This is a genomic window from Bradyrhizobium sp. LTSP857, from assembly GCF_000938285.1.
Taxonomy (GTDB): Bacteria; Pseudomonadota; Alphaproteobacteria; order Rhizobiales; family Xanthobacteraceae; genus Bradyrhizobium.
Genome location: NZ_JYMS01000035.1, coordinates 1 through 187984 on the forward strand (window position 1 = coordinate 1; position 187984 = coordinate 187984).

General features: G+C 64.0%; 156 protein-coding genes. 73 read left to right on the forward strand and 83 right to left on the reverse strand.

Translation table 11 applies throughout. The annotated features are described in order from the left end of the window. Positions 1 to 30 precede the first annotated feature (30 nt). Complete coding sequence (locus UP06_RS22380) at positions 31 to 1029, reverse strand: IS5 family transposase (protein WP_044999899.1); 999 nt, start codon at positions 1027 to 1029, stop codon at positions 31 to 33. 230 nt (positions 1030 to 1259) lie between these two features. After that, complete coding sequence (locus UP06_RS22385) at positions 1260 to 2432, reverse strand: ABC transporter substrate-binding protein (protein WP_045005824.1); 1173 nt, start codon at positions 2430 to 2432, stop codon at positions 1260 to 1262. 302 nt (positions 2433 to 2734) lie between these two features. Between UP06_RS22385 and UP06_RS22390 the strand changes: the two genes are divergently transcribed. Beyond that, positions 2735 to 4000, forward strand: a complete 1266-nt coding sequence (locus UP06_RS22390; RefSeq protein WP_045005825.1) for an NAD(P)/FAD-dependent oxidoreductase — start codon at positions 2735 to 2737, stop codon at positions 3998 to 4000. A gap of 129 nt (positions 4001 to 4129) precedes the next feature. Here the strand turns inward: UP06_RS22390 and UP06_RS22395 are convergent, their stop codons facing one another. Both UP06_RS22395 and UP06_RS22400 read right to left on the reverse strand, forming a co-directional pair. Continuing rightward, positions 4130 to 5341, reverse strand: coding sequence for an ABC transporter substrate-binding protein (locus UP06_RS22395; protein ID WP_045005826.1), 1212 nt, complete (start codon positions 5339 to 5341; stop codon positions 4130 to 4132). A 10-nt stretch (positions 5342 to 5351) separates the two neighbouring features. Further along, positions 5352 to 6560, reverse strand: a complete 1209-nt coding sequence (locus UP06_RS22400) for a cytochrome P450 (RefSeq protein WP_045005827.1) — start codon at positions 6558 to 6560, stop codon at positions 5352 to 5354. 83 nt (positions 6561 to 6643) lie between these two features. Here UP06_RS22400 and UP06_RS22405 point away from each other — a divergent pair, with 83 nt between their 5' ends. Next, complete coding sequence (locus tag UP06_RS22405) at positions 6644 to 7147, forward strand: MarR family winged helix-turn-helix transcriptional regulator (protein ID WP_045005828.1); 504 nt, start codon at positions 6644 to 6646, stop codon at positions 7145 to 7147. A gap of 221 nt (positions 7148 to 7368) precedes the next feature. On the opposite strand, the gene UP06_RS22410 is transcribed toward UP06_RS22405, so the two are convergent. Then, complete coding sequence (locus tag UP06_RS22410; protein ID WP_045005829.1) at positions 7369 to 9219, reverse strand: feruloyl-CoA synthase; 1851 nt, start codon at positions 9217 to 9219, stop codon at positions 7369 to 7371. A 154-nt stretch (positions 9220 to 9373) separates the two neighbouring features. Here UP06_RS22410 and UP06_RS22415 point away from each other — a divergent pair, with 154 nt between their 5' ends. Together UP06_RS22415 and atzF are read left to right on the forward strand one after the other, a co-directional pair. Next, entirely contained in the window at positions 9374 to 9868 is a 495-nt protein-coding gene (locus tag UP06_RS22415; protein WP_045005830.1) for a MarR family winged helix-turn-helix transcriptional regulator, read from the forward strand. Positions 9869 to 10074: 206 nt separating this feature from the next. After that, positions 10075 to 11883, forward strand: coding sequence for an allophanate hydrolase (gene atzF / locus UP06_RS22420; protein WP_156163154.1), 1809 nt, complete (start codon positions 10075 to 10077; stop codon positions 11881 to 11883). A 112-nt stretch (positions 11884 to 11995) separates the two neighbouring features. On the opposite strand, the gene UP06_RS22425 is transcribed toward atzF, so the two are convergent. The 12 genes from UP06_RS22425 to ugpB form a co-directional block, all read right to left on the reverse strand. After that, the gene (locus UP06_RS22425; protein WP_045005832.1) at positions 11996 to 12718 is read right to left on the reverse strand and encodes a GntR family transcriptional regulator; all 723 of its coding nucleotides are present in this window, start codon (positions 12716 to 12718) and stop codon (positions 11996 to 11998) included. 4 nt (positions 12719 to 12722) lie between these two features. Further along, a complete protein-coding gene (hpxZ, locus tag UP06_RS22430) occupies positions 12723 to 13115 on the reverse strand; it encodes an oxalurate catabolism protein HpxZ (RefSeq protein WP_045005833.1) in 393 nt (130 codons plus the stop codon). 12 nt (positions 13116 to 13127) lie between these two features. Beyond that, positions 13128 to 14525, reverse strand: coding sequence for an AtzE family amidohydrolase (locus UP06_RS22435; RefSeq protein WP_045005834.1), 1398 nt, complete (start codon positions 14523 to 14525; stop codon positions 13128 to 13130). 7 nt (positions 14526 to 14532) lie between these two features. Next, complete coding sequence (locus UP06_RS22440; protein WP_045005835.1) at positions 14533 to 14715, reverse strand: DUF4089 domain-containing protein; 183 nt, start codon at positions 14713 to 14715, stop codon at positions 14533 to 14535. Between the two features lie 21 nt (positions 14716 to 14736). Then, entirely contained in the window at positions 14737 to 16467 is a 1731-nt protein-coding gene (locus UP06_RS22445; protein WP_045005836.1) for a dipeptide ABC transporter ATP-binding protein, read from the reverse strand. A 241-nt stretch (positions 16468 to 16708) separates the two neighbouring features. Beyond that, positions 16709 to 17608, reverse strand: coding sequence for an ABC transporter permease (locus UP06_RS22450; RefSeq protein WP_045005837.1), 900 nt, complete (start codon positions 17606 to 17608; stop codon positions 16709 to 16711). 9 nt (positions 17609 to 17617) lie between these two features. Next, positions 17618 to 18631: an ABC transporter permease gene (locus tag UP06_RS22455; RefSeq protein ID WP_045005838.1), complete on the reverse strand. Its 1014-nt coding sequence runs from the start codon at positions 18629 to 18631 to the stop codon at positions 17618 to 17620. Positions 18632 to 18828: 197 nt separating this feature from the next. Next, a complete protein-coding gene (locus UP06_RS22460; protein ID WP_045005839.1) occupies positions 18829 to 20451 on the reverse strand; it encodes an ABC transporter substrate-binding protein in 1623 nt (540 codons plus the stop codon). 467 nt (positions 20452 to 20918) lie between these two features. Continuing rightward, entirely contained in the window at positions 20919 to 21884 is a 966-nt protein-coding gene (locus tag UP06_RS22465) for an aminoglycoside phosphotransferase family protein (protein ID WP_045005840.1), read from the reverse strand. Between the two features lie 23 nt (positions 21885 to 21907). Beyond that, positions 21908 to 22174 (reverse strand): protealysin inhibitor emfourin, encoded by a 267-nt coding sequence (locus UP06_RS22470; protein WP_045005841.1) that lies wholly within the window; start codon positions 22172 to 22174, stop codon positions 21908 to 21910. Between the two features lie 40 nt (positions 22175 to 22214). Beyond that, positions 22215 to 23246 (reverse strand): M4 family metallopeptidase, encoded by a 1032-nt coding sequence (locus tag UP06_RS42450; RefSeq protein ID WP_045005842.1) that lies wholly within the window; start codon positions 23244 to 23246, stop codon positions 22215 to 22217. A 233-nt stretch (positions 23247 to 23479) separates the two neighbouring features. Then, a complete protein-coding gene (gene ugpB / locus UP06_RS22480; protein WP_283806040.1) occupies positions 23480 to 24805 on the reverse strand; it encodes a sn-glycerol-3-phosphate ABC transporter substrate-binding protein UgpB in 1326 nt (441 codons plus the stop codon). A gap of 202 nt (positions 24806 to 25007) precedes the next feature. On the opposite strand from ugpB, the gene UP06_RS22485 reads away from it, so the two are divergent. From UP06_RS22485 to UP06_RS22530, 10 genes are all read left to right on the forward strand, one after another. Continuing rightward, positions 25008 to 26003, forward strand: coding sequence for a TRAP transporter substrate-binding protein (locus tag UP06_RS22485; protein ID WP_045005844.1), 996 nt, complete (start codon positions 25008 to 25010; stop codon positions 26001 to 26003). 54 nt (positions 26004 to 26057) lie between these two features. Then, positions 26058 to 28088, forward strand: coding sequence for a sensor histidine kinase (locus UP06_RS22490; RefSeq protein WP_045006018.1), 2031 nt, complete (start codon positions 26058 to 26060; stop codon positions 28086 to 28088). After that, entirely contained in the window at positions 28058 to 29803 is a 1746-nt protein-coding gene (locus UP06_RS22495; protein ID WP_045005845.1) for an ATP-binding response regulator, read from the forward strand. The genes UP06_RS22490 and UP06_RS22495 overlap by 31 nt, the downstream gene beginning before the upstream one ends. Further along, entirely contained in the window at positions 29800 to 30537 is a 738-nt protein-coding gene (locus UP06_RS22500; protein WP_045005846.1) for a response regulator, read from the forward strand. Before UP06_RS22495 ends, UP06_RS22500 begins: the two co-directional genes overlap by 4 nt. 273 nt (positions 30538 to 30810) lie before the next feature. Next, positions 30811 to 31422, forward strand: coding sequence for a sigma-70 family RNA polymerase sigma factor (locus UP06_RS22505; RefSeq protein WP_045005847.1), 612 nt, complete (start codon positions 30811 to 30813; stop codon positions 31420 to 31422). A gap of 406 nt (positions 31423 to 31828) precedes the next feature. Continuing rightward, entirely contained in the window at positions 31829 to 32527 is a 699-nt protein-coding gene (locus UP06_RS22510) for a cytochrome c biogenesis CcdA family protein (protein WP_045005848.1), read from the forward strand. 31 nt (positions 32528 to 32558) lie between these two features. Next, complete coding sequence (locus UP06_RS22515) at positions 32559 to 33122, forward strand: thioredoxin family protein (protein ID WP_045005849.1); 564 nt, start codon at positions 32559 to 32561, stop codon at positions 33120 to 33122. An 84-nt stretch (positions 33123 to 33206) separates the two neighbouring features. Then, complete coding sequence (locus tag UP06_RS22520) at positions 33207 to 34181, forward strand: hypothetical protein (protein ID WP_045005850.1); 975 nt, start codon at positions 33207 to 33209, stop codon at positions 34179 to 34181. Positions 34182 to 34536: 355 nt separating this feature from the next. Next, positions 34537 to 35130, forward strand: coding sequence for a L,D-transpeptidase (locus tag UP06_RS22525; RefSeq protein WP_045005851.1), 594 nt, complete (start codon positions 34537 to 34539; stop codon positions 35128 to 35130). 111 nt (positions 35131 to 35241) lie between these two features. After that, positions 35242 to 36279 carry an amino acid ABC transporter substrate-binding protein gene (locus UP06_RS22530; RefSeq protein WP_045006019.1) on the forward strand — a complete coding sequence of 346 codons (1038 nt, stop codon included), beginning with the start codon at positions 35242 to 35244 and terminating at the stop codon, positions 36277 to 36279. Between the two features lie 185 nt (positions 36280 to 36464). On the opposite strand, the gene UP06_RS22535 is transcribed toward UP06_RS22530, so the two are convergent. Next, positions 36465 to 37604 carry an acyl-CoA dehydrogenase family protein gene (locus tag UP06_RS22535; RefSeq protein WP_045005852.1) on the reverse strand — a complete coding sequence of 380 codons (1140 nt, stop codon included), beginning with the start codon at positions 37602 to 37604 and terminating at the stop codon, positions 36465 to 36467. 143 nt (positions 37605 to 37747) lie between these two features. After that, positions 37748 to 38962 carry an acyl-CoA dehydrogenase family protein gene (locus UP06_RS22540; RefSeq protein WP_045005853.1) on the reverse strand — a complete coding sequence of 405 codons (1215 nt, stop codon included), beginning with the start codon at positions 38960 to 38962 and terminating at the stop codon, positions 37748 to 37750. Between the two features lie 150 nt (positions 38963 to 39112). On the opposite strand from UP06_RS22540, the gene UP06_RS22545 reads away from it, so the two are divergent. Both UP06_RS22545 and UP06_RS22550 read left to right on the forward strand, forming a co-directional pair. Next, complete coding sequence (locus UP06_RS22545) at positions 39113 to 39658, forward strand: carboxymuconolactone decarboxylase family protein (protein ID WP_045005854.1); 546 nt, start codon at positions 39113 to 39115, stop codon at positions 39656 to 39658. A gap of 90 nt (positions 39659 to 39748) precedes the next feature. Next, entirely contained in the window at positions 39749 to 40243 is a 495-nt protein-coding gene (locus tag UP06_RS22550; RefSeq protein ID WP_045005855.1) for a VOC family protein, read from the forward strand. Between the two features lie 95 nt (positions 40244 to 40338). On the opposite strand, the gene UP06_RS22555 is transcribed toward UP06_RS22550, so the two are convergent. Together UP06_RS22555 and UP06_RS22560 are read right to left on the reverse strand one after the other, a co-directional pair. Next, positions 40339 to 41577 (reverse strand): MFS transporter, encoded by a 1239-nt coding sequence (locus UP06_RS22555; protein WP_045005856.1) that lies wholly within the window; start codon positions 41575 to 41577, stop codon positions 40339 to 40341. A gap of 181 nt (positions 41578 to 41758) precedes the next feature. Beyond that, positions 41759 to 43006: an MFS transporter gene (locus UP06_RS22560; protein ID WP_045006020.1), complete on the reverse strand. Its 1248-nt coding sequence runs from the start codon at positions 43004 to 43006 to the stop codon at positions 41759 to 41761. Positions 43007 to 43203: 197 nt separating this feature from the next. Between UP06_RS22560 and UP06_RS22565 the strand changes: the two genes are divergently transcribed. Beyond that, positions 43204 to 45273, forward strand: coding sequence for a prolyl oligopeptidase family serine peptidase (locus tag UP06_RS22565; protein ID WP_045005857.1), 2070 nt, complete (start codon positions 43204 to 43206; stop codon positions 45271 to 45273). 12 nt (positions 45274 to 45285) lie between these two features. Here UP06_RS22565 and UP06_RS22570 read toward each other — a convergent pair whose 3' ends face one another. Continuing rightward, a complete protein-coding gene (locus UP06_RS22570) occupies positions 45286 to 45960 on the reverse strand; it encodes a DUF938 domain-containing protein (RefSeq protein WP_045005858.1) in 675 nt (224 codons plus the stop codon). A 224-nt stretch (positions 45961 to 46184) separates the two neighbouring features. On the opposite strand from UP06_RS22570, the gene soxX reads away from it, so the two are divergent. The 11 genes from soxX to UP06_RS22620 all read left to right on the forward strand — a co-directional run bounded on the left by soxX (position 46185) and on the right by UP06_RS22620 (position 55746). After that, a complete protein-coding gene (gene soxX, locus UP06_RS22575) occupies positions 46185 to 46541 on the forward strand; it encodes a sulfur oxidation c-type cytochrome SoxX (protein ID WP_082081559.1) in 357 nt (118 codons plus the stop codon). 22 nt (positions 46542 to 46563) lie between these two features. Next, a complete protein-coding gene (gene soxY / locus UP06_RS22580; protein WP_045005860.1) occupies positions 46564 to 47058 on the forward strand; it encodes a thiosulfate oxidation carrier protein SoxY in 495 nt (164 codons plus the stop codon). A 10-nt stretch (positions 47059 to 47068) separates the two neighbouring features. Continuing rightward, a complete protein-coding gene (soxZ, locus tag UP06_RS22585) occupies positions 47069 to 47380 on the forward strand; it encodes a thiosulfate oxidation carrier complex protein SoxZ (RefSeq protein ID WP_045005861.1) in 312 nt (103 codons plus the stop codon). Beyond that, entirely contained in the window at positions 47380 to 48243 is an 864-nt protein-coding gene (gene soxA / locus UP06_RS22590; protein ID WP_045005862.1) for a sulfur oxidation c-type cytochrome SoxA, read from the forward strand. Before soxZ ends, soxA begins: the two co-directional genes overlap by 1 nt. After that, positions 48240 to 48548: a hypothetical protein gene (locus UP06_RS22595; RefSeq protein ID WP_045005863.1), complete on the forward strand. Its 309-nt coding sequence runs from the start codon at positions 48240 to 48242 to the stop codon at positions 48546 to 48548. Before soxA ends, UP06_RS22595 begins: the two co-directional genes overlap by 4 nt. Before the next feature lie 23 nt (positions 48549 to 48571). Continuing rightward, positions 48572 to 50323 (forward strand): thiosulfohydrolase SoxB, encoded by a 1752-nt coding sequence (gene soxB / locus UP06_RS22600; protein ID WP_045005864.1) that lies wholly within the window; start codon positions 48572 to 48574, stop codon positions 50321 to 50323. Further along, the gene (locus tag UP06_RS22605; RefSeq protein WP_045005865.1) at positions 50320 to 50778 is read left to right on the forward strand and encodes a DsrE family protein; all 459 of its coding nucleotides are present in this window, start codon (positions 50320 to 50322) and stop codon (positions 50776 to 50778) included. The genes soxB and UP06_RS22605 overlap by 4 nt, the downstream gene beginning before the upstream one ends. 295 nt (positions 50779 to 51073) lie before the next feature. Then, entirely contained in the window at positions 51074 to 52114 is a 1041-nt protein-coding gene (locus UP06_RS22610; RefSeq protein WP_045005866.1) for an MBL fold metallo-hydrolase, read from the forward strand. Positions 52115 to 52203: 89 nt separating this feature from the next. After that, the gene (locus UP06_RS40975) at positions 52204 to 52359 is read left to right on the forward strand and encodes a hypothetical protein (protein WP_197087350.1); all 156 of its coding nucleotides are present in this window, start codon (positions 52204 to 52206) and stop codon (positions 52357 to 52359) included. Between the two features lie 279 nt (positions 52360 to 52638). Continuing rightward, positions 52639 to 53847 (forward strand): MFS transporter, encoded by a 1209-nt coding sequence (locus UP06_RS22615; RefSeq protein ID WP_045005867.1) that lies wholly within the window; start codon positions 52639 to 52641, stop codon positions 53845 to 53847. A gap of 174 nt (positions 53848 to 54021) precedes the next feature. Further along, positions 54022 to 55746 (forward strand): N-acyl-D-amino-acid deacylase family protein, encoded by a 1725-nt coding sequence (locus UP06_RS22620; protein ID WP_045005868.1) that lies wholly within the window; start codon positions 54022 to 54024, stop codon positions 55744 to 55746. 182 nt (positions 55747 to 55928) lie between these two features. Here the strand turns inward: UP06_RS22620 and UP06_RS22625 are convergent, their stop codons facing one another. Continuing rightward, positions 55929 to 57266 carry an MFS transporter gene (locus UP06_RS22625; RefSeq protein WP_045005869.1) on the reverse strand — a complete coding sequence of 446 codons (1338 nt, stop codon included), beginning with the start codon at positions 57264 to 57266 and terminating at the stop codon, positions 55929 to 55931. A gap of 143 nt (positions 57267 to 57409) precedes the next feature. On the opposite strand from UP06_RS22625, the gene UP06_RS22630 reads away from it, so the two are divergent. From UP06_RS22630 to UP06_RS22645, 4 genes are read left to right on the forward strand one after another with little or no spacing between them, the layout of a single operon-like run. After that, positions 57410 to 58063 (forward strand): ABC transporter ATP-binding protein, encoded by a 654-nt coding sequence (locus UP06_RS22630; RefSeq protein ID WP_045005870.1) that lies wholly within the window; start codon positions 57410 to 57412, stop codon positions 58061 to 58063. Continuing rightward, a complete protein-coding gene (locus UP06_RS22635) occupies positions 58060 to 60522 on the forward strand; it encodes an ABC transporter permease (RefSeq protein WP_045005871.1) in 2463 nt (820 codons plus the stop codon). Before UP06_RS22630 ends, UP06_RS22635 begins: the two co-directional genes overlap by 4 nt. Next, a complete protein-coding gene (locus UP06_RS22640) occupies positions 60512 to 61594 on the forward strand; it encodes a lipocalin-like domain-containing protein (RefSeq protein WP_045005872.1) in 1083 nt (360 codons plus the stop codon). Before UP06_RS22635 ends, UP06_RS22640 begins: the two co-directional genes overlap by 11 nt. Before the next feature lie 26 nt (positions 61595 to 61620). Continuing rightward, entirely contained in the window at positions 61621 to 62007 is a 387-nt protein-coding gene (locus UP06_RS22645; RefSeq protein ID WP_045005874.1) for an MAPEG family protein, read from the forward strand. Positions 62008 to 62094: 87 nt separating this feature from the next. Here UP06_RS22645 and UP06_RS22650 read toward each other — a convergent pair whose 3' ends face one another. The 3 genes from UP06_RS22650 to UP06_RS22660 all read right to left on the reverse strand — a co-directional run bounded on the left by UP06_RS22650 (position 62095) and on the right by UP06_RS22660 (position 67948). Further along, complete coding sequence (locus UP06_RS22650; RefSeq protein ID WP_045005875.1) at positions 62095 to 63285, reverse strand: ABC transporter substrate-binding protein; 1191 nt, start codon at positions 63283 to 63285, stop codon at positions 62095 to 62097. 284 nt (positions 63286 to 63569) lie between these two features. Continuing rightward, a complete protein-coding gene (locus UP06_RS22655; protein ID WP_045005876.1) occupies positions 63570 to 66734 on the reverse strand; it encodes an efflux RND transporter permease subunit in 3165 nt (1054 codons plus the stop codon). Next, complete coding sequence (locus UP06_RS22660; RefSeq protein WP_045005877.1) at positions 66731 to 67948, reverse strand: efflux RND transporter periplasmic adaptor subunit; 1218 nt, start codon at positions 67946 to 67948, stop codon at positions 66731 to 66733. The genes UP06_RS22655 and UP06_RS22660 overlap by 4 nt, the downstream gene beginning before the upstream one ends. A gap of 305 nt (positions 67949 to 68253) precedes the next feature. On the opposite strand from UP06_RS22660, the gene UP06_RS22665 reads away from it, so the two are divergent. The 7 genes from UP06_RS22665 (at position 68254) to UP06_RS22695 (ending at position 76700) form a co-directional block, all read left to right on the forward strand. Beyond that, positions 68254 to 69408, forward strand: a complete 1155-nt coding sequence (locus UP06_RS22665; RefSeq protein ID WP_045005878.1) for an iron-containing alcohol dehydrogenase — start codon at positions 68254 to 68256, stop codon at positions 69406 to 69408. 18 nt (positions 69409 to 69426) lie between these two features. Beyond that, the gene (locus UP06_RS22670; protein ID WP_045005879.1) at positions 69427 to 70977 is read left to right on the forward strand and encodes an AMP-binding protein; all 1551 of its coding nucleotides are present in this window, start codon (positions 69427 to 69429) and stop codon (positions 70975 to 70977) included. Positions 70978 to 71231: 254 nt separating this feature from the next. Then, the gene (locus UP06_RS22675) at positions 71232 to 72830 is read left to right on the forward strand and encodes an ABC transporter substrate-binding protein (RefSeq protein WP_045005880.1); all 1599 of its coding nucleotides are present in this window, start codon (positions 71232 to 71234) and stop codon (positions 72828 to 72830) included. A 29-nt stretch (positions 72831 to 72859) separates the two neighbouring features. Further along, complete coding sequence (locus tag UP06_RS22680) at positions 72860 to 73807, forward strand: ABC transporter permease (RefSeq protein WP_045005881.1); 948 nt, start codon at positions 72860 to 72862, stop codon at positions 73805 to 73807. Between the two features lie 9 nt (positions 73808 to 73816). After that, positions 73817 to 74710, forward strand: a complete 894-nt coding sequence (locus UP06_RS22685) for an ABC transporter permease (protein WP_045005882.1) — start codon at positions 73817 to 73819, stop codon at positions 74708 to 74710. After that, the gene (locus UP06_RS22690; protein WP_045005883.1) at positions 74710 to 75717 is read left to right on the forward strand and encodes an ABC transporter ATP-binding protein; all 1008 of its coding nucleotides are present in this window, start codon (positions 74710 to 74712) and stop codon (positions 75715 to 75717) included. The genes UP06_RS22685 and UP06_RS22690 overlap by 1 nt, the downstream gene beginning before the upstream one ends. Beyond that, positions 75714 to 76700: an ABC transporter ATP-binding protein gene (locus UP06_RS22695; protein ID WP_045005884.1), complete on the forward strand. Its 987-nt coding sequence runs from the start codon at positions 75714 to 75716 to the stop codon at positions 76698 to 76700. Before UP06_RS22690 ends, UP06_RS22695 begins: the two co-directional genes overlap by 4 nt. Positions 76701 to 76839: 139 nt before the next feature. On the opposite strand, the gene UP06_RS22700 is transcribed toward UP06_RS22695, so the two are convergent. The 7 genes from UP06_RS22700 to UP06_RS22730 form a co-directional block, all read right to left on the reverse strand. Continuing rightward, on the reverse strand, positions 76840 to 78816 hold the full coding sequence (locus UP06_RS22700; RefSeq protein WP_045005886.1) for an acetyl-CoA carboxylase biotin carboxylase subunit: 1977 nt from the start codon (positions 78814 to 78816) through the stop codon (positions 76840 to 76842). After that, entirely contained in the window at positions 78813 to 80429 is a 1617-nt protein-coding gene (locus UP06_RS22705) for an acyl-CoA carboxylase subunit beta (RefSeq protein ID WP_045005888.1), read from the reverse strand. The genes UP06_RS22700 and UP06_RS22705 overlap by 4 nt, the downstream gene beginning before the upstream one ends. A 98-nt stretch (positions 80430 to 80527) precedes the next feature. Then, entirely contained in the window at positions 80528 to 81394 is an 867-nt protein-coding gene (locus UP06_RS22710; RefSeq protein WP_045005889.1) for a beta-keto acid cleavage family enzyme, read from the reverse strand. A gap of 199 nt (positions 81395 to 81593) precedes the next feature. Beyond that, positions 81594 to 82394: a helix-turn-helix domain-containing protein gene (locus UP06_RS22715; protein ID WP_045005890.1), complete on the reverse strand. Its 801-nt coding sequence runs from the start codon at positions 82392 to 82394 to the stop codon at positions 81594 to 81596. Positions 82395 to 82674: 280 nt separating this feature from the next. Further along, entirely contained in the window at positions 82675 to 83331 is a 657-nt protein-coding gene (locus tag UP06_RS22720; protein WP_045005891.1) for a glutathione S-transferase family protein, read from the reverse strand. Further along, positions 83331 to 84494 carry an acyl-CoA dehydrogenase family protein gene (locus UP06_RS22725; RefSeq protein WP_045005892.1) on the reverse strand — a complete coding sequence of 388 codons (1164 nt, stop codon included), beginning with the start codon at positions 84492 to 84494 and terminating at the stop codon, positions 83331 to 83333. Before UP06_RS22725 ends, UP06_RS22720 begins: the two co-directional genes overlap by 1 nt. A gap of 10 nt (positions 84495 to 84504) precedes the next feature. Further along, a complete protein-coding gene (locus UP06_RS22730; RefSeq protein WP_045006021.1) occupies positions 84505 to 85641 on the reverse strand; it encodes an acyl-CoA dehydrogenase family protein in 1137 nt (378 codons plus the stop codon). Positions 85642 to 85902: 261 nt separating this feature from the next. On the opposite strand from UP06_RS22730, the gene UP06_RS22735 reads away from it, so the two are divergent. Together UP06_RS22735 and UP06_RS22740 are read left to right on the forward strand one after the other, a co-directional pair. Beyond that, positions 85903 to 87453 (forward strand): acyl-CoA synthetase, encoded by a 1551-nt coding sequence (locus tag UP06_RS22735; RefSeq protein WP_045006022.1) that lies wholly within the window; start codon positions 85903 to 85905, stop codon positions 87451 to 87453. Between the two features lie 75 nt (positions 87454 to 87528). Further along, entirely contained in the window at positions 87529 to 88749 is a 1221-nt protein-coding gene (locus tag UP06_RS22740) for an ABC transporter substrate-binding protein (protein ID WP_045005893.1), read from the forward strand. 49 nt (positions 88750 to 88798) lie between these two features. On the opposite strand, the gene UP06_RS22745 is transcribed toward UP06_RS22740, so the two are convergent. Further along, positions 88799 to 90250 carry a glycosyltransferase family 2 protein gene (locus UP06_RS22745; RefSeq protein WP_245305518.1) on the reverse strand — a complete coding sequence of 484 codons (1452 nt, stop codon included), beginning with the start codon at positions 90248 to 90250 and terminating at the stop codon, positions 88799 to 88801. Positions 90251 to 90303: 53 nt separating this feature from the next. Beyond that, on the reverse strand, positions 90304 to 91074 hold the full coding sequence (locus tag UP06_RS22750; RefSeq protein WP_045005895.1) for a helix-turn-helix transcriptional regulator: 771 nt from the start codon (positions 91072 to 91074) through the stop codon (positions 90304 to 90306). Positions 91075 to 91261: 187 nt separating this feature from the next. Between UP06_RS22750 and UP06_RS22755 the strand changes: the two genes are divergently transcribed. The 5 genes from UP06_RS22755 to UP06_RS22775 all read left to right on the forward strand — a co-directional run bounded on the left by UP06_RS22755 (position 91262) and on the right by UP06_RS22775 (position 98724). Then, positions 91262 to 93526, forward strand: coding sequence for a marine proteobacterial sortase target protein (locus tag UP06_RS22755; protein WP_045005896.1), 2265 nt, complete (start codon positions 91262 to 91264; stop codon positions 93524 to 93526). 175 nt (positions 93527 to 93701) lie between these two features. After that, a complete protein-coding gene (locus tag UP06_RS22760) occupies positions 93702 to 94271 on the forward strand; it encodes a class GN sortase (RefSeq protein ID WP_045006023.1) in 570 nt (189 codons plus the stop codon). 170 nt (positions 94272 to 94441) lie between these two features. After that, on the forward strand, positions 94442 to 95422 hold the full coding sequence (locus UP06_RS22765) for a glycosyltransferase family 2 protein (protein WP_045005897.1): 981 nt from the start codon (positions 94442 to 94444) through the stop codon (positions 95420 to 95422). 161 nt (positions 95423 to 95583) lie between these two features. Further along, the gene (locus UP06_RS22770; RefSeq protein WP_045005898.1) at positions 95584 to 97803 is read left to right on the forward strand and encodes an acetate--CoA ligase family protein; all 2220 of its coding nucleotides are present in this window, start codon (positions 95584 to 95586) and stop codon (positions 97801 to 97803) included. A 90-nt stretch (positions 97804 to 97893) separates the two neighbouring features. Next, positions 97894 to 98724, forward strand: a complete 831-nt coding sequence (locus UP06_RS22775; protein ID WP_045005899.1) for an MlaD family protein — start codon at positions 97894 to 97896, stop codon at positions 98722 to 98724. Positions 98725 to 98727: 3 nt separating this feature from the next. Here UP06_RS22775 and UP06_RS22780 read toward each other — a convergent pair whose 3' ends face one another. The 9 genes from UP06_RS22780 to urtA all read right to left on the reverse strand — a co-directional run bounded on the left by UP06_RS22780 (position 98728) and on the right by urtA (position 109855). Continuing rightward, a complete protein-coding gene (locus UP06_RS22780; RefSeq protein WP_349509938.1) occupies positions 98728 to 101811 on the reverse strand; it encodes an autotransporter outer membrane beta-barrel domain-containing protein in 3084 nt (1027 codons plus the stop codon). A gap of 269 nt (positions 101812 to 102080) precedes the next feature. Continuing rightward, positions 102081 to 103121 carry an aliphatic amidase gene (locus tag UP06_RS22785; RefSeq protein WP_045005901.1) on the reverse strand — a complete coding sequence of 347 codons (1041 nt, stop codon included), beginning with the start codon at positions 103119 to 103121 and terminating at the stop codon, positions 102081 to 102083. Between the two features lie 44 nt (positions 103122 to 103165). Next, positions 103166 to 103543, reverse strand: a complete 378-nt coding sequence (locus UP06_RS22790; protein WP_045005902.1) for an FmdB family zinc ribbon protein — start codon at positions 103541 to 103543, stop codon at positions 103166 to 103168. Positions 103544 to 103635: 92 nt separating this feature from the next. Then, positions 103636 to 104865 (reverse strand): formamidase, encoded by a 1230-nt coding sequence (gene fmdA / locus UP06_RS22795; protein WP_045005903.1) that lies wholly within the window; start codon positions 104863 to 104865, stop codon positions 103636 to 103638. A 27-nt stretch (positions 104866 to 104892) separates the two neighbouring features. After that, positions 104893 to 105582, reverse strand: a complete 690-nt coding sequence (gene urtE, locus UP06_RS22800) for an urea ABC transporter ATP-binding subunit UrtE (protein ID WP_045005904.1) — start codon at positions 105580 to 105582, stop codon at positions 104893 to 104895. Positions 105583 to 105592: 10 nt separating this feature from the next. Next, entirely contained in the window at positions 105593 to 106348 is a 756-nt protein-coding gene (urtD, locus tag UP06_RS22805) for an urea ABC transporter ATP-binding protein UrtD (protein WP_045005905.1), read from the reverse strand. 10 nt (positions 106349 to 106358) lie between these two features. After that, positions 106359 to 107501, reverse strand: coding sequence for an urea ABC transporter permease subunit UrtC (gene urtC / locus UP06_RS22810; RefSeq protein ID WP_045005906.1), 1143 nt, complete (start codon positions 107499 to 107501; stop codon positions 106359 to 106361). Between the two features lie 19 nt (positions 107502 to 107520). Beyond that, the gene (gene urtB / locus UP06_RS22815) at positions 107521 to 108447 is read right to left on the reverse strand and encodes an urea ABC transporter permease subunit UrtB (protein WP_045005907.1); all 927 of its coding nucleotides are present in this window, start codon (positions 108445 to 108447) and stop codon (positions 107521 to 107523) included. A 148-nt stretch (positions 108448 to 108595) separates the two neighbouring features. Further along, positions 108596 to 109855: an urea ABC transporter substrate-binding protein gene (gene urtA, locus UP06_RS22820; protein WP_045005908.1), complete on the reverse strand. Its 1260-nt coding sequence runs from the start codon at positions 109853 to 109855 to the stop codon at positions 108596 to 108598. Between the two features lie 175 nt (positions 109856 to 110030). On the opposite strand from urtA, the gene UP06_RS22825 reads away from it, so the two are divergent. Then, positions 110031 to 113402: a hybrid sensor histidine kinase/response regulator gene (locus UP06_RS22825; protein WP_045005909.1), complete on the forward strand. Its 3372-nt coding sequence runs from the start codon at positions 110031 to 110033 to the stop codon at positions 113400 to 113402. Then, complete coding sequence (locus tag UP06_RS22830) at positions 113386 to 114318, forward strand: response regulator (RefSeq protein WP_045006024.1); 933 nt, start codon at positions 113386 to 113388, stop codon at positions 114316 to 114318. Before UP06_RS22825 ends, UP06_RS22830 begins: the two co-directional genes overlap by 17 nt. A 198-nt stretch (positions 114319 to 114516) precedes the next feature. On the opposite strand, the gene UP06_RS22835 is transcribed toward UP06_RS22830, so the two are convergent. Together UP06_RS22835 and UP06_RS22840 are read right to left on the reverse strand one after the other, a co-directional pair. Further along, positions 114517 to 116019 carry a flavin-containing monooxygenase gene (locus UP06_RS22835; protein WP_045005910.1) on the reverse strand — a complete coding sequence of 501 codons (1503 nt, stop codon included), beginning with the start codon at positions 116017 to 116019 and terminating at the stop codon, positions 114517 to 114519. A 126-nt stretch (positions 116020 to 116145) separates the two neighbouring features. Next, positions 116146 to 116904 carry a S1 family peptidase gene (locus UP06_RS22840; protein ID WP_045005911.1) on the reverse strand — a complete coding sequence of 253 codons (759 nt, stop codon included), beginning with the start codon at positions 116902 to 116904 and terminating at the stop codon, positions 116146 to 116148. Between the two features lie 110 nt (positions 116905 to 117014). Between UP06_RS22840 and UP06_RS22845 the strand changes: the two genes are divergently transcribed. Beyond that, positions 117015 to 117650, forward strand: a complete 636-nt coding sequence (locus UP06_RS22845; RefSeq protein ID WP_045005912.1) for an HAD-IA family hydrolase — start codon at positions 117015 to 117017, stop codon at positions 117648 to 117650. Between the two features lie 118 nt (positions 117651 to 117768). Here the strand turns inward: UP06_RS22845 and mtnA are convergent, their stop codons facing one another. The 3 genes from mtnA to UP06_RS22860 all read right to left on the reverse strand — a co-directional run bounded on the left by mtnA (position 117769) and on the right by UP06_RS22860 (position 120311). After that, positions 117769 to 118878 (reverse strand): S-methyl-5-thioribose-1-phosphate isomerase, encoded by a 1110-nt coding sequence (mtnA, locus tag UP06_RS22850; protein ID WP_045005913.1) that lies wholly within the window; start codon positions 118876 to 118878, stop codon positions 117769 to 117771. Positions 118879 to 118895: 17 nt separating this feature from the next. Further along, complete coding sequence (locus tag UP06_RS22855; protein WP_045005914.1) at positions 118896 to 119771, reverse strand: S-methyl-5'-thioadenosine phosphorylase; 876 nt, start codon at positions 119769 to 119771, stop codon at positions 118896 to 118898. 267 nt (positions 119772 to 120038) lie between these two features. Beyond that, positions 120039 to 120311, reverse strand: coding sequence for a phosphopantetheine-binding protein (locus UP06_RS22860; RefSeq protein WP_045005915.1), 273 nt, complete (start codon positions 120309 to 120311; stop codon positions 120039 to 120041). Between the two features lie 356 nt (positions 120312 to 120667). Between UP06_RS22860 and UP06_RS22865 the strand changes: the two genes are divergently transcribed. From UP06_RS22865 to UP06_RS22880, 4 genes are all read left to right on the forward strand, one after another. After that, complete coding sequence (locus UP06_RS22865) at positions 120668 to 121885, forward strand: acyl-CoA dehydrogenase family protein (RefSeq protein ID WP_045005916.1); 1218 nt, start codon at positions 120668 to 120670, stop codon at positions 121883 to 121885. Positions 121886 to 121966: 81 nt separating this feature from the next. Then, positions 121967 to 122947 carry an amino acid--[acyl-carrier-protein] ligase gene (locus UP06_RS22870; RefSeq protein WP_045005917.1) on the forward strand — a complete coding sequence of 327 codons (981 nt, stop codon included), beginning with the start codon at positions 121967 to 121969 and terminating at the stop codon, positions 122945 to 122947. A gap of 36 nt (positions 122948 to 122983) precedes the next feature. After that, entirely contained in the window at positions 122984 to 123859 is an 876-nt protein-coding gene (locus tag UP06_RS22875; protein ID WP_045005918.1) for a GNAT family N-acetyltransferase, read from the forward strand. A gap of 261 nt (positions 123860 to 124120) precedes the next feature. Next, on the forward strand, positions 124121 to 126988 hold the full coding sequence (locus tag UP06_RS22880; protein ID WP_045005919.1) for a PAS-domain containing protein: 2868 nt from the start codon (positions 124121 to 124123) through the stop codon (positions 126986 to 126988). A 123-nt stretch (positions 126989 to 127111) separates the two neighbouring features. Here the strand turns inward: UP06_RS22880 and UP06_RS22885 are convergent, their stop codons facing one another. Continuing rightward, the gene (locus UP06_RS22885) at positions 127112 to 128806 is read right to left on the reverse strand and encodes a bifunctional diguanylate cyclase/phosphodiesterase (RefSeq protein ID WP_045005920.1); all 1695 of its coding nucleotides are present in this window, start codon (positions 128804 to 128806) and stop codon (positions 127112 to 127114) included. Positions 128807 to 129025: 219 nt separating this feature from the next. Between UP06_RS22885 and UP06_RS22890 the strand changes: the two genes are divergently transcribed. Then, the gene (locus tag UP06_RS22890) at positions 129026 to 129289 is read left to right on the forward strand and encodes a hypothetical protein (protein ID WP_045005921.1); all 264 of its coding nucleotides are present in this window, start codon (positions 129026 to 129028) and stop codon (positions 129287 to 129289) included. A gap of 6 nt (positions 129290 to 129295) precedes the next feature. Here the strand turns inward: UP06_RS22890 and UP06_RS22895 are convergent, their stop codons facing one another. From UP06_RS22895 to mtgA, 3 genes are all read right to left on the reverse strand, one after another. Beyond that, on the reverse strand, positions 129296 to 129946 hold the full coding sequence (locus UP06_RS22895; RefSeq protein ID WP_045005922.1) for a hypothetical protein: 651 nt from the start codon (positions 129944 to 129946) through the stop codon (positions 129296 to 129298). Between the two features lie 158 nt (positions 129947 to 130104). After that, positions 130105 to 130287 (reverse strand): 50S ribosomal protein L32, encoded by a 183-nt coding sequence (gene rpmF / locus UP06_RS22900; RefSeq protein WP_007598106.1) that lies wholly within the window; start codon positions 130285 to 130287, stop codon positions 130105 to 130107. 157 nt (positions 130288 to 130444) lie between these two features. Then, complete coding sequence (gene mtgA / locus UP06_RS22905; protein WP_045005923.1) at positions 130445 to 131125, reverse strand: monofunctional biosynthetic peptidoglycan transglycosylase; 681 nt, start codon at positions 131123 to 131125, stop codon at positions 130445 to 130447. Positions 131126 to 131286: 161 nt separating this feature from the next. On the opposite strand from mtgA, the gene UP06_RS22910 reads away from it, so the two are divergent. Beyond that, entirely contained in the window at positions 131287 to 132210 is a 924-nt protein-coding gene (locus tag UP06_RS22910) for a polyprenyl synthetase family protein (protein ID WP_045005924.1), read from the forward strand. Positions 132211 to 132217: 7 nt separating this feature from the next. Continuing rightward, a complete protein-coding gene (locus UP06_RS22915; RefSeq protein WP_045005925.1) occupies positions 132218 to 132904 on the forward strand; it encodes a DUF1345 domain-containing protein in 687 nt (228 codons plus the stop codon). Between the two features lie 152 nt (positions 132905 to 133056). Here UP06_RS22915 and UP06_RS22920 read toward each other — a convergent pair whose 3' ends face one another. Both UP06_RS22920 and UP06_RS22925 read right to left on the reverse strand, forming a co-directional pair. Then, positions 133057 to 134883, reverse strand: coding sequence for a caspase family protein (locus UP06_RS22920; protein WP_045005926.1), 1827 nt, complete (start codon positions 134881 to 134883; stop codon positions 133057 to 133059). Positions 134884 to 135064: 181 nt separating this feature from the next. Further along, the gene (locus UP06_RS22925) at positions 135065 to 135493 is read right to left on the reverse strand and encodes a GFA family protein (protein WP_045006025.1); all 429 of its coding nucleotides are present in this window, start codon (positions 135491 to 135493) and stop codon (positions 135065 to 135067) included. A gap of 94 nt (positions 135494 to 135587) precedes the next feature. On the opposite strand from UP06_RS22925, the gene UP06_RS22930 reads away from it, so the two are divergent. From UP06_RS22930 to UP06_RS22940, 3 genes are all read left to right on the forward strand, one after another. Further along, a complete protein-coding gene (locus UP06_RS22930) occupies positions 135588 to 135962 on the forward strand; it encodes a nuclear transport factor 2 family protein (protein WP_045005927.1) in 375 nt (124 codons plus the stop codon). A gap of 181 nt (positions 135963 to 136143) precedes the next feature. Continuing rightward, positions 136144 to 137001, forward strand: coding sequence for a class A beta-lactamase (bla, locus tag UP06_RS22935; RefSeq protein ID WP_045005928.1), 858 nt, complete (start codon positions 136144 to 136146; stop codon positions 136999 to 137001). Positions 137002 to 137049: 48 nt separating this feature from the next. Continuing rightward, the gene (locus UP06_RS22940; protein WP_045006026.1) at positions 137050 to 138657 is read left to right on the forward strand and encodes a Na+/H+ antiporter; all 1608 of its coding nucleotides are present in this window, start codon (positions 137050 to 137052) and stop codon (positions 138655 to 138657) included. Positions 138658 to 138674: 17 nt separating this feature from the next. On the opposite strand, the gene UP06_RS22945 is transcribed toward UP06_RS22940, so the two are convergent. The 6 genes from UP06_RS22945 to UP06_RS22970 all read right to left on the reverse strand — a co-directional run bounded on the left by UP06_RS22945 (position 138675) and on the right by UP06_RS22970 (position 144823). After that, positions 138675 to 139487, reverse strand: a complete 813-nt coding sequence (locus UP06_RS22945) for an N-acetylmuramoyl-L-alanine amidase (protein WP_045005929.1) — start codon at positions 139485 to 139487, stop codon at positions 138675 to 138677. Positions 139488 to 139490: 3 nt separating this feature from the next. Then, the gene (locus tag UP06_RS22950) at positions 139491 to 140828 is read right to left on the reverse strand and encodes a Rieske 2Fe-2S domain-containing protein (RefSeq protein ID WP_045005930.1); all 1338 of its coding nucleotides are present in this window, start codon (positions 140826 to 140828) and stop codon (positions 139491 to 139493) included. 178 nt (positions 140829 to 141006) lie between these two features. Beyond that, positions 141007 to 141903 (reverse strand): TauD/TfdA dioxygenase family protein, encoded by an 897-nt coding sequence (locus UP06_RS22955; RefSeq protein ID WP_045005931.1) that lies wholly within the window; start codon positions 141901 to 141903, stop codon positions 141007 to 141009. A 140-nt stretch (positions 141904 to 142043) separates the two neighbouring features. Next, complete coding sequence (ispG, locus tag UP06_RS22960; RefSeq protein ID WP_045005932.1) at positions 142044 to 143327, reverse strand: flavodoxin-dependent (E)-4-hydroxy-3-methylbut-2-enyl-diphosphate synthase; 1284 nt, start codon at positions 143325 to 143327, stop codon at positions 142044 to 142046. Positions 143328 to 143339: 12 nt separating this feature from the next. Continuing rightward, positions 143340 to 144293, reverse strand: coding sequence for a DMT family transporter (locus UP06_RS22965; protein ID WP_045005933.1), 954 nt, complete (start codon positions 144291 to 144293; stop codon positions 143340 to 143342). A 35-nt stretch (positions 144294 to 144328) separates the two neighbouring features. Next, the gene (locus UP06_RS22970) at positions 144329 to 144823 is read right to left on the reverse strand and encodes a Fur family transcriptional regulator (protein WP_045005934.1); all 495 of its coding nucleotides are present in this window, start codon (positions 144821 to 144823) and stop codon (positions 144329 to 144331) included. Positions 144824 to 144978: 155 nt separating this feature from the next. On the opposite strand from UP06_RS22970, the gene UP06_RS22975 reads away from it, so the two are divergent. The 3 genes from UP06_RS22975 to UP06_RS22985 are packed head-to-tail and all read left to right on the forward strand — an operon-like array spanning position 144979 to position 148178. Further along, entirely contained in the window at positions 144979 to 145461 is a 483-nt protein-coding gene (locus UP06_RS22975; RefSeq protein ID WP_045005935.1) for a MarR family winged helix-turn-helix transcriptional regulator, read from the forward strand. Continuing rightward, positions 145454 to 146617, forward strand: coding sequence for an HlyD family secretion protein (locus UP06_RS22980; protein ID WP_045005936.1), 1164 nt, complete (start codon positions 145454 to 145456; stop codon positions 146615 to 146617). Before UP06_RS22975 ends, UP06_RS22980 begins: the two co-directional genes overlap by 8 nt. 4 nt (positions 146618 to 146621) lie before the next feature. Beyond that, positions 146622 to 148178, forward strand: coding sequence for an MDR family MFS transporter (locus UP06_RS22985; RefSeq protein WP_045005937.1), 1557 nt, complete (start codon positions 146622 to 146624; stop codon positions 148176 to 148178). A 161-nt stretch (positions 148179 to 148339) separates the two neighbouring features. Here the strand turns inward: UP06_RS22985 and UP06_RS22990 are convergent, their stop codons facing one another. From UP06_RS22990 to pcaF, 6 genes are all read right to left on the reverse strand, one after another. Next, the gene (locus tag UP06_RS22990) at positions 148340 to 149434 is read right to left on the reverse strand and encodes a phosphotransferase (RefSeq protein WP_045005938.1); all 1095 of its coding nucleotides are present in this window, start codon (positions 149432 to 149434) and stop codon (positions 148340 to 148342) included. Between the two features lie 48 nt (positions 149435 to 149482). Further along, a complete protein-coding gene (locus UP06_RS22995; RefSeq protein ID WP_045005939.1) occupies positions 149483 to 151174 on the reverse strand; it encodes a methyl-accepting chemotaxis protein in 1692 nt (563 codons plus the stop codon). A gap of 270 nt (positions 151175 to 151444) precedes the next feature. Further along, positions 151445 to 152047 (reverse strand): protocatechuate 3,4-dioxygenase subunit alpha, encoded by a 603-nt coding sequence (pcaG, locus tag UP06_RS23000; protein ID WP_045005940.1) that lies wholly within the window; start codon positions 152045 to 152047, stop codon positions 151445 to 151447. Between the two features lies 1 nt (position 152048). Beyond that, positions 152049 to 152750, reverse strand: coding sequence for a protocatechuate 3,4-dioxygenase subunit beta (gene pcaH, locus UP06_RS23005; protein WP_045005941.1), 702 nt, complete (start codon positions 152748 to 152750; stop codon positions 152049 to 152051). Between the two features lie 111 nt (positions 152751 to 152861). Then, the gene (locus tag UP06_RS23010) at positions 152862 to 153755 is read right to left on the reverse strand and encodes a dioxygenase family protein (RefSeq protein ID WP_045005942.1); all 894 of its coding nucleotides are present in this window, start codon (positions 153753 to 153755) and stop codon (positions 152862 to 152864) included. Positions 153756 to 153804: 49 nt separating this feature from the next. After that, positions 153805 to 155013 carry a 3-oxoadipyl-CoA thiolase gene (gene pcaF, locus UP06_RS23015; RefSeq protein WP_045005943.1) on the reverse strand — a complete coding sequence of 403 codons (1209 nt, stop codon included), beginning with the start codon at positions 155011 to 155013 and terminating at the stop codon, positions 153805 to 153807. 216 nt (positions 155014 to 155229) lie between these two features. Here pcaF and mutS point away from each other — a divergent pair, with 216 nt between their 5' ends. Next, positions 155230 to 157968, forward strand: coding sequence for a DNA mismatch repair protein MutS (mutS, locus tag UP06_RS23020; RefSeq protein WP_045005944.1), 2739 nt, complete (start codon positions 155230 to 155232; stop codon positions 157966 to 157968). A gap of 107 nt (positions 157969 to 158075) precedes the next feature. On the opposite strand, the gene UP06_RS23025 is transcribed toward mutS, so the two are convergent. The 5 genes from UP06_RS23025 to UP06_RS23045 form a co-directional block, all read right to left on the reverse strand. Continuing rightward, positions 158076 to 158876 carry a hypothetical protein gene (locus tag UP06_RS23025; RefSeq protein WP_045005945.1) on the reverse strand — a complete coding sequence of 267 codons (801 nt, stop codon included), beginning with the start codon at positions 158874 to 158876 and terminating at the stop codon, positions 158076 to 158078. A 140-nt stretch (positions 158877 to 159016) separates the two neighbouring features. Beyond that, positions 159017 to 159526 (reverse strand): OsmC family protein, encoded by a 510-nt coding sequence (locus UP06_RS23030; RefSeq protein WP_045005946.1) that lies wholly within the window; start codon positions 159524 to 159526, stop codon positions 159017 to 159019. Between the two features lie 71 nt (positions 159527 to 159597). After that, a complete protein-coding gene (locus tag UP06_RS23035) occupies positions 159598 to 160383 on the reverse strand; it encodes an ABC transporter ATP-binding protein (protein WP_045005947.1) in 786 nt (261 codons plus the stop codon). 4 nt (positions 160384 to 160387) lie between these two features. After that, complete coding sequence (locus UP06_RS23040) at positions 160388 to 161233, reverse strand: ABC transporter permease (protein WP_045005948.1); 846 nt, start codon at positions 161231 to 161233, stop codon at positions 160388 to 160390. Between the two features lie 213 nt (positions 161234 to 161446). After that, on the reverse strand, positions 161447 to 162418 hold the full coding sequence (locus UP06_RS23045) for an aliphatic sulfonate ABC transporter substrate-binding protein (RefSeq protein WP_045005949.1): 972 nt from the start codon (positions 162416 to 162418) through the stop codon (positions 161447 to 161449). 187 nt (positions 162419 to 162605) lie between these two features. Here UP06_RS23045 and UP06_RS23050 point away from each other — a divergent pair, with 187 nt between their 5' ends. Further along, entirely contained in the window at positions 162606 to 165395 is a 2790-nt protein-coding gene (locus tag UP06_RS23050; RefSeq protein WP_045005950.1) for a [protein-PII] uridylyltransferase, read from the forward strand. Between the two features lie 8 nt (positions 165396 to 165403). Here UP06_RS23050 and UP06_RS23055 read toward each other — a convergent pair whose 3' ends face one another. Next, complete coding sequence (locus UP06_RS23055; protein WP_045005951.1) at positions 165404 to 165934, reverse strand: methylated-DNA--[protein]-cysteine S-methyltransferase; 531 nt, start codon at positions 165932 to 165934, stop codon at positions 165404 to 165406. Positions 165935 to 166033: 99 nt separating this feature from the next. Here UP06_RS23055 and UP06_RS23060 point away from each other — a divergent pair, with 99 nt between their 5' ends. Then, positions 166034 to 166390: a DUF1304 domain-containing protein gene (locus tag UP06_RS23060; RefSeq protein WP_082078422.1), complete on the forward strand. Its 357-nt coding sequence runs from the start codon at positions 166034 to 166036 to the stop codon at positions 166388 to 166390. 148 nt (positions 166391 to 166538) lie between these two features. Further along, positions 166539 to 167762 (forward strand): ABC transporter substrate-binding protein, encoded by a 1224-nt coding sequence (locus UP06_RS23065; RefSeq protein WP_045006027.1) that lies wholly within the window; start codon positions 166539 to 166541, stop codon positions 167760 to 167762. Between the two features lie 62 nt (positions 167763 to 167824). On the opposite strand, the gene UP06_RS23070 is transcribed toward UP06_RS23065, so the two are convergent. Then, on the reverse strand, positions 167825 to 168250 hold the full coding sequence (locus UP06_RS23070; protein WP_045005953.1) for a DUF1330 domain-containing protein: 426 nt from the start codon (positions 168248 to 168250) through the stop codon (positions 167825 to 167827). A gap of 167 nt (positions 168251 to 168417) precedes the next feature. On the opposite strand from UP06_RS23070, the gene UP06_RS23075 reads away from it, so the two are divergent. Further along, positions 168418 to 170643, forward strand: coding sequence for a transglycosylase domain-containing protein (locus UP06_RS23075; RefSeq protein WP_045005954.1), 2226 nt, complete (start codon positions 168418 to 168420; stop codon positions 170641 to 170643). A gap of 278 nt (positions 170644 to 170921) precedes the next feature. Here UP06_RS23075 and UP06_RS23080 read toward each other — a convergent pair whose 3' ends face one another. From UP06_RS23080 to UP06_RS23095, 4 genes are all read right to left on the reverse strand, one after another. Further along, on the reverse strand, positions 170922 to 171761 hold the full coding sequence (locus UP06_RS23080) for a M48 family metallopeptidase (protein ID WP_045005955.1): 840 nt from the start codon (positions 171759 to 171761) through the stop codon (positions 170922 to 170924). A gap of 217 nt (positions 171762 to 171978) precedes the next feature. Then, entirely contained in the window at positions 171979 to 173307 is a 1329-nt protein-coding gene (locus UP06_RS23085) for a polyhydroxyalkanoate depolymerase (protein WP_045005956.1), read from the reverse strand. A 121-nt stretch (positions 173308 to 173428) separates the two neighbouring features. Then, positions 173429 to 174247, reverse strand: coding sequence for an ABC transporter permease (locus UP06_RS23090; RefSeq protein WP_045005957.1), 819 nt, complete (start codon positions 174245 to 174247; stop codon positions 173429 to 173431). 142 nt (positions 174248 to 174389) lie between these two features. Beyond that, positions 174390 to 175193: an ABC transporter ATP-binding protein gene (locus tag UP06_RS23095; RefSeq protein ID WP_045005958.1), complete on the reverse strand. Its 804-nt coding sequence runs from the start codon at positions 175191 to 175193 to the stop codon at positions 174390 to 174392. A gap of 154 nt (positions 175194 to 175347) precedes the next feature. On the opposite strand from UP06_RS23095, the gene UP06_RS23100 reads away from it, so the two are divergent. Together UP06_RS23100 and UP06_RS23105 are read left to right on the forward strand one after the other, a co-directional pair. Then, positions 175348 to 176658: an ActS/PrrB/RegB family redox-sensitive histidine kinase gene (locus UP06_RS23100; protein ID WP_045005959.1), complete on the forward strand. Its 1311-nt coding sequence runs from the start codon at positions 175348 to 175350 to the stop codon at positions 176656 to 176658. 103 nt (positions 176659 to 176761) lie between these two features. Further along, positions 176762 to 177316, forward strand: a complete 555-nt coding sequence (locus UP06_RS23105) for an ActR/PrrA/RegA family redox response regulator transcription factor (protein WP_045005960.1) — start codon at positions 176762 to 176764, stop codon at positions 177314 to 177316. A 285-nt stretch (positions 177317 to 177601) separates the two neighbouring features. Here UP06_RS23105 and UP06_RS23110 read toward each other — a convergent pair whose 3' ends face one another. Continuing rightward, positions 177602 to 178090, reverse strand: coding sequence for an MmcB family DNA repair protein (locus UP06_RS23110; RefSeq protein ID WP_045005961.1), 489 nt, complete (start codon positions 178088 to 178090; stop codon positions 177602 to 177604). Between the two features lie 271 nt (positions 178091 to 178361). On the opposite strand from UP06_RS23110, the gene UP06_RS23115 reads away from it, so the two are divergent. Then, positions 178362 to 180059 (forward strand): alpha-amylase family protein, encoded by a 1698-nt coding sequence (locus UP06_RS23115; protein WP_045005962.1) that lies wholly within the window; start codon positions 178362 to 178364, stop codon positions 180057 to 180059. A gap of 148 nt (positions 180060 to 180207) precedes the next feature. Here the strand turns inward: UP06_RS23115 and UP06_RS23120 are convergent, their stop codons facing one another. After that, positions 180208 to 181809 carry an alpha-amylase family glycosyl hydrolase gene (locus UP06_RS23120; RefSeq protein WP_045005963.1) on the reverse strand — a complete coding sequence of 534 codons (1602 nt, stop codon included), beginning with the start codon at positions 181807 to 181809 and terminating at the stop codon, positions 180208 to 180210. A gap of 168 nt (positions 181810 to 181977) precedes the next feature. Here UP06_RS23120 and UP06_RS23125 point away from each other — a divergent pair, with 168 nt between their 5' ends. Beyond that, positions 181978 to 182649 carry an MBL fold metallo-hydrolase gene (locus UP06_RS23125; protein WP_045005964.1) on the forward strand — a complete coding sequence of 224 codons (672 nt, stop codon included), beginning with the start codon at positions 181978 to 181980 and terminating at the stop codon, positions 182647 to 182649. 61 nt (positions 182650 to 182710) lie between these two features. Here the strand turns inward: UP06_RS23125 and UP06_RS23130 are convergent, their stop codons facing one another. Beyond that, the gene (locus tag UP06_RS23130) at positions 182711 to 183079 is read right to left on the reverse strand and encodes a winged helix-turn-helix transcriptional regulator (protein ID WP_045005965.1); all 369 of its coding nucleotides are present in this window, start codon (positions 183077 to 183079) and stop codon (positions 182711 to 182713) included. A 131-nt stretch (positions 183080 to 183210) separates the two neighbouring features. Here UP06_RS23130 and UP06_RS23135 point away from each other — a divergent pair, with 131 nt between their 5' ends. Next, positions 183211 to 183513: a hypothetical protein gene (locus tag UP06_RS23135; protein ID WP_245305519.1), complete on the forward strand. Its 303-nt coding sequence runs from the start codon at positions 183211 to 183213 to the stop codon at positions 183511 to 183513. Between the two features lie 143 nt (positions 183514 to 183656). Here UP06_RS23135 and UP06_RS23140 read toward each other — a convergent pair whose 3' ends face one another. Next, positions 183657 to 184838 carry an extracellular catalytic domain type 1 short-chain-length polyhydroxyalkanoate depolymerase gene (locus tag UP06_RS23140; RefSeq protein WP_045006028.1) on the reverse strand — a complete coding sequence of 394 codons (1182 nt, stop codon included), beginning with the start codon at positions 184836 to 184838 and terminating at the stop codon, positions 183657 to 183659. Between the two features lie 129 nt (positions 184839 to 184967). Next, complete coding sequence (locus UP06_RS23145) at positions 184968 to 186380, reverse strand: MFS transporter (protein ID WP_045005967.1); 1413 nt, start codon at positions 186378 to 186380, stop codon at positions 184968 to 184970. 146 nt (positions 186381 to 186526) lie between these two features. On the opposite strand from UP06_RS23145, the gene sthA reads away from it, so the two are divergent. Beyond that, complete coding sequence (sthA, locus tag UP06_RS23150) at positions 186527 to 187918, forward strand: Si-specific NAD(P)(+) transhydrogenase (protein ID WP_045005968.1); 1392 nt, start codon at positions 186527 to 186529, stop codon at positions 187916 to 187918. Positions 187919 to 187984: the final 66 nt, after the last annotated feature.

Here is a 187984-nt window from a genome sequence, read left to right on the forward strand (position 1 = left end):
TCATTTCATCCCCTGTTGTCCTCTGTTTTTTCATGCGGAGACGGACTCCTGGCGTTGTGCGGCCAATGCGCCGGCCGCACGCCGTAGGTTGTAGGCGCAGCAGGCCAGCACGATGTGCACCTGATTGCGCTCGAAGTTGAAGAAGCGCATCCGCCGGAGACCATAATGCTCCTTGAACACGGCGTACGGACGCTCGACGGCGGCGCGCACCTTGGCGATTAGTTTGTTGCGCAGCTTCTGCCGCGGCGGCAGTTCGGGATGATGCTTGTTGGGCCGATGCATCAGGCGGTCCTTGATGCCAGCTTCTTTAAGACGCGCGTGCCGGGCATGCGTGTAGTAGGCCTGATCGCCATAGACCGCGGCCTCATCGCCGCAGAACAGACGATCCGCTGGCTCGGTATCGGTGATTGAGGCGTCCGTCACATGGACGCGACGAATGAGGGTGTGACCTGCATCCACGCCCGTGTGGATTTTATAGCCGAACACGCTCTTTTTGCCTTTCCGGCCCCAGCGAGCATCGCGATCCGCAGATGGTTTGGGTGGCGTATCCTCGCCATCCTTGCGTGCCTTGCGGGGCGGAGTGGCTCGTGCCGCGATTAACGAGGCGTCGACCAGCGTTCCCTGCTTGAGGATCAGCTTCTTGGCCTCCAACTGCCGATTGATCTCAGTGAAGATCTTCTCGATCAGACCGTCCTTGGCGAGTTCCTGCCGAAACCGCCACAATGTCGTGTGATCCGGGGTCTGATCGTGCAGGCTCAGACCAACAAAGCGGCGGAACGACAACCGGTCTGCAATGGCCGCTTCCAGCGCGGGATCAGACAGATTGTGCCAGATCCCGGCGAGCAAGCAGCGAAGCAAGACTTCCGCCGGATAGCTGCTGTTGCCGGCACCATCGCCGCCCCGCTTGCCAAGCAGCGAGCGCAGCGGCGCCCAATCCACAACAGCCTCCACCTCATCCAGGATGCTGCTTCGCGGTGCCCGAACCAGGCCATCCGCCAAGCTCATCTGACCGACATTGCGCTCAACCATGGCTCCCCTCGCTAGAATCAGCCATGATTCAAAGAATCACGTGCAGCCGATTGTGCAAAGCCCTCCCTGTGGGAGAGGGTGGCTCGCCGCGAAGCGGCGAGACAGGTGAGGGGTCTCTCTCCGCGTACACACCTCTCGCAGAGAGTTCGCGGAGCCAACCCCTCATCCGGCGCTTCGCGCCACCTTCTCCCGCAAGGGGAGAAGGGGCAGCATGCATCGTGGCAATCAGCTCACTTCATCGTGCACTTGTCGTGAAAGCGATCCTGGTCGTTCTCAACGATCGTCGCGACCGTCTTCAACGCGAGCTGGCCTTCGTCGTCCTTGACCACGTCCTGGAGGTAGAAGCTCTGCACCGGGATGTGGTTGTTGCCGAACTTGAAGGGGCCGCGCAGCGACTTGATGTTGGCCTTTTCCATTTCGGCCTTCATCGCGTCCTTCTTGCTGGTGTCGCCCTTCACCGCGACCACCGCGCTGTTGATGAGCTGGGCCGCGTCATAGGCTTGCGCGCCGTAATAGGTCGGGCGGAGCCCGGTGTACTTCTTGCGATAGTCGGCGACGAAGCGCTTGTTCTGCTCGTTGGGGAGGTCATTGACCCATTCCTGCGCGCCGGGGACGCCGAGCGCGTTCTCCTTCTGGAGCGGCAGCGACAGCTCGTCGACGGTGAACGCCGTGTAGAGTGGCATCGTGCTCTTCAGGCCGGCCTGCGCATATTGGTTGAGGAACTGCACGCCGGCAGCACCGGGATAGAACACGAAGATCGACTCCGCGCCGGATGCGCGCGCCTTGGAGAGTTCGGCGGAGAAGTCGAGCTGGCTCGGCCAGACCGTGTATTCCTCGCCCTTGATCTCGCCCTTGAAGGTGCTCTTGACGCCCGCGAGCATGTCCTTGCCGGCGGCGTAGTTCGGGCCGATCAGGAAGACGCTCTTGACGCCCTTCTGGTTCATGTAGAGGCCCATCGCGGCCGGCGTCTGGTCGTTCTGCCAGGAGGTCGAGAACACGTAGGGCGAACAGAGATCGCCCGCGATCTGCGACGGGCCGGCATTGGCCGAGATCAGGAAGGTCTGCGAGTCCACCGCGGTCTTCAGCGAGGCCAGCAACACGTTCGACCAGATATAGCCGACGATGAAGTCGACCTTGTCGGACTGCACCAGCTTCTCGGTCTTCTGCTTGCCGACATCCGGCTTCTGCCCGTCGTCCTCGTAGATCACCTCGACCGGCTTGCCGTCCATCTTGCGGCCGATGTGGTCGAGCGCGAGCTCGAAGGAGTTGCGCATGTCGTTGCCGATCACGGCGGTCGGGCCGCTGAACGTCGAGACGAAACCGATCTTGATGGTGTCGCCGGCGAACGCCGGGCTTGCCAGCGCAAGCGCAGCCGCGCCCGCCAGCCAGAATGCTGTCCTCATAACCACTCCCCTCCTCATTTATTGACCCCGGGAACGAGGTGATCGCTGTCCCGGGTCTATCTCACTAGAGCGCGAAATCTGTCGAGCTGCCAATGGCTCAGCGCCCGTCCCTGCACCATATTTCGCCCCAATCGGGGATGGCAAGAAATATAATTCTACTCACTTCGACGAAGCCTGCGGCGCTTTTTCGCGGGGCGTACGATACGCCCCGCCTATTTCCCGATTGATGACGGCTATTGGACTGCGGCGCCTTAATCGGCACTTAAATGATAGAGCGAAGCAGCGAGATTCGAGGATGCATCATGGCCGCAACTCCCCATCGCGTCGTTATCGTCGGGGCCGGCTTCGGCGGGCTGGAGACGACCCACTGGCTCGCCGGCAGCCCGGTCGCGATCACGCTGATCGACCGCCGCAATCACCATCTGTTCCAGCCGCTGCTCTACCAGGTCGCGACCGCTTCGCTTGCGACCAGCGAGATCGCCTGGCCGATCCGCCATCTCATGCGCGACCGGCGCGAGGTGACGACACTGTTTGCGACGGTGAGCGGCGTCGACGCCGACAGGCGCACGGTGCTGCTCGATGACGGCAGCGAGGTGCCGTACGACACGCTGGTGCTCGCGACCGGCGCACGGCACGCCTATTTCGGCCATGACGAATGGGAGCAGTTCGCGCCCGGCCTGAAGACGCTGGAGGATGCGACCACACTGCGCCGCCACATCCTGGTGGCGTTCGAGCGCGCCGAGCGCGAGACCGATGCGGCCAAGCGCGCGGCGCGGATGACCTTCGTCATCGTCGGCGCCGGACCGACTGGGGTTGAACTTGCCGGCACCATCGCCGAGATGGCGCATGACACCCTGCCGGATGATTTCCGCAACATCGACACGACCAAGGCGCGCGTGGTGCTGATCGAGGCAGGACCGCGCGTGCTCGCGGGCTTTGCCGACGATCTCTCGGCCTATGCGCAGGCCTCTCTCGAGAAGATCGGTGTCGAGGTCGTGCTCGACCAGGCCGTCACCGAGATCGACCGCGACGGCGTTGTCTATGGTGGACAGCGGCTGAACGCGAAGACCATGATCTGGGCCGCCGGCGTGCGCGCCTCGCCCGCCGCCGAGTGGCTGGGCGCACCGGCCGATCGCGCCGGACGCGTGCAGGTCGAGGCCGACCTGACGATCCCCGGCCATCCCGAGATCTTTGCGGTCGGCGACACCGTCTTGATCAATGCCTGGGATGGCAAGCAGGTGCCCGGCATCGCGCCCGCTGCCAAGCAGCAGGGCCGGCATGTCGCCGAGACCATCAAGGCCCGCCTGCGGGGAGAGCCGACAGGCCCGTTCCGCTACAAACACTCCGGCAGCCTCGCCCAGATCGGCAAGCGCCTCGCAGTGATCGACTTCGGTCGCATCAAGCTGCGCGGCACGATCGCATGGTGGATCTGGGGCATCGCCCACATCTATTTCCTGATCGGCTTGCGCCACCGCCTCAGCGTCGCGCTGAGCTGGCTCTGGATCTACGGCCGCAACCAGCGCGCCGCGCGGCTGATCACGCAGGGAAGCAGCAAGGTGGTGGGGTGAGTCTCCTCTCGTTTCCCGGACGCGGCGCGGCATGAAATGACGCGACGCAGAGCCGGGACCCAGAATTGTGGGCCCCGGCTCTGCAGCGCAGCGCTACGCGCCGCACTGCGTCCGGGGCACGAGACTGCGCTATTTCACCAACGCACACCCACCCTCCGCCAACGGCCGAAACGCTTGATCAGCAGGAATGGTCGAAACCAGCTTGTAATAGTCGTACGGATATTTCGACTCCTCCGGCTTCTTCACCTCGAACAGATACATCGGATGCACGACACGGCCATCCTGGCGGATTGCGGTGTCGCCGAACAATTTGTCCTTGCCTTTGAACTTCTTCATCTCCGGCACGACGTCCTTCGCGTTGTCGCTGCCGGTCGTGGCCACCGCGTTTAGAAAAGCGAGCGTCGAAGCATAGACGCCGGCCTGGTTGCCGCTCGGCATCTTGCCGTTCATGCCGGGCCGCGCGGCAAATCGCTTGGCAAACGCGCGGGTGTCATCGTTCATGTCCCAGTAGAAGGCTTCCATGAGCTGGAGACCTTGCGCGACCTTGATGCCCATGCCGTGGACGTCATTGATGAAGAGCAGGAAGGCAACGAGCTTTTGCCCGCCCTGCTGGATGCCGAACTCGGCCGCCTGCTTCACCGCGTTGATGGTGTCGCCGCCCGCATTCGCGAGGCCGATCACCTGCGCTTTCGAGCCCTGCGCCTGCAACAGGAACGAGGCGAAATCGGAGGTGCCGAGCGGATGTTTGCTGGAGCCGAGCACCTTGCCGCCATGCCCCTCGATGTACTTCTGCGCCTCCGCCTCGATGCCCTTGCCCAGCGCATAATCGACCGTGAGGAAATACCAGTCCTTGCCGCCGCGCGACATCATCGCGGCCGCCGTGGTGTTGCCGGTCGCCCAGGCGTCGTTGACCCATTGAATGGTATTGGGCGAGCAGGCCTTGCCGGTGAGATCGGAGCTGGCCGTCGACGATGCCAGGAACGTCATGCGGCTATCGCGCAGAAGCGTGTTGATGGAGAGGCCTACCGCCGAATTCGGCACGTCGACGATGGCGTCGACGCCCTCGACATCGAGCCATTTGCGCGCGATGGCATTGCCGACATCGGCCTTGTTCTGGTGGTCGGCATAGACGATCTCGACCTTGATCCCCTTGCCGCCACCGTTGAAGTCTTCCGCCGCCATGCGCGCGGCTTCGACCGAGCCCATTCCATTGGTGTCCTGGAAGATGCCGGAGATGTCGTTGAGCACGCCGACCCGCACGACATTGTCCGAGATTTCGGCGCTCGCCGCACCGCTCACGAGGCTTGCGGCCAATGCGAGCGTCCACTTCAGATGTTTCATGATGTCCCCCTTAAGCCGGCGTGATAGTGACCGGCAGGCTATCGAGCCCACGCAGCGTGTTGTTGAAGCGGCGGCGCGGCTCGCCGGTGATCTCGATCGTTGCGACACGACGCGCCAACGCGGCGAGCATCGTCTCGCCTTCAAGGCGCGCCACGAGCTGACCGACGCACATGTGAATGCCCGAGCCGTAGCCGACATGGCCGGAGGTGCGACGGGTGATGTCGTAGCTGTCGGGCTTGTCCCACCGGCGCGGATCGCGATTGGCTGCGGCAAGGAACATCAGGACCTTTTCGCCCTCGCCGATGCTCGCGCCGGAGAGTTCGACATCACGCGTCGTGGTGCGAAAGAAGGTCTGCACCGGGCTCTCGAACCGCACCGCTTCCTCGAAAGCGTTGCGCGCCAGGGTGAGATCGTTGCGCAAGCGTTGCCACTGCTGCGGGAAGCGCGCGAGGCAATAGACGGCCGCACCGATGCCATTGACGGTAGTATCGAGGCCGGCGGAGAGCAGCGAGCGCACCAATAGCGGCGCCTCAGCGGCTGTAATCGCACCCTCGTCGACATGGGCATGGATGCAGGCGCCGATGCCGCCGGGCGTGAGATGATCGCGCTGGCACTGCGCGGTAACATAGGCCTGGTGCGGCGCCGAGCGCGCGATCGCCTCCTGGCGCAACTCGTTCGGCGGGCCGAAGGCGTTGAACACCAGGCTCGCATAAGGAATGAGGTGATCGCGGCCCTCCGGCTTCAGTCCGAGCGCATCGGGGAAGATCGACAGCGGATAGGCTTCTGCGAGATCCGTGATCGCATCGAAGCTACGCTTCTCCAGCAGCACATGGACCCGCTCTTCCGCCGCCGCGGCAAAGCGGTCGCGCAACTGCTTCATCACGGTCGGCGACAGCACTTTTGACAGCACGGCGCGGGTACGTGCGTGCTCGGGTGGATCGGCCTCCAGGATCAGGCTCGGCGGCCGCCACGGCGCCTCCTTCTTGAAGTCACCGAGGCCGACGCCGCGGCTGGAGCAGAAGGTCGCGGGATCGTTCAGCACCGCATGCACTTCGGCATGGCGCGCCACACCATAGACGTTCCATTTGTCGAGATAGACCACCGGGCCCGCCTCGCGCAGCAACTCATGCGTCGGATAGGGATCGGCGAAGAAATTCATCGCGAAGGGATCGACGTCCAGATGCGGGACGCCGGTGACAGGGGAGCCGGGTGCACTCATTGAAGTCCTCCCTCATTTTGATCTTGTGAAAGGGCAGCGCTTGCCCTTAGGTCTGCGGGCACGCCGCGATTAAGAAGCCCGATATGCCGCCTTCGACCAAATCCCGCCAAAAACCTGCGACCGCTGAGACGGGACCGACGCTCGATCTCGATCGCTACGTCCCGGCCTTCATCACCTTCATCGCCAACAAGCTCTCGAACAGCGCGACCGCGTTCTATCAACGGCAGTTCGGCGTCAACGTCACGGAATGGCGGATCATGTCGCTGCTGGCGATCGAGCCCGGCATTCCCGCCTCGCGCATCTGCCACGTCATCGGCTTCGACAAAGGCCCGGTGAGCCGCACGCTTGCCGGTCTGGAGAAGCGTGGACAAGTCTCGATCCGCACCGATCCGAACGACGGCCGCACCCATTCGATCTCGCTGACGGCGCGCGGCCGCGCCACTCATGACAAGGTGATCGTCGCGGCCTTCGAGCGCGAGCGGCGCCTGTTGTCGTGCCTGAGCAAGGACGAGCGCGAGGTGCTGATCGATCTGTTGCGCCGGCTGCACGAAAATCTCGGCGCGGTGACGGGCGGCACCGACACCTGACGGATGGCGCGTTGGGCACGATCCTCTGTCGTTCTCTGGCGCACGCCGGCATTTGCCCACGGCACTAGTCCTGCCGAGCATCGTTCCCTCCACGATCAAACGCGGCGGTTCCCCCGCCGTCATCCTTGTCCGGAACGGTTCGCATAAATTAGTTGCTTAAGCAACAAAATAATCGGAATGCGGGCGATACGGCAGAAGTGCTGGCCTAACAACGCGATCGGCTACAGACCGATCCACTCGCTCGACGCATCATCATTCAACCGCAGCACCGCATCCGCACGTCGCGTCAGCACGGCGCGCTGATTGCTGTAGCCCTTGTCAGTGATCTCGCCGCCGTCGACCGACGGCGGCTCGGCAAGCAACAGCGCACGCGTCGCGTGGCCGGAGGAATTGGCGCCCTGCTGCTTCAATTTCGCGAGGCCCTGCGCGATCGCGATCCGAACCTTGTCGTGACCAAGCACGTCCGTCACATCAGCCGTCTCAGGCAGGCCGGCATGGGCGCGGCACGCCGCGATGTTCGGGAAGACCAGGAAGCGCACCTCGTCGCTGCCATGGCCGGTCACCACAATATCCTGCGCGAGCGGTGCCAGTGCGGTGATGCCGGCGACGCGCAGCGTGCCGACGCTGACCCAAGTGCCGGAATTGAGCTTGAAATCCTCCGCGACGCGGCCGTCGAAGAACAGGCCGCGCTCGGGCCGCCCGACATCGGCGAATTTCACGGCATCACCGATGAGGTAGAAACCCTCTTCGTCAAAGGCGTGCTTGGTCAGTTCCGGCGCCTTCCAATAACCGGGCGTAACGTTGGGGCCGCGCACGCGCACCTCGAGCTTGTCGCCCGAACTGACGAGCTTCAGTTCAGTACCGGGAATGGGCACGCCGATATTGCCGGAGCGTTCGGCAAGGAAATGGCAGTCGGTTGCCAGCGGCGAGGTCTCGGTCGAGCCCCAGGCCGAGACCATCGGCAGCGGCCGGCCGACAGTCTCGACGGACAACTGCTCGAGCGCATCCCAGAGATTCTGCGGCAACGCGGCGCCGGCATAGAAGGCGAATTTCACCTCTCCGAAGAAGCGTCGGCGCAATTCCTCGTCGCCGCGCAGCGCCGCGATCAGCATGTCGAAGCCGCGCGGCACGTTGAAATAGACCGTCGGCATTACGCTTTTGAGGTTTGCGAGCGAGGTCGCAAACAGGCCGGGGGCAGGCTTGCCGCCGTCGATATAGAGCGAGCCGCCGTTGCGCAGCACGAGGTTGAAATTGTGGTTGGCGCCAAATGTGTGGCTCCAGGGCAGCCAATCGAGAATGACGAGATCGTCGCGAGCCTGATCGAGGAAGGTCCACGTCTGCGCCTTGGCTTGCTGGCTCGAGGTCAGCATGCGCTGGGTGTTGATCACGGCTTTCGGCGTGCCGGTCGAGCCCGAGGTGAACAGGAATTTTGCAATCGTGTCCGGCGTCACCGTGGCGAAGGCTTTCGCGACGCCGGGAGTTTCGGTCGTTGCTGCGATCGTGCGGAAGGCAAGCGCGTCGGCATCATCCGTATTGCCGCTGATGATCTGCGCATCGTGCCGCGGTTTGATCGCAGCGAGCGCCGCCGCAAATGGCTTGGTTGCCGAGACGTAGATCGCACCTGGCCCGAGCAGCGCGATCATGCTTTTCAGCTTGTCGAAATCCCTGGACATCAGCGAGTAAGCCGGCGAGATCGCGGCCGAGGGCACGCCGACATGCTGGGCGGCGAGCGCGAGCAGCGCATGGTCGATGCTGTTGTCGGAGAGGATGACGAGCGGACGCTCGGCACTCAGGCCTTGCGCCAGGATCCATGATGCCGCCGCGCGCACCTGCCGCAAGGCCTGCGCGTAGGTGACGGTAGTCCAGGACGCGTCGACATTGCCGCGCTCAGCCAGGAAGATTTTGTCCGGCGCCTGCCGCGCCCATTGCTCCAGCCAGTCGCCGACGCAACGTGCGCTGGCGCGCAAGGGGTCGGGCGAACACAGCACGATGCTGCCGTCGGCGCGATGCTCGGCGACGGTCTTTGGCGTTGCGAACAGGCTTGCAGCGTCACCGCGTGCGGCGGTTGTCATCGGTTTCCTCCTCGCCCGGACATCCGGATTCGGCCGCAGCCTCGTTCCGGGCTGCTTTGGTCATAATGTTGGGCGGGGCGATTGTTGTCGTCAACAACAATCTTCCGTCCGGCCGGTGAAGCGGCTACAAGGATCACATGGCAGGAGACGCGACGTGACAGCCACCGCAGCCCGAACTCCCCCGCGCAAGCGCACCACCAACGGCGCGGCACGGCAACACGATGCGGACGAGATCGGGCTCGACGCACTGGTCGGGCACGCCGGCTACGCGGTGCGGCGCTTCCAGATCTGGATCTTCCAGGACTTCATCAAGACGCTGGGCGACGTCGACATCCGGCCGACGCAATATTCGGTGCTGACGGTGATCGGCGCCAATCCCGGCCTTTCGCAGATGGCAGTGGCCAAGCGCCTCGGCATCGAGCGCGCCCGGCTGGTGCATCTGCTCGACAGCCTGGAGCAGCGCAAACTCGTGAAGCGGATCAAGTCGAAGACGGACCGGCGCTCGCATGCGCTGCACCTCACCGCGCAGGGCGAGACGGCGCTGGCGAAGTTCAAGCGGCTCGCTGACGAGCACGAGCGGCATGTCGAGGCGAAGATCGGCAAGGCGAACAGGGAGCGGCTGCTTCAGATCCTCGCTGGCTTCACCTGATCCCGACTGCCTATGATTTATGCAGATGCCCGTTATGGGGCGCTGGCCCGACGGCCCCCTAGATCACCGAAATATCCCCCAAGCCACTGATCCCACGATAATATCCGAGGCATCCGCCCTGCCCGGTTTCTGTACACAATGGCACATCGCTTGCTTCAAACCGGGTGAGGACAAGTTGCCGGAGTTTTGTCGCCATGAAGGCTGAAATGGGGGCTGAGCAGCCTGAAACGATCGCCGCGATTGTGGCCGCGCATCGCGCGGGCACGGTCACGCCGGCGCAGACGATCGCGCGAACCTATCAGCGCATCCGCGACCATAACGATCCCGCCGTGTTCATCAGCCTGCGCGACGAAAAGGATGCGATCGCCGAAGCCGAGAAGCTCGCCGCGCGCACGGAGGCCGCCTGCCTGCCGCTCTATGGCATCCCGGTCGCGGTGAAGGACAATATCGACGCACTTGGCTTTCCGACCACGGCAGCCTGCCCAGCCTTCTCCTACACGCCGGCGCACGACTCTACCGCGGTGCAACGCCTACGCGCCGCCGGCGCCATCATCATCGGCAAGACCAATCTCGACCAGTTCGCAACCGGCCTCGTCGGCGTGCGTTCGCCTTACGGCATTCCCAAGAATTCGCTCCGCGAGGATCTCATTCCTGGTGGCTCGAGCTCGGGTTCGGCGACGGCGGTTGGAGCAGGGCTCGTGCCGCTGTCGCTCGGCACCGACACCGCGGGCAGCGGCCGCGTGCCCGCGATGCTCAACAACATCGTCGGGCTGAAGCCGAGCCTCGGCATGATCTCGACCGCGGGCCTCGTGCCGGCCTGCCGCACGCTCGACTGCATCTCGGTATTTGCTTTGACGGTCGACGACGCAACACTCGCACTGTCCGTGATGGCCGGCCCCGACCAGGCCGATCCGTTCTCGCGCGACCGGCCGCTCGGCGCGATCACGCCGTTCCCCGCGAAAATCCGCCTCGGTGTGCCGCGCAACGGGCAGTTGATCTTCTTCGGCGACAAGAAATCGGAAGCGGCTTACGGCGAGGCGCTGAAGCGCTGGACCACGCTTGGCGCTGAGCTGGTCGAGTTCGATCTCGAGCCGTTCTACGAGACGGCGCGGCTGCTCTATGAGGGCCCGTGGGTTGCGGAACGCTATCTCGTGATCCGCAATCTGCTCGCGTCCGCACCGGACTCGATCCATCCGGTGACGCGCGAGATCACGGCGGCCGGCGCGCGGCTGACAGCGGCGGAAACCTTCTCCGCGCTCTACCGCTTGCAAGGTCTGCGCAAGATCGTCGAACGTACCTTTACCAATATCGATGTGCTGGTACTGCCGACGGCGCCGACGGCGTATACGACCGCGCAGGTGCTGGCCAACCCGATCGAGCTCAACAGCCGGCTCGGCACTTATACCAACTTTGTGAATCTGCTCGATCTCTGCGGTCTCGCGCTACCGGCTGCGATGCGCGCCGACGGCATTCCATTCGGCATCACACTGCTCGCACCCACCGGCCACGATGCGCTGCTCGCGAGCATCGGCCGCGTTTTCCATTCGGACACGAAGCTGACCGTTGGCGCCAAGGGCGTGGCGCAAGCGCCGCTCGCGCCTCTGCCGGCAAGCAGCAGCGACGAAATCCCGATCGCGGTGGTCGGCGCGCATCTCTCCGGCATGGCGCTGAACGGCGAGTTGAAGGCGCTGAACGGGAAGCTAATCGAAGCGACCAAGACCGCGCCGGACTACAAGCTCTATGCGCTCCAGACCACACCGCCGAAGCCCGGCATGCTGCGCGTCGAAGCGGGCAAAGGCGCGTCGATCGAGCTCGAGATCTGGTCGCTGTCGTCGTCGGCTTTCGGCAAGTTCGTCAATGCGATTCCCGCGCCGATGGCGATCGGCACCGTGAAGCTCGCGGACGGCAGAAGCGTAAAGGGTTTTCTCGTCGAACCGGAGGTGCTGGGCGAAGCGCACGACATTACCGACTATGGCGGTTGGCGCGCGTATATGAAGGAAGCCGCGACGACATAGGTACCGTAGGGTGGGCAAAGCGAAGCGTGCCCACCAATTCCAACATCGTCGCGGAGAGATGGTGGGCACGGCGCTTTGCGCCTTTGCCTACCCTACGGCACCGAGTGCGCGCCTACACCGACACCGCGTAGATCTCATATTCCCCGCGCACCAGCTCGATATGCGCGCGCATCGCGGCCGCTGCGCCCAGCTTGTCACCGCGCATGATGGCGACGACGACGCGGTCGTGCTCGGCTTGCGATTTGGCGAGACGGCCGAGATTGCGGAACTGGGCGCGGCGAAACGGCTGCACCCGCACGCGGGTCGCAAGCGTGATCTCGGCGATGTAGCCGTTCTGCGAGCCGGCATAGATCGCGTTGTGAAAGCGCTCGTTGACCTCATGGAAGCGATCGGGATTTCCGGCGTAGCTCAGCACCCGTAGCTCTTCGTGGACGGCTTCCAGGCCGTGGCGCTCAGTGGCGGTCATGCGCTCGGCAGCGAGGCCGGCGCACATCGCCTCGAGCTCCGCCATCGCCTCGAACATGCTCGTCAGCCGCTCGAATGAGGGCTGCGCCACCACTGCGCCGCGATGGGCGCGCGATTCGACCAGGCCGCTCGCGACGAGCTGGCGCAGCGCCTCGCGCACCGGTGTGCGCGACACATTGAAGCGCCGCGCAATGTCAGTCTCGTCGAGCGGCGCGCCGGGGGCCAGGGCGCCCCGCACGATCTCGTCCGCAAGCTGAAGACGCAGTTCCTCGGCGCGCGTGACCTTCTGCACTGACGGCAGTGCGCGGTCGACGCGCGGCACCACCGGCTCGGCCGGCAGTGTTCCCTGCGGAAGATCGTCAAGCGTCATACGATCAGGTCTCTTTCGACTCGTCGATGATGCTGACATGGGCGGCGGCGACGCGCCAGCCCTCCGGGAAGCGAATCCAGGTCTGCATCTGCCGGCCGACCCTGCCGGGAGCCGTGTCGCGATAGAACAGAGTGGAGGCCACGGCCGTATCGCGACCGTAGCTGGTGATCACGGTCTTGGCGGTGCGGCGATTGAGGCCCACCGGCGAGCGGCCGGCCCGGAAGCCCGAGATCGCCTCATAGCCATAGAGGTTCTCGCCGATGCCGTAGCGCAGCGTGCGGGGATCGTTGCGGAAGAGCTCGCCGAGCACTGCGACGTCGTTGGTGATCAGCGCCTGCTCATAACGATCGAACGCGGCTTTGACTTCCGCGATCACGTCGGGGAGATCGATCTCCATCTCAAAATCCTCTCAAAGTCCCCTTGGCGCGGGCGCGGCGGCGACACCCATTTTTTCCAACGCGTAGGCGACGCGCAGCGCGATGTCCTCGCGCCAGGGCGCGGCGATGATCTGCACGCCGATCGGCAGCGGCTCGAGCGGCACCGGGACTGCGACCACGGGCAAGCCAATGAACGAGATCGGCTGGGTGTGGATGCCGATATTGGCGCGCACCGGCAGCTCGACGCCGTCGAGATTGAAGGTGACCTGGCCGAGTTTTGGCGCGGTGCAGGGCGTTGCTGGCGCGATCAGCACATCGACCGATTTGAAGATCTCGGCAAACTGCGCGCGATACCAGCGGCGGAATTTCTGCGCGCGGTCGACCAGCGGCGCCGGCACCATGGCGCCGGCGATCAACCGGTCGCGCACGGCGGGGTCAAAATCGTTCGGGCGCTTGCGTAGGCGATCGAGATGCAGCGAGGCGCCTTCGGTGGTGCTGATGACGTAAGCGGCTGCACGGGCGCGCGCGGCTTCCGGCACATCAACAATCCGCGTCGCGCCAAGCGCCTTGGCGACACGGCTGACGGCTTCGACAGCTTCCGGAAACACGTTGTTCTGGAAGTAGCCTCCGGCGATCGCGATGCGCAGGTCCGAGACCGGATTGGCGAGCAGCGGCGTCGTCGGTTCGAGACCGCGCGTGGTGGTGCAGGCGGCATCCTCAGAGTCCGGCCCCTGCATCGCGTCGTAGGCGAGCGCGAGATCGGTGACGGAGCGTGCGAACGGACCGAGATGATCGAAGCTCGCGACGAACGGGAACGAGCGCGCGCGCGACAGCCGGCCATAGGTCGGCTTCAGGCCGAAGATGCCGCAGAAGGAGGACGGCACGCGGATCGAACCATTGGTGTCTGATCCCAGCGCGATCGGCACCAGCGCGCCACCAACTGCGCTACCAGAACCGCCGGACGAGCCGCCGCTCATCCGCGTCGTGTCATGCGGATTGCGCGAGGGGCCGTCATGAACGTTCTCACCTGTGAAGTCATAGGCGTATTCGCCCATGTTGAGCGCGCCGACCAGCACGGCGCCAGCCGCTTCCATGCGTTCAATCAAAGTGGCGTCGCGCTTGGCCGGCGCGCGATCGCGGTTGATCTTCGAGCCCGCGCGGGTCGAAAGGCCCGCGACATCGAACAGGTTCTTCACCGCGAAAGGGACGCCGGCGAGCGGGCCGACCTTCTTGCCGGCCGCGATGTCGGCATCGATCGCGCGCGCTTTGGCACGGGCGCGATCGGCGGTGACGTCGGTGAAGGAGTTGAGGACGGTGTCGTGCTGCTTGATCCGTGCGAGCGCGGCTTCAGTGGCATCGAGTGCGGACAATTGACCGCCCGCCACCGCTTTCGCAATGTCGGCAGCCGTCATCTCTGGCTTGGTGGTCATGGCGGCGTCAGACGCTGAACACGGGCGCCGGCTCGGTCTCGTCCGGCAGCGCGAATTCGTCGACCAGGCGGGCGAGCCGCAGCGAGACTTCGAGGTTGGCGCGAATAGTCGACCTCCAGGCGTCCTCGACCGGCAGCGCCAGCGCTTTGGAAACGGCGTCGATGTAGTCGTCCAATGGTTCGGCGGCCATCACTCTCTCGAACTATGCGTCTCAGTGAACCGGTAGCGGCGGATGCGGAATCGCCGTCAACAGCTCCTTGGTGTAGTCGTCCTGCGGATCGCTCAAAACCCTCTCGGAGGACCCCTCCTCCACGATTCGACCCGACCGCATGACAATGACACGATCGCACAACAAGCGCACTACGTTCAAATCATGCGAGACGAACAGATAACTCATACCTAGCCGTGCCTTGAGGTCCTGGAGCAGGTTCAGGACCACGGCCTGGACCGAGACGTCCAGCGCCGCCGTCGGCTCATCCAGGATGACGAGCTTGGGGTGCAGGGCGATGGCGCGGGCGATACCGACGCGGGCCTTCTGGCCGCCGGACAATTGGTGTGGGAAGCGATCCAGCAGGTTGAGCGGCAGGCCGACCATGGTCGCCAGCTCCTCGCAGCGGGTGCGCAGCGCGTCGCGGCCTTTGACGTCGCCGAGCTGCATGATCGGGTCGGCAATGGCGCGCACGGCGGTGAAGCGCGGGTTGAGGCTGTCGGTCGGGTCCTGGAACACCATCTGGATGCGGCTGCGCTGCGGCAGCCGGGCAAACGAGGCAGGCTGAATGGCGCCGATATCCTCGCCGTCGAACTGGATCAGGCCCGAGGTCTGGTCAAGCAGCCGCATCACCATCATCGACGTGGTCGATTTGCCGCAGCCGGATTCGCCGACCAGGCCAACGCTCTCGCCATGGCCGATCGAGAAGCTGATGCCGTCGACGGCGCGGAACACGTCCGGCTCGACCGGCGGCTTGCGGCCGAACAATTTGCCGAGCGTCGCGGTCGCGCCCTGGCGGGGATATTCCTTGACCAGTTTTTCGATGAGGAGCAGGGGCTTTTGGCCTGCCGCAGCGGTCGGAGCGGATTCCACGGTCGCTGCGCTCGCGGCAGCGGCGGCTGCGCCCTCCTCCTCCGGCAACAGATCCCGCAACGACACGCCGAGCCGCGGTGTCGCGCGCATCAGCTTCTTCGTATAGGGATGCTGCGGGTTGGCGAAGATATCGGCGGCCTTGGCGGTCTCGACCACGCGGCCCTTCTCCATCACGACGACACGGTCGCAATAGGCAGCCGCCAGGCCGAGATCGTGCGTGATCAGGATGGTCGACATCGCCTTGCGCTTGGTCAGCTCGACGATGAGATCCATCACCGCCTTCTGGGTGGTGACGTCGAGACCCGTGGTCGGCTCGTCCGCGATCAGCAGTTGCGGATTGCAGGCGAGCGCGAGCGCGATGACGACGCGCTGGCACATGCCGCCGGAGAGCTCGAACGGATAGGCATGGTAGCGCTCGCGCGGGCGGGCGATCTTGACCTGCTCCAGCGCCTCGATCGCCTTTTCGCCGTGGTCCGAAACCATGGCTTGCTGCACATGGGTGCGCAACACGTCCTCGATCTGGTCGCCGACCTTGCGGATCGGATTGAGCGCGGCGCGCGGATTCTGGAAGATCATCGAGACTTCGCGGCCGCGCAGATCGCGCATCTGGTCCTCGGTCGCGGCCTTGACGTCGATGCCGGAGAACATCACCGAGCCCTCGGCGATCTTGCCGGCGCGATCGAGGATGCGCATCACCGCGTAGGATGTCACTGACTTGCCGGAGCCGGACTCGCCGACGATGGCGAGCGTCTCGCCCTTGGCGACGGAGATGTTGACGTGCTGCACCGCCTTGACGATGCCGCGGCGGGTGTTGAATTCGACGGTGAGGTCCTGGACGTCGAGCAGGGGCTGGGCGGTCACGACTGCCTCCGGTCCACTAAAAACGTCGAAAACAACCCCATGCACAGTAGAATGGCACTGGAATCATTGAGGAATTTCTGCGGGTGTGAGGCGGGCACCGCTCTCTCGTTCCCTCCCCCCTTGCGGGGGAGGGGCAGGGAGAGGGGTAGCCACGAACACAGACCTCGCCCGGGGCTACCCCTCTCCCCTACCCTCCCCCGCAAGGGGGGAGGGAGCGCAGCTGCGAGCTTGGAAACAATCATCACGTCCTCCGCTGCGGGTCGACGATGTCGCGGAGGCCGTCGCCGAGGAGGTTGAAACAGAACACGGCGATCATCAAAGCGAGGCCCGGGAACAGCGCGATCCACCATTCGCCGGACACCATGAAGCCCGCGCCTTCGGCGACCATGATGCCCCATTCGGCGGTCGGCGGGCGGACGCCGAGACCGATGAAGGAGAGGCCCGCGGCGTTGAGGATGGCGTAGCCCATGGTCAGCGACATCTGCACGATCATGATCGGCATGATGTTCGGCAAAATGTGCACCAGCAGGATGCGGAATTCGCCGTTGCCGGACAGGCGCGCGGCCTGCACGAAGCCGGCGTTGCGGCGGACATTGGCCTCGGCGCGCGCGACGCGGGCATAGAGTGGGAAGTTGACGATGGCCGTGGCCAAAATGATGTTCTGCACGGTGTTGCCGAGCGCGGCGACGATGCCCATCGCCAGCACGAACAGCGGAAACGCCATGATGGTGTCGGCGATGCGGCCGACGATGCGGTCGGTCCAGCCGCCGAAATACCCGGCGGCGAGACCGGCGAGGCCACCCATCAAAAACACCAGCACGACGGAAGCGACCGCGATGAAGGTATCGAGCCGAGTCGCCACGACGACGCGGCTGAAGATATCGCGGCCCAATTGGTCGGTGCCGAACCAGTGCGCGGCCGAGGGCGGCTTCAGCGACGCGGCAGTGTCGGACGCCAGCGGATCATAGGGCACCACATAGGGACCGAAGATCGCGGCGGCGAGAATCAGGACCAGCAGGCCGAAGGCAAAGCCCGTGACCTTGTTCTCACCGAGAACGTAACGGGTCTGTTCGATGATCGCGACCAGCCCCGACGTGCGGGCGGGACCGGCGGGTTCAACAGCAGGTGCAACGGAGCTCATCTTTCACCCCTAGCCTTCAAGCCGCACGCGTGGATCAATCACGCCATAGAGAATGTCGATCACGAGATTCAAAAGCACGTACATCACCGCCATGGTCAGCACGAAACCCTGCACCGGCGCGAAATCCGACGAGATCAGCGCTTCCACCGCGTAGGAGCCGATGCCGGGCCAGGCGAACACCTTCTCCACCAGCACGTTGGCACCGAGCAGGAAGGAGAACACCATGCTGAGCGTGGTGATGACCGGGAGCATCGCATTGCGGAAGGCGTAGGTGACGATCACGGTCGCCGGCGACAAGCCGCTGGCGCGCGCGGTGCGCACGAACTCCGACGACAGCACCGCCAGCATCGAAGCGCGCGTCATGCGCGCGATCGGCGCCAGTGAGAAGATGGCCAGTGTCGCCGCCGGCAAGATGAGCTGGCTCAGCGCCGAGCGAAACGCCTCGAAGTCGCGCGCGATCAGCGTGTCGATCAGATAGAAGCCGGTAATTGTCGTCGGCGCGCTATAGAAAACGTCGAGACGGCCGAGCGGCGCGGGCGACCAGCCGAGCTGGAAATAGAACACGTAGACCAGCACCAGGCCGGTGAAGAACACCGGCAGCGACACGCCGGCCGTCGTCGTCACCCGACAGAGATGATCGACCCATGACCCCGGCCGCGTCGCCGCCAGCACGCCGAGTGGAATGGCGATCACGATCGAGACGATGAGGCCGATCAGGGTCAGTTCAGCGGAGGCCGGCAGTCGGTTGCGGATTTCGGCCGCGACCGGCTGGCCGGTGGTGAGCGAGTTGCCGAAATCGCCATGGGCGAGATCGTTGGTATAGCGGAAGAACTGCTCGATCAGCGGCTTGTCGAGGCCGAGCTTCTTGCGGATCTGCTCGACGGCTTCTTTCGTTGCGGCGGGACCGGCGAAGTAGGCCGCGGGATCACCGGGCAGTGCGCGCGTCAGCAGGAAGGTGACGATGACGACCCCGATCAGCGACGGAATCGCGAACATCAGGCGCTTGCCGATCATGGTCAGCATGACGACCTCCTCGTGCGCTGTGGTTGGAAACGGAAATGCGCCACTCGCTCCGCTGCGTTCCCTCCCCCCTTGCGGGGGAGGGCTAGGGAGAGGGGTGGCCCCAAGCGAGGTCGGAGTTCGTGGCTACCCCTCTCCCCGACCCTCCCCCGCAAGGGGGGAGGGAGCTTGAAGAGCGTGCTCACCTCACTCATGACGCCTCACCCCTTCGCCATCGCGCGATAATCCAGCCTGCGGTGGAACCAGTATTCGTAACCGCTGATGTTCTTCTGCATCGCGACGTTGACGAAGGGCTGATACAGCGGAATGCGCGGGACGTCGGCGTAGGCGAGATCGACAAAACCCTTCACGTCGGTGTCGTAGGTCGCGATGTCGCCGGTCGCCGCCGCGTTGCGCGCGCCGTCGATCAGCTTGTCCATCTCCGCCGACTTGTAGCTCATGGTGTTGAAGACGGAATTGTTGCCGTGATAGCACCAGTAGAAGAAGTATTCGGGGTAATCGAGCCAGCCCGAGAACACGTTGGTGAAGAGCGGCATCTCCTTCTTGTTCAACTCGGTGCGCCAGTTGGCGCCGGGCACCTTGTTGATCGTGGTCTTGATGCCGATCTGGCCGAGTGATTCCTGCACCAGCACGCAAAGCGGCTCATTGACGCCGGCAAAATTGAGGTCGAAGGAGATCGTGGTCTCGAAACCGTTGGCGTAGCCGGCCTCGGCCATGAGCGCTTTCGCCTTCTCCATGTCGGTGTTGTATTTGTGCTGCTGCGGCCAGGCCACTTCGGTCGGCTTATCCTTCGCGGCACCGAACATCGGGTTCGCCAGCCCGAACATCACCGCGTCCATGATCTTCTGATACGGCAGCGCGTATGCGACTGCCTGACGTACCTTGAGATTGTCGAACGGCGCCTTGGTGACGTTCATGCCGATATACTGGATGCCGTTGGAGAACGGCAGCGACACCACGTTGAGCTTGCCGCTCGCCTTCATCTCCTGGAAATCCTTGAACGGCAGTTCGTAGGAGATGTCTGCGTCACCGCGCTCCAGCAGCGCGCGGCGGTTGCCGGCCTGCGGCACCATGCGCCAGATCACGCGCTTGATCTTCGGCAAGGGGCCACCGACCCAATCGTCGTTGCGCTCCATCACCACTTCAGTGCCGGCGGTCCACTTCGTCACCTTGTAGGCGCCGGAGCCCGCGGTCTGCTGCTTGGTGTATTCGAGGCCCCACGGGTCCTTTTCGCTGGAATTCTTCTTCACGAGTTCGGAATTGATGACGCAAGGCACGATCACGGCGAGGTCGGGAATCGTCAGCCGATCCTTCTTTGCGAAATCGACCCGGACGGTGCCGTCGTCGACCACGACGAACTGCTCGGGCTTTGTCAGCGAGCCCGCGCTCATCTGGAAGGTCGGGAAGCCACCGACGGTGACGGCGCGATCAAGCGACCACTTCACGTCTTTCGCTGTGACCGGCGTGCCGTCGTGGAATTTGGCGTTCTTCTTCAGCTTGAAGGTGACCGACATGTCGTCGATCTTCATGTCGTCGGCGAGTTCGCCCTTGAACTTGTCGCGGTCGTAATAGGGCACCCCGCCGGGGCCGCTCTTCATCTCATGGCTGATCAGGCGGTCGTAGCAATTCCAGGACACTTCATAGCCGGGCACGTTGGTGCCGACGCCGTGGATGTCGAGATTGTTGGGGCCGCCTTCGGAGACGATCAGCAGCGTCTCGGAGCGCGCATCGGCCTTGGCCGAGGAGATCACCGACGGCACGGCCGGAAGCGCCGCGCCAGCGGCCAATCCGGAGACGGATTTGAGGAAATCGCGGCGTTTCATGAAACGGCTCCAACTCAAAAAGTTTCTGGTTGGAACTGGATTCGCAAGGTTCGTGCCAAAGCTTAACGGGGCTTTACACTTCACCTAATTGATTGATTCCTTGATATAAATTACGATCGAATGTGCCAAACATCGACGCTCACGACTTGTGCATTGCATACAAAGACGCGTCTATGCTCATTAAATAGACTGAATTTCCTCTCGGCCTATTTGGTGGGCGACCCCGCTGACATCGCAATCCGTTCGGTGTCGTCCTGGCGACGGACGACGAACTGAGTTTGTGATGCGACCATTCCGGCATTCAGGTGTCGTCCCGGCGAAGGCCGGGACCCATACCGCGTGATCTATCGGTCAACGCAGGCGGCTGTACCACGGGAAGGACTAGTCACTGCTAGTCTCCGCCAAACTCTTCCCTGGGGTTATGGGTCCCGGCCTTCGCCGGGACGACGGTAGAGATCGGGGCGAGGTCACTCCGCCCAGATCAAATCCTGAAGTTCGACGAGATCGTCCACCCTCTCCTGCCAGCCCTCGATACAGATGTGGCTGTTGAGGTCGCTGGCGTGGTGCAGCAGCATCAGGGCCATCAGGCGCCGCTTGAGTGCGTAGTCGGGCCTGGCATAGCCAAATCCTCCGAGCAGGCTGCGCACCCGGCCTGACGAGCCCGCCGCCATGAAGGCGCTGGGGCCGAGCAGATCGTAGTCGCGCCATCCAGTCCGCACATCGCCGAAGTCGAACAGGCCGGCGAGCGACCAGTCGCCACCGTGACAGGCGAGCAGGAAATTTTCGGGGATGTATTCGCCGATCAGGATCACCGGCGGCGCATCCATCGGGATGAGCTCGGCTGCGTCACGCAGGAGATCGTCGAGACCGGCGAGAAACTTTGGCGCAAGGCCGAGACGTTCGTGCCGTGCGCGACAGCCCTGCATCTGCGCGCGCATGAACGCATCCCAGCGCGGCTCGATCTGCGCAAGCGGGCCGAGCGGCGCGCGTTGCACGGCCGCGATGGTTTCGCCGATCTGGCGCAGCACGCGCTCCTTCTGCGCTTCCGGCAGTTGTGGCCAGACCTCCGAGCCGAGCGTGCCGGCAAGGCGTGTGATGATGAGATAAGGCCAGCCGTCGCGCTCGCCTTCGGCGACGATCTCCGGAATCGGCAGATGGAGGCGGCCGGCCAACTGCGTCAGCGAACCGCGCTCGGAGACGAATTGTGCGCGCAGCAGCGGCGGAAAAATCTTCAGGATCAGCTTCTCGCCGAAGCCTGCGACGAGATTGGTGCCGGTCGCAAACACATGCGCGCGGCCATCGACACCGTGGCTGCGCGCGATATCGATTGCGATCGGCAGCCAGCGCGACGGGTCGGCGCGCAGGGTGCGGTAGGCGTCCAGATGCGTCGATGCCGACAGCCCGAACGAATCCGGCGACTGCGCCTTGCTCATCAGATCACCGACCCCGCCCGCACTTATTCCAGCACATCCTTGACGCTGTTCTTGATGGTCGCGGGAACGGCATGCTCGGGAATTTCGATGGTGCGGGCGCCACGCGTGATCCGGTAACTGAACGCGTCGGCCTGACCTGGATGTGTCGCCGGGACTTTGTTCGGATCGGCAAACAGCGACTCCACCGTTTTTTGATCGGCGGGCGACAAATCCGACAGCGCCAGTTCGCCGCGGCTCTTGAGGTGAGGGCCGCCGAAGCCGGCGACCCCTCCGACGCGCTCGATCTTCAAACGATCCACGCTTTCACCCTTTCGCGGCGTGCTGCACCGGTTACAGCCCCACTTTCGTCCACCCCGCATTGACGGCAGCGGAGACAGCGGGCGCGTTCGGATACATTGTATGCGCCACCTGACGGGTCCGGGCGGCAAATGCCTTCATCGTCATGTTCGGCGTCGGGCCGAAGCCCGTCAGCGAACGATACCACACTTGCCCGATCTGGGCCCAACTATTACCGCCGAGCGTCACGCAAGCCGTGCAGAAAGCAAGATTCGGCGGCCCGCTTGCATAGTGCGGATCCATGCCCGGCGTGACTTGCGAATATTTGGTCGGTTGCGGCGCCAGGCAGTGCTTGGCTGCGGGATCGGCCATATCGCGCAGGCAGGTGAACCCCTTCTTCTTCGAGGCAGCCCCCATGATATCGCGCCCAATCAGCCAGTCCGCCTTCTTGACGTTCTGCTTGGCTTCCCATTGCCGGAACATCGAGCCGAAGCAATCCGAGATGCTCTCGTTCAGGCCCCCGGCATCGCCGCTATAGACGAGTTGCAGACTGTGCTGGGTCACGCCATGGGTCAGCTCATGACCGATGACGTCGTTGCCCCGGGTGAAATCGACGAAGATGCTGCCGTCACCGTCGCCATAGAGCATTTGCGACCCGTTCCACATCGCGTTGTTGTATTTCTCGCCGAAGTGAACCGACGACATCATGGTCATGCCGTGATCGTCGATCGAATTCCGGTTGAAGACCTCCTTGTAGAACTTTGCCACTTTGCTGGTCTGGTTGAAGGAGCGTTTGACGGAGCCGTCCGACGACGTCTTCGGCTTCGAGACATGCGTACCCGGCAGTGTTTGCGTGTGCTTGCAGTCGTAGACCGTGACTGATGGTGCTGCGGCAAGCGTGACCAACCCATCGGCACGCGTCGCAGCGACGCTCGTGAACTTCGCGGCCTGTGTCCGCAATTCGCGCAGTTCGTGACTGATCTGGACCGTGTCGACCATCCGCTTGCGGACCGAGGCAGAGAGCTTCTTGTCCTGGGAGAGCCTGGTCAGAATGTCATTCGGGATGATGAAACATGAGCAGGGCATTTATAGCCTCCAATTCGATTTTCTACGAAAATGAAAGGATGAAACGACTGCAAGATCATCGCTGCCGAACTGGCGGCGACAAGCGTTGCCGCCAGTTCGGGCGACATGCTTTCGAGACTATTGCAGGCGCACGGCCCGTTGCGTGTGAACTCGCACACATATTTCAGGTTGTGTGGCGGCCGATTGACTTCGCCGGTGAACGGGCATCACGCCTCGGGCGCGACAAACCGCCGCTACCTATCCGGGCTGGCGCGCTCGAACTGGCGCAACAGTTTGTTGCCGCGTTCGACCGCCGAATCGAGCGCTCCTTGCGCGCCCTTGTGGCCGGCAAAGGCCTGCTCCAGCTCGTCCTCGATCACGCCACGGATCAGCACGAAGGAGCCGAGCCGGATGCCCTTCGAATTCTCCGTTGGCGGATGCAGCGTAATCTCCTCGAACGAGATCGCCGAGCCCGGATTGCGCTCGTAAAAACCCTGCGCACGCGTCAGCTCGAAGGCAGCACGGGTGATCGGCAGATAGCCGGTGTTCTGGTGCCAGGCGGCCTGCACGCCGGGCTGCGACAGATAGGCGAAGAACCGCGCCACGCCCTTGTACTCCTCGCGCGGGCGGTCGCGCAGCACCCACAGCGTGGCGCCACCGATCAACGAGTTCTGCGGTGCGCCCTTTACGTCGGGCCAGTACGGCATCATGCCGTAGCCGATCTCGAATTTCGAATTCGCCTTGATGTCGGCGCGGGTTGCGGAAGACCCGATGAAGATGCCGCATTCGCCGTTCTGGAAGCGCGGCTCGGCCGACTGCCCGCGGCCGCTATAGTCGAACAGTTTTGTCTTTTGCCATTCGGCGAGCTGGGCGATGTGCTTGACCACGACCGGATTGTTGATGGTCAACTCCGCGTCGAGCCCGGCAAAGCCGTTGGCGCGGGTCGCAAGCGGCAGATTGTGGTAGGCCGAAAGATTCTCGACATGGATCCAGGACGGCCACGACGTGGTGAAGCCGCACGCGACACCATGGTCGCGCAGGCGTTTTGCCACGGTGCCAAGCTCGGGCCAGGTCTTCGGCGGCGTTTCCGGATCGAGACCGGCGTCGCGGAACATGGTCTTGTTGTAATAGAGAATCGGCGTCGACGAATTGAACGGGAACGACAAGAGATTGCCGGCCGCGTCGGTGTAATAGCCGGAGATCGCGGGAAGGTAATCGTTGAGCGAGAACGGCTCGCCCATGTCCCGCATCATGCTGTACACCGGATAGATCGCGCCCTTGGCCGCGGTCATGGTGGCGGTGGCGACCTCGTTGACTTGGACGATCGCGGGCTGGCTGCGCGAGCGGAAGGCGAAGATCGCAGCCGTCACCGTCTCGGTGTAGCTGCCCTTATAAGTTGGAACGATGCGATAATCCGACTGCGAGGCGTTGAAGTCGGAGGTGAGCTTCTCGAGCTGCTTGCCAAGCTCGCCCGACATGGCGTGCCACAGCGCGATGTCGGTGGCGGCGCGTGCCTCGCAGCTCAATGCGAGGGCCATTGAGACGGCGACGATTTGCAAAAGGCGCAATGCTGAAGTCACGATGGCACTTCCAGGTCGTGCGGCAAAAGGCGACCGCACCCTGCTTAAGGCGCGGCACCTGCGGTTTCAACCGGGAATGAGGGCCAGTCGCGCCGCACAAGCGCGCGAAGGGACGGGGGCGGGATGGCCTTCCCTTTACCATCTGCTAGATTGCATTGAACCTTTTGCTCCCGCCATAGACTCCATCTCCGAGGGGTTGAGTGTGCCAGTGCCAAACCGTGCCGAACTCTCACGGACCGGGGTGATTTTCGTCGCGCTTCTGCTCGCCATCTGCGCGACGGGCGCCGCTGCGCGTGAATTCCGCGCCGCCGACACCCAGACCGAGGATTACCCGACCGTCCAGGCGTTGCGCTACATGGGCGCGCTGATCGCCGAGCGCACCGGCGGCCGCCATGAGATCAAAGTGTTTCACTCCCGCCAGCTCGGCGAGGAGAAGGAGACGATCGAACAGACCCGCGCCGGCGCGATCGACCTCAACCGGACCAATGTGGCGCTGATCGGCAATTTCGTTCCGGCGATGAACGTGCTGGCCATGCCGTTCCTGTTCCGGTCCATCGAGCACATGCAGAAGGTGCTGGACGGGCCGATCGGCAGCGAGATCCTCGGCAGCTTCGAGCCTTACGGCTTTGTCGGGCTCGCCTTCTACGATTCCGGCGCCCGCTCGATCTACAACGGCGTCCGGCCCGTGAAGAGCGTCGCCGACCTCAAAGGCCTGCGGATCCGGGTGCAGCAATCGGAGTTGATGAGCGAGATGGTCCGCGCGCTCGGCGCCGAGCCGGTCGAGCTGCCCTATGGGCAGGTGCTCACGGGGCTTGCGACCCATCTGATCGACGGCGCCGAAAACAACTGGCCATCTTTCGTGACGACAGACCATTACAAATACGCCGGCTACCTTGCGCTGACCGAGCACACGATGAGCCCGGAGGTGCTGGTGATCTCGCTCAAGGCCTGGCGCAGCCTGTCTGCCGAGGACCAGCAGATCTTCAGGGAGGCCGCGGCGCGCTCAAGCAATTTCATGCGCGAGAAGTGGCGCGACCTCGAGGAGCAATCGCAGCTCAAGGCCGAGGCCGCGGGTGTCACCATCGTCAGGGATATCGACCGCAAGCCGTTCGAGGACGCGATGGCTCCGATCTACGCCAAGGCCGCGCGCGATCCCGCCGCGGCTGCACTGATCGAACGCATTCGCAAGGTGGAGTGAAGCTGCTTGGCTGCACCCGGACACAGCGAGCACGCAGACAGGCCGCCCGGCCCGATCGGGCGGCTGCGCGCGCGTCTGGTCGGCGTGTTGCGGGCGGTGCCGATCCGCTGGCGCATCCTGTCGATCGCGGCGCTGAACTCGGCCGTGGTGATCGTGCTGGTGGCGATGATCTGGAACGGCGCGCAGGTGCTGGGCTCGGCCTGGGACGACGTGCGCCAGGTGCGCGAGTCCGACCGGATCCTGGCGCTGCTCGAAAGCGAGACCGGGCGGCTCCAGAACCTGATCCACCGCTACATCAACCAGCCGAGCCCGGACCTGTTCGCCGAGATCCTGCTGCTGCGCGAGGCCGTGCTGGGCACGCTGACCGACCGCGCCGCCAAGGACCCGATGCTGGCGGGCTCGGTCGAGGAGCTGGAGCGCACCACCGACCGCTTCCTCAACGGGTTCGGCGAGCTGCGCGCTGTCCAGGCGACCATCGCCAAGACCTATGAGGAGCAGGTGCAGGGCCCGGCCAAGGACATGGCGGGCCTCTATTCCATCATCGAAGGCGCCACAGGTCACCGCGACGCGCTGATCTGGCCCTCGCTCGGCAAGTCGCGCGAGGCCTTCACGGCAATGCTGGTCGCGGCCAATTCCTATTATCTGTCGCTGTCGCCGGGTGCGGCTGACGACGCACGCCGCAACACCGAGACGATCGAGACAACCATTCCGGTGATGATCGATCTCGCGGACAACGACCTCCAGCGCATGGCGCTGCAAAAGCTCTCATCCCGCACCATGGCGCTGCGCGAAGGCTTTGCAAAACTCTCCGAGCAACTGGCGAGCCGCACCGAGCTGCTGCGCAACACCATCGACGCCAGCCAGGCCGAGGCGATCGGCGCCATCGACGATCTCTCCATCAAGATGCGCCAGCGCGAGCAGAAGGCGCAGGAGACTTTTGACCGCACGCTGGCGGATATTTCGCGGCGGGTGCTGTCGATCGCGGTGATCTTCCTCGGCATCATCCTGACCGCCGGCGTGCTGATCGCGCTGTCGATCCGGCTGCCGCTCCAGCAGATCATGGCGGCGATGCGCGCGATCACGCTCGGCGATCTCGGCCGCGCGGTGCAAGGCACCAAGGCGCGCGACGAGGTCGGGGCCATGGCGCGCGCGGTCGAAGTGTTCCGCGAGAACGCCATCGCCAAGCGCGAGACCGAGGACGAACTGCGCGCCTCCAAGGAAAAGGCCGAGAGCGCGCTGCTCGAGCTCAACGCCGCACAGCAGAATTTGATCGATGCCGAGCGGCTCGCAGCGCTGGGGGGCCTCGTCGCCGGCGTCGCGCATGAGGTCAACAACCCGATCGGCATCAGCCTGACCGTTGCCTCGAGTTTTGCCCGGCGCAGCGAGATCTTCGAGGCCCAGCTCAAGGGCGACGGCGGCCTGCGCCGCTCGCAACTGGAGGAATTCGTGCAAGCCTCGCGCGACGCCTCGCAGCAGCTTGTCGCCAACCTCACGCGCGCCGGCGAGCTGATCCAGTCGTTCAAGCAGGTCGCGGTCGACCGCTCCCATGCCGAGCGCCGGCAGTTCTCACTCAGCGAAGCCACCGACCAGATCATCGCGAGCCTGAGGCCCGTGCTGAAGCGCTCGCTGATCACGCTCCAGGTCGACGTGCCCGAGGGGCTGCTGCTCGACGGCTATCCCGGCTCCTATGGCCAGATCCTGACCAATTTGTTCCTCAACGCCGCCAACCACGCCTTCGCCGACGGCCGCACCGGCACCATCACGATCTCGGCGCGGCAGCGCGGGGCCGACGACATCGAGATCATCTTCGCCGATGACGGGGCCGGCATGACCCCTGACGTGCAGCGCCAGGCGTTTGACCCTTTCTTTACCACCCGGCGCAATGAAGGCGGCACGGGACTTGGCCTGCATATCGTCTATAACCTTGTCACCCAGCAGCTCGGCGGCCGTATGATGCTGGAATCCAAGCTGGGACAAGGCACCACTTTTCGCATTATTATGCCCCGCCTCGCCAAGGGCGGCGCGCCAAGCACAGAGACTGACGGGACTTCTCAATGGCCGAACAGGACGATGTCCTCCACCTGATCGACGATACCGGTACTGCGTCGGAGGATACGGACGCTCGGAAGTGGAAGATCGCCGTCATCGACGACGATCCGGCCGTGCATGACGGCACCCGCTTCGCGCTGTCCGACTACAGCCTCAACGGCCTGGGCCTGGAGATCCTCTCCGCCCATTCCGCGGCGGAAGGCCGCAAGCTGATGGCCGCGCACAGCGACATCGCCGCGGTGCTGCTCGACGTCATCATGGAAACCGACGTCGCCGGCCTCGAGCTGGTCGAATTCATCCGCAACGAGCTCAAGAACGAGACCGTGCGTATCATCCTGCGCACCGGACAGCCCGGCCAGGCGCCGGAGCGGCGCGTGATCGTGCAGTACGACATCAACGACTACAAGGCCAAGACCGAGCTCACCGCCGACAAGCTGTTCACCTCGCTGACCGCGGCGCTGCGCTCCTATCAGCAGCTCGAGCGCATGGTGCAGACGCGGCGCGGGCTCGAGATCATCATCGACGCCGCCTCCACCCTGTACGACTTCAAGTCGATGCAGCGGCTCGCCGAGGGCGTGCTGACCCAGCTCGCTTCGCTGCTCAATGTCGACTGCGCCGGTATACTGGTTTTGCGCGACAATGGCGGCATCGATCCCGAGCTTTCGGTGCTCGCCGGCAGCGGCTGCTACAGCCGCTTCATCGGCACGACCTCGTCGAAGGCCCTCGACCCCGATCTGCGCGCAATGGTGGAAGCCGCCTTCCAGGGCCGCAAGAACGAATTCGCCGACCACCGCAGCGTGATCTATTTGCGCACCGGCTCTGGCCGCGAGGTCGTGGTGCTGCTCCAGGCCGAGCGCGAGCTGTCCGAGACCGACCGCTCGCTGGTCGAGATCTTCTCCAGCCGGCTTTCGATCGCGTTCGACAACGTCATCCTCTACCAGCAGCTTCAGGACGCCAACACGCAGTTGGAAGATCGCGTCGCCCAACGCACCCGCGCGCTGATGCAGGCCAACCGCCGCCTCTCGGCGCAATGGCTGCGGCTGCAGCGCGCCAACGGCTTCAAGAACGAGATTTTGGGCACCGTCGCGCACGATTTGAAGAATCCGCTCGGCGTCATCCTCGGCCGTACCGAGATGCTGAAGGAGCTGATCTCGACCGGCGCGTCCGCGAGCGGCGTGAGCGCCCAGGTCGACCACATCCGTGATGCGACCAAGCGGCTGACCTCAATGGTCGACCATCTGATCTCGGACGCGATGGCCGATGCCTTCGACATCACCATTCGCCGCGAGCCGGTCGACGTCGCGGCTTTGGTGAAGGAGGTCGCCGAGGCCAACCAGCCGCTGGCGGTCAACAAGCAGCAGGCGATCAGCGTCACGGCGCCGCCCAATTTCGTCACCATGTGCGACACCGACCGCATCCGCGAGGCGATCGACAACCTCATCAGCAACGCCATCAAATACTCACCGATCGCCGGCAAGATCACCGTCGCGGTCACCCATGAGGCCAACGACACCGTCATCCGCGTCAGCGACGAGGGCGCCGGCCTGTCGCCGGAGGATCTCGGCCGCCTGTTCGGCCGGTTCCAGCGGCTGTCGGCCAAACCGACCGCGGGCGAGAGCTCGACGGGACTTGGGCTTTCCATCGTCAAGCGTATTATCGACATGCATGGCGGCGGGGTGACCGCCGACAGCGACGGCCCCGGCAAGGGATCGACCTTCACCATCACGCTGCCCGCGACTGAAACGCCATGACACAAAGCCAGCACATCATGATCGTCGACGACGAGGCGCCGGCCCGGGAGATGGTCGGCGATTACCTCAAGATGCACGGCTTCACCGTGACGCTGTGCGACGGCGGCAAGTCGCTGCGCGCCGCGATCGACGGCAGCATGCCCGACCTCGTCGTGCTCGACCTCAACATGCCCGAGGAAGACGGCCTCTCGATCATCCGCGACCTCAAGAGCCGCATCAACGTGCCGGTGATCATGCTCACGGCGACCGCGAGCCCGATCGATCGCGTCGTCGGCCTCGAGCTCGGCGCCGACGATTACGTGGCAAAGCCGTGCGAGCTGCGCGAATTGATGGCGCGTATCCGCTCGGTGCTGCGGCGGAGCACGCCGGTGAAGGTCGCGGCGACGGAAGCGGCGGCAGCGAAATCCGACAAGGATCAGCTGGTGCGCTTCGGCACCAAATGGCTCGATCTCGAAGCGCAAGCGTTACGCGACGACGAGGGCAACGAGCATCCGCTGACCGCCTCCGAGTTCGGCCTGCTCAAGGTGTTCGCGGCGAATCCGAAGCGCGTGCTGTCGCGTGAGCGCCTGCTGGAATTGGCCAATGCGCGCGATGCCGAAGCGTTCGACCGCGCCGTCGACCTCCGCATCATGCGCATCCGCCGCAAGATCGAGCCCGATCCGACAAAGCCCGCCGTGATCCGCACCATCCGCGGCGGCGGCTATCTGTTCTCGCCGGCGGGCGAGAAGGCGTAGGGCGCAGGGCGTCAAGCGACACCGAACGCAATAGCCGGAAATACGTTCCCGGCTGCTCCAAGCGACGCGGATCGGGTCAGCCCGTATTTTCCGTACATTGAAATTACACGCCTTTTTACCTCGAATGTTTCGTCGCGGCCTTTCCGACGAAACAATTTGGTGGCGCACGAAACCATTTTCCCCTTTTCGTGCAGACGTCCAGAAACGTTGGCTCATTAACACTTTGGTCCAAGGAAACGCCGCTCGGTTGCGGCGCTACGGGGAGCTAAGTCAATGCCGAACGTCATCGCCATCAACGCCCAGGCCAGCCAGAGCATCATCGCCGCTCAGGCGACTTCGGACGACATGCTTCTGGAAAGCATTGCCGACGGCAACCGGACGTCCATGCACATCCTTTATTGCCGTCACAATGTGCGCGTCTATCGCTTCATCCTGCGCATCGTGCGTGATGCCACCACGGCGGAAGACCTGGTCAGCCAGGTGTTCCTGGACGTGTGGCGGACCGCCGGCCAGTTCCAGGGCCGCTCGCAGGTCTCGACCTGGCTGCTGTCGATCGCCCGCTTCAAGGCGCTGACCGCGATGCGCCAGCGCCGCTTCGAGGACATCGATCAGGAAGACGTGCGCCAGATCCCGGATGGTTGCGATACGCCCGAGACTTCGCTCGACCGCAGCGACACCAGCGCCATCCTGCGCGCCTGCGTCGCCAAGCTGTCGCCCGCGCATCGCGAGATCATCACCCTCGTCTACTACCATGAGAAGTCGGTGGAAGAGGTCGGTCAGATCATCGGCATCCCCCAGAGCACGGTGAAGACCCGGATGTTCTATGCCCGCAAGCAGCTGGCCGATTTGCTTAAGGGTTGCGGCGTTGACCGTTTCGCCGCCTGAAGGCCAAGGATTTCAATGGGATAGGACCTGATTTCCGGCCCTATTCCAGGACACGAAAGCGTTACCGCCGACGAAACAATTGAAACAAACCACAACATCAGGCGGAAAAACTTCGTCCCTATAAAGATCACATACGGTTTCGTTAAACCTCCCAAGACCTCCAACGACCCGGCGAGATGCCCCCTCGCCGGGTCGTTTTTATTTTGGGGTGGGCGGCACGCACCACCGGCCAGAGTGAGGCGGGCACACTCTCTCATTCCCTCCCCCGCAAGGGGGGAGGGAGCGCACCGTCTACGCAGTCAGCAGTTGCGCCTCCGCGAGACAGCCGCTCAGTCACGAACGTGTGACGTAACGATCCGCGCATCCATCCCGAACAGCCCTCGTAACCTCCTTCACGAGTGGCCCGATGCTGGAACTCACCTTCGCTCTCCTTGCCGGCATCCTCACCATCGCCGCGCCCTGCACGTTGCCGATGCTGCCGATCCTGCTTGGCGCCTCGATCGGGCGCAGCTCGCATCTGCGGCCGGCGATGATCGCGCTCGGCTTCGTCGTTTCGTTCTCGGCGACCGCGCTGCTGCTCGGCGCGATCACGCGGGCATTCAATTTCGATCCGAATGTGCTGCGCGAGGCCGCTTCGATCCTGCTGCTCGGCTTTGGCCTGCTGATGCTGTGGCCGGCGCCGTTCGAATGGCTGTCGATCCGGCTCAACGGCTGGCTCGATCTTGGTGCGGCGAGCGGCCCCCAGCGCGAGGGCGCGCTCGGCGGTCTCCTGCTCGGCACCACGCTCGGCCTGGTCTGGACGCCCTGTGCCGGCCCCGTGCTCGGCTCGATCCTGACGCTGGTCGCGACGACGAAGAACGCGACCTGGGCCGGCACGCTCTTGATCGCCTACGCGATCGGCGCAGCGATCCCGATGCTGGCCATCGCCTATGGCGGACAGGCCGCGACCACGCGCGTGCGCAGCCTCGCGCGCATCTCGCCGCGGCTCCAGCACGGCTTTGGCGTGGTCGTGATCGCCTTCGCGGTCGCCGCCTACTTCCAATACGACACGCTGATCGTGGCGTGGCTCACCGGATTCTACCCCACCGGCCAGATCGGCCTGTGATCACCGCAAAAACTCAACGGAGGACGCTTCCATGACTTTCAAACTGCTCACTGTGGCCGCCGCACTGATCGGCTTCGCCGTGACCGGCGCCGCCATCCCCGGCATCTGCGATGAAGCTTCGCGAGCCGCGCCGATCAATGTCGCGGCCGCTGCCCAAGGGACCGCGCCCGACTTCGCCGGCATCAGCAACTGGTTCAACTCGAAACCGCTCAACATCGCCGATTTGCGCGGCAAGGTCGTGCTGGTCGACTTCTGGACCTATGGCTGCGTCAACTGCGTCAACACGCTGCCGCATGTCACCGACCTCTATGCCAAGTACAAAGACAAGGGCCTCGTCGTGGTCGGCGTGCACACGCCGGAATTCCCGTTCGAGCGTTCGGCCTCCAACGTGCAGGCCGCGCTGAAGCGCCACGGCATCACCTATCCGGTCGCGCAGGATAACGATTCCGCGACCTGGAACGCCTATCGCAACCAGTATTGGCCGGCGCAGTACATCATCGACCAGAACGGCAAGATCGTCTTCCAGCACGAAGGCGAAGGCCGCTACGACGAGATCGACCGCACGGTGGCAAAGCTGCTGAACGCCAGCAGCTGATGTCGCATACGGCGGCTTGCGATGTCGCTTGACTCCACGGACCCGTCCGTGGAGGTTCGCGGCCGACGCAATCAGCCGCCCGCAATGGACGACGCGACCACCAGCAACGACATTCGCCTTCGTGAAGGCGCCTCGATCGCGCAGCGGCTGGTCATGGCTGGCTTTGCGGCAGCCGTTGCGCTTTGCTTTACACCGGGCCTGTTCACGCACGAGACCCTGGAAGTGATCATCTCCGTGGTCGCGCTGCTGCTGGGAGCGGTGTTCGTCGGCGCCGTCATGCTGGCGCCGGCGGTGGTTTGGATCATCACGCCGGATGAGATTCTGATCGGGCAGCAACGTCCGTTCGGGCGGCTCCGCACCAGGATCGTCACGAGAGACGACATCACAGGGCTACAGGTTCCCGGCGGCAAGACCGCAAAGGCCCGTTTCCAACTGGCCTTCACGCTGGCGTCCGGGGAGCGCCTGACGTCGCCGCCGATCTCCGACGTCACGCATGTCCGCGAAACTGTTGCCCGGATCGCCGCGCAATTCGACGTTCCCGATGTCGACGCGCCCGTCAATCCACTCGATGCCAGCAATCCCGAGATGCATCTCGGCGAACCCGTCGAGCCGTTTTCCGTCAGGGACATCCGGATCGCGGCATTGATCGTCGTCGCACTGAGCGCCGCACCCTACGCCTACAGGCTCTGGCGCGGTCTGCCGCCCAGCCTGGTCGACATCATGCTGCTTCCGCTTGGCGCAATCGCCGCGTTTGCGGTTCACAGATACGCCAACCTCGTGACCGGCGCCTTCTGGATCATCCGGCAAGGCGATATTCACGTCGAACGCCTGTGGGGCGACGGCACGCCGCGCGCGGACCACATCGAAGGGCGCGACGTCAAGGCGATCACGGTCGAGCGGCGCGGCCGGTCCGAGGACGAGCACTGCATCGTCGTGATCCGATTGCAGTCCGGGCACCGGTTTCGCAGCCCCCGTATCGGCTCGAGGCTTGAGGCCCGCGCCGTGGGGGCTGAGATCGTCCGGCGGCTCGGGATCGCGCCGGAGAACAACCAGATCTAGCTGGCATCTAGTGCCAATTGGCGAAGTTGATCTCGCCGCGAGGCCGGTCTGAGCCTCTCCCGCTTGCGGCAGAGGTCGGCGCGTAGCGCCGGGTGAGGGTTCTATCCTCTTGGGGAGCGTTTATTGTGGAAGCAGCCTCTCCCCGACCCTCCCCCGCAAGCGGGGGAGGGAGCGCAGCGAGCCCAGCTCGCTGCTTTTCGCTCCATCCCTTGTTTGTGGCATGGCCGGGCCCCGTCAAAAAACCAAAGCATTCTCGTGACATACCAGCCGGGCGCGCCATCAACTTGCCACGAAGCTGCCCCTGAGTTCAGATGGTTCCTAACGATTTGCGCTGTGGCAGCGGGGAGAGCTTGAAATGACGGATTTTCGTCGCCTGACCGGGGCGTTTTTGGCTGCGATTGGCCTGATCCTGTCCGCGCCGCACGCCTTCGCCCAGCAGCCTGACCGCGGCGACGAGCCCGGCCTGGTCGCCGACGACAGTTACGAGCTCGATCCGGAGTGGCAGAAGCAGGTCGTGTACTACCGCACGACCGAAACACCGGGCACCATCATCATCTCGACCACCGAGCGCCACCTCTATCTGGTGCAGCCCGGCGGACGCGCGATCCGCTATGGCATCGGTGTCGGCCGCGACGGCTTCCAGTGGCAGGGGCTGGTGAACATCACCAACAAGAAGGAATGGCCGGACTGGACGCCGCCGCCGGAGATGATCCAGCGCCAGCCCTATCTGCCGCGCTTCATGGCCGGCGGCCCCGGCAATCCGCTCGGCGCCCGCGCCATGTATCTCGGCACCACCGTCTACCGCATCCATGGCACCAACCGTCCCGACACGATCGGCACCAAGGTGTCCTCGGGCTGCTTCCGTCTCGTCAACAATGACGTCGCCGATCTCTACGGTCGCGTCCCGGTCGGGACCAAGGTGGTCATCAGGCAGAAGCCTGAACTCTAAAGCCTATCGTTTGAGCATGATCTTTTCGGAAAACCGCTTCACACTTTTCCGGATCATGCTCTCCGCCCTCCTCCAAATTCCTTTTCCCGATTATTTCGAGAGAGCAACATGATGCGCACATTTCGAGGCGGCCTGCTGATCGGGCTCGCGGTCGCCGTGCTGGTCGCCGCCTTGGCCATCACTTACGAGTTCTATGACACCCGCACGCTGAAGCGCACCGTGCGCCGCGGCGAGGTGCTGTGCGGCGTCAACAAGGGCCTGCCGGGCTTCTCGATCCCCGACGACAAGGGCAATTGGAGCGGCTTCGACGTCGATTTCTGCCGCGCGGTGGCCTCGGCGATCTTCGACGATCCGAACAAGGCGCGGTTCGTGCCGCTCGACGCCAGCGAACGCTTCAAGGAATTGCAGAGCCGCAAGGTCGACATCCTCTCCCGCAACTCGACCTGGAGCATGGCGCGCGAGCTCGACTATGACCTCTATTTCCCGGCGGTCGCCTATTACGACGGCGAAGGTTTTATGGTGCCGCGCGCGCGCAACAAGGAGACTGCGCTGGATCTGAACGGCAGCAAGGTCTGCGTGCAATCGGGCACCACGACGCTGCTCAACCTCGCCGACTACTTCCGTGCCAACAACATGAAGTATGAAGAGATCAAGTTCGACAAGCTGGAGGACGTGGTCAAGGCCTACGACACCGGCAAATGCGACACGCTCACTGCCGACGTCTCCCAGCTCTATGCGCTGCGGCTGAACATGGGCAAGCCCGGCGACCACATGATCCTGCCGGACATGATCTCCAAGGAGCCGCTCGCCCCCGTGGTGCGCCAGCGCGACGACGACTGGATGATGATCGTGAAGTGGACGCTCTATGCGATGATCAACGCCGAGGAGCTCGGCGTCTCCTCGGAGAACATCGACGAAGCCCTGAAGTCGAAGAAGCCGGAAGTGATGCGGCTGGTCGGCACCGAAGGCAATTACGGCGAGCAGCTCGGCCTCACCAAGGACTGGGTCGTCCGCATCATCCGCCACGTCGGCAATTACGGCGAGATGTATGAGCGCAATATCGGCGAGAAATCCAAGCTGAAGATCCCGCGCGGCATGAACCAGCTGTGGAACGCCGGTGGCGTGCAGTACGCGCCGCCGATTAGGTAAGGGGGCCTTCCCGCCGTAAGCTTGGGGCAGGCGCTTTCCATTCTCTCAACTGTCATCGCCCGCGAAAGCGGGCGATCCAGTATTCCAGAGACGACTGTGACGAATCGAGAGGCCGCGGCGTACTGGGTCGCCCGGTCAAGCCGGGCGACGACACCGCGCGTGAGGCGCGCCCTTCGCGTCTCAGCTCAATACCCCCGCGCCCGCGCAAGTTGCTCGGTGTGATAATTCGCATCACCAAACAGCTCCTCGCACACCCGCGCGCGCTTCATGAAGAAGCCGATGTCGAACTGGTCGGTCATGCCCATGCCGCCATGCATCTGCACGCCTTCCTGCACCGCGCGGGTGGCGGTGGTGCCGGCGCGGGCTTTGGCAACTGCGACGGCTGAGGCGGCCTTGGCAACATCGCCATCCAGCGCCTGGAGCGCCTTCATCACGGCGGCGCGGGTGATCTCGATGTCGACATAGAGTTCGGCGGCACGGTGCTGGAGCGCCTGGAATTCGCCGATCAGCTTGCCGAACTGCTTGCGGCTCTTGAGGTACTCGATGGTGCGGTTGAACACCTCTTCGCTCAAGCCCACCATTTCGGAGGCGACCGCGCCGCGACCGATGTCGAGCACGCCGTCGAGCAAGGCGGCACCCTGATCGACCTCGCCGAGCACGCTGTCGGCATTGACCTCGACATTGGCGAGCTCGATGCGCGCCGCATTATGCGCGTCGACCATGATGGTGCGCTCGATCGCAACGCCCTTGGCCTTGGGGTTGACCAGGAACAGCGTCAACCCATCGCGTTCGCCGGCCGAGCCCGCGGTACGCGCGGCGACGATGAAGAGGTCGGCGACATGGCCATCGACCACCAGCGCCTTGGCGCCGGAGAGCTTGAAACCGTTGCCGGCACGCACGGCCTGGAGGCTGGTCTGGAGCGGGCGATGTTTTGCGCCCTCGTCGATCGCGAGCGTCGCGAGCAGCGAGCCGTTGGAGATCTTCGGCAGGTACTCCGACTTCTGCGCGGCATTGCCGCCACGGGTCAGCGCCGAGGCCGCGACCACGCTGGTGGCGAAGAACGGCGACGGCATCAAGGTGCGGCCGATCTCTTCCATGATGATGCCGGCCTCGACGAAGCCAAGACCGCTGCCGCCGAACTCGTCCGGCACTAGGAGGCCGGCAAAGCCCATCTCGGCAAAGGAGTGCCAAAACTCCTTGGAGAAGCCGGTGGGATCCTTGGCGTCGCGCAGTTGCCGCAGATGCGACACCGGCGCCTTGTCGCTGATCAGCCCGCGCGCGCTGTCGCGGAGCATCGATTGTTCTTCGGTGAGGACGAGGGCCATGTGCGTGTTTCCGATTCGAAGTCTATTTTTTGGTTCGTCATTCCGGGATGCGCCGTTAGGCGCAGGCCCGGAATCCATAATCCCGATTCGTGGTTATGGATTCCGGGCTCGCGACTTCGTCGCGCCCCGGAATGACAGCGCAGCTAGGCGCCAGGCAGATCGAGGATGCGCTTGGCGACGATGCCGAGCATCACCTCCGTCGTGCCGCCCTCGATCGAGTTGGCCTTGGTGCGCAGCCAGGCACGCGGACGGGCGCCTTGCCTGGAGCGCTCGCTTTCCCATTCCAGCGCGTCAACCCCGCCGGCCGACATCAGGATCTCGTAGCGGCGCTTGTTGAGCTCGGTGCCGTAATATTTCATCGCCGACGAGAACGCCGGATGAGCTTGTCCCGCCTTGGCGAGATCGACGGCGCGTTCGGCGCAAGCTGCGAGTGCGGCTTCATCGACGTCGAAGCTGGCGATCCTGCCGCGCAACATCGAATCATCGAGCCGCCCTTGCGCATCGGCCCCGACCGAATCCGCCGCGATCTGGCCGAGCGGCCGGCCGACACCGCGCTCGCCCATGCCCGAAATCATCGCCCGCTCGTGCTGGAGCAGATATTTCGCGACATCCCAGCCGCGATTGACGGTGCCGACCACATGCGATTTCGGCACGCGGACGCCATCGAAGAAGGTCTCGCAGAACGGCGAATAGCCGGAGATCAAGAGGATCGGCTTGGTCGTGACGCCTTTCGAGGTCATGTCGAACAGGATGAAGCTGATGCCGTCGTGCTTCTTCGCGGCGCCATCGGTGCGCACCAGACAGAAGATCCAGTCGGCGTAGTTGGCGTAGGACGTCCAGATCTTCGACCCCGTGATGACGAAATCATCGCCGTCACTCTCCGCACGGGTCTGGAGCGAGGCGAGATCGGAGCCGGCGTTCGGCTCGGAATAACCCTGGCACCAGCGGATCAGGCCCGCTGCGATCTTCGGCAGGTGCTCCTTCTTCTGCGCCTCGTTGCCGTACTTTAACAACGCCGGTCCGAGCATCCAGATGCCGAAGCTCGACAGCGGCGGCCGCGCGCCGATCTTCGCCATCTCCGCGCGCAGCACTTTGTGTTCAGCTGCGCTCAGGCCGCCACCGCCATATTCCTTCGGCCAGTCGGGCACGGTCCAGCCCTTGTCGCGCATGCGCTCGAACCAGACGCGCTGCGGCTCGGACGCGAATTTCGTAGTGCGTCCGCCCCAGAACACGTCGGCGTCGGAGGTTGCAGGCTTGCGCATTTCCGGCGGACAGTTGGCCTCCAGCCAGGCGCGCGTTTGCTCGCGGAATGTTTCGAGATCGGCCGTCTCAGTGTCGGCGGTCTTAGAGTCGGTCATTGGTCGTTTCCATCAATCAAAATCGACTTATTGCCACAGACTCTGGGCCATCGCTTCGTGGAATTCAACCACTTCCGTGCTGCACATCCCGAGCGGCATTCGGCTATAGTCGCCGCCACGGCGAGGCTTGAAAACAAAGAGGAAACGAGAATGCGCCTGAAACTTCTTTCGCCTGGCGAAATGAACGAGAGCCAGCGGCAGACCTATGACGAGTCGATTGCCGGCAAGCGCGGCAAGCCGCCGGCGCCGATGATGGCCTGGCTCAACAGCCCCGACATGGCCCGTCACGCCACGCGGCTCGGCGAGGTCCTGCGCTACGACACGATATTTCCTGCAAAACTCTCGGAGATCGCGATCCTGGTGACGGCGCGGCACTGGACCGCACATTACGAATGGTATGCGCACAAGCGTCTCGCGCTTGCGGGCGGCATGAAGGTGGAGATCATCGACGCGATCCGCGACCGCCGCACGCCGGACTTCGACGATCCCAAGGGCAAGATGATCTACGACGTCGCGAAGTCGCTGCATGAGGGCCACGGCGTAGAGAAGGGTCTCTATGACGAGGCGGTCAAGATTCTTAGCGAACGCGGCGTCGTCGAGGTCATCGGGCTGTGCGGCTATTACACGATGGTCTCGATGACGCTGAACACGTTCGAGTTCGAGCTGCCGGAGGGCGAGGTGCCGGAGCTCTCTTAGTTTCGCATCCGGAAACGCTGGGTTTCGGGATAGGCCAGTGGCGCTGTCCCGAGGCCCGGCTTATGTGGGGTTGAGTAACGGAGCACTCTCATGTCGCAGACCTCAGCCGTCAACGCCGGCACCCGAATAGGTCACGTCCACCTCAAGGTCGCCGATCTCGATCGTGCGCTGGGCTTCTATTGCGGCGTGCTCGGCTTCGAGCTGATGCAGCGCATGGGCTCCGGTGCGGCCTTCATCTCGGCCGGCGGCTATCATCACCACATCGGGCTCAACACCTGGGAGAGCAAGGGCGGCTCGCCGCCGCCGCCCGGCACGACCGGGCTGTTTCACACCGCAATCCTCTATCCGACGCGCCCCGCGCTCGGGGATGCGTTGCATCGCGTGCTCTCGGCCGGCATTGCGCTGGATGGTGCGAGCGACCATGGCGTGTCCGAGGCGCTGTATTTGCGCGATCCGGATGAGAATGGCGTGGAGCTTTATTGGGACAAGCCGAGGGAGCAATGGCCGTTCGGGCCGGATGGGAAGCTGGCGATGATCACGAAGCGGCTGGATGTTGAGGGGTTGCTGAAGCAGCGGGAGGTGTGACGCCGTAGGGTGGGCAAAGCGAAGCGTGCCCACCAATCTTTCCACACGAGTGGACCGTGAGATGGTGGGCACGGCGCTGCGCGCCTTTGCCCACCCTACGAGAGCTTTGCTTTCGGCGAGCCCCGCACCATGATCAATGCCGCAGCCATCACCTCCAGCGCAATACACAGATAGAACGGCAGCGCGTACCCGCCGGACCAATCACGCAAGAACCCGACCACACCCGGGCCGAACGCATACGTCACCTGGTTGATCGCCGTGTTCAGGCTGATCAGCACGCCGAACGAGGCGGAATCGAATTCCCGCTGCACGATCAGCGACGGCATCGTGATGAGATTGCCGACCGAGAAGCCGAACACCGCGCAGGCCGCGATCAGCACATAGTCGTTGTGCAGATTGATGACGACGCAAAGCGCCGCGGCCTGGCTCAGGAACGACAGCGCGGAGGCCAGCCGCTGGTTGAGGCGGTCGATCACCATCGAGAACAGCACCCGGCCGATCACCGCCATCGCCGTCAGCACCGCGACCGCAACGGCCGCGCGCTCGCGCCCGATGATGGGATCGAGGAACGAGATCAGGTGCACGATGAAGCCGACCTGGGCGAACAGCACCAAAGCAAAGGCAATCGTCACGGTGAGGAAGCCGACGTCGCGCAGCGCGTGCTTGCGAATTTCGGCCGATGATTGCGGCTTCACCTTCGCCGCCCCGTGCCAGCCGTGGAGATCAGGCGGCCGGCCGACGACAAGCAGGATCACCGGCACGAGCAGCACCAGCATGGCGCCGGAGGTGGCGAACATCGCGTTTCCGAAGCCGATATGGCTGATCATCACCACCAGCAACGGCACGCCGACGATGCCGCCAAAGCTGGCGCCGTTCAGCGCCAGGCTGATCGCCATGCCGCGCTTCTGGTCGAACCACAGGCTGATCGTGTTGGTGATCATGGCGAGGCTGGTGCCGGCCCAGCCGAAGGCGAGCACGGCATCGGCGAGATAAAGCTGCCAGGGCTCGCGCACGGCGCCGATCGCGACCGCGGCGGCGGCCATCGCCAACGTGCCGGCGATCAGGCAGATGCGCGGGCCATATTTCCTGACGGCCTCGCCGACGAAGACGACCAGCAGCGCGCCGAACAGATAGAAGAAGGTGGTGCCCGACGAGATCAGCGAGGTCGGCCAGCCCCGCGCGCGCTGTAGCTCGGCGACATAGACGCTCTGGCCGTAGAAACCGAGCCCCCAGCCGAAGGTCGCGAGCAGGAAGCAGACCGCAACGATGCGCCAGCCTTCGTAGCCGAGCGAGGATTCGTCGATTCGCAAGGTGTGCCGGGGATTGTCGAGCATTTGCGCTTCTCCTTCGTTTCCCCCGCGTTGTGATCTTCTGTCCATGACGACCATCATGTAGCGATGAGGGAGCAGAAAATCACTTCGACAGCGATCGAAGTATCAACGTTGCTGACAGCCTCCTGCCAACTTATTGAGCATGATCTTCGGAAAACCGCTACGCACTTTTCCGGATCATGCGTCAGATCGCGTCCGGGAATTCGCCCATGGCCGCCTCCAGCCGCGCCCTACGACGGCGAGCGAAAGAGGCGAGCGAGAGAACCGCGAGACCGAGCAGCACTGGCGGGAACACCACCATGTTCACCGCGGACCAGCCGTAATTGGCGAGCAATTGCCCGGAGGAGAACGAGCCGATCGCCATCATCCCGAACACCAGGAAATCGTTGAACGCCTGCACCTTGTTGCGCTCCTGCGGCCGGTGCGTCTCCAGCACCAGCGCGGAGGCGCCGATGAAGGAGAAGTTCCAGCCGATTCCGAGCACGATCAGCGTGGCCCAGAAGTGCATCGCGGTGATGCCGGAGAGACCGATGGTTGCGGCACCGGCTTCCAGCAGCAGACCGGCAGCGACGATTCTGGGCGCACCGAAGCGGGCGATCAGCGCGCCCGTGAAGAAGCTCGGCCCGTACATCGCGACGATATGCCATTGAATGCCGAAATTGGAATCGCTGAGGCTTAGCCCGCAGAGCTTCATCGCGAGCGGTGCCGAGGTCATCACCAGATTCATCATGGGATAGGCGATGACGCCACACAAAGCGGCCGCGATAAAGCGCGGCTGGCTCACGATCGTCAGCAGCGGCCGCCCGCCATGGAGATCGGCCGCGGCCGGCTTCGGCATGTCGACGCCGGCGACGATGCCCATCGCGACCAACGCCACCGCGGCCTGCACCAGGAAGCTGAAGGCGAACAGATAAGGCGACCAGACGTCCATGGTCCATTGCACGAGCTGCGGACCGAGCACGCCGGCGAACACGCCGCCGGCCATCACCCACGACACCGCCTTGGGCCGGTACGCCGCGCTGGCGCCATCGGCGGCGGCGAAGCGATAGGATTGCGCCACAGCGCCATAGAGGCCGCCGAGGAAGGTCGCGACGCAAAACAGCGCGAACGAGGCGTGCAGGATCGCGAACGAGCCGAGCAGGCCGGTGAGCGTGCCGCACCCCGTGCCGACGATGAAGGCGGCGCGGCGGCCGAAGCGGCGCGAGATCGCGCCGGTCGGCAGCGTGCCGGCGGCAAGGCCCACCACATACATCGAGATCGGCACGGTCGCGAACGACATGTCCGGCGCAAGCGTGGCGCCGACGATCGCGCCGGTGGCAAAGATCACCGCCGAGTTTGCGCCGGTCAGCGCCTGGGCTGCGGCAAGGCGCACCACATTGGTACGCACGCGGGCGTCGTCGGTGATTTCGGCGGCTGAGGTCACGTCTAGCATCGGCACTTCCGCCCGAGGGACTTTGAGAGGGCTCTGTTGATTCCCGGCACTATGGAGGGATGGACAGGGCCGGGCAACCGGCGCAAACGGGCGCAGGCCATGCCTCTGACGCAATCGGACGGATGATACCGGGCCGCGCTCTTGACGGCTTGCGCTCGATCAAATCCTATCCGCCGCGATCTCCAGGAGTTTGCATCATGTCCATCGACGACAGGCCTACGCTGAGCAAGCCCGACGACGATCCCTGGCTCTGGCTTGAGGAGATCGAAGGCGCCCGCGCGCTTGATTTCGTCGAGAAGCAGAATCGGCTGACGCTGCAAGCATTCGGCGGCGCGGCGTTCGAGCGCGACCGCGATACGCTCGCGGCGATCTACGACCGGCCGGACAACATCCCCTATGTCGGCCGGCGCGGGGGGTATCTGCACAATCTCTGGAAAGACGCCACCAACCCGCGCGGCCTGTGGCGGCGGACTACGCTCGCTGAGTTTCGCAAGCCCCATCCGGCGTGGGAGATCGTGCTGGATGTCGACCAGCTTGCGGCGAGCGAGGGCGAAGACTGGCTGCTGAGCTCGATCAGCTCGATGCCTGGAAGCTCGCGGGCCATCCTGAGCTTCTCGCGCGGCGGCAGCGACGCCGTCACCTTGCGGGAATTCGATGCCGACACAAAGAGTTTCGTTGTTGACGGCTTCGCGCTGCCGGAAGCCAAGGGCGGCGTCGATTGGCTCGATCCGGACACGCTGCTGCTGTCCAGCGCGTATGGCGACGGCATGGTGACGAGCTCGGGATATGCGAGGACCGTTCGCCTGTGGCGGCGCGGCGAGCGCGTGGATCGGGCGCAAACGATCCTCGAGACCACGGCCGACCATATGGGGATCTTTGGCAGCGTCGATGATACCGGCGCAACTCTACGCGCCTGGATCATCGACCAGATCGACTTCTTCAACTACGGCATCTGGCTGCGCGATGAAGCCGGCACCACCACAAAGCTCGACCTGCCGACCGGCATCTGGATGCAGGCGCATGGCGACTGGTTTGCGATGAAGCTGCGCGCAGACTGGCCGGTCGAAGGCCGAACCTATGCCGCTGATGCCGTGCTCGGCATTTCGCTCTCGGCATTCCTCGCCGGCAGCCGTGACTTCACGCTGCTGTTCGAGCCCGGGCCGCGGCGCGCGTTGCAGGGTTTCTTCTGGACCGCAGGCAGGCTGGTGCTGTCGATCCTCGACGAGCTCAAGCCGCGATTCGAGATCTGCACGCCATCTGTCACCGGCTGGAGCCGTGAGACACTTGGCGGTCTTCCCCAGATCGGCGTCGTCGATGTCTGGCCGTTCGATCGCCATTCGTCCGAGAGCAATGGCGACCTGCTCGCCAATGTGCAGGATCCGCTCACGCCGCCGTCGCTGCTCTTGATCGAGCGCGGCGTCGAAAGCCCGACGGTGCTGAAGCAGGCGCCGAAGACGTTCACCGCCGCTGGCCTGATCATCACCCAGCACGAAGCCATCTCGATCGACGGCGAGCGCATTCCCTATGTGCAGACCGGTCCCGCGACCGAGACCGGTGATGCGCCGGTCTATATGAGCGCCTATGGCGGCTTCGGGCTCGCGGTGAAGCCGCACTACAATGCATCACTCGGCAAGCTCTGGCTGGAGCGCGGCGGCACCATCGTGCAGGCGAATTTGCGCGGTGGCGGCGAGTTCGGCACGCGCTGGCACGATGCCGGCCGGCTCGCCGGCAAGAAATTGTCGCATGACGATTTCGCGGCCGTTGCCGCCGATCTTGTCCGCCGTGGCGTCACGCAAGCGAAGCGTATCGCGGCACAGGGCGGGTCGAACGGCGGCATCCTCATCACCAACATGCTTGTACGCTATCCCGAACGCTTCGGCGCGCTGTTCTGCACGATCCCGCTGATCGACATGCGCCGCTACACAAAACTGCTCGCGGGCGCGAGCTGGATCGCCGAATATGGCGATCCCGACAAGCCGGAGGAGTGGGACTGGCTGAAGACCTACTCCGCCTATCACACCGCAAAACCCGGCCAGCCCTATCCGCCGATCCTGATCGCCACCACGCGGCGCGACGACCGCGTTCATCCCGGTCATGCGCGCAAGATGGCGGCAAAGCTCCAGGCGATGGGCTACGAGGCCTGGTTCTACGAGCCGGAAGCCGGCGGCCACGGCTACGGCAAGGACAACAAGGAGCGCGCCGGCTTCGAGGTGCTGGGTTATCAATTCCCCAAGGATAAGATCGGCTGGCGCGACGGCGAGGCCTGACGGCCTCGCATCTTACGAGCGCGAAAACACCAGCGTCAGATTGTTGGCGGGCATGTCGACCGCATCGACGAGGCCAAGCCCCACGCCGCGCGCCAGCGTCTCGACGTCGCTGACATCGCGCACGCCCCAATCGGGATTGCCTTCACGCAGAGACGTGTCGAACACGGCGTTGCTGAGCGCGGTGTGCTTGCCGCCGCGCTTGAACGGGCCATAGAGAAACAGCTTGCCGTCGGCGCGCAGATAACGGCCCGCGCCGGCGAACAGGCCCTCGGCCACGGCCCAGGGCGCAATGTGGATGACATTGGCACAGAACACGGCTGCGAGGTTCGTCGGCCCCTTCCCGCTCTTCAACTCCGGGCACCAATCAGGATCGGAGAGATCGATCCGCAAGGGCGCGCGGATGTTTGTAAGGCCCGAATGCACGCGCCAGGCCTCAATGCTCTTCACGTGCCGCTGGTTGAGGTCGCTGGGCCACCAGACGAGCTCGGGCGTATGGCGGGCGAAATGGACCACGTGCTGGCCGGTTCCGCTGCCGACCTCGACCACGTCGCCCGAACGCCCGGCGAGGTGCTTTTCAAGCGCCGCCCAGAGCGGCTCGTGATTGCGATGAAAGGCTGGCGCATCGAGCCGGCCGTCGGATTCGACCCGACCGCCGTCCCTGCCAAATTCGACGACATATTCAGCCAATTGAAGTCCCCGGAAAATGAAAATGCAGACGAAAACGCGATCCGGGCCAAACGCCCCGAAAAATTAACTGGCCCCAACCGACTTTACGAACGAACTAGCTCTTCAGTTGCAATGCGGGAGATATTAACTCCATTTTGCAGCCTGCATAGTCTTGATTGTCAGGACATGCCGGTTGTGCTTTTGAGCACTATCTTTTCGCACACGTAATGCTTCAGGACGACGCCTTGACCGCCTTTCCTTGCAAGCCCGCCCTGCTCCTCACGCTGGTCGCCCTCACCGGCTTTGCCGCGAGCCCGGCGCGGGCGCAATCCACCGTGGCCGACGGCGAGAAGCTGGCCTTCGACCGCGGCAAGGGCAATTGCCTGACCTGCCACGTCATTAGGGGCGGCGATCTGCCGGGAACGATCGGGCCGGAGCTGAAGGACATCAAGACGAAATATCCCGACCGCAACGAGCTGGTCGCAATCCTGTTCGACGAGACCAAGCGCAATCCGCAGACCATGATGCCGCCGTTCGGCCGTAACCGGCTTTTGACCGACCAGGAGATCAGCGCGATCGTTGATTTCCTGCAAACGCTGTGACGGCGGGCCAAGGAGACCTGAGATGACGACAACCACCGGCCCCGGCCCCCTTGCGACGCGGCGCCTGATCCTTCAGGGCGCGGCCTCGGTCGCGCTGATCGGCCTCGGCAATCTGCCGTTCGCGGCTCCGGCGAACGCCGCAGCCAATGACAAATATCCGGAAGAGGCGTTCAAGCAGAAGAGCGAGGCCGACGCGATCAAGGCGCTCTACGGCAAGACCGCCGAGCCGTCCGACAAGGTCAAGCTCGATGCGCCCGAGATCGCCGAAAACGGCGGCGTGGTGCCGATCTCGGTGACGACGACGCTCGACAAGGTGACCTCGATCTCGTTCTTCGTCGCCGAGAACCCGAGTGCGCTCGCGGCCAGCTACAAGATTCCTGACGGCACGGTCCCAAGCGTCGCCAACCGCCTGAAGATGGCGAAGACCACCAACGTGACCGCGATCGTGGAAGCCGACGGCAAGCTCTACAGCGCGACCAAGGAAGTGAAAGTCACCGTCGGCGGCTGCGGCGGCTAGGAGAATCCAGATGGCATCCAGCATTCGCGTGCGCGCAACATCCAACGGCGACATCACCGAAGTGCAGGTGCTGATCCAGCACCCCATGGACAACGGCTTCATGAAGGACGCCAAGGGCGAGCTGATCCCGGCGCATTTCATCCAGGAACTGAAGTTCGAATGTAACGGCAAGGACGTCTTCGTCGCCGATTGGGGCACCGCAGTCTCGAAGGACCCCTACGTCAAGTTCAGCTTCAAGGGCTCCAAGAAGGGCGACGACCTCAAGGTCTCCTGGACCGACAACAAGGGTGGATCGGATACGACCACCGCGAAGATCGCGTGATGAAGCGGCGCGCTACGATTTTGCTCGGTTCAGCGTTCGTCGCACTCGCAGCGCTTGCTTTCGCCGCGACGCGCGTGGTCGCAGCAGCCAAGGTCGATCCTGTCGCCGACGCAAAAGCGTTCCAGAATTTCTTCTTCCAGAAATTTCCGAACGTGAAGCGCGAGGATTTCGTCAACGGTCCTTATTCGATGAACGAGGACATGAAGCGGCAGTGGCAGGAGAAGGAAGAGTTTCCGCCCTACGAGTTCGCGCTCGATGCCGGCAAGGACATGTTCGGGACCCCGTTCAAGAACGGCAAGACCTATGCCGACTGCTTCCCAAATGGCGGCATCGGCATCCGCCAGAACTATCCTTACTTTGACGAGAAGGAGGGCAAGGTCGTCACGCTGGAGCTCGCGCTCAACCGCTGCCGCGAGGCCAATGGCGAGGCGCCCTACTCCTACGTCAAGGACGAGATGGCGTCGCTGACCGCGTACATGGCCTTCACCTCGCGCGGCAAGCCGATGGACATCAAGCTTCCCGACGATCCCCGCGCGCTCGCGGCGTTCGAGAACGGCAAGCGCTATTTCTACACCCGCCGCGGCCAGATGAACTTTTCCTGCGCGAGTTGCCATGTGCAGAGCCCGGGCGAGCGCATTCGTGCCGAAGTGCTGGCGCCAGCGCTCGGCATCCTCAATGCGATGCCGATCTACCGCTCCGAATGGAGCGGCATGGGCACGACCAGCCGCCGCTTCATCACCTGCAACAGCCAGACCCGCGCAGTTCCGCTGGAGCCGCAGGCGGATGAATATCGCGACGTCGAATATTTCCTGTCCTACGTCGCCAACGGCCTGCCGATTTCCGGCCCGGGAGCGCGGCCATGAAGCGGTCACTTCCTCTCGCCATGCTGCTGGCATTGACCGTCGCGCTGCCCTCGGCGCGCGCGGCGACTGACGCGGACTTCAAGGCGGCCTATGCCGCCGCGGAAGCCGCATTCAAGGAGGCAGCCGGCTTGCGCAATCAGTGGACCACGACAGTCTCGACTTTGGCGGCCGCGAAAAAGGCCGCCGATGGCGGTGATTTCGACCGCGCTGTCGCCTCAGCCAAGGAGGCCGAGGCGCTGGCGAAGGCGTCGATCTTCCAGGCAACGTCTGAAAAAGAGGCCTGGAAGGCGATGGAAATCCGCTAGAATAGGCGCGGAGAAAATTTAGGATGGCGATCCGCCGCCGCGATTTCCTGAAGAGCACAGCTGCTGTTGCCGCCTCGGTCGGCCTGCCGCGGCTTGCGCGCGGTAACGAGGCCGCGGGTATCTACGACATCGAGCGTTTCGGCAACGCGCGGATCCTGCACCTCACCGATACCCACGCGCAGCTCAATCCGGTCTATTTCCGCGAACCCAGCGTCAATATCGGCGTCAGTGAGATGACGGGACGGCCGCCGCACCTCGTTGGCCGCGCCTTCCTGGAGCGCTTCGGGATCCGGCCGGACAGCGCGGACGCCTATGCCTTCACCTGTGTCGAGTTCGAGAAGTCCGCCGGCCGGTTCGGCAAGCTCGGCGGCTTCGCCCATTTGAAGACGCTCATCGATCGTCTCCGCGGCGATGCCGGCGAGAAGCACTCTGTACTGGTTGACGGCGGAGATCTCTGGCAGGGCACGGGACTCGCCAACATCATGCGGGGCCGCGACATGGTCGAGGCCGCCAATCTGCTCGGCATCGAAGCGATGACCGGACATTGGGAATTCACCTATGGCGAGCAGGCGCTGCGCGACAATCTCGACCACTTCAAGGGCGAATTCCTGGCGCAGAACGTCTTCCTGACCGAGGAAGCCGCGTTCAACGACGCCCGCGCCTTCGACAAGGCGAGCGGTCGCGTTTTCAAGCCGTCGACGATCAAGGAGCTCGGTGGCTATCGCGTCGCGATCGTGGGCCAGGCTTTTCCTTACGTGCCGATCGCGCATCCAAAGCGGTTCACGCCGGACTGGACTTTTGGCATCCGCGAGGAAGAGCTCCAAAAACATGTCGATGCGCTGCGCGGCAACGACAAGGTCGATGCGGTGATCCTGCTCTCGCATAACGGCATGGATGTCGACCTCAAGCTCGCAAGCCGCGTCACCGGCATCGACGTCATTCTCGGCGGCCATACCCATGACGCCGTGCCGCAGCCGATTGCGGTGAAGAACGCGAGCGGTACCACGCTCGTCACCAATGCCGGCTCCAACGGGAAATTTCTGGCCGTGCTCGATCTCGCGCTCGACAAGGGCAAGGTCAGCGATGTCAAATATCATCTGCTGCCGGTCTATTCCGAGCTGCTCAAGCCCGATCCTGCAATGGCCGAGCTGATCGGCCGGGTGCGGGCACCGTTCGTGACGGACTGGACGGAGAAGATCGCAACACCCGATCGCCTGCTCTATCGCCGCGACAATTTCGCCGGCCCCGTGGACGAACTGATCTGCACGGCGCTGCGCACGGAGCTCGATGCCGAGATCGCGTTGTCGCCGGGCTTTCGCTGGGGCGTCACCGCACTGTCCGGCCAACCGCTGACCATGGAGGATCTGTTGGCGGAAACCGCGATCAGCTATCCCGAGACCTATGTGCAGGAGATGACGGGCGCAGAGATCAAGGACGTGCTGGAGGACATCTGCGACAATCTCTTCAACGCCGATCCTTACTACCAGCAGGGTGGCGACATGGTGCGCGCCGGCGGCCTCGGCTACACCTGTATGCCGACGGCTACGATGGGCAGCCGCATCTCGGAGCTGAAGCTCGACAACGGCAAAGCATTGGTCGCAAACCACCGCTACAAGGTCGCGGGCTGGGCTTCCGTCAACGGCCAGCAGGGCGCGCCAGTGTGGGATGTGGTGGGCAAATATCTGCGCTCCGGTCGGATGATGCCGGAGCGGCTCGGCTCCGGCGTCACCTTGAAGGGCGTCGAGGGCAATCCGGGGATTGCAGGACAGGGATGACGCGTTCGCAAATCTTTCGCGCGATGTTGCTGGCGCTGTTCACCTGGACCGCGATGCCGCTGGTGTCGGCCGAGCAGGTGCCGCTCCAGGACAAGCCGTTCGCGGAGCACAAGATCGTGCTGCAACTGTCCGACGGCGACGCCAAGAAGCAGGCGCTGGTGCTGAGCGTCGCCAACAATCTCCTGAAAGCCTACGATCCCGACAAGGTCGCGATCGAGGTGGTGGCGTTCGGCCCCGGCATCGATCTGCTGCTGACCGGCAGCGACCGCCGCAAACAGGTCGAAAGCCTGATCGCCCAGGGCGTCCGCTTCGACATCTGCCTCAACACCGTCGAAACGATCGAGCGAGAGACGGGCAAGCGGCCGGAGTTCATTCCCGCCGCCACGCCGGTGCAGGTTGGGGTCGGGCAGATCCTGTTCCTGGCGGAGAACGGCTACACGCTGGTGCGGCCGTAACTAACGCCCTCGCTGTCATCGCCCGCGAAAGCGGGCGATCCAGTATTCCAGAGACGGCGAGGGGTACGGAGAAGCCGCGGCGTACTGGATTCCCCGCTTTCGCGGGGAATGACTGCGGTAGATGAGGCGGCACCAAAACGCCCATGACGGCTGCGCGGCTTCAGTCCCCGCGGGCGACCCAGCTGACAGTTACGTAAAATAATATTCCCTATTTCTATCTCCACACAGCGACTTGCTTCTCTTTTTACCCCGTGGCGTAGTAGAATTTCGGAATCAGTTCACGCCGGGTCCTGCCATGATCTTCCGCCAGCTCTTCGACAGCGTTTCGGGCACCTACAGCTATGTCCTTGCGAGCCGTCCCGGCGGCGAGGCACTGATCCTTGATCCCGTGCTGGAGAAGGTCGATCGCTATTGCCAATTGCTGCGCGAGCTCGACCTCAAGCTGGTCAAGGCGGTCGACACCCATCTGCACGCCGACCACGTCACCGGCCTTGGCGAGCTGCGCGATCGCACCCATTGCATGACGGTGATGGGCGACCAGACTAAGGCCGACGTGGTGGCCATGCGCGTTGCCGACGGCGACAAGGTGACGATCGAGGGCCTGTCGCTCGACGTGATGTACACGCCCGGCCACACCGACGATTCCTATTCCTATTTGATGGGCGACCGCGTCTTCACCGGCGATACGTTGTTGATCCGCGGCACCGGCCGCACCGATTTCCAGAACGGCTCGTCGCGCGCGCAATACGAATCGATCTTCAACCGCCTGCTCAAGCTGCCGGACGAGACGATGGTGTTCCCGGCGCATGACTACAAGGGCGACACCGTCTCCACCATCGGCGAGGAGAAGCGCTACAATCCGCGGCTCCAGGTGCGCTCGGTCGACGAATATATCGAGCTGATGGCGAACCTGAAACTGCCCGATCCGAAGATGATGGACGTGGCGGTGCCGGCCAACATGCATGTCGGCCTGCATCAGGAGGAGCTGGAAAAAGAAGGCCGCGCGCTTAGCGCTGTCGAGGCGATCCGTTCGCTCGGCCGGCCCGACATGCTGCTGGTCGATCTGCGCGAGAGCAACGAGCGCGCCAAGCACGGCATGCTCGAAGGCGCGCTGCACACGCCCTATCCGAGCGTCGAGGAGAGCCTCAGGCCTGGCGGCATGCTGCGCGAGGTCGCAGCCGCCACCGGCCGCCGCGTCGTGTTCTTCTGCGCCTTCGGCGAACGCTCGGCGATGGCGGTGGCTGCGGCCAAGATCGCTGGATTGTCCAATACCGCGCACATCGCCGGCGGCATCGATGCCTGGAAAAAGGCAGGCGGGCCGGTGGTGCACGGCTGACAGCCCTCGCCGCGGCCCTTGAGATAAGTCAGGAACCGCACATGTTTTGCGGGTAGGGTCGGATGCAGCAACACCATCCGGGATCAGCCATGGCCAAGACCGCCAAGCCGAGCGAGCCGCCCAAAAAGGCGGACGACAAGGCCAAGAATCCTCCGCTTCCGCGCGATACCGACGACGATGACGAAGATGGCGACATCGCAACGCCGAAGCGTGATCGGTATGGCGAGGATGATGAGCCGTTGTGAGGCGTCCGTCGTTTTGACCGTGCGCTCGCGCAGCACCTCCAACTGTCGTCCCGGCGAAGGCCGGGACCCATACCGCGTGATCTCTCGATTGTGATCGGTCAGAGTACCGAACGACCAACCTTCGCCAAACTACGCCCTGTGGTTATGGGTCCCGGCCTTCGCCGGGACGACAAGGGGATAGAGCCTGCCCCGCGCTAGCTGCCATGCGCCTGCGTTCATGGACAAATAACCGCTCTCCCCGATAGTTTGCGCGCCTCCAGGGAGTGAAACGGAACTGCAATGGTCGACGTTCTCGCCGCACCGCAACAAGGCAAGGCGGACAGTGCGCTGCGCACGCTGACCGGCATTTCGATCGCGCATTGGGTCAGCCATTTCCATCTGCTGGTCCTGCCGATGCTGTTCCCGTTCCTCAAGAGCCAGCTCGGTGTCGGCTATGTCGAGCTCGGCTTCGCGCTGACCGTGTCTGCCGTCGTCTCCGGGCTGACTCAGGCGCCGACCGGCTATCTCGTCGATCATTTTGGCGCGCGCAGGATTTTGCTGGGCGGACTGACGCTCGGCGGGCTCGCACTGATCCTGCTCGGCCTGCATCTGAGCTATGCTTCGCTGATCGCCTGCGCCGTGCTGCTTGGGCTCGCCAACAGCGTCTATCATCCTGCCGATTACGCGATCCTGGCCGAGCACATGGATGAGGCGCGGATGGGCCGCGCCTTCTCGATCCACACTTTTGCTGGCTATCTCGGCGGCGCGGTTGCGCCCGCAATCGTTGCTGCGCTGGTCACGGTATCCGGCGGCGTCGGCGCGCTGATCGCGGCGGGCGCGATCGGCGTGCTGGTGGCATTGCTGCTGGTTACCATGAACATTCCCGATGCCGGCGCGCACAAGGGCAAGCCGGGCAACGCGAACGCGCCGAAGCAGGCCGTGATCACGCCGGCGCTGATCACGCTGACCGCGCTGTTCATGCTGCTCAGCCTGTCGGTCGCCGGCATCAACAATTTCGGCGTGGTGGCGCTGATGAGCGGTTACGGCGCGACCTACTCCGCCGCGAACATCGCACTGACCGCGTTTCTTGCGTCGAGCGCCGCCGGTGTGCTTGCAGGCGGATTCCTTGCGGACCACACCGAGCGCCACGGCTATGTCGCCGCCGCCTGCTTTGCCGTAAACGCGGCGATCGTGCTGCTGATCGCGCTGGTCACGCTGCCCGGCTGGACCTTGACCGTGACGATGGCGACCGCTGGCTTCCTCTCCGGCGTAATCGCGCCGTCGCGCGACATGCTGGTGCGCAATGCGGCACCTCCGGGTGCTGCCGGCCGCGCCTTCGGCATCGTCTCCACCGGCTTCAATCTCGGCGGCATCGTCAGCCCGCTGCTGTTCGGCTGGATCATGGACCAGAGCGCGCCGCACTGGGTGTTCGGCGCGTCGGTGATCTTCATGGTGGCGACGGTGGTGCTGTCGCCGTTCACGGAGCGGCGGGCGAAAGCCAAGGCGTAGCTACAAGTTCAGTGTCGTCCCGGCGAAGGCCGGGACCCATACTCACGAAGGCAGCTGTGGCGCGAGCTGGTCATTGCCAGTTTTCGCCAAACTGAAAGTCGTGGTTATGGGTCCCGGCCTTCGCCGGGACGACAAAAGAAAACGTAAAACAACAACACCACGGGAAGAAACCACATGAGCACTCCTGATCTCGTGATCCGCGGCGGAACGATCGCAGATGGCCGCGGCGGCGAGCTGATTGAGGCCGATGTCGCCATCACCGGCGGCAGGATCAGTGAGGTCGGGAAAGTCTCGGCCAAAGGCAAAGAAGAGATCGACGCGCGCGGAAAACTGGTGACGCCGGGCTTCGTCGACGTGCACACGCACTACGACGGCCAGGTCACCTGGAGCCAGGACATCACGCCGTCGTCGCAGAACGGCGTCACCACCGCGATCATGGGCAATTGCGGCGTCGGCTTCGCGCCATGCAAGCCCGTCGACCACGTCCGCCTGATCCAGCTGATGGAAGGCGTCGAGGATATCCCCGAGCCGGTGCTGAGCGCCGGCATTCCCTGGGCTTGGGAGAGCTTTCCCGACTACATGGATTGGCTGTCGAAGCGCGACTTCGACATCGATGTCGGGGCGCAACTGCCGCATGCGGCGCTGCGGGTCTATGTCATGGGCGAGCGCGGCGCGCGCCGCGATCCCTCGACGGCCGAGGACAACGCGGCGATGGCAAAGCTCGCGGGCGAGGCGGTGCGTTCCGGCGCGCTCGGCTTCTCGACCTCGCGCACGCTCAACCATCGCACCTCGACCGGCGATTTCACGCCGACACTGAAGGCCGGCGAGGACGAGCTCACCGCGATTGCCGGCGCAATGCACAGCCAGGGCCGCAGCGTGCTGCAATTCGTGCTTGATCTCTCGACCCTCCATGAAGACCTGCCGATGATGCTGCGGGTGGCGGACTCTACAAAGTGCCCGATCTCGTTCTCGATCACGCAGAACGACAAGGCGCCAACCCGCTGGCGCCAGACGTTGGACGAGATCAATGCGGCGGCGAAGCGCGGCCTCTCCATCACCGCGCAGATCGCGGCGCGCCCGGTCGGCCTGCTGCTCGGGCTGGAACTGTCGCGCAATCCGTTCCAGACCCATCCGAGCTACAGGAGAATCGCGCATCTGCCGCTGAAAGAACGGCTGGCGCGACTGCATCAGAGCGATTTGCGCAAGGCGATCCTGAGCGAGACGGCGACTTCGACCGACGATCCGCTGTTCTTCCGTCCCAACTACGACAAGATGTTTTTGCTCGGCGATCCCCCGGATTACGAGCAGCCGCCGGAGAACGCGCTGGGGCCGCAGGCGCGCAAGCAGGGCCGGCAGCCGGAAGAGCTCGCTTATGAGGCGATGCTCTCTGACGAAGGCAAGGGCATGCTCTACGTGCCGTTCCTCAATTATGCCGACGGCAATCTCGATGCGACGCGCGAGATGCTGATCGATCCGCAATCGGTGCCGGGCCTGTCCGACGGCGGCGCGCATTGCGGCATCATCTGCGATGCGAGCTTCCCGACCTATCTGCTGACGCACTGGACCCGCGACCGCAAGCGCGGCGAGAGACTCACGATCCCGTTCGTGGTCGCGGCGCAGTCGCGCAAGACCGCACTCTCGGTCGGACTTACTGATCGCGGGTTGATTGCTCCCGGCTACAAGGCCGATGTCAATGTGATCGATTATGACCGGCTGCATCTGCATCCGCCGAAGGTGCATTACGATCTGCCGGTCGGCGGGCGGCGGCTGTTGCAGGATGTCGACGGCTATGAGGCGACGATCGTGTCGGGCGTGGTGACGCGGCGGCATGGGGAGGCCACAGGGCAGCGGCCGGGGAAGCTGATTCGGGGCGCGCAGGGGGGTGAATTAGGCGCGTGAGGCGCGAAGGGCACCTCAACATATTCAGTGTCGTCCCGGCGAAGGCCGGGACCCATAACCACAACAGTCAGTTGGCTCGCAAAGCTGCCAACTCCGAGTCATCGCCAAACCGCTCCCTGGGGATATGGGTCCCGGCCTTCGCCGGGACAACGGTTGTGATTGGAGTCGACAGTGAGCCAACCTTACGTCGGCGACACCACGCCCTTCAGCGCGCCCGCCTGCGGAGCCGCACTGCGCGTCAGCCTGGCCTTCTCCGTGTTGGGCCAGAGCAGCAGCAATCCGAGCAAGCCGGAGCCGACCATGATCACGGCGTTGATGGTGAAGCCGGTCATGTAGCCGTCGACCATGTTGCCGGAGCGCTGGATCACGGTGCCCATCACGTTCGGCGCGATGATGCCCGAGAGCGTGTAGAGCGCGCCGTAGATCGCGAGGATCGCGCCGCGCTGCGACGCCGGGGTGAATTCACCGAGCATCGGCGGGCAGACGACATAGATCGCGCCGCAGAGCCCGGGGCCGACCACGAGCATCACGATCTTCAGCCCTACGCCCGGGACGTACGGCATCGCCGCCAGGATCAGGCCGCCGATGATCAGCGGCACCGAGCCGAGCACGCCGCGGGAGATCCGGGTGGTGTAGCCGCGCGCCATCATCACCTGCGATATCCAGCCGGTGAGGATGACGATGGTGGCGCCGAACACCCAGGGCAGGATCGAGATCCAGCCGGCGTCCGATTGCGAGAAGCCGAGCCCCTTGACGATGAAGGACGTGAACCAGGTGAGCCCGAGTGAGAGCGCCCAATAGGCGCCGAAGGTCGCGGCCACGCAGCCGAGGAAAGTGCGCGAGGTGAGAAGCTGAATGTAAGGAATTTTCGTCTCGGTGGCTGCGAGGACCCGGGTGTTCTCGAGCGGGCCTTCCTGGCCGAAGGTGAGCCACGCACAAACCCATATTAGGCCGACCACGCCGAGCGCGCCGAAGGCATAGTGCCAGGAATGATTGACAATGATCCAGTTCAGCAAGGGCACGGCGAGGATGACGCCGAAGGCCGAGCCCTGCGACAGGATCGCGGTCGGCAGCGTGCGCTTCTCGTCGGGGAACCATTTGTAGACGGCGTGCATGGCTACGGAAGCCGCCGGACCTTCGCCGGCGCCGAGCACGATGCGGCAGATCAGCAGCGTGGTGAAGGAGACGGTGCCGACCATGGGAAACTGCGCCAGCGCCCAGATCACCGCGAGCGTCAGCAGCACCCAGCGGGTCGCCACCTTGTTGACGATGAAGCCGACCACGATGGCCGAGATCGAGAACAGGAAGAAGAACGACGAGCCGAGCAGGCCGAACTGCTCCGGCTCGAGCTTCAAATCGGTCATGATCGGAACGCCGGCGAGGCCGACGACGATCTTGTCGGCGAAGTTCACCAGCATAAACAGAAACAGGAGAAAGGTGACGGTCCACGCGCCCTTCGGCGTTCCCGCAGCTGTTCCCGTTGCCTTGCCTGCCGCTGTGGGCGTTCCCTGAGCGCTCATCGTTCTCCCCGTATGTCTTTTTGGCACTTTTGATTTGGCCGTTGCTGGAGCTAACAACGGCTTGAACGGCAACGCAACCCCGGCATTTCCACATCAACTGTGCTACGCAGCATTTCCGTTAATTCCGTCCGGCGCCATTCATCGTGCTGAGCATCAGAAATCTCTCAAAGACCTTCGCCTCGGCCGGCGAGCCGGTCCATGTGCTGCGCGGTGTCGATCTCGACCTCAAGGCCGGCGAACGCGTCGCGCTGACCGGTGAATCCGGCAGCGGCAAGAGCACGCTGCTGCACCTGATCGCCGGGCTGGACGCCGCCGATGGCGGCACGATTCGGCTGGAGGACATCGAGGTCACCAAGCTATCGGATGCAGGGCGCGCAGGCCTGCGGCGCGACCGGGTCGGCCTGGTTTTTCAGCAGTACAATCTGATCCCTAGCCTGTCGGTCGCTGACAATCTCGCCTTCCAGGCACGGATCGCCGGCCGGCATGACACGGCCTGGACCAAGGAGCTGATCGAACGGCTCGGACTCGGTAGTCTGTTGAAGCGCTACCCCGAGCAGCTCTCCGGCGGCCAGCAGCAACGTGTCGCGATCGGCCGGGCGCTCGCGATAAAGCCGTTGCTGCTGCTCGCGGACGAGCCGACCGGCAATCTCGACGAGGCCACCGCCGACGACGTGCTGGCGCTGACGCGCGACCTCGTCGCGCGCACGGGCTGCGGCTTTCTGATGGTGACGCACAGCCTGCATCTGGCCGGCACGCTCGACCGTCACGTCATCCTGCATGCGGGGCGAATCGCATGAGGCGCGCGCTGTGGATCCTCGCGGTGCTCTTGAGCCATTGGCGGCGGCACAAGATGCAGTTCGCGACGCTCTTGATCGGGTTGATCGCGGCGACCGCGCTGTGGAGCGGCGTGCAGGCGATCAACCAACAGGCCCGCAGCGCCTATGACCGCGCGGCGGCGACATTCGGCGGCATCCGCACGGCGATGCTGGTCGCACCCAATGCAGCAACTTTCCCGCAGGATTTGTTCGTAAAACTCCGGCGCGCCGGCTGGCCGGTCTCGCCGGTGCTGGAGGGCCGCGTCCAGATCAACGGGCGTTCGGTGCGGCTGCTCGGCATCGAGCCGGTGACGCTGCCGACGGATGTCGGCAACGCGCCGCGCCTCGGTGCTGCGGATTTGACGAGCTTCGTTGCCGCGCCGGGCCAGACGCTGGTGGCGCGGGAGACGCTGAGTGATTTGCAGGAGCGGGAAGGCGCAACGCCCTCGATCAGCAGCGGCGCAAAACTGCCGCCGCTGCATGTGCAGTCGCAGCTCGTGCCCGAGGTGCTGGTGGTCGACATCGGTGTGGCACAGCGGTTGCTGAACAAATCGGATCAGGTCTCGCGACTGTTGATTGGCAAACCGAAGGGCAAGCCAGCGCCGCTTCAAAGCGTCGTCGGCGACGAATTGCAGCGGGTCGAGCCGAACGCCGAGACCGAGCTCGAACGCCTGACCGACAGCTTCCATCTCAACCTCACGGCGTTCGGCCTGCTGTCGTTCTTCGTCGGCCTCTTCATCGTCAATTCGGCCGTCGGCCTCGCCTTCGAGCAGCGACTGCCGATGCTGCGGACGTTGCGGGCCTGCGGCGCCTCTGCACGGCTGGTCAACACGGTGCTGGTGGTCGAGCTGGTGGCACTGGCGCTGGTGGCCGGCTTGATCGGGCTCGTCTGCGGCTATTTCATCGCGGCCGCGCTCTTGCCGGATGTCGCCGCGTCGCTACGCGGGCTCTACGGCGCGCAGATCCCGGGGCAGCTGACGCTACGGCCTGAGTGGTGGCTTACCGGCATCGGCATCAGCGTTGCCGGCGCGATCGTGGCGGCCGCGACCAGCCTGATCAAGGCGATCCGGATGCCGGTGCTGGCGACCGCGCAGCCGCAGGCGTGGCAGCAGAGGCAGCGCCGCTGGCTGATCCTGCAAAGCGCCGCCGCCTGCGTCGTGTTCGCGGTCGCGCTGCTGCTGCTTCATTGCGGGCAATCGCTGATCGCGGGTTTTGGCCTGCTGGCGGCGCTGATGCTGGGGGCCGCGCTGATCCTGCCGGCTTTCCTCGACATCATCCTGCTCGCCGGCCAGCGTTTCGCGCGTGGCCCGCTGGCGCTGTGGTTCTGGGCGGACAGCCGGCAGCAGCTCTCAGGACTCTCGCTGGCGTTGATGGCGCTGCTGCTTGCGCTTGCCGTCAATGTCGGCGTCTCCACCATGGTGGAGACGTTCAGCCGCACCTTTGTCGGCTGGCTCAATGGGCGGCTCGCGGCCGACGTATACATCAGCGCCTCCGACAATGCGCAAGGTGTTGCGATCCGGAACTGGCTCAGGGATCGCAGCGACGTGCAAGCGATCCTCTCGGGCGGTCGCGCCGAGACGCAAGTTCTCGGACAGCCAGTGGAGTTGCTCGGCCTGCCCGATCACGCGCTCTATCGCGAGCGCTGGCCGCTGCTGGAGACCGCGCCGCGCGCCTGGACCCAGCTCGTGCCCGGCAATGCCGCCTTCATCAGCGAGCAATTGAGCCGCCGCCTCAACGTCCGCGTCGGCGACGTCATCGAAGTGCCCGCGCCGGGTGGAACCTGGGAGCTCGACATCGTCGGCATCTATGCCGATTACGGCAATCCAAAAGGGCAGCTCGCCGTGAATGTCGCGGCGCTGATCCGGCAATTTCCACAGACGCCGCAGACGCGGATCGGACTCATCGTCGCGCGCGACAAAATTCCGGGATTGATCGCGTCCTTGCAGAAGCAATTTGCGCTCGATGACCGCAGCGTCGCCGACCAGGCGACGGTGAAGGCGGAATCGATCCGCATCTTCAACCGCACCTTTGCGGTGACATCAGCGCTGAACGCGTTCACGCTCGGCGTCGCCGGCATTGCGCTGCTAACCAGCTTGCTGACACTGGCGAACTCCCGCCTGCCGCAGCTCGCGCCGCTCTGGGCAATCGGCATCACGCGGCCGCGCCTCGCGGCGATCGAATTGACCAAGACGTTGTCGGTTGCGTTGTTCACGTCGCTGCTGGCCGTGCCGCTCGGGCTATTGGTTGCGTGGTGCCTGATCGCGATCGTGAACGTGAAGGCGTTCGGCTGGCGACTGCCGTTCCATGTGTTTCCGCTGCAACTGGTCGAGCTGGTCGCGGTCGCGCTGGTCGCCTCGCTGCTTGCCGCGCTGCTGCCGGTCGCACGACTGGCACGAATGCAGCCGGCGACACTCGTCAAAGTGTTTGCCAATGAGCGCTGACAAACTCTCGCGGCGCGCCTTTGCCGGCGGCATCGCCGCGCTCGCTCTCGCGCGCCGCGCGGGCGCGCAGGGCTATGCCGGCCTCGGCGAGAAGGCCGACGGCTTTGCGCAGGCGACGCCGGGAAAGACGTTCGATTTCCCCGCCGATCACGGGCCGCATCCGGAGTTTCGCATCGAATGGTGGTATCTCACCGCGAATCTCGTCGACAGCAGCGGCGCGGCGTGCGGGCTGCAATGGACGCTGTTCCGCCAGGAGGCGCAGCCGGGGCCGCAAGGCGAAGGCTGGGCCAATCAACAGATCTGGATGGCGCATGCCGCGGTGACGCGCGCCGACACCCACCGCTTCAACGAACTGTTTTCACGCGGCGGCATCGGACAGGCCGGCGTCGCGGCAAAGCCGTTTGCCGCCTGGATCGACGATTGGGAGATGAAGGGGTCCGAGCGCACCGATGATCGCAACCTCTCGCCGGTGACGTTGAAAGCATCCGGCACCGACTTCAGCTACGCGCTGACGCTGGAGACCGATCGTCCAGTCGTATTGCAAGGCGATGGCGGCTTCAGCCGCAAGTCGGAGCGCGGGCAAGCGTCCTACTATTACAGCCAACCGTTTTTTCGTGCACGCGGCACGCTCACCATCGACGACAAATCCGTCGATGTCTCGGGCCAGGCCTGGATGGACCGGGAATGGAGCAGCCAGCCGCTCGATTCCGACCAGACCGGTTGGGATTGGCTGTCGCTGCATCTCGCCTCCGGTGACAAGCTGATGCTGTACCGGCTGCGGCAGAAGGACGGCAGGGATTATCCGTTCGGCAACTGGATTTTCGCCGACGGCCGCACGCAGATGATTGCGGGCAATGATATCCAGATGACACCGAAGGCAACGGCAGAGGTCGCCGGACGCAAGCTGCCAGTGGAATGGCAGATCGCAATCCCGTCGCGGTCATTCTCCATTCTCTGCAAGCCGCTCAATCCAAAAGCCTGGATGGGGACCGGCTTCTCCTATTGGGAAGGCCCGATCAACTTTGCCGGCACGCATGACGGTGTTGGCTATCTTGAGCTGACCGGCTATTGAACCGCAGCCTCTTCAAAGGATTTGCCATGTATCACCTCACCGCTCTCGTCACGCTGCTGGCGATCCTGTTTTTCTTCTTCACCTGCATGAACGTCTCACGGTCGCGCGGCAAGACGGGCATCAAGGTGCCGGCGATGTCGGGCCACCCTGATTTCGAGCGCGCCTTTCGCATCCAGATGAACACGCTCGAATGGATGCCGATCTTCCTGCCGTCGCTCTGGCTGTTCGCGGTCTATATCAGCGACGCCGTCGCGGCCGGAATCGGCGCGATCTGGATCATCGGCCGCATCGTTTATTTCATCGGCTATTCGCAGGCGGCAGCGAAGCGCGGCCCCGGCTTCGCGATCCAGGGCATCGCTGCGATTGCGCTGTGGGCCGGTGCGCTGGGGGCGGTGGTGTTGCGGTTGGTGTGAAGCCGGACTGCGGCCACACACTCCGCCGTCGTCCCGGCGCAGGCCGGGACGACATCGGAGTTGTGGCTCTAGCGTTGCCTCTTCCCGCTACTTCGTCAGCGGGCAGCCACTCTCCTTGGCCGTAGCGAACGCCTGGTCGCCGGGGACCACCGCGAGCTGCTTGTAATAGTCCCACGGCTTCTTCGACTCCGAGGGCTTCTTGACCTCGAACAGATACATGTCGTGGACCATGCGGCCGTTCTCGAGCACCTTGCCCTTGGCGAAGGCGTCGTCGACCGGCAACTCCTTCAGCTTCTTGGCAACGGCGTCGCTGTCCTTGGTGCCGGCAGCCTTCACCGCCTTCAGATAGCTCAGCGTCGCCGAATAGGTGCCGGCATGGATCATGCTCGGCATCCGGCCGGTGCGCTTGAAGAAGCGCTCGGAGAACGCACGCGTGGTGTCGTCATGATCCCAATAGAAGCCTTCGGTGAGAACGAGGCCTTGCGCCGCCTGCAAACCAAGACCGTTGACTTCGGCGAGCGTCATCAGCAGGCCGGCGAGCTTCTGGCCGCCCTGGACGATGCCGAATTCAGCTGCCTGCTTGATCGAGTTGGTGGTGTCTTGGCCGGCATTGGCGAGGCCGACGATCTTCGCCTTCGAGCTCTGCGCCTGCAAAAGGAAGGAGGAGAAGTCGGACGAGTTGAGGGGAACGCGGACCGAGCCCAGCACCTTGCCGCCATTGGTGGTGACGATCTCGCTGGTGTCTTTCTCCAGCGCATAGCCGAAGGCGTAGTCGGCGGTGAGGAAGAACCAGCTGTCGCCGCCGGCCTTGGTCAGCGCGCCGCCGGTACCGACCGCAAGCGCATGGGTGTCGAAGGCCCAGTGGAAGCCGTAGGGTGAGCACGCAGCACCCGTGATGCTCGACGTGGCCGCACCGACCACGATGTCGATCTTCTTCTTTTCCTTCGACAGGTCCTGCACGGCGAGCGCCACCGACGACGTCGTCAGCTCGGTGATCATGTCGACATTGTCGGCGTCATACCAGCGGCGCGCGATGGAGGTGGCGAGATCCGGCTTGTTCTGGTGATCGGCGGTGATCATCTCGACCTTCTGGCCGAGCACTTCGCCACCAAAATCCTCGATCGCCATCTTGGCGGCCTCGACCGAATACTTGCCGCCGTAATCGGCATAAACGCCAGACTGGTCGTTGAGGATGCCGATCTTGACGCCTTGCGCGGAGGCCGGCGCGGCCAGCAACAACGCCGACGTTGCGACAGCGGCCAAAAGTGCTGATTTCATCTGTTAGCTCCCAGCAGTTTTCTGTTTTGAAATCGCGCGGATAGTAGTGAAGAACGCGGAGCCTGCCCATCGATTTCAAGTAGATCGTTAGTATGGGCGGTGTGCGCGCTACATTCTCCGCTGTCGTCCCGGCGAAGGCCGGGACCCATAACCACAGGGAGTGGTTGTCGCATGAAGCTGGTCACCACGGGTCTTCGCCAAACTCGATCCTGTGGTTATGGGTCCCGGCCTTCGCCGGGACGACAGCGAGATTGTGGATACGCGAGTGGCCACAGTGACTAGCATCACGCCTTAGCCTCGGGCTTCCCCTCGTTCCGCCCCTCGGCCAGGTTCCGTACCACCACATAGAAGATCGGTGTGAACAGCAGGCCGAACAAAGTGACGCCGATCATGCCGAAGAACACGGCGACGCCCACGGCTTGCCGCATCTCCGAGCCGGAGCCGGACGAGATCACCAGCGGCAGCACGCCGAGGATGAACGCGAACGACGTCATCAGGATCGGTCGCAGGCGCAGGCGGCAGGCGTCGATGACGGCCTCGAGGCGCGGCTTGCCTTCCTTCTCGATGTCGCGCGCGAACTCGACGATCAGGATCGCGTTCTTCGCCGCCAGCCCCACTAGCACGACGAAGCCGATCTGCGTCAGGATGTTGACGTCCTGGCCCATGATGCGCACCCCGATGGTGGCAGCGAGCAAACACATCGGCACGATCAGGATCACCGCGAACGGCAGGGTCCAGCTGCCATATTGCGCGGCGAGCACGAGATAGACGAACAGCACGCAGATCGGGAACACGAGCAGACCGGCATTGCCGCCGGTGACCTGCTGATAAGAGAGGTCCGTCCACTCGAAGGTGAAGCCGCTCGGCAAGGTGTCGTCGGCGAGCTTCTTGATGGTGTTGAGCGCGGTGGTCGAGCTGGTGCCCGGCGCCGGCTCGCCTTGCAGCTCGGACGCCGCATAGAGATTGTAGCGCGCGACGCGGTCGGGGCCGGAGACGTCCTTGAACTCGACCACGCTGCCGAGCATCACCATGTCGCCGGAGGCGTTGCGCGTGCGCAACCGCGAGAGATCGCTTGGCTCTTTTCGGAACGGGAAATCGGCTTGCGCGGTGACGTGGTAGGTGCGGCCGAACAGATTGAAGTCGTTGACATAGGTCGATCCGAAATAGGTCTGGATCGTGTCGTTGATGTTGGCGATGGGCACGCCAAGCTTCTGCGCCTTGGTGCGGTCGATGTCGACGAAGAGCTGCGGCGTATTGGCCGAGAATGGCGAGAACACCGTGGGACCAAGCAGCGAGGGCGATTTGCGCGCCGCGGCGACAAGCTCGTCGGTGGCCGCGGCGAGCAGCTCCGGACCGCGGCCCTGGCGGTCCTGGATGCGGATTGTGAAGCCGCCGCCGGTGCCGATGCCGGGCACGGCCGGCGGCGGAATGACGATGATGAAGGCGCCCTGGATCGCGGCAAGACGCTTGCGCAACTCGGCGGTGATGGCGTTGGCAGACAGCCCCTTCTTCAGACGCACCTCGGGTTCGTCGAACACCGGAAACAACGCCGCCGCGTTGCCGGCCTGCGTGCGGGTGGCGCCGGAGAACCCGGCGAAGGCGGCGACACGGACGATGCCTGGCGTATCCAGCGAGATGCGTTCGATCTCGCGCACGACTTCGGTGGTGCGCGCCAGCGATGCCGCACCGGGCAGTTGCACGGAGATGATGACGTAGCCGCGATCCTGCGCCGGGATGAAGCCCTGCGGCGTGGTTCCGATCAGCCAGCCGGCGCTGCCGATCAGCACGACATAGATCAGGATCATCACCACCGAGTGCCGGATCACGAAATTGGCGACACTGGCATAGCCATGCGCCAGCCGGTCGAACGCACGGTTGAAGACGCCGGTGAAGGCGCCCCAGCCGCGCGCGATGAGATTCCAGCTTGCCGGCGGTCGCTTCTCCCCATGCGGCACCAGGATCTGCGAGGCCAAAGCCGGCGACAGCGTCAGCGAGCAGAAGCAGGAGAGCGCGGTCGCAACCGCGATGGTGACGGCGAATTGCTGGAAAAATTGCCCGGAAATACCCCCTATGAACGCCGTCGGCACGAACACCGCGCACAGCACCAGCGCGATCGAGACCAGCGCGCCGCCGACCTCCTCCATCGTCTTCAGTGCTGCGTCGCGCCGACTCAAGCCGTGCTCAAGATGGCGCTCGACATTCTCGACCACGACGATGGCGTCGTCGACCACGATGCCGACGGCGAGCACGAGGCCGAACAGCGTGAGATTGTTGATGGAGAAACCGAGCGCCGCCATCACCGCGAAGGTGCCGACCAGCGAGACCGGGATAGCGATGATCGGGATGATCGCGGGCCGCCACCCTTGCAGGAACACCAGCACCACGATGACCACGAGCAGCATGGCCTCGTAGATGGTCTTGATCAGCTCATGGACGGATTGGGCGATGAACTCGGTCGGGTTGTAGCCGATATTGTAGTCGAGGCCCTTCGGGAAGCTCGCCTTGAGATTGACCATCGTATCGGAGATGTTCTTGGCGGTCGCGAGCGCGTTCGACCCGGGCCGCTGCGTCACCAGCATCGCGACCGCGGATTTGCGCAACAGGAAACTGTTGGTGGAGTAGGCCAGCGCACCGAGCTCGATGCGGGCGACGTCGCGCAGGCGCACCGTACGGCCGTCGGAGCCGGCCTTGATCAGGATGTCCTCGAACTGCTTCTGGTCCTTCAAGCGCCCGGTGAAAACGAGATTTGGCTGGAAGGCGCGATCGGCGATCGGCGGTTCGGCGATCTGACCGCCCGCGATCTGCACGTTCTGCGCCCGGATCGCCGCCAGCACTTCGGTCGAGGTCAGGCCGAGATTGGCGATCCGGTCAGGATCGAGCCACAGCCGCATCGAATAGTCGCGTGCGCCAAAGATCTGGATGTCGCCGACGCCGTCGATCCGCAGCAGCTGGTCGCGGACCTGGAGCAGCGCGTAGTTGGAGATGTAGAGCTGGTCGAAGGTGTCGTCGGGCGACAGCATGAACACGACCATCAGGATGTCGGGCGAGTTCTTGCGGGTGACGACGCCGTTACGCTGCACCTCGTCCGGCAGCTGCGGCTGCGCGATCGCAACGCGGTTCTGCACCAGCACCTGGGCCTTGTCGAGGTCGGTGCCGAGCTTGAAGGTGACGGTGACGGTGAGCTGGCCGTTCGAGGTCGCCTGGCTGTAGAGATACAGCATGTCCTCGACGCCGTTGATCTGCTGCTCGATGGGAGCAGCGACCGTGTCGGACACGGTTTGCGCGGAGGCGCCGGGATATTGCGTCGTGACGACGACGGTCGGCGGCACCACTTGCGGATATTCGGAGACCGGCAGCGTGGTGTAGGCGAGCGCGCCGACAATCAGCAGCACGATCGACAGCACCATCGCCAAAATGGGCTGGTTGATGGAAAGACGGCCCAGATTCATGACTTGTCACCAGGCTTGCCACCGGCCGGCGCTTGCGCGGGAGACGGGGCAACCTTGGCGCCGACGCGGGCACGCTGGATGCCGTTGACGATGACGCGATCCTCCGCCTTCAATCCTTCGCGGATCACGCGCAGGCCCTCATCCAGGGGACCGAGCACCACGGGACGCGCCTCGACGGTGTCGTCCGGCTTGACCACGAACACGATCTTGCGGGACTGGTCGGTCGCGACTGCAACGTCCGGAATCAGCAGGGCGTCATAGGGCGCGCTGCCGATCAGGCGGACGCGGCCGAACTGGCCGGGCAGGATCGAGAGATCGGTGTTCTTGATCACGGCGCGGCTGCGCAGCGTGCCGGTCGAGACATCGAGACGGTTGTCGAGAAAGTTGATGCCGCCGTCATGCGACGGCTTGGTCTCGCCGGCCAGCGTCACCTGCACCGGGTTCGCCGTATCGCGCGAGCTCGGGCGCTTACCCTCGAACCAGAGCTTGCTGTACTTGATGAACGTCGCCTCATCCAAATCGAAATAGACGTAGATCGGGTCGAGCGTCACGATCGACGTCAGCAGCGTCGACGAGCCATTGTCGCTGCCCTGCACAAGGTTGCCGGGGCTGACGAGATGGCGGCTGACGCGGCCCGTGATCGGCGCGGTCACATGGGTGAACTCGATGTTGAGCCTGGCGGCTTTCAGCGCACCTTCGGCCTGCGTCTCCGCGGCGTGCGCTGCCTGCAACGCCTGACGGCGTTGGTCGACGACCTGCTCGGAGACCGCGCTGGTCTGGACCAGGTTCAGGCCGCGATCGAGCTCACGCTTGGCAAGCTCCACCTTGGCGCGCGCGTCCGAGAGCTGGCCATCCGCCTGCTCCGCCACCGCCTCGAACGGACGCGGGTCGATCACATAGAGTAGATCTCCGGCGCGAACGATCGCGCCGTCCTGGAACTCGACGGAGTTGACGTAGCCGCCGACGCGAGGGCGCACCTGTACCTCCTCCAACGCCTCGAAGCGGCCGGTGAACTCGTCCCAATCGGTGACGGTGCGCTTGACCGGCTGGGCGACGGTCACCGGCGGCGCCGGCGGGGCCGCCGCCTGCGAGGTCGGCTGCCCACAGCCGGCAAGGGCGAATGCCGCGGCAAGAAGCCCGGCGATGAGGCGAGGCCGCGGCTGAACGAAACCGTGCGTTTTGACAAATTGCTCGTTTCCGCCCGATCCGCTCATCCCAAGTCCTCGCATCAAAGCCGCAGAAACAGCAGGGTACGCGCCTACCCGCGGGGGACACAAGATGGGTCACCATGATGAAATCTTCAAGACGAGGACGCACGCAACGCTCGGGAGAGTGCCCTAGCCGGGTGACGGGTTGACAATGAATGAGGCGGCGCTGCGGGTGCGCCTCCCTTCGCCTCTCCCCGCCTATGGGGAGAGGGAGAAGCAAGAAGCCCCCAGCGTCTTCGCACATGACGGACGCCGGCCACTCGGCTAGATTACCCTCACAAAAACAAGGCGAATTGTCCGGGAGGACAGGCGTGCATCAGGGACGTGTCGTTTATGGCGCGATCGAGGAGGTTGTGTTCGGCCATCCTGCGGCCGAGGCCGTTGTCGCGCAGATGGACCGGCTGGGAACGCGCCGCGCCTTCCTAATGGTGTCCGGCACGCTGAACCGGCAGACCGATGAAATCGCAAAAATCAGGGAAGTGCTGGGCGCGCGCTGCGCGGGCCTGTTCGACGCCATGCCGGCACACACGCCGCGCGAGGCGGTGATCGCGGCGACCAATGCGGCACGCGAGGCGGGTGCCGATCTGATCGTCACGGTGGGCGGCGGCTCGACCACCGACGGCGCCAAGGCGGTGCAGCTCTGCCTTGCCAACGGCATCGATGATATCGACGGCATCGAACGCATCCGCGTGCACAAGGGCGTTGCCCCCGAGATGACCGCGCCGACCGTTCGCCAGATCAGCGTGCCGACCACGATCGCCGGCGGCGAGTTCAGCGCGATCGCAGGCGTGACCAACCGCCGCAGCCATGTGAAGGAGATGCTGCGGCATCCGCTGACCGTGCCGCGCGCGACCATCCTCGATCCCGCCATCACCCTGCACACGCCGGAATGGTTATTTCTTTCGACTGGTATCCGCGCGCTGGACCATTGCGTCGAGGCGATCTGCTCGCGCGAGACTCACCCCTACGCCGACGCGCAGTCGGTGAAGGGCCTCGCCATGCTCGCCGACGCGCTGCCGCGGGTGAAAGCCGACGCTGCCGATCTCGACGCGCGGATGGATGCGCAGATCGGCACCTGGCTGTCGATGGGCGCGCTCGCGGCCGGAGTACCGATGGGCGCGAGCCACGGTATCGGCTACGTGCTGGGCGCGGCGTTCGACGTGCCGCACGGCTACACCTCCTGCATCATGCTGCCGGCGGTGATGCGCTGGAATGCACGCGACAATGCCGAGCGCCAGATGATCGTCGCCGCCGCGATGGGCTTTCCCGGCCACAACGCCGCCGACGTGCTCGATGCCTTCATCCGCTCGCTCGGCATGCCGCGCAGCCTTGCCGATGTCCGCGTCTCGCCGGAGCACTTCGACGCCATAGCCGAGCAGGCCATGCGCACGCCCTGGGTGCCGCGCAACCCGCGCAAGATCGACGGTCCCGCGCAGGTGCGCGAAATCCTGCTTCTCGCCGCATAATCCAGAGCCGGAGGACTGATGTACCCAGGTCAGCATGCCCGTCTACGCCCGCTGCAACCCGCCTTCATCATGGCTGCGACCGGCGAGACCGTCACCTATCGCGAGCTCGATGCGCGCAGCAACCGGCTGGCGCATCTGTTTCGCAAGCACGGCTTGAAGCGGCTCGACCATTATTCGATCTTCATGGAGAACAATTCCCGCTATCTCGAAGCCTGCGGCGCCGGCGAGCGGTCCGGACTGTACTACACCTGCATCAATTCCTACCTCACTGCGGGCGAGCTCGCCTATCTCCTCGTCAACAGCCAATCGAAAATCCTGATTACGTCAGTGGCGAAGCTCGATATCGCGCGCGAGGCGATCACGGCTTGCCCCGACGTCAAGCTCTGCATCGTCGCTGACGGCCCGGGCGAGAACGATCGCATCGTTGGGCTTGCGGATGTGACCGCCGATCTGCCGAAGACACCGATTGCGGACGAGTGGCTCGGCACCTCCATGCTCTATTCCTCGGGCACGACGGGTCGTCCCAAAGGGATTATTCGGCCGCTTCCGGAGGAGCCGCCAAAGCACAATCTGGCGCTGTTCGACTTCCTCACAAAGCTCTGGCACTACCGCGAAGGCATGGTCTATCTGTCGCCAGCCCCGCTCTACCACTCCGCGCCGCAAGCCGCTGTGAACCTTACGATCCGCATGGGCGGCACCGCGATCATCATGGAGAATTTCGATCCCGAGCGTTACCTCCAGCTCGTCGGGCAGTGGGGCATCACCCACACGCAGCTCGTGCCGACGATGTTCTCGCGGATGCTGAAACTGCCGGAGGAGGTGCGCCACCGCTACGATTTGTCCTCGCTCGAGATCGCCATCCATGCCGCAGCCCCCTGCCCTGCGCTGGTGAAGGACGACATCATCAAATGGTGGGGCCCGATCATCCACGAATATTACGGCGCGACCGAAGGCCTCGGCTTCACGGCCTGCAACAGCGAGGAATGGCTCGCGCATCGCGGCACCGTCGGCAAAGTGCTGCTCGGCGACCTCCATATTCTCGATGAGGACATGAGGCCGTGCCCGACCGGCACGCCGGGCCAGGTGTGGTTCAAGACGGGATCGCCATTCGAATATTTCAACGACCCGGAGAAGACCAAGGAGGCGCGCTCGGCCGACGGCAGCATGAGCACCGTCGGCGATGTCGGCTATATCGACGAGGACAGCTTCCTCTATCTCACCGATCGCGCGACCTTCATGATCATCTCCGGCGGCGTGAACATCTATCCGCAGGAATGCGAGAATTTGCTGATCACCCACCCGAAGGTTGCGGATGCGGCGGTGTTCGGCGTGCCCAATCCCGATCTCGGCGAAGAAGTGAAGGCGGTGGTGCAGCCGATGCCCGGCGTGGCGCCGGGGCCTACGCTCGCCGAAGAGCTGATCGCCTTCTGCGGGGCGTCGCTGTCGCGGCAAAAGGTGCCGCGCTCGGTGGATTTCGAAAAGGAATTGCCAAGGCTGCCGACGGGAAAGCTGTACAAGCGGCTGCTGCGGGACCGATATTGGGGGAATAAGACGTCGCGGATTGTGTGAGGGGTTGGCAAACTCGCGCCCCACACTCGCAATACCGAACGGCTTTCTTCGCCAAACTCCTCCCTGGGGTTATGGGTCCCGGCCTTCGCCGGGACGACGGTGGAGTTTGAGGCCACTCCCCTGCGGCCATCCGTCATCCGAATTGTCGAGATGGCAAGCGGCCTTGCTGGTTGCCTCACCGCGCACGCGTCGCTATCGTCCTGACAAACCGGCCACAAAAGGCCTAAAAGACTAATGTCCAGGGAGGACTGAGGATGCGGAGCGTACGGGCGCTCGCCGCGATGGCGGCGCTATCTATGCTGGCGTTTTCGACCACAACATTCGCCGGCGAGCCCAAGCAGGCCGGCATTTTGCGGATGTATCACCGCGACAGCCCTGGCAACGCCTCGATCCATGAAGGCGCGACCTACTCGCTCAATGTTCCCTTCATGCCGGTGTTCAACAATCTCGTCATCTACAAGCAGGACGAGGCCCAGAACACGATGGACAACATCGTCCCCGAGCTCGCCGAGAGCTGGGCCTGGGTCAACGACAACAAGACGCTGACCTTCAAGCTGCGCCAGGGCGTCAAATGGCATGACGATAAGCCATTCACCTCGGCGGACGTGAAGTGCACCTTCGACATGCTGATGGGCAAGTCGCAGCAAAAGTTCCGGCAGAACCCGCGAAAATCCTGGTACGATCAGGTCAACGACGTCTCGACCAATGGCGATCTCGAGGTCTCCTTCAATCTGAAGCGGCCGCAGCCCTCGCTGCTGGCGCTGCTGGCCTCGGGCTACACGCCGGTCTATCCCTGCCACGTCTCGCCCGGCGACATGCGCACCCATCCGATCGGCACCGGTCCGTTCAAATTCGTCGAGTTCAAGGCCAATGAATCGATCAAGCTGACCCGCAATACCGACTATTGGCGCAAGGGACGCCCCTATCTCGACGGCATCGAGTTTACCATCATCCCGAACCGCTCGACCGCGATCCTCGCCTTCGTCGCCGGCAAGTTCGACATGACCTTCCCGACCGAGGTGAGCGTTCCGCTGCTGAAAGACGTCAAATCGCAGGCGCCCAATGCGATCTGCGAGGTCGAACCCAACAATGTCGCGACCAACATCATCGTCAATTCAAGCGCGCCGCCATTCGACAACATCGACATCCGCCGCGCCATGGCAATGTCACTCGACCGCAAGGCCTTCATCTCGATCATGTTCGAGGGCCAGGGCGACGTCGGCGGCACCATGCTGCCGCCACCGAACGGGCTGTGGGGCATGCCGAAGGAGATGCTCGAGAGCATTCCGGGCTACGGCCCGGATGTGAATGCGAACCGCGAGGAAGCCAAGAAGCTGATGCAGAAGGCCGGCTACGGACCCGACAAGCATCTCGCCGTCAAGGTCTCGACCCGCAACATTCCGGTCTATCGCGATCCCGCGGTGATCCTGATCGACCAGCTCAAGAGCATCTATATCGACGGCGAGCTCGACGTGGTCGAGACCGCCAACTGGTTCCCAAAGGTCGCGCGCAAGGACTACATGCTCGGGCTCAACCTGACCGGCAACGCCGTCGACGATCCCGACCAGTCCTTCTACGAGAATTATTCCTGCGGCTCCGAGCGCAACTATACCAATTACTGCAACAAGGAGATCGAGAAGCTGTTCGACGTGCAGTCGCAGGAGACCGATATCGCCAAGCGCAAGAAGCTGGTGTGGGACATCGACAAGAAATTGCAGGAGGACGTCGCCCGCCCGATCATCTTCCATGCGCGAACCGGCACCTGCTGGCAGCCCTATGTCAAAGGCGTGACTGTGATGACGAACAGCTCGTATAATGGGTACCGGTACGAAGACGTTTGGATGGACAAGTAGCGCACGAACGGCTCGGCGGGAGGGCGCGAATGTTTGCCTATCTGGTGCGGCGCCTGTTCCTGATGCTCGTGACCCTGTTCGGGATCTCGATCGTCATCTTCTTCCTGTTGCGGATCGTGCCCGGCAACATCGTCGATATCCTGTTCGCCGCCGCCGGCTATGTCGACCCCGCCGATAAAGCCACTCTGGAGAAGGAGCTCGGCATCGACCAGCCGCTGGTGGTGCAATATTGGCACTGGATCAGCGGCTTTCTGCGTGGCGATTTCGGCTACTCCTACGTCTCCGAGAAGCCGGCGCTTCAGGAGATTTTGCCGCGGATTCCGATCACGGCGCGGCTAGCGGGCCTCGCATTGCTGTTTTCGGCGTCGATCGGCATTCCGCTCGGCGTCATCAGCGCAGTGAAACAAGGCACGCGGCTCGACTATGCGTTGCGCGTGGTGAGCCTGTCCGGCCTGTCGCTGCCGTCATTCTGGCTGGGGCTGCTGGTCCTCACCGCATCGGTGGCGATGTTCGGCGAGATGCCGCTGTTCAATCCGAACCCGCAGAGCTTTGGCGAGGCGCTTGCGACCTATTGCATCCCGGCGATGGTGGTCGGGTTCCGCAGTTCGGCGCTGACCATGCGCATCACCCGCTCCTCGATGCTGGAGGTGCTGCGGCAGGACTATATCCGCACCGCGCGCGCCAAAGGCGCCTCCGATGCGGCCGTGAACTATCAGCACGCGCTCAAAAACGCGATTCTGCCCGTGATCACTGTGATCGGCATCGAGGCGGCATTTTTGATCGGGGGCCTGATCGTCACGGAGACCGTGTTCAATATCCCCGGCGTTGCGCGCTTCCTGGTCGAGGCGATCCGCTGGCGCGACTATCCAATCGTGCAGAACCTGGTGATGCTGATTGCCGTCGTGGTGGTGAGCGCGAATTTCATCGTCGACATGCTGTACGCGGTGTTCGATCCACGCATCCGGTACACCGATTAGGAGACCTATTTGGCCGCGATCGACTATGAGGTTGAGCTGAGACGCGCCGGGGCACACGCCACCGGTGGCTGGCGGCGGGTGCTGTTTCTGGCGCAGCGGCATGTGCTCGGCGCGGTCGGGCTCATTATCATGATCGCGTTCGTGTTCACCGCGATCTTCGCGGACTTCATCGCGCGCTATGATCCCCTGACGATCGACGCCGCCCGCGCACTGGCTCGCCCGAGCCTGACGCACTGGATGGGCACGGACTCCTTCGGCCGCGACGTCTTCAGCCGCATCATCCACGGCGCGCGGATCTCGCTTGCGGTGGGAATCGGCTCGACCACGCTCGGCGGCACCATCGGCGTCATCGTTGGGCTGACCTCCGGCTATCTCTCGGGCTGGGTCGACCTGGTGTTCCAGCGCGTCTCCGACGTCCTCCAGGCGCTACCGTTGCTGGTGCTGGCCCTGATCATGACGGCGGCACTCGGTCCGTCCCTGCCGAACGTCATCATCGCCATCGCCATTCCTCTGATCCCGACCGTGTCACGCGTCATCCGCGCCAACACGCTGGCGCTGCGCGAACTGCCCTTCATCGAGGCCGCCAAGTCGATCGGCATGAGCGAGACGCGGATTGCGCTGCGCCACGTGCTGCCGAACACACTGGCGCCGCTGATCGTGCTCGCCACCGCCCAGCTCGGCTCGACTATTCTCACGGAAGCCTCGCTCTCCTTCCTAGGGCTCGGCATTCCCGAGCCCTACCCCTCGTGGGGCCGCATGCTGTCGGAATCCGCGGCCGAATACGTCCGCACCGCGCCTTGGCTCGTGATTTTTCCGGGCATCGCCATCAGCCTCGCCGTGTTCGGCGCCAATCTGTTCGGTGACGCCTTGCGCGACATCCTCGACCCGAGGCAGCGCGGCTGATGACGAACACATCCGATCTCGTGCTCGAGGTAAAGAACCTCAAAACGGTGTTCTTCACCAATTCGGGGCTGTTCAAGGCGGTCGACGACATCTCGTTCACCGTGAAGCGCGGCGAAACGCTGGCAATCGTCGGCGAGTCCGGTTGCGGCAAGAGCGTCACGGCGCTGTCCCTGATGCGGCTGGTGCCCGATCCGCCCGGCCGCATCGTCGGCGGCTCGATCACGCTCGAAGGCACCGATCTGCTGGCGCTGGACGAAGCAGGAATGCGCGCAATCCGGGGCGATCGCATCTCCATGATCTTCCAGGAGCCGATGACCTCGCTCAACCCGGTGATGCGGATCGGCGATCAGATCAGCGAGGCCGTGCGGCTGCATCGGACCGTCTCGACCAGGGAGGCAGGCGAGATCGCGGTCGAGATGCTGCGCCTGGTGCGCATCCCCGAACCGGCACGTCGCGCGCGGGAATATCCACATCAACTCTCGGGCGGCATGCGCCAGCGCGCGATGATCGCGATGGCGCTGGCCTGCCGGCCGGCACTTCTGATCGCGGACGAGCCGACCACCGCGCTTGATGTCACCATCCAGGCGCAGATTTTGGCGCTGATCCTCGATCTCCAGAAGGAGCTCGGCACCGGCCTCGTGCTGATCACGCATGATCTCGGTGTCGTCGCCCAGACCGCGCAGCGCGTGATCGTGATGTATGCGGGCAAGAAGGTCGAGGAAGCCAGCGTCGAGGCGTTGTTCGCCGCACCAAAACATCCCTACACGCGCGGGCTGATGGCCTCGATTCCCACCGTGCCGGCATCCGGTGTCCCCGCGCAGGCGCGGCTGAATGAAATTCCCGGCACCGTGCCGTCGCTGGTTCGGCTGCCGCCGGGCTGCGCCTTCGCGCCGCGCTGCAAGCTCGCGATCAAGCGTTGTGAGGCCGAGTATCCGCCGCTCGCAGATTGGGGCGGTGGCCATCTCGCCGCATGCTGGCGCGCGGAAGAAGTGGCGGAGGTGGCATGACCGGGGCGTTGCTCGAAGTCACCGATCTCATGAAGCATTATCCCGTGCGCGCCGGCGTGCTGCGCCGGCAGGTCGGCACCGTGCATGCGGTGGACGGTGTCTCCTTCTCGGTTGGTGTCGGAGAAACACTAGGCCTCGTCGGCGAATCCGGTTGCGGAAAATCGACGGTGGCGCGCAGCGTGCTGCGGCTGGTCGAGCCGACCTCGGGGCAGATCCGCCTCGACGGTGAGGACATCACCCACCTCTCCAAGACCGCGCTGCGCCCGCATCGCCGTTCGATGCAGATCGTGTTCCAGGACCCGTTCGCCTCGCTCAACCCGCGCATGACCGCAGGCGACATCGTCGGTGAGCCGCTGGCCGTGCATGGGCTCGCGACCGGCAAGGCGCTGGTGGCACGCACCGCACAACTGTTCGAGCAGGTGGGCTTACGGCCCGACCAGATGCGCAATTTTCCGCATCAATTCTCCGGCGGCCAGCGCCAGCGCATCTGCATCGCGCGCGCACTCGCGCTCGGGCCGCGGCTGATCGTGTGCGACGAGCCGGTCTCCGCGCTCGACGTCTCGATCCAGGCGCAGGTGATCAACCTGCTAATCGATTTGCAACGGCAGCACGGCTTCTCCTATCTCTTCATCGCGCACGACCTCGCAGTGGTCGCCCATATCAGCCACCGTGTCGCCGTGATGTATCTCGGCCGCATCGTCGAGATCGCCGACAAGGACGAGCTGTTCCGCAACCCGCGGCATCCCTACACGCAGGCGCTGCTGGCCTCAGTGCCGGTTGCGAACCCGCTTGCGAAGAAGCTTGCGCCACTTGTCGACGGCGATGTGCCGAGCCCGGTCAATCCGCCGCCGGGCTGCGCGTTTCACACGCGCTGCCGGTTTGCGGTGGAGCAGTGCAAGACGGAGCGGCCGGCGCTGGTGGAGGCCGGTGATGGGCACCAGGTGGCGTGTTTGTTGAATGAGGGGACGGGGCGGAGCCAGTGACGTCGTCCCGGCGAAGGCCGGGACCCATAACCACTGGATCGAGTTTGGCGAAGACTCGGAGTTGTCAGCTCGCATCATAACCTCTCCCGGTGGTTATGGGTCCCGGCCTTCGCCGGGACGACGAGCTGAGTTTGAGGCGCTAACCCGCCCCAATCTCCGCCACGATCCTCCCCGTCGTCACCTGCTCGCCTTCGGCAACGTCGATCGCCGCGACCACGCCGTCGATGCCGGCCTTGTGGACATGCTCCATCTTCATCGCTTCGAGCGTCAACACCGGCTGGCCGGCGGTGACACGGTCGCCCGGCTTGACCAGGACAGCGACGACGCGGCCGTTCATGGCGGCGCGGACTTTGCCGTCGCCGCCGTTGGTGGCGGCAGCCTTCGGTGCTGTGAGGGTGAGATCCGTGACCGCAAGCGGGATGCCGCGATGCCCGAGATAGAGCCGGTCGCCGTCGCGCAGGAATTTTGCGTTGTCCATCACGCCATCGTGGCGGAAGCGAACGGCTTCGGCATCGAGCTGGTCGATATCGAACTTGTCCTGCCGGCCGTCGGAAGCCACGACGTAGCTGCCGCCGCGTTCGCGCGTGACTTCGAGCTCATGCGTGTGACCGGCGATCTCGATTTTCGTCGGCAGCGGGAACGTTGCCGCGAGACTCCGCCCGCTGCGCCATGACGGCGCGAGAGGATTGGTGATGTAAAGCAACAGCCCCGCCAGCGCCGTGGCGAACGCGGCGTCCGTTCGCGGCGCCAGCAACTCGTCGCGATGCGTGCCGATGAACGCTGTCGTCGCCTCGCCCCGGGCAAAACCGGGATGGCGCAGGCAGGACATCAGGAACGCCTGATTGGTCGTCACGCCGAACGCCGTGAGCTGCTCGAGGCCGACGATCAGCCGCCCCCGCGCCTCCTCGCGCGTCGCGCCGTGGTTGATGACCTTGGCGATCATGGAATCGTAGAACGGCGGGATCTCCGTGCCCGATTGCAGCGCGTGCTCAACGCGGATGCCGTCCGGTACCTGCCAGCGCGCCATGCGGCCGGACTGCGGCATGAAATCCTGCGCGGCATCCTCGGAGCACAGTCGCACCTCGATGGCGTGGCCTGAGAATTTGATGTCCTGCTGCTTCACCGGCAACGGCTCGCCGCGCGCAACGCGCAGCTGCAATTCGACGAGGTCGAGCCCGGTGATGGCCTCGGTCACGGGATGCTCGACCTGGAGGCGCGTGTTCATCTCCATGAAATAGAACGCGCCGCTTTCATCGAGCAGGAATTCCAGCGTGCCGGCGCCCTCGTAACGCAGCGCCTTGACCGCGGCGACGGCGACCTCGCCCATCTTTGCGCGCAGCTCCGGCGTCACCGCAGGCGATGGCGCTTCCTCGATCAGCTTCTGGTGCCGACGCTGCACCGAGCAGTCGCGCTCACCGAGATGGATGGCATTGCCGTGGCTGTCGCCGAACACCTGGATCTCGATATGGCGCGGATTCTGGATGGCGCGTTCGAGGATCACGGTCGGATCGCCGAACGCGGCCTTAGCCTCGGAGCGCGCGCTGCGCAGAGCATCGGGGAACGACGCGGCGTCGGTGACGAGCCGCATGCCGCGGCCACCGCCGCCGGCAACCGCCTTGATCATCACGGGGAAGCCGATCTTCCTGGCCTCCGCGTGCATCACCTCGTCGCTTTGGTCGGCGCCCTGATAGCCGGGCACGCAGGGCACGCCGGCCTTCTTCATGATTTCCTTGGCGCCCGCCTTGTTGCCCATCGCCTCGATCGCCTGCGGCGACGGGCCGATGAAAACGAGGCCGGCGTCCTTGCAGGCCTGCGCAAAATCCTCGTTCTCGGCGAGGAAGCCGTAGCCGGGATGCACGGCATCTGCACCGCTGGCATTAGCGGCAGCAATGATCGCGGCGATGTTGAGATAGGATTGCGCCGGCAAAGCTTCGCCGATGCGCACGGACTGATCTGCCTGCTTCACGTGGAGCGCGTCGCGATCGGCATCCGAATAGACCGCGACGACGCCGAGGCCGAGCTGACGCGAACTGCGCATCACACGCAGTGCGATCTCGCCGCGATTGGCAACCAAAACCTTGAAGAACGGCCGATGCTGCACTGATCCGTTCCTCATGGGCGGGCCACCGAGAACTGCATGCGCTGCGGCGTACGTCCGTCACCCTCGCGGCAGATCGCGAGCACTTCAGACAGGACCGCGCGGGTATCGCGCGGATCGATCACGCCGTCGTCGAGCACGCGGGCGCTGGTCGAGAACACGTCCATCTGGCCGTCGAACACGCCGATGATCTGCGCCTTCATGGCCTCGAGCTTCTCCTTCTCGACCGGCTTGCCGCGTCGCGCGGCGGCGGCCTCGGTCACGATCGCCATGGTCTCGGCGGCCTGCTCGCCGCCCATCACGGCGGTCTTGGCGTTGGGCCAGGAGAAGCAGAAGCGCGGATGGAAGCCGCGGCCACACATGCCGTAATTGCCGGCACCGAACGAGGCGCCGCAATAGATCGTGATCTGCGGTACCGTCGCCGAGGTCACGGCCTGGATCATCTTCGAGCCGTGCTTGATCATGCCGGCTTCTTCGTAAGATTTTCCGACCATATAGCCGGTGGTGTTGTTGAGATAGAGCAGCGGCGTGCGGGTCTGGCAGCAGGCCTGGATGAAATGCGTCGCCTTGTTGGCGCCGGCCGGATCGAGCGGACCGTTGTTGGTGATGATGCCGATGGCCTGACCCTCGATGCGGGCATGGCCGCAGACGGTGGCCGGGCCGTAATTCGGCGCCATCTCGGTGAAATCGGAATCATCGACGATGCGCGCAATCACCTGCTTCATGTCGACGGGCCGCTTGTGATCCATCGGCATGATGCCGAGCAGCTCGTCCTGGTCGTAACGCGGCGGCTTGAATTGTACAGCCACCCTGTCCGGCCGCTGCCATTCCAGCGCCGCCATGATCTCACGCGCGATGCGCAGCGCATCGCGGTCGTCTTCGGCAAGATAATCGCCGAGGCCGGACACCTGCGTGTGCATCTCGGCGCCACCGAGCTCCTCCTCGGTCGCGATCTCACCGGTCGCCGCCTTCAGCAGCGGCGGCCCGGCAAGGAAGGCACGGGTGCGGCCGCGCACCATGATGATGTAGTCGGAGAGGCCGGTCTGGTAGGCGCCGCCTGCAGTCGACGAACCATGCGTGACGGTGACGACGGGAAGGCCTGCCGCCGAAAGACGCGCGAGATTACGAAAGATGTTGCCGCCGCGAACGAAATCCTCGACGCGGTAGCGCAGCAGGTTCGCGCCGGCGCTTTCGACGAGCTGCACGTAAGGCAGCTTGTTCTCCAGCGCGAGCTCCTGCACGCGCAGCGTCTTGTCGATGCCATAGGGCTGGAGCGCGCCGGCATCGATGCCGGCGTCGTTGGCGCTGACCATGCAGCGGATACCCGACACGAAGCCGATGCCGGCGATGACGCCGCCGCCGGGCACGCTCTTGTTCGCATCCGGCACGTCGAACATGTAGCCGGCGAGCGTCGACAGCTCGATGAAGGGCGCACCGGGATCCAGCACCAGCGCGACACGCTCGCGCGGCAGTAGCTGGCCACGCTTGTGGAAGCGATCCTTTGCTGCGGCGGATGCCGCGCGCGTGCGCTCTTCCAGCGCGCGCATGCGGTCGATCAGCGAGAGCATACCGTCGCGGTTGGCGTGGTAGGCCGCGCTGCCGGGGGAAATGGTGTTGTCGAGAATGGACATAATTTGATCCTGCTCGTCATTGCGAGGAGCGACTTGTCCGCCGTAGCTCGAAGAGCGAAGGCGGAAGCGACGAAGCAATGACGGGTGAGGCGATACCCTTACCGATTCGTCCCGAAGATCATGCGCGCCTCGGCGGGGCTGGCGATCTCGCGGCCGGCGCGACGGGCGCAGGCGGCAATGGCCTCGATCAACTGGCCGTTCGACGTCACCTTCTTGCCATCGGCGAGATAGAAGGCGTCCTCGAGGCCGGTGCGCAGATGGCCACCGAGCTCGGCGCAGCGCTGGTGCAGCGGCCAGATCTCCTCGCGGCCGATCGCGGTGACCTGAAAATGCGCCTCGGGACGCTTCAGCTTGATCAGGATCGGCAGCAGGTCGGGATCCGACGGCATGCCGGACGCCACGCCCATTACGAAATTATATTCGAGCGGGCCTTTGTACATCCCGACCTGATGGTACATGCCGACGCAACGGACGATGCCGACGTCGAAACATTCGAACTCGGGGATGGTGCCGACCGCGTTCATGACGTCGAGATAGTCCTTCACTTTCTCGACCGCATTGTCGAACATCATCGGCGGCCAGGCCCAGCTGTTGTCGGCCTTCACCTTCAGATAGTTCAGCGAGCCGGCGTTGCAGGCGGCTATCTCGGGTTTGGTCTCGCGGATGCAATCGAGCGCGCCGCTGTAGTTGGGACCTGAGACACCCGAGGTGTGGTTGATGATCACGCCGGGGCAGGCTTCGCGGATCGCCTGCTGGATCTCTTTGCTGACGCTGACCTCCCAGGACGGCAGATGCCCCTTATTCGGCGCCTGCTGGCGCAGATGGATGTGCATGATGCTGGCGCCCGCATCGAACGCGGCCCTGGCCTCGCGTGCCATCTGCTCCGGCGTAACCGGCACGTTGTGCTGCTTGGGGTCGGTGAGCACGCCGTTCAGCGCGCAGGTGATGACGGCCTTGTCGCTCATGACCTAAATGTCTCGCACGTTGAGAATTCAACGCTTGCGATCATGTGACGCGCGGCATGTGGCTTCTTGCGCGGAGAAGCTAGCTAAACGCGAGCTGTCGTAGGGTGGGCAAAGGCGCGCTTGCGCCGTGCCCACCGTGTCTCGACGCTCCGGGAAAACGGTGGGCACGCTTCGCTTTGCCCACCCTACGAGACCGTCCCTAGCTCGCCTCAGCCAGCCTCACCGTCTCGGTGCTGCGGTAGATCGCAAGGTCCCGCGAACCGACGAAGATCGCGCGCGGCTTCAGGCCATAGAAGCGGCGGATCGAATGGCTGAAATGGGTGGAGTCGGGATAGCCGATGTCCTGAGCCAGATGCGCGAGGTTGAGGTCCTGGTTGGCGAAGTGCAGCAGATGGCGCGCGCGCTTCCAGGCGCGGAAGGAACGGAACGAGATGCCGGTCTCCTCCTTGAACAGGTGCAGGAAGCGCGAGGCCGAGAGCCCTGCCTCGGCCGCGCATGTATCCGCCGTCACGGGCTCACCCGTGAAGCGACCAATGCGGGCGACGGCGCGCATCACGCGGGGGTCGAGCACGCGGCGCGGCAGCGCCTCGCCAAAACACATCTCGTCGAATTCGGCGGTCGTGATGTCGTTATAGCGGCGCTGGCGCAGCAGCGCGTAAGCGGCGAGAATTTTGCGGGCATAGGCGGCCCTGTCGGGTCCGGTCAACCGCTCGGCCAAGGCCTCGATCACGCCGTCCGACATGCTTTCCGGCTCAAGCGTCACGCTGATTGCGGTGCGGTAGTCGCTGGCAATGGAGTGCCGCTGGTTCGGCAGGGTGACGAACAGCTCGCCTTTGGCGAACGCGTCGTCGAGCGTCAGATGCAGGCTGCCTTTCACCGCGACATAGACGTGGCAGCAACCGGGGATCCGCTTGCGGGGGCGGCCGAGCAGGCCGGCATAAAACACCCGTTCCGGCGTGATCAGCATCAAATGGTCGGATTCGCGACCCAGATCTTCCATTGGCGGTCCTCCTCGCGCGGCTCTCTGGCCGCTGCGGACGGGGGTCACCTTAGCGGAAATTTGGGCGCTGTCACGACAGGATAGCGCTGCCACGGCGCGCAAGGGACGGCAGCCCGGGAGGCTCCCGGAACCGATCCAGCATCATCGTCGTCCCGGCGAAGGCCGCGACCCATACCGCGAGGTCCATCGATGCGGATGGTACTAATCCCGAACGACCAATCTTCGCAAAACATCTCCCTGGGAGTATGGGTCCCGGCCTTCGCCGGGACGACCAGTTAGATTATGCCCTCACCCGCGCCGCAACATTCTGCTCGACGCCCGCCTTCTGCTCCGCAGCAACCGCGCGCTTGAAGCCGTCGCGCTGCTGCAAGCGCGCCCAATAGGCTGTGACATTTGGCCCAAAATCCTTGGCGAGCCCGATGCTCTCGGCAAGCCGCAGTGCATAGCCGATCACGATGTCGGCGGCGGTGAAACGGCCGGCGCACAAGGTTTCAGCATTCGCGGTCGCAGCCTCAACGGCGCGCAGCCTCCCCAAGAACCATTTGGCGTAGTCGGTGGCGACCTGCGGATTGCGGCGCTCCTCCGGTTCGAGCTGGGTGTAGCGGAGCACCAGCGTTTGCGGGAAGGTTAACGTCGCGTCGCTGAAATACATCCAGTTCAGGAACGCACCATAGGCGGGATCCTCGGGGCCAACCATCAGCGGTGTCGGTCCGTGCTTGATGCCGAGATAATGGCAGATGCCCGAAGACTCCGTCATCTTCGTCTCGCCGTCGACCATGAAGGGAATCGTGCCCAACGGATTGAGTGCGAGGTATTCCTTGGCGAAGACCCGCGGCGGGAACGGCAGCATCTTCAGTTCGTAACGAAGCCCCATCTCCTCCAGCATCCAGAGCGGACGGAACGAGCGGGCGGCATCGCAGTGATAGAGCGTGATCATCAAGAGCTTCCTTTGCTGCCAGGCAGCGTGCCCATCATCTTGCACAGGACCATCAGCATGACCTCGTCGGCGCCACCGCCGATCGAGGTCAGACGGCTGTCGCGATAGGCGCGACTAACCGGCGTCTCGTTGGTAAAGCCCATTCCGCCCCAATATTGCAAGCAGGCGTCGGTGAGCTCGCGCCCGAGCCGGCCGGCTTTCAGCTTGGCCATGGTCGCAAGTTTTGTGACGTCCTCGCCAGCGACCAGCTGCTCGGCGGCGCGATAGATCAGCGCGCGCAGCAACTCGACCTCGGTCTGCATCTCCGCGAGCTTGAAGTGCACCACCTGGTTGTCGAGGATCGACTTCCCGAAGGCTTTGCGGTTGCCTGTGTATTCGATGGTCTCGTTGATGATATATTCGTGTGCCTTGAGGCAGGCGGCTGCGCCCCAGAGCCGCTCTTCCTGGAACTGGATCATCTGGTAGGTAAAGCCCTTGCCCTCCTCGCCGATCCGGTTGCGCTTGGGCACGCGAACATTGTCGAAGAAGATTTGGGCGGTATCGGATGATCGCATGCCCATCTTGTCGAGTTTTCGCGCCACCGTGACGCCCTTGGCCTTCATAGGCACGCAAATCAGCGACTTGTTGCGGTGAACGGGGCCATCGCCGGTGTTGGCGAGCAGGCAGATCCAGTCGGCCTGGGTGCCGTTGGTGATCCACATCTTGCCGCCATCGATGACGTAGTCGTCGCCGTCCGAGCGCGCATTGGTCTTGATCGAAGCGACGTCGGAGCCCGCGCCGGGCTCGGAGACGCCGATGCAGGCAACAAACTCGCCGGAGATCGAAGGGCTGAGAAACTCGCGTCGCACCTCATCCGAGCCGAATCGCGCCAGCGCCGGCGTCGCCATATCGGTCTGCACCCCGATCGCCATCGGCACGCCGCCGCATGTGATCGCGCCGAGCTCCTCCGCCATCATCAGCGCATAGGAATAGTCGAGGCCCGAGCCGCCGAATTCGACCGGCTTGTTGAGGCCGAGGAAGCCAAGGCTGCCCATCTTCTTGAACAGCGCGTGTGCCGGGAAGATGTCGGCCTTCTCCCATTCATCGACATGGGGATTGATCTCGTTGGCGATGAATTTTTGCAAGGAGCGGCGGATGTCGTCGTGGTCGGCGGTGAACAGCATTTCTTCCTCGTCACAACCCCATCTGCCGGCTGGCCAGATCCTTCATGATCTCCTCGGTGCCGCCGCCGATGGCGTTGACCTTGACTTCGCGGTAGATGCGCTCGGCCTTGATGCCGCGCATGAAGCCGGCGCCACCGAAAATCTGCACGGCTTCGGAAGCACAGAACGCCATGGTCTGGGTCGCCTGGTTCTTCATCATGCAGATTTCCGCGACCGGGCTTTCGCCCTGCTCCAGCCGCCAGGCCAGCATCTCCAGCATCGCTTGCGATGCCGCGACCTTCTGCGCCATGTCCACGATCTTGTGGCGGATCACCTGGTGCTGGGCGAGCGGTTTGCCAAACGTCTTGCGCTCCTTGGCGTAGGCAATTGCCTCGTCGAGGCAGACGCGGGCGAAGGCGGTGCAGCTCGCAGCCATGCCGATGCGCTCGCTGTTGAAATTCTGCATGATGATCTTGAAGCCCTGGCCCTCCTCGCCGATCAAATTCTCGACCGGGACTCGGCAGTCGTCGAAGTGCAACGTCGCGGTGTCGGAGGCCCACCAGCCCATCTTCTTCAATTTGGTCCGCGACAAGCCCGGCGTGTCGCCCTCGATCAGGAGCAGGCTGACGCCGCCAGCGCCCTCGCCACCGGTGCGCACGGCAACGGTCAGATAGTCGGCGCGTACGCCGGAGGTGATGAAGGTCTTCTCGCCACTCACGACGTAGTGATCGCCATCGCGCCGCGCCCTGGTGCTGAGGTTTGCCACATCCGAACCGCCGCCCGGCTCGGTGATGGCGAGCGCGGATATCTTTTCGCCTGACAGCACCTGCGGCAGCACGCGTGCCCTAACCTCGGGGCGCGCCGCGCGCGCGATCGGCGGCGAGCCGATGGTGTGACTCATCAGGCTGGCGCTGATGCCGCCAGCGCCCGCCCGCGCCAGCTCCTGGCTCGCCACGATCTTCATGAACTGGTCGGCAGAGATCCCGCCATATTCCTCGGGAAATCCGAGCCCCAGCAGTCCGATCTCGGCGGCCTTGCGATAGAGCGCACGCGGGAATTCGCCGGCCTCGTCCCATTCATGGGCAAATGGCGCGATCTCCTTCTCGACGAAGCGGCGCATCATTTCGCGGAAGGCGTCGTGCTCGGCGGTATAGAACGGGCTCTTCATCGCTTTCGCCTTCGACTCGTCTCGTTCCACCATGGCCGGAACATTGGCGGCTCACTTGCGCGGAGTGGCTGGATGGGAACGCCGCTTCGGACGGGCCAAGGCCTAGCAACTCAACGCAAGACGGTTTTCGCCCCTCGCAGGCCAACTCCGGTTCAAAAAAGACGTGCTGCACAAAACTCCGGCTGGCCTCCCAAGGCCACGCCGGGCATGGTGCACGGCAATAAAAAGGCAGGCGGCACCAGACCGCCGAGGGAGGAATTTTTGGCCGTTCGTTACTACGACTGGATCGCCCATCATGGCCGCCGCACGCCCGGCAAGGTCGCGGTCATCGATCTCGCGAGCGAGCGCCGCTTCACCTATTCACAGCTCGATGCGCGCGTCTCACGCCTCGCCTCATTCCTCCGTCACACGTTAAAAATCTCGCGCGGCGATCGCGTCGCGGTGCTGGCGCTGAACACGACCGATACGCTGGAGGTGCAGTTCGCCTGCGGCCGGCTCGGCGCCGTCTTCGTGCCGCTCAACACCCGCCTCACCGTTCCCGAGCTTCAGTTCATCACCGGCGATTGCGCGCCGAAGGTGATGATCCATGACACCGATCTGGCCGATACGGCGCTGACGGTGGCGAAGCTCTGCGGCGTCGCGACGAGTCTATTGATGGGTCCCGGCGGCTCCTATGAAGCCGGCATCGCCGCCGCAAAGCCGCTCGACCGCATCGAGGAAGTCACCCTCGATGACGTCTCGACCATCATGTACACGTCGGGCACGACGGGGCATCCGAAGGGCGCGACCATCACCCACGGCATGACCTTCTGGAATTGCGTCAATCTCGGCGGCCCCGCCTGCATCGGGCCGTCTTCGGTGCTGCTCACTGTGCTGCCGCTGTTCCACACCGGCGGACTGAATTGCTACACCAATCCAGTGCTGCATGCCGGCGGCACCGTGCAGATCATGCGCGCCTTCGATCCCGGCACCGCGCTCGGCCTGATCAACGATCCCGCTCTGGGCATCAACGTGTTCTTCGGCGTGCCTGCGATCTACCAGTTCATGGCGCAGCATCCAGCGTTCGCGACGACCGATCTCGGCCGGCTGATCGTCGGCGGTGTTGGCGGCGCACCGATGCCGGTGCCGCTATTGAAGGTATGGGAGGCGCGCGGCGTTGCGCTCCAGCAAGGTTACGGCATGACCGAGACGTCGCCGGCCGTGCTGGTGCTCGACCGCGAGGATGCGGCGCGGAAGGCGGGCTCCGCCGGCAAGCCGGTGCTGCACACGGAAGTGCGTATCGTGCGCCCCGACGGCAGCGATGCCGATGTCGGCGAGCTCGGTGAGCTCTGGGTCAAGGGGCCGAACATTACACCGGGCTACTGGAACAGGCCGGAAGCGAACAAGACGTCCTTCACAGACGGCTGGCTGCACACGGGCGATGCAACCCGCGTCGATGAGGAAGGCTTCTACTACATCGTCGATCGCTGGAAGGACATGTACATCTCCGGTGGCGAGAACGTCTATCCGGCCGAGGTCGAGAACGTCCTGCACCAGCTCACGGCAATCGCGGAAGCTGCGGTGATCGGCATTGCCGATCCGCAATGGGGCGAGGTCGGCCTCGCCATCGTCGCGGTCAAGCCGGGTCAACGGCTGACGGAGGCGGACGTCTTCACACATTGTGCGGCCAATCTCGCGCGCTTCAAATGCCCGCGTCAGGTTCGCTTCGTCGAAGCCCTGCCGCGCAATGCCACCGGCAAGATCCACAAGCCGACCTTGCGAAAGGAATTTTCGGCGACCTCGGAAGTCGACAAGAAAGTCGCCAACGCCTGACCAAAGCGCCCCTCTCGCGGGCGCTTCTTCTTTTCTGACGTGCCTGCCCCAACCAAGAAACCCCAAGGAATTTTCATGAACAGGAAACTCTCCCTGCTTGCCGCGACAACAGCTCTGACGCTCCTCACGGCCCAGGGTGCCTACGCGCAGAAAGCGTACGACACCGGCGTCACCGACACCGAGATCAAGATCGGCAATGTCGAGGCCTATTCCGGTCCTGCTTCCGCCTACGGCGTGATCGGCAAGACCGAAGAAGCCTACTTCAAGATGATCAATGACCAGGGCGGCATCAACGGCCGCAAGATCAACTGGATCTCCTATGACGACGGCTATTCGCCGCCGAAGACTGTGGAGCAAATCCGCAAGCTGATCGAGAGCGACGAGGTCTTCCTCGTCTTCAACGCGCTGGGTACGCCGACCCAGACCGCCGTGCAGAAATATCACAACTCGAAGAAGGTGCCGCAGCTCTTCCTCGCCACCGGCGCCAGCAAGTGGAACGACCCGAAGAGCTTTCCCTGGACCATGGGCTTCCAGCCCAGTTATCGGGTCGAGGCACAAATCTTCGCCAAGTACATTCTGAAGGAGAAGCCGGACGCGAAGGTTGCGATCTTCTACGCCAATGACGATTTCGGCAAAGACTATCTCGCCGGTATCAAGGACGTGTTTGGCGACAAGGCGTCGAAGCTGATCGTGGCCGAAGAGAGCTACGAGACGTCGGAGCCTTCGATCGATGCCCATATCGTCAAGCTCAAGGGCACCGGCGCCGATACTTTCGTCAACATTGCGACTCCGAAGTTCGCGGCGCAGGCGATCAAGAAGATCGCGGAGCTGGACTGGAAGCCGATGCACCTGATGACGGACGTCTCGGTGTCGATCGGTGCGGTGATGAAGCCGGCTGGCCTCGAAGCATCCGAAGGCGTGCTGTCAGCCGGTTATCTGAAGGATGCGTCGGATCCGCAGTGGAAGGACGATGAGGGCATGAAGAAGTTCATGACCTTCATCGACAAATACATGCCCGGCGCGAACATTTCGGATGCCAATTTGGTCTACGCCTATGCCGCAGCCCAGACGATGGTGCAGGTGCTCAAGCAGTCGGGCGACAATCTGACCCGTGAGAACGTGATGAAGCAGGCCGCCAGCCTCAAAGACTTCGTCCCCGACACGCTGATCCCGGGGATCAAGATCAACACTTCGTCCACCGACTTCGCACCGATCGAGCAGCTCAAGATGTGGCGGTTCAAGAGCGGCCAATGGGAACTGTTCGGCCCCATCATCAGCGCCGAAACCGGCGGCTAGTTCGACCTAACCTACCCGCCTGAAATCCCGAATAGCGGCCGAAGGGCCGCTATTCTTTTTCATCCTGCTGCACGTCGACGGACACGATAGAAAGGCCAAGACGGCGCGAATCGCCGACGCCTCTCAACACCGGACATGCCCATGCAAGGGTGGCGATGCCTGAGGGCGGCAGGTCGAGGCTCAGCGTATAGCGGTCACAACCAATCGCGATCGCAGCAGGGTTGACGCGTGCGCCGTCGAGATAGAAATGCGCGTCGATCTTGTCCAGCGGCGCGCGGAGGGCGGGACTTCGGATGCAAACTACGTTGCGACCCGGAACGCCCTTGATGCGGACGGCCGCCTGTGGCTCGCTCCAGCGAAATGTGTAGCCGGCTGATGATTCCACGGCGTGGAATCCGAGTTGCGCAATGACGTGATCGCCAAGCAGTCCCGTGGCAGATTTGGCGTGCCCGCTAACGCGACGGATACAGTCGAGCCGCTGAAGCCGGATCAGCGATGCGATGTAGCGCTTCATCCATCGTGCGATAGCTGCTCTCGACCCGATCACCGTCAGTGCGGTCAGGACCGTGCGCGCATGCGCAACGGCGAGGCGCGCCGTGGCACGTGCGCGGAGGTCGCCGTACAGCACCAGCTCGGTCCAACGCCAGAAGGCACGCAGCTTCTCGTCGGGCCGCCTCCAACCCCGGCCCGCAAGGCTATAACGCACCAGTGCGCTCAACGCATCGCGGGCAAGCGATGCATCGAAATTATCTCGCGTGCTCCATTCGATGGGAATTTCGAGCAGTTCGCTGCCGGGATCGTGGGCCGCCTCGCTGAAATAGCGAATCTCGCCCTGCACGAAATCAAGCGTGAATGTCTTCAGCTCGCTGATCCGGCCGACGTAGTAGTGATGAAAGCGTGCCTCTTCCAGATAGCCGATGGAATAGCCCCGCGCGAAATATCCGGCGGCGAGCACCCATTCGGCGAAATGGCCGAGCTCGGCGCGCAGGCCCCCGCATTCCTCGTAGACGTCGCGCCGCGTCACGAAGCACTGGTCCAGCACCTTGCGCCAGGGGTGCTGCGTCATGCCGAACTCGATGTCGGCCTGGTACATCGCAGCCTCGGCTTCCGACAGGCGGTTGTGGCAGATCGGGACTGACCGGCAGGAGAATCCCGCCCAATCGGGATGGGCGTCGATCGCGCGGATGCAGAGCTCGATCACGTCAGGCTCGGGCCGGCAATGCGATTCCGTGAAGAACAGATAGCTGCCACGGGCTTTGGTGGCGCCGAATGCGCAAAGCCCGATGTCGTGAACGGACTCGGTGAATTCGAGACGTGCCCTATCGCCGGCGAGCGCCTTCAGCTCATCGCACGCCGTGAAATCGGGCGGCACGACCAGGATGATCTCGTAGAGAGATTTGTCCGCGGTCTGCGAAGTCCAGCCAAGCCAGGATTGCTCCCACTGCCCGCGGTGATATTCGAGCGGGATGATGACGGAGAACATGGGTCGGTCGGGACTCATGCCGGATTTCATTCCTTAAGATGATCGCGCGAGGCGCCGACACGGGCGCAGGTCTAGGCGGGCAGAAACAGAGCAAAGGACTCATCGACGGTACGCCGAAGGTGATCGCGATACAGCTTGTAGTTCGCATGGTCGGACCCGATCCGGCCCACGGCGGGATCGCCGATGTTGCGTGCCGGCACATAAGCGATCGGCGCCGCAATCGGCGTCAGTTGCGAACCCGAGCCGGCGCGTAGCGTCGAGATGATACCGTACATCTCGCCGGCCACCGTCGGCCGCGACACCGTAATCACGCGATGCTGGCCATGCTTGTTGATGACGAGATAGATGAAACCGGATTGGTGCGGTACCGCGACCTCGCCGGTGTGCTCATAGGCCGCATCCGTCCGCTCGCCCTCACGGAAGACCAGCGACGAGACCTTTGGCTCCCAGACGATTGCGGTGCGGTAGGCGAAGATCGCATCCTTGTCGCCGAACGACGGCCGCAGCGTGATGTAGACGTCTTCGAGCCAGGTCACCGCGCGATGCGAATAGGAGCCTAGGCTGTCCGGCGCGACATCGTTTGCGGCCGAAGGCGCCACCACGACCGCGCTTTTGCGTAAGGACACGCCCAGCGCCTGCTCCAGCCGGACCGTCGTTGCCAGCGTGAACGGCCGGCGCCCGCCGAGCACCTTTTCCAGCGTCGACAGGCTGAGCTTGGCCTGCTCGGCCAGCGCCTGCCGCGAGATCCGGCGTCTGGCGAGCTCCTCACGGATTGTCTCGGCGATCTCGCGACTTTGCTCGTCCGAAAGCTGCTTGTCGGAGAGTTTATCCTGGGTCTGCATCGTTAACCCTGCTCCATGGGCGTCAGTCTAGCAGGGCGGACAAGTCAGCACAAAACCGGACATGGCCGCCCCGGCGCCGGACCGCCAAGGCCAGCCGCGGCGGAACATTGCCGATCATTCTGCTCGCGACATCAGCCCCTCCCGGCCGATGCTCGGTGTCGTCAAACACCCTTCGGGAGCAGGCCAAATGGATACCTACGACGCGGACGACAGCAACGAGCATCCCCTGCTGGACAGGTTGATCAAGCTCGGATTGTTTCTTCTGGTCCAGGGCGTGGCCGTGCTGCTGGTCGGCTTCGTAGCCCTGCTGGTGAGCTTTGAGCCCAGCTGGTCGGCGACGACGGAGCAGGCAAGCCTGCTCCAACCTGGCGACGCCCGCTCCGGCACCCTCCTCCTGAAGGAAGATGGCGCCTACACGGAAGCCGTCCGCCTCGGCATCGATGTCGACATCACGGTGTCCGGCCCGACGCTGCGCGCCCGCGTCACGCAGGTGTTCCGCAACCCGACCAAGGACTGGGTCGAGGCGACCTATGTCTATCCGCTCGCCAACGACGGCGCGGTCGATACGCTGAAGATGGTGGTCGGCGACCGCGTCATTGTCGGCGACATCAAGGAGCGTCAGCAGGCACGCGTGATCTACGAGCAGGCGCGCCGCGCCGGACAGACAGCTGCGCTCACCGAACAGGAGCGGCCCAACATCTTCACCAACTCGGTCGCCAATATCGGTCCCGGCGAGACCGTGCTGGTGCAGATCGAATACCAGGAGCCGGTGCATCAATCCGGCAACGAATATGCGCTGCGCGTGCCGCTCGTGGTCGCCCCGCGTTACAATCCGGCGCCGATCGTGCAGAGCGTCGACTTCCGCCGGGACGGTTCCGGCTGGGGCGCGACCACATCGGACCCGGTGCCGGACCGCGACCGCATCGCCTCGCCTATGCTCGACCCTGCCAAGAACCAGCCGGTCAATCCGACCAGCATCACTGTGCGTCTGAAGGCCGGTTTTGCGCTCGGCGAGGTGAAGAGCCACCACCACAACGTCAAGGTCGAGAGCCCTGACAGCACGACGCGTGTCGTCACACTTTCCGAGGGCACTGTCCCCGCCGATCGCGATTTCGAGCTGACCTGGAAGCCGGCCGCAGAGAAGGCGCCGTCGGTCGGCCTGTTCCGCGAACATGTCGGCGATGCCGACTACCTCCTCGCCTTCGTCACGCCGCCCACGGCTGAGCAGACGGTGCAGAAGCCGCTGCCGCGCGAAGTGGTGTTCGTGATCGACAACTCCGGTTCGATGGGTGGCACCTCGATCGAGCAGGCCAAGGCGAGCCTGCTTTATGCGCTGGGCCGCCTTCAGCCGAACGACCGCTTCAATGTCATCCGTTTCGACGACACCATGGACGTGCTGTTTCCGGCCTCGGTGCCGGCCGACGCGGCGCATGTCGGCGAGGCGACCTCGTTCGTGAGTGCGTTGCAGGCGCGCGGCGGCACCGAGATGGTGCCGGCAATGCGTGCGGCGCTGACCGACAAGCTTGGCGAGACCAGCATGGTCCGCCAAATCGTGTTCCTGACCGACGGCGCGATCGGCAACGAGCAGCAATTGTTCGAGACGATCACGGCGATGCGCGGCCGCTCGCGCATCTTCATGATCGGCATCGGGTCCGCGCCCAACACCTATCTGATGACGCGCGCCGCTGAACTCGGCCGCGGCGCCTTCACCCATATCGGCTCCGTCGAGCAGGTCGAGGAGCGCATGCGCGGCCTGTTCGCCAAGCTGGAGAACCCCGCCGTCACCGGCCTCACCGTCAAATTCTCCGAGGCCAAAGCCGACGTCACGCCGGCGATCATTCCCGACGTCTATCGCGACGAGCCGCTGGTGCTGGCGGCGAAGCTCGACAAGCTCGCAGGCTCGCTCGAAATCAAGGGACGCGTCGGCGACCGCCCGTGGTCGGTGACGCTGCCGCTGCAAAATGCCGCCGAAGGCAAAGGCCTGTCAAAGCTCTGGGCCAAGCGCAAGATCGGCGATGCGGAAGTGGCGCGCACCATGCACGAAATGACGCCGGAAGATACCGACAAGGCGATCCTGGCGCTGGCGCTCGACCATCAGATCGTCACGCGGCTGACCAGCCTCGTTGCAGTCGACAAGACGCCGAGCCGTCCCGCAGGCGAGCCGCTTAAGCTCAGCGAGCTGCCCATCAACCTGCCGGCTGGCTGGGACTTCGCGAAAGTCTTTGGCGAACAACCGCAGCAGGCGCCGACGCAGTTGCGCGAACGCCGCGCCGATGCAGGCGGCCAACGCGCGGCAAGGCGGCCGGCCCCTGTCGCGCCCGACGCGATCCGCCTGCCCAAGACCGCAACCTCGGCCGAGCTCAAGATGATCGCAGGCCTGATCCTGATCGTGCTCGCCCTGATCCTGTTCGTGTTCAACCGACGTCGGCCCTTGCTCACTGACGCCGCTTGAGAGAGGAGCCCCCGAACTCCTCTTGCTTAGCGCGCGCGGCTGCCCGTCCCCGTCCAAACAGCCGCGCGCGCCTTTTTTACTGTCATTGCGAGGCGCGAAACGACGAAGCAATCCAGACTGCCGCCGCGGAGACAGTCTGGATTGCTTCGCTTCGCTCGCAATGACGGGAGACATCATGCCCCGCCTCATCTCTCCTCTCGCTCTCGCGCTCGTCGGCCTCATCCTGTTCGGCGACGGCGCCTATATTCACGCCAAGGCGTGGCTTGCGCAGGTGCTGCTGGAGCGCGCGTTCGACAGGAGCCTGGCGACCGGCGAGGCCGTCAAGCCATGGTCATGGGCCGATACCTGGCCGGTCGCACGGATCGAGGTGAAGCGGATCGGCGCCAGCGCCATCGTGCTCGCTGGCACGAGCGGCCAGGCGCTTGCCTTCGGCCCCGGTCATATCGACCAAACGGTTGATGCGGGCGAGCGCGGTATTGCGGTATATGCCGCGCATCGCGACACGCATTTCCGCTTCCTGCGGAACGTTGCCATAGGGGACGTGATCGAGGTCACGCGCAGCGATGGCAAGCACTTTCGCTATCGCGCGGACGCCTCCAGCGTGGTTCGCTTCGACGCGTCGGGCATTGATGTTGCAACGCAGGATTTTGAACTCGTGTTAACAACCTGCTGGCCATTCGACGCCGTCACGCCGGGTCCCGAGCGCTATATCCTTCATGCCACGCTGATTGGAACCGATGGATGACGGTTCACAATCAGCCCGCACGGGTCGACCGCACCCTCTCGAACAGCCCATGGCGTGCCGGACAGGCGTGTTGATGGAGCCGCTGAACTGGCGCCCCCGACCGTAGACTTAATAAGAACGGCCCGTTGGTTTCCTCTTTTATTTTATAGTGAGCACGAAGAAAGTATTTAATGGACGAAGAGTTCAAGCAGCGTCTCGAGCAGCTCGAAAACCGCGTCGCGCTACTGGAAAGGAACCTGGATCTCATTGCAGCCGGGCAGCGACGCAGCTCACTTCGCAGCCTCTGGCGGCGTCCGCCGATGTGGACATTCGAGCAATATCCGCCGCGACTTCTCAACCTGAACGCGTTCAAGCCCGCGCCCGCGGTTCCTGCGCGTGCGCCGCGGATGGCGATGGTCACGCCGAGCTACAACCAGGTGCAATATCTCGGCGCCACGATCGACAGCATCGTTAGCCAGGATTATCCGAACCTCTACTATCACGTGCAGGACGGCGCCTCGATCGACGGCACGCTCGATCTCCTGAAGAGCCGCGGTGATCGCATCAGCTGGAACAGCGAGCCGGACAACGGGCAGTCCACCGCGATCAATCTCGGCTTCGCTGGCGTCGAGTGCGAGATCATGGCCTATCTCAACAGCGACGACATGCTGCTGCCCGGGACGCTCGCCTATGTCGCCGACTACTTCACGGAGCATCCGGACGTCGATATCGTCTACGGCCATCGCGTCTTCGTCGATCGCGAGGGGCTCGAGGTCGGCCGTGCCGTGCTGCCGCGCCATGACGGCAAGGCGCTGCAATTTGCCGACTACATTCCGCAGGAGACGATGTTCTGGCGCAAGCGCGTGTGGGACAGGATCGGACCGATCGACGAAAACTTCCACTACGCAATGGACTGGGACTTCATCCTGCGGGCGCAGGCCGCCGGATTCAAGTTCGTGCGCCTGCCGCGGTTTCTTGCCTGCTTCCGCATCCATGACGCACAAAAGACCGCGGCAACTTATTCGGTCGGTGTCAGGGAAATGGGCATCTTGCGCCGACGCGTCCTCGGCTTCGAACCGACGCAGATGCAGATCCGCCGCGCCATCGCCCCTTATCTCGCGCAGCAACTGGCCTATCACTACGGTTACAAGTGGGGCGTGTTGCGATACTGAGGCGACGATTCGAGCCGACGATTGAATGCATCGATTGCGATCCGCCTACATCGCTGCGCATTCCGCCATGCGGCATGCAGCCCTGCTGGTTGCCACCCCACGCAACTCGCCATACAACCACGTGACGCACCACCAAGAAGAACAACAGGTGAGGTCACACCATGGAAGCCCAGATCTCTGCCGCGTCGGTTTCTCCGCGCCCATGGTCTCCGCCGCCCGATGCCAGCGACATCGTCAAGGGCATCCACGCCATGTTGCATCCGCACAACATCGTGCTGGTGGGCGCGACCGACAAACCCGGCAACTACGCCGAGCGCATCTGGAACAATCTGGTCAAATACGGTTTCGAGGGTGGGCTCTACCCAGTCAACGCCAAGCGCGAGACCATCTGGGGCGTGCCCTGCTTCAAGGATTTTGCCAGCCTCCCCGAGAAGCCCGACCACGTTCTGGTGCTGGTGCCAGCGCGCTTCGCCGTGCAGGTGATCCGCGACGCGGCTGCAGCCGGCGCGCGTTCGGCCACCATCGTCACCTCGGGCTTCAGCGAGTTGCAGGATGAGGCGAGCCAGAAGCTCGCCGCCGAATTGCAAGCGGCCATACGCGAGACGGGGCTGGCCGTCACCGGCCCGAATTGCCTCGGCAATCTGAGCGCCGGCGAAAAGCTCTTCACCAATATCGACGACCGCATCGTCACCATGGAACAAGGCGCGGTGGCGATCGCCGGGCAATCCGGCGCCATCGTCATGGCGATCCGGCAGGCGCTGGAGGATCGCGGCGTCGGGGTCGGCTACATGGTGACGACCGGCAACGAGGCCGGGCTCGAGACGCCGGACCTGATGCGCTATTTCGCCGAGGATCCGAGCATCAAGGTGATCGTGGTTTATCTCGAAGGTGTGCGCAACACCAAGGCGTTTCGCGACGCCTGCAAGGCCGCGCGTGCCGCCAGCAAGCCGGTGATCGCGCTGAAGCTCGGATCGTCCGAGGGTGGCCGTGCCGCCGCGATGGCGCACACCGGCGCGCTCGCCGGCTCGATCGAGACGTTCGATGCGATCGCGACGCGCGAGGGCGTGATCCGCGTACGCGGGCTCGACGAGCTGATCGAAACCACCGAATGCTTCGTCCACGCCGCGGTGCCCAAAGGCGACCGGCTCGCCGCCGTCACGTTGTCCGGCGGCAAGCGCGGCATGCTGATCGATGCTTTCTACGCCGCAGGTCTCAACTTCGCGCCGCTGAGCGGGCATGTCAGCTCCGAGCTTGCAAAAATGCTCGGGCCGGGCTCGATTGTCGGGAATCCGCTCGACGCCGGCTTTGCCGCGGTGGTCGATCCCTCCGTCTACATGAGGTCGATCAAGCTGATGATCGACGATCCCGACATCGACATCGTCATCGTCGATGCAGAGCTGCCGAAGGCACCGCATGAGCTGCGGGAGCGCAATTTGCGTATCGTCGACGAGATGGCGAGCCGGGCCTCGAAGCCCGTGATCTATATCAGCGCGATGTCGATCGGCTTCACCGAGTTCACCAAGGGCTTGCGCAAATCGCTGCCGCATCTCGCGGTGATGCAGGGCATGGACCGCGCGGTGACCGCGATCAAATCACTGCTCGACTATGCCAGGCTGCGCAAGGAAGTGCCTGAGATCATCTCGAGCTCGAAGCCAGCCGCGCGCGCGATGCTGGAGAAAGCGCTGAGATCGGCAAGCGGCGCCGCCCTCGACGAGGTCGCCTCGAAGAAGCTCTTGAAGGCCTATGGCATCCCGGTCTCGAAGGAGGGAATCGCGCAGACGGCTGCGGACGCCGTGAAGACCGCCAAGCAGATCGGCTTTCCGGTCGTGGCCAAGCTCGTCAGCGCCGAGATTTTGCACAAGTCCGATATTGGCGGCGTGGTGCTGAACCTCAACAGCGCAGCCGAGGTGAAGAAGGCGTTTGCCGACATCACCGCGCGGGTAAACAAGCTGAAGGGCAAGCCGAAGCTCGACGGCATCCTGATCGCGCAGCAGGTCAAGGCCGACCTCGAACTCGTGGTCGGCGCCTCCCTTGATGCCGAGATGGGGCCGGTCGTGCTGTTCGGCACCGGCGGCATCGACATCGAGCTGATGAAGGACGTAGCGCTCGCCGGCGCGCCGCTGAACGAAGCCGAGGCGCGGCTCCTGATCGGCCGCACCAAGGCCGGCATCAAGATGCGCGGCTATCGCGGCAAGCCGGCGCTGCACGAGGCCTCCGCGGTGAAGGCGCTGGTCGGCCTGTCCAATTTGATCGCGGACGCCGGCGACCGGATCGCCTCGATCGACATCAATCCGTTCCTGATCAACACCCGGACCGGCGTTGCGGTCGATGCGCTTATCGTACTGAACAATGCCGCGGCAAAGCGCGCGGCCGGGCATTGATGTCGCGTGGGGCCGATTAACCCTGCTTACCATCACGGCCGAAGCATCATCCTTCCAAACTCCCCGCTTTGGCCGTAGAATCGCTCCGGCATGGCACGCGCGAGCAATCTGGTGATCGGGACGGCGACGCTGGCGGTGATCGCCGTGGCGTTCGGCGGCCTGCTCGGCGTGCAGAAATGGCGCAGCATCCAGAGCCGCAGCCAGTTGCGCGTGGTGTTCGAAGGCGGTTCCGCGAGCGGCCTGCGCCGCGGCGGCCCGGTCAATTTCGACGGCGTGCCCGCCGGCCAGATCCTGTCAATCAAGCTGGACAATCCGCGCAAGGTGGTGGCGCTGGTGCTGCTCGACAATTCCGCGCCGATCCGCAAGGACACGGTGGCCGGCATCGAGTTCCAGGGCCTCACCGGCGTCGCTGCGGTCTCGCTGATCGGCGGCGCCCCCTCCGCACCGCCGGTGCCGCTGGACTCGGACGGCATTCCCGTGCTGACCGCCGATCTCAGCGACGCTGAAACGATCGTCGACACCTTGCACAGTGTCGATCGCACGATCGTCACCAATGCTCCCGCGATCAAGGAAGGCCTGCGCACGTTCGAAGACTACACCGCCGATCTCCGGAGCAAGGGCGCCGAGATCGACTCGGTGATGGCCAAGGTCGACAGTGCCTTCGCAGGCTTCGACAAGGCGGTCACGAAGATCGAGGGCGTGGTGCCCGGCTTCGTCGACGGCAAGGCCGACGAGCTGTTCGAAAAGATAAGGGGGCTGCACGAGCTCGCCGACACCATGAAGAAGAAATCGGCGACCTACCTCGAGGACGGCCGCAAGACTCTGCTCGACCTCAGCGAAGCCGCCAACAAGATGAGTGGGACGCCCGCGCCGGCCTTAGCCCCGCGCCCGCCGCGCAAACCTGCGCAGCCGAAGCGGTAGGGCCTACCACGCGTAGCGTACGACGCCCTTGCCGGCGTAGGAGCGGGTGACATTCGAGAACTCGCCCTCGAAGGTCAGCGCCGTGGACCAGCCGTTCATCCAGTTCATTTGCACCGACGCCGTGGTCAGCGCGGAATCGCGCGCCTGCGCGGCGCCGTTCACGACGAAGGCCGATCCCGGCAGCGTCTGGAACACCGCGCCGACGCTGCGGTCCGGATTGAAATCATGCGCCCAGGCGACACGGCCGCGCAGCGTCACCACGCCGCCGGCAGCCGCAAACGCCTTGTTCGCGCGCAGGCCGAGCTCGGTGCGGGTGTCGGTGACGCTCTTGGCTGCGTAATTGAGCGCGAAATTGTTGTTGCCGACCACGGCGAACTCCGAATAGCCGGGAAGGCTGAACATGGTGGCCTGGAGCGCGGCATAAGGCGTGAGGCCAATCCACTGCGTTGCCTGGCGATAGCCGCCCTCGATGCGGCCCGAGACGGCGTTGGCATTGAACTGTGCGCGCAGCTGATCGACGCCGGCCGCCGTGACGATGCGATTGGTCGTGATATCCTGCCAGCCATAGGCGAGCGCCGCCGTGACATAGGCAGGTCCTGCGTTGTGACGCACGAAGGCGCCGGCCTGGAATAAATCCGAGCGGCCCCAGCCGAGCCCGTTGACGTTGAAGCCGGTGCCGCCGCCGGCAAGCGCGAAGCCGGCGATGGTCGAGGGCGAGAAGCGATAATCGAGACCGACCGCGGTGCCGTACACGCTGCTGGTGGTGTTGTTCGAGCCAAGCGCCGCATTGCCGTCGGTGGTCTGCGAACCACCGAAACCTGCAGCCCAGACGTCCCAGCGCTGCTCGAATGTCGGCGTCGGTGCCTTGCGGTAGATCGAAGCAAAGGCATCGCTGGGGCGCTTGCCGGTCGCGGCGTAGGCAGTCGCGTTCGTCTCGTCGGCATAGGGCGTCGTGCCCGGCGCGCCGCTGCGCCCCGCGCTGAAGACGTCGGTCAACAGGCCGAGGAACTGGTTCATCGCATTGAACGTCGTCTGCTGCGATCCCGTCCCTGACTCGCCGGAGGCTTGCGTCAGTCCCGTCGGCGAGAGGTTCGCCAACGCGACGGGGAGGCTGCCGGTGCTGTCGAAATAGTGCGTCAGGACATTGGCGACGTTTTGCTGGTTGATGTTGAGGCCGCCGCCATAACCCAGTGCGAGATCCAGCAAGACGTTGTTGGAACCGTAGCTCAGGGTCGCGTGCAGGTTCGACGACAGACCCGCGACGACCGGATTGAAGGTGTCGGGCAGCGTGCCTGCGGTCAGGATCGTGTAGTGCTTCGCGATCGAACCGGTCGGCACGACCACGACGGTGGCGCCGCCGAGCGTCGCCGTTCCCGTGACGACCGCGAGACCGTTGCTGGTGCCGGACACCTGCACCATGTAACGCGACGCCGACGTGAACGAGAGATCGCCGGACACGGACAGCGTCCCGGTCGGACTGCCCGGCGCCAGCGTGCCGCCATTGACGGTGATGGAGCTTCCGACTGTGCCGACGCCGCCAAATATTCCGCCCGCCGCGACACTCACATTGCCGTTGATGGTGCCGGCCAACAGGAGCGTGCCGCCCAGCACGTTCCAATCCTGATTGCCGGTGCCGGTCACGGTCCAGGCCGAGCTGTCGACCTTGTTGAAGGTCGAGAAGCCGTCGTACTGGAGGCCGGTGCCGATCAGGTCGAGATTGAATGTATCCTTGCCGGTGCCGCCAAGCTGGAAAGTGTCGGTGCCGGAGGCGAGCACTTGACCCTTGATGACGCTGCCGGGGCCGAGGGTGAGGGTGTTCGGACCGCAGCTACAGAAATCGATCGCGACGGCACCAGGCGCGCCGGCGTTGATCGTTCCCGAATTGAAGATGCTGGCACCACCGCTCACGCTGATGCCCGTGCCGCCGTCGCCAACGGTGATGGTGCCGGTATTGACGATCTGGTTGGTCGTGCTCAGCGTAGTCACGTCGATGCCGATGCCGGAAGCGCCGACGGTGATCGTGCCGTTGTTGGTGACGGTGTTGGAATCACCAACCACTGCGATGCCTTCGGCAAAATCTGTTCCGGTGATACGCCCGCTGTTGGTGATCGTGGATGACGACAGGCCGGAATAGTCGATGCCCGTACCGCCCAGGCCGACATTGATCGTCCCGCTCTGGCTGATGACGGCCCGATCACCCTGCACCGAAATGCCTGCCGATCCACTGTCGCCCGTCGTGATCGAACCGCCATTGGTGACCTTGGCGTCGTCGCCTATCACGGCAATGCCGGCACCGAAATCGCCGGCCGTAATAACGCCGAAATTGCTGCCGGTTTGAAAGTTGCCCTGCATGAAGATGCCGGCAGCATTCTGCCCGACCGAGATCGTGCCAGTGGCCTTGTTGGTGACCGTGTTGTTGTCATTGATCGCAAGAATGCCGCCGGAGAAGCCGGGGGAATCGCCGACGGTGATCGCGCCGGCATTGGTCACGGTCGCGCCGCCGAACACGAGGATGCCAATCGCACCGTTAGTCCCCGTGATCGTGCCCGTCGCGGCATTGGTGATCGTGTTGTTCTGGCCGGCGAAGACGCCCGCGCCACCGGCTCCGACGGACAATGCACCGCCGTTGGTGACGGTGTTGTTGTCGCCGATCGAGATGGCGGCGCCACCATCGCCGGTCGTGATCGTCCCGGCATTGACAATGATGTTGTGATCGAGCGCGGAGATGCCGAGGCCGTTGTCCAGCACCGTGATGGTGTTGTTGTTGGTCACGGTGTTCGAGCTGCCGACACTCATGCCGGTCAGGCCGGAGCCTGCCGACAGCGTTCCGTTGTTGGTGACGGTGTTGGAGTCGTTGACGCCGATCGATACTGCTCCGTTGTCGTTCACGGTCGCGCCGGAGAGCACGTTGACGGTGAGACTGTTGACACCAGCGCCGGCCTGAAAGCCGTCGACGTCGGTGCCGCTACAGGTGACGGTCTGGCCGCTCGAGGCCGGATCGGGCGCGCATTGCGCGGTGGCCGGCGTGGTCGAAATGCCGAGGCCAAATGCAAGCGTCAGGATTGCCGACGCGCCAGCGGATGACACGGAGCCGTACCGCCGCAGTCCACCCTGCGGCCTCCATCGCCCCACGCCCCTCACGTCGCACTCCCCCAGCCCCGGCTGTTCCGCCGGGAACCTAGGCCATGAGAAGGTTCCGTAGAACCACGGCCGGGCCCGAATGCGTCAGTTTGGCGCACAACCAGGGCAGAATCCCGCAGCCATGTTGCAACCGCGCCACGGTTATGGCCGATCGGATTCCCATTCCGCGCAAGATTATGGCTTGCGCCAACCGATCCGGATTTCGCCGCGATGGCTCAGTAATTGCTCGGCGCCGCCTCGTTCGGGATGCCGTCGATCGGACATTCGGCGGTGCCCGGCGTCGAGCGCGTCATCGCTTCGACCATGTCGCGCGTGCCTTCGGGATCGGCAATCCAGTTCTTGTAGAAATCATAGGGGCAAGCCGCGACGCCGCGCGGGCTCTCGCCGGAATTGATCATGCCGGTGTAGCCGCGATGGACCAACTTGTAGAGATGGTTCTGCGACTGGCCATTACGGCGCGCATCGCGGATCAGATGTTTCGACAGCTGCGCATATTGGATGCCGTAATCCTCCTCGCCGCACTCGCCGAGCGTACGGCCGTCGAAGCCGATGATCGCGGAGTGACCGAAGTAGGAATAGACGCCGTCGAAGCCGGCCGCGTTGGCAACCGCGACGTAGACATTGTTGGCCCATGCCATCGCCTTGGAAATCATGATCTGCTGTTCCTTGGCCGGATACATGTAGCCCTGGCAACGCACGATCAGCTCGGCGCCCTTCATGGCGCAGTCGCGCCAGATCTCCGGAAAATTGCCGTCGTCGCAGATGATCAGGCTGACCTTCATGCCCTTCGGGCCGTCGGAGACATAGGTGCAATTGCCAGGATACCAGCCCTCGATCGGCACCCACGGCATGATCTTGCGATACTTCTGCACGATCTCACCCTTGTCGTTCATCAGGATCAAGGTGTTGTAGGGCGCCTTGTGCGGATGCTCCTCATGGCGCTCGCCGGTCAGCGAGAACACGCCCCACACTTTCGCCTTGCGGCAGGCCTCGGCAAAGATCGCGGTTTCTTCACCGGGCACCGCCGAGGCGGTCTCATACATCTCCTTGGAGTCGTACATGATGCCCTGGGTGGAGTATTCCGGGAAGATCACCAGGTCCATGCCGGGCAGGCCGGCCTTCATGCCCACCAGCATGTCGGCGATCTTGCGGGCGTTGTCGAGCACCTCGGCCTTGGTGTGCAGGCGGGGCATCTTGTAATTGACCACTGCGACGCCGACGGTGTCGTTGCTGCTGGAAATATCGCCGTGAAGCATTGGGTCCGCTCCTGTCTTTTATTCGTTTGAGGTTATCGCGTGCGTTAGTGGCTGATCATCCAGGGGCGCGCGGTGGGAAAGCCCTTGGCGCCACTCTTGCTCTTGGTCATCAGCCGTGCCGGCTTCTTATTGTCCGACGAGCCCTTGTCCTTGACCGTCTTGCCCGACGAGCAGCAGCCGCAACCTGGGCCGTGCGAGGCCTTGTATTGCGCGAGTGTCTGCGGCGCGTGTGAGCTACGCTCGTTGACGGCGTGCGCCTTGCGCGTCTCGGACGGCATGCAGAAGAAGTTCGGCGCAGTCAGGATGACGCGCGGCGCCATCGTCTCGCAATGCGGGCAGCTTTGCGGATCGTCGCATTCCGCCATCGGGCGGAGGTCCTTGAACGGACCGCAATCGTCACAGAGATATTCATAGACCGGCATCGCATCATCCCTACGCTATGGCCTGTTCAACACATCTGGCGAGGGATGCGGGGCGGCAGATACGCGCCATCCCGCATCTCCTCACGCAGGGATCATTTGTCCGGCGAGATCGGCATCTGGATATCGCCGGTGATGTGCTTGATCGGACCCGCCGACGACGGCATGACGTCGAAGTCGAAGATTTCCGTTGGCAACCACAGCGTGGCGCAGGCGTTCGGCACGTCGACCACGCCGGAGATGTGGCCCTGAACCGGTGCGGTGCCGAGGATCGAATAGGCCTGGGCGCCGGAGTAGCCGAACTTCTTCAGATATTCGATCGCATTCAGGCAGGCTTGGCGATAGGCGATGGTGACGTCGAGATAGTGCTGCTTGCCTTGCTCGTCGACCGAGATGCCTTCGAAGATCAGATAGTCCTTGTAGTTCGGCGTGATCGGCGACGGCTTGAAGATCGGATTCTTGATGCCGTACTTCGCCATGCCGTCCTTGATCACCTCGACCTTCAGGTGCAGCCAGCCGGCCATTTCGATGGCACCGCAGAAGGTGATCTCGCCGTCGCCCTGGCTGAAATGCAGATCGCCCATCGAGAGACCGGCGCCTGGCACATAGACCGGAAAGTAGATCTTCGAGCCGCGCGAGAGATCCTTGATGTCGCAATTGCCGCCATGCTCGCGCGGCGGCACGGTGCGCGCGCCTTCGGCGCCGATCTTGTCCTTGACGTCGCCCTTGGCGCGGCCGCCATGGGAGGTCGGCGCGAATGGCGGGTTGGCGAGGCCGGGCACGCGGGTCGGATTGGTCGCGATCAGCTCGGCCTCGCGCTTGTTCCAGGTGTCCAGCATCTTCGGATCAGGCAGACAGCCGATCAGGCCGGGATGGATCAGGCCGGCGAAGTTGACGCCGGGAATGTGGCGCGACGAGGTGTAGAGACCCTTGATGTCCCAGATCGACTTCTGCGCCAGCGGGAAATGGTCGGTCAGGAAGCCGCCGCCGTTCTGCTTGGAGAAGAAGCCGTTGAAGCCCCACAGGCTCTCCTTCAGCGGGCCGACGTCGAGCAGGTCAACCACCAGCAGATCGCCCGGCTCGGCGCCCTTGACGCCGATCGGGCCGGACAGGAAGTGCACGATCGAGAGATCGATGTCGCGGACGTCATCGGCGGAATCGTTGTTCTTGATGAAGCCGCCGGTCCAGTCATAGGTCTCGATGATGAAGTCGTCGCCGGGATTGACCCAGGACACCATCGGGATGTCGGGGTGCCAGCGGTTGTGCACCATGTCATTGTCGTAAGCCGACTTGGTGAGATCGACCTTGATCAGTGTCTCTGGCATCGAGAAGCTCCCCTTTTACACGGTTGGTTAGACGGACAGATATTTCGAGACCTGCGCGGCATCGACGGCGTCGCGCGGATCGTCGCGCACGATCTCGCCGTTCTCGATGACGAGCACGCGGTCGGCGATATCGAGTGCGAAACTGAGGACCTGCTCGGATACGACGATCGACAGACCCCGCTCATCTCGGATGCGCTTCAGGGTGCGCGCCATGTCCTTGATGATGGACGGCTGGATGCCCTCGGTCGGCTCGTCCAGCAACAGCACTTTCGGCTTGGTCGCGAGCGCGCGCGCGATCGCGAGCTGCTGCTGCTGACCGCCGGAGAGATTGCCGCCGCGGCGGCCCTTCATCTCCAGCAGCACCGGAAACAATTCGTAGATGTCAGCCGGCACCTCGGTCCCACCGGAGACGACGAGACCGGTCTCGATGTTCTCCTTCACCGTCATGGTCGAGAAGATCATGCGGCCCTGCGGTACATAGGCGAGGCCCTTGGCGACGCGCTCGTAGCTCGGCAGGCTGCCGAGCTCGGCACCGTCCATGCTGACCGAGCCGCTCTTGGTCGGAAGGATACCCATCAGCGATTTCATCAGCGTGGTCTTGCCCATGCCGTTGCGGCCCATAATCGCAACGATCTCGTTGGCGGCGACCTTGACGTTGAGGCCGTGCAGCACCTCGCTCTGGCCGTAAGCGACGTGAAGATCGGAAATAGCCAGCATGCGAGGCTCCCTAGTGACCGAGGTACACTTCAATGACCTTGGGGTCGTTCTTCACCTTGTCCATGGTGCCCTCCGAGAGGATCTGGCCCTGGTGAAGCACGGTGACCTTGTGCGCGATATCCTCGACGAACTTCATGTCGTGCTCGATCACCAGCACCGATCGGTTCTTGATGATGCGATTGAGCAGCTCGGCGGTCTTGGCGCGCTCGGAGACGCTCATGCCGGCGACGGGCTCGTCGAGCATCAGGAGATCAGGGTCCTGGATCAGCAGCATGCCGATCTCGAGCCACTGCTTCTGGCCGTGACTGAGCAGATCGGCGTTCACGTTCAGCCTATCCTTCAGGAAGATCATTTCGGCGACTTCATGCACCCGGTCGCGCACGGCAGCGTCGCGGGTGAAGGTCAGTGCGCCGAACACCGAGCGGCCGCGCGGATAAGAAATTTCAAGGTTCTCGAACACCGTGAGATCGTCGTAGATCGACGGGTTCTGGAACTTGCGGCCGACGCCGGTCTTGACGATCTCGTTTTCCTTCATCCGGGTCAGCTCCTTGCCGCGAAACTGGATCGAGCCGGATGTTGCTTTGGTCTTGCCGCAGATCAGGTCGAGCACGGTGGTCTTGCCGGCGCCGTTAGGGCCGATGATGACGCGGATCTCGTTCTCGTCCACGTAGAAGGAGAGATCGTTGACCGCCTTGAACCCGTCGAACGACACCGTCAGCGCTTCGACCGCGAGCAGGAATTCCTTAGGCTGGTGACCTACGAGCATGATGATCTCCTCACTCCGCCGGGGCGCCGTCGGCGACCGAGCTGTCGGTCCAGCCTTCAGGTTTTGGCTTGCGCGACGAGATCAGGCGATCGATGCGCGGCTGCACATAATCGCCCCAGATCCCGGCAAGGCCGTTCGGGAAGGCCAGGACCACGGCGATGAACAAGCCGCCCAATCCGAACAGCCACAATTCGGGAAATGTTTCCGACAGGCTGGTCTTGGCGAAATTGACCAGCAGCGTGCCGTAGACTGCGCCAAGGATCGACAGCCGGCCGCCGACCGCGGTGTAGATCACCATTTCGATCGACGGCACGATGCCGACGAAGGACGGCGACATGAAGCCGACATTGAGCGCGAACATGGCGCCGCCGATCGCGGCGAACACCGCAGCGACGCAGAAGGCGAAGATCTTGAAGTTCGCGACGCTATAGCCGGAGAACCGGACCCGGTCCTCCTTCTCGCGCATCGCGACCAGGATGCGTCCGAGCTTGGAGTGCCGGACGAACTGCGCGATCATGATGCAGACGAACAGGCATCCGACCTCGAAGAAATACAGCACGATCTTGGCGTGATCGGGTCGGATATCCCACCCCTTCAGCGTCCGCAGATCGGTCATGCCGTTGATGCCGCCGGTGTAGCCCTGCTGTCCCACGATCAGGATGGTGAGGATGGCCGCGACCGCCTGGGTGATGATGGCGAAGTAGGTGCCGCCGACCCGGCGCTTGAACATCGCCGTGCCGATGATCAGGGCGAAGATGCCGGGCACCAGAATGATGGCGGCAATGGTGAAGGGGAGACTGTGAAAGGGCTTCCAGAACAGCGGCAACGAGGTGATCTGATTCCAGTCCATGAAGTCTGGAATGCCCGGCGTCGACTGGATCTTGGTGTTCTCGGGGCTGGAGGCTTCCAGCTTGAGAAACATCGCCATGCAGTAGCCGCCGAGCCCGAAGAACACCCCCTGGCCGAGGCTGAGAATGCCGCCATAGCCCCAGCAAACCACCAGCCCCAGCGCGACGAAGGCATAGGTGAGATATTTGGCGACCAGATTGAGCCTGAAGACGTCGAGCGTGAGCGGCAGCACCACCACCAGGAAGACCGCGAGCAACAGAATTCCGATCAACTCCGATCGATTGAAGAAGCGATTGTCGGTCATTGCATCAGCCTTCCGTTTCTCACTTGCGGACCTTGAGGGCGAACAGCCCTTGCGGCCGCAGCATCAGGATTCCGACAACGGCGAGCAGCGTCAGTACCTTGGCCATCGAGCCCGACATGAAGAACTCGAGGGTGGATTGCGTCTGTGAGATCGAGAAGGCCGAGGCGATGGTCCCGAGCAGGCTCGCGGCGCCGCCGAACACGACCACCAGGAAGGTATCGACGATGTAGAGCTGTCCGGACGTCGGCCCGGTCGAGCCGATCATCGTGAAGGCGCTGCCGGCGACACCGGCGATGCCGCAGCCGAGGCCATAGGTATAGCGATCGACTTTTTCGGTGTTGATGCCGACCGCGCCGGCCATGATGCGGTTCTGCACCACGGCGCGCACCTGGCGACCCCAGCGCGATTTGTACATCACATAGGCGACACCGACAGTGATCAAGACGGTGAGGCACATCACGAAGACGCCGTTGATCGGCACTTCAATGCTCTCGGACACGTGCAGCGAGCCGAGCATCCACTGCGGCAGGTCGACGCCGACCTCACGCGCGCCGAACACGGAGCGAAAGGCCTGCTGCAAAATCAGGCTGAGTCCCCAGGTGGCGAGCAGCGTATCGAGCGGGCGCTTGTAGAGATGCCGTATCAGCACCCATTCCACCAGCATTCCCAGCGCACCGGATGCCACAAAGGCCAGGATCATCGCGAGGAAGAAGTAGCCGCTGAACAGGCTCGGCAAATAGGTCTGGAAGAAATTCGAGGTCATCCAGGTGACGTAGGCGCCCAGGATCATGAACTCGCCATGGGCCATGTTGATGACGCCCATCTGGCCGAAGATGATGGCAAGGCCCAACGCCATCAGCACGTAGACCGAGAACAGGATCAGTCCTGCAAAACCCTGCATGACGAAGATGGAGCCAAGATCACCAAGCGAATAGTCGCCGAACATCGATGTCCTCCGTCGGGGATAAGGGTCCCGCGTCGCGAGCAGGTTCGCGACGCGGGGGTCTTGGGCGTGGACTTGCAATCCACGCCAGGGAGCGGTTGGCCTTGAGGGAAACGGCGACGGACGCCGCGTCTCTTACTGGTAGCCGGTCTTACTGGTAGCCCTTGGGGAACGGATCCGGCTCGACGAGATCGGCGGTCTCGTAGATCAGCTCGAACTGGCCATCGAGCTTGGCGCGTCCCACCCGGGTCTTCGACCAGAGGTGATGGTTTTCGTGGATGCGCACATAGCCTTCCGGAGCGCCCTTGAACTCGACACCTGGCGAAGCTGCCGCGATCTTGTCGACGTCGAAGGAGCCGGCCTTCTCCACCGTCAACTTCCACAGCCACGGGCCGAGATAGGCAGCCTGGGTGACGTCTCCGATCACGGTCTTTTCGCCCCACATCTTCTTGAACGCGGGCACGAAGGTCTTGTTGTTCGGGTTGTCGAGCGACTGGAAGTACTTCATGCAGGCATAGGCGCCCGCAATGTTCTCGCCGCCGATGCCGTCGATTTCGTCTTCGGTCACCGAGATCGTCAGCAGCGCCTGCTTGGAAAGGTCGATGCCGGCGGCCTTGAGTTGCTTGTAGAACGCCACGTTCGATCCGCCGACGACGTCGGTGAAGATCACGTCAGGCTTGGTCAGCTTGATCTTGTTGATGACCGAATTGAACTGGGTGTTACCGAGCGGATAATACTCCTCGCCGACGACCTTGCCCTTCAGCACGTTCTCGACGTGCTTGCGCGCGATCTTGTTCGAGGTGCGCGGCCAGATGTAGTCGGAGCCGACGAAGAAGAACGATTTCGCGCCCTTCTCCTTCGCGATCCAGTTCAGGCCGGCGAGAATCTGCTGGGTCGCCTCCTGGCCGGTGTAGATCACGTTCTTGGACTGCTCGAGGCCTTCGTAGAAGGTCGGGTAATAGAGCATGCCGTTGTACTGCTCGACGACCGGCAGCACGGCCTTGCGCGAGGCCGAGGTCCAGCAACCCATGATCGCGGCGACCTTGTCGTTGACCAGCAGCTTCTTGGCTTTCTCCGCGAAGGTCGGCCAGTCGCTGGCGCCGTCTTCCTGGATGAACTTGATCTTGCGTCCGAGCACGCCGCCCATGGCGTTGATCTGCTCGATGGCAAGCTTTTCGGCTTCGATCGAGCCGGTCTCGGAGATCGCCATGGTGCCGGTCGCCGAATGCAGGATGCCGACTGTCACCTCGGTGTCAGTGACCGCCAGACCCGTGGTATTGACCGCCGAGGTCGCCGGAGCCTGCGCAAAGGACGCCCGCGGCAGCATCGTCATGGCCGGCAAGGCCGCCATTCCCATCAATAGTTTGCGCCGGAGCGGCGACAATAGGCCCTTGGTTTCTTCGTCTGACATGAGCACCCCACTTTTGTTCGAGGACACGCGATTGGTCCGGTGAGGATGGCTCGAATTTGTGCACCGCAAGCATACGCAAGATCGCGTATACTGCACCGCAAAATACCGACGTAGGCTTTTGGTACGGGATTTGCGAGTTTTCGAGAGGTTCGGACGAGTTCGGGAGTGGGGTTAAGTGGCAGGGCGGCAGCGAATAGACCGCGTCAGGCGCCAGTACAACCAATGGGTCGCCAACCAGACGCTGGAAGACTACGCACTGCGCTTCACCGCCAAGAGCGCGCGCCGCTGGTCCGCCGCCCGCGTTGCCAACACTGCGCTGGGCGCAATCTCGTTCCTCGCGATGGAGGCGATCGGCGGCACCATCACCCTCAATTACGGCGTCACCAACGCAACTGCCGCGATCCTCGTCGTCTCGACCATCATCTTCTGCTGCGGCGTGCCGATTGCCTATTATGCCGCCAAATGCGGCATCGATATTGACCTGCTCACCCGCGGCGCTGGCTTCGGCTATATCGGCTCGACCATCACCTCGCTGATCTACGCCTCCTTCACCTTCATCTTCTTCGCGATCGAAGCCGTGATCCTGGCGTCCGCGCTCGAGATGTGCTTCGGGATTCCGCGTCCCGTAGGCTATCTCATCAGCGCCGTCGTCATCATCCCGCTGGTGGCCTACGGCATCACGCTGATCAGCCGCTTCCAATTGTGGACGCAGCCGCTGTGGATCGTGCTCCACATCATGCCGTTCGCGGCGATCGCCTGGCACAACCCGCACTCCTTTACGGAGTGGCGCAAGTTCTCGGGCGAGCACGGCGATCTCAACGGACATTTCGACCTGTTGCTGTTCGGTGTGGCAGCCTCGGTCGTGTTTTCGCTGGTGGCGCAGATCGGCGAGCAGGTCGACTTCCTGCGATTCCTGCCGCGCGACCGCCGTGCCTCCAAGGTCTCATGGTGGATCGCGTTGATGAGTGCAGGGCCGGGCTGGATCGTGCTCGGCGCATTGAAATTGCTGGCAGGTTCGTTCCTCGCCTTCTTCGCGCTCGGCCACGGCGTGCCGCCCGAGGAAGCCGCCGAGCCGGCGCATATGTATCTCGAAGCCTTTCGATATGTGCTGTCGCAACCGGACCTCGCGCTGGCGTTGACCGGCACGTTCGTGATCCTTTCGCAGGTCAAGATCAACGTCACCAACGCCTATGCCGGCTCGATCGCCTGGTCGAACTTCTTCTCGCGTCTGACCCACAGCCATCCCGGCCGCGTCGTCTGGCTGGTCTTCAACGTCATCGTGGCGCTGCTGTTGATGGAGATTGGCGTCTACAAGGCGCTGGAGCAGACACTGGCGCTCTATTCCAACGTCGCGATCGCCTGGGTCGGCGCGCTGGTCGCTGATCTCGTCATCAACAAGCCGCTCGGATTGCGGCCACAGCAAATCGAATTCAAACGCGCGCATCTCTACGACATCAATCCGGTCGGCGTGGGCGCAATGACGATCGCGACCATTATCTCCATCAGTGCCTTCTACGGCCTGTTCGGGCCGACCGCGAAGGCGCTGTCGGCCTTCATCGCGCTGGCGGTTGCCTTTCTCACCGCACCCCTGATTGCATGGGCGACCGGCGGCAAATACTACATCGCGCGCAAACCGAAGCGGAGCTGGCAGAACCTCGAGGCGATCCAGTGCTGTATCTGCGAGCACGCGTTCGAACCGGAAGACATGGCCTCCTGCCCCGCTTACGCCGGGCCGATCTGCTCCTTGTGCTGTTCGCTGGACGCCCGCTGCCACGATCTCTGCAAGCCGCACGCGCGGATCCAGACGCAATTCTCCGAGACGCTCGGCAAGATCCTACCGCAGCCGATCTACGCGCGGATCAACTCGCAGCTCGGCCACTACATCGGCGTGTTCGTGGTCTCCGCCGGCCTCGTCGCGCTGGTGCTTGGGCTGATCTATCTCCAGACCTCGGTGAGCGTGCATGGCGAGAACTTGCTCGTCTCCAACGTGCTCTGGAAGGTGTTCTTCTCGCTCAGCATCATCATCGGCGTGGTCGCCTGGCTGTTCGTGCTGGCGCAGCAGAGCCGCCGTGCGGCAGAGGACGAGACGCGGCGGCAAACGACACTGCTGATCCAGGAGATCGACGCGCACAAGCGCACCGACGCCGAGCTCCAGCGCGCCAAGGAGGTCGCCGAATCCGCCAACCTCGCCAAGAGCCGTTATGTGGTCGGCCTGAGCCATGAGCTGCGCTCGCCGCTGAACGCGATCAGCGGCTATGCCCAGCTGCTCGAACAGGATTCGACGCTGCCCGCCAAGCCGCGCGATCAGGTCCGCGTCGTTCGCCGCAGCGCCGATCACCTCTCCGGCCTGATCGACGGCATTCTGGACATTTCCAAGATCGAGGCGGGACGGCTCTATCTCTCGCGCGACGAAGTCCGTCTCAGCGAATTCCTGGATCAGCTTGTTGGCATGTTCCGCCTCCAGGCCGGCGCCAAAGGTATCGACTTCGTTTTCAGGCGGCCGGCAACCTTGCCGACCGTCGTCTATGCCGACGAGAAGCGGCTGCGCCAGGTCCTGATCAACCTTCTGTCCAACGCGATCAAGTTCACACAGACCGGCAGCGTGCAATTCATCGTGCACTATCGCAGTCCCGTCGCCGAGTTCGAGGTGACGGATACCGGCCCCGGCATCCGGGGCGACGATCTCGAACGCATCTTCGCGCCGTTCGAGCGCGGCGCGCTCGGGGTCTCGCAACCGCAGACCGGCACGGGACTGGGGCTCACCATCAGCCGGTTGCTCGCCGGCGTGATGGGCGGGGACATCAAGGTCACCAGCACGGTTGGCCGCGGCAGCACATTCAAGGTGAAGATGCTGCTGTCTGAGGTCACCAATCCCAGGCTCACTGCGCCGGTGGAGGCGCCGGTCTCCGGTTATCACGGGGCGCGCAAGACCATCGTCGTCACCGACGACGATCCCGTGCATCGCGATCTCCTGCGCGAGATACTGGCCCCGCTCGGCTTCATCCTTCTCAGCGCCGCCGACGGACCGGGCTGCCTGTCGCTGGCGCAGCATTGCCGACCCGATCTGTTTCTGCTCGACATCTCGATGCCAGGCATGGACGGCTGGACCGTGGCAGAATCGTTGCGCGCGAGCGGACATCACCAGGCGCGCATCCTGATGGTGTCGGCGAGCGCGCTCGAAGCGCACGGCACGCCGCTGGCACAGCCTTTCCACGACGGCTATTTGATGAAGCCGATCGACATCCCACGGCTGCTGGAAAGCATCCGCCAGCTTCTGAAGATCGAATGGCAATACGGCTCGGACGAGATCGTCGTGCCGCTGTGGCAGCCCGAAAGCGGCTCGCGGCCACCGGTCAGGCATATCGAAGCACTGATCGGGCTCGGCCAGATCGGCTACGTCCGGGGCATCCAGCTGAAGCTGGACGAGATCGGCAGCGAACATCCCGAGCATGCCGACTTTGTCGCACAGATGCGAACGCTGGTCGATCGCTTCGACCTCGACCAGTACATGACAACATTGAAAACACTGCATGCTTATGAGCATTGAGACGAAAAAGCGCGACGTCGCGCTCGTTGTCGACGACTCTCCCGAAACGCTGCGGCTGCTCACCGACGCGCTCGACGGCGCAGGGATGACGGTTATGGTGGCGCTCGACGGTGCCAGCGCCATGCGCATCGTCGACCAGATCACGCCCGACATCGTGCTGCTCGATGCCGTGATGCCCGGGCTGGACGGGTTCGAGACGTGCCGCCGGCTCAAGCGCGACGCAGGCCTCGCCAATGTTCCCGTGATCTTCATGACGGGCCTCGCCGAGACCGAGCATATCGTGCGCGGGCTGGAGGCCGGCGGCGTCGACTATGTGACAAAGCCGATCGTGATCGAGGAGATGCTGGCGCGTATCCGCGTTCATCTTGGCAACGCGCGGCTGACCCAGAGCGCGCGCGCCGCGCTCGATGTCTCGGGCCGCTTCCTGTTCGCGGTCAACCGCCAGGGCCACATTCTCTGGGCGACGCAGCAGGCCCAGAAATTGTTGACCGATCATCACGGCACACCTGCGGGCGAGGAGATCGGATTGCCGCCGTCGCTGCTGCAATGGCTGGAACAGGCACATAAGGGCAAGAGCGGGTCGAAATCCCAGGCCGCGTCGCTGCCCGACCATCCACAATTGCGGTTCTACTACATGGGCGAGCTAGGGCCGAACGAGTTCCTGCTGCGGCTCTCCAAGGAGTCCGGCACCGCGCTGCCGCCCGAATTCACCAGCGAGCTCGGCCTCACCACCCGCGAGGGTGAAGTGCTGGCCTGGCTCAGCAAGGGCAAGACCAACCGCGACATCGCGCAGATTCTGGGATTAAGCCCGCGCACGGTCGACAAGCATCTCGAGCAGATCTACGCCAAGCTTGGTGTGGAGAACCGGACGGCCGCGGCCGCGATTGCGACGAATGCGACGAGGCGGAATTCGTAGCTCTTGCTGCGAGTTGAGACGCTGGCCGCTCAGCAAACGGCGTCGTCCCGGCGAAGGCCGGGACCCATACCGCGTGATCTCTCAGTTTTGGAACGTAGACGTACCGAACGACGAGTCTTCGCCAAACGGCTCCCTGGGATTATGGGTCCCGGCCTTCGCCGGGACGACACCAGAATTGGTGGCGGCGCCTACCGCCCCTCACCCATACACAAACGCCCCATCATCCAGATCCGTCTTCGGGATCTCGTCCTTCTCGGTCCAGTAATCCTGGCTGTGCTGCCATTCCGGCTTGTCGCCGCGCTTGGGCAGCAGGTTCATGTCGCGCATGATGTAGCCGGGGTTGAAGTTTTCCGGATCGATCCAGGGCAGGATCGGCATGTTGTGGTCCTCGGCGCGCAGCTTGACTTCGACCTTCTTCGTTCCCTTCGCTTTCATATGTCCGAGCATACGGCAGACAAAATCGGCGACGAGATCGACGCGTAGCGTCCAGCTCGCGCGGAAATAGCCGAACACCCAGACCATGTTCGGAACACCCGTGAACATCATGCCGCGATAGGTGACGGTGTCGCCAAAGGCGAGCGGCTTGCCATCGATCTCGAAGGCGATGTCGCCGAGCGCTGCGAGATTGAAGCCGGTCGCGGTGACGATGACGTCGGCTTCGAGCAACTTGCCGGATTTGAGCTGGATGCCGTTCTCGACGAAGCACTCAATCTCGTCGGTGACGACGGAGGCCTCGCCGCTGGCGATACCCTTGAACAAATCGGCATCCGGCACGAAGGCAATGCGCTGCCGCCACGGCCGATAGGTCGGGGTGAAATGCGTCTCGACGTCGTAGTCGGGACCGAGAACCGCGCTGATCTGGCCGATCAGCTCCTTCTTCACCTGCTCGGGATTGCTCAGGCAGAGCTTCGTGAACGCATCCTGCTCGAACAATATTTTTCGCCGGACGATCTCGTGGATCCACTCCTCATCGACCTGAAGCCGGCGCAGCTCCTCGGCGATCTCGATGGCGTTGCGGCCGAGCCGGAAATAGGTCGGCGAGCGCTGGAGCATGGTGACATGGGCGCACTTGTCCGCGATGTTCGGCACCAGCGTCGCGGCGGTTGCGCCCGAGCCGATCACCACGACCTTCTTATCCACGAGATCGATATCATCCGGCCAGGTCTGCGGATGGACGATGCGACCCTTGAAGCGCTCCGTGCCCTTCCATTCCGGCGTGTAACCTTCCGAATGACGATAGTAGCCCTGGCACATCCAGAGGAAGTTCGCGGTGAAGGTCTTCGCTTCACCAGTATCGGTCGTGGTCGCTTCGATGGTCCAGAGATTTTGCTCGCTCGACCAACTCGCCGAATTGATCTTGTGCTTGTAGCGGATGTGCCGCGCGATATCGTTGTCGTCGATCACCTCGTTCATGTAGGCGAGGATTTCCTCGGCGGTCGCGATCGGCGGTCCGACCCAGGGCTTGAAGCTATAGCCGAACGTGTGGAGATCACTGTCCGAGCGAATGCCGGGGTAGCGATGCGTGCTCCACGTGCCGCCGAACGTCGCCTGTGTTTCCAGGATGACGTAGCTCGTTCCCGGCAGCTGCTTTGTGACGTGATAGGCGCTGCCGATGCCGGAGATGCCGGCTCCGACGATCAGCACGTCGAAATGCTCTGAAGCCTGTTTGGTCGTGGCGTGACTGCGAACAGCGACATTCATTGTTGCTTCTATGCCTTGTTTTGCTTTTAGGGCCGCCCTTGACCGGACGACGCGTTTCCTCCGCGTCGGGCGTGCTCGCCCATCGCGCTTCCGCTGCAAAATGACATAGATCAAGTCGCGGTCAAATCACAGGGCCGCACCCCAGCTCCGCGCGGTCTGCAAGATCCAGTCGCGATAGAGCGTGAGCGGCGTGACGCCGGTCAATCCGCCGCAGCCGGCAGCCCCATTCGGCCCGGTTGACCAGCTGATGACGCCGACAAGCACGGCACCGTTCGGCCTGTCCTCGAACACCGGGCCGCCGGAATCGCCGGTGCAAGCGCCGATTCCATCGCGAACACCGTTGGTTACGGGATCGACCAGCCGGATCTGAAGCGTGCCGGGCTGACCGGTGGCGACGAGCGCAGCAACGCGCGAGGTGCCGCCGCTCTTGCCATCTCCACGCACGGTGACGCCGATGCCGGCGATGGTGAAGCGGCTACCGACCTGAATTGGAATATTCGGTGCGCCGACCGACACTGTCGATTTTCCCTTGAGTGGAATATCGAGCTGCAACAATGCCACGTCGGCAGTGGCGCGATGCGCCTGCATCGCCTGCATGTTAAAGTTCGGATGGATCGCGACCGTCCGCACGTTCAGCAGCTGCGGTTTACCGTCGGCGCCATAGTCGACGATCTTGTAATCCGCACCGGGCTGTACGCAGTGGGCGACGGTAAGCACCAGCTTCGGTGCGATCAGGCTGCCGGTGCAGAAATTGCCGCGCGAACCAACGATGGTGACGACCGCGCGGGCAACGCCGTCGGTCTGCGGCGTGCCGCCACCGACGATGGCGTGGGCCGGTGTGGCGAGCAGCAATGCAGTTGTGACAAGTGCGGCAGACTTCTTCATGGGACCACGTCATGACCTTCGAATCGGCGGGAGCCTGGAATGGCTTGAGGCTGGTCCTTACCGATATCGCATGCTAGCCGTCTTGGGGAAGCATTGACGAGGGCAGGACATTGGCAATCGAAGCGGTGATCTTTGATTTTGGCGGCGTGCTCACAAGCTCGCCGTTCGAGGCGTTCGCGCGATTCGAGCGGGAGCGCAGTCTGCCAACCGACATCATCCGGCGCACGAACGCCGCCAATCATCTTGAAAACGCCTGGGCCAAATTCGAGCGCGCCGAAGTCGATATCGACACCTTCGATAAACTGTTTGCCACAGAATCGCTCGCGCTCGGCGCTGAAGTGCGCGGCCGCGACGTGCTGCCTCTGCTTCAGGGCGATCTGCGACCAGAGATGGTCGAGGCCCTGAAGCGCATCAAGGCGCAGTTCAAGACTGGCTGCATCACCAACAATCTGCCCGCCAACGCCATCGGCAGCATGACGGGACGCTCTCTCTATGTCGCCGAGGTGATGGTGCTGTTCGACCACGTCATCGAATCCGCCAAGATCGGCCTGCGCAAGCCCGACCCGCGCATTTACAAGATGATGGTCGAGACGCTGAAGGTCGATCCGAAGGCTTGCGTCTATCTCGACGATCTCGGCGTCAATCTGAAGCCGGCGCGCGAGATGGGCATGACCACGATCAAGGTCGCCAGCGGCGCCCAGGCGATCGCCGAGCTCGAGGCGGCGACGGGGCTGAAGCTGAGGTAGGCCGGTTCGACAGCCGTAGGGTGGGCAAAGCGAAGCGTGCCCACCAAATCTCGCGCGACGCGGGATGAAGATGGTGGGCACGGCGCGATGCGCCTTTGCCCACCCTACGAGAGCAAGCTTACTCCGCCGCGACGGCAATCCGCTCGGGGAACGCGGCGGCGAGCGATGCGCGGTCGGGCTTCAGCACGCCGCGCTCGGTGATGAGGCCGGTGACGAGACGCGCCGGCGTCACGTCGAACGCGTAGTTCGCGACCGGCGAGCCCTCGGGCACAATGCGCACCGTCTCCAGCCGTCCATCCGCGGTGCGGCCGGTCATGTCGGTGACCTCAGTGCCGCTGCGCTGCTCGATCGGGATGTCGCGGACGCCGTCATTGACGGCGAAATCGATCGTCGGCGACGGCAGCGCGACATAGAACGGCACGCCATTGTCATGCGCGGCGAGCGCTTTCAGATACGTACCGATCTTGTTGCAGACATCACCATTGGCGGCGACGCGATCGGTGCCGACGATGGCGAGATCGACCATGCTGTGCTGCATCAGATGGCCGCCGGTATTGTCGGGAATCACGGTGTGCAGCACGCCGTGATGGCCGAGCTCCCACGCGGTGAGCGAGGCGCCCTGGTTGCGCGGGCGGGTCTCGTCGACCCAGACATGGATCTTGATGCCGCGCTCATGCGCGAGATAGATCGGCGCGGTCGCCGTGCCCCAGTCGACGGTGGCGAGCCAGCCGGCGTTGCAATGGGTCAGTACGTTGACGACCTCGCCCGATTTCTTCCTTGCCACGATCGCCTCGATCAGCTTCAGGCCGTTGCTGGCGATGCCGCGGTTGATCTCGACGTCCTGCTCGACGATTTCGTCGGCGCGCGCGTAAGCCGCTTCCGCCCGTTCCACCGGATCGATCGGCGCGAGCGTCGTGCGCATCTCGTCGAGTGCCCATTTCAGATTGATCGCGGTCGGCCGCGCCACGACGAGAGTCTCGTAGGCGCGCTTCAGGCCGGCGTCGGAAGCATCCTCGCGCATCGCAAGCGCCATGCCAAAGGCCGCGGTGGCGCCGATCAGCGGCGCGCCGCGCACCAGCATGTCGCGGATCGCTGTGGCCGCATCTTCACATGAGGTCAGCCGCGCGACGACGAATTCGTGCGGCAGCCTACGCTGGTCGATCGCGCCGATCGACCAGCCGTCGCGCTCGCGCCAGATGCTGCGAAAATGCTTACCGTCAACCTTCATCGCGTTTGCCTCTCGTCTCAGGCGCGCAGGATACGGCCCGCCACGGCGTCGAGCTTCTTCAAAAGCTCGGGATCGCGCGCCTCGGGCGCGGTGATCAGCGCGGTGTCGAGCGCGCGGTCGGAGCCGATCGGGCACGGTTCATGCTCGCGCGGGAAATCCTTTGCCAGCCGCGCGACCAGCGCCTTCGCCTTGTCGGCGTTGGAAGACAGCACGCGGATGATGTCCTGAACGGTGACGGCATCGTGGTCGGGATGCCAGCAATCGAAATCCGTCACCATCGCGACCGTGGCGTAACAGATCTCTGCCTCGCGGGCGAGCTTGGCTTCCGGCATGTTGGTCATGCCGATCACAGAGTAACCGAGCGTCTTGTAAGTCATGCTCTCTGCGTAGGTGGAGAATTGCGGTCCTTCCATGCAGACATAGGTGCCGCTGCGGGCGGTTGCGATGCCTTCGGCTTCAGCCGCTGTCGCAAGATGGACGCGAAGCCGCGGCGAGACCGGATGCGCCATCGAGACATGCGCGACACAGCCCCTGCCGAAGAACGAGCTCTCGCGCCTGTGGGTGCGGTCGACGAACTGGTCGACGAGGACGAAGGTACCGGGCGGCATCTCCTCCTTGAAGGAACCGCAAGCCGAGAGCGAGATCAGATCGGTGACGCCGGCGCGCTTCAGCACGTCGATATTGGCGCGGTAGTTGATGTCGGAGGGCGACAGCCGGTGGCCCTTGTCGTGCCGCGGCAGGAACACGATCGGCAGGCCGGCGATGGTGCCGCGCCGCAACGGCGCCGACGGCTCACCCCAGGGGCTCTTGATCACCTCTTCGCGCGCGCCCTCGAGTCCCGGCAGGTCGTAAATGCCGGAACCGCCGATGATGCCCAATACCGCCTGCGTCATGCCTGCTTCACCCCGTTCGCCACGTGCGACATGGTTAAGCTATGCCAGTTTTGCGGCAGATTTGAAACGGGAGTTGAGGGGCGGGACGATCGTGTGAGAAGCATAAGCGCTCGCCACACACTCCGTGTCGTCCCGGCGAAGGCCGGGATCCATAGCCCCAGGGAGTAGTTTGGCTAAGAGTGGTCGTTCGGGACGACAACTACCCGCGATCGATGGATTCCGCGGTATGGGTCCCGGCCTTCGCCGGGACGACGCCGATAAAGTTGGTTAAGCAGCCGTCGCCGGCTGCAACTGCATCGTGACCATCCGCTCCAGCGTTTCGACCGACTGGAAATTCTCCGGCGTGATCTCCGATTGCGGGATGGTGAAGTCGAACTCGGCCTCGACGCCCAGCATCAAATTGACCATGTCCATCGAGGTCAGGCCGACATCGACGAGCTTGGCCTGCGGCGTGAGATCGGCGGACAGTGAGTTCTGTTCGAGGATGCCCTTCACCAGCTTGATGATGCGATTGCGCAATTCGGTATCGAAAGCCTGCATCGGCAAATTCCCATATGTCGTCTTAGGTCGGACCGGATTGCCAGCTACGATGGGCAGGGATGGCCGGTCCCGCAATGGGCGCGACCATTACATCGCGTTTCTTAGTAAACGATGACTCAGATTGATTAAAATCCAGACCTCTTCCAAATCGCTAACGCGATAGGCGGGGTTTCGGCGAAGCAAACAACCGGGCCTTAACTGTTCGTTTGGAATTGGGGTTCGTTTACCCTCTATTTCATCGACGAATTTGAATTAAATCCGTAGCCTCATCTCACAAGCAAGATCGACGGTGGATTGCTGGACGGCATCGCGAATGATGCCGGCGATCCTGAACGGCAAAGCGGAGGCGGACGAGCATGAACGTGCGTGAAGCGGTTCTTACTGTCGACGAAACGCAGACAAGTCTCCTCGAGCAGGGCCCCTCTTTGATCGAGCGCGCAGCTCACACCGCCACGGTGGCGGCAATCGACGCCGAGGGTGTCGATCGCGACGCCCGCTTCCCCCACAAGGCTTTCGACACCGCGCGTGAGCAAAAACTGCTCGGGGTCATGATCCCGGTCGAGTTCGGCGGCCTCGGCGCCTCGATCCACGACGTCACCGACATCTGCTATACGCTCGGCCGCGCCTGCGCCTCCACGGCGATGATCTACGCGATGCATACGACCAAGGTCGCCTGCGTGATCCGCCACGGCCATGGCATCCCCTGGATGGAAACCATGATGCGCCGGGTCGCCCGCGACCAATGGCTGCTCGCATCCTCCACCACCGAAGGCCAGAACGGCGGCAACATCCGCGCCAGTGCCGCGGCCGTCGACAACGCCGGCGATACCGTTTCGCTGGTGCGCGACGCCACCGTGATCTCCTACGGCGCCGAGGCCGACGGCCTCGTCACCATCGCCCGCCGCGCCACCGATGCCACCGCCTCGGACCAGGTGCTGCTGGCGCTCGCCAAGGATGATTATTCGCTGAAGCGGACGCTAGGTTGGGAAACGCTTGGCATGCGCGGCACCTGCTCGACCGGTTTCGAGCTCAGGGTCGATTGCCCCGCCGACCGCGTCTTTCCGGAGTCCTACGACAAGATCCACGCCCAGACCATGACGCCGTTCGCGCATCTGTGCTGGTCCTCGGCCTGGGCCGGCATCGCCGCCGCCGCCGTAACGCGCGCGCAGGCCTTCGTCCGCAAGGCGGCCCGCAGCTCCGGCGGGCAAATGCCGCCGGCCGCGGCGCACTTCACCGCCGCAAAAATGTCGCTGGCAAAGCTGCGCGCCCTGATATCAGCCAATCTCGACGCCTTCGCCCGCGCCGAACATGACGAGCGTGCGCTGGGCTCGCTCGACTTCCAGTCCTCGATCACGCTGTTGAAGGTGCAAGCCTCCGAGCTCGCGGTCGAGACCGTGATGCATGCGATGCGCACCACCGGCCTCGCCGGTTACCGCAACGATGGCGAATTCACCATGGGCCGCCACCTCCGCGACGTACTGTCATCGCCGATCATGATCAACAACGACCGCATTCTGGCCAACGCCGCGACATCGACGTTGATGAGCGGCATTCCGGCAAGCCTTCGAGACTGACAAGTCTTCGCGACCAACAAGCCTTTGCGACTGACGTGCCTTCGACCAATAAGAATAATTTCAGATAGCAGGAAGTCGAACATGAACATTGCTGTTCTCCCCAACTCGCCTGACACCGCGCCGCAGGCCGCCGATCCGCTCGATCATCTCGCCGACGCGCTGTTTCATCCTATGGGCTCGGACGGCGTCTATGCCCGCACCGCACTTTATGAGGGCGTCGTCGAGCGGCTCGCCGCGCTGATCACCAGCAATCGCGAAGCCGGCACCGAGGTGATGCGCTTCCCGCCGGTGATGAGCCGCGCCCAGTTGGAGAAATCCGGCTATCTCAAGAGCTTTCCGAACCTGCTCGGCTGCGTCTGCGGCCTGCACGGCACCGAGCGCGAGATCAACGCCGCGGTGAGCCGTTTCGACGCTGGCGGCGACTGGACCAGTTCGCTGTCGCCGGCCGATCTCGTGCTGTCGCCGGCCGCCTGCTATCCCGTCTACCCGATCGCGGCGAGCCGCGGGCAGCTGCCGAAGGGTGGCCTGCGCTTCGACGTCGCCGCCGACTGCTTCCGCCGCGAGCCGTCAAAGCATCTCGACCGGCTGCAATCGTTCCGGATGCGCGAATATGTCTGCATCGGCACCGCCGACGACGTCGCGGATTTCCGCGAGCGCTGGATGGTGCGCGCGCAGGCGATCGCGACCGATCTCGGCCTGACCTTCCGCGTCGACTATGCCAGCGACCCCTTCTTCGGCCGCGTCGGCCAGATGAAGGCGGTGAGCCAGAAGCAGCAGCAGCTCAAGTTCGAGCTGCTGATCCCGCTGCGTTCGGAAGAGCAGCCGACCGCCTGCATGAGCTTCAACTATCATCGCGAACATTTCGGCACGACCTGGGGCATCCAGGACGCCAATGGCGAACCGGCCCACACCGGCTGCGTCGCCTTCGGCATGGACCGGCTTGCGGTCGCGATGTTCCACACGCACGGCACCGATCTCTCCGCCTGGCCCGCCAAGGTGCGGGACCTGCTGGGTATGCAGCCGCTAGCTCCGGCTGACGCCCACGGCGAAGGCTGGCGCTAAGATAAGAGGCCGACCATTTCCACGGGTAAGACGAGCGTGATCCATACCAAGGTCCGATGCCGCGAGATTACCGAGTCCGATGTCGATGCCATCGCGGACTTGCTGACGCGTGGCTTCGTCGGCCGCTCGCGCAACTATTGGATCCAGGGCCTGCGCCGGCAGGCCTTCCGGCCGGTACCGGAAGGCTATCCGCGCTTCGGCTACATGCTCGACGATGACGGCACGCCGGTCGGCGTGCTGCTGCTGATCTACACCACGCGGAAGGACGGCGAGGAGATCGCCATCCACTGCAACCTTTCGAGCTGGTATGTCGAGCCGGCCTACCGCAACTACGCCCCGCTGCTGACCAAGATCGCGCAGCGGCACAAGCACGTGACCTATCTCAACATCAGCCCGGCGGTATGGACCTGGCCGATCATCGAGACGCAGGGCTTTCGCGCCTATTGCCGCGGCCTGTTCTTTTCGGTGCCGGCGCTGTCGCGCGCGCCTCGCTGGAGCAAGATCGAAGTCATCTCGCAGCATACCAAGCAGATCGAAGGCCTTTCCGAAGCCGAGACCGAACTGCTGACCCGGCATGCGCGCTACAATTGCCTGAGCCTGGTCTGCCGTACGCCGAAGGGCGCCTTCCCCTTCATCCTGCAACCGGTCCGCATCCGCCGCGGTTTCATCGCACCGCCGGCGATGCAGCTGATCTATTGCCGCAGCGCCGCCGAATACGCCGCCTGCGCCGGTCGCATCGGCCGGCTGCTGCTGCGGCTCGGCAAGATCTCTGTCATTGTCGATTCCAACGAGCCGATCCCCGGCCTCGTCGGTATTTATACCGAGCGCCGCGGCCGCAAATATTTCAAGGGCCCGCATCGCCCACGGCTCGCCGACCTGACGGACACCGAGCTCGTGCTGTACGGGCCGTAGGAAATCGGCTCCGTCTTCAATCGAATCGGCTTGTAGCCCGCATGAGCGCAGCGACATGCGGGAGCAGCTGTCCCGGATATCGCTTCGCTCATCCGGGCTACGGTCCTACGTGTGGCCCGGCGGCCGTTGCACGCACTCTCTCCATCAGCAGTCACCCTCCGTAAACTACGGCGCTTAAGGGAATTTTCCCGCCTCTTCGCTACCTTCGGGGTCCGAAATAGGTTGCGTTAAGCGTATTGCCCACCGAGACCCGCTGATCCCATGATGTCGACCGACGACAACGAGCCTGGTGCACGCCGCGAGCAGGGTCCGCAAGCCCTGGTCGCGCTGAGCCAGCTCGCGCTCGACGGCATGGAACAGGGCGTCTGTGTCTACGACGCCGACAACCGGATCGTGCTGGTCAATCGTCGGTATATCGAGCTGTTCGAAATGTCGGCCGACATCGTCAGGATCGGAGCGCGCTACCGCGACGTGCTCGGCCACAGCGTGGTGCTTGGCAACATCCCGGCAGGTGAGGTTGACGCGCTCTACACTTCCCGGATCGCATTGATCGCCGCCGGCAAGCCATTCCGCACCCGGCAGACGCTCGCAAGCGGCATTGTCATCACGCTCGAGCTGAAGCCGCTTCCCGACGGCGGCTGGATGACGGTCTGCGACGATGTCAGCCGCCTCGCCCGGCTCGAGGCGGAACTGCGCGTCCAGACCGAACGCAGCCAGCACGCGCTCGCCAACATGTCGCACGGCCTCATCATGTATGACGCCGACAGCCGCGTCGTGGTCTGCAACGAGCGCTTCCTGCACCTCTACGACCTCGACCCCGAAATCGTGAAACCGGGCATCACGCACAGCACGGCGATCGACCACTGGCTCTCGCGCGGCAATCGATCGGACATGCCGGGGGAAGAATTCCACGATGCCCGGATCAACGATGTCCGCACCAGGACGCCGAAAACCGTTCAAGTGACGCGTTACGACGGGCGAAAAATACAGGCCATCTCCCGATTCATGCCCGATGGCGGTTGGGTGACGGTGCATGAGGATGTCACCGAGCGGCTCCAATATGAGGAGACGTTGAAGCAGCAGAACGTCATTCTCGATGCCGCGCTGGAGAACATGGCGCACGGGCTCGCCTTCTACGACAGCGACATGCGCCTTCGCATCTGCAACACCACGTATCGCACGATCTACCGGCTGTCGCCGGAGGAGAGTAAGCCCGGCACGCATCTTGCCGAGCTGATCGAACGATCGATGGTGAACGGCGCCTTCGCTTCGGAATACAGCCCGCGGCAGATCCTCGAGGCCGCCCGCGCCCAGATCGCCAGCCGAGACTCCTCGCCAATGCGGCGAAGCATGTCGAACAACACCGTGATTTCGGTGCGCTACTGCGCGCTGCCCGATGGCGGCTTCGTCGCCACCTACGAGGACATCACCGAACGCGAGCGCGCGGTCGAGGAGCTGAGCGAGCAATATCGGCGCTTCGACGCGGCGCTGAACAACATGAGTCAGGGCCTGTGCATGCTCGATTCGAGCCTGCACGTGATCGTCTGCAACCGCCGCTACATCGAGATGTATGGCCTGTCGCCCGAAGTGGTAAAGCCGGGTGTCTCGATGCGCGAGATCATGGAGCATAGCTGCGACCTCGGCATCCATCCGAACACGACCGCGGCCAAGCTCTATGCCGACTATGTCGAACGGCTGCGCGAGGGCGAGCACACGCTGCACCGCCATTTGAGCGACGGCCGCATCATCAAGCTCAATCACAAGCGGATGGAGCATGGCGGCTGGGTCGTCACCTATGAGGACGTCACCGAGCGCCACAAGGCCCAGGCCCGCGTCGCCCATATGGCACAGCACGATTCGCTCACCGACCTGCCCAACCGCACGCTGTTTCGCGAGAAGATGGGCGACGGGCTGAACCAGGTTGCGATCGCCGGCGGCGCCATGGCCGTGCTGTGCTTCGACCTCGACAATTTCAAGACCGTCAACGACCGGCTCGGACACGCCGCCGGCGACCGGCTGCTGCGCTGGGTCGCAGCGCGGCTGAAGGAGAATGTCGGCGAGCACGACACCGTCGCGCGTCTCGGCGGCGACGAGTTCGCCGTGCTCCAGCGCGGTCCGCAGCCGCAATCGGCCGAAAAGCTCGCGCGCCGCCTGGTCGAGATCATCGGCCGGCCGCCGCCGCTGGAAAGCCAGTCGATCCATATCGGCGTCTCCATCGGCATCGCGATCGCGCCCGATCACGGGCTCGATGCGGACGAGCTGATGAAATGCGCCGATCTCGCGCTGTACCAGGCCAAGGCCAAGGGGCGCGGCGCCTATCAGCTGTTCGAGCCCGAGATGGAGGAGCAGGCGCGCAGCCGGCACGCGCTGGAGCATGATCTGCGCAGCGCGCTGGGAGCCAACGAATTCCATCTGGTGTTCCAACCGCAAGTGCGGCTCGACGCAACCGAGCTCACCGGCTTCGAAGCGCTATTGCGCTGGAAGCATCCATCGCGCGGTCTGGTCTCGCCGGCCGAATTCATTCCGATCGCCGAGGAGACCGGGTTGATCGTTCCGATCGGCGAATGGGTGCTGCGTACGGCGTGCGCGACGGCGGCGTCCTGGCCGAACCTTACGATCGCGGTCAACCTGTCGCCGGTGCAGTTCCGCTCCCGCGGGCTGGTGGCGATGGTCACGAGCGCGCTCGCCGAGGCCGGCCTGCCGCCGCAACGGCTCGAGCTCGAGGTCACAGAGACCGCACTGCTCGACGACAGCGAGGCGACGATCGAGATCCTGCATCAGCTTCGCGCGCTGGGCGTACGCGTCAGCCTCGACGATTTCGGCGTCGGCTATTCCTCGCTGAGCTATCTGCGCAAATTTCCGTTCGATCGCATCAAGATCGATCGCTCCTTTGTCGGCACGCTCGGCGAAAGCCCGGAAAGCATCGCCATCGTCCGCACCATCGCAAGCCTCGGCGCAGTGCTCGGCGTCGAAACCACGGCGGAGGGCGTCGAGACGATCGAGCAGCTCGACTTCGTACGCGAATGCGGCTGCACCGCGGTGCAGGGCTATTATTTCGGCAGACCGTGCCCGGCGGCGGAGGTCGTGCACGCGATCGAGCGGCTCAACACCGTCCGGCGGGTGGCGTGAGCTTCTTCCTCCCCCCTCGTGAATTTCGGCGAAAACAACCCCATGCACAGTAGAAGGGGTATTGATTTCAAAGGAGAAATTCGTGGAGACGCGGCTGACCTCAACCCGGGTGATGGCGAAGCCCTATCCCGCCGCGGGCAGCGCGCTGTCCGGCGGCGCGCTCCACGGCCGGTCGGCTGACGCGAGCCCTATCAACCTGCCCTGGATGTAGTCGCAACCCCAGTCGCGCAGCATGCTGGCTGCTTCCTCGTCCTGCACCCACTCGGCGACGGTCTTGATGTCGAGGCGGCGGGCGAGGTCGATCAGGGTGTGCACGAAGGCGCGGTCGTCGGCGGAATGGGTGATGTTCTGCACGAAGGCGCCGTCGATCTTCACAATGTCCACGCCGAGCTTGCGCAAATTGCGGAACGAGGTGTAGCCGGCGCCGAAATCGTCGATGGCGATGCGGCTGCCGAAATTCTTCAGCCGCGTGACGAAGCCGCGGACGTCATCGATGTCCTGGATGGCGACCGTCTCGGTGATCTCCACGATCAGCCGCTCGGCGACGCCGGGATGGGCCAGCATCAGCGATTCAATTCCCGCCCACCAGTCCGGATCCATCGTCGTGTCCGGCGAGATGTTGAGGCTGAGGCGAATGTCGGGCGCAGCCGCGAGCTCGGCGACCACTAGCTCGAGCACGCGGTGATCGACCAGGCGAATGAGGCCGAGCCGTTCGGCCACGGGCACGATGTCGGGCGCAAGCAGCACCTGGCCATTGCCCTGGTCCATCCGCACCAGGCATTCGTGGAACGCGCCCTCGCGCGAGGCGGCTGACACCACCGGTTCATAGGCGAGCTTGATGCGGCGCTCGTTCAGCGCGGTGACGATCTCGTCGGTCACGCGGATGTTGACGCGGCGCTGCGCATCGCGCGCAGCATCCGGGCGCCACGCAGCGAACGAGCCGGCGCGGCGCCGCTTGGCGGCATCCAACGTCTCATGGGCGCGGTTGATCGCCTCATCGGTGCTGCGGGCATAGCGCGGCAGGCTGACGGCGCCGATCGAGGCAGTGATAGAGACCGGGCCGGATTTGGTCGGCACCACCTCGTCGCGGATGCCGGCGAGGAAGCGCTCGGCCGCGATATTCATGTCGTCGACGGTGCAGTTCTTCAGGATCAGGCCGAACTTGTTGCCGGAGAAGCGCCCCAGCACGTCGCCGCCGCGCAGTCGCGCGCGGATGCGTTGGGCAACATCGAGGATCACGGCATCCGCGACATCGAAGCCAAAGGCGTCATTGACGCGCGCGAGATGATCGATGCCGACCAGCATGAAGGCCGCGGTCGAGCGGAAGCGGGTCGTCTCCTCGATCGCTTCGGCCAGGGCCGCGATCAGATGGGAGCGGTTGAGCTCGCCTGTCAGGGGATCGAGCCGGGCGAGCTTGGACAGCTCCTCGTCGCGGGCGTGGCGCTCATTGTTGATGCGGACGGAGCCGATCGCGCGCACCGGGCGGCCGTCGGCGCCGGCGAACCAGCGGCCGGTCTCCTCGACCCAGACCACGGGATCGGAGGCGCTCACGCGGACGCCGTACTCGACCCGGTAGGGCGTGCCGTCGGCGCCGTGCACGGCGGAGGTCTGCGCCAGCGCGGCGGTCCGCAGCGTCTGCGCAGGCTCGATCAGCTTGGCGAACTCCGCACCGGTCGCAAGCCGCTCAGTGGGGATGCCCGGGAAGACCGCCCCGGCCTGTTCGCCCCAGACGATGGCGTCGCTGGCGATATCCCAGACGAAAACAGCCTGGCCGAGGGCGGCCAGGATTTCGGAGGCTTGCGGCAATGCGGGGGTCAAAATCGCCTCGTTTCGGGACAGCGGGGAGTCCTGAGCCGGCACAGAATACGGCCAGATTCGTCCCCGACCCTAGGCAAAGTTCATAAACAATTTGGAAACCACGTTCCAAGGGCACCTTGGAACCAGATAGGCTCCGCCGGCATAGGCCTTGCGAGACCATCACAGGCACAGCGCGCTTCGTCCCGAAACGCGACAGTTGACCGGCCTGACGGTGTTACGATGGTGACGATTAATCGATCGGACGAGGCGGAGCGGATGATGGGCACCGCAGTGGTGCCGCTGACCCCGACGCTGGAATGGGTTCACAAGGTGATCCCCCTGCCGCGCCCCGATCCGAGCTTCGTCACCCAGCTGATCGCCAACGCCGAGCACCTGCCCCAGACAAGCCGGCTGCGCCGCGGTTCTTCCGAAGATGCGCAGATGGCCTATGGCGGCAAGCGCCCGCTTCCCACCGTCACCGCGCGCACCCGGCAGGTGGCGTAAAGCCGATCAGCGCGGTGCGTCAGGCGAGGACGGCGTGCCGTTGCCCGGCTGCAAATGTGGCGAGGGTATTTCCGGCGAAGACACGCCCTGCACCGGCTTCGGCGCGGGGTGATCCATCAGCACGGATTCGGCAACTGATTGCGCCGTGGGTGCTGGCGGGGCCGCCGGTGCGGCTGGCGGCGTGGGCACCGGCTCGAATTTGGGCTCGGACGCAAGTTCATCCGCCGGCGTCTCGACTTGGCGCTTGGCCTTGCGCGGCACCGGCACAGTCTCGGCGGCGACGTAAGCGATGCGACGGCGCGCGCGTTGGGCGATGCCGCCGAGGAAATCAGCCATCGCGAGCAGCACCAGCAGGAAATAGGTGGAGTTGCCGAATTTGGGCCAGATCACGAATTCGGCCGCGGCTGCACCGAACAGGATCAGCGACAGCAAGTGATCCATCAGGAATTTCGCGCCGGGCCGCGCGCCCTTGACCACTTCGAGCAGCAGCAGCACCACACCGAGCGCGAGCAGGAGGTCGGCAAGCGTCACCGGCCAGGTCTCGCCGGTGATCATCGGCACCTTGAAGAGCACGTCCGAGAAGGACACGCTGGGCATCAGGAAGGCGATGATGTTGTAGACCGCGAGCGGAATCAGAAGCAGCGGGAAACCGACCATCGGCAATGTGCCTTCTCGATCAAGATGTCCGGGCAGGACAATGCGACGGCGAAGCATTCGCTCCGCCGCCGTCACCGTCATATCTCATGGATTGGCTGAAATCAGGCAGGTCACGTCATCCTGATTGAGGATAAACCTGCCTGAGGAAAGGTCCTGACTCAGGACTCTTTCTTCTTCAGGACCTGACGGCCCTTGTACATGCCGGTCTTGAGGTCGAGATGGTGCGGACGACGGAGTTCACCGGAGTCCTTGTCCTCGACATAGGTCGGCTTCTTGATGGCGTCTGCCGAGCGGCGCATGCCACGACGCGACGGCGAGGTTTTTCTTCTCGGAACGGCCATTTCAATATCCTCTAGGGATTGGTGTTGTCCGGGCATCGTCCGCAGGACGGCTCAGCACCCAAACGGGGCGAGCGAAATGCCGATCAAGGCCGGGCTTATAGAGGAAGGCTGGCCGCAAAGCTAGGGTTTTGGACCGGAAAATAAGCCCGAAAAGGGCTCAAAATCCGCGATTTTCCGGCCAGCAGGTCGAAAGCGAAGAGGCCTGCGCCCTGGCCACATAGGTCCCGGCCAGGCGCCGGACGCCCGGCCCGGGGGCCCTGGCGCTCCGTTTGACCGGATTCGGCAGGATCGAGGCCAGAAGTGCCGCCTCCCGAGGGGAGAGGTTTGCCGCCGATTTGCCGAAGGCATAGGCGCTGCCCGCCTCCACCCCAAACTGGCCCTGCGGGCCGAGCTCGGCGATGTTGAGGTAAATTTCCAGGATCCGGTGCTTGGGCAGGACGAAATCGACCCACAGCGCCAGCGGAAATTCCAACGCCTTGCGGACGAAATCCCGCCCCTGCCAGAGGAACAGGTTCTTGGCCACCTGCTGGGTGATGGTGGAGGCGCCGCGGAACGGCGTGCCGTCCTCCTTGGCGTCGTCGATCGCCTCGCGTAGCGCGCCCCAGTCGATGCCGTGATGCTTGCAGAAATGGGCGTCCTCGGCCGCCACCACCGCGCGCGGCAATGAGGGCGACATCGCCGCGAGATCGATCCATTCCCGCTGCATCGGCGCGCCGCGCAAGCTGCGCCAGGCCATCAGCGTCGAAACGGGATGGCCGGTGCGGTAGAACGGCGCGATCACATACGGCGCGAGAGCTGCGACCGCGAGCATCACCAGCAGGATTTTGACGATGCGCAAATCGACCTTTCCGGCGCAAACTGAAACGCGGCCACGGGCCCACCCATTAAGTCTGTGATAATTCGGGCCTTTTCCAGCGCTTTTTAGGCCTTCCAAACGATTGACTGGGGCGGGCGCATAAAGGATTGTCCCGCCGAATTTTAGTTCTGGAGCCTTTCTTGATGACCGGCACGTCCCCGTCCGATTTCGCCAAACGTCTGGACAAGACCGCTGATGACACCGAAGCCCTGCTCGGGCGCCTCCTGGCGGACGACATTCTGCCCGATGAGATCGCGCGGCCCAAGCGGCTGATGGACGCAATGCGCTATTCGAGCCTGAACGGCGGCAAGCGCCTGCGGCCGTTCCTGGTGGTCGAGAGCGCGGCCGTGTTCGGCGTGCCCCGCGAGGCGGCATTGCTTGCGGGCGCCGCGCTCGAATGCATCCACTGCTATTCGCTGATCCATGACGACCTGCCGGCGATGGACAATTCGGACCTGCGCCGCGGCCGCCCCACCCTGCACAAGAAGACCGATGATGCCACCGCGATCCTCGCCGGCGACGGCCTGCTGACGCTGGCCTTCGACATCATTACCCGCGACGAGATCCATCGCGACGCCAACGTGCGGCTGCTGCTGACGCGCGCATTGGCGCGTTGCGCCGGCATCGGCGGCATGGTCGGCGGCCAGATGCTCGATCTCGCCGGAGAAGGCCGCTTCGGCGACCGCGAGCCCGTGGACGTCGCGCGCCTCCAGCAGATGAAGACCGGCGCGCTGCTGCGATATGGCTGCATCGCCGGCGCGATCCTCGGCCAGGCGACTGCCAAGGAATATCAGGCGCTCGACGATTACGGCCGCGCGCTCGGCGAGGCCTTCCAGATCGCCGACGATCTGCTCGATGTCGAGGGCGATGCGGAAGCGCTCGGCAAGCCCTCGGGCCAGGACGCGGCGATGGGCAAGACCACTTTCGTCACTCAGCTCGGCATCGAAGGCGCCAAGCAGCGCGTGCGCGATCTCTTGGCGCGGGCCGACAGCGCGGTGTCGATCTTCGGCGATCGCGCCGCCGTGCTGCAAGCTGCCGCGCGCTTCGTCGCCGAACGCAAGAACTGACGGTGCGATGACGGGCATCGACAAAGACGATCCCGTCCTCGTCCGCTTCCGCAAGATGTCGCGGCCGATGCGCGTGCTCTACGCGCGGCCGCGGACATTCATCTCGCTCGCGGCCGGCATCCTGGTCTGCCTGCTGCTGCCAGGTTCGCACCGGCTGGTGACGCGGCTGCTGTTCGGCTGGGACGCGCTGATCGCGGTCTATCTCGTGCTGGTCTACAGCATGATGCTGAACAACGACCATCAGCACATCCGCCGTAGCGCCGCGATGCAGGACGACGGCCGTTTCGTGATTCTGCTGGTGACGGCGATCGGTGCGTTTGCCAGCATCGCCGCGATCGTCTCCGAGCTTGGCGCCCATCGTGGTGCGGCGGAACTGACGATCGCCATCACCACCATCGTGCTGTCCTGGGCCACCGTGCACACGACTTTCGCGCTGCATTACGCCCATGATTATTACCGCCACCCGCCGGGCGGGTTGCAGTTCCCGAGCGGCGACAAGGAAGACCACTGCGACTATTGGGACTTCGTCTATTTCTCGTTCGTGATCGGGATGACCGCGCAGGTCTCCGACGTCGGCATCACCGACAAGACCATCCGCCGCACCGCCACCGCGCACGGCATCATCTCGTTCATTTACAACACGGCGCTACTGGCGTTGACCGTGAACATCGCGGCGAGCGCGATTGCCACTTAATGTCGTCCCGGCGAAGGCCGGGACCCATACCGCGTGATCTATCTTTGATAGTTCGGTGACAGTACCGCGCTACGATGGATAACTTCCAGCCTTCGCCAAACCACTCCCTGTGGTTATGGGTCCCGGCCTGCGCCGGGACGACACCGTGTCCTTTAGTAACACACCTCGGCATTGGCATCGTTGCCGGGGCCGCCACCGCCGCGATATTCGAGATGGCAGCCGCGGTTGACCGCACGGCAGCCGGTATTGTTGCAGTACATCTGCCCGCCGCCCGAGGCGCGGCCCGCGCCGGCGGCAATGCCGGCCGCGGCGCCGCCCATGCCGGCACCATAACCACCCGCCGCGCCCATCTGCGGACGCTGCCGGGCCGGACGATCGTCACTGTCGTCACGCCGCGAGGTCGTGGGCTTCGAAGGCGTAGGCTTTGCGGCACGCTTCTTCACGCAGTCGTTGTCGTCGTCGAGTGCGTAGCCTTCGTCGCAGACAATCTTGGAGCACTTGTCGCCGTCGGCCTTGAAGCCATGCTCGCAAACCAGCGGGCAGACGCGCGACGGTTTTGACTTGACGGTATCGAGTGCGTCGCTGCTTGCCACCTTTACGTCGAGCTTGGTGCCGGCATAGCGGTTGAACTGCGACAGCGACCGCTGCGCTGAACTGTTCCAGTTGCCGTCGGCCTGCCCGGAGAAGCAGCCGACGCGGCCGAGCTCGGTCTGCACCGAGCGGCTGAGATCGGCAGGCTGCGTCGCGGGCGTCAGCGAGGCGACATTGGTGCCGGCGGGGCTCGCCGTGCTGGCCGGCGCGGCGCTCGGTGCCGTGGCGGCGAGGTTGACGCGCTGCTGCTCGGCAGCAGCGGCCTGCTGCTGCGCCTGCTCTTTGGCCTTCTGCGCGACAAGCTGCGCCTGCTCGGCTGCTTTCGCATTGGCGTCGGCCTTGGCTTGCGTGTCCTTCTGCGCACCAAGCGCGGCGAGACGGTCGCGTTCGGCATCGGCCTGCTTCGCCTTCTCGATCGCCGCAACGTGCGCCTGCTCGGCCTGGATCTTGTCGAGCTGGAGCTTGGCGAGGTTCGCATAGAAGCCGTCCGGATGCTGGGCCAGGAAGGCTTCCCACGCCGGCCTGTTGCCGACCTGGAGCGCGAGCTCGTAGTCACGGCGCATGTCGGCCTGCGGATTTTGCGCGGGCGCTGCCGCCGTCGCAGCCGTCACCTTGACGGGCACCAGCGGCACGTCTTCACCGCCAAGCGAGCCATAAACGAACGGCTCCTGCCTGTTGCCGGTCGACTTGAGCACGTCATCGCGCACGAAGCCGAAGGCGCGGCGGACGTCGAGGCCCGGCGTCGTCAGATGCTTCGACAGCGCGATCGTGAACGGGCTGTTGGCGCCGTCGCCGTCCTGCGCGGTAAAGCCGGCCTTGGCCGAATAGGCAATCAACGTGTTGGAGCTGGCCGGCTCGACCTGGGCCAGACCACGGCCGATGCCACGCGAGGCAAGCGTGCGCTTCATGGTCCTGCCGAAAGGATTGTCACGACAGGCGTCGAGGATCACCAGGCGAAGCTGCTTCGCAGGCTCGACTGCGACCAGGACGCGATCGAGCGAGAGCGCCTCGTCATAGACATCGGTGTCGCGCTCGAGCTTCGCATCGACCGGGATCAAATAGTTGGAGCCTTCGACTTCGATGCCGTGGCCGGCGTAATAGACGACAGCGATGTCGGCATCACGGGTTGAATCCGCGAACTCGCGCAGCACGCGTCGCGTATCGAGCGCGGTCAGATCGTGGCGGGAATCGACGACATCAAAGCCGGCATCCTTCAGCGTCTTTGCCATCACCGCGCCGTCGTTGACGGGGTTGGTGAGCTGAGGCGCGTTCAGATAGGCGGAATTGGCGAGCACCAACGCGACGCGCTTTCCGGCAAAGGCGGGGTCCGCACCGAACAACAGCACGACTGCGAGGAGAAGCGGGCAAAGTCTGAATAAATTGCGCATGACACGACATCCAAATGTTCGGGGCAGTTCATACCCTCGGGATAGCCTTAGCAAGATCTGCCGCCTGCGCTTGTGATGGAGGTCACGAAGCAGCGCCGGCCGCATGCCGAGGAACCCCTTTCGTTAGTCGCGCCAGTGCGTTGGCGGTTCGCTGGCAAATGCGCGCGGGCCGGGGTTTCCCCTAGCCATTCCCGATGTGCCCCCGATACTGCGGCAGATTGTCCGTAATCTCGTGCCAAGGGGCCTTGGAGCCGACGAAAATATGGGCGCCCGGCCGGATCGAGGGGGCGTCGACCAGGGTTCCCATGGCGACATGGACCCATTTTCCTTCGCGGACCCGGGAATAGAGCAGCGAGCCGCAGCGGGCACAATGGGCGTCGTGCGTGGCGTCGTCCCCGAAAATGATGCGCTGGTCCTCGCCTCTGACGATGCGGAGCTTGCTGTGCTCGATCCCGGCGAACGGCTTGAAGGCGGAGCCGGTGGTGCGGCGGCAGTTCGAGCAGTGGCAGTTCATCGCATAGGAAAACGCGTCCGCCACCTCGTAACGGACGGCACGGCAATAGCATTCGCCGGCAAGGATACGAGCGTTCGAATTTTCTGATCCGGTCATGTCGGCGTCCTCGCGCAAAAGGCTTGGAGACCCATAGCGCAATTTGATGTGTACGACTAAGTTCGCGCCAAACCATCATTCAAAGGGATGACCCATGAGCCAGAATCGTTCGAGCGTCGAAGCCGTCGTGCAATCCTATTTTGACGGGCTTTACGAGGGCGACGCCGAAAAGCTCGGCGCCATCTTCCATCCCTCCGCCGATTTGCGCTGGGTCGAGAAGGGCGAATTGCAGGTGCTCACCGTGCCCGACTGGCTCGACCGCGTGCGCAAGCGCGCCTCCGCCAAGGCCGAGGGCAAGCCGCGCGAGGATTTCATCGTCACCATCGATCGCTCGGATGACAAGACCGCCTTCATCAAGGTCAAGTGCCAGCTGCCGCCGCGCTTCTTCACAGACTATCTGGTCGCAATGAAGCTCGCCGATGGCTGGCAGATCGTGTCGAAATCGTATCGGTATGACCTGAGGGAGTGAGGCTTTCACTGCCTGAAATCGGGCACACTCGTCTCCCATTCTCCGTCATTGCAAGCGTAGCGAAGCAATCCAGAATCTCTCCTCGGAGGCAGACTGGATTGCCTCGCTACGTTCGCAATGACGGCGCGGATCGCGCGTACGTTGCATCCTTCCCCACCTTCCGTCCCGCTCAAAGGTTCCCATGCTGCTCGATCGCCGTTCCCTGCTCGCCTCGCTGTGCTGGATGGCCGCTTCTCCCGCGCTCGCCGCGGATGCGCCGCCAGAACTCGAATCCTACGAACGCGAGAGCGGCGGGCGGATCGGGGTCTATGCAGAGAACCTCGCGACCGGCGCCAAGCTCATTTGGCGCGCCGACGAGCGCTTCGTCATGTGCTCGACATTCAAGGCCTCGCTGGCGGCCTGCGTGCTGGCGCGGGTCGATCGCGGCGAGGAGCAGCTTGCCGCCACGATCCCTTACGGCCAGGCCGATCTGCTCGACTATGCGCCGATCGCGAAGCAAAATCTCGCGACCGGCGCGATGTCGGTCGCTGAGATGTGCAAGGCAATCATCGAGCTCAGCGACAACACCTGCGCCAATTTGCTGCTGGCGCGGATCGGCGGCCCCGCCGCCCTCACCGCGTTCTGGCGATCCCTCGGCGATGCCACTTCGCGGCTCGACCACAATGAGCCCGAACTCAACCGCTCGCCGCCCGGCGATCCCCACGACACCACGACACCGGCCGCGATGGCGAACAATCTGCGGCGGCTGGTGACGGGCGAGGCATTGTCGCAAGCATCGCGCACGCAGCTCACCGACTGGATGGTGAACTGCAAGACCGGCGCCAACCGGCTGCGCGGCGGCCTGCCCGCAGACTGGAAGATCGGCGACAAGACCGGCAATAACGGCAAGGATGCATCGGGTGATATCGCGATCGTCTGGCCCAAGCCTGACAGGCCGATCCTGATCGCGGCCTATACCCAGGGCGGCACGCCAACCGCTGCACAGATCGAGGCCGTGTTCGCGCGCATCGGGCGCATGGTGACTGAGCGGCTCGCCTGACCACGCCACATTGACCTGTCGCCCGCTTCCGGGCGAAGACAGGCCATGATCGAAGCGAAATTTCAGACCTTTCTCATCCTGCTCGCGGTGCTGGCGGGCACGGCGGTGGTCGCGCGCCGCTTCAATGTCGCGCCGGCCATTCTCCTGATGCTGGCCGGAATCGGCCTCGCCTTCGTGCCGGGCATGCCGCCGGTGGAACTGCCGCCGGAACTGGTGCTGCTGATGGTGCTGCCGCCGCTGATCTACTCGGCGAGCGTCGCCATGAGCTGGCGCGAGTTCAGGAACAATCTGCGCCCGATCGTGCTGCTAGCGGTCGGCGCCGTGATCTTCACCGCGGCACTGGTGGCGGCGGCCACACATTATTTGATCGAGCTGCCCTGGACCATCGGCTTCCTGCTCGGGGCCATCGTCGCGCCGCCCGACGTGGTAGCGCCACTCGCGATCGCACGCCGACTGAACCTGCCGCGCCGAATCCTGGTCATACTCGAAGGCGAAGGGCTCGCCAATGACGCCACCGCGCTGATCCTGTACCGCTTTGCGCTTGCCGCAATCATGGTCGGCCAGTTCTCGCTGCCGAAGGCGGCCGGCGAATTTTCTCTCATCGTCGCCGGCGAGATCGCCTTCGGCATCGGCGTCGGCTGGCTCTCCTTGCGCGCCCGCAAATGGGCTCACGATCCGCAGGTCGAGCTTACGCTGTCGCTGATCACGCCTTACGTCTCCTATTGGCTGCCCGAGCATTTCGGCGGCTCCGGCGTGATCGCCACCGTAGCCTGCGGCCTCTATGTGAGCTGGAACGGGCCGCTGTGGATCTCCGCGTCGACGCGGCTGCAAGGCATCTTCTTCTGGGACCTCATCATCTACCTGATCGAGGGCCTCTTGTTCCTGCTCACCGGCTTCCAGATGCGGGCGCTTTACGAGAAGTCGAAGGCGTTTCCGCTCGACGACATCATGATCGCGACCGCCATCGTGATGGTGGTCATCGTCATCGCGCGCTTCGCCTGGCTCTATCCCGCGATCTACCTGCCGCGGATCCTCAGCAAGTCACTGCGCACGCGCGATCCGTCGCCGCCATGGCAATGGCCGTTCACGCTCGCGTTCACCGGCGTGCGCGGCGCCGTGTCGCTCGCGGCCGCGCTGGCGCTGCCGTTCACGCTGCCGAGCGGCGAGGCCTTTCCATTTCGCGACCTGATCTTGTTCGTCGCCTTCGGCGTCATCTTCATCACGCTGGTCGGCATCGGCCTCACGCTGCCGCCGGTGGTGCGCTGGCTCGGCATCGCGGAAGCCGGCCGCAACGAACATGTCGCCGAACACGAGGCTGAGATCTCGGCACGGCGCCAGGCGCTCGACGCCGCATTGAAATCACTCGATACCTTGACCGACGAGAAGGAAGTATCCGAGGGGGTGGTGAAACTGCTGCGCGCACGTCACGAGATCCGCGCCAACCAGCTTCCGGACTCGCTCGACCCAAACCACCACGACGTTTCCGCGGCCGGCACCGCTTTGACCCGCGAGCTGATCGGAGCCGAGCGCAAATTCATCCATGACCTCTTGCGCGACGGCCAGATCACGGACGAGACGCGGCGCCGGATCGAGCGCGATCTGGATCTGGAGGAAGCGAGTTTGGCGAACAGGGAGTATCGAGGGGCGCCGTTGTAGCTTAGCGCCACTATCTCTTACCGCCTCTCGCAAAACTCCTGCATCGCCACCGTCACGGCCGTCGCAATCAACTCCTGTCGCTCCGGCGAGTTCATCGCCATCTCCTCATCGCGGTTGATGATGGAGCCGGCCTCGAGCAGCACTGCGGCGCTATTGGTTTGCGACAGCACCACGAGCCCGTCATAGCGATAGACGCCGACATCCTTGTCGAGCAATTCGTGCCGGTAGCGGCCCATCAGCGGCAGGGTGTATTGGCTGGCATATTGCAGGCCGCGCTCCTTCAGTTCCTTGCCCAGCAGCCGCGCGAAGGCGAGGCTTGCGCCGAACCTCGGATTGCGCTCCGACACGAACAGCGAATGGCCGCCAAAGCGGTCGCTGAAGAAGCTCTTGGCGCCCTCGAATTCCCATGCCTCGAGCATCTTGTCCGGCACGGAATCGTGGTGAATCGACAGGAAGAAATCCGCATGCGCAGCATTGGCGGTGCCGACGCGCTTGAGCAGGCTTGCCCTCGCCTTGCCCTCGGTCACGAGCACGCGGGTCGCGGCAAAGCCGGCCGACTTCAATCTCTCGCCGATGAGTTTCGCTAAGTGCAGGTTGAAGCCGAATTCTACATCGTTGCGCGCGCTCGTCGCACCCTGCGATTCGGAGGTGTGCCCGACGTCGAGCACGATCCGGAATTTGCGCGGCTCGCATTTTTCCGGGACCTCTGTCTTTTGTCTGGTTTTAGCGACCTTGCGCGCCGGTGCGGTGCGCCTCGCGTCGACCGGCGCGGGCGATGATGCGACCAGCGACACCACAATCGCTGCGACAATGCCTCGCGCCAGTGACAAGCGCTACTCCGCCGCTGCAATCCGGGGACGGCCGACAAAGCCCGCGACGTCGCCGAAACGCTCCAGCATCACCGCGGGCAGGTCCTTGGTCTTGCTGGTGACGCAGGCGCCGGAGCGCACGGCGTAGCGATCCTGATGCGCGGCCTGCGGCGGCGGCTCGCCGTGCTGAAGCGCGCGCGCCAGATCCATCACCACTTTCCGGAAATGCATGATGCCGAGATCAGTCGGACCGAGATGCTCGCGGGTGCGGTCGGCGATCGGACCCTGGCTGTCCTGCACCGCGGCGTCCTGCTCGGAGACGCCCTTGATACCGGTGTAGCTTTTGGTCCTCTGGAGCTTGCGGTCGATCAGATAGTCGTTGCCCTTGTGACGCAGCGGCACGTAATTGTCATCGACCTCCGAGATCACACCGTTGCCGCGGTCATAGGCGTCGCGCTCTCCTTGCGTCAGCGGCCGCTCTGGATTCCAAGCATAGGTGTAGATCCAGCAATTGGTGTCGGTCACCGGCACGAAGGTCTGGCCAAAAATGTTCTCGCCGGGCATCGCGCTCGGCGCGTAAGCGTGGAATGGCATCAGGAACTGCGCGATGCGCCAGTAGATGTTGTCGCTGCCGGTGAGCCGGCCGCCGGCGATCGTCAGCCCCACCTCGTGCGCGGCGATCTTGATCACCGGGCGCGGATCCTCTGCGATCCAGCGCATGTGGTCGCTCGACATCCGCACGAGCGGATTCACGAAGTGCTTCTTGATATCCAGAATCTCGTTCTCCTCCTTATCGAAGGAGAGATGCGCGAAGGTGAAATGCGCGGTGTCGATCGAGCCCTCCAGCGCCTGCACCCAATTGCAGTCCTGCCATTTCTTGCTGACGTAGCGGTGCGAGGCCGGCAGCAGCGCCATCTCGAGATCGGGCAGCTCGGGCATCGCATTCGCGGGGCCCATATAGGCCCAGATCATCTCACCCCATTCGCGCACCGGATAGGACTTGATGCGGATGAGATCCTTGGCGTTGAGATCGGGATAGGAGGTCGGCATGTCGACGCACCGGCCGTCGGTATCGAACTTCCAGCCGTGATAGACGCAGCGGATGCCGCATTCCTCATTGCGCCCAAGCCAGAGATTGGCGCCGCGATGCGGACAGTATTGGTCGATGACACCGACCACGCCGCGTGAGTCGCGGAAGGCGAGCAGCTCTTCGCCGAGGACCGTGATCTTCTTCGGCTCGCCGTCGGCCTCGGGGAGTTCTTCAGAAAGAAGGACCGGGATCCAGAAGCGGCGCAGCAATTCGCCCATGCCTGTTCCCTGGCTCGATTCGGTCAGGAACTTGTTATCCTCGGCGCGGAGCATGGCAGATCCTCCCGATTTGTTTTTTAGGAAGATTGGCGCGGGCGGAGGAGGACGTCAACGCAAGAACCGTTTCGTAGGGTGGCAAAGCGAAGCGTGCCCAGCACCCAACTACGACTGGAGATAGGGAGTTGGTGGGCACGGCGCTGACGCGCCTTTGCCCACCCTACGACAGCTGCGCCTAAACCGGCCGCTCCCCCTTCACCGTCACGCGCGTCCCTGACCGCGTGTGCGGCCAGTAGTCCCACATCGCGCGGTGTTGGGCGCAGCGGTTGTCCCAGAAGGCGATGGCGTTCTCGGTCCAGCGGAAACGGCACTGGAACAGCGGGTTTTCGGCGTGCTGGTAGAGATAGGCGAGCATCGCGTCGCTCTCATCGCGGGGGATGCCGTCGATGTGACGGGTGAAGCCGCGATTGACGTAGAGTGCCTTCTTGCCCGTGACCGGGTGCGTGCGCACCGCCGGGTGCTCGGCGTTCGGATAGGACGGACGGTCGGCAACTCCGTAGTTTGCGTAGAGCCCACGATAGATCGGCTCGCCGTCATGCAGCGCAGTGAGCCCGTCGAGATAGGCCTTCATGCGGTCGGACAGCGCCTCATAGGCCGCGTACATGTTGGCGAACAACGTGTCGCCGCCGCGCGGTGGGCACTGCTTGATGTAGAGGATCGACCCCATCGGCGGCTCGAGATCGCAGGACACGTCAGAATGCCAGCCCTCGCCGTTGGCGCGCGGCGAATTCGCATCCGCATAGATCTTCATCAGCGCCGGATCTTCATCCTCATGCGGGGCGGCCGGATGAAAGTGCAGCTCGCCGAACTTGCGGCCAAAGGCGAGATGCTGCTGTGGCGTGATGTGCTGGTCGCGGAAGAAGATGACGAGGTTTTCGGCGAGCGCGCGATGGACCTCGTCCATCTGCCGGTTGGAGCGTGCGTCGTCGGAGACGAGCTTGCCGATGTCGACGCCGGAGATCTCAGCACCGATGATCGGCGTGAGCTTTTCGACCGCAATGGTTTCGTAAGGCGCGCCGTCCTCAGCCGTGTGGCGGTAGCGCGGACCCTGCTTGCCGGCGAGTGAGCTCATGGCGTGTCTCCCGATCATCTTGATTGGAAGACATCGTAGCCCGGATGGAGCGAAGCGCAATCCGGGACCAGTTCATCAGCTTGCGAGAGCCCCGGATTTCGCTGCGCTCCATCCGGGCTACGCGCTACAACGGAGTGAAACTACTCCGCCGCGGTCACCGGCACCTTGGCGCCCTGGCCGTAGCGTTGGTCGATGTAGTCGATCACCAGCGCCTTGAAGTCGGCAGAGATGGTCGGGCCGCGCAGCGTGCGGAACTTCTTGCCGTCGACGAAGACGGGCGCAGCCGGCGCTTCGCCGGTGCCGGGCAAGGAGATGCCGATATTGGCGTGCTTGGATTCGCCGGGGCCGTTGACGATGCAGCCCATCACCGCGACGTTGAGCTCTTCGACGCCGGGATATTTCGTCTTCCAGTTCGGCATCTCGTCACGAATGAAACCCTGGATCGATTGGGCCAGCTCCTGGAACGTGGTCGAGGTGGTGCGGCCGCAACCGGGACAGGCCGCAACCAGCGGCACGAAGGTCCGGAAGCCCATGGTCTGAAGCAGCTCCTGGCCGACCTGCACCTCGCGGGTGCGGTCGCCGCCGGGCTCGGGCGTCAGCGAGATGCGGATGGTGTCGCCGATGCCCTGCTGAAGCAGGATGCCGAGCGCGGCAGACGACGCCACGATGCCCTTGGTGCCCATGCCGGCCTCGGTGAGGCCGAGATGGATGGCGTAATCGGAACGGCTGGCGAGAACCTCATAGACCGCGATCAGATCCTGCACCGCCGAGACCTTGGCCGACAGGATGATGCGGTCCTTGGGCATGCCGAGCTCTTCGGCGCGCGCTGCCGAGAGCAGCGCCGACTGCACCATGGCTTCGCGCATCACCGCGCGCGCATCGCGCGGATTGGCCGATGCGGTGTTCTCATCCATCAGCCTGGTCAGCAGCTCCTGGTCGAGCGAGCCCCAATTGGCGCCGATGCGCACCGGCTTGTTGTTCTTGTTGGCGATCTCGATGATGTCGGCGAACTGGGTGTCGCGCTTGTCCTTGAAGCCGACATTGCCGGGATTGATGCGGTACTTGGCCAGCGCTTCAGCGCAGGCCGGATAGGCGGCGAGCAGCTTGTGGCCGATATAGTGGAAGTCGCCGATCAGGGGCGTGGTGAGACCGAGCTTGAGCAGGCCGTCGCGGATGTGCGGAACGGCGGCTGCCGCCTCCTCGCGGTCGACGGTGATGCGGACCAGCTCGGAACCGGCGCGCGCGAGCGCTGCGACCTGGGCGATGGTGCCATCGATATCGGCGGTGTCGGTGTTGGTCATCGACTGCACCACGATCGGCGCACCGCCGCCCACGGCGACGTTGCCAACCTTGACCTGGGTGGTGTGATGACGCGGTGCAGGGCCCGCGATGTCGGAATCGATCGAGTTTTCGAGCTTGTTCATGGGGTCCAAATATCAGGTTTTGGTGACGTTCAGCAATGCATCGCGTGGCGCCGCAGCCTCTCGGCTCGGACGGTTAACCAGAAAAAGCCCAGCAATTACAAGGACGGCTGCGGCTCCGAAAGCCAGGCTCAGGCTGTCGTGCATGATGAAATAGCTACCCACCACACCAAACAAAGGGGTGATGAAGGTAAAAGCCGACAATTTGCTGGCCGAATAGGTCTTCACCAGCGCGAACCAAAGCGTGAACGTGGTTCCCACCACCCAGATCGCCTGGAAGGCCATCAGGCCGAGCGACAGCGGCGACGGTGTATGGGTGATGGATTCCCCGAACAGCCAGGCGGCGGTGCCGAGGATCGGGATCGAGGTCGCGACCTGATAGCCCAGCGCCTTCTCGGGCGCGGCAAAGCGCAGCCGCGTGCCCTTGGCGACCAGCGTGGTCGCGGCCCACAGCGCGGCGCCGGCGACGATCAAGAGATCGCCGAGCAGGACGTGCGAGTCCACGTTGGCCTGCGGGACGCCGATCGCGAGGGCGACGCCGGCAAAGCTCACGGCCAGCCCCAGCCATTGCGAGGAGCCCAGCCGCTCGCCGAGCACCTGATAGGAGCCGAGCGCGACGAAGAACGGCGCGGTGTACAGGAACACCACCGCGCGCGACGCGGAGGTGAGGCGCAGGCCCTGGAAGATCAGCACGAATTCGATGCCGAACATCAAGCCTGCAAAAAGACCCGCCTTCCACGTGCCATCGCGCTCGAAGAATTTGACGCCACGCACGGTGCCGATGATGAACAACACCGGCAACGCACCCATCGACCGGATCATCGCCTGAAGCATCGGCGGAATATCGGGCAGAACGAACTTCACCGCGATCTGATTGAAGCCCCAGGTCAAGCACAGCATGAGCATCAGTGCGATGGCGCCGGCACTAAGGGGGCGACCGGCGGATTGATTGACTTGAGGTGAGGACATTTCTTCCCGAAATCCGGCTTCGCGCCGTTGTTGCTTTAAGAGGTCTTCTGACAATGGGTACAGGTGCCCGTGATCTCGACCACGGATAATTTCGGCGCAAAGCCTGACGCACGCGCCGCGGCATTGAGGTCCTTGGCGAAGGACGCCGACGGGATCTCGCCGACCAGGCCACAGCGCTCGCAGATCAGGAACGCCACCGCCGAGGTCGCGTCATGGTCGTGGGCGGCACAAGCGAGATAGGCGTTGCGACTTTCGATGCGGTGCACGAGACCGTTGGTTATCAAAAAATCGAGAGCACGGTAGACCGTGATCGGCGCCGGCCGCGGCATCGATTTGGCCAGTTCGTCGATCACCTCATAAGCCCCGAGCGGGCGGTGGCTGGAGAGCAGCGCCGCCAACACCTGGCGACGAATCGGCGTGAATTTCTGCGCGCGCTGCTCACAAACCGCCTCGGCATGCGCCAGCGCGTCGGCGGTGCAGCGGCCGTGATCGTGGTCAGGCGTCGGAAATGCCGGCTTTGCGAGGGTCATGTGGCCCGCCTTCTAGCATTTCGGCTGGGGAACCCAAAGCGCAGCCACCGAACGGCTGCCAGCCATGCTCTTGCTGCGGGACAGCATCGCGTTAACCCGCCATGAAATAATCATAAGCTTGCTTATTATAGTCAAGCTCATTGGGGGAGACATTTATGACCCGCGGGTCCGTCGACCAGAACTTCCTGTTCACGCTTGGTGAACTCTACCGTCTCTTGCGGGTCTATGCCGACAAGGAGGCGTCGCGCTTCGGCATCACCCGCGCGCAATGGGCGGTGCTGTCCAAGGTCGAGCGCAGCGAGGGCATGAAACAGTCGGAACTCGCCGAACTGCTGGAGATGCAGCCGATCACGCTGACGCGGCTGATCGACAAGCTCTGCGACAGCGACTGGATCGAGCGCCGCAACGACGCCTCGGACCGCCGCGTCAAGCGCCTCTATCTGAAGAAGGCCGGCCGGACGTTGCTCGGTAAAATGAGCGGCTTGAAGTCGGAACTCACGGCGAACGCGCTCGACGGCATCAGCCCGGCGGACGCCCATCGCCTCCTCACCCAACTCGAAACCATCAAGGAAAACGTGCGTAACGCGATCCAGACGTCCGGAGCGGAACAAGCGCGTAAGGAGCAGCGCTATGGCTGATCAAGTTCTCAAATTCCAGCCCGAGCAGAAGATCGACAGCGGCAAGCCCACCAAGAAGGCCGGCACCGACCCACGCCGCCGCCTGGTCGCGGGCCTGCGGCGCTATCGCCGCTTCCTGCTCATGGTCGTACTGCCGATCGTCGTCGCCATCGCCGGCTTCACCTTCTATCTCAATGGCGGCCGCTATGTCGGCACCGACGATGCCTATGTCGGCGCGCAGAAGGTTTTGGTGACGCCCGACATCTCCGGCAAGATCGAGAAGGTCGTCGTGAAAGAGGGGCAGATCGTCAACAAAGGCGACGAGCTGTTCGAGATCGACCCCGTGCCGTTCCGCCTCGCGGTGGACGAGTCCAAGGCGCAGCTCGCGCAGGCGCAGACGACCTATGACAACCTCCGCGCCAACATCAAGATCTACGGCGACATGCTCAACCTCGCCCAGCAGGGCGTCGACCTGAAGCAGCGCGACGTCGAACGCAAGCAGTCACTGGTGAAGAACAGCTTCGGCTCGCAGCTCGACCTCGACAACTCGGCGAACGCGCTGGTCACGTCCGGCTCGATCGCGCAGTACATCAAGCAGCAGATCTCGACGGCCAAGACCCAGCTGCTCGGCGATCCCGACCTGCCGCTGGAAAAATTCCCGCCCTACGCGCAGGCCAAGGCAAAGCTCGACAACACCGAGCGCAATCTCGACCACGCCGTGGTGCGCGCGCCGATGGGCGGCGTGGCGACGCAGGTCGAGCAGATCCAGCTCGGCCGCTACGTCTCCGCCGGCATGGCGGTGTTCTCCATCATCGACGTCGCCCATCCCTGGGTCGACGCCAATCCGAAGGAGAGCGACCTCACCCACGTCACCGAAGGCCAGTCGGTCACGCTCGAGGTCGACGCGTTCCCGAACCATGTCTTCAAGGGCAAGATCGGCTCGCTGTCGCCCGGCACCGGCGCGCAATTCGCGATCCTGCCGCCGCAGAACGCCACCGGCAACTTCGTCAAGGTGGTGCAGCGCGTGCCGATCCGGATCTATTTCGACGAGACCGACAAATACGTGAAGAGGCTGAAGGCCGGCATGAGCGTCTATGCCACCATCGACACCGGCCATCAGCGCTCGCTCGCTGGCCTGTTCGGACTGTCGGCAACAGCTAGCCAGGACAAGGACTGATCCGATGGCGGAGTCCAATCCCGCCCTGATGGTCCCCGGCCTGCGCCGGAACATGGTGACGATCTGCGCCATGACCGCGACCATCATGCAGGCGCTGGACACCACCATCGCCAACGTTGCGCTGCCCTACATGCAGGGCACGCTGTCGGCCTCGCAGGACCAGATCAACTGGGTGCTGACCTCCTACATCGTCGCCGCCGCGATCATGACGGCGCCGGTGGGCTGGATCTCCAACCGCTTCGGCCGCAAGCGCATCTTCATCATCTGCGCCGCCGGGTTCACCTTCGCCTCCGTACTGTGCGGGCTGGCGCAGGACATCAACCAGATGGTGCTGTTCCGCCTGCTGCAAGGCGTGTTCGGCGCAGCCCTGGTGCCGCTGTCGCAGTCGGTCATGCTCGACTATTACACGCTCCAGGAACGCGCCAAGGCGATGTCGATCTGGGGCATGGGCGTGATGATGGGCCCCATCATGGGCCCCTCGCTCGGCGCCTGGCTGACCGAGACCTATTCCTGGCACTGGGTGTTCTTCGTCAATCTGCCGTTCGGCGCGATCACCGTGCTCGGGCTCTCCATCTTCATGGACGAGACCAAGCAGGATTCCAGCCTCAAATTCGACTGGTTCGGCTTCGCCGCGCTGGCGATCGGGATTGGCGCGCTCCAGCTTGCGCTCGACCGCGGCGAGCAGCTCGACTGGTTCGAGTCCGCCGAGATCCTGACCGAATTTGCCGTCTCCGCCGTCGCCTTTTACTATTTCTTCGCGCACTCCTTCACGACGTCGCGGCCGTTCATCCAATTCGCGCTGTTCAAAGACCGCAATTTCCTCACCGGCGTCATCTTCATGACGGTGATGGGGCTCGTGCTGTATTCTACCATGGCGCTCGCGTCGCCCTACTTACAAAACGTCATCGGCTATCCCATCATGACCGCCGGCGGCCTGCTCGCGAGCCGTGGCTTCGGCACCTTCTTCGCGATGATGATGGTCGGGCGCATCATGCGCTACATCGAGGCGCGCACGCTGATCATCTCCGGACTGACGCTGACGGCGGCGTCGCTGTTCCAGATGACCGGCTGGACCGACCAGACCCAGGTGCCGGAAATCGTGGTCGTCAGCGTGATCCAGGGGTTTGGCTTCGGCCTCGTCTTCGTTCCGCTTTCGACGGTCGCGTTCCTCACTCTGCCGAACCATCTGCGCACCGATGGCACCTCGATGCTGACGCTCTTCCGCAACGTCGCGAGCTCGGTCGGCATCTCGATCGTCATCGCCCAGCTGACCCAGGGCACGCGCAAGACCTATGCGATCCTGTCCGAGCACATCAACCCGTTCAATCACGCGCTCCAGATGCCTGATGTCAGCGGCATGATCAATCTGTCGACCGACGCCGGCCGCGCCATGGCCGACAGAATCGTTGGCCTCCAGGCGCAGATCATCGCCTTTGCGCGCGACTATCAGCTCGTGATGTTCTTCATCCTCTGCACCATCCCGCTTGCCTTCATGATCGGCTCGACCAAGGCCACACTGCGCAAGCAGACGGCAGCGCCGGAACATGCGGTGATGGAGTAGGTAACTGTCGTCCCGGCGAAGGCCGGGACCCATAGCCACAGGGCATAGTTTGGCGAAGACTGGCGGTGATCTTCGTTTGGGACGGACACTGCCTAAAACCGATAGACCTCGCGGTATGGGTCCCGGCCTTCGCCGGGACGACGCCTAATATGTTGCGCCGCCTATCCCAAAATCTCCTCGCAACCCAGATCCTCGACCGCCATCATCACCCGCTCCAGATTGTTCCACCAGATCAACGGCGGGATGTTGATGCTCCATTGCCAGACCGGTTTGGTGATGTGCCAGAGCACCGACGAGCGATAATCCTGGTCGAGCGCGCCGCGCGTGTAGCCGGTCACGCCGTGCGCGATCAGTGTCTCATGGTAGAGGTTGAGCAGGGGACGTTCGAGCGCCTGCCGGCGCTCCGGATACCATTGCATGGCCATCATGTAGGCGAGATCGCTGGTGGGAACATTGATGCCCCACAGGTCGAAATCGAAGATGCGCACGGTGTCGGCGACACCGGCGCGCGGCAGCAGGAAATTCCAGGTATGAGCATCGCCATGGGTGATGCTGACGTGGCGGCGCGAATGGTAACGCTGGGACAGCCGGGCCGACTGCTCGACGAGGCGGCGGTAGAGCAGGCGGCGCTCTTCGCTGAGGCGGTCGCCGAGCAGATCGGCGAAGCGGTCATAATGGCCGGCAAAGGTCTCCATGTGCGTCGCGCTGTCCTCTGCGCTCGCCCAGTCACCAACGGTCTCGCCGAGGCTGGCATGGTCCCACCAGGCCGCATGCAAGCGCGCCAGCGTAGTGACGATCGCCATCATCTGCTCGCGTGAGGGCGGCAGCGGCCATTGGCTCGCGATCTCATGACTGTCGGTGAGGTCCTCGAGCAGGAGATGCCAGGCCTGGCTTTCCTCGTCGAAATGCCCATCGAAGCAGCTCGGCACGAGCCCCCGCGGCATTTTTGGCGCGAGCTGGGTGTAGAAGGCGACCTCATGCCGGCCGGCATTCGCGAGCGTCTTCGCGAAGGCAGAATGCGCGGTCTTGAGGATCAGAGATTGCGGGGCGCCGGCAGACTCCCCGACATAGCGCAGGCCGAGGCGGACGATGTGCGACAGGATCGTGTCACGCTCATGCAGCACCTTCACTTCGCGGACGGCACCGGCGTCCAGCACGCCGGCCTTGCGCAGCGCGGCGGTAAGATAAGCCGGCTCGGCGACCGCCGGCAGTTGCGAATCTGTCATGAAAGCCACGATGCCCCCGTGCGGTGCCATACTGCACGATCAAAGCCGCGGGCACCAGCGGGCTGACCGGGCGCCAAGCTACGCCGCCGCGGTCGAGTCGCGCACTGTCCGGACCACCACCGTGCGCAGCGATTCGAGGTTCGCCGCCATGCCGGCGATCGCCTGCCTGACCTCCGTGGCGCGCTCGTTCACCGAGGCGGCGTCGCGGCTGACATTGCCGATCTTGGTCGAGACGTCCTTCGCCGCCGAGGCCGACTCGGAAACCGACCGCGCAATCTCCCTTGTTGCGGCATCCTGCTCTTCCATCGCCGCGGCGACTGAGGTCGCGACGCCATCGATCTCGACGATGTGGCCTCCCATCGTCTCGACGGCGTCGACCGCGGCCTGGGTGGAGGCCTGGATCTCGGCGATCAGGCGCGCGATTTCCTCGGTGGATTTAGCGGTCTGGTCGGACAATGATTTCACCTCGGCGGCGACCACCGCGAAACCGCGGCCTGCGTCGCCCGCGCGCGCCGCCTCGATCGTGGCATTGAGCGCCAGCAGATTGGTCTGGCCGGCGATGCCGCCGATGAGGTCGGAGACCTCTGCGATCTTCTTCACCGAGCCGGCCAGCGTCTGGATGGTTGAGCGCGCCTGCTCGCGGCCTGCGACCGCCGATTTGGTGACCGTGCTGGTGCGCGCGACCTGGGTGGCGATCTCCCGGATCGAGGCGCTCAGCTCCTCGGCCGCGGCTGAGACGGTCTGCGAGCTGCTCAGGGCCTGGGTGGACACCGAGGCCACGGCCTGCGACTCCGAGGACAGCGAGCGGGCGATCTCGGACAGGCTGGAGGCAGCTCGTTCCACACCCGCGGCCGCAGCACTCGCGGTGTCGACGGAGCGGCCGGTCTCGCGCTCGACGGTCTCAGCCATTTGATGCAGGGCGCCGCGCTTGGCAGACGCCGCCTCCTGCTCCTTCTGCAATTGCTCCTCACGCAGCCGGGAATTCTCGACGGCGGCCTGCTTGAACACGAGGAGTGCCCCTGCCATCGAACCGACCTCATCCTGACGGTGCGCGAAGGGGATGTCGGCGGCGAGATCGCCGGTCGCGAGCTTTTGCATCGCATCGGTCATGCGCACGATCGGACGCACCACGCCGAGGGCAACACCGAGCAGGCCCGCGGCAATGAAGGCCAGGACGGCGGCGGAGACGCCCAGCAGGATGTAGAGGATCGAGCTGTCGCGATCCGCGGCCAGCTTCTCCATATCGGCATTTTGCTTGTTGGCGCTCTCGACGATGCTGTCGATGACAGCGCGATGCGCGGTGTAGGCGTCCTTGAGCTGCGCGTAGGCGCGCTCGGCGGCGGCCGTGTCCTTGGCCTTGAGGGCCGGCAGGAGTTGATCGGACAGCAGCTTCCAGAATTTCTGCACTTCAGCGTCTGATTTCGACACCAGGGCGGTCTTCAGGTCGGCGGAGAGGCTCGAGGCGGTCCAGTACGCCTTACGCTCGTCGTAGTCCTTGCGGAGCTGGACCAGACGCTCACCATGAGCCGCCAGCTGATCCGGCTCGCGCATCGCCAGCGTCGCTTCGAGATAGGCCTCGATGACGTATTCCGGCGGCGGCAGGATATCCGCGATCAGATCGTTGCCGAGCTTGATGTCGGTGTAGAGCGGACCTCCGACCTTGAGCTCGCGCAGCGCATAGTAGCTGGTGGCAACCACGGCCGTGAAACCGACGGCCAGAACAATGCCGAACGCAATGATCGCGGAAGAAAGCGACAGACGTATTTTCATGGAACAATCCGGTAGCCCGCGTCGAATCAAATCGGACGTTAAGGGCTTGCGGTAAACACGGGATTGCTTCGCGCGGAAATTGTACTGAAACGACCCCGGCGAACTACGGGAAAATCGGCAACGCACTTCTCGTACAGCGCAGCGGTCGCGTGCGAAGACGGGAAAATAGCCCAAAGATAGTTTTGAGGACCGCCGCGTTGCAACATCAGGCCCGACCAGATGTGTGGCGTGCCGACATCATCGTTGCCGCACACGCCATCGCACCCATCCTCACACGTCGAAGAACACTGTCTCCTCGCCGCCCTGCAAATGCAGGTCGAGGCAATACACCGCCTTGCTAGCGTCGCGCGCTGCGATCAGCGTGGCGCGGCGATCGGCCGGTACCAGCGCCAGCACGGGATCGGCGGCGTTGCCGGCCTCGTCGCTGAAGTAGATGCGGGTGTAGAGGTGCCGCAGCATGCCGCGGCCGAACACCGCAAGGAGGAGATGGGGCGCCTGCGGCTTGCCGTCCGGATCCGGCACCACGCCCGGCTTGATAGTGTCGAAGGAATAGTTGCCGTCCTTGTCGGTGCCGCAACGGGCGAAGCCGCGGAAGCTGGCATTCGGCAGCGCGCGCTTGTCCTGCGGATCGGCGAAGCGGCCCTGCGCATCCGCTTGCCAGATCTCGAGCATGGCGTCCGGCACGACGGCGCCTTCGCCATCGAACACCCGGCCCTCGATGCGGACGCGATCGCCCGTGACGTCGGGCGTGAGCGTCGAGTTGGTGAAGGCGTCATTCCAGGCGTAGTCGCCGGTCGGTGTCAGGCCGTATTTGAAGAACGGACCGACGGTCTGCGATGGCGTGATCCCGTTGTCCTTTACGTTATCCTGCACGTTACTTGGTCTCCATGGGAGTGGCGTTCTTGCCGCGCAGCACGATGTCGAAGCGGTAGCACAGCGCCCATTCGGGCTTGGTATTCTCCAAGTCGAACGACGACACCATCCGCATCCGCGCGGCCTCGTCAGGCACCGAGTTGAAGATCGGATCGAACGGGAACAGTGGATCGCCCGGGAAATACATCTGCGTCACCAGCCGCGTGACGAAAGAGTGGCCGAACACCGAGAGATGGATGTGCGCCGGACGCCAGGCGTTGTGGTGATTGCCCCAGGGGTAGGCGCCGGGCTTAATGGTGACGAAGCGGTAGTAGCCGGAGGCATCGCTTTGCGTGCGGCCTGCGCCGGTAAAATTCGGATCGAGCGGCGCCGGATGCTGGTCACGGACATGGACGTAGCGACCGCAGGCGTTGGCCTGCCAGATCTCGACCAGCGAATTCGGCACGCCGCGGCCGTCCTCGTCGCGGACATGGCCGTGGACGATGATGCGCTCGCCGAGCGGCTCGCCTTTGTGCTGGGTGGTGAGGTCGTTGTCGCCGTCGCGCACGGTCTCGTGGCCGTAGACCGGGCCGGTCAGCTCCGACAGCGTATGGCGCATCGGGATCAAGGGCTTGTTCGGCGCGCGCTTGATCGAGCTCTTGTATTCGGGCGACAGCGGCAGCGGATGCGCCTTGTTGCTGTCGACGGGGTAGATGAATGTCATTGGCGAACTCCTCCCCGGCGATTTCGGTCCAGCCGGTCAACGCTTCCGCCGATCATTATAGAATATAACTAATCTAGGGAAGCGAGTTTAGCAGGCCTCCGGCGCCCAACGCTATTTGATTGGCGGCCGTGGCAGCACGGCCTCTCCGGCCTCGAGCCGGTAGGTATGGTCGAGCGAATACCAGGGCGTCGCGACGGCCGCCGCGCTCGGATGCGGCGAATCGTGGCGCACGAACTTGCCGATCAGCGCTTGTGTCACGCCGAACTGCACGTCGCTGTCGATATGCGGGTCCGCGGGGTCGTAGACCTGCGAGATCAGCACCTTGAATCCGGGCTTGAAGATCAGGGCGTGCAGATGCGCGGGACGATAGGGGTGCCGGCTCTGCGCCTTCAAGAGGCGCCCGACCACGCCGTTGGTCGGAATAGGATAGCCGATCATCATCACCGAGCGGAACGAGAAGCGTCCATCCTGGTCGGTCGTGAACTTGCCGCGCAGGTTCATGTCCGCCTGTTCGGGATCCTGGTTCTCATAGAGACCGACCGGCGAAGCGTGCCAGACATCGACCTCCGCGCCGGCGACCGGGCGGCCGTCCTTGTCCACAACGCGACCGCTGACGAACAGCGGTGCGCCCGGCGTTTCGGAGCGGACGATCGATCCGCCATTCTCCATCCGCGGCGAGTTCAGCCGCCAGAACGGTCCGAGCAGCGACTGATCCGTTTCCGTGTTGCCCTGATCGCCATTGTTGAGCAGGCACACCAGCGGGGAGACGCCGAGCGAGCCCGCCATCAGCACGACTTCATTATGCGTGTCGGTCGAAAGCCTGCCGAGTTCGGCCACGATCGCCGTGGCGTCGCGGAATTCCGCCTCGGTCAGGCGAACATCGCGGACGAAGGCATGCAGGTGCTTGACCAGGGAGACCATGATCTGGCGCAGCCGCGGATCGGAGGTCCGCTCCATCACCGCCAATGCCGCGGCCGTGACGTCCTGCTCGCGCTCGATGATCATGAACGATCCCTGAAGGCCCTCTCCCCGCAAGCGGGGAGAAGGAGAGAGCTTAATTCAGCTTCTCGATCGCGACCGCGACACCCTGGCCGACGCCGACGCACATGGTGGCCAGTGCGAGCTTGCCGCCGCGCTTTTCCATGCCGTGCACGGCGGTGAGCGCGAGACGGGCGCCGCTCATGCCGAGGGGATGGCCGAGCGCGATGGCGCCGCCATGCGGATTGACGAAATCGGCATCGTCGGCGACGCCGAGCTGGCGCATGCAGGCGATGCCCTGCGAGGCGAAGGCTTCGTTGAGCTCGATCAGGTCGAAATCGCTGATCTTCTTGCCGAGCCGCTCCATCAGCTTGCGGGTCGCAGGCACCGGGCCGATGCCCATGACGCGCGGCGGCACGCCGGCGGAGGCAAGGCCAAGGATGCGGGCGCGGGGCGTCAGGCCGTGCTTCTTCACGGCAGCCTCGGAGGCGAGGATCATCGCGGCGGCGCCGTCATTGACGCCGGAGGCGTTGCCGGCCGTCACCGTGCCGGGATTGCGCACGATCGGCTTCAGTTTGGTCAGGGCTTCGAGCGTGGTTTCGGGACGCGGATGCTCGTCCTTGTCGACCGTGATCGGACCGGCCTTGCCGCCGGGAATGGTGATCGGGATGATCTCTTCGGCGAAATAACCGGCTGCGATCGCCGCGCCCGCGCGCTGCTGCGAGCGGATCGCGAAGGCATCCTGGTCGGCGCGCGAGACCTGGAATTCCTCGGCGACATTCTCGCCGGTCTCCGGCATCGCATCGACGCCGTACTGCGCCTTCAGCAGCGGATTGATGAAGCGCCAGCCGATGGTGGTGTCGAAAATCTCGGCGGAGCGCGAGAAGGCTTCCTGCGCCTTGCCCATCACGAAGGGGGCGCGCGTCATGGACTCGACGCCGCCAGCGATCGCAAGCTCGATCTCGCCGGAGCGAATGGCGCGGCCAGCCGCACCGACCGCATCGAGGCCCGAGGCACAGAGGCGGTTCAAGGTCTGGCCGGGAACCGAATCCGGGAGGCCCGCCAGCAGCAGCGCCATGCGCGCGACGTTGCGGTTGTCCTCGCCGGCCTGGTTGGCGCAGCCGAAGAACACCTCGTCCACCTGCGCCCAATCGAGATTGGGGTGCTTCGCCATCAGCGCCTTGATCGGGGCAGCCGCGAGGTCATCGGCGCGCACCTTGGCGAGCGAGCCGCCGAAACGGCCGATCGGGGTCCGCACGGCATCGCAGATAAAGACGTCACGCATCGTTGTTCTCCCTCAATGCCGCGGTTCGGCCAAAATTCTTCAATGTCGGCGGAGTTTTAGGAGGGCGCCCGCGACAGGTCAATTGACGGTTTCGCGCGTGTTCCGAGGGGCGCGCACGCTCGCCACGCATGCCGCGGTGCGGACAACGTGGAAAACCCGCCGCTCCCGGCCAAACCGGTAGGACCATGGGTCGAAATTTTGTAGGTTGCGCCGCTCATGACCATGCAACAGCCCATCCCTATACCGCCCCCCGATGACGTGCCCGCGCCGCAGGCGGAAGCTGCCGCGCGCGTCACGCCGATGATGGAACAGTACCTTGAAATAAAGGCCGGGCATCCGGGCCTGCTGCTGTTCTACCGGATGGGCGATTTCTACGAGCTGTTCTTCGAGGACGCCGAGATCGCCTCGAAAACCCTCGGCATCGTCCTGACCAAGCGCGGCAAGCATCAGGGCGCAGATATCCCGATGTGCGGCGTGCCGGTCGAGCGCTCCGAGGATTATCTGCACCGCCTGATCACCGCCGGTCACCGGGTCGCGGTGTGCGAGCAGACCGAAGATCCGGCCGCCGCCAAAGCGCGCGGCAACAAGAGCGTGGTGCGGCGCGGCGTGGTGCGGCTGGTGACACCGGGCACGCTGACCGAGGACACGCTGCTTGATGCGCGCGCCAATAATTATCTGCTGGCGATTGCGCGGGCACGTTCGTCGGCCGGCGGCGACCGCTTTGGCCTCGCCTGGATCGACATCTCGACCGCCGAATTCATGGTGCTGGAATGCTCAGGCGGCGAGCTCGCCGCGACACTGGCGCGCATCAATCCGAACGAGGCGATCGTCACCGACGCGCTCTATAACGACAGCGAGCTCGGGCAGACCTTGCGCGAGCTGCCGGCGGTGACGCCGCTGACCCGCGACGTCTTCGACGGTGCCACCGCTGAAAAGCGCCTGTGCGATTATTTCGCGGTCGCAACCATGGACGGGCTCTCGCAGCTCTCGCGGCTTGAAGCCACGGCCGCTGCGGCCGCCGTCACCTATGTCGACCGCACCCAGGTCGGCAAGCATCCGCCGCTGTCGCCGCCCGCGCGCGAAGCCTCCGGTGCGACCATGGCAATCGATCCGGCCACGCGCGCCAATCTCGAACTGACGCGCACGCTCGCGGGTGAACGCCGCGGCTCGCTGCTCGACGCGATCGACTGCACGGTGACATCGGCAGGCTCGCGCCTGCTGGCGCAACGGCTCGCCGCGCCGCTGACGGATGCATCGGCAATCGCACGGCGGCTCGACGCTGTCAGCAGCTTCGTTGCGGATTCGGCCGCGCGCGAGGACATCCGCAGCATTTTGCGCGGGGCGCCCGACATGTCACGGGCGCTGGCCCGCCTCTCGGTCGGCCGTGGCGGGCCGCGCGACCTCGCCGGCCTCCGCGATGGCATCATGGCGGCCGACCAGGCGCTGGCGCGGCTTAGCGAGCTCGAGCAGCCGCCGCAGGAAATCGCTGCCGTCATGGCGGCCTTGCAGCGTCCGTCGCGCGAGCTCGCGGCGGAATTTGCCAGCGCCCTCGACGATCAACTGCCCCTGATCAAGCGCGACGGCGGCTTCGTTCGCCAGGGCTACGAGCCCGCGCTCGACGAAACCCGAAACCTGCGCGACGCCTCGCGGCTGGTGGTCGCCTCGATGCAGGCGCGTTACGCCGACAATACAGGCGTGAAGGGTCTAAAGATCCGGCATAACAACGTGCTCGGCTATTTCGTCGAGGTCACCGCGCAGCACGGCGACAAGCTGATGTCGCCGCCGCTGAATGCGACCTTCATCCATCGCCAGACGCTGGCGGGACAGGTGCGCTTCACCACCTCCGAGCTCGGCGAGATCGAGGCCAAGATCGCCAACGCCGGCGACCGCGCGCTCGGACTCGAGCTCGAGATTTTTGAGCGGCTCTCCGTGAAGGCGCTCGCGGTCAGCGACGATTTGCGCGCCGCCGCCCATGCCTTCGCGCTGCTCGACGTCGCAACGTCGCTCGCCAAGCTCGCAATCGATGAGAATTATGTGCGACCCGAAGTCGACGAATCCCTCGGCTTTGCCATCGAGGCCGGCCGCCATCCCGTGGTCGAGCAGGCCTTGAAGCGCAATGGCGAGCCGTTCATTGCCAATGCCTCCGATCTCTCACCGGCGCCGGGGCAAAAGTCCGGCCAGCTCTGGTTGATTACGGGTCCGAACATGGCCGGTAAATCGACCTTCCTGCGCCAGAACGCGCTGATTGCGCTGCTGGCGCAGATCGGCAGTTTCGTGCCGGCGGCGCGCGCGCGGATCGGCATCATCGATCGCCTGTTCTCGCGTGTCGGCGCCGCCGACGATCTCGCCCGCGGCCGCTCGACCTTCATGGTGGAGATGGTCGAGACCGCGGCGATCCTCAACCAGGCCGGCGAGCGTGCGCTCGTGATCCTGGATGAGATTGGCCGCGGCACCGCGACCTTCGACGGTCTCTCGATCGCCTGGGCCGCGATCGAGCACCTGCACGAGAGCAACCGCTGCCGCACGCTGTTCGCCACGCATTATCACGAGCTGACTGCCCTCTCCGCAAAACTGCCGCGGATGTTCAACGCGACCGTGCGGGTGAAGGAATGGCAGGGCAATGTCGTATTCCTGCACGAGGTGCTGCCGGGCTCCGCCGATCGCTCCTACGGCATCCAGGTCGCCAAGCTCGCAGGCCTGCCGCCGGCCGTGATCACGCGCGCCAAATCGGTGCTGGCCAAGCTTGAAGCGCAAGATCGCGGCCAGACGGCACGCGCGCTCGCCGACGATCTGCCACTGTTCGCCGTGCCCTCGCGCGCCGCCGCCGAAGCTGCCCCGCCGAGCGAAGCCGAACTGCTGATGGAAGCGGTCAAGGCGCTGCATCCCGACGAGATGTCGCCGCGCGAGGCACTAGATGCGCTTTATGCGTTGAAGGCCAAGCTGCCGAAGCAGTAGCGGTGCCGTAAGGTCGGCAAAGCGCAGCGTGCCCACCATGCAACGGCGAATTCGCGGAGAGATGGTGGGCACGGCGCGCAAAGAGCGCGCCTTTGCCCACCCTACAATTACGCTGTCGCCAGCCGTTTCCGCCGCCCGTTCCACCACAGCGTCAGATTCCACACGACGCAGGTCGCGAGTCCAAGGCTCAGCCCGATCGCCGAGCCGAAGTTCGCCGCACCGGCATGCAGCACGGCGATCGCCATCCCGAATCCGAGCAGACCCCAGGCGGAATTGGCCAGCACCGCGGCTGTCGGCGGACCGCCGATGCGCGGATGCAGGATCATCATCATGCTGGAGAACACGACTGGGTACAGCGCGATGATGCCGCTGATCCGGGGACCGACCCAGCCCGAGGTCGAGACCACGATGGCGACGAGAGTCGCAACCAGCGCAGCCCGCATCGGCACGTCGTACCAGCGCCGCGTCACCAGCGGCATCTTCACGTGGCGATAGCCCGCCAAGAGCGGAATGCAGATGCCGAACGCAATCAGGTTGGCGGCGAGCCCGGCGGTGAGCGTCCAGTCGAACTGCTTGATGATCGAGGCAAGCACGATCCAGACCGCGAATGCGCTCCCATAACTCACCAGCATGCTGTGCCGCTGCGCCAGCACGACATAGGTGAGGCACATGAAGATCGTCGCCGCATTGACCGGCAGGCTCGACAGCGCACCCTGCGCGATGAAGGCGGCGTCATGGTCGAACGCGAGGAAGACGTAGGACGGGCCGGCCGAGACCGGCAAGGTCGCGATCAGCGCGCCGATCACCGGCCCCGAGCGTTCCGTGATGATCGACGCCGTCACGACGAACGCCGCCGCGATCGCCATGCGCAAGAGAAGGAAGAGGATGAAGTGGAGGTCGAGGGACATTTTTTCTTTGTCGTCCCGGACAAGCGAAGCGCAAATCCGGGACCCATAACCACAGGCTTCGCTGTGTTGGACGGTGGTGGTTGCGACGAGCGCAAGCGCTCGCGCAGGGGTCCTGGCTTTCGCCAGGACGACACTGATGGCTACATCCGCTGCATCGACACCGAAACCTTCGGGCCGTTCTTGATGGTCTGATAGACCACGCAATAGCGCTCGGTGAGCTTCAGCAGCAGATCGAGCTTGTCCTGCGGTGCTGATGTGTCGACCTCGAAGCGCAGCCGGATCTCGGCGAAGCCGACCGGGGCTTCCTTGTCGACGCCGAGCGTGCCGCGAAAATCGAGATCGCCCTCGGCATAGACGTTGCCGGTCTTCAGCGGCACCTCGATCGCGGTCGCGACCGATTTCAGCGTGACGCCGGCGCAGGCGACAAGCGCCTCGAGCAGCATGTCGCCGGAGCAGAGCTCGAGGCCCGAACCGCCGGTGGCGGGATGGAGGCCAGCCATCGCGATGGCACGGCCGGTCTCGACCTTGCAGGCGATGCCTTCGCTGTCAGTCGAGCCCTTGGCCCTCAGCGTGATCATCGCGGTCTTGGGATCGGTCTTGTAGCGTTCCTTGATCGGGGCCTGCATCTGGCGCAGTTCTGCGGCGTCCATTTTTGTTCTCTCCCGGAAAAATCGCCTCTACGAAGTACTGGCTTGCGATGTACCGGCTCGGAGAGAAATTGTCACCACCACATGGCCTGACCGGGACCCTGGGTTGCGTCACGGTCGGGCACGCTGCGATCGAGCGAGCGGTCGAGTGACGTCAGCACGCTTCGCTTGAAATTCTCGAACAGCGGCGAATTGCGGTCGCGTGGCCGCCCCAGATTGATCTCGATCTGGTCGAACAGCCGCCCCGGCCGCGGTCGCATCACCAATACGCGATCAGCCAGCACCACGGCCTCGTCGACGTCATGTGTGACGAGAATGAGCGTCGGCCGCGTGTCGGCCCAGAGGTCGAGCAAATGATCCTGGAGATCCCTGCGGGTGAAGGCGTCAAGTGCCGAGAAGGGCTCGTCGAGCAGCAGCACCTCCGGCTGCGGCACCAGCGCGCGTGCGATCGCGACGCGCTGCGCCTGTCCGCCGGAGAGCTCGCGCGGCCAGGCCTGCGCCTTGTCGGCGAGACCGACGCGGGCGAGCGCACGCGCCACCTTTTCGCGCCGCTCTGCCGCGGGCACATCGGCAAGTCCAAAGCCGATATTGTCGGCGACGCTGAGCCAGGGCAGCAACCGCGGCTCCTGGAAGATGATGCCGATCTTGGCATGCGGAGAGGCGATCGCTTCGCCGTCGAGCGTCACCGCCCCAGAGCTGGCGCGATCGAGGCCGGCGATGGCGCGGAGCAGCGTGGACTTGCCGCAGCCGGAGCCGCCGATGATGGCGACGATCTCGCCTTGCCTGACATCGGCGGAGAAACGCGCCAACGCGTGCACACCGTTGGGATAGGTCTTGCTGACCCGGTCGAGCGCCAGCATCGCGTTACGCTCCCTTGGCGCGCCCGAAGGCGTCCTGCCAGCGCAAGAAGGGCGCGGCCCCGACCTCGATCAGCCAGTCGGTGAGCTTGCCGAGGATGGCGAAGATCACGATCGCGGCCAGGATCTGCGCGGGCTTGCCGAGCTGCTGGCCGTCGAGCAGGAGATAGCCAAGGCCTTCAGACGCGCCGATCAATTCGGCCGCGACCACGAACATCCACCCCAGACCGAGGCCGACGCGCAAGGAGACGACATAGGCCGGCAGCACCGCGGGCAGCAGGATGCGGCGGATCATCGCCGGGCCGGAGAGACGGAAGGTGCGGCCGACCTCGACGATCTTGCGATCGACGGAAAGGATCGCGCCCATCACGCCGAGATAGACCGGGAAGAATACGCCGACCGCGATCAGCGCGATCTTCGAGGTCTCGAAGATGCCGAGCCACAAGATGAACAGCGGCACCCAGGCCAGCGACGGGATCGCGCGCAGCGCCTGCACGGTCGGATCGAGCAGCCGGCGCGCCAGCGACCAATAGCCGGAGATGGCGCCGAGCAGCGTGCCCGCGACCACACCGAACGCGAAGCCAAGACCGACGCGCCACAGCGTCGCGCCGATGTGGTGGATCAGCTCGCCGGATCTGGCGAGGTCCATGATGGTGGCAAAGACACGCGAGGGCGGCGGCACCAGCCGGCCGTTGGACCAGCCGGACCAAACCACGAGCTCCCAGCCGAGCGCGAGGATCAGCGGCAACAGCAGTCCCAGCACCGGCCGCGCATAGCGCGCGACGCGCGAGGGCGCCGCGGCGCTTTCGGCCGGTTCCGAAGACTTTTGCAGCACTGGCGCGTCGGAGATCATGGCCGGTAGGAAGCGCGTCTTCTGCGAGATTGCAACACTACTCTTGCCACGCCCTCAGCCCGTCGTCCCGGCGAAGGCCGGGACCCATAACCACAGGGAGATGTGGTTACGGGGACTTGGAGTGACCGTCTTTGCGCCAAACTACGCCCTGGGATTATGGGTCCCGGCCTTCGCCGGGACGACACCTGAATTTGCCGCGCGCGCTTGCCAACCTCAATTCGTCGGCAGCGGGACCTGGTCGTCGATCAACGCATCCACCGTCGCCTTCACGTCGACCTTGGCGTCGACGACGCCGGCCTGCTGCAAGGCAAGACCCGCGGCGAGGATCGACTCGCGCTGCGGCGCACCGATGCGGCTGTGGGTGAGCTCGGTGCGCTCCTTGAGCTGCTTGTCGACGACGGCGTCGGGCAGCTTGGTCACGGCGATGAAGGTCTTCTTCAGGTCATCGTAATTCGCCAGCGAATATCTGCGCGCCTCTTCATAGACCGCGAGCACGCGGCGGACGATGTCCGGATTGTCCTTTAGGAACTGCTCGCGCACATTGAGGATGCCCCAGGTGTTGGCATCGGCCTTGCGATAGAACAGTTTTGCGCCCTCCTCGACTTCGGCCTGCGCCATCATCGGATCGAGGCCGGCCCAGGCATCGACGTCACCGCGGATCAGCGCGGTCTTGCCGTCGGCGTGCTGGAGCAGCACCGGTGTGATGTCTTTTTCAGTGAGGCCTGCACCTAGCAGCGCGCGCACCAGGAAGATGTGCGGATCGGTGCCGCGCGTCACCGCGACGCGCTTGCCCTTGAGGTCGGCGACGGTCGCGATCTTGGAATCCTTGCCCGTGACCAGCGCTGTCCATTCGGGACGCGAATAGACATAGATCGACTTGATCGGGTTGCCGTTGATGCGGGCGACCAGCGCCGCCGAGCCCGCGGTCGAGCCGAAATCGATCGAGCCGGCGTTGAGGAATTCGAGCGCCTTGTTGGAGCCGGCCGACTGCACCCAGGTGATGGTGATGCCGTCCTTGGCGAACTCCTTCTCCAGAAGTCCCTTCTGCTTCAGCACCAGCGACACCGGATTGTAGGTCGCCCAGTCGATGCGGATTTCCTTGAGCGGATCCGCCGCCCTTGCAGCGGGGGTTACGGCGAGCGCCACCGCCCCCGCCAGCAGAATGCGTCTTGAAATCCTGGTCATGCCCGGCCTCCTCCGAATTTCATTGTTTTTCAATGAGTTATATCTAGAGGTCAACGAGAAAATCCCACCCTTGAATGCGGGCCAGCCGAGAACAACTTTGCCCAAAGCCAGCCATTTCCAGCATGGAACGACTATTGCCAGAGAATGGCGGGTGACAGCGCCTGTCACCTCTTATATCCGGTGAGACATGGACAGCGTCACGACTGAGCCCAAGCCAGAGGTGGACGATCGCTTCGACACCGCGCGGATCACCGCCGCGGTCGACGCGCTTGCCGAAAAGCATCAGGGACGAGAGGACACGTTCCGCACTGCGACCGCACAACTGCTCAAGGCCGAACTGATGGCGGCGCGCGCGGCTGCGCAAGCGATCCTGCTGAAAGACCGTCACGGCCGGCGCTGCGCCGAGCGGCTGTGTCATGTTCAGGACGAGATCATCCGCATCCTGTATTCGGCCGCGACCCGCCATCTCTACCGCTCGCCGATCCCGAGCGGCGCCGAGCGCATGGCGGTGGTCGCGACCGGCGGCTATGGCCGCGGCCTGATGGCGCCGGAATCCGACATCGATCTGCTCTTCATCCTGCCCTACAAACAGACCGCGTGGGGCGAGCAGGTCGCGGAAGCGATCCTCTATTGTCTCTGGGACATGGGGCTGAAGGTCGGTCACGCCACGCGCTCGGTCGATGAGTCGATCCGCCAGGCGCGCGGCGACATGACCATCCGCACCGCGATCCTGGAGACGCGCTTCCTCACCGGCGACCAGCCGCTCTATGATGAACTGGTCGCGCGCTTCGACAAGGAAGTGGTGCAAGGCACGGCGTCCGAATTCGTCACCGCAAAGCTCGCCGAGCGCGAGGAGCGGCATCGCCGCGGCGGCCAGTCGCGTTATCTGGTCGAGCCCAACGTCAAGGACGGCAAGGGGGCCTTGCGCGACCTGCACACGCTGTTCTGGATCGCGAAATACGTCTACCGCGTCCGCGACACCGACGAGCTGGTCGAGCACGGCGTGTTCGATGCGCAGGAATACCGCACCTTCCGCCGCTGCGCCGATTTCCTCTGGTCGGTGCGCTGCAACCTGCACTTCTATTCCGGACGACCCGAAGAGCGCCTGTCCTTCGATCTCCAGCGCGAGATCGCGGTCCGGCTCGGCTACACCTCGCATCCCGGCATGCAGGACGTCGAGCGCTTCATGAAGCACTATTTCCTGGTCGCCAAGGAAGTCGGCAACCTCACCGCCATTCTCTGCGCCAAGCTCGAGGACCAGCAGGCCAAGCCCGCACCCGTGCTGAGCCGGATGATGGCACGCCTACGGCCGACCCAGGTGAAGCGGCGCGTGCCTGACAGCGACGACTTCATTGTCGACAACAACCGCATCAACGTCGCCGCGCCCGACGTGTTCAAGCACGACCCGGTCAACCTGATCCGCATCTTCCGGCTGGCGCAGAAGAACAACCTCGCCTTCCACCCGGATGCGATGCGCGACGTGACGCGCTCGCTCGGCCTGATCAATGCGAGCTTGCGCGAGAACCCCGAGGCCAACCGGCTGTTCATGGAGATCCTGACCTCCGACAACGCCGAGATCGTGCTGCGGCGGATGAACGAGACCGGCGTGCTCGGCCATTTCATCCGCGCCTTCGGCAAGATCGTCTCGATGATGCAGTTCAACATGTATCATCACTACACCGTCGACGAGCACCTGATCCGCTGCGTCGGCTTCTTGCAAGACATCGAGCGCGGCGGCCTCGAGGAGTTCACGCTCGCCAGCGACCTGATGCGCAAGATCAGGCCCGAGCATCGCTCGGTGATCTATATCGTGACGCTGCTGCACGACATCGCCAAGGGAAGGCCCGAGGATCACTCAATCGCCGGCGCCAAGGTCGCGCGCCGGCTCTGCCCGCGGCTCGGCTTCAGCGCGGCCGACACCGAGCTCGTGGCCTGGCTGATCGAGGAACATCTGACGATGTCCACGGTCGCGCAGTCGCGCGACCTGTCCGATCGCAAGACCATCGAGAATTTCGCCGCCGTGGTGCAGTCGGTCGAGCAGATGAAGCTGCTGACGATCCTCACCACCGCCGACATCCGCGGCGTCGGCCCAGGCGTGTGGAACGGCTGGAAGGCGCAGCTCTTGCGTTCCCTGTATTACGAGACCGAGCCGGTTCTGACCGGCGGTTTCTCGGAAGTCGACCGCGGAAAACGCCTCGTGGCCGCGCACGCCGAATTCCGCATGGCCTTCGCCGAATGGCCGAGCGACGAGCTCGACGCCTATATCGGCCGGCACTATCCGGCCTATTGGCTCAAGGTCGAGCTACCGCGCAAGATCCGCCATGCCCGCTTCGTCCGCTCCAGCGAGCAGGCCGGCCACAAGCTCGCGATCAATGTCGGCTTCGACGAGGTCCGCGGCGTCACCGAATTAACGATCTTCGCGGCCGACCATCCCTGGCTGCTCTCGATCATCGCCGGCGCCTGCGCCTCGGCCGGCGCCAACATCGTCGACGCCCAGATCTACACCACGACCGACGGCCGCGCGCTCGATACGATCTCGATCTCCCGGGAATACGACCGCGACGAAGACGAGGGCCGGCGCGCCACCCGGATCGGCGAGATGATCGAGGACGTGCTGGAAGGCAAGCTGCGCCTGCCCGAAGTGGTGGCGCGACGCACCGTGCGCAGTAAGGCGCGGCCTTTCACCATCGAGCCGGAAGTGACCATCAACAATCAATGGTCCGACCGCTACACCGTGATCGAAATGTCGGGCCTTGACCGTCCCGGCCTGCTTTACGAGCTGACCACCGCGATCTCGAAGCTCAACCTCAACATCGCCTCGGCCCATGTCGCGACCTTCGGCGAGCGCGCCCGCGACGTGTTCTACGTCACCGATCTCCTCGGCGCGCAGATCAACGCGCCGACCCGCCAGTCCGCGATCAAGAGCGCGCTGACCCACGTGATGGCGGGTGAGAAGGCGGTTCAGCCGGCGGCGTGAGGGGAAACCTAAACCTCCACCCCCTCATGCCGCAGCAGCCAGCGTTTGCGCTCCAGGCCGCCGCCATATTTTACCAGCGAACCATTTGCACCGATCAGGCGGTGACAGGGCAGCACCACGCTGATTGGATTGGAGCCGTTGGCGTGGCCGACGGCGCGAATGGCTCTGGGCATGTCGATCTTTGCAGCGAGCGTGCTATAGCTGAGCGTCGTGCCGACAGGGATTTGCGCAAGCGCGGTCCAGACCTTTTGCTGGAACGATGTGCCGGCGATTCGCCATGCGATCGATGAGAGCTGCGCAAGGTCGCCTGCGAAGTAATCCGACAACGCGACCTTCATTGCAGCCGGCGCGGCCTGCTCCCGCAGGTCCACCGCGCCGTAATGCAGGCGCAGCAGCTCGCGCATGCGGTGTTCGTAGTCCTCCCAATCGAGCGCGCGCAGTGCGCCCTCGGCATCGGTGACGAGCAATGCGATCCCGATCGGCGTGGTCAGCCGATCAAGGCCAAAGCTCTCTGATGGACGCGCTGATCGACCGGCCATTGCGACACCATTGCGTTGAAACACACGTCGCACATGCCATGCCGGCCATGCTACCGTCCACCCGAAAGCTGACGCTTTTGGGGGGAGCTCAACTTGACTCTGATCGCCAATGTCCTGGTGGCGCTGGTCGCCGCACTGCACGCCTACTTTCTGATCCTGGAGATGTTTCTCTGGGACAAGCCGCTGGGCTTGAAGACATTCCACAACACGCCGGAGAAGGCCGAGATCACGAAGGTGCTGGCCGCCAATCAGGGGCTCTATAACGGCTTCCTCACCGCCGGCCTGATCTGGGGCCTCGTTCACGGCAACCCGGCCTTCGCGTTCCAGATCAAGGCGTTCTTCCTGATCTGCGTGATCGTGGCCGGCGCCTATGGTGCGGCAACGGTCAGCACACGCATCCTGATCGTGCAGGCGCTGCCGGCGGCGATCGCGCTGGTCGCGCTGATCTTAGCCTAAGACTCTTGGCCTGAGACGCTTCGGCGCAGCGCCACGATCCTTGCGCCGCGCCGGACCTTCCTCCACAATCTTCGGCAGCGATGGCGACCGTTGCAATCAACGGAACAAGACCATCGGTCGAAAATTCCGTCAGGAGGAACATTCCAACATGAACAATCGCAGAGCCTTCCTAGCTGCCACGACGGCGCTCGCCTTCGCGTTCTCCGCAGGCCAAGCCCTTGCACAGAAGAAATACGACACCGGCGCGAGCGACACCGAGATCAAGTTCGGCCAGACAGTGCCGTTCTCCGGCCCCTATTCCGCCTATGCCAATATCGGCAAGTCGGAGCTCGCCTACTTCGCCATGATCAACGACAAGGGCGGCATCAACGGCCGCAAACTCAACCTGATCCAGTATGACGACGCGTATTCTCCGCCCAAGACGGTCGAGCAGGTGCGCAAGCTCGTCGAAAGCGATGAGGTGCTGTTCACCTTCCAGGTGATCGGGACGGCCGCCAACGCCGCTGTGCAGAAATATCTCAACAGCAAGAAGGTGCCGCAGATGCTTGCCTCGACCGGCGCCTCGCGCTTCACCGATCCGCAAGGCTATCCGTGGACGATGGCCTTCAACCCGAATTATCAGTCCGAGGCCCGCATCTACGCAAAGTACATTCTGGCCAATCACCCCAACGCCAAGATCGGTATCCTCTATCAGAACGATGACATGGGCCGCGACTACGTCGCGGGCCTCAAGAGCGGGCTCGGGGAGAAGGCGAGCATGATCGTCGGCGAAGTGCCCTATGAGGTCACCGACCCGACCGTCGACTCGCAGATCGTGAAGCTGAAATCGCTGGGCACCGACCTGCTGTTCGATGCCTCGACACCGAAATTCGGGGCGCAGGCCATCAAAAAGCTCGCCGACCTCGGATGGAAGCCGGTTCACATCCTCGACATCAATGCGAGCCCGATGTCGGCGACACTGAAGCCTGCCGGCCTCGATATTTCCAAGGACATCATCTCGACGGCCTACGGCAAGGATCCGGGCGACCCGCAGTGGAAGGACGATGCCGGCATGAAGGCCTATTTCGCCTTCATGGACAAATATTTCCCGGAAGGCGACAAGCTCAACACCATCAACACCTATGGCTACTCGGTGGCTGAGCTCATGACGCAGATCCTGCGCCAATGCGGCGATGATCTCACCCGCGAGAATCTCATGAAGCAGGCCGCCAATGTGAAGGACTTCGTGCCGAGCCTGGCGCTGCCTGGCATCAAGGTCAACACGAGCCCGAGCGACTTCCGCGTCAACAAGCAGATGCAGTTGATGAAGTTCAACGGCGAGCGCTGGGAGCTGTTCGGCCCGATCATCGAGGATACGGGTCCGGCGGGTTAGCGGCACCTCGTAGGGTGGGCAAGGGCGCGCAAGCGCCGTGCCCACCCTACGAATTCACCGACTTACTTCGGTATCTCCCCGAAATTCTTCCCGGCCGGCAGCATCGCATGCCTGATCAGCCGCGAATCTTCCACCGCTGCCTGGCGATGCTTCACTGCTTCGCGGTAGACGGGGTCGCGGATCATCTCGACGAAGGCGGCGACGCTTGGGTATTCGGCGATAAAGCAGTGGTCCCAACGCTCAGTCTCGGGACCGATCAGCATCAGCTCGAATTTGCCCTGCCAGACGATGCGCCCGCCGAGGCGTTCGAACACCGGGCCGCTGTCGCGACCATAGGCCGCATAGGCTTCCGCGCCGGACGCTTTCCGGCCGTCCGGATAGGCGGCGTCTTTGCGAAGCCGCACCAGATTGAGCATGTGGATCGGGCCCGGGCGGTCGTTCTCCCGGAATTGCGCGAAGATCTCCTTGGTCGGATCGATATGGCCCATGCGGGTTCCCTCTTCTTCTGTGCCGGCGATCCTAGCTCCGGCGTCAGACGAGCGGAACTGCGGCGGGCGAATGCCGCACCTCCTAATCACGCGTTAAGCTCTGGGTAACCGGGCCTTAAACAGCCACCGCTAGCGTGCGGCGGGGCGGGGTGACCGGGCGTTTGCGTATGGGGTCGGGAAAGAAAAAGGGTGGGCGGAAGGAGCCGCTGTTCGGCTTGCCCGCGGCGCTCGCCGATCTGCGCCTGACGGTGGCGGACCGCATTCCCGGCGGCGACGACAAGCCAAAGAAATCCGCGAAATCATCCCCCAAGCGTCAAAGCGAGGATTCCGGCGACGAGCCGCCGCGCGAGCGGAAGGCGCCGGCCAGCCGCAGCGGCGCCAAGCGCCGATCGAAGTCGCGCATCAGCGCCGGTCTCGGCCGCCTCGTCTATTGGGGCGCGGTGCTGAGCCTGTGGGGCGTGATCGCCGTGATCGGGGTCGTGATCTATGTCGGCGCCCATCTGCCGCCTATCCAGTCGCTGGAAATTCCCAAACGGCCGCCGACCATCCAGATCGTCGGCATGGACGGCAGCGTGCTGGCGCAGCGCGGCGAGATGGCCGGCGCCAACGTCTCGCTGAAGGATCTGCCGCCCTATCTGCCCAAAGCGTTCATCGCCATCGAGGACCGCCGCTTCTATTCGCATTTCGGTATCGACCCGGTCGGCATTTTGCGCGCCGCGGTGACGAATGTGCTTCATCGCGGCGTGTCGCAGGGCGGCTCGACGTTGACGCAGCAGCTCGCGAAAAACCTGTTCCTGACCCAGGAGCGCACCATGCAGCGCAAGCTGCAGGAGGCGGAGCTCGCGATCTGGCTGGAGCGCAAGCATTCCAAGAACGAGATCCTGGAGCTCTATCTCAACCGCGTCTATTTCGGCTCCGGCGCCTATGGCGTCGAGGCCGCGGCGCAACGCTATTTCGGCAAGTCGGCGAAGAACGTCACCATCGCCGAAGCCGCGATGCTGGCGGGCCTCGTCAAGTCGCCGTCGCGGCTGGCGCCGAACCGCAACCCTGAAGGTGCGGAAGCACGCGCCCAGATCGTGCTCACGGCGATGGCGGACGCAAAGTTCATCACCGATGCACAGGCGCAGGCCTCGATCGGCCATCCCTCCTACAATGTGAAGCCGGTCGGCGCCGGCACCGTCAATTACGTCGCCGACTGGATCGGCGAGGTGCTGGACGACCTCGTCGGCCAGATCGACCAGAGCATCACGGTCGAGACCACGATCGATCCAAAGCTCCAGAGCGTGGCGGAAGCCGCCATCATCGACGAGCTCGCGGCCAAGAGCGTCAAGTTCAATGTCAGCCAGGGCGCGCTGGTGGCGATGACGCCTGATGGCGCCGTGCGCGCCATGGTGGGGGGACGAAACTATTCCGAGAGCCAGTACAACCGCGCAGTGACCGCCAAGCGCCAGCCGGGCTCCTCGTTCAAGCCGTTCGTGTACCTCACCGCGCTCGAGCTGGGGCTGACGCCCGACACTGTGCGCCAGGACGCACCGATCGAGGTCAAGGGCTGGAAGCCCGAGAACTACACCCACGAATACTTTGGCTCGGTGACGCTGACGCAGGCGCTGGCGATGTCGCTCAACACGGTCGCCATTCGCCTCGGCCTCGAGGTCGGGCCGAAGAACGTGGTGCGCACCGCGCACCGGCTCGGCATTTCCTCGAAACTCGAACCCAACGCCTCGATTGCGCTCGGCACGTCTGAAGTGTCCGTGGTCGAGATGGTCGGTGCCTATGCGCCGTTCGCCAATGGCGGCTTCGTAGCGACGCCGCATGTGGTGACGCGGATCAAGACCCTCGACGGCAAGCTGCTCTATATGCGCCAGGCGGACGAGCACAACCAGGTGATCGAGCCGCGCTATGTGGCGATGATGAACACGATGATGCGGGAGACGCTGATCTCCGGCACGGCGAAGAAGGCTGAGATCCCGGGCTGGCCGGCAGCCGGCAAGACCGGCACCAGCCAGGATTATCGCGACGCCTGGTTCATCGGTTACACAGCGAACCTCGTCACCGGCGTCTGGCTCGGCAATGACGACAACTCACCGACCAAGAAGGCGACCGGCGGCGGCCTGCCGGTGGAAGTCTGGTCGCGCTTCATGAAGACAGCGCACGAGGGCGTGCCGGTGGCAGCCTTGCCGAACGCGCAAGCCGGTTGGGGCCTGTCGAACCTCGCGCAGGCGGCATCGCAGGTGTCGCCGCCGACAGCGGCCGCGCCCGGACCGGCGCCTGCTCAGCCTTCCTACAATGGCGGCTATCGCTCGCCGCCACCCACGCGCGCCAATGTGCGGCCGGAGGCAGCGGCGGGACTTGATGGCTGGCTGATGGACCGGCTGTTTGGCGGGAACAGGTAGGTTCGGCGTGAGGTCCTCATGACCTCACAACAAAAATGTCGAAAACAACCCCATGCACAGTAGACGGTGCGTTCCGGCGCGAGGCTGGGTGGATTACACGAGGTCATTGATAGGTCGGGTAAATCAGAAGCCGTAGCGCAAAGCGCTGACGTTGCCTCGCTCTCCGCCGTCATTGCCCGCGAAAGCGGGCAATCCAGTACGCCGCGGCTTCTCGGCTTAACAACAACGGCCTCTGGAATACTGGATCGCCCGCTTTCGCGGGCGATGACAGCGAAGCCCTAATCCTCGACCCCGTACCGGTGCAGATCATTGCCGTACGTATCGAGCCATTTCTTGGCGCGCTCCATCGACGGGCAGACTTTTCCGCAGACGCGCCAGAACCGCGCCGAGTGGTTCATCTCGACCAGATGGGCGACTTCGTGGGCGGCGAGATAGTCGAGCACGTAGGGCGGCGCGAGGATCAGGCGCCAAGAGAACGACAGCGAGCCCGCCGAGGTGCAGGAGCCCCAACGGCTGGACTGATCGCGGATCGACAGCCGCTTGACCCTGACACCGAGCTCGACGGCATAGGCCTCCGCCGAGCGCTGAAGATCACTGCGGGCCTCGCGCTTGAGGAAGTCATGGACGCGGCGGTCGGCATGTTCAACGCCACCTGCGACGCAGATAATGCGCTCGCCGCTGTCACGCACCTCCGTCCACACCGTGCCGCGCGTCCCCGCGCGATGAACAATGCGATGAGGAACGCCGCGCAGCGGTATTACTGTGCCAGGTTGGAACGGCGCAGCCTTCGGCAAACGACCAAGACGAGCCGCGATCCACGCGCCATGACGCTGCGCGAAGTCCTTTGCTTCGGCGAGCGTGCCGCGCGGCGGCATGGTGAGGATGGCTTCGCGGTCGCTCGGATGAATTCGGAGCGTATAACGGCGCGCGCGGCGATGGCGGCGCAGCCTTATCGCGAAAAATTGCGACCCATGGGTGATCACAAGGGTCTTTGGTTCGTGGGGCCGACGATAGAGGAGCGCGCGAGTGGCCATGTCTGTCAGTCCGGGGAGCAAGAGTTCGCCCGGATTCTGCCATAACCGCCGCCACGGAAAGCGCTCGGCGCAAAAACAAATCATTTGCCCAATATACAGGGGTCTGGCGGCCGGGAGACCCTACAGACTGGGGTTGGAACCCGGTTTTTTCGTCCCCGCTGGACGCATGCGGCACCCTCAAGGGATGAGGACGGACTCACTCCTATAAAGCTACCTAAATACCTCGAATCTAGGCGAAGCCCGACCCCGTCGGAGCCTCCGACGGGACCAGAATTTACAGCGGGAAAGCCGAAAAACGCGCTTATTCGGCCGCAAGCGCCTGAGTTACGTTCGGATTCGCAGCCGAGACCATGAAATCATGAATCCGCGGCACGATTTCCGACTTGAAACGCGAGCCGTTGAACACGCCGTAATGTCCGACGCCCTTCTGGACGTAATGAACGCGGCGATGATCCGGAATCGAGCTGCACAATCCGTGCGTTGCTTCGGTCTGACCGATGCCGGAGATGTCGTCGTTCTCACCTTCGACCGTCATCAACGCGACGCGCGTGACCTTGGAGGGATCGACGCGAGTTCCACGATGGCTCATCTCGCCCTTCGGCAGCGAGTGCTTCACGAACACGGTGTCGACCGTCTGTAGATAATATTCGGCGGAGAGATCCATCACCGCGAGATATTCGTCATAGAAGTCGCGATGCTTGTCGACGAGGTCGCCGTCGCCCTTCACCAGATTGGCGAAGAGCTGCTTGTGGGCATCCATGTGCCGGTCAAGATTCATGCTGATGAAGCCGTTGAGCTGCAAGAAGCCCGGATAGACGTCGCGCATCATGCCCGGATGCGGGAACGGCACCTTGGTGATGACGTTGTTGCGGAACCAGTCGATGCCGCGCTCCTGGGCGAGGTTGTTCACCGCAGTCGGATTGCGGCGCGTGTCGATCGGGCCGCCCATCAGCGTCATCGAGGTCGGCACGAACGGATCGCGCCGCGCTTCCATGATCGAGACGGCGGCGACGACGGGAACCGAGGGCTGGCACACCGCGATCACATGGGTGTTGCCACCAAGCACGTGCAACATCTCGATGACGTAATCGATGTAATCATCGAGATCGAAACGGCCTTCGCTGAGCGGCACCATGCGCGCATCGGCCCAATCGGTGATGTAGACCTCATGCGCCGGAAGAAAGGCTTCGACCGTGCCACGCAGCAGCGTCGCGTAGTGGCCGGACATTGGCGCGACGATCAGCACACGCGGCTGCGGGCTGCGCAGCGGACGGGTGAACTTGCGATCGAAGTAGAGCAGCTTGCAGAACGGCTTTTCCCAGACCGGACGGACCTCGATCGGCACGCGGATGCCGTTGACCTCGGTGTCGTTGAGACCCCATTCCGGCTTGCCGTAGCGGCGCGTGGTGCGCTCGAACAATTCGCAGGCCGCAGCGACCGACTTGCCGACCTCGGTGCGCGCCCAGGGATTCAGCGGATTCTGAAACAGCAACTTGGTCGCGTCGGTGACGGCACGCGCTGGATTGAGAGAGGCCTGCGCCATCTCGTACATCCAGTACATCGGCGTGGTCAGGACCGGACTGCCTTCACTCGCCAGAGGCGGTGCGCCGCCAAACTCACCAATAGGCATACTCAAATCCCTCTTCGCATCGCAGCATACTGCCGAATGCGTAATATTGCGTCAATGCATGGTTCCGTACATCTACGTAGCGAAGACGGTTAAACCAGCCTAAATCCACGGGAAAGTGAAGTTATTCGCCGCCCGCGAGCAGAGAGCCGTTCTTTTTGGCGCTGCGCAAAAGGGCAAGGAATGCCCAAAAAGAAGCAACCAGAAGCACGACATTGATGGCTAACGCACTGAGCATCAGATCGGTTCTGAAGGTTTGCTCGATCAAAAGGGCCCGCATGCCCTCGAACACGTAAGTCGGCGGCAGCGACCAGGCGACATATTGCAGCCAGCCCGGCAAGACGCTGACCGGATAGTAGATGCAGGCGAGCGGCATGATCGCGAACATCAAGGTCCAGACGATGCTCTCGGCGCCCAGCCCGTTCCGCAACACCAGACCCGACACGAAGATGCCGACCGACCAGCTCGTGAAGATCAGATTGCAGAAGAAGGCGATCAACGGCAGGCCGAGGCTGTAGACGTTGAAGTGAAAAAAGATCAGCGCGAGCAGCGTCATCGGGATGACGCCGATCGCGAGCCGGATCAGGCTCATGACCATGAGCGACAGCAGAAACTCGATCGGCTTCAACGGGCTCATCATGAGATTGCCGAGATTGCGCGCCCACATCTCTTCCAGGAACGAGATGGAGAAGCCGAGCTGCCCGCGAAACAGGATGTCCCAGAGGATGACGGCCCCGATCAGTGTGCCGCCGGCGCGCGCGAAGAAGCTGGCGTTCTGCGCGATGTAATACTGGATGAAGCCCCAGGTGATGACCTGGAGCGCCGGCCAGTACAGCAGCTCGAGCAGCCGCGGCCAGGACGACATCAAGAGATACCAGTAGCGCAGGATCATCGCGCCGATGCGCTGCACGGAGATGCCGCGGTGAAGGGAGATATCGGTCATAACCGCACCGCGTAGCTCGGATGGATCCGGTAGCCCGGATGGAGCGAAGCGTAATCCGGGAATCGTGCCACGAGCGACGAAGGCCCCGGATTTCGCTGCGCTCCATCCGGGCTACGGCTACGGCCGAAACATTGGGGCTCGCTCATCGCGCCGCCTCCTGAACACCGTTCACCCGGCCGCGCGCGACGTCGAGAAACACTTCCTCCAGCGTGGTGCGGTTGTAGCGGACCAAAATGGCCTCGGGCGTGTCGTCGTCCTCGACGCGGCCACGCTTCATGATGATGACGCGGTCGCAGAGCCGCTCGACCTCGAGCATGTTGTGCGACGCCAGCAGGATGGTGGCGTTGTGCGCCCTGCGGTAACGCTCCAGATGCGCCCGCACCCAATCGGCCGTATCAGGGTCGAGCGAGGCGGTCGGCTCGTCCAGCAGCAACAGCTCGGGCTGGTTGATCAGCGCCTTCGCCAGCGCGACGCGGGTCTTCTGCCCGGCGGAGAGCTTGCCATTGGCGCGGTCGATGAATTCGGTGAGATCGAGATCGTCGGCCAGCTCTGCGATGCGGTCGGTGAGATTCTTCACCGCATAGAGCTTGCCGAAGATGGTGAGGTTCTGTCGCACCGTGAGCCGCATCGGCATGTCGACATAGGGGCTCTCGAAATTCATCCGCCCCAGTACCGCGGCGCTCTCCTCCGGCATCCGATGCCCGAGCACCCGCACACGGCCGGAGGTCGCCAGCACCAGGCCCATGATCATCGCGATGGTGGTGGTCTTGCCGGCGCCGTTGCCGCCGAGGAGGCCGGTGATGCTGCCGCGGGGAAGCGAGAAAGAGATGCCGTCCACCGCGCGGGTCTGCTTGTAGAGCTTGACGAGGCGATCGACCTCTATTGCCGCAGACGAAGTGCCATCCGCGACAGTCGGCCGACTTGAAGCATTGTCGTTCTCAGTCATGCTAGAGGCGTTCTTCCGCCATTGCGCCGTCGAGTGCAAGACCTGAAGTAATAGGACCTGAAGTAACACGGGTTGATGTAAGAGGCCTGCAAGCAGGCCGAACGTGTGCGCCAGCGTGTTGTGATCGGGCGCACGCACCGCTAGATTGGCTGAGATGACCGAGACTGCAGCTTCCGACTTCCGTCCCTCGCAGCGACATATCCGCCTGGACACCATCCTGCGGCTGCGCTGGCTCGCTGTGCTGGGCCAGCTCGCCGCGATCTTTATCGTGGCGCAGGGGCTCGAGTTCGAGGTCGAGATTGTCCCCTGTGTCAGCATCATCGGCCTGTCGGCCTTGCTTAACCTGGCCCTGCAAACCGTGGCCAACCCGATGCAGCGGCTGGAGCCGCTTCAGGCGGCCGGGCTGCTGGCGCTGAACATCGTGGAACTGGCCGGGCTGCTGTTTTTCACCGGCGGATTGCAGAACCCGTTCTCGTTCCTGTTCCTCGCGCCGGTGCTGATCTCAGCCACCGCCTTGCCGGCCCGGCTGACCTTCGCCATCGGCCTTCTGGCCGTGGCCTGCGCCTCGATCCTGTTCTTCTTTCATCTGCCGCTGCCATGGGATTCGGAAGATCCCGTGGTGCTCCCGCCGATCTATCTCTTCGGCGTCTGGCTCTCGATCGTGCTCGCGATCGGTGTCACCAGCCTCTACTCGTTCCAGGTGACCGAGGAGGCGCGCAAGCTTGCCGACGCTTTGGCCGCGACCGAACTGGTGTTGACGCGCGAGCAGCATCTGACCCAGCTCGATGGATTGGCGGCGGCCGCAGCGCACGAGCTTGGCACGCCGCTCGCGACCATCTTCCTGATCTCGCGCGAGTTGGAAAAGACGGTGAAGGAGCCGGTCTTCGCCGCCGACCTGAAAACCCTGCGCGAGCAGACGCAGCGCTGCCGCGACATTTTGAGCAAGATCACCCAGCTCTCCTCCAGCGGCGCGCCGTTCGACCACATGAAGGTGTCCGAACTGATCGAGGAGGTGGTGGCGCCGCATCGCGATTTCGGCGTCGACATCAAGGTGCGGATCGCGATTGCCGCCACGGCCGAGCCGGTCGGATCGCGCAATCCGGCGGTGCTCTATGGCGTCGGCAATATCGTCGAGAACGCCGTCGATTTCGCCAACTCCACGGTCGAGGTGAACGCGTGGTGGAACAATGACACGATCGAGATCGTGATTTCCGATGACGGCCCGGGCATTCCGCCAGATCTCTTGCGCCGGATCGGCGAGCCTTATCTATCGCGGCGGCGCACCCAGGATGCCGGCGGCGGCCTGGGCCTCGGCGTGTTCATCGCCCGCACGCTCCTCGAACGCACCGGCGCCAAGGTCTCGTTTACCAATCGAACCTTCCCGGAACACGGTGCAGTGGTCCAGATCGCGTGGCCGAGGGAGCGTTTTGAGGCTATCGAGACCTTCGAAGAAACAATAGGATAGGCCGCGACCTTGCGTCGCACGAGAGGCCCGATCGACTAATGGCGGCCTTGGCACCGCCTGATTGCGACGCCATATGTAGATGTGCTGGAGAGAGGACAAAACCTTGAACGCCATCGTCGAACTGAACGAACAGACCGACCGCTCGCTTCTCATCGTCGAGGACGACAAGCCGTTTCTGGAGCGCTTGTCGCGCGCCATGGAAACGCGCGGTTTTGCGGTGACATCATGTGACACCGTCTCGGATGGTCTCGCCCAGATCGGCAAGTCCGCCCCCGCATTCGCAGTCGTCGATCTCAGGCTCGGCGACGGCAACGGTCTCGATGTCGTGTCGGCGCTGAAGAAGAAGCGCCCCGAAGCTCGCGCGATCGTGCTGACCGGCTATGGCAACATCGCCACCGCCGTGACCGCGGTAAAGATGGGCGCGATCGATTATCTCTCGAAGCCTGCGGATGCCGACGACGTGGTCGCCGCATTGCTCTCGACCAATTCGGACAAATCCGAGCTGCCGGCGAACCCGATGTCGGCCGACCGCGTGCGCTGGGAACACATCCAGCGCATCTACGAGATGTGCAACCGCAACGTCTCGGAAACGGCGAGGCGGCTCAACATGCACCGCCGTACGTTGCAGCGGATTCTGGCCAAGCGCGCGCCGCGGTAATTCAGCGACCGCCTATCTATCACCGTCACCCTGAGGTGCTCGTCTTGCAAAGCAAGGCGAGCCTCGAAGGGCGACGGCCCGGCTGCATCTCGGCCGTACATCCTTCGAGGCTCCCCTTGCGATGCGCTCGCATCGCAAGCCTCGCACCTCAGGATGACGGAAAAACGGATCGTAGGGTGGGCAAAGGCGCGAAGCGCCGTGCCCACCAAACTCTGCTTCTTGATTGGTTTGAACGGTGGGCACGCTTCGCTTTGCCCACCCTACGGCAGCCGTGATCGCGGCGCCCTACTCCCAAAACTCCGCGTGCCCCTGCGGATCGACCAGGCGATTGATCCGCAACGCGGCCGCCATCGCAAAACGCACCGTCATCTGCTTGCGCGTGGCCGCAGCCAGCTTGTGCTCGGGCGCCTCGCAATGCAGATGCGCGCCATAGGCGTCCGCGATGATCAGGCCGGTGCCTTCGGGAAATATCTCGCAAGGCAGGTCCTGCGTGAAGGCGAAGAACAGCCGGTCGCAATGGGCGCGGTACTCGGGCCATTTCTGGTCGGCGCGCAGATCCTCCATCGATGACTTGATCTCGACGATCCAGATCTCGCCACGCTCGTTCAGCGCCACCAGATCGGCGCGACGGCCCGACGGCAATGGCAACTCGCTGATGCAGGTGAACCCGAGCGAGCGCAGCAGCCGCGCCGTGCCGCGCGCGATGGCGAGCGCCGTCTCGGATTGACGGCGGTCCGGCGGCGGCACCAGGGCGATGCGGGCGATGTTGTCCATGGGGGGAGTTTAGCCGATTCCATTCTCGGTGTCGTCCCGGCCTAGTGCGCATTCGCGCACGGGGGGCCGGGACCCATAACCACAGGGAGGAGTTTGGCGAAGACTGGTAGTTAGAAAGCCTCCCGCGGTACGCGCACCGCGCTACATCGTGAGATCACGCGGTATGGGTCCCGGCCTTCGCCGGGACGACAGTGAGGCGGGAACCTCCCCCTGCCCTCGCACTTATCACGCAGCCGCCGCACCTCGGCGGGAGCATCGAGGGCGCTCGCGCATGATCGACGATCTCTGGTACAAGAATGGCGTGATCTATTGCCTGTCCGTCGGCACCTATATGGACGCCAACGGCGACGGCATCGGCGATTTCAAGGGCTTGTTGCGCCGGCTCGACTATCTGCACGGGCTCGGCATCACCACGATCTGGCTGATGCCGTTCCAGACCTCGCCGGGCCGCGACGACGGCTACGACATCGCCGACTATTACAGTGTCGATGCCCGCTACGGCACGCTCGGCGACTTCGTCGAGTTCACCCACGGCTGCAAGCAGCGCGGCATCCGTGTCATTATCGATCTCGTCGTCAACCACACCTCGGACCAGCATCAATGGTTCAAGGAAGCGCGGCGCGACAAGGACTCACCTTATCGCGACTGGTATGTGTGGTCGGACAAGAAGCCGGCCAACGCCAATCAGGGCATGGTGTTTCCCGGCGTGCAGAAGTCGACCTGGACGCGCGACAAGGAAGCCGGCGCCTGGTTCTTCCACCGCTTCTACGATTTCCAGCCTGATCTCAACACCTCGAACCCCCACGTGCAGGCCGAGATCCTGAAAATCATGGGCTTCTGGATCCAGCTCGGCGTTTCCGGCTTCCGCATGGACGCGGTGCCGTTCGTGATCGCCACCAAGGGCGCCAAGGTGAGGAAGCCCGTCGAGCAATACGACATGCTGCGCACCTTCCGCGAATTCCTGCAATGGCGGCAGGGCGATGCCATCATCCTCGCCGAAGCCAACGTGCAGCCGGAAACCGACATGGAATATTTCGGCCGCGATGGCGACCGCATGCACATGATGTTCAACTTCCACGTCAACCAGCATCTGTTCTATGCGTTGGCGTCCGGCGACACGCGTCCGCTGGCAAAGGCGCTGAAGGCGACCAAGCCACGGCCGGCCGCGGCGCAATGGGGCCTGTTCCTGCGCAATCACGACGAGCTCGACCTTGGCCGGTTGACCAAGGCGCAGCGCGACATCGTGTTCAAGCGCTTCGGCCCCGACAAGGACATGCAGCTCTACGACCGCGGCATCCGCCGCCGCCTTGCACCGATGCTCGGCGGCGACCGCCGGCGGCTCGAGCTTGCCTACAGCCTGATGTGCACGCTGCCGGGAACGCCTGTCATCCGCTACGGCGACGAGATCGCGATGGGCGACGATCTCTCATTGCCGGAGCGCAACTGCGCGCGCACGCCGATGCAATGGTCGACCGAGCCGCAAGGCGGCTTCACCAAAAGCGACAAGCCGGCCAACCCCGTCATCGACAAGGGCCCTTACGGGTTCGAGCACGTCAATGTCGCCAAGCAGCGGCGCGATCCCAATTCCATGCTGAACTGGACCGAGCGCATCGTGCGCATGCGCAAGGAGGTGCCCGAGATCGGCTGGGGCGATTTCGCCATCATCGCGACGCGCGATCCTGCCGTCTTCATCATGCGCTATGACTGGCGCAACAATTCGGTGCTGTTCGTGCACAATCTCGATGAAAAACCGCGCGAGACCGCGTTCTCGGCTGGGCTGCCAGGCGATGCCGGCGAGCACCTGATCAATCTGCTCGCGGAAGACCACAGCCACGCCGACAAGCGCGGCCAGCACCGCATCGTGCTGGAGCCGTATGGGTATCGCTGGTATCGCGTCGGCGGGCTGGATTATCTGCTGAAGCGCAGTGATATCGATGAGAATGCGGCGGGCAACAAGCATCCGGGGTAACGCCGACCACAATCTCGGTGTCGTCCCGGCGCAGGCCGGGACCCATAACCCCAGGGAGTAGTTTGGCGAAGACTCATCGTTCGGTACGCCGACCGACCGCTATCGATAGATTCCGCGGTATGGGTCCCGGCCTTCGCCGGGACGACGGCTAGGATGGCGGCGCGATAATCACGCCTTCATTGCCGCGCAGATCCAGCACGCCTTCGAGCTTCTCTCCCTCTCGATCCAGAGACGTCGACAGCAAAATCTCGCTGCCGAAACGGATCGCGCTGGTGGTCACTGCGATCGGCTCGGGGCCGAGATTGAGCACGACGATCACGCCGCGGCCCTCGGCCTCACGGCGATAGATCAGGAGATCGCCCTGCGCTGCGATCGGGTGATAGTCGCCCGAAACCAGTGGCGGGCAGGTCTTCCGGAAGGCGATCAGGCGCTTGTACAGAGTGAGGATCGAGCGCGTGTCGGCGTCGAGATTGACGACATTCTCGTGGATATGATCCTCCGGTAACGGCAGCCAAGGCCTGACGTCCGAGAAGCCGCCGAAGTTCGAAGAGTCCCACTGCATCGGCGTGCGGCAGCCGTCGCGGCCGACGCCGATGCCGGGGACGTTCTTCTCGAAGGGATCGCGGACGTCCTCCGGTGCAATGGCGAGCTGATGCATGCCGATCTCGTCGCCGTAATAGAGCGTGGGCGTGCCGCGCAGGGTCAGCAGCAGCATGGCGGCGATTCGGGCCTGCTCCGGCCCGACGCGGCTCGCCACGCGCGGGCGGTCGTGATTGCCGAGCACCCAGTTCGGCCAGGCCCCTCGCGGCAATGCCTTCTCGTAATCGTCGATGATCTTCTCGATCGAACGCGCGCTCCAGAAGGTCGAGAGCAGCGCGAAGTTGAACGGCATCTGCGCGCCCGTGAGATCGTTGCCGTAATAGGCGATCAGCCGGTGCAGCGGCAGATAGACCTCGCCGATCAGCACGCGCGCACCAAAGGAATCGATGACGCGCCGCATCTCGGTGATGACATCAAACACCTCCGGCTGGTCGGTGGAGTATTGCGTCAGGATTTTCTCGTTCGGCGGCCGACCCTCGACGTAATGCGGGTTCGGCGGATTGTCCCGAAACTCGGCATCCTTGATCAGGTGCCAGATCACGTCGACGCGAAAGCCGTCGACGCCCTTCTCCAGCCAGAACCGCATCACGTCATAGATCGCCGCGCGGACATCCGGATTGCGCCAGTTGAGGTCCGGCTGCTGGGCGAGGAAGGCGTGGTAGTAATATTGACCCGTCGTCTCGTCGAACTGCCACGCGCTGCCGCCGAACTCCGACAGCCAGTTGTTCGGCGCGCCGCCGTCGCCCGCGGGGTCGCGCCAGACGTACCAGTCACGCTTGGGATTGTCGCGCGAGGAGCGGCTCTCGACGAACCAGGGATGCTGGTCGGAGGTGTGGTTCGGCACGAGGTCGAGGATCAGCTTCAGGCCGTTGTCATGCGCCGCGATGAGCAGCGCATCGAAATCCGCCATCGTTCCGAACAGCGGATCGATGCCGGTATAGTCGGAGATGTCGTAGCCGAAATCGGCCATCGGCGAGGGGAAGATCGGCGACAGCCAGATCGCATCGACGCCGAGAGATTTCACATAAGGCAGCCGTTGCAGGATGCCGGCGAGATCGCCGACACCGTCACCATCCGAGTCCTGAAACGAGCGCGGGTAGATCTGATAGAAGATGCCGTCGCGCCACCAATTGTCGCCGCTCTGAGCCATGCCGGAAAACCCACCCTGAATCTGCACCTCGCGCGAGAGAACGCGGAAGGAACGTCCCGGTTCAAACCAGCGAGCCAATTGGGACGGCTGTGTGACGACCGGCTGTTCCCGGGTCCACGACACGAATCTTTTGCTTGGCCATAGGCCAAAAATCGGCATTGTGAGGCCATGACCGAGCAAAACGACACCCAACAAGCCAAGGCGGGCGCGATCATCGTTCCCGTGACCGCGTTCGAGCAGAACTGCACCATCATCTGGGACGAGCCCGGCAAAAAAGCCGTGGTGATCGATCCCGGCGGCGACGTGCCGAAGATTCTTGAGGCGATCAAGCAGACCGGCGTCACCGTGGAGAAGATCTGGCTGACCCACGGCCATATCGACCATGTCGGCGGCGCGGCCGAGTTGCGCGATGCGCTGAAGGTGCCGATCGAGGGCCCGCATCCCGCCGACAAGTACCTGCTCGACAACGTGGTCGAGAGCGGCGCGCGCTTCGGCATGACCGGCGGTCGTAATTTCGCGCCGGACCGTTGGCTCGACGAAGGCGACACCGTGTCGATCGGCGACCTGGAGTTCGACATTTTGCACTGCCCCGGTCACTCGCCCGGCAGCGTGGTGTTCTTCAACAAGGACTTGCGTTTTGCTCATGTCGGCGACGTGCTGTTCGCAGGCTCGGTCGGGCGTACCGATCTGCCCGGCGGCAGTCATGCGACGCTGATCGATTCGATCAAGACCAAGCTGTTGCCGCTCGGCGACGATGTCGGCTTCATCTGCGGCCACGGCGCCGGCTCGAGCATCGGCCAGGAGCGGATGACCAATCCGTTCATCACCGGCGAGATGTAAGCCTCTTCTATTTGCGCATGATCTGATCGGAAAACCGCTTTACACTTTTCCGGATCATGCGTTACTCCGCGGCGTCTGCCAGCACCGCCGGCTCGCTGAGGTTACGCTCGCCCCATTCGCGGATTGCGGCGACGACCGGCACAAAGCTCTTGCCCTTCCGGGTCAGGCGATACTCGACCTTCGGCGGCACCTCGCCAAAATCCTTGCGATCGATCAGGCCGCTTTGCGTCAAAGCTTTGAGTTCACGGCTGAGCACGCGCGGAGTAATCTCGGCGCTGCCTTCCGTCCCGCGCAGCAGGCCGCTCCTGATCTCGCCATAGCGGCGCGGGCCGTCCTTGAGGTCCCAGACGATACGCAGCTTGTACTTGCCGCTGATCATTTTCTGAAACGCCGCGACCGGACAGGTTCGTGCCGGGATTGCCTTTGCCATGTCGTCTCCTCCATGTGCGAGATCAGGATAGGAGCAGCGGCGAAAAAGTCCATACTATCAATTTTGTCCATACTTGCAGGACGGCTCCCAAGGCGCAGATGATGGCGCACATGACGAACAGGGAGCGTCACATGAAGCACTTCATGATCAGATACGAATTCAAGCACGGCACGACGGAGGCCTGGCACCAGGAGATCGGCCGCTTCATCAAGGCGATCAACGACGATGATGAACTCAAAGGGCGGGTCGGCTATCGCTGCCTGAAGAACCGCGACGACGGCCATTACTTCCATCTCGCCAGCGTCACCGACGATGCCGCGCAAAAGGCGCTGCAATCGCGCGACTTCTTCAAGCACTATACGGAGATGACGCGGAAGGTCGCCGGCGGCGAGGTGACGGTGACGCCGATCGAGATGATCGATCAGACGGCTTAGCCACAAACTCCACTGTCGTCCCGGCGAAGGCCGGGATCCATACTCCGAGGAGGGAGTTTGGCGACGACTCGTCGTCCGGTACTCGTACCGACTGCAATCGATAGATTCCGCGGTATGGGTCCCGGCCTTCGCCGGGACGACGGCTACTTCATCAACCCCGCGGCCGTCAGCGCCCGCGTGATGATCTCGCCGACATCGAAGCCGCGGGCCTTCTCGCGCTTCGGCTCGGCCGGCTGCTCGGCGACCGCTGCGCGGATCGAGCGGGCGAGATGTGGTGCCGGTGAAGGTGCCGGTATCGGCGCGACAGCAGCCTTTGCCTCGGCCTTCTTCTTCGTGGCGTCCGGAATCCAGCCGGTCAGGCCGAAGAACTTCGCAATGTGATAGGACGAGGAGATGCCGGCCTCGATCAGGAACGCGCCTTCGACGCCATAGCGCTGATCGTTGTCGGCGAGACCGAGCGGCGTGCCGTGCGCCATGTCGGTGATGGCATAGGACTCGACCAGCGTCTCGCCGTCCTTGTTCCACCAGGTCTGGCGCGGATAGCCGTCAACGTTGGTCTCCGCCATCGGCGCGGCCGGCAGATCATGCAGATCGAGCCACTGCTTGACGATCTCGTTGGCATTGCCGGGATTGACGGTGCGGTCGGCGCTGCCGTGCCACACCGAGATTTTCGGCCAGGGCCCGCGATGGCTCGATGCCCGCCGCACGAAGTCGCCGAGCTCACGCTCGGGCCGCTCCGGCGAATGAAACATGCCATCCAGCGCCTCGCGCAGGTTGGACGCGATGCCATAGGGCAGTCCGGCGATGACCGCACCGGCCGAGAAGACTTCGGGATAGGTCGCGAGCATCACCGAGGTCATGCCGCCGCCGGCGGAGAGGCCGGTGATGAAGATGCGCTTGGGATCGATGCGGTGCGCCTCGACCATATGCGCGATCATCTCGCGGATCGAACGCGGCTCGCCGCTGTCGCGCGCGGTGTCTTCCGGGTTGAACCAGTTGAAGCAGGTGTTGCCGTTGTTGGCGCGCTGCTGCTCGGGCATCAACAGCGCAAAGCCGTAGTGCCGTGCGAGCGTCGACCATCCCGCGCCGAGGTCGTAGCTTGCGGCGGTCTGGCCGCAGCCATGCAAGACAACGACGAGCGCGCGCGGCTTCTGCAATTGCGCCGGCGCAAACGCGAACATGCGCAGGTTGCCGGGGTTTTCGCCGAACCCCGTGACTTCCTCCAGCGGACTGGATGAATCAGCGTTCTGCCCGAAGTCGGGAAAGCGCAGACCGTCCAGCCTCGGCAGACGTCTTAAGAGTTCGACATTTCTTGTTAACGACACCGGCAACTCCTGGTGGGCGATTTCCAACGTCACCCAGACCAGATAGTTGCTGCACTGCAAAATAAAAAGCGTGTGTGCCGTCAATTACTGGAAATTCACGGTGAATCCGCAGGTATTAACCGCAATGCCTCAACTTCGTGCAGATGCGCGGCGCATCCACGCCAGAAATGCGGCGCAGATCATGATTAACGTCACAAACAGCGTAAGCGAGACGACGAAGCCTGCGCGCGCTGATTGCAGGGCTTCGACCGCAAAGAACACCGCGCCGATTGCGGCCACTCCGGCCGCATTCCCGATCTGCGCAATGGTGCCGTACATGCCTGATGCCGAGCCGGCGGCGACGGGCTTCACGCTCGAGAGCACCGCGCCGGACAATGGCGCCATCACCATCCCCTGGCCGTAGCCGAAGATGATCATGACGAGCGCGAGTTCGATCGGCGACGGCGCATCGACTGAGAATGCAACGAGCGCGAGCGCGGCGAGGCCCGCGATCTGCAACATGCAGCCCTCGATCAACACCCTGGTGCCACGATGCCGCGCCCGCGCGCCGCTGTGGCGCGACGCCACGACGAAGGCGAGCGCGAGCGGAATGAAGGCCAGGCCTGCCGCGAGCGGCGGGATCTTCAGGCCGCGCTGCATGAACAACGTCATCACCAGATAGAATGAGAGATTGGCGACGAAGAAAAAGAACGCCGCGCCAAGGCCGCGCAGAAAGCTTGCATCCGCCAGCAGCGTGAGATCGATCAGCGGCATGCCGCCGGCGCGCGCGACCGCATGTTCGAGCTTGAGAAATGCCGCGAGGATCACGCCGCCGATCGCCATCACCGCCCACAGCCACGGCGCCCAGCCGACATCATGGCCGAACAGCAGCGGCCCGATCAGGCACAACAGGCCTGCGAACAAGACGACGCTGCCCTTGATATCGAGCCTTGTGCCGGCGCGGCGCGGGACCGACGGCATGATGCGCCACGCGGCGGCCGCGATAACGAGGCCGCAGGGCACGTTGACGAAGAACACCGAGCGCCAGCCGGTGCCGGCAAGATCGATCGTCACGAGGAGACCACCGAGCAGGAAGCCGGCAGCGCCCGCGAGCCCCAGCACGATGCCGTAGATGCCGAAGGCGCGGCTGCGCGTCTCATCGGTGAACAGGAGATGCAGCGTCGCCAGCACCTGCGGCACCATCAGCGCCGCGGTGGCGCCCTGCGCCAGCCGCGCGATGATCAGCTCCGCGCCGGACTGCGCCAGCCCGCACCACAGCGACGTCGCCGTGAAGCCGAGCACGCCGGCCAGAAATACGGTCTTGGTGCCGTGGATATCGCCGAGCCGGCCGCCGGTCACGACCAACGTGGCATAGGCGATCAGATAGATCGCGATGACGGATTCGATCTGGGCCGGCGTCGCGTGCAGATCGACCGCAATGGTCGGGATCGCAACGTTGACCACGAAGGCGTCGACGCCGAACATGAACTGGGTGGCGACGACGATGGCGAGCACCCACCAGCGGCGGGACGAATCGATTTGCTTTGTGACTGTTTGATGCATCGGCGCGCGAACCTTCGGGCATTTATTTGCGCCCGATGCTCTCAGATCGGCGTCATTCGCGCGATTACCTCAGAGGTAGGACTTGCCGCATTGGCCCGATTGCTGCATGGGAATTCCCGCTGGTTCGCGGGTTCGGAAGTCTCCCGATGTACGATTACGACATGGTGGTGATCGGTTCGGGCCCATCGGGGCGCCGGGCCGCGGTGCAATGCGCCAAGCTCGGCAAGGCCGTGCTGGTGGTGGAGAAGGGTCGGCGGGTCGGCGGCGTCTCCGTCCATACCGGCACGATTCCCTCAAAAACCCTGCGCGAGACCGTGCTGAACCTCTCCGGCTGGCGCGAGCGCGGCTTCTACGGCCGCTCCTACCGGGTCAAGCAGGATATCGTGGCGAGCGATTTGATGACCCGGCTCCAGAAGACGCTCGACCACGAGGTCGAGGTTTTGGAGCATCAGTTCAGCCGCAATCTGGTGCGGACCGCCAATGGCGAGGCGCGGCTGGTCTCGCCGCACGAAGTCGAGATCACCAGCGCCATCGGCGAGACCAAGGTGGTGTCATCAGCCTTCATCCTGATCGCCTGCGGCACGCGCCCGTTCCGGCCCGACTACGTGCCGTTTGACGGGCAGACCGTGCTCGACAGCGACGAGATCATCGAGCTGCCAAAGCTGCCGCGCAGCCTGGCCGTGATCGGCGCCGGCGTCATCGGCGTCGAATATGCCACCATCTTCAGCGCGCTCGACGTGCCCGTGACGCTGATCGAGCCGCGGCCGACCTTCCTCGACTTCATCGACAAGGAATTGATCGACGAGTTCATGCACGAATTGCGCGACCGCAACGTCGCGCTGCGGCTCGGCGCCAAGGTCAACTCGATCGAGAAGACCGCACAGGGCAGCATCGTCACAAAGCTGTCCGACGGGCGGCACGTCACGACGGAGATGCTGCTGTTTGCCGCGGGGCGTGTCGGCGCCACCGACAAGCTCAACCTCGAAGCGGCGGGCATTGCAGTGGATCATCGCGGCCGCATCAAGGTCGATCCCGTGACCTTGCAGACCAGCGTGCCGCACATCTACGCGGCCGGCGACGTGATCGGATTCCCGAGCCTTGCCTCCACCTCGATGGAGCAGGGCCGGGTCGCCGCATGCCACGCGCTCGGCATGGAGCCGATGGCGCCGCCAGAGTTCTTTCCCTATGGCATCTATTCGGTGCCCGAGATCTCGACGACCGGCCTGACCGAGGAAGAGGTGCGGACGCGCGGCATCCCCTATGAGGTCGGCATCGCGCGCTTTCGCGAGACCTCGCGCGGTCACATCATGGGGCTGAACAGCGGCATGATGAAGATGATCTTCTCGACCAAGACGCGCCGCCTGCTCGGCGTGCATATTCTGGGCGAGGGCGCCACCGAGCTGATCCATATCGGCCAGGCCGTGCTCAATCTCAAAGGCACGATCGACTATTTCATCCAGAACACGTTCAACTATCCGACGCTGGCCGAAGCGTACAAGATCGCCGGCCTCGATGCGTGGAACAGGATGACGCGGTGATCTTCACCTCTCCCCGCGTGCGGGGAGAGGTCGGAATTCAAACGCAGTTTGAATTCCGGGTGAGGG

Excerpts from the sequence above, each read along its gene's own strand:
- UP06_RS22555 (WP_045005856.1), bottom strand. The coding sequence starts at position 41,577 with ATGCTCGACAATCCCCGGCACACCTTGCGAATCGACGAATCCTCGCTC.
- UP06_RS22930 (WP_045005927.1), top strand. The coding sequence starts at position 135,588 with ATGAGCCAGAATCGTTCGAGCGTCGAAGCCGTCGTGCAATCCTATTTT.
- hpxZ (WP_045005833.1), bottom strand. The coding sequence starts at position 13,115 with ATGGAGATCGATCTCCCCGACGTGATCGCGGAAGTCAAAGCCGCGTTC.
- UP06_RS22880 (WP_045005919.1), top strand. The coding sequence starts at position 124,121 with ATGATGTCGACCGACGACAACGAGCCTGGTGCACGCCGCGAGCAGGGT.
- UP06_RS23100 (WP_045005959.1), top strand. The coding sequence starts at position 175,348 with ATGACCGAGACTGCAGCTTCCGACTTCCGTCCCTCGCAGCGACATATC.
- UP06_RS22615 (WP_045005867.1), top strand. The coding sequence starts at position 52,639 with ATGGTCGACGTTCTCGCCGCACCGCAACAAGGCAAGGCGGACAGTGCG.
- UP06_RS22650 (WP_045005875.1), bottom strand. The coding sequence starts at position 63,285 with ATGAAATCAGCACTTTTGGCCGCTGTCGCAACGTCGGCGTTGTTGCTG.
- UP06_RS22495 (WP_045005845.1), top strand. The coding sequence starts at position 28,058 with ATGGCCGAACAGGACGATGTCCTCCACCTGATCGACGATACCGGTACT.
- UP06_RS22640 (WP_045005872.1), top strand. The coding sequence starts at position 60,512 with ATGAGCGCTGACAAACTCTCGCGGCGCGCCTTTGCCGGCGGCATCGCC.
- UP06_RS23010 (WP_045005942.1), bottom strand. The coding sequence starts at position 153,755 with ATGATCATCGAGCGCGAGCAGGACGTCACGGCCGCGGCATTGGCGGTG.
- UP06_RS22515 (WP_045005849.1), top strand. The coding sequence starts at position 32,559 with ATGACTTTCAAACTGCTCACTGTGGCCGCCGCACTGATCGGCTTCGCC.
- UP06_RS22895 (WP_045005922.1), bottom strand. The coding sequence starts at position 129,946 with ATGGTCGGTTTCCCGCTGCTTCTGATTCCGCTCGCGGTCTACAACATC.
- UP06_RS22510 (WP_045005848.1), top strand. The coding sequence starts at position 31,829 with ATGCTGGAACTCACCTTCGCTCTCCTTGCCGGCATCCTCACCATCGCC.
- UP06_RS22755 (WP_045005896.1), top strand. The coding sequence starts at position 91,262 with ATGGATACCTACGACGCGGACGACAGCAACGAGCATCCCCTGCTGGAC.
- UP06_RS22835 (WP_045005910.1), bottom strand. The coding sequence starts at position 116,019 with ATGAATGTCGCTGTTCGCAGTCACGCCACGACCAAACAGGCTTCAGAG.
- UP06_RS22920 (WP_045005926.1), bottom strand. The coding sequence starts at position 134,883 with ATGCGCAATTTATTCAGACTTTGCCCGCTTCTCCTCGCAGTCGTGCTG.
- UP06_RS22785 (WP_045005901.1), bottom strand. The coding sequence starts at position 103,121 with ATGCTTCACGGCGATATTTCCAGCAGCAACGACACCGTCGGCGTCGCA.
- UP06_RS22505 (WP_045005847.1), top strand. The coding sequence starts at position 30,811 with ATGCCGAACGTCATCGCCATCAACGCCCAGGCCAGCCAGAGCATCATC.
- UP06_RS22985 (WP_045005937.1), top strand. The coding sequence starts at position 146,622 with ATGGCGGAGTCCAATCCCGCCCTGATGGTCCCCGGCCTGCGCCGGAAC.
- UP06_RS22530 (WP_045006019.1), top strand. The coding sequence starts at position 35,242 with ATGCGCACATTTCGAGGCGGCCTGCTGATCGGGCTCGCGGTCGCCGTG.
- UP06_RS22955 (WP_045005931.1), bottom strand. The coding sequence starts at position 141,903 with ATGAGCTCACTCGCCGGCAAGCAGGGTCCGCGCTACCGCCACACGGCT.
- UP06_RS23130 (WP_045005965.1), bottom strand. The coding sequence starts at position 183,079 with ATGGCAAAGGCAATCCCGGCACGAACCTGTCCGGTCGCGGCGTTTCAG.
- UP06_RS22720 (WP_045005891.1), bottom strand. The coding sequence starts at position 83,331 with ATGATCACGCTCTATCACTGCGATGCCGCCCGCTCGTTCCGTCCGCTC.
- UP06_RS22745 (WP_245305518.1), bottom strand. The coding sequence starts at position 90,250 with ATGAGTCCCGACCGACCCATGTTCTCCGTCATCATCCCGCTCGAATAT.
- UP06_RS22655 (WP_045005876.1), bottom strand. The coding sequence starts at position 66,734 with ATGAATCTGGGCCGTCTTTCCATCAACCAGCCCATTTTGGCGATGGTG.
- UP06_RS23115 (WP_045005962.1), top strand. The coding sequence starts at position 178,362 with ATGATCGACGATCTCTGGTACAAGAATGGCGTGATCTATTGCCTGTCC.
- soxA (WP_045005862.1), top strand. The coding sequence starts at position 47,380 with ATGAAGCGGCGCGCTACGATTTTGCTCGGTTCAGCGTTCGTCGCACTC.
- UP06_RS22425 (WP_045005832.1), bottom strand. The coding sequence starts at position 12,718 with ATGACGCTTGACGATCTTCCGCAGGGAACACTGCCGGCCGAGCCGGTG.
- UP06_RS22700 (WP_045005886.1), bottom strand. The coding sequence starts at position 78,816 with ATGAGGAACGGATCAGTGCAGCATCGGCCGTTCTTCAAGGTTTTGGTT.
- UP06_RS22975 (WP_045005935.1), top strand. The coding sequence starts at position 144,979 with ATGACCCGCGGGTCCGTCGACCAGAACTTCCTGTTCACGCTTGGTGAA.
- fmdA (WP_045005903.1), bottom strand. The coding sequence starts at position 104,865 with ATGCCAGAGACACTGATCAAGGTCGATCTCACCAAGTCGGCTTACGAC.
- mutS (WP_045005944.1), top strand. The coding sequence starts at position 155,230 with ATGACCATGCAACAGCCCATCCCTATACCGCCCCCCGATGACGTGCCC.
- UP06_RS23080 (WP_045005955.1), bottom strand. The coding sequence starts at position 171,761 with ATGATTTGTTTTTGCGCCGAGCGCTTTCCGTGGCGGCGGTTATGGCAG.
- UP06_RS22525 (WP_045005851.1), top strand. The coding sequence starts at position 34,537 with ATGACGGATTTTCGTCGCCTGACCGGGGCGTTTTTGGCTGCGATTGGC.
- UP06_RS23070 (WP_045005953.1), bottom strand. The coding sequence starts at position 168,250 with ATGGGCCATATCGATCCGACCAAGGAGATCTTCGCGCAATTCCGGGAG.
- UP06_RS22950 (WP_045005930.1), bottom strand. The coding sequence starts at position 140,828 with ATGCTCCGCGCCGAGGATAACAAGTTCCTGACCGAATCGAGCCAGGGA.
- UP06_RS22730 (WP_045006021.1), bottom strand. The coding sequence starts at position 85,641 with ATGAAGAGCCCGTTCTATACCGCCGAGCACGACGCCTTCCGCGAAATG.
- UP06_RS23145 (WP_045005967.1), bottom strand. The coding sequence starts at position 186,380 with ATGCATCAAACAGTCACAAAGCAAATCGATTCGTCCCGCCGCTGGTGG.
- UP06_RS22760 (WP_045006023.1), top strand. The coding sequence starts at position 93,702 with ATGCCCCGCCTCATCTCTCCTCTCGCTCTCGCGCTCGTCGGCCTCATC.
- UP06_RS23040 (WP_045005948.1), bottom strand. The coding sequence starts at position 161,233 with ATGATCTCCGACGCGCCAGTGCTGCAAAAGTCTTCGGAACCGGCCGAA.
- UP06_RS22770 (WP_045005898.1), top strand. The coding sequence starts at position 95,584 with ATGGAAGCCCAGATCTCTGCCGCGTCGGTTTCTCCGCGCCCATGGTCT.
- UP06_RS22550 (WP_045005855.1), top strand. The coding sequence starts at position 39,749 with ATGTCGCAGACCTCAGCCGTCAACGCCGGCACCCGAATAGGTCACGTC.
- UP06_RS22565 (WP_045005857.1), top strand. The coding sequence starts at position 43,204 with ATGTCCATCGACGACAGGCCTACGCTGAGCAAGCCCGACGACGATCCC.
- UP06_RS22610 (WP_045005866.1), top strand. The coding sequence starts at position 51,074 with ATGATCTTCCGCCAGCTCTTCGACAGCGTTTCGGGCACCTACAGCTAT.
- UP06_RS23090 (WP_045005957.1), bottom strand. The coding sequence starts at position 174,247 with ATGACCGATATCTCCCTTCACCGCGGCATCTCCGTGCAGCGCATCGGC.
- UP06_RS22625 (WP_045005869.1), bottom strand. The coding sequence starts at position 57,266 with ATGAGCGCTCAGGGAACGCCCACAGCGGCAGGCAAGGCAACGGGAACA.
- UP06_RS22395 (WP_045005826.1), bottom strand. The coding sequence starts at position 5,341 with ATGAAACATCTGAAGTGGACGCTCGCATTGGCCGCAAGCCTCGTGAGC.
- UP06_RS22645 (WP_045005874.1), top strand. The coding sequence starts at position 61,621 with ATGTATCACCTCACCGCTCTCGTCACGCTGCTGGCGATCCTGTTTTTC.
- UP06_RS22710 (WP_045005889.1), bottom strand. The coding sequence starts at position 81,394 with ATGAGCGACAAGGCCGTCATCACCTGCGCGCTGAACGGCGTGCTCACC.
- UP06_RS22620 (WP_045005868.1), top strand. The coding sequence starts at position 54,022 with ATGAGCACTCCTGATCTCGTGATCCGCGGCGGAACGATCGCAGATGGC.
- UP06_RS22455 (WP_045005838.1), bottom strand. The coding sequence starts at position 18,631 with ATGCTGACCATGATCGGCAAGCGCCTGATGTTCGCGATTCCGTCGCTG.
- UP06_RS23055 (WP_045005951.1), bottom strand. The coding sequence starts at position 165,934 with ATGGCCGGTCGATCAGCGCGTCCATCAGAGAGCTTTGGCCTTGATCGG.
- UP06_RS22540 (WP_045005853.1), bottom strand. The coding sequence starts at position 38,962 with ATGACCGACTCTAAGACCGCCGACACTGAGACGGCCGATCTCGAAACA.
- UP06_RS22695 (WP_045005884.1), top strand. The coding sequence starts at position 75,714 with ATGACCGGGGCGTTGCTCGAAGTCACCGATCTCATGAAGCATTATCCC.
- UP06_RS22855 (WP_045005914.1), bottom strand. The coding sequence starts at position 119,771 with ATGACGCAGGCGGTATTGGGCATCATCGGCGGTTCCGGCATTTACGAC.
- UP06_RS22995 (WP_045005939.1), bottom strand. The coding sequence starts at position 151,174 with ATGAAAATACGTCTGTCGCTTTCTTCCGCGATCATTGCGTTCGGCATT.
- UP06_RS22500 (WP_045005846.1), top strand. The coding sequence starts at position 29,800 with ATGACACAAAGCCAGCACATCATGATCGTCGACGACGAGGCGCCGGCC.
- UP06_RS23110 (WP_045005961.1), bottom strand. The coding sequence starts at position 178,090 with ATGGACAACATCGCCCGCATCGCCCTGGTGCCGCCGCCGGACCGCCGT.
- UP06_RS22890 (WP_045005921.1), top strand. The coding sequence starts at position 129,026 with ATGGTGACGATTAATCGATCGGACGAGGCGGAGCGGATGATGGGCACC.
- UP06_RS22435 (WP_045005834.1), bottom strand. The coding sequence starts at position 14,525 with ATGACCACCAAGCCAGAGATGACGGCTGCCGACATTGCGAAAGCGGTG.
- UP06_RS23125 (WP_045005964.1), top strand. The coding sequence starts at position 181,978 with ATGACCGAGCAAAACGACACCCAACAAGCCAAGGCGGGCGCGATCATC.
- UP06_RS22595 (WP_045005863.1), top strand. The coding sequence starts at position 48,240 with ATGAAGCGGTCACTTCCTCTCGCCATGCTGCTGGCATTGACCGTCGCG.
- UP06_RS22675 (WP_045005880.1), top strand. The coding sequence starts at position 71,232 with ATGCGGAGCGTACGGGCGCTCGCCGCGATGGCGGCGCTATCTATGCTG.
- UP06_RS22870 (WP_045005917.1), top strand. The coding sequence starts at position 121,967 with ATGAACATTGCTGTTCTCCCCAACTCGCCTGACACCGCGCCGCAGGCC.
- UP06_RS22660 (WP_045005877.1), bottom strand. The coding sequence starts at position 67,948 with ATGAGCGGATCGGGCGGAAACGAGCAATTTGTCAAAACGCACGGTTTC.
- UP06_RS22410 (WP_045005829.1), bottom strand. The coding sequence starts at position 9,219 with ATGACAACCGCCGCACGCGGTGACGCTGCAAGCCTGTTCGCAACGCCA.
- UP06_RS22705 (WP_045005888.1), bottom strand. The coding sequence starts at position 80,429 with ATGTCCATTCTCGACAACACCATTTCCCCCGGCAGCGCGGCCTACCAC.
- UP06_RS22860 (WP_045005915.1), bottom strand. The coding sequence starts at position 120,311 with ATGCAGGCTTTCGATACCGAATTGCGCAATCGCATCATCAAGCTGGTG.
- pcaH (WP_045005941.1), bottom strand. The coding sequence starts at position 152,750 with ATGACATTCATCTACCCCGTCGACAGCAACAAGGCGCATCCGCTGCCG.
- UP06_RS23045 (WP_045005949.1), bottom strand. The coding sequence starts at position 162,418 with ATGACCAGGATTTCAAGACGCATTCTGCTGGCGGGGGCGGTGGCGCTC.
- UP06_RS23065 (WP_045006027.1), top strand. The coding sequence starts at position 166,539 with ATGAACAATCGCAGAGCCTTCCTAGCTGCCACGACGGCGCTCGCCTTC.
- UP06_RS22715 (WP_045005890.1), bottom strand. The coding sequence starts at position 82,394 with ATGGAAGATCTGGGTCGCGAATCCGACCATTTGATGCTGATCACGCCG.
- urtA (WP_045005908.1), bottom strand. The coding sequence starts at position 109,855 with ATGTCAGACGAAGAAACCAAGGGCCTATTGTCGCCGCTCCGGCGCAAA.
- UP06_RS22865 (WP_045005916.1), top strand. The coding sequence starts at position 120,668 with ATGAACGTGCGTGAAGCGGTTCTTACTGTCGACGAAACGCAGACAAGT.
- UP06_RS22910 (WP_045005924.1), top strand. The coding sequence starts at position 131,287 with ATGACCGGCACGTCCCCGTCCGATTTCGCCAAACGTCTGGACAAGACC.
- urtE (WP_045005904.1), bottom strand. The coding sequence starts at position 105,582 with ATGCTGGCTATTTCCGATCTTCACGTCGCTTACGGCCAGAGCGAGGTG.
- soxY (WP_045005860.1), top strand. The coding sequence starts at position 46,564 with ATGACGACAACCACCGGCCCCGGCCCCCTTGCGACGCGGCGCCTGATC.
- UP06_RS22635 (WP_045005871.1), top strand. The coding sequence starts at position 58,060 with ATGAGGCGCGCGCTGTGGATCCTCGCGGTGCTCTTGAGCCATTGGCGG.
- UP06_RS22725 (WP_045005892.1), bottom strand. The coding sequence starts at position 84,494 with ATGCTGTTCACCGCCGACCACGACGACATCCGCCGCTCCTTGCAAAAA.
- sthA (WP_045005968.1), top strand. The coding sequence starts at position 186,527 with ATGTACGATTACGACATGGTGGTGATCGGTTCGGGCCCATCGGGGCGC.
- UP06_RS22965 (WP_045005933.1), bottom strand. The coding sequence starts at position 144,293 with ATGTCCTCACCTCAAGTCAATCAATCCGCCGGTCGCCCCCTTAGTGCC.
- UP06_RS22380 (WP_044999899.1), bottom strand. The coding sequence starts at position 1,029 with ATGGTTGAGCGCAATGTCGGTCAGATGAGCTTGGCGGATGGCCTGGTT.
- UP06_RS23085 (WP_045005956.1), bottom strand. The coding sequence starts at position 173,307 with ATGCCTATTGGTGAGTTTGGCGGCGCACCGCCTCTGGCGAGTGAAGGC.
- soxB (WP_045005864.1), top strand. The coding sequence starts at position 48,572 with ATGGCGATCCGCCGCCGCGATTTCCTGAAGAGCACAGCTGCTGTTGCC.
- UP06_RS22690 (WP_045005883.1), top strand. The coding sequence starts at position 74,710 with ATGACGAACACATCCGATCTCGTGCTCGAGGTAAAGAACCTCAAAACG.
- UP06_RS22680 (WP_045005881.1), top strand. The coding sequence starts at position 72,860 with ATGTTTGCCTATCTGGTGCGGCGCCTGTTCCTGATGCTCGTGACCCTG.
- urtC (WP_045005906.1), bottom strand. The coding sequence starts at position 107,501 with ATGACCGACAATCGCTTCTTCAATCGATCGGAGTTGATCGGAATTCTG.
- UP06_RS22740 (WP_045005893.1), top strand. The coding sequence starts at position 87,529 with ATGAACAGGAAACTCTCCCTGCTTGCCGCGACAACAGCTCTGACGCTC.
- UP06_RS22970 (WP_045005934.1), bottom strand. The coding sequence starts at position 144,823 with ATGACCCTCGCAAAGCCGGCATTTCCGACGCCTGACCACGATCACGGC.
- urtD (WP_045005905.1), bottom strand. The coding sequence starts at position 106,348 with ATGCTCGTAGGTCACCAGCCTAAGGAATTCCTGCTCGCGGTCGAAGCG.
- soxZ (WP_045005861.1), top strand. The coding sequence starts at position 47,069 with ATGGCATCCAGCATTCGCGTGCGCGCAACATCCAACGGCGACATCACC.
- UP06_RS22670 (WP_045005879.1), top strand. The coding sequence starts at position 69,427 with ATGTACCCAGGTCAGCATGCCCGTCTACGCCCGCTGCAACCCGCCTTC.
- UP06_RS22450 (WP_045005837.1), bottom strand. The coding sequence starts at position 17,608 with ATGAGCTCCGTTGCACCTGCTGTTGAACCCGCCGGTCCCGCCCGCACG.
- UP06_RS22460 (WP_045005839.1), bottom strand. The coding sequence starts at position 20,451 with ATGAAACGCCGCGATTTCCTCAAATCCGTCTCCGGATTGGCCGCTGGC.
- UP06_RS23035 (WP_045005947.1), bottom strand. The coding sequence starts at position 160,383 with ATGCTGGCGCTCGACCGGGTCAGCAAGACCTATCCCAACGGTGTGCAC.
- UP06_RS22790 (WP_045005902.1), bottom strand. The coding sequence starts at position 103,543 with ATGCCGGTCTATGAATATCTCTGTGACGATTGCGGTCCGTTCAAGGAC.
- UP06_RS22840 (WP_045005911.1), bottom strand. The coding sequence starts at position 116,904 with ATGAAGAAGTCTGCCGCACTTGTCACAACTGCATTGCTGCTCGCCACA.
- UP06_RS40975 (WP_197087350.1), top strand. The coding sequence starts at position 52,204 with ATGGCCAAGACCGCCAAGCCGAGCGAGCCGCCCAAAAAGGCGGACGAC.
- rpmF (WP_007598106.1), bottom strand. The coding sequence starts at position 130,287 with ATGGCCGTTCCGAGAAGAAAAACCTCGCCGTCGCGTCGTGGCATGCGC.
- UP06_RS22405 (WP_045005828.1), top strand. The coding sequence starts at position 6,644 with ATGCCGCCTTCGACCAAATCCCGCCAAAAACCTGCGACCGCTGAGACG.
- mtnA (WP_045005913.1), bottom strand. The coding sequence starts at position 118,878 with ATGAAGGTTGACGGTAAGCATTTTCGCAGCATCTGGCGCGAGCGCGAC.
- UP06_RS22535 (WP_045005852.1), bottom strand. The coding sequence starts at position 37,604 with ATGGCCCTCGTCCTCACCGAAGAACAATCGATGCTCCGCGACAGCGCG.
- UP06_RS22775 (WP_045005899.1), top strand. The coding sequence starts at position 97,894 with ATGGCACGCGCGAGCAATCTGGTGATCGGGACGGCGACGCTGGCGGTG.
- UP06_RS22980 (WP_045005936.1), top strand. The coding sequence starts at position 145,454 with ATGGCTGATCAAGTTCTCAAATTCCAGCCCGAGCAGAAGATCGACAGC.
- UP06_RS23120 (WP_045005963.1), bottom strand. The coding sequence starts at position 181,809 with ATGGCTCAGAGCGGCGACAATTGGTGGCGCGACGGCATCTTCTATCAG.
- UP06_RS22545 (WP_045005854.1), top strand. The coding sequence starts at position 39,113 with ATGCGCCTGAAACTTCTTTCGCCTGGCGAAATGAACGAGAGCCAGCGG.
- ispG (WP_045005932.1), bottom strand. The coding sequence starts at position 143,327 with ATGAACAAGCTCGAAAACTCGATCGATTCCGACATCGCGGGCCCTGCA.
- pcaF (WP_045005943.1), bottom strand. The coding sequence starts at position 155,013 with ATGCGTGACGTCTTTATCTGCGATGCCGTGCGGACCCCGATCGGCCGT.
- UP06_RS42450 (WP_045005842.1), bottom strand. The coding sequence starts at position 23,246 with ATGCCCTGCTCATGTTTCATCATCCCGAATGACATTCTGACCAGGCTC.
- UP06_RS22385 (WP_045005824.1), bottom strand. The coding sequence starts at position 2,432 with ATGAGGACAGCATTCTGGCTGGCGGGCGCGGCTGCGCTTGCGCTGGCA.
- UP06_RS22765 (WP_045005897.1), top strand. The coding sequence starts at position 94,442 with ATGGACGAAGAGTTCAAGCAGCGTCTCGAGCAGCTCGAAAACCGCGTC.
- UP06_RS22465 (WP_045005840.1), bottom strand. The coding sequence starts at position 21,884 with ATGAGCAAGGCGCAGTCGCCGGATTCGTTCGGGCTGTCGGCATCGACG.
- UP06_RS22390 (WP_045005825.1), top strand. The coding sequence starts at position 2,735 with ATGGCCGCAACTCCCCATCGCGTCGTTATCGTCGGGGCCGGCTTCGGC.
- UP06_RS22605 (WP_045005865.1), top strand. The coding sequence starts at position 50,320 with ATGACGCGTTCGCAAATCTTTCGCGCGATGTTGCTGGCGCTGTTCACC.
- UP06_RS22925 (WP_045006025.1), bottom strand. The coding sequence starts at position 135,493 with ATGACCGGATCAGAAAATTCGAACGCTCGTATCCTTGCCGGCGAATGC.
- UP06_RS22915 (WP_045005925.1), top strand. The coding sequence starts at position 132,218 with ATGACGGGCATCGACAAAGACGATCCCGTCCTCGTCCGCTTCCGCAAG.
- urtB (WP_045005907.1), bottom strand. The coding sequence starts at position 108,447 with ATGTTCGGCGACTATTCGCTTGGTGATCTTGGCTCCATCTTCGTCATG.
- bla (WP_045005928.1), top strand. The coding sequence starts at position 136,144 with ATGCTGCTCGATCGCCGTTCCCTGCTCGCCTCGCTGTGCTGGATGGCC.
- UP06_RS22830 (WP_045006024.1), top strand. The coding sequence starts at position 113,386 with ATGCTTATGAGCATTGAGACGAAAAAGCGCGACGTCGCGCTCGTTGTC.
- UP06_RS22440 (WP_045005835.1), bottom strand. The coding sequence starts at position 14,715 with ATGGCCGCCGAACCATTGGACGACTACATCGACGCCGTTTCCAAAGCG.
- UP06_RS23030 (WP_045005946.1), bottom strand. The coding sequence starts at position 159,526 with ATGGACGCCGCAGAACTGCGCCAGATGCAGGCCCCGATCAAGGAACGC.
- UP06_RS23050 (WP_045005950.1), top strand. The coding sequence starts at position 162,606 with ATGGACAGCGTCACGACTGAGCCCAAGCCAGAGGTGGACGATCGCTTC.
- UP06_RS22520 (WP_045005850.1), top strand. The coding sequence starts at position 33,207 with ATGGACGACGCGACCACCAGCAACGACATTCGCCTTCGTGAAGGCGCC.
- UP06_RS23075 (WP_045005954.1), top strand. The coding sequence starts at position 168,418 with ATGGGGTCGGGAAAGAAAAAGGGTGGGCGGAAGGAGCCGCTGTTCGGC.
- atzF (WP_156163154.1), top strand. The coding sequence starts at position 10,075 with ATGGGGGCTGAGCAGCCTGAAACGATCGCCGCGATTGTGGCCGCGCAT.
- UP06_RS22750 (WP_045005895.1), bottom strand. The coding sequence starts at position 91,074 with ATGCAGACCCAGGATAAACTCTCCGACAAGCAGCTTTCGGACGAGCAA.
- UP06_RS23095 (WP_045005958.1), bottom strand. The coding sequence starts at position 175,193 with ATGACTGAGAACGACAATGCTTCAAGTCGGCCGACTGTCGCGGATGGC.
- UP06_RS22560 (WP_045006020.1), bottom strand. The coding sequence starts at position 43,006 with ATGCTAGACGTGACCTCAGCCGCCGAAATCACCGACGACGCCCGCGTG.
- UP06_RS22990 (WP_045005938.1), bottom strand. The coding sequence starts at position 149,434 with ATGGCACCGCACGGGGGCATCGTGGCTTTCATGACAGATTCGCAACTG.
- UP06_RS23135 (WP_245305519.1), top strand. The coding sequence starts at position 183,211 with ATGAAGCACTTCATGATCAGATACGAATTCAAGCACGGCACGACGGAG.
- UP06_RS23025 (WP_045005945.1), bottom strand. The coding sequence starts at position 158,876 with ATGTCCCTCGACCTCCACTTCATCCTCTTCCTTCTCTTGCGCATGGCG.
- UP06_RS22400 (WP_045005827.1), bottom strand. The coding sequence starts at position 6,560 with ATGAGTGCACCCGGCTCCCCTGTCACCGGCGTCCCGCATCTGGACGTC.